Origin of the sequence: Nocardioides litoris, from assembly GCF_006346315.1 — a bacterium.
Taxonomy (GTDB): Bacteria; Actinomycetota; Actinomycetes; order Propionibacteriales; family Nocardioidaceae; genus Nocardioides; species Nocardioides litoris.
This window is the reverse complement of sequence record NZ_VDMR01000002.1, coordinates 56,879-287,564: the sequence shown is the minus strand read 5'-3', so window position 1 is coordinate 287,564 and position 230,686 is coordinate 56,879. Positions and strand designations below refer to the sequence as shown.

General features: G+C 74.6%; 208 protein-coding genes, 4 tRNA genes and 1 riboswitch (2 of these 213 cut by a window edge). Of the genes, 127 read left to right on the top strand and 85 right to left on the bottom strand.

The features are described 5' to 3' along the window. The 6 genes from FJQ57_RS09505 to FJQ57_RS09480 all read left to right on the top strand — a co-directional run. Positions 1–46 carry the 3' end of a TetR/AcrR family transcriptional regulator gene (locus FJQ57_RS09505; RefSeq protein WP_139979611.1) on the top strand. Its footprint begins 554 nt before the window's first position, so the window shows 46 of its 600 coding nt (coding positions 555–600); its start codon lies off the left edge, out of view; its stop codon occupies positions 44–46. 13 nt (positions 47–59) lie between these two features. Beyond that, positions 60–1,094 carry a tRNA (adenosine(37)-N6)-threonylcarbamoyltransferase complex transferase subunit TsaD gene (tsaD, locus tag FJQ57_RS09500; protein ID WP_139979609.1) on the top strand — a complete coding sequence of 345 codons (1,035 nt, stop codon included), beginning with the start codon at positions 60–62 and terminating at the stop codon, positions 1,092–1,094. Between the two features lie 72 nt (positions 1,095–1,166). Then, the gene (locus tag FJQ57_RS09495; protein ID WP_139979607.1) at positions 1,167–1,697 is read left to right on the top strand and encodes a Dps family protein; all 531 of its coding nucleotides are present in this window, start codon (positions 1,167–1,169) and stop codon (positions 1,695–1,697) included. 132 nt (positions 1,698–1,829) lie between these two features. Continuing rightward, the gene (locus FJQ57_RS09490) at positions 1,830–3,149 is read left to right on the top strand and encodes a cytochrome P450 (protein ID WP_139979605.1); all 1,320 of its coding nucleotides are present in this window, start codon (positions 1,830–1,832) and stop codon (positions 3,147–3,149) included. A 41-nt stretch (positions 3,150–3,190) separates the two neighbouring features. Next, the gene (locus FJQ57_RS09485; RefSeq protein WP_139979603.1) at positions 3,191–3,685 is read left to right on the top strand and encodes an FBP domain-containing protein; all 495 of its coding nucleotides are present in this window, start codon (positions 3,191–3,193) and stop codon (positions 3,683–3,685) included. After that, the gene (locus FJQ57_RS09480; protein ID WP_139979601.1) at positions 3,682–4,275 is read left to right on the top strand and encodes a TetR/AcrR family transcriptional regulator; all 594 of its coding nucleotides are present in this window, start codon (positions 3,682–3,684) and stop codon (positions 4,273–4,275) included. Before FJQ57_RS09485 ends, FJQ57_RS09480 begins: the two co-directional genes overlap by 4 nt. Positions 4,276–4,432: 157 nt before the next feature. Here FJQ57_RS09480 and FJQ57_RS09475 read toward each other — a convergent pair whose 3' ends face one another. Both FJQ57_RS09475 and FJQ57_RS09470 read right to left on the bottom strand, forming a co-directional pair. Further along, positions 4,433–5,569 carry a fumarylacetoacetate hydrolase family protein gene (locus FJQ57_RS09475; protein WP_139979599.1) on the bottom strand — a complete coding sequence of 379 codons (1,137 nt, stop codon included), beginning with the start codon at positions 5,567–5,569 and terminating at the stop codon, positions 4,433–4,435. Then, positions 5,566–6,162, bottom strand: coding sequence for a hypothetical protein (locus FJQ57_RS09470; RefSeq protein ID WP_139979597.1), 597 nt, complete (start codon positions 6,160–6,162; stop codon positions 5,566–5,568). The genes FJQ57_RS09475 and FJQ57_RS09470 overlap by 4 nt, the downstream gene beginning before the upstream one ends. Positions 6,163–6,180: 18 nt before the next feature. On the opposite strand from FJQ57_RS09470, the gene FJQ57_RS09465 reads away from it, so the two are divergent. Next, complete coding sequence (locus FJQ57_RS09465) at positions 6,181–7,383, top strand: homogentisate 1,2-dioxygenase (protein WP_139979595.1); 1,203 nt, start codon at positions 6,181–6,183, stop codon at positions 7,381–7,383. Positions 7,384–7,411: 28 nt separating this feature from the next. On the opposite strand, the gene FJQ57_RS09460 is transcribed toward FJQ57_RS09465, so the two are convergent. Beyond that, positions 7,412–8,212 (bottom strand): ABC transporter permease, encoded by an 801-nt coding sequence (locus tag FJQ57_RS09460; protein ID WP_139979593.1) that lies wholly within the window; start codon positions 8,210–8,212, stop codon positions 7,412–7,414. Further along, complete coding sequence (locus tag FJQ57_RS09455; RefSeq protein WP_139979591.1) at positions 8,209–9,195, bottom strand: ATP-binding cassette domain-containing protein; 987 nt, start codon at positions 9,193–9,195, stop codon at positions 8,209–8,211. Before FJQ57_RS09455 ends, FJQ57_RS09460 begins: the two co-directional genes overlap by 4 nt. Positions 9,196–9,331: 136 nt before the next feature. Here FJQ57_RS09455 and FJQ57_RS09450 point away from each other — a divergent pair, with 136 nt between their 5' ends. Genes FJQ57_RS09450 through FJQ57_RS09440 form a run of 3 tightly spaced genes read left to right on the top strand, consistent with a single transcriptional unit; the run spans position 9,332 to position 12,067 of the window. After that, the gene (locus FJQ57_RS09450; RefSeq protein WP_139979589.1) at positions 9,332–10,198 is read left to right on the top strand and encodes a PfkB family carbohydrate kinase; all 867 of its coding nucleotides are present in this window, start codon (positions 9,332–9,334) and stop codon (positions 10,196–10,198) included. Beyond that, positions 10,195–11,142: a pseudouridine-5'-phosphate glycosidase gene (locus FJQ57_RS09445; RefSeq protein ID WP_139979587.1), complete on the top strand. Its 948-nt coding sequence runs from the start codon at positions 10,195–10,197 to the stop codon at positions 11,140–11,142. Before FJQ57_RS09450 ends, FJQ57_RS09445 begins: the two co-directional genes overlap by 4 nt. A 40-nt stretch (positions 11,143–11,182) precedes the next feature. Next, the gene (locus tag FJQ57_RS09440; RefSeq protein ID WP_139979586.1) at positions 11,183–12,067 is read left to right on the top strand and encodes an AraC family transcriptional regulator; all 885 of its coding nucleotides are present in this window, start codon (positions 11,183–11,185) and stop codon (positions 12,065–12,067) included. Here the strand turns inward: FJQ57_RS09440 and FJQ57_RS09435 are convergent. Further along, entirely contained in the window at positions 11,954–13,156 is a 1,203-nt protein-coding gene (locus FJQ57_RS09435; RefSeq protein WP_211348837.1) for an MFS transporter, read from the bottom strand. The genes FJQ57_RS09440 and FJQ57_RS09435 overlap by 114 nt on opposite strands. A 144-nt stretch (positions 13,157–13,300) precedes the next feature. Here FJQ57_RS09435 and FJQ57_RS09430 point away from each other — a divergent pair, with 144 nt between their 5' ends. Beyond that, on the top strand, positions 13,301–15,022 hold the full coding sequence (locus FJQ57_RS09430) for a DUF429 domain-containing protein (RefSeq protein ID WP_139979584.1): 1,722 nt from the start codon (positions 13,301–13,303) through the stop codon (positions 15,020–15,022). 26 nt (positions 15,023–15,048) lie between these two features. Here FJQ57_RS09430 and FJQ57_RS22415 read toward each other — a convergent pair whose 3' ends face one another. Further along, positions 15,049–15,549, bottom strand: coding sequence for a hypothetical protein (locus FJQ57_RS22415; RefSeq protein WP_170219334.1), 501 nt, complete (start codon positions 15,547–15,549; stop codon positions 15,049–15,051). Between the two features lie 62 nt (positions 15,550–15,611). Here FJQ57_RS22415 and FJQ57_RS09420 point away from each other — a divergent pair, with 62 nt between their 5' ends. After that, positions 15,612–16,109, top strand: a complete 498-nt coding sequence (locus FJQ57_RS09420; protein ID WP_246081712.1) for a mycothiol transferase — start codon at positions 15,612–15,614, stop codon at positions 16,107–16,109. Positions 16,110–16,271: 162 nt separating this feature from the next. Here the strand turns inward: FJQ57_RS09420 and FJQ57_RS09415 are convergent, their stop codons facing one another. From FJQ57_RS09415 to FJQ57_RS09405, 3 genes are read right to left on the bottom strand one after another with little or no spacing between them, the layout of a single operon-like run. Continuing rightward, positions 16,272–16,943, bottom strand: coding sequence for a hypothetical protein (locus FJQ57_RS09415; protein ID WP_139979579.1), 672 nt, complete (start codon positions 16,941–16,943; stop codon positions 16,272–16,274). A 33-nt stretch (positions 16,944–16,976) separates the two neighbouring features. Next, the gene (locus tag FJQ57_RS09410; protein WP_211348836.1) at positions 16,977–18,269 is read right to left on the bottom strand and encodes an MFS transporter; all 1,293 of its coding nucleotides are present in this window, start codon (positions 18,267–18,269) and stop codon (positions 16,977–16,979) included. Next, entirely contained in the window at positions 18,266–18,829 is a 564-nt protein-coding gene (locus tag FJQ57_RS09405) for a gamma carbonic anhydrase family protein (protein WP_139979577.1), read from the bottom strand. Before FJQ57_RS09405 ends, FJQ57_RS09410 begins: the two co-directional genes overlap by 4 nt. 161 nt (positions 18,830–18,990) lie before the next feature. Here FJQ57_RS09405 and FJQ57_RS09400 point away from each other — a divergent pair, with 161 nt between their 5' ends. Together FJQ57_RS09400 and FJQ57_RS09395 are read left to right on the top strand one after the other, a co-directional pair. Beyond that, positions 18,991–19,905 (top strand): sulfite exporter TauE/SafE family protein, encoded by a 915-nt coding sequence (locus tag FJQ57_RS09400; RefSeq protein WP_139979575.1) that lies wholly within the window; start codon positions 18,991–18,993, stop codon positions 19,903–19,905. A gap of 51 nt (positions 19,906–19,956) precedes the next feature. Continuing rightward, the gene (locus FJQ57_RS09395) at positions 19,957–20,463 is read left to right on the top strand and encodes a DUF427 domain-containing protein (RefSeq protein WP_139979573.1); all 507 of its coding nucleotides are present in this window, start codon (positions 19,957–19,959) and stop codon (positions 20,461–20,463) included. Between the two features lie 9 nt (positions 20,464–20,472). Here the strand turns inward: FJQ57_RS09395 and FJQ57_RS09390 are convergent, their stop codons facing one another. Together FJQ57_RS09390 and FJQ57_RS09385 are read right to left on the bottom strand one after the other, a co-directional pair. Further along, entirely contained in the window at positions 20,473–21,060 is a 588-nt protein-coding gene (locus FJQ57_RS09390; RefSeq protein WP_139979572.1) for a hypothetical protein, read from the bottom strand. A gap of 242 nt (positions 21,061–21,302) precedes the next feature. Then, positions 21,303–22,943, bottom strand: coding sequence for a diacylglycerol kinase family protein (locus FJQ57_RS09385; RefSeq protein ID WP_139979570.1), 1,641 nt, complete (start codon positions 22,941–22,943; stop codon positions 21,303–21,305). Between the two features lie 95 nt (positions 22,944–23,038). On the opposite strand from FJQ57_RS09385, the gene serS reads away from it, so the two are divergent. From serS to FJQ57_RS09360, 5 genes are read left to right on the top strand one after another with little or no spacing between them, the layout of a single operon-like run. After that, positions 23,039–24,310, top strand: a complete 1,272-nt coding sequence (serS, locus tag FJQ57_RS09380) for a serine--tRNA ligase (protein ID WP_139979568.1) — start codon at positions 23,039–23,041, stop codon at positions 24,308–24,310. Further along, on the top strand, positions 24,307–25,182 hold the full coding sequence (locus tag FJQ57_RS09375) for an HAD family hydrolase (RefSeq protein ID WP_139979566.1): 876 nt from the start codon (positions 24,307–24,309) through the stop codon (positions 25,180–25,182). The genes serS and FJQ57_RS09375 overlap by 4 nt, the downstream gene beginning before the upstream one ends. Next, positions 25,179–25,718 carry a GNAT family N-acetyltransferase gene (locus FJQ57_RS09370; protein ID WP_246081711.1) on the top strand — a complete coding sequence of 180 codons (540 nt, stop codon included), beginning with the start codon at positions 25,179–25,181 and terminating at the stop codon, positions 25,716–25,718. Before FJQ57_RS09375 ends, FJQ57_RS09370 begins: the two co-directional genes overlap by 4 nt. Beyond that, positions 25,718–26,503: an HAD family hydrolase gene (locus FJQ57_RS09365; RefSeq protein ID WP_139979564.1), complete on the top strand. Its 786-nt coding sequence runs from the start codon at positions 25,718–25,720 to the stop codon at positions 26,501–26,503. Before FJQ57_RS09370 ends, FJQ57_RS09365 begins: the two co-directional genes overlap by 1 nt. A 7-nt stretch (positions 26,504–26,510) precedes the next feature. Further along, positions 26,511–27,260: a hypothetical protein gene (locus FJQ57_RS09360; RefSeq protein ID WP_139979562.1), complete on the top strand. Its 750-nt coding sequence runs from the start codon at positions 26,511–26,513 to the stop codon at positions 27,258–27,260. 43 nt (positions 27,261–27,303) lie between these two features. On the opposite strand, the gene FJQ57_RS09355 is transcribed toward FJQ57_RS09360, so the two are convergent. The 4 genes from FJQ57_RS09355 to mobA form a co-directional block, all read right to left on the bottom strand. Beyond that, on the bottom strand, positions 27,304–27,969 hold the full coding sequence (locus FJQ57_RS09355) for a bacterial proteasome activator family protein (RefSeq protein ID WP_139979560.1): 666 nt from the start codon (positions 27,967–27,969) through the stop codon (positions 27,304–27,306). Between the two features lie 103 nt (positions 27,970–28,072). Continuing rightward, a complete protein-coding gene (locus FJQ57_RS09350) occupies positions 28,073–29,047 on the bottom strand; it encodes an NAD(P)H-quinone oxidoreductase (protein WP_139979558.1) in 975 nt (324 codons plus the stop codon). Continuing rightward, positions 29,044–29,424 carry a DUF6457 domain-containing protein gene (locus FJQ57_RS22410; protein ID WP_170219353.1) on the bottom strand — a complete coding sequence of 127 codons (381 nt, stop codon included), beginning with the start codon at positions 29,422–29,424 and terminating at the stop codon, positions 29,044–29,046. The genes FJQ57_RS09350 and FJQ57_RS22410 overlap by 4 nt, the downstream gene beginning before the upstream one ends. 54 nt (positions 29,425–29,478) lie before the next feature. Further along, entirely contained in the window at positions 29,479–30,060 is a 582-nt protein-coding gene (mobA, locus tag FJQ57_RS09340; protein ID WP_139979556.1) for a molybdenum cofactor guanylyltransferase, read from the bottom strand. Between the two features lie 25 nt (positions 30,061–30,085). Between mobA and FJQ57_RS09335 the strand changes: the two genes are divergently transcribed. Beyond that, entirely contained in the window at positions 30,086–30,868 is a 783-nt protein-coding gene (locus tag FJQ57_RS09335; RefSeq protein ID WP_342775377.1) for a carbon-nitrogen hydrolase family protein, read from the top strand. Positions 30,869–30,879: 11 nt separating this feature from the next. Further along, positions 30,880–32,061 (top strand): hypothetical protein, encoded by a 1,182-nt coding sequence (locus FJQ57_RS09330; RefSeq protein WP_139979554.1) that lies wholly within the window; start codon positions 30,880–30,882, stop codon positions 32,059–32,061. 456 nt (positions 32,062–32,517) lie between these two features. Here FJQ57_RS09330 and FJQ57_RS09325 read toward each other — a convergent pair. The 3 genes from FJQ57_RS09325 to FJQ57_RS09315 form a co-directional block, all read right to left on the bottom strand. Further along, a tRNA-Ser gene (locus tag FJQ57_RS09325) sits at positions 32,518–32,602 on the bottom strand. 32 nt (positions 32,603–32,634) lie between these two features. After that, the gene (locus FJQ57_RS09320; RefSeq protein WP_139979552.1) at positions 32,635–32,865 is read right to left on the bottom strand and encodes a biotin/lipoyl-binding carrier protein; all 231 of its coding nucleotides are present in this window, start codon (positions 32,863–32,865) and stop codon (positions 32,635–32,637) included. Positions 32,866–32,937: 72 nt separating this feature from the next. Then, entirely contained in the window at positions 32,938–33,324 is a 387-nt protein-coding gene (locus FJQ57_RS09315; protein WP_139979550.1) for a hypothetical protein, read from the bottom strand. Between the two features lie 101 nt (positions 33,325–33,425). Between FJQ57_RS09315 and FJQ57_RS09310 the strand changes: the two genes are divergently transcribed. From FJQ57_RS09310 to FJQ57_RS22405, 3 genes are all read left to right on the top strand, one after another. Next, a complete protein-coding gene (locus tag FJQ57_RS09310; RefSeq protein WP_139979548.1) occupies positions 33,426–33,878 on the top strand; it encodes a hypothetical protein in 453 nt (150 codons plus the stop codon). 81 nt (positions 33,879–33,959) lie between these two features. Further along, positions 33,960–34,048 (top strand) — tRNA-Ser (locus tag FJQ57_RS09305). A gap of 272 nt (positions 34,049–34,320) precedes the next feature. Then, positions 34,321–34,458, top strand: a complete 138-nt coding sequence (locus FJQ57_RS22405) for a hypothetical protein (protein WP_170219352.1) — start codon at positions 34,321–34,323, stop codon at positions 34,456–34,458. Between the two features lie 59 nt (positions 34,459–34,517). On the opposite strand, the gene FJQ57_RS09300 is transcribed toward FJQ57_RS22405, so the two are convergent. Beyond that, positions 34,518–35,525, bottom strand: a complete 1,008-nt coding sequence (locus tag FJQ57_RS09300) for a phospholipase D-like domain-containing protein (RefSeq protein ID WP_139979546.1) — start codon at positions 35,523–35,525, stop codon at positions 34,518–34,520. Positions 35,526–35,611: 86 nt separating this feature from the next. Next, on the bottom strand, positions 35,612–37,444 hold the full coding sequence (locus FJQ57_RS09295) for a phosphoenolpyruvate carboxykinase (GTP) (RefSeq protein WP_139979544.1): 1,833 nt from the start codon (positions 37,442–37,444) through the stop codon (positions 35,612–35,614). Positions 37,445–37,787: 343 nt separating this feature from the next. Between FJQ57_RS09295 and FJQ57_RS09290 the strand changes: the two genes are divergently transcribed. Next, positions 37,788–37,860: transfer RNA gene (locus FJQ57_RS09290), tRNA-Arg, on the top strand. 441 nt (positions 37,861–38,301) lie between these two features. On the opposite strand, the gene FJQ57_RS09285 is transcribed toward FJQ57_RS09290, so the two are convergent. Then, the gene (locus FJQ57_RS09285) at positions 38,302–39,273 is read right to left on the bottom strand and encodes a hypothetical protein (protein ID WP_139979542.1); all 972 of its coding nucleotides are present in this window, start codon (positions 39,271–39,273) and stop codon (positions 38,302–38,304) included. Positions 39,274–39,423: 150 nt separating this feature from the next. Between FJQ57_RS09285 and FJQ57_RS09280 the strand changes: the two genes are divergently transcribed. Continuing rightward, complete coding sequence (locus tag FJQ57_RS09280) at positions 39,424–40,632, top strand: PP2C family protein-serine/threonine phosphatase (protein ID WP_139979540.1); 1,209 nt, start codon at positions 39,424–39,426, stop codon at positions 40,630–40,632. Between the two features lie 80 nt (positions 40,633–40,712). Next, on the top strand, positions 40,713–41,402 hold the full coding sequence (locus FJQ57_RS09275; protein ID WP_139979538.1) for a hypothetical protein: 690 nt from the start codon (positions 40,713–40,715) through the stop codon (positions 41,400–41,402). A 79-nt stretch (positions 41,403–41,481) separates the two neighbouring features. Here FJQ57_RS09275 and FJQ57_RS23575 read toward each other — a convergent pair whose 3' ends face one another. Continuing rightward, positions 41,482–42,549 carry an Ig-like domain-containing protein gene (locus tag FJQ57_RS23575; RefSeq protein WP_139979536.1) on the bottom strand — a complete coding sequence of 356 codons (1,068 nt, stop codon included), beginning with the start codon at positions 42,547–42,549 and terminating at the stop codon, positions 41,482–41,484. A gap of 53 nt (positions 42,550–42,602) precedes the next feature. Further along, complete coding sequence (locus FJQ57_RS09265; protein WP_139979534.1) at positions 42,603–43,043, bottom strand: hypothetical protein; 441 nt, start codon at positions 43,041–43,043, stop codon at positions 42,603–42,605. 294 nt (positions 43,044–43,337) lie between these two features. Here FJQ57_RS09265 and FJQ57_RS09260 point away from each other — a divergent pair, with 294 nt between their 5' ends. The 3 genes from FJQ57_RS09260 to FJQ57_RS09250 are packed head-to-tail and all read left to right on the top strand — an operon-like array spanning position 43,338 to position 45,191. Beyond that, positions 43,338–44,036, top strand: coding sequence for a hypothetical protein (locus tag FJQ57_RS09260; protein ID WP_139979533.1), 699 nt, complete (start codon positions 43,338–43,340; stop codon positions 44,034–44,036). A 19-nt stretch (positions 44,037–44,055) separates the two neighbouring features. Beyond that, positions 44,056–44,772, top strand: coding sequence for a GNAT family N-acetyltransferase (locus tag FJQ57_RS23280; protein WP_139979531.1), 717 nt, complete (start codon positions 44,056–44,058; stop codon positions 44,770–44,772). Continuing rightward, complete coding sequence (locus FJQ57_RS09250; RefSeq protein WP_139979529.1) at positions 44,769–45,191, top strand: PPOX class F420-dependent oxidoreductase; 423 nt, start codon at positions 44,769–44,771, stop codon at positions 45,189–45,191. Before FJQ57_RS23280 ends, FJQ57_RS09250 begins: the two co-directional genes overlap by 4 nt. Here the strand turns inward: FJQ57_RS09250 and thiD are convergent. From thiD to FJQ57_RS09230, 4 genes are all read right to left on the bottom strand, one after another. Then, positions 45,151–46,047: a bifunctional hydroxymethylpyrimidine kinase/phosphomethylpyrimidine kinase gene (thiD, locus tag FJQ57_RS09245; protein WP_246081710.1), complete on the bottom strand. Its 897-nt coding sequence runs from the start codon at positions 46,045–46,047 to the stop codon at positions 45,151–45,153. The two genes, FJQ57_RS09250 and thiD, sit on opposite strands and share 41 nt — an antisense overlap. After that, complete coding sequence (thiE, locus tag FJQ57_RS09240) at positions 46,044–46,697, bottom strand: thiamine phosphate synthase (RefSeq protein ID WP_139979527.1); 654 nt, start codon at positions 46,695–46,697, stop codon at positions 46,044–46,046. The genes thiD and thiE overlap by 4 nt, the downstream gene beginning before the upstream one ends. After that, positions 46,694–47,512 (bottom strand): hydroxyethylthiazole kinase, encoded by an 819-nt coding sequence (gene thiM / locus FJQ57_RS09235; protein WP_139979525.1) that lies wholly within the window; start codon positions 47,510–47,512, stop codon positions 46,694–46,696. The genes thiE and thiM overlap by 4 nt, the downstream gene beginning before the upstream one ends. After that, positions 47,502–47,608, bottom strand: a riboswitch (TPP riboswitch). (Overlaps the previous gene by 11 nt.) Positions 47,609–47,755: 147 nt before the next feature. Beyond that, a complete protein-coding gene (locus FJQ57_RS09230) occupies positions 47,756–48,646 on the bottom strand; it encodes an aldo/keto reductase (RefSeq protein WP_139979523.1) in 891 nt (296 codons plus the stop codon). 106 nt (positions 48,647–48,752) lie between these two features. Between FJQ57_RS09230 and FJQ57_RS09225 the strand changes: the two genes are divergently transcribed. Continuing rightward, a complete protein-coding gene (locus tag FJQ57_RS09225) occupies positions 48,753–49,043 on the top strand; it encodes an STAS domain-containing protein (protein WP_170219351.1) in 291 nt (96 codons plus the stop codon). Between the two features lie 12 nt (positions 49,044–49,055). On the opposite strand, the gene FJQ57_RS09220 is transcribed toward FJQ57_RS09225, so the two are convergent. Next, positions 49,056–49,487: an ATP-binding protein gene (locus FJQ57_RS09220; RefSeq protein WP_170219350.1), complete on the bottom strand. Its 432-nt coding sequence runs from the start codon at positions 49,485–49,487 to the stop codon at positions 49,056–49,058. A gap of 167 nt (positions 49,488–49,654) precedes the next feature. On the opposite strand from FJQ57_RS09220, the gene FJQ57_RS09215 reads away from it, so the two are divergent. After that, positions 49,655–51,931: a SpoIIE family protein phosphatase gene (locus FJQ57_RS09215; RefSeq protein ID WP_139979517.1), complete on the top strand. Its 2,277-nt coding sequence runs from the start codon at positions 49,655–49,657 to the stop codon at positions 51,929–51,931. 258 nt (positions 51,932–52,189) lie between these two features. On the opposite strand, the gene FJQ57_RS09210 is transcribed toward FJQ57_RS09215, so the two are convergent. Continuing rightward, a complete protein-coding gene (locus FJQ57_RS09210) occupies positions 52,190–52,942 on the bottom strand; it encodes a hypothetical protein (protein ID WP_139979515.1) in 753 nt (250 codons plus the stop codon). Between the two features lie 105 nt (positions 52,943–53,047). Between FJQ57_RS09210 and FJQ57_RS09205 the strand changes: the two genes are divergently transcribed. Continuing rightward, positions 53,048–54,460, top strand: a complete 1,413-nt coding sequence (locus tag FJQ57_RS09205) for a sulfatase-like hydrolase/transferase (RefSeq protein WP_139979513.1) — start codon at positions 53,048–53,050, stop codon at positions 54,458–54,460. A gap of 60 nt (positions 54,461–54,520) precedes the next feature. Here FJQ57_RS09205 and FJQ57_RS09200 read toward each other — a convergent pair whose 3' ends face one another. Then, the gene (locus FJQ57_RS09200) at positions 54,521–56,176 is read right to left on the bottom strand and encodes a thermonuclease family protein (protein WP_139979512.1); all 1,656 of its coding nucleotides are present in this window, start codon (positions 56,174–56,176) and stop codon (positions 54,521–54,523) included. Positions 56,177–56,350: 174 nt separating this feature from the next. On the opposite strand from FJQ57_RS09200, the gene FJQ57_RS09195 reads away from it, so the two are divergent. Further along, positions 56,351–56,743, top strand: a complete 393-nt coding sequence (locus tag FJQ57_RS09195; RefSeq protein WP_139979510.1) for a hypothetical protein — start codon at positions 56,351–56,353, stop codon at positions 56,741–56,743. Here FJQ57_RS09195 and FJQ57_RS09190 read toward each other — a convergent pair. The 3 genes from FJQ57_RS09190 to FJQ57_RS23570 all read right to left on the bottom strand — a co-directional run bounded on the left by FJQ57_RS09190 (position 56,730) and on the right by FJQ57_RS23570 (position 58,673). Further along, on the bottom strand, positions 56,730–57,002 hold the full coding sequence (locus FJQ57_RS09190; protein ID WP_139979508.1) for a WhiB family transcriptional regulator: 273 nt from the start codon (positions 57,000–57,002) through the stop codon (positions 56,730–56,732). The two genes, FJQ57_RS09195 and FJQ57_RS09190, sit on opposite strands and share 14 nt — an antisense overlap. A gap of 140 nt (positions 57,003–57,142) precedes the next feature. Beyond that, positions 57,143–58,477, bottom strand: coding sequence for a TolB-like translocation protein (locus FJQ57_RS09185; RefSeq protein WP_139979506.1), 1,335 nt, complete (start codon positions 58,475–58,477; stop codon positions 57,143–57,145). Between the two features lie 61 nt (positions 58,478–58,538). Then, positions 58,539–58,673 carry a hypothetical protein gene (locus FJQ57_RS23570; RefSeq protein ID WP_281284247.1) on the bottom strand — a complete coding sequence of 45 codons (135 nt, stop codon included), beginning with the start codon at positions 58,671–58,673 and terminating at the stop codon, positions 58,539–58,541. 201 nt (positions 58,674–58,874) lie between these two features. On the opposite strand from FJQ57_RS23570, the gene FJQ57_RS22400 reads away from it, so the two are divergent. The 4 genes from FJQ57_RS22400 (at position 58,875) to FJQ57_RS09165 (ending at position 63,575) form a co-directional block, all read left to right on the top strand. Next, a complete protein-coding gene (locus FJQ57_RS22400) occupies positions 58,875–59,381 on the top strand; it encodes a GNAT family N-acetyltransferase (protein WP_170219349.1) in 507 nt (168 codons plus the stop codon). 103 nt (positions 59,382–59,484) lie between these two features. Continuing rightward, positions 59,485–60,837 (top strand): lipase family protein, encoded by a 1,353-nt coding sequence (locus tag FJQ57_RS09175; protein WP_246081709.1) that lies wholly within the window; start codon positions 59,485–59,487, stop codon positions 60,835–60,837. A gap of 82 nt (positions 60,838–60,919) precedes the next feature. Beyond that, on the top strand, positions 60,920–62,131 hold the full coding sequence (locus tag FJQ57_RS09170; RefSeq protein ID WP_139979502.1) for an MFS transporter: 1,212 nt from the start codon (positions 60,920–60,922) through the stop codon (positions 62,129–62,131). A 76-nt stretch (positions 62,132–62,207) separates the two neighbouring features. Further along, entirely contained in the window at positions 62,208–63,575 is a 1,368-nt protein-coding gene (locus FJQ57_RS09165; protein ID WP_246081708.1) for an FAD-binding oxidoreductase, read from the top strand. A 39-nt stretch (positions 63,576–63,614) separates the two neighbouring features. Here the strand turns inward: FJQ57_RS09165 and FJQ57_RS09160 are convergent, their stop codons facing one another. After that, positions 63,615–64,442, bottom strand: a complete 828-nt coding sequence (locus FJQ57_RS09160; protein ID WP_139979498.1) for a GIY-YIG nuclease family protein — start codon at positions 64,440–64,442, stop codon at positions 63,615–63,617. 83 nt (positions 64,443–64,525) lie between these two features. Between FJQ57_RS09160 and FJQ57_RS09155 the strand changes: the two genes are divergently transcribed. The 6 genes from FJQ57_RS09155 to FJQ57_RS09130 all read left to right on the top strand — a co-directional run bounded on the left by FJQ57_RS09155 (position 64,526) and on the right by FJQ57_RS09130 (position 70,219). Further along, entirely contained in the window at positions 64,526–65,623 is a 1,098-nt protein-coding gene (locus tag FJQ57_RS09155; RefSeq protein ID WP_139979496.1) for a prolyl oligopeptidase family serine peptidase, read from the top strand. Positions 65,624–66,004: 381 nt separating this feature from the next. Next, entirely contained in the window at positions 66,005–66,571 is a 567-nt protein-coding gene (locus tag FJQ57_RS09150) for a GNAT family N-acetyltransferase (RefSeq protein WP_139979494.1), read from the top strand. Positions 66,572–66,615: 44 nt separating this feature from the next. Then, positions 66,616–67,731, top strand: coding sequence for a pyridoxal-phosphate-dependent aminotransferase family protein (locus FJQ57_RS09145; RefSeq protein ID WP_139979491.1), 1,116 nt, complete (start codon positions 66,616–66,618; stop codon positions 67,729–67,731). A gap of 35 nt (positions 67,732–67,766) precedes the next feature. After that, positions 67,767–68,084 carry a hypothetical protein gene (locus FJQ57_RS09140; RefSeq protein ID WP_139979489.1) on the top strand — a complete coding sequence of 106 codons (318 nt, stop codon included), beginning with the start codon at positions 67,767–67,769 and terminating at the stop codon, positions 68,082–68,084. After that, positions 68,077–69,006, top strand: coding sequence for an NAD-dependent epimerase/dehydratase family protein (locus tag FJQ57_RS09135; RefSeq protein WP_139979487.1), 930 nt, complete (start codon positions 68,077–68,079; stop codon positions 69,004–69,006). The genes FJQ57_RS09140 and FJQ57_RS09135 overlap by 8 nt, the downstream gene beginning before the upstream one ends. Before the next feature lie 190 nt (positions 69,007–69,196). After that, the gene (locus FJQ57_RS09130) at positions 69,197–70,219 is read left to right on the top strand and encodes a hypothetical protein (RefSeq protein WP_139979485.1); all 1,023 of its coding nucleotides are present in this window, start codon (positions 69,197–69,199) and stop codon (positions 70,217–70,219) included. A 13-nt stretch (positions 70,220–70,232) separates the two neighbouring features. On the opposite strand, the gene FJQ57_RS22915 is transcribed toward FJQ57_RS09130, so the two are convergent. After that, on the bottom strand, positions 70,233–71,006 hold the full coding sequence (locus tag FJQ57_RS22915; RefSeq protein ID WP_211348835.1) for a nuclear transport factor 2 family protein: 774 nt from the start codon (positions 71,004–71,006) through the stop codon (positions 70,233–70,235). Positions 71,007–71,216: 210 nt separating this feature from the next. Here FJQ57_RS22915 and FJQ57_RS09120 point away from each other — a divergent pair, with 210 nt between their 5' ends. Together FJQ57_RS09120 and FJQ57_RS09115 are read left to right on the top strand one after the other, a co-directional pair. Continuing rightward, positions 71,217–72,842: an adenylate/guanylate cyclase domain-containing protein gene (locus tag FJQ57_RS09120; RefSeq protein WP_139979483.1), complete on the top strand. Its 1,626-nt coding sequence runs from the start codon at positions 71,217–71,219 to the stop codon at positions 72,840–72,842. A gap of 4 nt (positions 72,843–72,846) precedes the next feature. Further along, on the top strand, positions 72,847–73,686 hold the full coding sequence (locus FJQ57_RS09115; RefSeq protein ID WP_170219348.1) for an alpha/beta fold hydrolase: 840 nt from the start codon (positions 72,847–72,849) through the stop codon (positions 73,684–73,686). A gap of 3 nt (positions 73,687–73,689) precedes the next feature. Here FJQ57_RS09115 and FJQ57_RS09110 read toward each other — a convergent pair whose 3' ends face one another. The 6 genes from FJQ57_RS09110 to FJQ57_RS09085 are packed head-to-tail and all read right to left on the bottom strand — an operon-like array spanning position 73,690 to position 80,632. Next, positions 73,690–74,994: an ABC transporter substrate-binding protein gene (locus tag FJQ57_RS09110; protein ID WP_246081707.1), complete on the bottom strand. Its 1,305-nt coding sequence runs from the start codon at positions 74,992–74,994 to the stop codon at positions 73,690–73,692. A 59-nt stretch (positions 74,995–75,053) separates the two neighbouring features. Further along, positions 75,054–76,253 carry a branched-chain amino acid ABC transporter permease gene (locus tag FJQ57_RS09105; protein WP_170219347.1) on the bottom strand — a complete coding sequence of 400 codons (1,200 nt, stop codon included), beginning with the start codon at positions 76,251–76,253 and terminating at the stop codon, positions 75,054–75,056. Further along, positions 76,250–77,161, bottom strand: a complete 912-nt coding sequence (locus tag FJQ57_RS09100) for a branched-chain amino acid ABC transporter permease (RefSeq protein WP_139979478.1) — start codon at positions 77,159–77,161, stop codon at positions 76,250–76,252. Before FJQ57_RS09100 ends, FJQ57_RS09105 begins: the two co-directional genes overlap by 4 nt. After that, positions 77,158–79,056, bottom strand: coding sequence for an AMP-dependent synthetase/ligase (locus tag FJQ57_RS09095; RefSeq protein ID WP_246081706.1), 1,899 nt, complete (start codon positions 79,054–79,056; stop codon positions 77,158–77,160). Before FJQ57_RS09095 ends, FJQ57_RS09100 begins: the two co-directional genes overlap by 4 nt. Next, positions 79,053–79,844, bottom strand: a complete 792-nt coding sequence (locus FJQ57_RS09090) for an ABC transporter ATP-binding protein (protein WP_139979476.1) — start codon at positions 79,842–79,844, stop codon at positions 79,053–79,055. Before FJQ57_RS09090 ends, FJQ57_RS09095 begins: the two co-directional genes overlap by 4 nt. Further along, positions 79,841–80,632 (bottom strand): ABC transporter ATP-binding protein, encoded by a 792-nt coding sequence (locus tag FJQ57_RS09085; RefSeq protein ID WP_139979474.1) that lies wholly within the window; start codon positions 80,630–80,632, stop codon positions 79,841–79,843. The genes FJQ57_RS09090 and FJQ57_RS09085 overlap by 4 nt, the downstream gene beginning before the upstream one ends. Positions 80,633–80,832: 200 nt before the next feature. Between FJQ57_RS09085 and FJQ57_RS09080 the strand changes: the two genes are divergently transcribed. Further along, positions 80,833–82,104 (top strand): PucR family transcriptional regulator, encoded by a 1,272-nt coding sequence (locus FJQ57_RS09080; protein ID WP_139979472.1) that lies wholly within the window; start codon positions 80,833–80,835, stop codon positions 82,102–82,104. A 28-nt stretch (positions 82,105–82,132) separates the two neighbouring features. Here FJQ57_RS09080 and FJQ57_RS09075 read toward each other — a convergent pair whose 3' ends face one another. Beyond that, a complete protein-coding gene (locus tag FJQ57_RS09075) occupies positions 82,133–83,632 on the bottom strand; it encodes an MFS transporter (RefSeq protein WP_139979470.1) in 1,500 nt (499 codons plus the stop codon). Between the two features lie 207 nt (positions 83,633–83,839). Here FJQ57_RS09075 and FJQ57_RS09070 point away from each other — a divergent pair, with 207 nt between their 5' ends. The 4 genes from FJQ57_RS09070 to FJQ57_RS22395 all read left to right on the top strand — a co-directional run bounded on the left by FJQ57_RS09070 (position 83,840) and on the right by FJQ57_RS22395 (position 86,963). Further along, a complete protein-coding gene (locus FJQ57_RS09070; RefSeq protein WP_139979468.1) occupies positions 83,840–84,724 on the top strand; it encodes an aldo/keto reductase in 885 nt (294 codons plus the stop codon). Between the two features lie 119 nt (positions 84,725–84,843). Further along, positions 84,844–85,605 carry an HAD-IIA family hydrolase gene (locus FJQ57_RS09065; RefSeq protein WP_139980549.1) on the top strand — a complete coding sequence of 254 codons (762 nt, stop codon included), beginning with the start codon at positions 84,844–84,846 and terminating at the stop codon, positions 85,603–85,605. Next, the gene (locus tag FJQ57_RS09060) at positions 85,602–86,771 is read left to right on the top strand and encodes a cysteine desulfurase-like protein (protein WP_139979466.1); all 1,170 of its coding nucleotides are present in this window, start codon (positions 85,602–85,604) and stop codon (positions 86,769–86,771) included. The genes FJQ57_RS09065 and FJQ57_RS09060 overlap by 4 nt, the downstream gene beginning before the upstream one ends. Positions 86,772–86,798: 27 nt before the next feature. After that, positions 86,799–86,963 carry a hypothetical protein gene (locus tag FJQ57_RS22395; RefSeq protein WP_170219346.1) on the top strand — a complete coding sequence of 55 codons (165 nt, stop codon included), beginning with the start codon at positions 86,799–86,801 and terminating at the stop codon, positions 86,961–86,963. 285 nt (positions 86,964–87,248) lie between these two features. On the opposite strand, the gene egtD is transcribed toward FJQ57_RS22395, so the two are convergent. The 3 genes from egtD to FJQ57_RS09045 form a co-directional block, all read right to left on the bottom strand. Then, positions 87,249–88,238, bottom strand: coding sequence for an L-histidine N(alpha)-methyltransferase (gene egtD / locus FJQ57_RS09055; RefSeq protein ID WP_211348834.1), 990 nt, complete (start codon positions 88,236–88,238; stop codon positions 87,249–87,251). Continuing rightward, the gene (gene egtB, locus FJQ57_RS09050; protein ID WP_139979464.1) at positions 88,235–89,557 is read right to left on the bottom strand and encodes an ergothioneine biosynthesis protein EgtB; all 1,323 of its coding nucleotides are present in this window, start codon (positions 89,555–89,557) and stop codon (positions 88,235–88,237) included. Before egtB ends, egtD begins: the two co-directional genes overlap by 4 nt. Positions 89,558–89,709: 152 nt before the next feature. After that, on the bottom strand, positions 89,710–90,927 hold the full coding sequence (locus tag FJQ57_RS09045; protein WP_139979462.1) for a type III PLP-dependent enzyme domain-containing protein: 1,218 nt from the start codon (positions 90,925–90,927) through the stop codon (positions 89,710–89,712). Between FJQ57_RS09045 and FJQ57_RS09040 the strand changes: the two genes are divergently transcribed. From FJQ57_RS09040 to tpx, 4 genes are all read left to right on the top strand, one after another. Beyond that, complete coding sequence (locus tag FJQ57_RS09040) at positions 90,926–92,272, top strand: D-arabinono-1,4-lactone oxidase (RefSeq protein WP_139979460.1); 1,347 nt, start codon at positions 90,926–90,928, stop codon at positions 92,270–92,272. The two genes, FJQ57_RS09045 and FJQ57_RS09040, sit on opposite strands and share 2 nt — an antisense overlap. A gap of 66 nt (positions 92,273–92,338) precedes the next feature. Beyond that, positions 92,339–93,211: a hypothetical protein gene (locus FJQ57_RS09035; protein ID WP_139979458.1), complete on the top strand. Its 873-nt coding sequence runs from the start codon at positions 92,339–92,341 to the stop codon at positions 93,209–93,211. Between the two features lie 166 nt (positions 93,212–93,377). Continuing rightward, positions 93,378–94,802, top strand: coding sequence for a lytic transglycosylase domain-containing protein (locus FJQ57_RS23565; protein WP_211348833.1), 1,425 nt, complete (start codon positions 93,378–93,380; stop codon positions 94,800–94,802). Between the two features lie 43 nt (positions 94,803–94,845). Beyond that, a complete protein-coding gene (gene tpx / locus FJQ57_RS09025; protein ID WP_139979456.1) occupies positions 94,846–95,337 on the top strand; it encodes a thiol peroxidase in 492 nt (163 codons plus the stop codon). On the opposite strand, the gene FJQ57_RS09020 is transcribed toward tpx, so the two are convergent. Continuing rightward, positions 95,307–96,893: an adenylate/guanylate cyclase domain-containing protein gene (locus tag FJQ57_RS09020; protein WP_246081705.1), complete on the bottom strand. Its 1,587-nt coding sequence runs from the start codon at positions 96,891–96,893 to the stop codon at positions 95,307–95,309. The genes tpx and FJQ57_RS09020 overlap by 31 nt on opposite strands. 136 nt (positions 96,894–97,029) lie before the next feature. Here FJQ57_RS09020 and FJQ57_RS09015 point away from each other — a divergent pair, with 136 nt between their 5' ends. The 5 genes from FJQ57_RS09015 to FJQ57_RS08995 are packed head-to-tail and all read left to right on the top strand — an operon-like array spanning position 97,030 to position 102,239. After that, entirely contained in the window at positions 97,030–99,327 is a 2,298-nt protein-coding gene (locus FJQ57_RS09015) for an acyltransferase family protein (protein WP_246081704.1), read from the top strand. After that, positions 99,324–100,097 carry a lytic murein transglycosylase gene (locus FJQ57_RS09010; RefSeq protein ID WP_246081703.1) on the top strand — a complete coding sequence of 258 codons (774 nt, stop codon included), beginning with the start codon at positions 99,324–99,326 and terminating at the stop codon, positions 100,095–100,097. Before FJQ57_RS09015 ends, FJQ57_RS09010 begins: the two co-directional genes overlap by 4 nt. 57 nt (positions 100,098–100,154) lie before the next feature. After that, entirely contained in the window at positions 100,155–101,165 is a 1,011-nt protein-coding gene (locus FJQ57_RS09005) for an SGNH hydrolase domain-containing protein (RefSeq protein WP_139979450.1), read from the top strand. 11 nt (positions 101,166–101,176) lie between these two features. Continuing rightward, positions 101,177–101,686, top strand: coding sequence for a nuclear transport factor 2 family protein (locus tag FJQ57_RS09000; RefSeq protein ID WP_139979449.1), 510 nt, complete (start codon positions 101,177–101,179; stop codon positions 101,684–101,686). Between the two features lie 22 nt (positions 101,687–101,708). Further along, a complete protein-coding gene (locus FJQ57_RS08995; RefSeq protein ID WP_139979447.1) occupies positions 101,709–102,239 on the top strand; it encodes a PGPGW domain-containing protein in 531 nt (176 codons plus the stop codon). A gap of 12 nt (positions 102,240–102,251) precedes the next feature. On the opposite strand, the gene FJQ57_RS08990 is transcribed toward FJQ57_RS08995, so the two are convergent. Beyond that, entirely contained in the window at positions 102,252–103,382 is a 1,131-nt protein-coding gene (locus tag FJQ57_RS08990; RefSeq protein ID WP_139979445.1) for a DNA glycosylase AlkZ-like family protein, read from the bottom strand. Between the two features lie 363 nt (positions 103,383–103,745). Here FJQ57_RS08990 and recC point away from each other — a divergent pair, with 363 nt between their 5' ends. From recC to FJQ57_RS08970, 4 genes are read left to right on the top strand one after another with little or no spacing between them, the layout of a single operon-like run. Further along, the gene (gene recC / locus FJQ57_RS08985) at positions 103,746–107,117 is read left to right on the top strand and encodes an exodeoxyribonuclease V subunit gamma (protein ID WP_139979443.1); all 3,372 of its coding nucleotides are present in this window, start codon (positions 103,746–103,748) and stop codon (positions 107,115–107,117) included. Positions 107,118–107,166: 49 nt separating this feature from the next. Beyond that, complete coding sequence (locus tag FJQ57_RS08980) at positions 107,167–110,526, top strand: UvrD-helicase domain-containing protein (protein ID WP_139979441.1); 3,360 nt, start codon at positions 107,167–107,169, stop codon at positions 110,524–110,526. Continuing rightward, positions 110,523–112,385, top strand: a complete 1,863-nt coding sequence (recD, locus tag FJQ57_RS08975; protein WP_246081702.1) for an exodeoxyribonuclease V subunit alpha — start codon at positions 110,523–110,525, stop codon at positions 112,383–112,385. Before FJQ57_RS08980 ends, recD begins: the two co-directional genes overlap by 4 nt. Before the next feature lie 9 nt (positions 112,386–112,394). After that, positions 112,395–113,006, top strand: coding sequence for an ACT domain-containing protein (locus FJQ57_RS08970; protein ID WP_139979439.1), 612 nt, complete (start codon positions 112,395–112,397; stop codon positions 113,004–113,006). 21 nt (positions 113,007–113,027) lie between these two features. Here the strand turns inward: FJQ57_RS08970 and FJQ57_RS08965 are convergent, their stop codons facing one another. Further along, on the bottom strand, positions 113,028–113,471 hold the full coding sequence (locus tag FJQ57_RS08965) for a nitroreductase family deazaflavin-dependent oxidoreductase (RefSeq protein ID WP_139979437.1): 444 nt from the start codon (positions 113,469–113,471) through the stop codon (positions 113,028–113,030). A gap of 121 nt (positions 113,472–113,592) precedes the next feature. Between FJQ57_RS08965 and FJQ57_RS08960 the strand changes: the two genes are divergently transcribed. Continuing rightward, positions 113,593–114,528 carry a 1,4-dihydroxy-2-naphthoyl-CoA synthase gene (locus tag FJQ57_RS08960; RefSeq protein WP_139979435.1) on the top strand — a complete coding sequence of 312 codons (936 nt, stop codon included), beginning with the start codon at positions 113,593–113,595 and terminating at the stop codon, positions 114,526–114,528. Positions 114,529–114,612: 84 nt separating this feature from the next. Next, positions 114,613–114,912: a hypothetical protein gene (locus FJQ57_RS08955; RefSeq protein WP_139979433.1), complete on the top strand. Its 300-nt coding sequence runs from the start codon at positions 114,613–114,615 to the stop codon at positions 114,910–114,912. Positions 114,913–115,366: 454 nt separating this feature from the next. On the opposite strand, the gene FJQ57_RS08945 is transcribed toward FJQ57_RS08955, so the two are convergent. Further along, positions 115,367–115,780 carry a hypothetical protein gene (locus FJQ57_RS08945; protein WP_139979431.1) on the bottom strand — a complete coding sequence of 138 codons (414 nt, stop codon included), beginning with the start codon at positions 115,778–115,780 and terminating at the stop codon, positions 115,367–115,369. Next, positions 115,770–115,928 (bottom strand): hypothetical protein, encoded by a 159-nt coding sequence (locus FJQ57_RS22390; RefSeq protein ID WP_170219345.1) that lies wholly within the window; start codon positions 115,926–115,928, stop codon positions 115,770–115,772. The genes FJQ57_RS08945 and FJQ57_RS22390 overlap by 11 nt, the downstream gene beginning before the upstream one ends. A gap of 295 nt (positions 115,929–116,223) precedes the next feature. Between FJQ57_RS22390 and FJQ57_RS08940 the strand changes: the two genes are divergently transcribed. Together FJQ57_RS08940 and FJQ57_RS08935 are read left to right on the top strand one after the other, a co-directional pair. After that, positions 116,224–116,988, top strand: coding sequence for a GAF and ANTAR domain-containing protein (locus FJQ57_RS08940; protein ID WP_211348832.1), 765 nt, complete (start codon positions 116,224–116,226; stop codon positions 116,986–116,988). Beyond that, positions 116,985–117,746 (top strand): GAF and ANTAR domain-containing protein, encoded by a 762-nt coding sequence (locus FJQ57_RS08935; RefSeq protein ID WP_139979429.1) that lies wholly within the window; start codon positions 116,985–116,987, stop codon positions 117,744–117,746. Before FJQ57_RS08940 ends, FJQ57_RS08935 begins: the two co-directional genes overlap by 4 nt. 179 nt (positions 117,747–117,925) lie before the next feature. Here the strand turns inward: FJQ57_RS08935 and FJQ57_RS08930 are convergent, their stop codons facing one another. Further along, complete coding sequence (locus FJQ57_RS08930; protein ID WP_211348831.1) at positions 117,926–118,453, bottom strand: MarR family winged helix-turn-helix transcriptional regulator; 528 nt, start codon at positions 118,451–118,453, stop codon at positions 117,926–117,928. A gap of 233 nt (positions 118,454–118,686) precedes the next feature. Here FJQ57_RS08930 and FJQ57_RS08925 point away from each other — a divergent pair, with 233 nt between their 5' ends. From FJQ57_RS08925 to FJQ57_RS08915, 3 genes are all read left to right on the top strand, one after another. Next, positions 118,687–119,067 (top strand): nuclear transport factor 2 family protein, encoded by a 381-nt coding sequence (locus FJQ57_RS08925; RefSeq protein ID WP_170219344.1) that lies wholly within the window; start codon positions 118,687–118,689, stop codon positions 119,065–119,067. Further along, on the top strand, positions 119,064–119,849 hold the full coding sequence (locus FJQ57_RS08920) for an SDR family oxidoreductase (protein WP_139979423.1): 786 nt from the start codon (positions 119,064–119,066) through the stop codon (positions 119,847–119,849). The genes FJQ57_RS08925 and FJQ57_RS08920 overlap by 4 nt, the downstream gene beginning before the upstream one ends. Positions 119,850–120,102: 253 nt before the next feature. After that, on the top strand, positions 120,103–122,865 hold the full coding sequence (locus FJQ57_RS08915) for a family 43 glycosylhydrolase (RefSeq protein ID WP_170219343.1): 2,763 nt from the start codon (positions 120,103–120,105) through the stop codon (positions 122,863–122,865). 90 nt (positions 122,866–122,955) lie between these two features. On the opposite strand, the gene FJQ57_RS08910 is transcribed toward FJQ57_RS08915, so the two are convergent. Continuing rightward, positions 122,956–123,915: an SDR family oxidoreductase gene (locus FJQ57_RS08910; protein WP_139979419.1), complete on the bottom strand. Its 960-nt coding sequence runs from the start codon at positions 123,913–123,915 to the stop codon at positions 122,956–122,958. A gap of 146 nt (positions 123,916–124,061) precedes the next feature. On the opposite strand from FJQ57_RS08910, the gene FJQ57_RS08905 reads away from it, so the two are divergent. From FJQ57_RS08905 to FJQ57_RS08895, 3 genes are all read left to right on the top strand, one after another. Continuing rightward, positions 124,062–124,907, top strand: a complete 846-nt coding sequence (locus tag FJQ57_RS08905) for a helix-turn-helix transcriptional regulator (protein WP_139979417.1) — start codon at positions 124,062–124,064, stop codon at positions 124,905–124,907. 101 nt (positions 124,908–125,008) lie between these two features. Further along, on the top strand, positions 125,009–125,557 hold the full coding sequence (locus tag FJQ57_RS08900) for a hypothetical protein (protein ID WP_139979415.1): 549 nt from the start codon (positions 125,009–125,011) through the stop codon (positions 125,555–125,557). Positions 125,558–125,595: 38 nt separating this feature from the next. After that, on the top strand, positions 125,596–126,423 hold the full coding sequence (locus FJQ57_RS08895) for an aminoglycoside phosphotransferase (RefSeq protein WP_139979413.1): 828 nt from the start codon (positions 125,596–125,598) through the stop codon (positions 126,421–126,423). On the opposite strand, the gene FJQ57_RS08890 is transcribed toward FJQ57_RS08895, so the two are convergent. The 4 genes from FJQ57_RS08890 to FJQ57_RS23560 form a co-directional block, all read right to left on the bottom strand. Next, positions 126,387–126,773, bottom strand: coding sequence for a YchJ family protein (locus FJQ57_RS08890; protein ID WP_139979411.1), 387 nt, complete (start codon positions 126,771–126,773; stop codon positions 126,387–126,389). The genes FJQ57_RS08895 and FJQ57_RS08890 overlap by 37 nt on opposite strands. Next, a complete protein-coding gene (locus tag FJQ57_RS08885; RefSeq protein ID WP_246081766.1) occupies positions 126,770–127,600 on the bottom strand; it encodes an adenylate/guanylate cyclase domain-containing protein in 831 nt (276 codons plus the stop codon). The genes FJQ57_RS08890 and FJQ57_RS08885 overlap by 4 nt, the downstream gene beginning before the upstream one ends. 146 nt (positions 127,601–127,746) lie before the next feature. Continuing rightward, the gene (locus tag FJQ57_RS08880) at positions 127,747–129,204 is read right to left on the bottom strand and encodes a WS/DGAT/MGAT family O-acyltransferase (protein ID WP_211348830.1); all 1,458 of its coding nucleotides are present in this window, start codon (positions 129,202–129,204) and stop codon (positions 127,747–127,749) included. A 147-nt stretch (positions 129,205–129,351) separates the two neighbouring features. Beyond that, complete coding sequence (locus FJQ57_RS23560; RefSeq protein WP_139979407.1) at positions 129,352–132,906, bottom strand: M14 family zinc carboxypeptidase; 3,555 nt, start codon at positions 132,904–132,906, stop codon at positions 129,352–129,354. Positions 132,907–133,211: 305 nt separating this feature from the next. On the opposite strand from FJQ57_RS23560, the gene FJQ57_RS08870 reads away from it, so the two are divergent. The 4 genes from FJQ57_RS08870 (at position 133,212) to FJQ57_RS08855 (ending at position 138,263) form a co-directional block, all read left to right on the top strand. Then, complete coding sequence (locus FJQ57_RS08870) at positions 133,212–134,600, top strand: MoxR family ATPase (protein ID WP_246081701.1); 1,389 nt, start codon at positions 133,212–133,214, stop codon at positions 134,598–134,600. A gap of 87 nt (positions 134,601–134,687) precedes the next feature. Further along, positions 134,688–136,733 (top strand): vWA domain-containing protein, encoded by a 2,046-nt coding sequence (locus FJQ57_RS08865; protein WP_139979403.1) that lies wholly within the window; start codon positions 134,688–134,690, stop codon positions 136,731–136,733. 107 nt (positions 136,734–136,840) lie between these two features. Then, positions 136,841–137,923 (top strand): glycosyltransferase family 2 protein, encoded by a 1,083-nt coding sequence (locus tag FJQ57_RS08860; RefSeq protein ID WP_139979401.1) that lies wholly within the window; start codon positions 136,841–136,843, stop codon positions 137,921–137,923. A gap of 1 nt (position 137,924) precedes the next feature. Continuing rightward, positions 137,925–138,263: a hypothetical protein gene (locus FJQ57_RS08855; RefSeq protein WP_139979399.1), complete on the top strand. Its 339-nt coding sequence runs from the start codon at positions 137,925–137,927 to the stop codon at positions 138,261–138,263. Here the strand turns inward: FJQ57_RS08855 and FJQ57_RS08850 are convergent. Continuing rightward, positions 138,232–139,125 (bottom strand): cobalamin-binding protein, encoded by an 894-nt coding sequence (locus FJQ57_RS08850; RefSeq protein ID WP_139979397.1) that lies wholly within the window; start codon positions 139,123–139,125, stop codon positions 138,232–138,234. The two genes, FJQ57_RS08855 and FJQ57_RS08850, sit on opposite strands and share 32 nt — an antisense overlap. Before the next feature lie 35 nt (positions 139,126–139,160). On the opposite strand from FJQ57_RS08850, the gene FJQ57_RS08845 reads away from it, so the two are divergent. Next, a complete protein-coding gene (locus FJQ57_RS08845) occupies positions 139,161–139,940 on the top strand; it encodes a sulfite exporter TauE/SafE family protein (protein ID WP_139979395.1) in 780 nt (259 codons plus the stop codon). Between the two features lie 48 nt (positions 139,941–139,988). Here FJQ57_RS08845 and FJQ57_RS08840 read toward each other — a convergent pair whose 3' ends face one another. Continuing rightward, positions 139,989–141,215, bottom strand: a complete 1,227-nt coding sequence (locus FJQ57_RS08840) for an ROK family transcriptional regulator (protein WP_139979393.1) — start codon at positions 141,213–141,215, stop codon at positions 139,989–139,991. 164 nt (positions 141,216–141,379) lie between these two features. Here FJQ57_RS08840 and FJQ57_RS08835 point away from each other — a divergent pair, with 164 nt between their 5' ends. The 4 genes from FJQ57_RS08835 to FJQ57_RS08820 all read left to right on the top strand — a co-directional run bounded on the left by FJQ57_RS08835 (position 141,380) and on the right by FJQ57_RS08820 (position 143,976). Beyond that, complete coding sequence (locus FJQ57_RS08835; protein WP_139979391.1) at positions 141,380–142,546, top strand: ThuA domain-containing protein; 1,167 nt, start codon at positions 141,380–141,382, stop codon at positions 142,544–142,546. Positions 142,547–142,628: 82 nt separating this feature from the next. Next, positions 142,629–142,958: a pyridoxamine 5'-phosphate oxidase gene (locus tag FJQ57_RS08830; protein ID WP_139979389.1), complete on the top strand. Its 330-nt coding sequence runs from the start codon at positions 142,629–142,631 to the stop codon at positions 142,956–142,958. After that, complete coding sequence (locus tag FJQ57_RS08825) at positions 142,955–143,479, top strand: mycothiol transferase (RefSeq protein WP_211348829.1); 525 nt, start codon at positions 142,955–142,957, stop codon at positions 143,477–143,479. The genes FJQ57_RS08830 and FJQ57_RS08825 overlap by 4 nt, the downstream gene beginning before the upstream one ends. Next, a complete protein-coding gene (locus FJQ57_RS08820) occupies positions 143,476–143,976 on the top strand; it encodes a GNAT family N-acetyltransferase (protein WP_246081700.1) in 501 nt (166 codons plus the stop codon). The genes FJQ57_RS08825 and FJQ57_RS08820 overlap by 4 nt, the downstream gene beginning before the upstream one ends. On the opposite strand, the gene FJQ57_RS08815 is transcribed toward FJQ57_RS08820, so the two are convergent. The 3 genes from FJQ57_RS08815 to msrA all read right to left on the bottom strand — a co-directional run bounded on the left by FJQ57_RS08815 (position 143,923) and on the right by msrA (position 146,869). Further along, the gene (locus FJQ57_RS08815) at positions 143,923–144,708 is read right to left on the bottom strand and encodes a winged helix-turn-helix transcriptional regulator (protein ID WP_139979387.1); all 786 of its coding nucleotides are present in this window, start codon (positions 144,706–144,708) and stop codon (positions 143,923–143,925) included. The genes FJQ57_RS08820 and FJQ57_RS08815 overlap by 54 nt on opposite strands. A gap of 72 nt (positions 144,709–144,780) precedes the next feature. Further along, positions 144,781–146,112, bottom strand: coding sequence for an ABC1 kinase family protein (locus FJQ57_RS08810; protein ID WP_139979386.1), 1,332 nt, complete (start codon positions 146,110–146,112; stop codon positions 144,781–144,783). A 106-nt stretch (positions 146,113–146,218) separates the two neighbouring features. Further along, positions 146,219–146,869, bottom strand: a complete 651-nt coding sequence (gene msrA / locus FJQ57_RS08805) for a peptide-methionine (S)-S-oxide reductase MsrA (RefSeq protein ID WP_139979384.1) — start codon at positions 146,867–146,869, stop codon at positions 146,219–146,221. 528 nt (positions 146,870–147,397) lie between these two features. On the opposite strand from msrA, the gene FJQ57_RS08800 reads away from it, so the two are divergent. From FJQ57_RS08800 to FJQ57_RS08775, 6 genes are all read left to right on the top strand, one after another. Continuing rightward, the gene (locus tag FJQ57_RS08800) at positions 147,398–171,133 is read left to right on the top strand and encodes a DUF7507 domain-containing protein (protein ID WP_139979382.1); all 23,736 of its coding nucleotides are present in this window, start codon (positions 147,398–147,400) and stop codon (positions 171,131–171,133) included. Between the two features lie 74 nt (positions 171,134–171,207). Continuing rightward, positions 171,208–172,377 (top strand): cystathionine gamma-synthase, encoded by a 1,170-nt coding sequence (locus tag FJQ57_RS08795; RefSeq protein ID WP_139979380.1) that lies wholly within the window; start codon positions 171,208–171,210, stop codon positions 172,375–172,377. Further along, complete coding sequence (locus FJQ57_RS08790) at positions 172,364–173,716, top strand: glutamate mutase L (RefSeq protein WP_139979378.1); 1,353 nt, start codon at positions 172,364–172,366, stop codon at positions 173,714–173,716. The genes FJQ57_RS08795 and FJQ57_RS08790 overlap by 14 nt, the downstream gene beginning before the upstream one ends. Continuing rightward, on the top strand, positions 173,713–175,056 hold the full coding sequence (locus tag FJQ57_RS08785) for an AI-2E family transporter (RefSeq protein WP_246081699.1): 1,344 nt from the start codon (positions 173,713–173,715) through the stop codon (positions 175,054–175,056). The genes FJQ57_RS08790 and FJQ57_RS08785 overlap by 4 nt, the downstream gene beginning before the upstream one ends. Further along, a complete protein-coding gene (gene ilvA, locus FJQ57_RS08780; RefSeq protein ID WP_246081698.1) occupies positions 175,043–176,284 on the top strand; it encodes a threonine ammonia-lyase in 1,242 nt (413 codons plus the stop codon). The genes FJQ57_RS08785 and ilvA overlap by 14 nt, the downstream gene beginning before the upstream one ends. A 7-nt stretch (positions 176,285–176,291) precedes the next feature. Beyond that, the gene (locus tag FJQ57_RS08775) at positions 176,292–177,962 is read left to right on the top strand and encodes a DUF4132 domain-containing protein (protein ID WP_139979376.1); all 1,671 of its coding nucleotides are present in this window, start codon (positions 176,292–176,294) and stop codon (positions 177,960–177,962) included. 3 nt (positions 177,963–177,965) lie between these two features. Here FJQ57_RS08775 and FJQ57_RS08770 read toward each other — a convergent pair whose 3' ends face one another. Both FJQ57_RS08770 and FJQ57_RS08765 read right to left on the bottom strand, forming a co-directional pair. Next, positions 177,966–178,262 (bottom strand): GNAT family N-acetyltransferase, encoded by a 297-nt coding sequence (locus FJQ57_RS08770; protein ID WP_139979374.1) that lies wholly within the window; start codon positions 178,260–178,262, stop codon positions 177,966–177,968. 11 nt (positions 178,263–178,273) lie between these two features. Next, positions 178,274–178,651, bottom strand: coding sequence for a hypothetical protein (locus FJQ57_RS08765; protein ID WP_139979372.1), 378 nt, complete (start codon positions 178,649–178,651; stop codon positions 178,274–178,276). Positions 178,652–178,754: 103 nt separating this feature from the next. Between FJQ57_RS08765 and FJQ57_RS08760 the strand changes: the two genes are divergently transcribed. The 10 genes from FJQ57_RS08760 (at position 178,755) to rpsN (ending at position 182,434) form a co-directional block, all read left to right on the top strand. Continuing rightward, entirely contained in the window at positions 178,755–179,057 is a 303-nt protein-coding gene (locus FJQ57_RS08760) for an ArsR/SmtB family transcription factor (RefSeq protein WP_139979371.1), read from the top strand. Beyond that, positions 179,054–179,380: a hypothetical protein gene (locus tag FJQ57_RS08755; RefSeq protein ID WP_139979369.1), complete on the top strand. Its 327-nt coding sequence runs from the start codon at positions 179,054–179,056 to the stop codon at positions 179,378–179,380. Before FJQ57_RS08760 ends, FJQ57_RS08755 begins: the two co-directional genes overlap by 4 nt. Positions 179,381–179,802: 422 nt before the next feature. Further along, positions 179,803–180,057 carry a type B 50S ribosomal protein L31 gene (locus FJQ57_RS08750; protein WP_139979367.1) on the top strand — a complete coding sequence of 85 codons (255 nt, stop codon included), beginning with the start codon at positions 179,803–179,805 and terminating at the stop codon, positions 180,055–180,057. Beyond that, entirely contained in the window at positions 180,054–181,127 is a 1,074-nt protein-coding gene (locus tag FJQ57_RS08745; RefSeq protein ID WP_139979365.1) for a CobW family GTP-binding protein, read from the top strand. The genes FJQ57_RS08750 and FJQ57_RS08745 overlap by 4 nt, the downstream gene beginning before the upstream one ends. A gap of 45 nt (positions 181,128–181,172) precedes the next feature. Next, entirely contained in the window at positions 181,173–181,355 is a 183-nt protein-coding gene (gene rpmF, locus FJQ57_RS08740) for a 50S ribosomal protein L32 (protein WP_139979363.1), read from the top strand. A 38-nt stretch (positions 181,356–181,393) separates the two neighbouring features. Further along, positions 181,394–181,582, top strand: coding sequence for a 30S ribosomal protein S18 (gene rpsR, locus FJQ57_RS08735; protein WP_246081764.1), 189 nt, complete (start codon positions 181,394–181,396; stop codon positions 181,580–181,582). Continuing rightward, entirely contained in the window at positions 181,579–181,701 is a 123-nt protein-coding gene (ykgO, locus tag FJQ57_RS08730) for a type B 50S ribosomal protein L36 (protein ID WP_139979359.1), read from the top strand. Before rpsR ends, ykgO begins: the two co-directional genes overlap by 4 nt. A gap of 27 nt (positions 181,702–181,728) precedes the next feature. Continuing rightward, on the top strand, positions 181,729–181,965 hold the full coding sequence (gene rpmB, locus FJQ57_RS08725) for a 50S ribosomal protein L28 (protein ID WP_139979357.1): 237 nt from the start codon (positions 181,729–181,731) through the stop codon (positions 181,963–181,965). Continuing rightward, complete coding sequence (rpmG, locus tag FJQ57_RS08720; RefSeq protein ID WP_139979355.1) at positions 181,962–182,129, top strand: 50S ribosomal protein L33; 168 nt, start codon at positions 181,962–181,964, stop codon at positions 182,127–182,129. The genes rpmB and rpmG overlap by 4 nt, the downstream gene beginning before the upstream one ends. A 2-nt stretch (positions 182,130–182,131) precedes the next feature. Next, complete coding sequence (gene rpsN / locus FJQ57_RS08715; protein WP_139979353.1) at positions 182,132–182,434, top strand: 30S ribosomal protein S14; 303 nt, start codon at positions 182,132–182,134, stop codon at positions 182,432–182,434. 7 nt (positions 182,435–182,441) lie between these two features. Here rpsN and FJQ57_RS08710 read toward each other — a convergent pair whose 3' ends face one another. From FJQ57_RS08710 to FJQ57_RS08695, 4 genes are all read right to left on the bottom strand, one after another. Next, entirely contained in the window at positions 182,442–183,962 is a 1,521-nt protein-coding gene (locus FJQ57_RS08710; protein ID WP_246081697.1) for an APC family permease, read from the bottom strand. 62 nt (positions 183,963–184,024) lie between these two features. Beyond that, positions 184,025–184,831, bottom strand: a complete 807-nt coding sequence (locus FJQ57_RS08705; protein ID WP_139979351.1) for a carbohydrate ABC transporter permease — start codon at positions 184,829–184,831, stop codon at positions 184,025–184,027. A 3-nt stretch (positions 184,832–184,834) separates the two neighbouring features. Further along, entirely contained in the window at positions 184,835–185,776 is a 942-nt protein-coding gene (locus tag FJQ57_RS08700) for a carbohydrate ABC transporter permease (protein ID WP_211348828.1), read from the bottom strand. After that, positions 185,773–187,110 carry an ABC transporter substrate-binding protein gene (locus tag FJQ57_RS08695; RefSeq protein WP_170219342.1) on the bottom strand — a complete coding sequence of 446 codons (1,338 nt, stop codon included), beginning with the start codon at positions 187,108–187,110 and terminating at the stop codon, positions 185,773–185,775. The genes FJQ57_RS08700 and FJQ57_RS08695 overlap by 4 nt, the downstream gene beginning before the upstream one ends. A gap of 217 nt (positions 187,111–187,327) precedes the next feature. On the opposite strand from FJQ57_RS08695, the gene FJQ57_RS22380 reads away from it, so the two are divergent. From FJQ57_RS22380 to FJQ57_RS23555, 4 genes are all read left to right on the top strand, one after another. After that, complete coding sequence (locus FJQ57_RS22380) at positions 187,328–187,900, top strand: hypothetical protein (protein WP_170219341.1); 573 nt, start codon at positions 187,328–187,330, stop codon at positions 187,898–187,900. Beyond that, on the top strand, positions 187,897–188,517 hold the full coding sequence (locus FJQ57_RS08690) for a class I SAM-dependent methyltransferase (protein WP_139980525.1): 621 nt from the start codon (positions 187,897–187,899) through the stop codon (positions 188,515–188,517). Before FJQ57_RS22380 ends, FJQ57_RS08690 begins: the two co-directional genes overlap by 4 nt. 22 nt (positions 188,518–188,539) lie before the next feature. Further along, a complete protein-coding gene (locus FJQ57_RS08685) occupies positions 188,540–189,238 on the top strand; it encodes an NAD-dependent deacylase (RefSeq protein ID WP_139979348.1) in 699 nt (232 codons plus the stop codon). Between the two features lie 200 nt (positions 189,239–189,438). Further along, positions 189,439–189,561 (top strand): hypothetical protein, encoded by a 123-nt coding sequence (locus tag FJQ57_RS23555; protein WP_281284246.1) that lies wholly within the window; start codon positions 189,439–189,441, stop codon positions 189,559–189,561. 6 nt (positions 189,562–189,567) lie between these two features. Here the strand turns inward: FJQ57_RS23555 and treZ are convergent, their stop codons facing one another. Genes treZ through glgX form a run of 3 tightly spaced genes read right to left on the bottom strand, consistent with a single transcriptional unit; the run spans position 189,568 to position 195,791 of the window. Continuing rightward, positions 189,568–191,370, bottom strand: a complete 1,803-nt coding sequence (gene treZ, locus FJQ57_RS08680) for a malto-oligosyltrehalose trehalohydrolase (RefSeq protein WP_139979346.1) — start codon at positions 191,368–191,370, stop codon at positions 189,568–189,570. Positions 191,371–191,373: 3 nt separating this feature from the next. Further along, complete coding sequence (gene treY, locus FJQ57_RS08675) at positions 191,374–193,584, bottom strand: malto-oligosyltrehalose synthase (protein ID WP_139979345.1); 2,211 nt, start codon at positions 193,582–193,584, stop codon at positions 191,374–191,376. Continuing rightward, entirely contained in the window at positions 193,581–195,791 is a 2,211-nt protein-coding gene (gene glgX, locus FJQ57_RS08670; protein WP_139980523.1) for a glycogen debranching protein GlgX, read from the bottom strand. Before glgX ends, treY begins: the two co-directional genes overlap by 4 nt. 196 nt (positions 195,792–195,987) lie before the next feature. Between glgX and FJQ57_RS08665 the strand changes: the two genes are divergently transcribed. From FJQ57_RS08665 to FJQ57_RS08630, 8 genes are all read left to right on the top strand, one after another. After that, the gene (locus tag FJQ57_RS08665) at positions 195,988–197,133 is read left to right on the top strand and encodes an acyl-CoA dehydrogenase family protein (protein ID WP_139979343.1); all 1,146 of its coding nucleotides are present in this window, start codon (positions 195,988–195,990) and stop codon (positions 197,131–197,133) included. A 33-nt stretch (positions 197,134–197,166) separates the two neighbouring features. Continuing rightward, the gene (locus FJQ57_RS08660) at positions 197,167–197,874 is read left to right on the top strand and encodes a hypothetical protein (protein WP_139979340.1); all 708 of its coding nucleotides are present in this window, start codon (positions 197,167–197,169) and stop codon (positions 197,872–197,874) included. Then, positions 197,871–198,572 (top strand): VIT1/CCC1 transporter family protein, encoded by a 702-nt coding sequence (locus tag FJQ57_RS08655; protein ID WP_139979338.1) that lies wholly within the window; start codon positions 197,871–197,873, stop codon positions 198,570–198,572. Before FJQ57_RS08660 ends, FJQ57_RS08655 begins: the two co-directional genes overlap by 4 nt. A gap of 66 nt (positions 198,573–198,638) precedes the next feature. Next, entirely contained in the window at positions 198,639–199,673 is a 1,035-nt protein-coding gene (locus tag FJQ57_RS08650) for a hypothetical protein (protein ID WP_139979337.1), read from the top strand. Between the two features lie 15 nt (positions 199,674–199,688). Beyond that, the gene (gene thpR / locus FJQ57_RS08645) at positions 199,689–200,267 is read left to right on the top strand and encodes an RNA 2',3'-cyclic phosphodiesterase (protein ID WP_246081763.1); all 579 of its coding nucleotides are present in this window, start codon (positions 199,689–199,691) and stop codon (positions 200,265–200,267) included. 10 nt (positions 200,268–200,277) lie between these two features. Next, on the top strand, positions 200,278–201,417 hold the full coding sequence (locus FJQ57_RS08640; protein ID WP_139979333.1) for an NAD(P) transhydrogenase subunit alpha: 1,140 nt from the start codon (positions 200,278–200,280) through the stop codon (positions 201,415–201,417). Continuing rightward, complete coding sequence (locus tag FJQ57_RS08635) at positions 201,414–201,725, top strand: NAD(P) transhydrogenase subunit alpha part 2 (RefSeq protein WP_139979331.1); 312 nt, start codon at positions 201,414–201,416, stop codon at positions 201,723–201,725. The genes FJQ57_RS08640 and FJQ57_RS08635 overlap by 4 nt, the downstream gene beginning before the upstream one ends. After that, positions 201,725–203,110 (top strand): NAD(P)(+) transhydrogenase (Re/Si-specific) subunit beta, encoded by a 1,386-nt coding sequence (locus tag FJQ57_RS08630; protein WP_139979330.1) that lies wholly within the window; start codon positions 201,725–201,727, stop codon positions 203,108–203,110. The genes FJQ57_RS08635 and FJQ57_RS08630 overlap by 1 nt, the downstream gene beginning before the upstream one ends. Before the next feature lie 2 nt (positions 203,111–203,112). Here FJQ57_RS08630 and FJQ57_RS08625 read toward each other — a convergent pair whose 3' ends face one another. The 3 genes from FJQ57_RS08625 to upp all read right to left on the bottom strand — a co-directional run bounded on the left by FJQ57_RS08625 (position 203,113) and on the right by upp (position 206,088). After that, complete coding sequence (locus FJQ57_RS08625; protein WP_139979328.1) at positions 203,113–204,312, bottom strand: ABC transporter permease; 1,200 nt, start codon at positions 204,310–204,312, stop codon at positions 203,113–203,115. Beyond that, positions 204,309–205,187, bottom strand: coding sequence for an ABC transporter ATP-binding protein (locus FJQ57_RS08620; protein ID WP_139979326.1), 879 nt, complete (start codon positions 205,185–205,187; stop codon positions 204,309–204,311). Before FJQ57_RS08620 ends, FJQ57_RS08625 begins: the two co-directional genes overlap by 4 nt. 259 nt (positions 205,188–205,446) lie before the next feature. Next, positions 205,447–206,088 (bottom strand): uracil phosphoribosyltransferase, encoded by a 642-nt coding sequence (gene upp / locus FJQ57_RS08615; RefSeq protein WP_139979324.1) that lies wholly within the window; start codon positions 206,086–206,088, stop codon positions 205,447–205,449. A gap of 73 nt (positions 206,089–206,161) precedes the next feature. Here upp and FJQ57_RS08610 point away from each other — a divergent pair, with 73 nt between their 5' ends. From FJQ57_RS08610 to FJQ57_RS08585, 6 genes are all read left to right on the top strand, one after another. Next, positions 206,162–206,647, top strand: coding sequence for a tRNA adenosine deaminase-associated protein (locus FJQ57_RS08610; protein ID WP_139979322.1), 486 nt, complete (start codon positions 206,162–206,164; stop codon positions 206,645–206,647). A gap of 35 nt (positions 206,648–206,682) precedes the next feature. Next, positions 206,683–207,114 carry a nucleoside deaminase gene (locus tag FJQ57_RS08605; RefSeq protein ID WP_139980521.1) on the top strand — a complete coding sequence of 144 codons (432 nt, stop codon included), beginning with the start codon at positions 206,683–206,685 and terminating at the stop codon, positions 207,112–207,114. Between the two features lie 30 nt (positions 207,115–207,144). Continuing rightward, positions 207,145–207,756 carry a TIGR03086 family metal-binding protein gene (locus FJQ57_RS08600; RefSeq protein WP_139979320.1) on the top strand — a complete coding sequence of 204 codons (612 nt, stop codon included), beginning with the start codon at positions 207,145–207,147 and terminating at the stop codon, positions 207,754–207,756. Positions 207,757–207,813: 57 nt separating this feature from the next. Next, positions 207,814–207,903 (top strand) — tRNA-Ser (locus tag FJQ57_RS08595). A 135-nt stretch (positions 207,904–208,038) separates the two neighbouring features. After that, on the top strand, positions 208,039–208,770 hold the full coding sequence (locus FJQ57_RS08590) for a hypothetical protein (RefSeq protein WP_139979318.1): 732 nt from the start codon (positions 208,039–208,041) through the stop codon (positions 208,768–208,770). 39 nt (positions 208,771–208,809) lie between these two features. After that, entirely contained in the window at positions 208,810–209,025 is a 216-nt protein-coding gene (locus FJQ57_RS08585; RefSeq protein ID WP_139979316.1) for a hypothetical protein, read from the top strand. Positions 209,026–209,030: 5 nt separating this feature from the next. Here FJQ57_RS08585 and FJQ57_RS08580 read toward each other — a convergent pair whose 3' ends face one another. Further along, a complete protein-coding gene (locus FJQ57_RS08580) occupies positions 209,031–209,714 on the bottom strand; it encodes a response regulator (protein ID WP_246081696.1) in 684 nt (227 codons plus the stop codon). Further along, positions 209,711–211,369 (bottom strand): sensor histidine kinase, encoded by a 1,659-nt coding sequence (locus tag FJQ57_RS08575; RefSeq protein WP_211348827.1) that lies wholly within the window; start codon positions 211,367–211,369, stop codon positions 209,711–209,713. The genes FJQ57_RS08580 and FJQ57_RS08575 overlap by 4 nt, the downstream gene beginning before the upstream one ends. A 68-nt stretch (positions 211,370–211,437) precedes the next feature. On the opposite strand from FJQ57_RS08575, the gene FJQ57_RS08570 reads away from it, so the two are divergent. Genes FJQ57_RS08570 through FJQ57_RS08555 form a run of 4 tightly spaced genes read left to right on the top strand, consistent with a single transcriptional unit; the run spans position 211,438 to position 214,902 of the window. After that, positions 211,438–212,457, top strand: a complete 1,020-nt coding sequence (locus FJQ57_RS08570; RefSeq protein WP_246081695.1) for a Bug family tripartite tricarboxylate transporter substrate binding protein — start codon at positions 211,438–211,440, stop codon at positions 212,455–212,457. Then, positions 212,457–212,987, top strand: coding sequence for a tripartite tricarboxylate transporter TctB family protein (locus FJQ57_RS08565; protein WP_139979310.1), 531 nt, complete (start codon positions 212,457–212,459; stop codon positions 212,985–212,987). Before FJQ57_RS08570 ends, FJQ57_RS08565 begins: the two co-directional genes overlap by 1 nt. Continuing rightward, positions 212,987–214,522: a tripartite tricarboxylate transporter permease gene (locus tag FJQ57_RS08560; RefSeq protein WP_139979308.1), complete on the top strand. Its 1,536-nt coding sequence runs from the start codon at positions 212,987–212,989 to the stop codon at positions 214,520–214,522. The genes FJQ57_RS08565 and FJQ57_RS08560 overlap by 1 nt, the downstream gene beginning before the upstream one ends. Then, on the top strand, positions 214,519–214,902 hold the full coding sequence (locus tag FJQ57_RS08555) for a universal stress protein (protein ID WP_139979306.1): 384 nt from the start codon (positions 214,519–214,521) through the stop codon (positions 214,900–214,902). The genes FJQ57_RS08560 and FJQ57_RS08555 overlap by 4 nt, the downstream gene beginning before the upstream one ends. A 75-nt stretch (positions 214,903–214,977) precedes the next feature. Here the strand turns inward: FJQ57_RS08555 and FJQ57_RS08550 are convergent, their stop codons facing one another. Further along, positions 214,978–215,334 (bottom strand): hypothetical protein, encoded by a 357-nt coding sequence (locus tag FJQ57_RS08550; protein WP_139979305.1) that lies wholly within the window; start codon positions 215,332–215,334, stop codon positions 214,978–214,980. Positions 215,335–215,480: 146 nt separating this feature from the next. Between FJQ57_RS08550 and FJQ57_RS08545 the strand changes: the two genes are divergently transcribed. Then, a complete protein-coding gene (locus FJQ57_RS08545; protein WP_139979303.1) occupies positions 215,481–216,347 on the top strand; it encodes an AAA family ATPase in 867 nt (288 codons plus the stop codon). A 142-nt stretch (positions 216,348–216,489) separates the two neighbouring features. Continuing rightward, positions 216,490–217,911: a vWA domain-containing protein gene (locus FJQ57_RS08540; RefSeq protein WP_246081694.1), complete on the top strand. Its 1,422-nt coding sequence runs from the start codon at positions 216,490–216,492 to the stop codon at positions 217,909–217,911. Positions 217,912–217,946: 35 nt separating this feature from the next. Here the strand turns inward: FJQ57_RS08540 and FJQ57_RS08535 are convergent, their stop codons facing one another. From FJQ57_RS08535 to FJQ57_RS08525, 3 genes are read right to left on the bottom strand one after another with little or no spacing between them, the layout of a single operon-like run. Next, entirely contained in the window at positions 217,947–219,341 is a 1,395-nt protein-coding gene (locus tag FJQ57_RS08535) for a hypothetical protein (protein WP_139979301.1), read from the bottom strand. Beyond that, positions 219,338–220,264, bottom strand: coding sequence for a hypothetical protein (locus FJQ57_RS08530; RefSeq protein WP_139979299.1), 927 nt, complete (start codon positions 220,262–220,264; stop codon positions 219,338–219,340). Before FJQ57_RS08530 ends, FJQ57_RS08535 begins: the two co-directional genes overlap by 4 nt. Continuing rightward, positions 220,261–220,743 carry a hypothetical protein gene (locus tag FJQ57_RS08525; protein ID WP_139979297.1) on the bottom strand — a complete coding sequence of 161 codons (483 nt, stop codon included), beginning with the start codon at positions 220,741–220,743 and terminating at the stop codon, positions 220,261–220,263. The genes FJQ57_RS08530 and FJQ57_RS08525 overlap by 4 nt, the downstream gene beginning before the upstream one ends. A 166-nt stretch (positions 220,744–220,909) precedes the next feature. Between FJQ57_RS08525 and FJQ57_RS08520 the strand changes: the two genes are divergently transcribed. Then, positions 220,910–222,307, top strand: coding sequence for a YncE family protein (locus FJQ57_RS08520; RefSeq protein ID WP_211348826.1), 1,398 nt, complete (start codon positions 220,910–220,912; stop codon positions 222,305–222,307). 216 nt (positions 222,308–222,523) lie between these two features. On the opposite strand, the gene FJQ57_RS08515 is transcribed toward FJQ57_RS08520, so the two are convergent. Together FJQ57_RS08515 and FJQ57_RS08510 are read right to left on the bottom strand one after the other, a co-directional pair. Continuing rightward, positions 222,524–223,732 carry a pyridoxal phosphate-dependent aminotransferase gene (locus tag FJQ57_RS08515; protein ID WP_246081693.1) on the bottom strand — a complete coding sequence of 403 codons (1,209 nt, stop codon included), beginning with the start codon at positions 223,730–223,732 and terminating at the stop codon, positions 222,524–222,526. A gap of 135 nt (positions 223,733–223,867) precedes the next feature. Further along, positions 223,868–225,376 (bottom strand): FAD-binding protein, encoded by a 1,509-nt coding sequence (locus FJQ57_RS08510; RefSeq protein WP_139979295.1) that lies wholly within the window; start codon positions 225,374–225,376, stop codon positions 223,868–223,870. 50 nt (positions 225,377–225,426) lie between these two features. On the opposite strand from FJQ57_RS08510, the gene FJQ57_RS08505 reads away from it, so the two are divergent. After that, entirely contained in the window at positions 225,427–225,894 is a 468-nt protein-coding gene (locus tag FJQ57_RS08505) for an NUDIX domain-containing protein (RefSeq protein ID WP_139979293.1), read from the top strand. 4 nt (positions 225,895–225,898) lie between these two features. Here the strand turns inward: FJQ57_RS08505 and FJQ57_RS22375 are convergent, their stop codons facing one another. Further along, positions 225,899–226,330, bottom strand: a complete 432-nt coding sequence (locus FJQ57_RS22375) for an SRPBCC family protein (RefSeq protein ID WP_170219340.1) — start codon at positions 226,328–226,330, stop codon at positions 225,899–225,901. A gap of 66 nt (positions 226,331–226,396) precedes the next feature. Between FJQ57_RS22375 and FJQ57_RS08495 the strand changes: the two genes are divergently transcribed. After that, the gene (locus FJQ57_RS08495; protein WP_139979289.1) at positions 226,397–227,890 is read left to right on the top strand and encodes a potassium/proton antiporter; all 1,494 of its coding nucleotides are present in this window, start codon (positions 226,397–226,399) and stop codon (positions 227,888–227,890) included. A 50-nt stretch (positions 227,891–227,940) separates the two neighbouring features. Here FJQ57_RS08495 and FJQ57_RS08490 read toward each other — a convergent pair whose 3' ends face one another. Continuing rightward, positions 227,941–228,459, bottom strand: coding sequence for a LytR C-terminal domain-containing protein (locus tag FJQ57_RS08490; RefSeq protein ID WP_139979288.1), 519 nt, complete (start codon positions 228,457–228,459; stop codon positions 227,941–227,943). Then, positions 228,456–228,758, bottom strand: a complete 303-nt coding sequence (locus FJQ57_RS08485) for a type II toxin-antitoxin system VapB family antitoxin (protein WP_139979286.1) — start codon at positions 228,756–228,758, stop codon at positions 228,456–228,458. Before FJQ57_RS08485 ends, FJQ57_RS08490 begins: the two co-directional genes overlap by 4 nt. Before the next feature lie 47 nt (positions 228,759–228,805). Between FJQ57_RS08485 and FJQ57_RS08480 the strand changes: the two genes are divergently transcribed. Then, positions 228,806–230,407: a helicase HerA-like domain-containing protein gene (locus FJQ57_RS08480; RefSeq protein ID WP_139979284.1), complete on the top strand. Its 1,602-nt coding sequence runs from the start codon at positions 228,806–228,808 to the stop codon at positions 230,405–230,407. Between the two features lie 71 nt (positions 230,408–230,478). Here the strand turns inward: FJQ57_RS08480 and FJQ57_RS08475 are convergent, their stop codons facing one another. Beyond that, on the bottom strand, positions 230,479–230,686 hold the 3' portion of the coding sequence (locus FJQ57_RS08475; protein WP_139979281.1) for a hypothetical protein. The gene runs 17 nt beyond the window's last position; only the last 208 of its 225 coding nucleotides appear in the window; its start codon lies beyond the right edge, outside the window; its stop codon occupies positions 230,479–230,481.

Sequence of the window (230,686 nt, the reverse complement as noted above, 5' to 3'; positions counted from 1 at the left end):
CGCCCGCTGCGAGCGGCTGCTGGCCACGCTGTTCGGGGGCTCTTGAGAGGATCGGGGCCATGACCGTCGTGATGGGCATCGAGACCTCCTGCGACGAGACCGGCGTCGGCTTCGTCAAGGACGGCGTGCTGCTCGGCGACGCGCTGGCCTCGAGCATCGACGAGCACGTGCGCTTCGGCGGCGTCGTGCCCGAGATCGCCGCCCGCGCCCACGTGCAGGCGATGGTGCCGACGATGCAGGCCGCCCTCGACGACGCCGGCCTGGCCTGGCACGAGGTCGGCGCGGTCGCCGTGACCGCCGGTCCCGGGCTCGCCACCGCACTGCACGTCGGGGTCGCCGCGGCCAAGGCGACCGCCCTCGCCCTCGGCGTCCCGCTGTACGGCGTCCACCACCTCGCCGGGCACGCGGCGGCCGACACGCTGGTGCACGGCCCGCTGCCCGACCGGAGCATCGTGCTGATCGTCAGCGGCGGCCACACCAGCCTCCTCGCGGTCGACGACCTGGTGCGCACCCCGATCGTGCACCTCTCCGACACCCTCGACGACGCGGCCGGGGAGGCCTTCGACAAGGTCGCCCGGCTGCTCGGCCTGCCCTACCCCGGCGGCCCGTCCATCGACCGGGTCGCGCGCGAGGGCGACCCGGCCGCGATCCGGTTCACCCGGCCCCTGATGGGGCAGCGCGACCCGGCCTTGGGGTTCTCGTTCTCCGGGTTGAAGAGCGCGGTGGCCCGCTACGTCGCTGGCCCGCAGGACCCGGGCGTCTCGGTGGCCGACGTCGCGGCGTCGTTCCAGGAGTGCGTGGCCGACACCGTCGTGACCAAGGCGATCCGGGCCTGCCGCCAGGAGGGCGTCGACACCCTCGTCATCGTCGGCGGCGTGGCGGCCAACTCCCGCGTCCGGTCGCTGGCCGAGGAGCGGTGCGCCGAGGCCGGCATCGAGCTGCGCGTGCCGCCGCTGCGCCTGTGCACCGACAACGGCGCGATGATCGCCGCGATCGGCGACCTGCTGGTCCGCGACGGCGCCCGGCCCTCGGTGCCCGACCTCGGGGCGCGGTCGTCGGTGCCGCTGGAGCTGAGCCAGCTCGGGGCGGGCTAGGCGGGTCGCCGCGGCCTGAGGGCAGCCTTCCCTTTCTGGAACCACTCCAGAAAACCTGGCACAGTCGTCCTCATGACCGAGACGATCGACCGCCACCAGACCACCCACAGCGCGCACCCGGCGTTCCGGGCGTCCGAGCAGCTGGCCGCCCACCTGCAGCAGGTGCTCGTCGACCTCACCGACCTGCACATCCAGGGCAAGCAGGCCCACTGGAACGTCGTCGGCAAGAACTTCCGCGACCTGCACCTGCAGCTCGACGAGGTCGTCGACGACGCCCGCACCTTCAGCGACACGATCGCCGAGCGCATGCGCGCCCTCTACATCACCCCCGACGCCCGCGCCGCCACGGTCGCGCACGGCTCGAGCCTGCCCGCCTTCCCGGCCGGCGAGGTCGACACCGCCCAGACCGTCGACCTGGTCGTCGGCGCCCTGTACGGCGTCGCCGCGACCGCCCGCCGCGTGCACGACGAGGTCGACGCCGAGGACCCCACCTCTGCCGACATCCTGCACTCGATCCTCGAGCGCATCGAGCAGCTGGCCTGGATGGTCGACGCCGAGAACCGCACCGCCAACCGCAGCGTGCCCGCCAACGTCCCGGTCTGACCCTGCTCGACCTCGGGGTGGGGCCTGGGCCCCTGCCCCGGGGGCGCGCCGCCAGGTGAGCCCGGACACTCAGGGGAGACCCAGGGCACATCCTCATGCCACCGGGGGCACGGCTCTGGGACGATCCATCCCATGGGAGCACTCGGACGGGTGAAGCGGCGGGTCGGGCAGGCACTGCTCGAGCGGTCGATGCGCGACGGCATCGACCTGCGCAGGCTGCGGTTCCTGCCCGACGCAGTGACGATGCCCTTCCAGCGCGACGGCCTCGACCCGCTGCCGGAGATGGCCGAGGTCCGCGCCGCCGAGCCGGTGACCAAGCTGGCCACGCTGTTCGGCCGCGGCGTCTGGCTGGTCAGCGGGTACGCCGAGGCGCGGGCCGCCCTGGCCGACAGCACGTCCTGGTCCAACGACATCGGTCAGCTCGTCTCCCAGCAGGGGCGCAGCGCCGAGGAGCAGATCGGCGGTCTCGGCATGACCGACCCGCCGCTGCACACCGCACTGCGCCGCTACCTCACGCCGGAGTTCACGATGCGTCGGCTCGCCCGGCTCGAGCCGGTCATCGAGCGGATCGTGGCCGCGCGCCTCGACGCCATGGAGGCGGCGGGGCCCGAGGTCGACCTGGTGCGCGAGTTCGCGTTCCCGGTTCCGTTCGAGGTGATCTGCGAGCTGCTCGGCCTGCCGGTGGCCGACCGCGAGCGCTTCCTCGAGCTCGGCGTCGCGCGGTTCGACCTCAGCCAGGGCGGGGTCGGGGTGTTCGGCGCGGCCGCGCACACCCGCGAGTTCCTCATCACCGCGGTGGCCGAGCAGCGCGAGGCGCCCGGCGACGGGCTGATCGGCGCCCTGCTCGTCGAGCACGGCGACGAGCTCGACGACGTGACCCTGGGCGGCATCGCCGACGGGGTCTTCCTCGGCGGCTACGAGACCTCGGCCTCGATGCTGGCCCTGGGCGCCTACCTCCTCGCCGAGGATCCCGACGCCATGGACCTGCTCCGCCGCGACCCCGAGAGCGTCGACCGCGTGGTCGAGGAGCTGCTGCGCCACCTCACCGTCGTGCAGCTGGCCTTCCTCCGCTTCGCCACGGTCGACGTCGAGCTCGGCGGGCAGCAGATCAAGGCCGGCGACGCCGTCGGCATCTCGCTGCTCGGCGCCAACCGCGACCCGGCCCTGGCCGGCGACCTGCCCGACGCCTTCGACCCGCACCGCGCGCCCACCCGCCACCTCGCCTTCGGCCACGGCATGCACCGGTGCGTGGGCGCCGAGCTGGCCCGGATGGAGCTGCGCATCGCGCTGCGCGCCCTGGCCCACCGCTTCCCCGACCTGGCCGTCACCGCCGACCGCGACGACCTCGAGTTCCGCAAGCTCTCCGCGGTGTACGGCGTGGAGGCGCTGCCGGTGCACCTGCACGGCGCGGCCGCGGGCACGGCCCCGCGGTCGTCTCCCTCACGCTGTTAAGCATTTGCCTATATCCCGTAGGTCGCCCTAGCGTCGGTGGCATGGACAGGGCCACCCCGCGCGAGATCCGCGCGTCGTTCGTCAACGCCACCCGGGGGGAGGCCCAGCGCCTCAACCTCCCCGACGACCTCGCCGACCTGCCCTGGGGTCCCGACCTCGACTTCCTGGGCTGGGCCGACCCGCGGGCCCCGCAGCAGGCGGCGCTCGTCGTCCTCCGCGAGGGCCGGCTGGTCGGCGTACGGCTGCGGCGCAACAACGGTGGTGGCGGCGGGCGCACCCGGATGTGCTCGCTGTGCTGCACCGTCCACCCCGGCAGCAACGTGGCCCTCATGGTGGCCGCGCGCGCCGGGAAGGCCGGTCGCGACGGCAACACCGTCGGGCTCGACGTCTGCGCCGACCTGCGCTGCCCGGGCTACGTCCGCGGCTGGCTCCCGCTCCCCGCGATCAGCCTGGTCGCCGAGACCACGACGGTCGAGGCCAAGGTGGAGCGGATGAACGGCAACCTCGACGCCTTCCTGCGGCGGGTGCAGCGGTGAGCCGGGCCGGCGTGACGCCGGCGCGGATCGTGGGGACCGCCGCCGACCTCGCCGACGCCGACGGCCTGGCCGCGGTCACCCTGAGCGCGGTGGCCCGGGTGCTCGGCGTACGCCCTCCCAGCCTCTACGCCCACGTCGCCGGCGCCGACGAGCTGCACGCCGCCCTCACCGCGCTCGCTCTCGACGAGCTGGCCGACCGCGCCGACCGGGCGCTGGCCGGGCTCGCCGGGCGCGACGCCCTGGCCGCGCTGGCCCAGGTGCACCGGGACTACGCCCGCGAGCACCCCGGCCGCTGGGCCGCCGCCGGCGCCCTCGACCGGCCCGTCACCGACGACCTCGCCCGGGCCGGCGCCCGCCACCACGACCAGGCCCTCGCCGTCCTGCGGGCGTACGCCGTCGCGCCGGCCGAGCAGGTGCACGCGGTGCGGCTGGTGGCCAGCGTGCTGCGGGGCTTCGTGCAGCTGGAGGCGGGGGGCGCGTTCGGCCACTCCGACCCGCCGCCCGACGGCTCGTGGGAGCGCGCCCTCGACGCCCTCGACGCCGCCCTGCGCACCTGGCCGCCGGTCGAGCGGTCTCGAGACAGGCGCTAGCGCGCCTTCCTCGACCACCGGGTGCCCCGGTCCCCGACGGTGGTCGAGGAGGGACGGAGTCCCGTCTCGAGACCACTGCTGGCGCGCCTTCCTCGACCACCGTGTGCTCCGGTCCCCGACGGTGGTCGAGGAGGGACGGAGTCCCGTCTCGCCACTGCTAGCGGGCGGGCAGCACCTCGCCGCGCACCTCGCCGAGCGTGATCGTGCCGCCCGAGGTCGAGGGTGCGGTGTAGCGGAGCACGACCTCGTCGCCGTCCTCGAGCCAGGTGCGCTCGCGACCGTCGGCGCCGGTCCACGGGTCGCGGCCGCCCCAGGTCAGCTCGAGCAGGCAGCCGCGCTCGTCGTCCCCGGGGCCGCTGATCGTGCCCGACGCGAAGAGGTCACCGACGCGCAGCGAGGCACCGTTGGAGGTCAGGTGGGCGAGCATCTGGGCAGGCCCCCAGTACGTCGAGGCGTGGGGCGCCGTGGCCACGACCTGCCCGGCCACCTCGACCTCGACGGTGAGGTCGAGCCCCCGGGCCCCGTCGGGCGCGAGGTGGTCGGCGGGGCGGGGGTCCTGGCTGGGCAGGTCGCACCAGGCGGCGTCGAGGGCGGCGAGCGGGGTGACCCACGCGCTGACCGACGTGGCGAACGACTTGCCGAGGAACGGGCCGAGCGGCACCGTCTCGAAGGCCTGCAGGTCGCGGGCCGACCAGTCGTTGAGGCCGACGACCCCGAAGACGTGGTCGGCGAAGGACTCGGCCGCGACCGGGGTGCCCTGCGGCGAGGGGACGCCGACGACGTACCCGAGCTCGGCCTCGAGGTCGAGGCGCTGCGACGGGCCGACGTCGCCGGGGCCGCGCACACCGGAGGGCCGCACGACCGGGGTGCCCGAGACGACCACCGTGCCCGCGCGGCCGTGGTAGCCGATCGGCAGGTGCTTCCAGGCCCGCGGGAGGGCCGGGGCGTCGGGGCGGAAGACCTCGCCGACCCGGGTCGCGTGGTGCTCGGAGGCGTAGAAGTCGACGTAGTCGGCCACCTCGACCGGGAGGTGCAGCACGACGTCGGCCAGCGGCAAGGTCGGTGCTCCTGACTCGGCCAGCGCCACCACCTGCTCGCGCAGCTCGCGCCAGACCTGCGGCCCGAGCGCCAGCAGCGGGTTGAGCGACGACGCGGCCATCTCCGGCCGGTCGGTGAGCTCGGCCAGGTCGAGCACGCCGTCGGCCAGCCGCACCCCGACCCGGCGGAGCCCGCCCGCGACCGAGAACACGCCGTACGGCAGGTGCTCGATGCCGAACCCGGTCGTGCCGCTCACGACCGGGTCTCCAGCTGGGTCACCGCGGCGGCGGCGTCGTCGGCCAGCCAGGCCCGGCACCAGCGGCGCCCGGCCGCGAGGTCGTCGGCGTCGCCCCACAGCCGGGCCGTCGTCGTCAGTCCGTCGACGGCCGCGTCGGTCGAGCCGCCGACGAGCGAGACGGGCAGCTCGCGGTCGAGCGCGGCGTCGACCCGCTCCTCGACCGCGGTGCCGTCGAGCGGCAGGGCGACGACGGCCTCGACCTCGGCCAGCAGGTCGAGGGCCCGGAGCCAGGCGGGGGTGACGGGACCGGCCAGCCGCACGTGCAGCTCGGTCTCCCCGGGCAGGTCGGTCGTGACCGTCAGCAGCCGCTGGGTGGCGCCGGCGGGGTCGTCCAGGTCGCGCACGGTCACGTCGAGCCGCCCGAGGGCGAGGCCGTGCTCTGCGCACCAGGCCACCGGCCCGGCGACCTGCCCGGCGCCGCCGGTGACCACGACCCGCACCGGCCCGGCGTGGGCCACCGTCGGCAGGTCGGTGTCGGGCACCGCCAGCATCCCGGCCAGCGGCGACTCCGGCAGCGGCGCGAATCCGTCGACGAACCCCTCGAAGCTCACGGGTCTAACCTGCCAGGCATGTACTACCGACGGCTCGGCGAGGTGCCGCCGAAGCGGCACACCCAGCACCGCGACCCCGAGGGCCGCCTCTACCGCGAGGAGCTGATGGGGGAGGAGGGGTTCTCGTCGGACTCCTCGCTGCTCTACCACCGCGGCGTGCCCTCGGCCGTCGTCGCCTCGGAGGTCTGGGAGCTGCCCGACCAGGTGCGGGTGCCCAACCACCCGCTCAAGCCGCGGCACCTCAGGCTGCACGAGCTGCAGACCGGCACCGACCCCGTGCTGGACCGCCGGGTGGTGCTCGGCAACGCCGACGTGCGCATCGCCTACGTCGTCACCGGCGGCGCCGAGGCCGGGCCCAGCCCGCTCTACCGCAACGCCGTCGGCGACGAGTGCGTGTACGTCGAGGCCGGCTCCGGCGTCGTGGAGACGGTCTTCGGCGTGGTGCCCTACCGGGCTGGCGACTACGTCGTCGTCCCGCGGGCGACCACGCACCGCTGGGTGCCGGCGGAGCCGTCGCGGCTCTACGCCATCGAGGCCAACAGCCACGTGGCGCCGCCCAAGCGCTACCTCTCGCGCTACGGCCAGCTGCTCGAGCACGCGCCGTACTGCGAGCGCGACCTGCACGGTCCCGACGAGGTGCACCTCGTCGATGACGCGACGTACGGCCAGGAGACGGAGGTGCTGGTCAAGCACCGGGTGAGCGGGCTGCCGGGCGGCATCGGCGGCACCCGGCTGACGTACGCGACGCACCCGTTCGACGTGGTCGGGTGGGACGGGTGCCTCTACCCCTACACGTTCAACGTCGAGGACTACATGCCGATCACCGGCAAGGTGCACCAGCCGCCGCCGGTGCACCAGGTCTTGGAGGGCGGCAGCTTCGTCATCTGCAACTTCCTGCCCCGCAAGGTCGACTACCACCCGCTGGCGGTGCCGGTGCCCTACTACCACTCCAACGTGGACTCCGACGAGGTCATGTTCTACGTCGGCGGGGACTACGAGGCCCGCAAGGGCTCGGGCATCGGGCTCGGCTCGATCTCCCTGCACCCCGGCGGCCACGCCCACGGCCCCCAGCCGTCGGCCATCGAGGCCTCGCTCGGCGCCGAGCACTTCGAGGAGTCGGCCGTCATGGTCGACACCTTCGCCCCGCTGGAGGTCGGCGAGGGCGGCCTGGCCTGCGAGGACCCGGCGTACGCCTGGACCTGGGCCCGCGACCAGGGTTGAGCGCCCTGGCCGCGGGTCTGGGCCGGGCCTACTTCGAGGTGCGCTTGAACTGCCGCACCGACAACGGCACGAAGACCGCGACGAACAGCGCCGACCAGATCAGCGTGTAGACGGCCGGGTGCTCCATCGAGAACGCCTCGGACGGCGGCGGTTGACCGCCGGTGTTGCCGAACAGCTCGCGCGAGGCCTGGGTGAGGGACGAGACGGGGTTCCACTCCACGATCGTCTTGAGCACGCCGTCGAAGGCCTCCAGCGGCACGAAGGCGTTGGAGAGGAAGGTGAGCGGGAAGATCACCACGAACGAGGCGTTGTTGACCACGTCGACGCTCGGCACGATCAGCCCGACCCACGCCATGATCCAGCTGATCGAGTAGGCGAAGACCAGCAGCAGCGCGAAGCCGAGCAGCGCGTCGAGCGCGCCCTCGCGGATGCGCCAGCCGACGAGCAGGCCGGTCAGGGCCATGATGACGAGCGAGCAGACGTTGTAGACGACGTCGGAGGTGGTGCGGCCGACCAGCACCGCCGAGCGCGACATGGGCAGCGACCGGAAGCGGTCGATGATGCCCTTCTGCATGTCCTCGGCGAGGCCGGCGCCGGTGAACGTCGCGCCGAAGACCACGGTCTGGGCGAAGATGCCCGCGACCAGGAACTCCTTGTAGTCCACGCCCGCGGGCACCTGGATGGCGCCGGCGAAGACGTAGGCGAAGAGCAGCACGAACATGATCGGGCTGATCAGCACGAAGACGAGCACCTCGGGCACCCGCTTGATCTTGATGACGTTGCGCTGGGCCACGACCCAGCCGTCGGTCAGCGCCTTGGTCGCGCTCATGCCGGCACCTCCTGCTGCTTCTCGTGTGCCTCGGGGGACTGGTCGTCGGCCTCGGCGACGCGGCCGGTGAGGGCCAGGAACACGTCGTCGAGGGTCGGTCGGCGCAGGCCGACCTCGAGCACGGTCACCGGCTGGTCGCGCAGGTCGGCGAGCAGCCGGGCCAGCGCGGCCTGGCCGTCGTCGACGGTCGCGGTCAGGGTGCGCTCGTCGCGCTGGACCTCGCCCATCGCGACGCCGGCCAAGAGCCGGGTGGCGGTGTCGACCTCGTGGGCCTCGGCGACCACGAGCTCGAGCCGCTCGCCGCCGGTCTGGGCCTTGAGCTGGTCGGCCGTGCCCTGGGCGATGGCCCGGCCGTGGTCGATGACCACGATGTCGTCGGCCAGCTTGTCGGCCTCCTCGAGGTACTGCGTGGTGAGCAGCAGCGTGGCGCCGGAGGTGACGAGGTCGCGGATGACGTCCCACATCTGCTGCCGGGCCCGCACGTCGAGGCCGGTGGTCGGCTCGTCGAGCACCAGCACCGGGGGTGCCGAGACCAGCGCTCCGGCCAGGTCGAGGCGGCGCCGCATGCCGCCGGAGTAGGTCTTCGACGGCCGGTCGCCGGCGTCGGAGAGGGCGAACCGCTCGAGCAGCTCGCGGGCCCGCTCCCGCGCCTGCTTCTTGCCCATGCCGTAGAGCCGCCCGACCATCGTGAGGTTCTCGAACCCGGTCAGGTGCTCGTCGACCGCGGCGTACTGGCCGGACAGGCCGATGCGGCGGCGGACCTCGGTGGGGTCGGCCAGCACGTCGACGCCCGCCACCACGGCGCTGCCCTCGTCGGGCCGCAGCAGGGTGGTCAGGCAGCGCACGGCGGTGGTCTTGCCGGCGCCGTTGGGGCCCAGCAGGGCCAGCACGGTGCCCTCGGGCACCTCCAGGTCGAGGCCGGCGAGCGCCGTGACCTCCTTGTACCTCTTCACCAGGCCCTGGGCCTGGATCATCGCGGTCATGCGGCTCCTTCGTGCGGGGGTCGAGCGGGGGTCGCGCGGCTGACGCGCGACGCCTGCGATGGTGGCAGCGACACCGTAGGGACCGCCACCGACATCCGGACTCATCGCTCCGCGCGCCGGGTGCGAGGATCCGGGGGTGGCGGGGGGACGGGTCGTGGTCGTGGGCGGCGCCAACGTCGACGTCGTCGCCCGGCCCGGACGGGCACCGGAGCCCGCGACCAGCAACCCCGGCCGGGTCACCGTCACCGCGGGCGGCGTCGGCCGCAACGTCGCCGAGGTGCTGGCCCGCCTCGGTACGCCGACCAGCCTGGTCAGCGCGGTCGCGGGCGACGCCCACGGCGACCTGGTCGTCGAGGCCAGCGCCGACGCGGGCGTCGACCTGACCCACGTGCGCCAGGTCGAGGGCCGCACGGGTGCCTACGTCGCCCTGCTCGACGACCACGGCGAGCTCGTCGGCGGCGTCTCCGACATGGACGACTGCGACCTGCAGCCGGGCGACCTGCCCGCGACGACCCTGGCCCGGGCCGCGCTCGTCGTGCTCGACGGCAACCTGCCGCCCGCGACCGTCGCCCGGGCGCTCGAGCTGGCCACGGGCCCGGTCGCCCTCGACCCGGTGAGCGTGCCCAAGGCCCAGCGGCTGCGGGACGTGGTCGCCGCGGCCGACCGACGCCTCTTCCTCGTCTCGGCCGGCGCGGCCGAGCTGGCCGCCCTCGGCCCCGTCGTGGCCGACCTGCTCTGGGAGCGCCGCGGCCCGGCCGGCTCGGTGCTCACCGGGCCCGACGGCGCCGTCGAGCTGTCCTCGCGGCCGGTGCCCGGTGGTGCCGTGGTCGACGTGACCGGCGCCGGCGACGCCATGCTGGGCGCCTTCGTGCACGCCTGGCTGGGCGGCGACGAGCCGACCCGGGCCGCGGCGTACGCGCACGCGGCGGCCGCCCTCACCGTGGCCAGCGAGCACACGGTGCGACCCGACCTGACCGACGACCTCGTCCGGAGCCTCCTGTGACCCTGCCCCACGCCGTCGCGGCCTCCGCGGCCCACCCCGTGCGCCTGTCGGAGGAGGTCGCCGACGCCCTGGCCGAGGGCCGCCCGGTGGTCGCGCTGGAGAGCACGATCATCAGCCACGGCATGCCCTACCCCGACAACGTCGCCATGGCGACCGAGGTCGAGGGCATCGTGCGCGAGCACGGCGCGACGCCCGCGACGATCGCGGTGCTCGGCGGCGTCCCGCGGGCCGGGCTCGACGAGGCCGACCTCGACCTGCTGGCCTCCGACCCGGGCGTCAGCAAGGCCAGCGTCCGCGACCTGCCGCTGCTGCTGGCCCGCGACGCCCACGGCGCGACCACCGTCGCGGCGACCATGCGGCTGGCCGCGCTGGCCGGCATCGACGTCTTCGTCACCGGCGGCCTCGGGGGCGTGCACCGCGGCGCCGAGCGCACCCTCGACGTCAGCGCCGACCTGACCGAGCTGGCCGTCACCCCGGTCACCGTGGTCTGCGCCGGGGTCAAGAGCATCCTCGACATCGGCCTGACCCTGGAGGTGCTCGAGACCAACGGGGTGCCGGTGCTGGTGCACGGCAGCGACGAGTTCCCGGCCTTCTACTCCCGCAGCAGCGGGTACGCCGCCCCGCGCCGCACCGACACCGTCGAGGAGCTCGCGGCCACCATGGCCGCGGCCCGGTCGCTCGGCCTGGCCAGCGGCATCGTCGTCGCCAACCCCGTGCCCGAGGCCGACGAGGTCCCGGCGGCCGAGATCGACGGCGTGATCCGCCAGGCCCTGGCCGACCTCGACGCCCGCGGCACCACCGGCCAGGACGTCACGCCCTACCTCCTCGGCCGCATCGTCGAGCTCACCGGGGGCCGCAGCCTGGCCACCAACATCGCCCTGGTCCGGCACAACGCCCGCCTCGGCGCCGCCCTGGCCGTGGCCCACGCGGCCCGGCGCGCCTGAGGCCGGGAACAAACCGCGCCGCCGGGGGCGCTGCCCCCGCATGAGCGACGCACGAGCGCGGTGGCGGATGACCTCCGCCCGCACCGAGGACCTCCCGCCCGGCGCGACGTACGACGCCCACGGCCCGCGCTGGCTCCTCGTCGTCGCGGGGACCGGCCACCTCGCCGGCGGCGGCGTCGAGCGGCGGCTGCGCGCGGGCGACGCCGTGCTCGTCGCGCCCGGCCAGGCGGCCGTCCTGACCACCTGCACCACGACCCGGCTCGCCACCAGCGACCTGGCCCCGGAACACCTGGCCCACCCGCTGCCGGCCGTGCTCGTCGCCGAGGGGTTCGCCGCCCACCACGACGGGGTCGCCGCCCTGGTGACGCTGTGCCCGGTGGTGACCGGGTGCCGGTCGTCGCTGCTGACCGACGGCTACGCCGACCTGGTCGGCGCCGCGATGACCACCACCTGGCTGGAGGAGTCGGGCCGCACGGTCCCGGACGAGCCCCGCACCGACCCGGTGGTCGCCGCCGTCGTCGCCGCGGTGGGCGAGCGGCCCGGGGAGGCCTGGACCGTGGAGCGGATGGCGGACCTGGTGCACCTGTCCCGCTCGGCCCTGGCCGAGCGGTTCCGGCGCGAGCTGCGGCGCACGCCGGCCGAGGTGCTGCGCGAGGCCCGGATGCGCGAGGCGCGGGTGCTGCTGCGCGGCGGGGCGCGCGCCGACCGGGTGGCGCACCTCGTGGGCTACGGCTCCGCGGCGGCGTTCAGCCGCGCCTTCGCCGCCCACCACGGCGTCCCGCCGCAGGCCTGGCGGGACGCCGGGCGCGCCTCAGGCCCGCGACGCCCGCAGGCCCGCGAAGGCGAGGCCGCCGGTCACGGCCAGCGCGGACCCGAGGCCCAGCGCCGCCACGACGCCGTGCGCGTCGACCAGCAGGCCTCCTGAGACCGCGCCCAGGGTGATGGCGACCTGGAACGCCGTCACCTGCAGGGCCACGGCCGACTCGGCGTGGTCGGGCTCGACCCGGGTCACCCACAGCTGGGTGGCCACCGGCACCGCGTTGAAGGCCAGTCCCCACAGGGTGACCCCGACCGCGAGCACCGCCACCGAGGTCGCCTGCGACGTCAGCACCAGGGCCGCGGCCAGCAGCAGCGGCGCCACCGTGACGACGACGCGCAGGTGGGTGGCCCACCGTCCGGCGAGGAGGTTGCCGGCCAGGCCGCCGAGGCCCCACAGGACGAGCAGGAGCGTGGCCGCGTCGGGCGCGACGTCGTCGATCGCGAGCCGGATGAAGGGGTAGGCGGCGAAGTTGCCGAACGCGACCAGGCCGACCGCACCGATGCCGGCCATGAGGTGCCGGTTGGCCAGGGCCCGGCGCAGCATGGCCAGGCCCGCGCCCGGACGGGCGGGCACCGGCGGCATCGTGCGGGCCACGGCGAGCGCGGACAGCACGGCGAGGCCGGCGGCGATGCCGAACACCGGGCGCCACCCGACCGCGTCACCGAGCAGCGAGCCGAGCGGGACGCCGACGATGGTGGCCACGGTGACACCGAGGGCCAGCGAGGTGGCGACGACGTGGTCGCGTCCGGGCAGCGCGGTCGTCCCGGCGCCGAACGCGAAGGCCCAGTAGCCGGCCAGCGCCAGGCCCAGGAGCACCCGGCCGACCAGCAGCAGCCCGAAGCTGGGGGACAGCGCCACCGCGAGGTTGGCCACCGCGGCCGCGAGCAGCAGCGCGACGAGCACGGTGCGCCGGTCGGCGCGCGGCAGCAGGATCGCGATGGTCGGGGCGGTGAGGGCGCCGGCGATCGCCGTGGCCGCGACCGCGAGGCCGGCCGTGCCCTCGCTGACGCCCACGTCGGCGGCCAGCGCGGGCAGCACGCCCGCGGGCAGGAACTCGCTCGAGACGAGCAGGGCGATCCCGGCCACCAGGGCGGCGAGGCCCGCGGGGGAGCCGGGCGGGGTGGTCGGCCGGATGGTCGGCTGGGCGGGCGGCTCGCTGGTCGAGCCGGTCGGCAGGTCGGAGGTCGTGGTCACGGTCCCAGCCTCGGTCGGCGCGCGGCCGCACGGTTGACCGTCCGTCGCGGGTGCTTGACCCAGACGCTCGACCCGGACGCGCGACGCGACGCTCGACCCGGCGCCCCACCCCCGCTGTCCCCGGCTGCCCCTACGGTGGGGCTCGTGCACTTCGTCGGGATCGACCTCGCCTGGGGGGAGAAGAAGCCCACGGGCATCGCGGTCCTCGACGGCGACGCCCGGCTGCTCCACCTCGACACGGTGCAGACCGACGACGAGGTGGTCGCCGGCATCGCGCCGTACGTCGAGGGCCCCTGCGTCGTCGGCATCGACGCGCCCCTGGTCGTGGTCAACCCCACCGGCTCGCGCCCGGCCGAGCAGCAGCTGGGGGCCGACTTCCGCCGCCACGACGCGGGCTGCCACCCCAGCAACACCGGCAAGCCGGAGTTCGCCGGCGGCAGGACGCGCGGCGCCCGGGTGGCCAAGCTGCTCAAGCTCGACCTCGACCCACGCTCGGGCCGCCGCCGGCGCGCCATCGAGGTCTACCCGCACGCCGCGACGATCGTGCTCTTCGGCCTCGACAAGGTCCTGAAGTACAAGGCCAAGCCCGGTCGCGACCTCGAGCTGCTGCGCTCGGAGCTGCTGCGGCTGATGGCCTTCGTCGAGACGGTGGTGACGGTCAGCGACCAGTGGACCGTGCTGCGCACGGCCGTCGAGGGCGCCACCCGCAAGTCCGAGCTGCGCCGCGTCGAGGACCAGGTCGACGCGGTCGTGTGCGCGGTCGTCGCCCGGTTCGCCCACCAGCACCCCGACCGGGTCACCGTCTACGGCGACGCCGAGACCGGCGCCATCGTCACGCCGAGCAAGGAGCAGCCGGCGGACGCGCCCGCGGCCGAGGCCGCCTCGCGCAGCCACGACGACGTCGTCCGCGACGCGGTGCGCTCCTACGCCGAGCGCCACCCCGAGCTGACCCGCGCCGGGCAGGAGGCGGTGGCGCTCGTGCAGGGCCTGCTCGACGAGGCCGGCATCAACTACCTCTCCGTCACCGGCCGCACCAAGGCCGTCGCCTCCTTCGCCGAGAAGGCCACCCGCCCGGCCCCGGGCGGCGGCCCGCTCTACCCCGAGCCGCTGACCGACATCACCGACCAGGTCGGGGTCCGGGTCGTCACCTACGTCAGCGGCGACGTGGCCGCGGTGGCCGACGTGCTCGGCGACCACGCCACCGTGCTCGACGACCGCGACCTGGGCCGCGAGACGGCCAGCGAGGGCCGCTTCGGCTACGCCAGCCGCCACCTGCTGCTCGCCGTCGGCCCCCCGGTGGGCACCGAGGCCGCGCCCCGGGTCGTGCAGGTGCAGGTGCGCACGGTGCTCCAGCACGCGTGGGCGGAGTTCGAGCACGACATCCGCTACAAGGGCTCAGTGCCGGAGGCGCACGCCCGCGAGTTCGACCGCCGCTTCACCCTGGCGGCGGGGCTGCTCGAGCTCGCCGACCGCGAGTTCGGACAGATCCGCGACCGGCTCCGCGGCGCCGCCGCGGCCGTCTCGCCGCTGCCCGGCGACGACCCGCGCCTCGAGCCCCGCGAGCTGGCCGCCTTCCTGGCCGGCCAGTACTCCGACGCCGAGTGGTCGCGCACCGACCACTACGGCTGGATCGCGGGCCTGCTCCTCGAGCTCGGCGTCACCTCGCTGGCCGAGCTGGGCGACGTGCTGCGCGAGGCCGACGAGTCGTCGATCGCCGAACGCATGGGCTACCGCCACCCGCCCGGCGCCGTGCGCCGCCTCGACGACGCGCTGCTGTGGGTCTTCGCCGAGCGCTACGTCGCCCTGCACGCCAACGCCCACCGGCGCCCGCTGCTGCAGCAGCGGCTGGAGCGGATGCGCGGCTGAGGAGCCGGCCACGCGGTGGTCTCGGCTCAGGCCGGGATGCCGGTGTCCTCGGGCGTCGCCGGGCCACCCGGCGGCACGTCGTAGGCGCACTCGCGGAGCGTGAAGTCCTTGTAGCGGGCGAACTCGGGGTCGGAGGCGTTGGCGTCCTGGTAGTCCTCGGCGGGCAGCGCGGCGTAGTAGCGCACGGCCTCGAGCAGGTAGCGCGTGGCGTCGGAGGGCTCGTCCTCGGCGAGGTCCTCGGCGACGGCGACGGCGTCGGCGAACGTCTCGACGGTCGCGTCGAGGTCGCCGAGGTTGAAGGCGTCGATCCCCCGGCGCACGAGGTTGCAGGTCTCCGAGCCCGCCAGGTCGGTGCCGGGCGGCGGGGACGGGACGCCGGTGCCCGACGGCGGCGCCGACGGTGACGAGGGTGCCGATGGTGCTGCCGACGACGGGCCCCCGGCCGTGGCCCGCTCGCCCTCGTCGTCGGCGCCCGCGCACCCGGTCAGCGCTAGCACCACGACGGCCATGGCCCAGGTCCACCTCACGCCCGCGAGCGTACGCCCGCAGGGTGGGCGCCCGGCCGGGCCGGGCGTCGTACGGTCGCGAGGTGACTCCCTCCGAGCTGCTGGCCGACGCCTTCGGTCGCACCCACGACAACGTGCTCGCGGTCCTCGACGGCCTCACCGACGACGAGCTGCGGCACCGCCCCGGCCCCGAGGCCAACCCCATCGGCTGGCTGGTCTGGCACCTGCTGCGGGTGCAGGACGACCACGTCGCCGGCGTGGGCGGGCACGACCAGGTGTACGTCGACTTCGTCGACCGCTTCGACCTGCCCTACGACGCCACGGCGATCGGCTACGGGCAGGACAGCGACGAGGTGCAGGCCTTTGCGGCGCCGGCGGCGTTGCTGGCCGAGTACGCCGACGCCGTGCACGAGCGCACCCTGCGCTACCTCGACACCCTGGCCGCCGACGACCTCGACCGCGTCGTCGACGAGCACTGGGACCCGCCCGTCACCCTCGGCGTCCGCCTCGTGAGCGTGGCCGACGACGACGCCCAGCACGTGGGCCAGGCGGCGTACGTGCGGGGGCTGCTCGGCCGCTAGGAGCCTGCGGGACGAGCCGCGCGGCGCCAGGCGCCGCGAAAGCCGCGCGCTGGCTTCGTCGCCGGGTCCTCGCCAGGCGCCCAGCCTGGCAGCGGACCGGACGCCTCGCCAGCACACGACTGTCGCGACGCTGGCATCCACGCCTCGTCGTCCACCAGTCTCCTAGGCCAGGACGCGCGCCACCTCGGTGACCAGCGCGTCGACCTCGCCGGCGTCGGCGTCGCGCTCGGGGACGGTGACGGTGAGCAGGAAGCCGCCGGCGGCGAGCACGCCGGTGTGCACGCCGCCGCCGGTGATCCGCACGGCCTTGTCGCCGGCTCGGAGGTCCTCCTGCTGCAGGTCGACCGGTCCGGCGAGGCCGCGGCTGAGGTCGACCATGTAGGCGAACGCCTCCAGCCCCGTGCGGCCGCCGATGTCGGCAGGGCGCATGGCGGCGAGGGTGGCGGTGGAGTCGTCGCCCGCGGCGTTCTCGTAGCCGTAGGTGCACTGCGGGGTGGCGGTCTCGCCCGGCTCGGCCGACTCCACGGCGACGCCGAGCGCCCGGCCCGCGGCGTCGGCCGGCAGGTCGGCGCACAGCTGCTTCCCGGTGAGCTCGAGCGGGGAGCCGTCGGCGTTGCGGGCGCGCCTCGGCTCGCCGGCGGCGCTTCGGTCCTCCTTCCCCCGGGCCTTCCCCGAGCGCTGGCCGCCCGCGGCCGCGGCCGCCGAGGGAGCGGCGCTCGAGGCACCGGGGGAGGCCGGGTCGGCGGGGTCGAGCGAGGACCCGCAGGCCGAGGCGGTGAGCGGAAGCAGGAGGGCACCCGCGAGCGCGGCAAAGTGTCTTGACCCGAGTGACATGGTCGACAATGTACGCCTCGCCGGCGAGCCGTCCTAGGAGGGCTTGGCCGCCGAGGTCACCCGGTAGCGGACGAACGACGGCACCAGCACTGCCGCCACGACCACCCCGACCACGACGAGCACCCCGCCGCCCGCCGCGGCCGCCGCCGTGCCGACCACCGCCGCCGCCGCCCCGTGGGCCACGTCGGCCACCCGCGGCCCGCCGGCGACGACCACGATGAAGATGCCCTGCAGCCGTCCGCGCACCTCGTCGGTCGCGGCCGCCTGGAGCATCGAGCTGCGGAACGCCGCCGAGGCCATGTCGGCGGCGCCGCCCACGGCGAGGAAGAGCACGGCGGCCACGAGCAGGGGACCGCGCGCTCCGGCGTACGCCGTGGCCAGGCCGACGCTCACCCCGAAGCCGACCATGGCCAGGCCCCAGAGCACGATGCACAGGACCACGGCGCGGCCCTGGGCCGAGACCCGCGAGACCCAGCCGGAGAAGATCCCGCCCAGCACCGAGCCCGCCGGGATCGCCGCGAAGAGCAGCGCGAAGGCGAGGCCGCCCTCGGGGTGCCCGCCGAACGACTCGTCGGCCACCTGCGGGAACAGCGCCCGCGGCATGCCGAAGACCATCGCGATGATGTCGACGACGAACGACATCAGCAGCACGGGCTGGCCGCGCAGGTAGCTGAAGCCCTCGATCACCGACCGCAGCCCGGGGGCCCCGGTGGCCGCGCCCTCGACGGCCAACGACGGCAGCCGCCACACCGCGGAGAGCGTGGCCAGCAGGGTGAAGGTGTCGATGAGGTAGAGCCACTCCAGCCCGGCGACCGGGATGAGGGCGCCGGCGACCAGCGGCCCCGCGATGCCGCCGGCGGTGAAGACGGTCATGTTGAGCGAGTTGGCCGCCGGCAGCAGCTCCGGCGGCAGCAGGCGTGGCAGCACGGCCGAGCGGGTGGGCTGGTTGACCGCGAAGAACGCCTGCTGCACCGAGAACAGCGACAGCAGCAGCCACACGTTGGTCGAGCCCAGCGCGGCCTGCACCCAGAACAGCCCGCTCGTGACGATCAGGCCGATCGTGGTGCAGATGAGGATGGTGCGCCGGTCGAACACGTCGGCCAGCGCGCCGCCCCACAGCCCGAACACGACGAGCGGCACCAGGCCGAAGACGCCGGTCAGCCCGACGTACGCCGAGGAGCCGGTGTCGGCGTAGATCTGCGCGGGGACGGCGACGACGGTCAGCTGGGCGCCGACGACCGTGACGATGTTGGCGACCCACAGCCGCCGGAAGTGGTCGTCGGCCAGCGGCCGGGTGTCGGCGACCAGCCCGCGCAGGCGGCTCACGACCGGTCGGCGGAGGGTTCGTCGGGCTCGTCGGGCTCGACCACCACCGCGCCGGCGGCGTGCCGCTCGGCCAGCTCGCGGTAGTAGGCCGCGTTGGTCTCGACCCACAGCTCCGAGGAGGTGCCGCCGACCGGCTTGGTGGGCCTGCACGGGATGCCGGCCGCGACCATGCCGCCGGGCAGCACGGTGCCCGGGGTGACGACCGAGCCGGCGGCGACGAGCGTGCCGGGGCCGACGACGGAGCCGTCGAGGAGCGTGCTGCCGTTGCCGACGAGCGCCTTCTCCTCCACCGCGCGGCCGTGGACGACGCAGCCGTGGCCCACGGTGGCGTTGGGGCCGACCTCGAGGACCTCACCGGGGGCGGCGTGCAGGACCGAGCCGTCCTGGATGTTGGAGCCCTCGCGCACCACGATCGTGCAGATGTCGGCGCGGAGCACCGCGCCGTACCAGACGCTGGCGCCGGCCTCGACCGTCACGTCGCCGATGAGGACGGCGGTGGGGGCGACGAAGGCGTCGGGGTGGACGCGCGGGCGCTTGCCCTCGAACTCGACCAGGGTCACCCGGCCACGCTAGACCTCCGCGCCCGGCACCCGGCGCCGGGGGCGGGCGACCTGTGCGGCAGTCGGGACGGTCGAGACGCTCAAGAATAGTGAATCACTAGTCTTCATGGTTAGACTCCCTGACGGCCACCCCGGCCACTCGACCTCGGAGGGTGCACTCCATGGAGAAGTTCCTGATCTTCGTCCTCGTCGGACTGGCCGCCCAGGCCGTCGACGGGTCGTTGGGCATGGCGTACGGCGTCACGTCCAACTCGTTGCTCGTCGCGACCGGCGTCTCGGTCGCCGTGGCCTCGGCCTCGGTCCACTTCGCCGAGGTCGGGACGACGCTCGTCTCCGGCTTCTCGCACTGGCGCTTCGGCAACGTCGACTGGCGCGTCGTCGGCCTGCTCGCCGTGCCCGGCGGCGTCGGTGCCTTCCTGGGCGCGACGGTGCTGTCCACCATCTCCACCGAGGCCGCGGTGCCGTGGGTGGCCGGCCTGCTCATCGTGCTCGGCGTCTACATCATCGCCCGGTTCGTCTTCCGCCAGCCCAAGGTGCCGGGCGCGGGCTCGCGGCCCGGCCCGTGGCTGCTCGGCCCGCTCGGCCTGGTCGGCGGGTTCATCGACTCCACCGGCGGGGGCGGCTGGGGCCCGGTGACCACGCCCACCCTCATCTCCTCCGGCACCCTCGACCCGCGCAAGGTCATCGGCTCGGTCTCGACCTCGGAGTTCGTCGTCGCCGTCTCGGCCAGCATCGGCTTCCTCGTCGGCCTCTCCGACGAGGCCATCGACTGGCGCATCGTCGGCGGCCTCCTCGCCGGCGGCGTGGTCGCCGCCCCCTTCGCCGCCTACCTGGTCCGGCACCTCTCGCTGCCCGTCCTGGGCGCGATGGTCGGCAGCCTCATCCTCGTCACCAACTACCGCACCCTGATCCGCTCGCAGGACGTCGAGTCGCTGCCGGCGTACATCCCGGTCGTGCTGGTCGCCGTGGCCGTGCTGGTCATCGCGCTGCGCCGCACCGGGGGCAAGGTCATCGCGGGCGGGGCCGAGGCCGCCGAGGACGTGGTCGACGACGTGGACCCTGCCCCCGTCCGCTAGCCTGCCGCCCCTCCACCCGGAGGGGCTTGCGCGCCGCGGGAGGGTGGAGCCGTGAGGCACCCGCGACCCGACCAGCGCACCACGCCCGGCCCCGGCCAGGAGTCCTGCTGGGACTACCCCCGTCCGCCGGCCCTGGAGACCTCGAGCGAGACCGTGAGGATCGTGCTCGGCGGCGAGGTCGTCGCCGAGACCACCCGGTCCTGGCGGGTGCTGGAGACGAGCCACCCGCCGACGTACTACCTGCCGCGCGAGGCGTTCGTCCCGGGCGCGCTGCGTGAGGCGCCCGGGACGTCGCACTGCGAGTGGAAGGGGCAGGCCACCTACTTCGACCTGCTCGGCGGGGGCCAGGTCGCGCCGCGCGCGGCCTGGACCTACCTCGACCCCACTTCCCGCTTCGCCGACCTGGCCGGCGCCGTCTCGGTCATGCCGGGCCAGGTCGACCGCTGCCTGGTCGACGACGAGGTCGTCCAGCCCCAGGCCGGCGGCTTCTACGGCGGCTGGATCACCTCCCGGGTGGTCGGGCCCTTCAAGGGCGAGCCCGGCACCTGGGGCTGGTGACCGCGCCGGTCAGGCGGCGGCGCGCAGGGCGTGCCGCGAGACTTGCAGGACGGTCGTCGCGAGGCCGGCGCAGCACGCGCACACCGCGGCGCCCCGGTCGACCCCGCTGCCCGGGACATGCCGGCCGAGCCGGTCGGCCGCGTCGAGCAGGCACCGCCCGCAGCGCGTGAGCTCCCGGCCGGTCGAGCTCGGGCGTGCCGAGTCCGTCGGCCAGTTGGTGCAGACGCTCCGCGCCGTACCGGGCGAGCAGCAGCAGCGCCTCGCCCGGGAGCCCGCGAGCTCCTCGCCCGCACGTCCGGTGAGCACCAGGCGGGCCAGGTCGTCGACCTGGCGGAAGGCGCGGGCCACGTCGCAGAGCAGCTGCCGCTCCGCGACCGCCGTCCGGGGACGGCTCGACCCGATGATCCCCCGCTGCGCCCGGTCCTGGGCCGCGGTCAGCATCGACTCGCGGCCCGCGCCGTCGCGCAGCACGAGCCGGGCTGCGTCGCGGTCGGCGTCGAGCGCGGCCCGCACGGCGACCCCGACGGCGGTCCCGACGGCGTCGAGGAGGGCGGCGGACGGGGCGGGGTGCTGGTGGGGGAGCTCGCTCGTGGTCACGGGTCCCGTCCAGGCCCGTGCGACCGTCGTGCCGCCGCTCCCTGACGCGACCCTGACGGTCGAGGTGGCGTTCCTGACGGGATCCGGGCGCCAGGGTGGGGAACACCCGGTCGACCGGGTGTTCCGCCAGCTGGACGGGCAGTTCTCGCGCTGGACGGGCAATGCATTGCCCGCCCAGCGCAAGGAGACCGTGCCCAGCAGTCGCCCCGCCGGCGCCCCCGCGCCCCGCGCCCCGAGCCCGCTCAGCGCGGCACGCGGACCAGCAACCGCCCGTGGATGCACTCCATGTGCAGCTCGCGCCCGGGGCCGATGGAGTCGCCGTCGAGCTGGCGGGGGGTGTCGGCGCCGGCGCGGATCGACACGGTGCGGCCGGTCATCCGGTTGACCAGGTCGTCGGTGTGCCGCCGCTTGGCCAGCACCCGCACGGCGAGCGGGATCCAGGACAGGAAGCGGCGCGGGTAGAGGAGCACGACGTCGAGCTGGCCGTCGTCGATCGCGGCGTCGGGCAGCAGCGGCATCCCGGCCTGGAGGTGGCCGACGTTGCCGACGACGACGGTGCGGGCGCGGTGCTTGGTCCACTCGCCGCCGTCGACGGAGATCTCGATGCGGGTCGGGGGGAACATCAGCGACTTCAGGGCCGAGAGGACGTAGGCCAGCCAGCCGATGCGCTTCTTGATGTCCTCGTTGACGCCCTCCATGATCGCGGCGTCGAAGCCCATGCCGGCCATGACCATGAAGTGGCTCTCGAACTCGCGGGGCGGCACCCCCTCGGCGGCGGCCTCGGCGACCGGCTCGGCGTGCTCGTCACCGCCCGCCGGTCCGCGGTCGCCGCGGACCGAGACCATGTCGATGGCGCGGTCCTGGCCGGTCAGCGCGATGTCGATCGCGGCGCGGATGTAGAGCGGGATGTCGAGGTTGCGGGCCAGCAGGTTGCCGGTGCCGGCGGGCACGATGCCGACCGGGATGCCGGTGCCGGCGAGCTCGGCGCACACCTCCCGCACGGTGCCGTCGCCCCCGCACACGATGACCAGGTCGGCCCCCTCGACCGAGGCCGCCTCGGCCTGGCCGGTGCCGGAGTCCTCGGGCGTGGTCAGGTGCCAGGTCGGCTCGCGCCACCCGGCCTCGAGCGCCATGGTCGTCACGGTCTGGCGGAAGACCGCGACGTCCTCGACCTTGATCGGGTTGAGCACCACGGCGAGGCGGCGGTCCGAGGGCAGGGTCTCGGGCAGCGGCTCGATCTTGGCCGCGTGGCTGCGGGGGAGCGGGCTGTGGAGGCCGAGGACCACCAGGCCGAGCCCGGCGCCGAGCAGCACCCCGCCCACCGCGTCGGAGGCGAAGTGCCGGCCCAGCAGCACCCGGTCGGCACACACCAGCAGCGTCAGCAGCACCGCCAGCACCCCGACCAGGCGGCGTACGACGGCGCGGCGGACCAGCATGACCACGAGCACGACGAGCACGGTGGCGAAGGCGGCGGTGCCGGAGGCGTGGCCGGAGGGGAAGGCGTTGTTGGACAGCAGCGCCTCGGGGTTCTGCCAGTCGGGGCGCTCGCGGCCCACGACCGTCTTCAGCGCCGTGGTCGCGACCGACGTGGCGGCCATGACCAGGGCGGCGTAGATCGCGGCGCGGCGGTGCCCCTTGGCCCACATGGCCACGACGAGCACGACGGTGGCGACGGTCAGGCCGATCGTGCCGAAGAGTGCCTCGACGACCCGCAGCGGTCCCACGAGCCCGGCGTCCTCGGCCCACTCCCGGGCCTCGCGGCCGCGGACGTCGACGTCGGAGAGCCAGCCCCAGTCCTGCTGGACGCCGAGGGTCAGCAGGCCCAGGACCAGCAGGCAGCCGACACCCCAGGCGAGGGGCGTGGTCCGGGGTCGGTCGAGCACCGCACAAGTATGGCGACCACCCGCCCCGGTCCCGGCCCCGCCGTGGGGGTGAGGGGTGACACAGGCCCCGCGCGGCGACGACTAGCCTCGGCCCCATGATCGACGCCCGCCTCCTGCGCGACGACCCCGACCGCGTCCGAGCCGCCCAGGCCAAGCGCGGCCTGTCGGCCGAGGTGGTCGACCGCGCCCTGTCCGCCGACGCCGACCGGCGGGCCGCCATCGCGTCGTACGAGGCCAAGCGCGCGGAGCAGAAGCGGCTCGGCGGCCAAGTCGCCAAGGCGCAGGGCGAGGAGAAGCAGGAGCTGCTCGGGCAGACCCGCGCCCTGGCCGCGGAGGTCAAGGAGGCCGAGGCCGCCCGGGTCGCCGCCGAGGAGGCCTGGAACGACGCCGTGCTGTCGATCCCCAACCCGGCGGCCGACGAGGCCCCCGAGGGTGGCGAGGACGACTACGTCGTGCTCGAGACGGTCGGCACCAAGCCGGAGTTCGACTTCACCCCGCGCGACCACGTCGAGCTGGGCGCGATGCTCGGTGCCTTCGACCTCGAGCGCGGCGCCAAGGTCTCGGGCTCGCGCTTCTACTTCCTCACCGGCATCGGCGCCCGGCTGCACCGCGCACTGGTCACGATGGCGATGGACATGGCCGCGGCCAACGGGTTCACCGAGGTCGTCGCCCCGGCGCTGGTGAAGTCGCGGGCCATGGAGGGCACCGGCTTCCTCGGCCAGGCCGCCGACGACGTCTACCGGATCGAGGGCCAGGACCTCTACCTCGTCGGCACCTCCGAGGTCCCGCTCGCGGCCTTCCACTCCGACGAGATCCTCCCGGCCGACTCGCTGCCGCAGCGGTACGCCGCGTTCAGCTCCTGCTTCCGCAAGGAGGCCGGCTCGCACGGCAAGGACACCCGCGGCATCTTCCGGGTGCACTGGTTCGACAAGGTCGAGATGTTCGTCTACACCACCGTCGAGGAGTCCTTCGCCGAGCACCAGCGGCTGCTGGCCTGGGAGAAGGAGTTCATGGACGCCCTCGAGCTGCACTACCGCGTCATCGACGTGGCCGCGGGCGACCTCGGCACCTCCGCGCAGCGCAAGTTCGACTGCGAGGCCTGGATCGCCAGCCAGGAGCGCTTCCGCGAGCTGACGTCGACCTCCAACTGCACCGACTTCCAGGCCCGCCGCCTCGACATCCGCACCCGCGCGGGCAGCAGCGGCGAGACGACCCCGGTGGCCACCCTCAACGGCACGCTCTGCTCGACCAACCGGCCGATCATCGCGCTGCTCGAGACCCACCAGCAGGCCGACGGGTCGGTGCGGGTGCCGCAGGCCCTGCAGCCCTACCTCGGCGGCCTCGAGGTCCTCGAGCCGCTCGCATGACCGGCACCCCGGCGCCCGGCGCCGACGGCTGGCGCCCCGGGCTCGTCGCGCTCGACATCGACGGCACCCTCCTGGCCTGGGTCGAGGGGGGCGGCACGACCTACGAGCAGGTCACCGCCGCGACGTACGACGCCGTGCACCGCGCCCTCGACGCCGGCGCCCACGTCGTGCTCTCCTCGGGCCGGTCGCCGCACGACATGACCGGCATCGCCGACCTGCTCGACCTGCGGGGGCGGCCGGACGCCGGCGGCGACGACCGGCTGTGGGTGGTGGCCTCCAACGGCGCCGTGATCTTCCGCTACCGCGTCGGCGACGACGAGATCGACGTCGTGCACGAGGAGACCTTCGACCCCGGCCCGGCCGTGCGTGCCGTGCTGGAGAAGCGTCCCGGGGCCCGGGTCGCGGTCGAGGAGCGCGGCAGCGGCTACCGCGTCACCACGCCGTTCCCCGAGGGCGAGCTGGCCGGCGACATGATCGTCACCGACCTCGAGGAGCTCATCAGCCGGCCGGTGAGCCGGGTCATCATCCGCGACCCCGACGCGACGGCCGACGACTTCGTGGCCCTCTCGGAGGACCTCGGCCTGCACGGCACCGACTACGTCGTCGGCTGGACCGCCTGGCTCGACCTCACGCCCGTCGGCGTCTCCAAGGCCTCCGGCCTCGACCACGTGTGCCGCGAGGTGGGCCTGGAGGCCGCCGACGTGCTCGCGGTCGGCGACGGCCGCAACGACGTCGAGATGCTCGCCTGGGCCGGCCGCGGCGTCGCCATGGGCCAGGCCGTCGAGGCCGTCCGCGAGGCCGCCGACGACGTCACCGGCACCGTGTACGACGACGGCGCGGCCGCCGAGCTCGGCCGCTGGTTCCCTTCGTGACCGACGGGGGCCCGGCGGGCCCGGAAAGCCCGGACAGCCCGGCGAGCCCGGCGGGACCGGCCGAGCGGCTGGCCACCGAGCGGCTCCGGCTGATCCTGGTGACCCCCACCGACGCCGCCGACATGCGAGAGGGCCGGCGCCAGGACCGCTGGCACCCCGACTACCCCCGCACCGACGACGTCGACGCGGCCTTCCTCGCCCGGGACGGCAGCCCGTGGGGGCCGCGCCACGTGGTGCTCGGCCACCTCGCCGTCGGCTCCATCGGCTTCTTCGGCCCGCCCGAGGACGGCGAGGCCGAGGTCGGCTACGGCCTCGTGCCCGAGGTGCGCGGGCGGGGGCTGGCCACCGAGGCGCTGCGGGCGGTGCTCGCGGAGACCGACCGGCTCGGCGTACGCGTGCGGGCGCGGACCGAGGCCGGCAACCGGGCCAGCGTCCGGGTGCTGGCCAAGGCGGGATTCACCGAGCTGCGCGGCAGCGACGAGGAGGGTCTGCTCGTCATGGCCCGGCCGCTGCCCGACCGTGCGGGCGGCGCCTGATGCTGGCCGCGACCGACCTCGACGGCACCCTGCTGCGCTCCGACGGCACGGTCTCCGGCGCGACCCGGCGGGTGCTGGCCGCGGTGGAGGAGGCCGGCGTGCCGGTCGTCTTCGTCACCGGGCGGCCGCTGCGCTGGATGCGTGACCTGTTCTCCATGGTCGGCGCCCACGGCGTCGCGGTCCTCGGCAACGGCGCCGTCGTCTACGACGTCGGGGCCGGCGAGGTGCGGCGGCTGCGCGGCATCGAGCGCGACGCTGGTGACCGGGTGATGGCCGCGGTCCGCGCCGGCGTCCCGGGTGCGCTGATGGGGCTGGAGGACCTCGACGGGCTGGCCGCGGAGCCGGGGTTCGTCGACGAGTCGCGCACCGACCGCGTCGGGCCGCTCGCCGACGTGTGGAGCGATGGCGTGACCAAGGTGCTGGTCCGCGCGCCGGGGCTCGAGCCGGAGGCGCTGCAGGACCAGGTCGCCGCCGCCGTCGGTGGCCTGGCCACGGTGACCTGGTCGATGCCGGGCCTGGTCGAGATCAGCGCCACGGGCGTCACCAAGGCCTCCGCGCTGGCCGAGGTGGCCGCCGACCTGGGCGTGGCCGCCGCCGACGTCGTGGCGTTCGGCGACATGCCCAACGACCTGCCCATGCTGGGCTGGGCCGGCACGTCGTACGCCGTGGCCAACGCCCACCCCACCGTGCTCGAGGCGACCGACCACACCGCTCCCGCCAACGACGCCGACGGGGTCGCCCGCACGCTGGCCCGGCTGGTCCCGATCACCCCCGACCTGGTGTGATGTGCGCGTGAACCCCGTCCTGCGCGCCCTCGCGTCCGGCGCCCTGGTGGCCCTGGCCGCGGGCGGCTCGGTGCCGGCGGCCCACGCCACGACGACCCCGCAGCCCACGGCCCCGGCCGAGCAGCGGGTGGTCTTCACCGGCACCTTCGTGCGCCCGCCGACCACGTTCGTCGACGACGGTCGCACGCTGCGCCGCTACCAGGTCGAGGTCGAGCTCGTGTACGGCGAGGGCGACGTCGACCGCCGCGTCACGGTCACCTCGCCCGTCGCCCTGGAGCGGTGCCGCACCGGCTCGCAGGGCGGCAGCACCGGCTCGGGCGGCTCGGGCGGGGCCCAGCAGGAGCAGGCGCCCGGCAACCCGACCCCGTCCTCACCGACGACGACCGCACCCGCCGAGCCGGGCCAGGGCATCGACAAGCAGCTGCGGCTCTTCGCCACGACCCCCGACGACGGCCGCTTCGCGGTCGCCGGGTGCGACGGCGTCACGCTCGCGACCGCCACCGTGCTCAACGGCCTCGGCGACGGCAGGCCCCCGGGCCGGGAGGGCGGCACCGCCGACGGCGGCACCGGCGCCGTCCCCGACGTGGGCTTCCTGTGCCCCGACACCCGCGACGCCGCCGACCTCGACGACGCCGCCTCCTGCGACGCGCTCGCCCCTGGCGACGACGTCGCCCGGATGGCGGCCCCCGGCCTCGCGATCCTCATCGTGGGCGGCCTCGGGCTCCTCGTCGCCCGCCGCCTCGGCCGCCAGCGCTGACCCTCGCGCCGACGACGTCTCGACGACGCCGTCCCGCACCGGGCTAGAGGTACATGCCCCCCGAGCGGGAGTCGTCGTCGCCGGAGGTCGGGCGCCCGCCCTGACCGGGCTGGACACCGGGCTGGCCCGGCTGGCCGCCGGGGATGACCATCCCGGGCGGCAGGGCGCGGCGCATCTGCTCGAACTGCGCCTTGGCCGCCAGCTGCTGGGCGTAGATCGCGGTCTGGATGCCGTGGAAAAGGCCCTCGAGCCACCCGACGAGCTGGGCCTGCGCGATCCGCAGCTCGCCCTCGGACGGCGTGGTGCCCTCGGCGAAGGGCAGCGAGAGGCGCTGCAGCTCCTCGACCAGCTCGGGGGCGAGGCCCTGCTCGAGCTCGGAGATGGAGGAGGCGTGGATCTCCTTGAGGCGGGCGCGGCTGGCCTCGTCGAGGGGCGCGGCCTTCACCTCCTCGAGCAGCTGGCGGATCATGCTGCCGATCCGCATCACCTTGGCCGGCTGCTCCACCAGGTCGGCCAGGCTGCGCTCCTCGCCGTCGTCGTCACCGTCGTCGTCGGACGACCCGCCGCCGGCCGCGGGCACGCCGCCCTGGGCCACCAGGGCCGAGGCGGGGACGGCGCCGATCGCGGTGCCGTCGGGGCCGATGATGACGACCTGCTGGTCCTCGCCCTCGGGGGCGTCGTCCGACGGGGGCTGCTGCTCCTCGGTCATGGCTCCCACCGTAGCCAGCCGGGGTGACGGTCCAGCCCACCCGCCCGGGCCAGGTCGGGCGGGCCGGGCGGGCCGGGCAGGTCGGGCAGGTCGGGCAGGTCAGTCAGAGGGTCAGGACGATCTTGCCGGTGTTGTCGCCGGAGTCGAGGTGCTCGTGGGCGCGCTGCACGTCCTCCAGCGGCATCGTCGTGCCCACCACCGGGCGCACGGACCCGTCGGCGACCAGCGGCCAGACGTGCTCGACCACCGAGGCGCAGATGGCGGCCTTGCCCTCGGGCGGGCGTCCGCGCAGCGAGGTGGCGATGACCGCACCCCGCTTGGCGAGCAGCTTGCCGAGGTCGAGCTCGCCCTTGCTGCCGCCCTGCATGCCGATGACGACGATCCGGCCCTCGGGCGCGAGCACGCTGACGTTGCGGCCGAGGTAGGAGGCGCCCATGTTGTCGAGCACCACGTCGACGCCGCCGCCCGTGGCCTCGCGGGCCACCTCGACGAAGTCCTGGTCGCGGTAGTTGATCGTCACGTCCGCGCCGAGGTCGGCGCAGAAGGCCAGCTTGTCGGCCGACCCGGCGGTGGTCAGCACCTGCGACCCCAGTGCGTGGGCCAGCTGGATCGCGAACGTCCCGATGCCGCCGGCCCCACCGTGGACCAAGAACGACTCGGTCGGCTTCAGCCCGGCCACCATGAACACGTTGGACCACACCGTGCACGCCACCTCCGGCAGCGCGGCCGCGGTCACCAGGTCGACCCCGTCGGGCACGGGCATCACCTGCCCGACCGGTACGACGACCCGCGAGGCGTACCCGCCGCCGGCCAGCAGCGCGCACGCCTCGTCGCCCACGGCCCAGCCGGTCACGCCCTCGCCGACCTCGGCGACGGTGCCGCTGCACTCGAGGCCGATCACCTCGCTGGCCCCCTCGGGCGGCGGGTAGTGCCCCTGCCGCTGCAGCACGTCGGCCCGGTTGACCGCTGTGGCGGCCACCTCCAGCGCCACCTCGCCCGGCCCGGGGTGCACGTCGGGCACCTCCTGGACCGAGAGGACCTCCGGCCCGCCGGCCCCGTCGGCCACGACCGCCCTCATCGTGCGTCCCCCTCGTCGTCGGTGTCGTCCCCGGTGCCGCCCCCGGTGGCGTCCCCGGCGTCGGCGAGGTCGCCCGTGTGGTCGATCCCGCGGTCGTCGGGCACGTCGTCGTCGACGTCGTCCGGGTCGGGCGCGTCGGCCGGTCGGTCCCAGCCCTCGGCCAGCGCCTGGGCCGCGGCCGCCATCCGCTCCACGTCCGCCGGCCCGGCGGCGCGGCTGCCGGCGGCGTACCCCAGCAGGTAGGTGGCGACCGGCCCCGACCCGCGGCCGACGCTGTCGTGGACCAGCTCGTCCAGGTCGGCCAGCAGGCCCTCGTCGACCTCGGTCTCCAGGTCGAGCACGTCGCTGAGCTCGTCGATCCAGTCGTGGAGGTTCACGGGTCCCACCCTGGCCACGAGGAGGCTCGCGCCGCAACCGCTACCGGGTGGTCATCACCGGGGCTCGGCGATGTCGCGCAGGTCGGCCCAGGTGTCGACGTCGCGGTGCTCCTCGCCGATGGCCGCCACCTCGGCGAGGTCGAGGCGCGCGAGCAGCCGGTGCACGGCGTGGCCGTGCTGGGCCTCGCGGTCCGGCCGCACCGCCTCGAGCCGCTCCCGGTCGACGACGAAGGCCAGCTGCCGTCGGCCGTCGGGCCCCACGAGCACCGCGCCGTCCCGGCCCTCGGCCGCGGCCTGCATCCGCCGGATGGTGGCCGGGGTGACCCGCGGCATGTCCACGGCCAGGACGACCACGGTGCGGGTGCGCCGCAGCAGGGAGTCGACGCCCGTGAGCAGCCCGGCCACGGGGCCGCCGTGGCGAGGGTCCTCGACGACGAAGGTGACCGGCCGGTCGGCGTAGGCCTGGTCGCCGACGACGACGACCTCGGCGGCGTCGACGACGGCCTCGAGGGCGTGCGCGAGCAGCGAGCGCCCGCCGACCTCGACGCTGCCCTTGTCGAACCCGCCGAGCCGGGTCGCCCGGCCGCCGGCCAGCACGACGGCGCAGTAGGAGTCCAGGAGAGCGTCCGAGGCCACGCCACCAGCGTGCCACCCTGGAGCGGTGACCTCTGACGTTCGCGGCGTGATGCGCGTCGCCCTGGTGCAGGAGGCCTCCGGCCTCGAGCCCGGGCCCAACCGGGCCCGCCTGGCCGCGCTCACCCCCGACGACGCCGACCTCGTCGTGTGGCCCGAGGCCTTCGCCCGCGACTTCGGGGAGGCCGGCTCCGACGTCAGCCCGTACGCCGAGGCCGTGACCGGCCCGTTCGCGACCGAGCTGGCGGCGGTGGCCGACCGGGTCGGGACGACCCTGGTGGCGGGCATGTTCGAGACCAGCGCCGACGCCGGACGACCCTGGAACACCCTCGTCGTCCGCGGCTGCGGCCACACCGAGGCCTACCGCAAGGTCCACCTGTACGACTCGTTCGGCTACCGCGAGTCCGACCGGCTGCTGGCAGGCGACCCCGCGCCGGTGGTCGTGACCGTCGACGGGTGGGCCGTGGGCCTGATGACCTGCTACGACCTGCGCTTCCCCGAGATGGCCCGGATGCTCGTCGACGCCGGTGCCGAGGTGCTCGTCGTGCCCGCCGCCTGGGTCGCGGGCCCCCGCAAGGTCGACCACTGGCGCACCCTCGCCCGCGCCCGGGCGATCGAGAACACCGTGTACGTCGTCGCCGCGGCCCAGCCCGGCCCGCGCTACTGCGGCCACTCCACGGTCGTCGACCCGCTCGGCGACGTGCTCGTCGAGGCCGGCGACGGCCCCGAGGTGGTGCGGGCCGAGCTGCGCCGCGAGGTCCTCGACGAGGCACGCCGCACCAACCCGTCGCTGCGCAACCGTCGGCTGTAACCTCGGCCGACGTGTCCAGGTCAGCGGGTCGTCGTCGGGCGGGGGTCCCCCCGACCCCGGCGCACGGCACCGAGCTCCCGCCGACGACCACCGTCGAGCCCCCTGTCGAGCCCGCTGCCGACCCCGCGGTCGGGCCGTCGGCTCCCGTCGAGGAGCCTGAGCCCGACGCACACCGCGACCGGCGCTCGCTCGAGGACCGGGTCTCCGCCCTCGCCGGGTCGCGGTGGCCGCGGGTGGCGCTCGGCGTCCTGGTGCTGGTCGGTCTGGCCGCGCTGGTCGCGGCGATGGTGCCGGTCGGCCCGATCTGGCTCGGCAGCGCGGGCAGCGTCGTGGTGGTCTCGGCGTACTCCTGGGCGCTGGCGGCCCGCACCGGCGGCCGCCCGGTCGTCTTCGGCACGCTCGCGGCCGTGCTCGGCACGGTCGTGCTGGTCCTCGACGAACCCTCGCTGCGCACCGGCGCGGCCGTGATGACGGCCGTGGTGGCCGCGGTGCTGGGCGTGATGACGACGGTCCCGGCCGTCACCTACTGGCGCGCCGCCCGCGAGTGCGTCGTGGCCGTGGCCGTGGCCGCGGTCGGTGCGGTGGCGGTGCTCGGCTTCGAGCCGACGCTCACGGTCACCCGCTTCGAGTACGCCACGTTCGGCCTGGCCCTGGCCGGGGCGTTCGCGGTCGTCTACCGCCTCGGCGCGGGCCTGCACGGCCTCGGCCGCCGCGGGGTGCTCATCGTCGTGATCGGCGGCGTCGTGCTCACGGTGACCCTGCTGTACGCCGAGCTGCTGCGCCGGTACGGCGAGCCCGAGCTGGTCACCTCGCTGCTCGACGGGGTGCGCTGGAGCCGGGCCGAGCTCGGCGCCTTCCCCCGGCCGATCGAGTCGGTGCTCGGCATCCCGGCCCTGGCCTACGGCTGCCACATGCGCGCGCGCCGTCGTCAGGGCTGGTGGGTCTGCGCCTTCGGCGCCGCCGCCACCTCGGCCGTCGCCAACGCCCTGGTCAACCCGACGATCTCCCGCACCGAGAGCGGCCTGTCGGTGCTCTACGGCCTCGTGGTCGGTCTGGTGATCGGGTTCGTCGTCATCCGCCTCGACCTCTTCCTCACCGGCTCCACCCGCGGCTCCCGCGGTCGTCGCAGCCGCGCCGACGAGCAGGCCCACGCCCTCCGCCCCGAGCCCACCCGCGCCCAACCCCTCCTCTGACCCACGGACGGACCGGCCCACGGTGGGCCTCCGCCTCGAGCCCAGCCGGCCCAGCCCCCTCCGACCGACGGGCGGACCGGGCCCCACGGTGGTCGAGGAAGGCGCCCTGGCGCCTGTCTCGAGACCACGTCCGAGGTCAAGGTCGTGTGGTCTCGAGACGGTTCCTGGCGGAACCTCCTCGACCACCGTGGACGCAACCACGGGACGCAACCACCGGACGCAACCACCGGGACGCAACCACCGGGACGCAACCACCGGGACGCAACCACCGGGACGCAACCACCGGGACGCAACCCACCAGGAGGCGCCCGGGCCACAGCAGGACCGGGCCCCAGGGCGCACGTCGAGGTGGCCCGGCCCCAGCTGCCGGAGGGCCCGCCGGGCCAGGCCGGCGGCAGCGGTTCCAGGTGGCGCGGGCCCGCGGCAGCGGGCCGGGACAGCCTCGACCAATCAACGCAGAGGGGGCGGGATTCGAACCCGCGGTGGGTCTCCCCACGACCGCTTTCAAGGCGGTTCCGATCGGCCGCTCCGGCACCCCTCCTCGCCCGGTGCGTGCACCGGACGGCAGGGAGTCTAGGCGCTCAGGCTGATGAGGACGTCGCCCTCCTGGACGACGTCGCCGGGGGCGACCTTGACGGCGAGCACGGTGCCGGCGTGCTCGGCGACGACGGGGATCTCCATCTTCATCGACTCCAGCAGGGCGACCTCGTCGCCGACGGCGACGGCGGCGCCGGGCTGCACGAGCACCTCGAGCACGTTGGCGACCATCTCGGCGACGACGTCGACACGCTGCTCCCGGGCCATGGGTCGACCGTAGCCATTACCCCCGGGTAGGCGGATTCGGACCGACCCGGGCCCACCCGGGCCCACCCCGGCCTACTCGGAGCCGCCGAGCTCCATCTCGACCTCGTCGTAGGCGAGGTCGTGGACGCGCTGGAGGTGGCGGGTGACGTCGGCGACGAGGCGGGCGACCTCGGCGCGCACGGCGGGCACGTCGGCGTCCTCGAGGACCCGGGTTCCGAGGGCGCCGAGCCGCATGAGGAGGGCGTTGCGCTCGCGGAACGCGGCACCGCCACGGGCGGCCAGCCAGCCGTCGCCGGAGGCCTGGCCGGTCTCCTCCAGCAGGGCGTCGCGGACGGCGCCCATGCGCTGGCGCATGGTCCAGCGCCAGCTGCCCAGGCTCGGGCCGTCGCGGCGTGGCGCCTCGTTGGCCGCGGCGAGGCCGCGCAGGGCGGCGGTGAGGCCGGCGCTGGTCGTGGGCACGACACCTCCTGGTGAGCCTGGTGTGACCGGGCTCACGAGCATGACGCCCCGGTGGTGAGGGTGGCAAGACGGCGGCCCCCGCCCTCGGGGACAATGGTCCCGTGGACGACAGCACGGCCGACTACCGCCTCTCGCCGGCCTTCGCGGCCCGCCTGGTCGGGCTCGGCCTGGTGCTGCTGGCGCTCGTGGTGTTCGCCTACGTCGTCGTCTCGGCCGCGCTCGGCTGGCCGCCCGACACGATCGTCGTGGTCGTGGTCCTCGGCCTGGTCGGGGTGTTCGGCGGCGCGTCGTGGCTGCGCTCCCGGGCCTACGTCGTCCGGCTGACCGCGACCGGCTACGACGTGCGCTTCGTGCGCGGGGCCGGCGTGGCCCGCGGGCGGTGGGACGAGGTCAGCGAGGCAGCGGTGGCGCACCCCCGCGACGTGCCGTGCGTCGTGCTGACCCGCACCGACGGCACCACGACGTCGATCCCGGTGGGGCTGCTGGCCGCCGACCGCGACGACTTCGCCAACGACGTGCGCGACCGGCTCGCCGCCGCCCGGCGCGAGGGCTGACCCGGGCTCGTCGGGCGCGCATCCGATTGGCCGCGGGTCGACCCGGCCTTGTAGCCTGCTCCCGCCGCATCCGTGCGGCGAGGAGGCGTCGCCTAGTCAGGTCTATGGCGCCCGCCTGCTAAGCGGGTTTGGGGTAATACCCATCGCGGGTTCAAATCCCGCCGCCTCCGCCGCGGGGTCCGCCGCCAGCCAGACTGGCGGCGGGCACCCGGCCGACCACTGGTCTGCACCAGTGGTGCAGACCGGGGTTCCCGGGATACCGTGAAGAGGTCGCCGGGCCGGAGGACGGGCCCGCGACGCGCGGGACTCGGCCTGCAGGGTGTTGCACGTCCTCGCATTGCACGAACCTGCAGAGCCGATCGTCGGACAACGTCCCCGACGACCGCGAGAATACGATCACGGGCCATTCCGTGGGCCCGAGACCCGAAGTGTGGAGACAACCATGAACATCGCTCGCAAGCTCGGCCTCACCGTGGCCGCCGCCCTCCTCGGCGCCTCCGTCGTCGGCATCGCCGCCCCCGCGGCCCACGCCGGTGACTCCAGCTGGGGTTGTGGCGGCAGCTGCCGCCCCGGTCGCTGACCGACCTCCCCTGAGGCGGCTCCGGCCGCCCACCGACGCACGACGCCTGGCCCGACGGGTCAGGCGTCGTCGTCGTCCACGGGCTCGTGCCCCGAGACCCCGGCCTGGCCCATCGCGTAGCCGAGCTGGAAGCGGGTCTCCTGCTCGTACTCCGCCTTGAGGTCGGCCACGTAGCCGGCGTACGTGCGGGGGCTGACGCCCAGCCGCTTGGCGCTCACCGGGTCGGAGTGGCCCTCGATGAGCATCCGGATCGTCATCGCCCGCTGCTCGGCGGCGATGCCCTTGAGCGTGGTCGTCTCCTTGTTGGTGAACGGTCGGGCCCGCTCCCAGGTGCGGTCGAAGATGTCGACGAGGTAGGCCAGCACCGACGGCTCGCGGACGACGACGGCCGTGGTGAGGTCGTCGTTGGCCGGGATCACCGCGACCCGGCGGTCGACGACGATGAGCCGGTTGAAGAACTCGTCGAGGGTGCGCACCTCGGCGCCGCGCTCGCTGACCGCGGCGACGTACTTGGCCGTGAAGGCGCTGCGCCGGGCGCTGTGCTGGTAGAGCGTGCGCATCTTGGCACCTCGCTCGAGCATCGCGGTGTCGCGCAGGGCGGCGGCGGCCAGCGACGCCGCGTCGCGGCCGGCCTGCGGCTGCGCGGTGAGCATCTCCTCCTCGCACTCCGAGACCAGCCCGGCCAGGAACGGCCCGATCGCGCCGTGGCGCAGGTAGGTGAACGGCCCGCGGGCCTGCGACATCGGGGAGCGGCGCCAGGACTGGCTCAGCGCGCCGAACGTGCGCGCCCACTGCGTCGACTCCTCCAGCAGCTGGGCGGCCTGCTGGCTCAGCGGCGAGACGACGCGCGACTGCACGGTCGCGGGGTCCTCGGGCAGCCAGCGCCCGAGCTCCCGGTCGAGCTGCAGCAGGCCCAGCTCGACGAGCAGGTCAAAGGCCCGCTTCTCCGGGCCGCCGTCGGCGATGCGCGGATCGTGCTCGGCGATGCCCTCCTCGGCCACCGCCTCGTCGTACAACGTGGCTCCGGCGTCGGCGAACAAGGCGCGCTCGTCGGGGCCGTGGGTCACCCGGCGATCGTATCGACGACGACGGCCCCCCACCCCCGGGTTCGGGGTGAGGGGCCGTACGACGTCGCGCGGTGCGTGCGGGGCGCTCAGGCCTCCAGGCGGGCGCGGAGGCCGTCGAGCTCGGTCCAGAGCACGGCGGGCAGGTCGTCGCCGAACTTCTCGAACCACTCCTGGATCTGCGGCAGCTCGGCCTTCCACTCCTCGGGGTCGACGTGCAGCGCGGCGGCCAGGGCCTCCTCGCTCATGTCGAGCCCGTCGGTGTCGAGCGAGCCCGGCGCCGGCACGTGGCCGATGGGGGTCTCGACCGCGGCGGCCTGGCCGTCGATGCGCTCGACGACCCACTTCAGCACGCGGCTGTTCTCGCCGAACCCGGGCCACAGGAAGCCGCCCTCGTCGTCGCGGCGGAACCAGTTGACGTAGAAGATCCGCGGCAGCTTGGAGGCGTCGTTGTCCTTGCCGATGTTGATCCAGTGGCCGAAGTAGTGCCCGGCGTTGTAGCCGATGAACGGCAGCATGGCCATCGGGTCGCGGCGCACGACGCCGGTGGCGCCGACCGCGGCGGCGGTGGTCTCCGAGGACAGCGTCGCGCCGAGGAAGGTGCCGTGGGTCCAGTCGCGGGCCTCGAAGACCAGCGGGATGGTCGTCTTGCGGCGGCCGCCGAAGAGGATCGCGTCGATCGGGACGCCGCGCGGGTCGTCGTACTCGGGGGCGAGGATGTCGCACTGCTTGATCGGCGTGCAGTAGCGGCTGTTGGGGTGGCTGGAGACGAAGTCGGACTCGGGGGTCCACTCCTCGCCCTTCCACGAGGTGGCCTTGGCGGGCGGGTTCTCCAGGCCCTCCCACCACACGTCGCCGTCGTCGGTGAGCGCGACGTTGGTGAAGACCGAGTTGCCCTTGTTGATGGTGGCCATCGCGTGCGGGTTGGTGTGCTCGTTGGTGCCCGGCGCGACGCCGAAGAAGCCGTACTCCGGGTTGACGGCCCACAGGCGGCCGTCCTCGCCGATGCGCATCCAGGCGATGTCGTCGCCGATGGACTCGACCTTCCAGCCCGGGATGGTCGGCTTGAGCATGGCCAGGTTGGTCTTGCCGCAGGCGCTGGGGAAGGCGGCGGCGACGTACTTGGTGACGCCGGCGGGGCTGGTGAGCTTGAGGATGAGCATGTGCTCGGCCAGCCAGCCCTCGTCGCGCGCCATCACCGAGGCGATGCGCAGCGCGTAGCACTTCTTGCCGAGCAGCGCGTTGCCGCCGTACCCGCTGCCGAAGGACCAGATCGCGCGCTCCTCGGGGAACTGCACGATGTACTTGGTGTCGTTGCACGGCCAGGAGACGTCGGCCTGGCCCTCGGCCAGCGGGTGGCCGACGGAGTGGATGGCCTGCACGAAGGGGGCGTCGAGCTCGGTCATGCGCTCGAGCACCGCGGAGCCCATGCGGGCCATGACCCGCATCGAGACCGTGACGTAGGCGGAGTCGGTGAGCTCGACGCCGAACATCGGCTGCTCGGCCTCGAGGTGGCCCATCACGAAGGGGATGACGTACATCGTGCGGCCCTGCATGCAGCCGGCGTACAGACCGCGCATGCGGTCCTTCATCTCCTCCGGCGCCATCCAGTTGTTGGTGGGGCCGCAGTCCTTCTCGTCGACCGAGCAGATGTAGGTGCGGTCCTCCACGCGCGCGACGTCGATCGGGTCGCTGGCGGCGTGGAAGGAGTTGGGCTTGATCTCGGGGTTGAGCCGCGTGAAGGTGCCGGTGCCGACGAGGGCGTCGGTCAGCTCGGTCCACTCCTCGTCCGACCCGGTGCACCACTGGATCCGGTCGGGCTGGGTGAGCGCGGCGACCTCGGCGACGAAGTCGAGGATGCCCTGGTGGGTCGTCGGGGCGCCCGCCGTGGGATCGGTGGAGCGGTCCTGGGTGGCAGTCATGCGGTGTGGGTTCCCTCTCGCGGGTTCGCGACGCGGAGGGTCCGGACTGGCTGGCCCCACCGGCCGGCCGTCGAGCGTGTCGACGGTGTTCTTGAGACGATCTGCAGTCGCGTGCTCCGTTGCGAGCGACCTCGGTTCCTGGGAGGCTAACGCCGCTCTTTCGGCGCCACCTATTGGCACGATCCAAGGTCCGTGGCCCGCGTCACACCGCGGTTTTTGGCCGATTTACGGACAAAAGCGGCGCCGGCTCGAGGGTCGGCCGTGACATCCCGATTGGGCCGCTCCGGTCGTCTCGGCTATCCTCGACCAGTCCGCACGGCACCCCTGGTGCAGCAGCGGACGAGCGCCTGTAGCTCAACGGATAGAGCATCTGACTACGGATCAGAAGGTTTGGGGTTCGAATCCCTACAGGCGCGCAGGACTCCTGCACAGGCCATCACCGCTCCGGCGCTGATGGCCTGTCGTGCGTCCGGGGTCCACGCCCGGGAGCCGACCCACCGCCGGTCCGGACGCACCCGCTCTGCGCCCGTGGTGCGACATCCTCCGCACCGGCACCGGCGCCAACCCACGACCGTCCCGGACCTCCGGCTCACGTCCGAGGACCAGCCCGCAGCGGTGGGCCCCGGAGAGGGCACCGACGCCCGGGTGCCGGACCCCGGGCACGGTCCCAGGGTGTGGGCCGCCCCCAGGCCAGCGGGACCGGCCAGGGGGGCGGGCTCTCGATCACCCTGCGCGGGTGGACGACCACCCGGAGGCGGTGAGGTCACTCGAGAACGTCTCCAGCATGCGGGCGGGCCACGGCCGCCCGAGCCACCCGGTGGGGCGGCAGGACCTCGCCGGCCGGCCCGACCCCGGCCTCAGCCCGATCGGGTCCAGGACAGGTCGACGCCGCGCTGGACGATGGCCAACGCGATGGTCTGCTCGTCGCGGTAGTCGATGCGCAGGTCGAGGTCGCGGCCCGCAGCCGTCCCGCGGGCGGCGAGGTGCCACAGGTCGGAGGTGTCGTCGGAGCCGGCGGGGACGCCCAGCGCCTGGTGGGCGGTGTCGCGGGACGCCGGCAGGGGGAGGCCGTCGACCAGGTCACCCGGGCTGGGGTGGGCCTCGCGGTCGGGGGAGACGTGGACCACGGCGCTGGCCAGCCAGCCGTCGCGGAGCCGGAGGTCGACCCCGCGGAGGCCGACCGAGAGCCACTCGACGCCGTCGCGCTCCTCGACCTCGCTCGACATCCCCGGCTCGGTGCCGGTCACGACGACCAGCAGGTGCAGCACGTCGTCGGTCGCCAGCTCGCCGACGGACTCGATGAAGTCCTCGATGCCGCCGAAGGGCGGCTCGATCGTGCCCGCCGGGGTCACCGGGCGGGGCGCGGTCTGCAGCACGGTGGGCTCGGTCGCCACCAGCGTCACTCGCGTGACCGAGCCGTCGAGGTCGAAGGAGACGTTGGCGAAGCGGTCGTCCAGGGCGAAGAGGTCCCAGGCGGGGTCCTCGGAGGAGCCCAGCGGCGCGCCGAGGAGGGCGCGGACCGCTTCGCGGTCGGGCGGGTCCGGCCACCCGACGACGAGGGCCGCGGGGTCGGCGTGGGCCGCACCGTCCTCGTGGTCGGTGAGGTGGACGAAGACCGCCTCGACCAGGTCCTGCTCGACGAGGAGCTCCACCCCGGCGTCGGGGAAGGACAGGTAGCGGCCCCGACGGCCCGGGCCGTCGGAGAAGGACTCGACGTCCGGCGAGCCGCCGAGACGCTCGAGCACCGCCTGGACGGCCGGGTCGGGCTCGGGCCGGCCCAGGGCAGCGAGGAAGGTCGTGATGTCACCCGTGAGGTGCGTCGCAGTCACGGCGGCGTCGTACCCCGCCGCCGGGCGGGCAACCCCCGGCCGACGGTCGGGCCGCGGTCGGCTGCACCCGTCGGGGTGATGGAGGCCCCGATCGCCGCGCGGGGCCGTGGTCGCCTTGGCCCTCGCCGCGCACGCCCCGATGATCGGCGCATGCACGACGCACCGACGGGCCTCGAGCTCGGCACCCTGCTCGCCGCGGCCGAGGACGCCTCGCCGGCCGAGGCGGTCCCGACCGTGGCCCGGCACCTGGAGGAGAGCCTCGGGGTGGCCGGGGTCGACTACCGGATCGCCGACGCCGCCGGCCAGGCCCTGCTCCGGCTCTCCGACGGGGAGCAGCGGTCCACGCACGCCGGTCCGGTCTCCCGTGCCTGGCGCGAGCAGCGCGTCGTCGGGCCCGACGAGTCGGACGACGGCCGCTGGTGGGTGCCGGTGACCGTGCGCGGCGACGCCCTCGGGCTGCTCGAGGTCCACCCCGGAGCGCAGCGCCGCGGCGACGGGTTCGGCCGGGAGCTGGCCACCGTCGCCCACCTGCTGGGCTACCTCACGGTGGCCAACCAGCGGCACACCGACGCCTACGAGACCGCCCGGCGGTCCGAGCCGTTCGACCTGGCCATAGAGATCCAGCGGCGGCTGCTGCCGCAGGCCTTCGTGTGCGAGGGCGGGTCGTTCTCGCTCGCCGGCTGGCTGGAGCCGAGCAGCACGGCCGGGGGCGACACCTTCGACTACATCGCCTCGGCCGACCGCCTCTCGGTCGGTCTCGTCGACGCCGTGGGCCACGACGTCCGGGCCGCGGTGCTGGCCACCCTCACCGTCAACGCGCTGCGCAACGTGCGCCGCCAGGGCGCCGACCTGCAGGAGCAGGCCGACGAGGCGCACCGGGTGCTCGACCGGCACAGCACGGGGGAGCAGTTCGCCACCGGCGTGCTGCTCGAGCTGCCGCTCACCGGGGCCGGTCGGGCCGACGGCGGCGTGGCGTGCCGGGTCGTCAACGCCGGCCACCCGCAGGTGCGCCGGGTCCGCGACGGCGAGGTCGTGCACCTCGACGTGCCACCGGACCCACCGTTCGGGATGCCGCTGCCCCGCGACCGCCAGGGGTACGCCGTCCACGACGTCGAGCTGCAGCCCGGTGACCGGCTGGTGCTGCTGACCGACGGCATGTTCGAGCGGTCGGCCTCCGACCTCGACCTGGACGGCCTGCTGCGCCGGGGTGCGGGCGAGCACCCGCGCAACGCCGCCCAGGACCTGGCGGCGGCGTTCCGCGACCACGTCGGCACGCCGCAGGACGACGCGACCTTCGTGATCCTGGACTGGCACGGCGGCACCACCAGCCGGCGCACGTCGGGCGGCGCTGACTCCTGAGAGCCCCGGGAGGCATCCGCGAGACATCCGGACGGGCGTCGGCTCCGAATGACGGGTTCCCTCTGACAGGAGCTCCATCCATGAACGCCATCCCCACCCGCCGTCTGCTCGCCGGTCTCGCCGGCCTCGCACTGGTCGCGTTGCCGCTCTCGGCCTGCGGCAGCGAGAACGACAACGACTCGAGCTCCGAGAGCAGCAGCTCCAGCGAGTCGTCCGGACCCATCGAGTACCTCGCCCAGATCGACGACCTGAGCACCAACGGCGGCACGACCGAGGTCGCCCTCGACGCCGGGTTCGTCGAGGCGCTGACCGCGCTGAAGGTGACCCCGTCACCCTTCCGCGACGCCAAGGTCCAGGACGGCGTCGCGTCGTTCCCGATCACCGGCGGCAACGTCGGCCTCTTCGAGCCCGGCTCCACCCCCGACTACGTCGTCGGCCAGGTGCAGCACGAGAACTCCGGCCTCAACCTGGAGGCCGGCGGCACCACCGTGACCATCGGCAACTTCGACGTCGACCCGGTCGCCTCGGTCGTGTACGGCGACGTGGCCGTCGACGGCGACGTCGCCGCGACCAGCGTGCGGATCTTCACCCTCGACGGCACCACGCTCGAGGAGCCCGACCTCTCGGCCGACGCCGACGAGGTCGTGCTGCAGGGCTCGGGGGTGTTCCTCGACGAGGGCGCGGCCCAGCTGCTCAACGACACCTTCGGCATCGACGACCTCAGCGGCGAGGTCAAGGTCGGTGTCGCCCGGATCGCCGTCAACACCTGAGCCCGACCCCGACGCCGCACGGCCCCCCGACCAGTCGTCGGGGGGCCGTGTGCTGCTGCGGGTGGGGTGCCGGCCCGGCTCAGCGGACGGTGACCCGGCGCGGAGCCGACTGCGACGGCTTGACCGTGCCGGACCCGGCGTACCGGACCACGAGGACGTGCTTGCCGCGGCGCAGCTTCGGGAGCGCGATGCTGGTCCGACCCGCGTGGCCGGCGGTCAGGGTGGCGGCGCCGACCTGGCGGCCCCGGTCGAGCACGACCACGCGGCCGGTGGGCGTGCGCGAGCTGCGCACGGTGACGACCGCGCGGCCGCGCTTGGTGCGGCTGACCACGAAGCCGGCCCCGGTGCTGGACGCGGCCCTGACCGCCGGCGCGGGGTTGCCCGGGTTGCCCGGGTTGCCGGAGCCCGGCTTGCTGGCGAACAGGCCGACGTACGGCGTCACGTAGGACTTGGTGCCGCCGTGCCCGCCGACGGTGAAGGCGACCTGCAGGTGGTCACCGGACTGCGCGACGGGGCAGGGCGCCCGGCCGTCGCGGCGGTCCTGGCACTCGGGCTGCTGGGTGGCCGGGCCCTTGAGCTCCCTGGTGGCGCGGACCGGGACCTGGATCTCCAGCACGTCGCCCTGGCGCACGGTCCACGGCTGGCCGTCGGGCGTGCCGAACAGGACGCCACCGTTGGTGCCGCGGTCGTAGGTGAGCTGGTCCTCCCGCAGGACCGTCGACTGGCCGCTCGGCGTGAAGGACCAGCGGACCGGGGCGGTGTCGTCGGCGTACTCGAGGCCGGCCGGGAGCAGGAACTCCGGCAGCACGGCGGCCTTGCCGCTGGCCGGGAGGGAGACCAGGCCGGCGTAGGCGCGGACGTAGAAGGTCTCGCCGACCTGGGGCACGCGGTCGCCGTTGCCGCGCCACCCCACGTTGGCGCTGATGCCGGTGCCGGGCCTGCCGGTGACGAAGTCGATGACCTGGTCCTCGTCGTGCTTGCCGTCCTGCCACTCGCCGGCCGCCTGGGCCTGGACGGTGGTGGGTGCGGCCTCGGTCGCAGCGGTGGGCGTGGCGGCCGTCGCGGCCGTGCTGACCGTGCCAGCGAGCAGCGGCAGCAGGGCCGCCGCGGCGAGCGTGGTGCGGAGGGTGGATCGGGTGGTGCGCATGGCGGGTTCCTTCGGTGTCGGGTGTTCGGGTGCTCGGTGTGGGCGGTGGCGGGTCAGGAGGCGATGAAGGTGACGGAGAAGCGGCCCTCGACGGGCGCGGAGACCTCGACGCCCACGCCGCCGAGGTCGGCCGAGACGGTGTCGCCGGCTCCCCGGTCCTCGCGCACGACGTCGTACGACGCGAGCGCGGTCTCGTAGCCGTCGAGGACCGCGTCGGCGTCGGAGGTCGTGGCGTAGCCGGCGATCTCGGCCGAGCCGTCCAGCATCTGGCTGGTCTCGCAGAGGGTGGCCTCGACGGGCGGCTCCGGGAAGTCGGCCGGGCGCAGCGTGACGTCGGCGAGGTCGGCGGCCACGAGGGCCGCCGGGAAGGCGGCGGCGCACTCCTCGGGCACGTCGGCCAGGTCCCCGGCCACGTCGCCGGAGCCGCACCCGGCCAGGGCGAGCAGCAGGGCGGCGGCGGCCAGGCCGCGGCGGGGGGCGGAGCGGTGGAGCATCGGGGGTTTCCTCTCGGTCGCGGTGCCCGGGGGCGGGACGGTGCCGGGGCGGTGGCGGGACGGTGGTGGGACGGCCCGAGCCTGGGTCGACGGGCTTGCCGCGCCCTTGCCGTGGGCGAGCAGCGACTGCCAGCGGGTTGTCAGCGGCGCGGCCCGGTGCGCGGCCCGGCGCGCGCGAGCGCACGCGCCGCAGGGCGACGGGCGGGCTAGACCGGTGCGGTTCCGGTGGTGCGGAGCCGGGTGGCGGGGTACAACAGAGGGGCTCCCTGTCCACGCCTCCCCCCGGTGCGTCCCGTGACCCCCCACTCCCCCCGCCCCTCCCGCCTGCCGTTCGCCGTCCTGGCCGCGGCCGTGGCGCTGCTGCTCGCGCTGCCCGCGGGTGCCCTCGCGCCTCGACCCGCCGCGGCGGCCGACGGCTACGGAGGCACGGTGCCGTCGACCTGCTCGGTCGCCCTGCGCACCACCGCCTCCGGGGTGCTGCGGGCGACGGTGGGCGCGACCCTGCCGGGCAACGTGCCGGCACAGGGCCGCTTCAGCGTCACCTTCGACCGGGACGGCCGCACGCTCCGCTCCAGCGAGGTGCCCTACGACGGCGGTTCCGTCACCGTCGACGGGCCGCGTGCGACCGTGCCCGGTCGGTACGGCGTCACGGCGGTCTTCACGCCGCGCGAGCCCTCCCGGGCCGCCGGCTGCCGCGGATCGGCCGGGGCGCGGGCCGGCGTGCTCGACGAGAGCGGCGCGGCCAACGACCCCGAGCAGGGCGCGCCGGGGGCCGACCCCGGGGCCGTGCTGGCCTCGGGCGGGGGCACCGGTCCCGGAGGCGGCGCCGTCTCGCCGGCCACCGGGGCCGACGCGGGCACCGACGGCACCGGCATCGACCTGCCCGGGACGGGCGGGCCCGCCCTGTGGCTCCTGGCGCTGGGCGCCGCCCTGCTGCTGGTCGGCGCCGGCGCGGTCGCGCGCGGTCGACGGCCCCGCTCGCGGCGCCGCTGACGCCCGGCACGATGCTCGGGTGACCCCGGCCCCGCACCCGCTCGACGCCGCGGTCGCCGCCTCCCTCGCCGGCGCCCACCGGGCCCTGGCCCGCTCGCGCGGCCGCGCGGCGACGTACTCCGCGGGCGTGGCGACGTTCGCCGCGCTCCCGCCCGACGCGGGCCCGGCCGACTGGGCCGACCTCGCCGGCCTGCTCGGACCCGGCGCGCTGGCCGACCTGTTCTCGGCCGAGGTAGGGCCGCCGCCGGACTGGCAACCGGTCTTCCGGCTCGCCGGCGTGCAGATGGTCCTCGACCGCGCCGGGCCGGCCGGCCCCTCGTCGTACGACGGGGAGGTGGTCGACCTCGGTCGCGCCGACGTCGGCGACGCCCTCGACCTGGTCGAGCGCACCCGGCCGGGCCCGTTCGGGCCGCGGACCCTCGAGCTCGGCCGGTACGTCGGGGTGCGGGTCGACGGCTCGCTGGTCGCGATGGCCGGTGAGCGGCTGCGGCCCGCGGGCTGGACCGAGCTCAGCGCGGTGTGCACCGCCCCGGAGGCGCGCGGCCGCGGCCTGGCCGGCCGGCTCGTCGCGGTCCTGGCCGCCGGGGCCGCGGCCCGGGGCGACGGGGTCTTCCTGCACGTCGTCGACGGCAACCCCGCCCGGGCCCTCTACGAGCGCCTCGGGTCCGTCGTCCGTCGCCCGGTCCTCTTCTCCGGGTTCCGGGTGCCGGAGGTGCCAGGCACAGTGGTGGGGTGACCGACGACCTCGTCCGCGCCGCCCTCGACCACGCCACCGACCAGCACCGCGCGGTGCTGGTGACGCGACGCCGCGACGGCAGCCTGCAGTCCTCCCCGATCACGGTGACGACCTCGCCGCGCGAGACGTTGTGGATCTCCGCCCGGGCGGGCTCGGCCAAGGCGCGCAACCTGGCCCGCGACCCGCGCGCGACCCTGTGCCTGGTCAGCGACGCCTGGTACGCGCCGTGGCTGCACGTCGACGGCACCACCGTCGTCCACCGGGTGCCGGAGGCGGTGGACCTGCTGGTGGAGTACTACCGGCGGGCGTCGGGCGAGCACGAGGACTGGGACGACTTCCGGCGCTCGGTGGTCGAGGAGGACCGGGTGCTGCTGGAGGTCACGCCCGAGCGCGTCTCGGCGCCGGTCGCCCCGTCCTGACGGCGTGCTGCACCGGCCCGTGGCCGCGGTAGGGCCCGGGGTCGTGGCCGGTCCCGCCGATGACCAGGTCGTCGGCGGCGGAGAGGGCGGCGTGCAGGTAGTCCTTGGCCGCGCGCACGGTCGCGGGCCAGCCCCCGGCCCCGGCGTACGTCGGGCGCAGGGCCGCGCAGGCCGAGGACAGCGTGCAGCCCGTGCCGTGGGTGCTGTTCGTCACCACGCGTGGTGAGGCCAGCGCGTGCCGCTCGCCGCCGGGCCCGGCGAGGTGGTCGACGGCCTCCGCGCCCGGCAGGTGGCCGCCCTTGACCAGGGCCCAGGTCGGGCCGAGGTCGAGCAGGGCGGTGGCCTGGTCGGCGGCCTCGGCGGCCGTGCGGGCGGGCTCGCGACCGAGCAGGACGGCGGCCTCGGCGAGGTTGGGCGTCACCAGGTCGGCGAGGGGCAGCAGGTCGGTGCGCAGCACGTGCTCGGCCTCGCGGTCGAGGAGCCGGTCGCCCGAGGTGGCGACCATGACCGGGTCGAGGACGACCGGCGCCCCGGTGCCGGTCGGTCCGCCGAGCGCGGCGGCGATGGCCCGGGCCACCTCGGCGTTGCTGGTCATGCCGATCTTGACCGCGTCGACCGCGATGTCGTCGAGCAGCGTCTCGAGCTGGGCCGCGACCATCGCGCCGGGCACGGCCGCCACCTCACGCACCCCGACCGTGCTCTGGGCGGTGAGCCCGGTGAGCACCGCGCAGCCGTAGGCGCCCAGGGCGGCGAAGGTCTTGAGGTCGGCCTGGATCCCCGCCCCGCCGCTCGGGTCGGACCCGGCGACGGTCAGGGCCACCACGGGGTGCCCGGCAGGCCGGGTGCGGGCGCTCACGCCGCGCCCCGGGCGTCGTGCCAGGCCGCGACGAGCTCGGCCGCCGCGTCGGCGGGCGACGCCGCGCCGCACACCGCGGACACGACCGCGAGCCCGGCCGCCCCGGCGGCCCGGGCGGGCGCCGCGTCCGCCGCGGTCACGCCGCCGATGACCACGCAGGGCAGGGTGGACGCCGCGCACAGCGCGGCCAGCCCGGCCGGGCCGAACGGCGGGGCGGCGTCGGGCTTGGTGCTGGTCGCCCGCAACGGACCGACCCCCAGCAGGTCGACCGTGCCCGGCGGCAGGGCCGCGGCGGCCCGCGCCTGCGCAGGCGTGCTCACCGACAGGCCCAGGTGCGCCTCGGGCCCGAGCAGCCGCCGGGCACGCACCGGGTCGAGGTCGGACTGGCCGACGTGCGCCCCGTCGGCGCCCACGGCCAGGGCCACGTCGACCCGGTCGTTGACGACCAGCGGCACACCGGCCGGGCGGGTCACGGCGAGCAGCGCCTCGGCGAGGGCGACCAGGTCGCGCGTGGTCGAGCCCGGGTCGCGCAGCTGCACCGCGGTGGCGCCGCCGGCGACGGCCGCGGCCACGGTGGCCACGACCCGGTCGGGCCCGCCGCACTGCGCGGTGTCGGTGACGACGTACAGGGTGGGGTCGAGGGGCCTCACGACAGCGCCTCGGTGGCCCGGGCGGCGACCGCGTCGGGGGTGAGGGAGGCCAGGTGGTCGAGCAGCGCCACGGCGAACGAGCCGGGTCCCGAGGCCCCTGCGGCCGCTCGCTCCCCGGCCAGGCAGACCCAGGTCGTGGCGGCCGCGGCGGCGACGAGCCTGTCGTCGGTGACCGCGGCGCAGGCGGCGACGAGGGCGCCGAGGGCGCACCCGACCCCGGTGACCCGGGTCAGCAACGGGTGGCCGGCGTCGACCCGCACGACGCGCCGGCCGTCGGTCAGCAGGTCGACCGGCCCGCTGGTCGCGACCACCGTCGGCGTCGAGCCGGCCAGGTCGCGCGCGACGTCGGCGACGTCGTCGGGGGACTCGAGCGAGTCGACGCCCCGTCCGCCCGCGCCGCCGGCCAGGGCTGCCACCTCGGAGGCGTTGCCGCGCACGACGGCCGGGCCCCGCGCCACCAGCTCGGCCGCGAGCGCGGTGCGCAGGGGGAGGGCGCCGATGGCCACCGGGTCGAGCACCCACGGCACCCCGGCGTCGCGGGCTGCGGCGACGGCGACCCGCATGCCCCGCGCGCGGGGCTCGTCGACGGTGCCGAGGTTGACCAGGAGCGCGCCCGCCACGGCGGCCAGCACCCCCGACTCCTCCTCGGCGTCGACCATGGCCGGCGCGGCTCCGGCCGCGAGGAGCACGTTGGCCGTGAACCCGGTGACCACGCTGTTGGTCATGCAGTGCACGAGGGGCGCCGCGGCGCGCACCGCCTCGACCACCTCGCCCACCTGCTCGCCCGTGGGGGCAGGATCGATCGCACTCGTCATCTGGCGTCCCTCCGCTAGCACTACCTAGACAGGTTCGACGGGTGCTTCTCAGCCGGAGCCGACCCGACGGCCGACCCGGCGCCCCGCGCCGTGTGCTCCGACCCTACGGCTCGACCGGGCCGGCCGGCGTACGCCGAAGGGGTGGGGGTGGGCCGCTGTGGGCCGTTGCCGGGGGCCCCGGGGGTCGCCGTAGTGGCGGGACCGACGAAGCCCAGGAGCCGTCGGCCCCCGGGGCAGCCACCCTCACGGGCCGACGCGCACCGGCTCGACCCGCTCGAGGGCCGCGAGGTCGTCGGCGTCGAGGTCGACCTCGAGGACGGCCATGTTCTCCTCCAGGTGGGCGACCGACTTGGTGCCGGGGATGAGCAGCAGCCGGTCGTACTGCGCGAGCAGCCAGGCCAGCGCGACCTGGCTCGGCGTGACGCCGTGCTTGGCGGCCACGGAGGAGACGTGCGGGTCGGCGGCGAGCGCGGCGGGGCCGCCGGTGAAGGCGGAGCCGAGCGGGAAGTACGGCACGTAGGCGACGTCGTGCCGGCGGCAGAGCTCGAGCACGTCGGCGTCGGAGCGGTCGAGCAGGCTGTAGGGGTTCTGCACCTGGCCGATCCCGACGGTCTCGATCGCGGTGCGCACCGTCTCGGCGCCGACGCTCGAGACCCCGACGAGGGCGAGCTTGCCCTCCTCGCGCAGGTCGGCCAGGGCGCCGAGCTGGTCGGCCAGCGGCGCCTCGTCGGCCTCGGGGTGGTCGCGCTCCTGGCGGCGCAGGTTGACCAGGTCGAGGCGCTCGACGCGCAGGGAGCGCAGGTTGGCCTCGACCTGGGCGCGCAGCTGCTCGGGCCGCGAGGCCATCACCCAGGCGCCCTGGTCGTCGCGCTCGGCGCCGACCTTGGTCACCAGGCGCACGCCCTCGGGGTAGGGGTGGAGGGTCTCGCGGATGAGGTCGTTGACCACGTCGGGTCCGTAGAACTGCGCCGTGTCGATGTGGTCGACCCCCAGCTCGACGGCCCGGCGCAGCACGGCGCGGCAGGCCTCGGGGTCGGCGGGCGGGCCGAACACCCCGGGTCCGGCGAGCTGCATCGCCCCGAAGCCGATGCGGTGGACGGGCAGGTCGCCCAGGGAGGAGGTTGAGGTGCTCATGCCTCCACAGTGGCACCCCGACCCCACGTCACCCCCATGGGTGACCGTGTCCGCGACGGCGTCGAGGGCGGTGGTCCGTGGGGGTGGCCCGGTTATCCTCAGCGCCGTGACCGACCAGCCCGACGACGGGGGTGTGCTGACCCTCACCGGCGACGTGGAGGAATCCGCCCTCCCCGAGCTTCGCGAGCAGGTCGCCGAGCTGCTCGACTCCTACCAGGTCGTGCGGGTCGAGCTGGTCGAGGTGACGTTCCTGCCGAGCGCCGCGCTCGGCGTGCTGGTGCAGGCGGCCGGCCGCGCCCAGCGCCGCGGCCAGGGGTTCGCCATCGTCGCCGAGCCCGGCAGCCACGCGGCCCGGGTGCTCGACGTCACCGGCGTCCCCTACGTCGGTCCCGGCTGAGCGGACCCGGCCTCAGGGGCGCGGAGCCACGAGGGCGGTGACGAGGGTGCCGTCCGAGGTGTCGACCGACCACTCGCGGCTGAACGCCTCCACCAGCCGCATCCCGCGGCCGCCCTGGTCGTGCGCCGAGGGCGCCTGCACCGCCACCCGGGCGCCGGGCGCGTCGACGCCGGCGGACTGGCCCTCGTCGCGCACCTCGATCCGCACGGCGCCGTCGGGCTGGACGTCCCAGGTCAGGCGCACGCAGTCGTCGGCGTCGGGGGAGCCGTGGACCAGGGCGTTCATCACCAGCTCGCTCATCACCGCGACGGCGTCGGTGACGTGGCGCTGCCCGAGCCCGGCGGCGGTCAGGTGCTCGACCATCTCGCTGCGCACGGGCGCGACCGCGTCGATGCTGCACGGCACCGACGTCGTACGACGGCGCCTGTCGACCTGCTCCGACACCAAGGCGTGCTCCTCCCGCTCCGCGCTGCCGCGCGTGAGCCTATCGACACCGGTCGACCGGTGGTCGCGGCTTCCCCTGCCGGGGTGAGCGTGCGGGTGGCACCATGTCGGCAGTCGGTCCACGTCCCGGCCGCGCACCGGCCGCGGCCATCCCGTAGGGAGCCCTGGTGACCGACGTCGAGCAGCCGCCCCTCACCGGGCCGTTCGGCGCACCGCTCACCGACGAGGTGCTCCGGCTCCGCACGGCCCGTCGCCTCGCCGCCACCCCCGGCGGCGTCCCCGCGCTCGACCGGCTCGCGGCCCTGGCGGCCCGCCTGGTGGGTGCCGGGTCCGGCCAGGTCTCGGTGATCACCGACGAGCAGACCGTGATGGGCGGCTCCGGTGCCGCCAACGCGTCGGTGGGGGCGACCTCTCCCGCCGCCGAGTCCTTGTGCTCGGTCGTGGTCAAGGCCGCGCGACCCGTCCCCATCCCCGAGACCGCGGTCGACGACCGGGTGCGCTCGCTGCCGCCCGTCGTCGCCGGGGTCGCGGCCTCCTACCTCGGTGTCCCGCTCCGCTCCGGGCCCCACGTCGTGGGCGCGCTGTGCGTCTTCGGCGAGCAGGCGCGCGCATGGTCCGACGCCGACGTGGCGGTCCTGGAGGACCTGGCCGGCCCCGTGATGGCCGAGCTCGAGCTCGCCGCCGTCGAGGCCGAGCACCGCGCCGACCGGCTGCTGTGGGAGACCGCGGTCGACGCGGCCGGCGTCGGTGCCTTCGACTGGGACCTCGCGACCGACACGCTGCGCTGGGACGACCGGCTCCTCGACCTGTTCGGCCTGACCCGCGAGACGTTCGGGGGCACCATCGGGGCGTTCACCGACTGCGTCCACCCCGACGACCGCTCGCTGGTCGGGGCGGCCCTGCAGGCGGCGGTCGACGCCTGCAGCGTCTACGAGGCCGAGTACCGCGTCGTCCTCCCGGACGGCGAGACCATCTGGGTGGGCGCCCGCGGCCGCGGCGTCGCCGGACCCGACGGCACCGCACACCGGCTGGTGGGGGCGGCGTACGACGTCACGCCGCGGCGCCACGCCCAGGAGCTGCTCCAGCGCGAGGCGACCCGCGCGGCCCTGGTCGCCGAGGTCACCTCGGTGCTCTCCGACACCCTCGACCGCAACGAGGTCGCGGAGCGGGTCGTGCGCGCGGTGGTGCCGGGGATGGCCGACTGGGGTGCGGTGTGCCTGGCCGAGCGCAGCGGTCCGCCGGGCCGCGCGCGGCTGGCCAACTGGCGCGGCGGGGTGCGCGACCTCGGCGTCTGGCACCACGACCCGGCGAAGCGGGTCGCGCTCACCGCGCTGTGCCGCCACGACCGCTCGGTGCTGGCCGGCATCCCCCAGGTGTCGTGGCTCGTCGGCGCGGTCGACGGGGCCGCCACCCACCGCCACGTCGCCGACGCCGCTCGCGAGCTGCGCGAGGGGGTCGACGACGAGCGCACCCTGCGGCTGCTCGACGAGATGGACCCCGTCTCGGCCGTCCTGCTGCCCCTGACCTGGCACGACGTGGTCGCCGGCACGCTGGTGCTGTTCCGGGGTGCGGGCTCCTCGCCGTTCACCGCGGCGGAGCTGGCGCTGCTCGAGGAGGTCGCGACCCGTGCGGCGCTGGCCCTGGAGAAGGCGCAGCTCTACACCGACCAGCGCGACCTGGCCGAGGGCCTGCAGCGCTCGATGCTCACCGCGCCGCCCACGCCCGACCACCTCGAGGTCGAGGTGCGCTACGCGCCTGCCTCGGTCGCCGCCCAGGTCGGGGGCGACTGGTACGACGTGTTCCGCCAGCGTGACGGGGCGACCTGCCTGGTGGTCGGCGACGTGGTCGGTCACGACGCCGCCGCGGCGGCGACGATGGGCCAGCTGCGCAGCCTGCTGCGCGGGGTGGCCGTGACGACCGACGACGGCCCGGCCCAGGTGCTGAGCCGCGTCGACGAGGCGCTCGCGCTGCTGGAGATGGAGACCCTCGCCACCGCGGTCGTCGCCCGCTTCGAGCAGGGAGCCGACCAGCGGGTCGCCGGCGTCACCGACCTGCGCCTGAGCAACGCGGGCCACCCGCCGCCGCTCCTGGTGGAGCCGTGCGTGCCGGGGGCGACGCCGCAGGCCCGGTTCCTGTGGTCCGAGCGCACCCGCCCGATGCTGGGGTTCCTGCCCGAGACCGACCGGGCCGACGACGTGGTGTCGTTGCCGGTGGGGTCCACGGTCCTGCTGTTCACCGACGGCCTCGTCGAGCGCCGGGGGGAGTCCATCGACACCGGGCTCGACCGGCTCCGCACGGCGGTGGTGGCCCTCATCCGGGCCGGGGTCCCCCTGGCGGAGCTGGCCGACCGACTGGTCGAGCGGATGCGGCCGGCCGGGGCGGAAGACGACCTCGCCCTCGTCGCGGTCCGGGTGCACGGCCAGGCTCCTCGCCCCCTCGGGTGAGGTCGGACCACCCCGTGTGAGCGGGGCACCGACCGGACCAATCGTCGACGTGAGGGGTTCGTGAGCGCCGCGGCGATCCCGTGCGCGTGACCCGCGACCGACGCACCCTTGTCGTCAGGGGCTCACCACAGGCCGGATGACCGCGTCCCCGGTCATCAGGCCATCCACGGGGTGGACCCCCCACTCACTGCGCGGGCGCCCGGACCGCTTGCGCAGGGTCCCGGGAGCCACCACAGGTGGCCCCCGGGACCGCTGGGGTCACCGGCCGCTCGGCACGGCCCGCACGGTCGCGGTGACCCAGTCGTGGTCGGACCCCGTGCGCGAGCGCGGCAGCACGTCGAGGTCGCCGGTCGGGGTGAACGCCGCCGGGTCGAGCACGACGCCGTCGAGGCCGTGCGGGAGGTAGGTCCGACCCGCGTCGGCGACGGCCCGGTGCGGCGCGTGCGTCCAGGCCTGCGCCGGGGTGCGCACCGCGCCGCACGGCACCCGGTAGTTGTAGTCGCCGCCGCCCAGCACCGGCCACCCCTCGGCCGCCTGGGCGTCGAGCAGCGCCCGCTCGGCCCGCGCGTGGTCGCGGTAGCGACGGGTGCCCCGCCACAGCGGTCGCACCCGCCCGTCGCGCCGCTGCACGTAGGCGTTGCGATGGGTCGACCACGCCAGCGCCCGGACACCGCCGGGCAGCTCGACCCGCGCCCAGGCCGCCCACCGGTCGTGGGCCACCGTCGAGCGCGGCACGGCCCGCGACATGGGCGCGACCCCGTGGTCGACCACGACCACGTCCGCGCGGACGAGCAGCCCGACCTCGCGGCGCCCGTGGCGGGCGTCGGGCCCGGCCCCGAGGTAGCGGTAGCCCTCGACCTCGCGCACCACCTCGACCCACCCGCCCCCGACCTCGCAGACCGAGACCAGGTGCGGTGACCCCGCGGCGAGCGCGGGCACGTCGTCGCGCGGCCGGGGGTTGCGCACCGAGAGGTTGGCCACGCGGACGGCGTACGTCGGGGGGCCGGGCACGGCTCCATGCTGGCACGGGCGTGGACGCCCGGCGGGGGGCCCGGGCGCCGTCACTTATGTTTGTTGATCGAACCAATCGACTCAGACGACTCAGACGGGAACCCCATGTCCTCCATCCCCACCCTCTCCGGCCTGACCCGCCGCACCCTGGCCGGCGCCGCCGTCGGCGCGCTCGGCGCCGCGGGCGTCGTCGCCGCGGCCGACGAGGCCGCCGCCGAGCAGCCGTTCCGGGCCGTCGCCCGCCGCGGTCGGCTGCCGCGGCCCAACATCCTGGTGATCCTGGCCGACGACCTCGGGTGGGCCGACCTGTCGTCGTACGGCGCTCCGCACATCAAGACGCCCCACCTCGACCGGCTGGCCCGCGACGGCGTGCGCTTCACGCAGGGCTACTCCGCGGGCGCGGTCTGCTCTCCGACCCGCTTCGCGCTCTACACCGGCCGCCACCCCGGCCGCACCCCCGGCGGCCTGCAGGAGCCCATCGGCGCCCCGAGCCCGACCAACGGCATCCCGCCGGAGCACCCGACACTGGGCTCCCTGCTCGGCGACGCGGGCTACGCCACCGCGATGGTCGGCAAGTGGCACGGCGGGTTCCTGCCGTGGTTCTCGCCGCTGAAGTCCGGCTGGGACTCCTTCTACGGCAACTACTCCGGCGGCATCGACTACTTCAGCAAGCTCTACGCCAAGGACGGTTACGACCTCTGGGACGACGAGGAGCAGGTCGAGGACCCGCGCTACTACACCGACATCCTCACCGAGAAGGCCGTCGAGGTCGTCCGCCGCAACGCCCGGCTGCAGCAGCCGTGGCTGTTCAACCTCAACTTCACCACCCCGCACTGGCCGTGGGAGGGCCGCGGCGACAAGGCGGTCAGCGACGAGCTCACCCGGCGCGTCCAGGCGGGCGAGCAGCGGGTGCTCTTCCACGAGGACGGCGGCTCGCTGGAGACGTACGTCGAGATGGTCGAGGACCTCGACCGCTCGGTCGGCCGCGTGCTCGACGAGCTGCGCCGCACCGGCCAGGACAAGGACACCGTGGTGCTCTTCCAGAGCGACAACGGCGGCGAGCGCTTCTCCTACAGCTGGCCGCTCACCGGCGCCAAGGCCGGCCTCACCGAGGGTGGCATCCGGGTGCCGATGATCGTGTCCTGGCCCGGGCACCTCGGCCAGCGCCAGGTCGACGACACCCCGGTCTACACGACCGACTGGACCGCGACCTTCCTCGAGCTGGCCGGCGCGACGCCGGACCCGACGTACCCGCTCGACGGCACCAGCCTGGTGCCGCACCTCTTCCAGGGCCGGGCGGTGCCGGAGCGCGACCTGTTCTGGCGGACGCGCTCGGCGCGGGCGCTGCGTCGTGGCAACCTGAAGTACTCGCGCATCGGCGGCGTCGACCGGCTGCACGACCTGGCGGCCGACCCGCGCGAGCAAGCCGACCTGGCGCGCCGGCGGCCGGCCGACCTGGCCGCGCTGCGGGCGGCCTGGGAGGCCGTGGACGCGACGCTGCTGCCCTACCCGGCCTGAATGCGACCCGCCCCCGGCACCGGGACGGTGCCGGGGGCGGGCCCTCTCGGGGGCCAGGGGTCAGCAGCGGCCCCACACGCCGCGGTGGGCGCGCTTGGCCTGCCGCTGCGCCGAGGCGTACGCCGCCCGCCGGGTCGGCGGGGCCTCGCGGGTGTCGAGGCGGGCCAGGCCGCGGCCCAGCTGGGCCTGGGCCAGGTCGCGCGTGCCGACCAGGACGGTCCAGGGGGTCGCGCCGGTGCCGGTGGTGCGCGAGCCCCGGACGGCGATGAGCCGCACGGTGCTGCCCGGTCGGGCGGCCCGGACCAGCGCGCGCTTGCCGGAGCGCACGGTGCAGCGGGGCCTGGCGGGCGGGGTGAGGCCGGCGAGGTCGACCCGGAACCGGGCGCGCCCGGCCTGGACGAGGAGGGTGTCGGCGTCGACGACGGAGACCACCCTGGCCGTGGTGGGCAGGGTCGGGGTCACCGGACCGGGGCCCGGGTTGCCGGGGCCCGGGTCGGGGCCGGGGTCCGGGGTGCGCACGCTGAAGGAGTGCACGACCGGCGTCGGGTCGACGCGGCCGGCGTCGTCACGCGCCCGCACCTCGAACCGGTAGTCGCCGTCGGGCAGGTCGTCCAGGGTCACGGGGGACTGGCAGGCGACCCAGTCGTAGGTCCAGCCCTCCGGGCCGTCCATGCGGCACTGGAAGGAGTCGTGGTGCTCGCCGTGGAAGCGCGCCTGCACCTGACGTCCGTCGAGGACGGCCGAGTCGAGCACGGTCTCCGGCAGGTAGCCCATCTGCCACTCCCAGCGGGCGGGGACCTCGTCGACGCTGCCGTCACGGGCGCCGCGGACGGCCAGGGAGTACAGGCCGTGCGCGGTCCGGGTCACGGTGAGGGGCTCACCGGGGGTGCCGCACGTGGACCAGGCGCCGCCGTTGACGGCGCACTCGATCGAGGTCGCCTCGGGGCTGTCGACGACGAACTCGGCCGTCTCGTGGCCGGTGCGGTCCGTGGGACCGCTGCGCACGACGGTGTCGAGGTGCCAGTCGGCGAGCGCCTCGGGGTTGCTCGTGTTGCCGGAGGGGTCCACGGCGCGCACGCTCATGACGTGCTGCCCCGCCGCGGGCCAGGTGTGCTCGACGCCGCTGCTGCACGGCCGGTACTCCGTCGCCGGCCAGGGACGGCACTCGAGGGTGCCCTGGGTCGCGCTCATCGTGTAGGTCGAGGTGAGGTCCTTGGTCGTCGAGCGCTGCTGCGACCACGACGTGAGCACGGGCCTGGTGTTGTCGTAGGCGCCGCCGCGCACGGTCTTCTCGGTGCTGCTGAAGGCGGCCGACTCGACCATGCAGTCGTACTGCCGGCCCTTGACGTGCCGGACGCTGTCGCAGCCGGTCCAGTTGTCGGCGACCCACTCGTCGGTCTCGGAGACCAGGGGGGTGACCCGCAGCCACACGACGGACGCGAAGACCGCCGAGCTGCGGATGCGGGCACAGGTGTGGACGACGCGGTCGTCGAGGTTGTCGCGGTGGTCGCAGCTGCGGGAGGCGCCGTCGTCGACGGCCCCCTCGATGACGGAGATCTCGGCCGCGCCGCGGACCTCGATGGTCAGGCCGAGCTGGCCGGCGGCCGCCGGTGGGGCGGTGGCGAGCTGCAGGCCGGCTGCGGCGCCCAGCACGGCGAGCACGACGGCCAGCAGGCGTCGGGCGTGGGTGGCGGCAGTGGGGCTGGAGGTGGTCACGGGTCTGCTGCTCCGGGTCGGTGCCCCGGTCGGGGGTGGTGTCGGTCGGGTGGTCATGACGAGGAGCCTGGTGCCGACCCCTTGGCGCTGGCTGGCCGCGCGCTGGTCGGTCGCCCCCCGCGCTGCCAGCGACCTGCAAGGTGGGTGCCCGTGCCGGCGGCCACCCTCGGGGGCATGAGCGTGCCTGCCGTGCCCGTCCCGCCGTGGCTGGAGCCGTGGTTCCAGGTCCCGACCCGCGTGGAGCTCGCGAGCGGCCACCACCTGCGCCCCCTGCGCGCGGCCGACGAGGGACTGCCCGGCCTGCCCGTCGGGCTCGACCTGGGCGCGGCCGTCGCGGCCGCCACCGCGCGCAGCTCCTTCTGCTTCGGGGTCTTCGACGACGAGGAGCGATCCGTGCTCGGCTGGGTCACCCTCGACCCCGGCGCGGCGCCGTACGACGTCGAGGTGGGCTGGGCGGTCGCGCCCGAGCAGGTCGGCACCCACCTGGCCGAGACGCTCGGCGCGGCGCTGCCGGGGTGGGCGACGTCGGCCTGGCCCTGGACCAGCCCGCGCGTCACGCGTCGCTGAGGACCCGCGCCGCCGTCACCCGGCGGGGGCGGCCGCGTCCGCGCTTGTGGGCGACGACCTCGCCGTCGACCAGCACCCGGCCGCCCCACACCCCCCACGGCTCGCGGCGCTCCAGCGCGCCGGCCAGGCAGGCCTCGCGCTGGGGGCAGCCGCCGCAGCGGGCCTGGGCGACGGCGAGGGCCTCGGGCCGCTCGGCGTACCACAGCTCGAGGTCGGTGCTGCACGGCAGCGTCCAGGACGCCGTCACGGGGGTGCTCACGGGTCCACCGTGCGCGGTGCCGCTTGCCGTCGGCTGGCATCCGCGCTGCCCGCGGACCCGGCCCTCGACGCACGACGACGGCCGGGTGGGCGACGCGCGTCGCTCACCCGGCCGTCCGGGGGTCGTGCCGGGGCGCGTGCTCACCCGCGCCAGGCGAGGACGTCGCCCCAGCCGTTGGTGTCTCCGGCGACGAGGTGGTCGTCGAACGACTCGTAGACCAGCGTGTGCCCGTCGGCGCTGATCGCGATCCCGGTGCGGGCGGACTCGTCGTAGATGCCCTCGGGGTCCTCGGGTCCGGGGGAGGCGAGCACGGTGGTGCCGGTGACCAGGTCGACCACGACGGCCTCCCCGTCCCCGGCCTCCGGGTCGCCCGCGACCAGGTTGCCGGCGAACGTGCTCACGCCGACGCGGGTGCCGTCGAAGGACAGCGACGGCAGGCCGCTGTCGCCGTCGGGCGCCGTGCCGCCCAGGCCGCGGGTGACCCGCACGACCTCGCCGGTGCGCAGGTCGCGACGCCAGACGTTCTGCCGGCCGGCGGTCGGCCCGTGGCCGGTGACCTGGGCCGAGGGCCAGGCGACGTACCGGCCGTTGCCGGACACCGCGGGTCGGCCGACGCTGCCCATCGGGAACGGGCTGTCCGGGTCGATCCCCTCGCTCCACACCAGGGTCGTCCGGCCGCGGACCACGTCACGGGCCCACGCGTGCCGGTCGTCGCCCATCGTGACGACCCGGCCGTCGTGGGAGATGGTGCCGACGAGGTGGGGCTGGGTGATGTCTCTGCCGTGGGGCCGCCAGGACGCCTTGCGGGTCGTGCGGCGGGCGAGGTCGCGGACGTAGACGTCTTCGCGCTCGTCGGTGTCGGCCCGGGTGAGGGCGGCGAAGGTCTGCACGGCGACGTGCCGGCCGTCGCCCGAGATGGCCGAGGCCACGCTCTCGGCCCGGTGCTGGCGGCCGCGGCCGTCGACCGAGGCCAGGACGGTGCGTCCGGTGCGCAGGTCGCGGACGACGACGTCGTTGACCTCGCCGTTGCGGTCGCGGCGGCCGGTGAGGAGGTCGGTGGCCGAGGTCGTCCAGGCGACGACCGTGCCGTCGGCGGAGATCGACGGCTCGACGCTGCCGCCGTCGCCGGCGCGGCCCTGCGGTGTCCGGCTGACGAGGACGGTGCGGTCGGCCTGCGTGTCACGCAGGTAGACGTCGCTCTGCTCGTTGCGGTCGGCCCTGACGAGGGCGCCGGAGGTCGCGAACACGACGTAGCGGCCGTCGGCCGAGGCCGCGGCCGCCGACCCGGCCAGGTCGGCGTGGGCCTCGCGCTGGGTGCCGTCGGTGGCGCGGGAGACCAGCTCGAGGGTCGGGACGGGGGCGGGGGTGGACGAGGGCGCGCCGGCCGCTGACCCCGCCGCCGGCACGGCGGCGAGGCCGAGACCGACGGCGGCGGTGGCGAGGGTGAGGGCGGCGAGCCGCGGGAGGGGGGTCATCGAGAGCTCCTGGGGTGCGGGGTGCGGATGCGGGGTGCGGATGCGGGGTGGGGGGTGCGGGTCAGGTGAGGACGGTCAGCCGGCGGATGTCGGCCGTGACCTGCGCCTGCTGGCGGCGCCGCAGGGCGGCGAGCCGCACGGTGCGCTGCTCGGCGTGCAGGGCGCGGGGGCGGCGCAGGGGGCGGGCGGTGGTCATGGCGTCTCCTCGGGGGACCGGGTCGCGGCCCGCCTGGTGCGGGCCGTCGACGAGGAGCCTGGGGGGCCGGGCTTGCAACACCCGTGCAGTCCGCCGACAGCGCCTTGCTGTCGGCGCTGTCGGCGCTGTCGGCGCTGTCGGCGCTGTCGGCGCTGTCGGCGCTGTCGGCGCTGTCGGCGGCCAGGGGCGCAGGATGGGGACGTGACCGTCGTCCTGCGTGCCTTCGCCCGGCCCGACCGCGACCGGCTGGCCGCGCTCGCGGCCGAGCCGGGGGTCGCGCTGTGGAACCCCTTCCCGCCCGGACCGCTCGGCGCCTGGGCGGGGCGGAGCAACGCGGGCGGGCACGGCACCACCCACCGCACCTGGGCCGTGGCCGATCCCGCCGACGACCGGCTGCTCGGCACGGTCGCGGTGTTCGGCCGCGGGCCGGTCCCCGGCGGGTCCGGCCACGAGGCCGAGGTGGGCTACCGGGTGCTGGCCGCGGAGGCCGGCCGGGGCGTGGCCACCGCGGCGGTGTCGGCCGCCGTGGCGCGGGCGGCCGCCGAGCTCGGCGTACGACGGGTGCGGCTGTTCCACGCGGTGGCCAACCCGGCGTCGTGCCGGGTGGCGGCCAAGGCCGGCTTCGTGCTGTCGGGCGAGCTGTGCGGGCTCGTGCCCTACGGCGACGGGGCATGCCACCGCGAGCACGTCCACCACCGCGCGGTGTGACGAGCGCCCCTCCCGGGGTCTCTTGTCGGGGCCCGACGCGCTGGCGCACCATGGCGAGGTCGACGTGGCGACCGTCACGTCCGCTACCTCGTCGGGGGTCCTCGTGGGTCGGTCCAGGTCGTTGCTCGTCACGCTGCTCGCGCTGGTGCTCGGCGCCGGTGTCCTGGTCTCGGTGCCGGTGGCCCCCGCGTCCGCGTCCGCGGCCACGGCGCCGGTCGCCGCACGCCAGGCCGCGGCGGCGCCGTTCCAGAGCTACCAGGGCACGCGGGCGCAGCTGCGGAAGATGAAGCGCGGCCAGGTCATCAAGACCCGGACCCTCACCTACTCCGTGCAGGGCATCCCGCTGCCGATCCGCGTCGTGCAGCTGCTCTACCGCACCACCGACCAGCGCGGCCGCGCCACGTGGAACGCCACCTCGATCCTCAAGCCGCCCGTCGCGCTCCACCCCGACCGCGTCGTGGCCTACGGCTCGTTCTACGACTCCCTCAACCCCCTCGACGGCCCGTCGTACGCCGTCGCGGGCGGCCGCAGCAGCGGCACCTCGGCGGTGCACGCCGAGACCGCCCTGGTCACGCCGTTCCTGCTGGCCGGCTACTCCGTCGTCATGGCCGACACCCAGGGCCGCACGGCCGACTTCGCCGCCGGCCCGGAGTACGGCTACACCACCCTCGACTCCCTGCGCGCCGCGCTGGCCTCGCCCGCCGCCGGCATCGCGGCCCAGCCCGACATCGCACTGTTCGGCTACTCCGGCGGCGCCATCGCGACCAACTGGGCCGCGACCCTCGCCCCGACCTACGCCCCGGACATCAACCGGCGGCTCGTGGGCGCCGCGGAGGGCGGCGTGCTCGTCGCGCCCGACAACAACCTGCCCTACGTCTCGGGCTCGCAGGTGTGGGCCGGCGTCGCCCCGATGGCGCTGGTCGGCGCCGCCCGCGCCTTCGGGATCGACCTCCGGCGCTACCTCAGCGCGCGCGGCAAGCGGATCTTCCGGGCGCTGCAGAAGGCCCCCATCGCCGACGTGCTCGGCCGCTACCCGGGCCTGCGCTTCGAGCAGCTGGTCAAGCGGCGCTACCGCGATCCCGCCTCGATCCCGGAGTACGTCCGCACCGTCAACCAGCTCAACCTCGGGCTGCGCCGCAGCCCGACCGTGCCGATGTTCATCGGCCAGGGCGCCGGCGGCGAGGTCGAGGGCACCCCCGGCGACAAGCCCGGCATCGGCCCCGGCGACGGCGTGATGATCGCCGGCGACGTGCGCACCCTGGCCCGCAAGTACTGCAACGCCGGCACCCGCGTCCGCTACCAGCAGTACCCGCTGTCGCACTTCACGACCGTCCCGCTGTGGCTGCCCGACGCCATCGCCTGGACCGAGGCCCGCTTCGCCGGCCGGGCCGCGCCGTCCTCGTGCGGGTCGATCCCGCCCGGCACGTCGCTGGCGCGGTTGAAGGTCCGCCGCTGACGGGGTTCGGGCCGACCCCGCCCCTGAGCCCGACCGGCGTCGGTGCGGAACACCCACGCCCGCGCGGCGGTTGACGGCGTACGTGACCACGACGGCGAGCGAGACCAGCACAGCCAGGACCGGCCGGCGGGTCGGGGCGGTCGGGGTGGCGGGGGCGTTCGCCCTCGTCATGTCGTTCATGACCGTGCCGACGCCGCTGTACGGCCTGTACGAGCAGCGCGACGGGTTCGGCGCGTTCACGGTCAGCCTCGTCTTCGCGGCGTACGGCGTGGGCGTGGTCGCCGGGCTGGTGCTCGCGGGCCACGTCTCCGACCACGTCGGCCGCCGGCCGGTGCTGGTCGGGGTCGTCGCGCTGGAGGTGGTGCTGGCGGTCGGGTTCGTGCTGCTGGCCGACACCGCGTCGCTGCTCGTGCTGCGCTTCCTCACCGGTCTCGGCGTCGGCGGCCTGTCGGCGACCGCGACGGCCGCGGTGGCCGAGCTGCACGAGCGCCGGGCGGGCGCCGACCCCGTCGTCGGCCGCACCCTGGCCAACGTGGCCAACCTCGGCGGCTTGGCCGTCGGCCCGTTGGTCGCCGCGCTGCTGAGCCTGGCCGGTGACCCCATCGTCACGCCGTACGCCGTCTACGTCGGCGTCCTCGTCGTCGCGGGCCTCCTGCTGTGGCTCGCCCCCGAGACGGTCCCCGACGAGGCCCGCGCCCGGCCGTGGCGCTACCGGCCGCAGCGGGTGGGTGTCGACCCCGAGGTGCGCGGGCCGTTCGTGGGCGCGTCGGTGGCCGCGCTGGCCGGCTTCTCGGTCCTCGGCTTCATCACCGGCCTGACCGGCACGTTCCTGGTCGAGGTCGTCGGCACCACCTCACGGGTCGAGGTCGGCGCCGTGGTCACCGGGGTCCTGGCCGGCGGGATCGTCAGCCAGGTGCTGCTGTTCCGGGCCGGGCGGCGTACCCAGCTGGTGGCGGGCGCGGCCCTCGTCGCGGTCGGCGTGCTCGTGGTGGCCGTGGCCGGCCTGACGGCCTCGCTGCCGGTCTTCGTGGGCGGCGGGTTCCTGGCCACGGGCGGCGTCGGCCTGGTGTTCGCGGCGTCGGTGGCCACCGTCGCCGGGCTGGCGGCGCCCGAGCGCCGCGGCGAGACGCTGGCGGCGCTGTTCCTCAGCGCCTACGTCGGCATCACGATCCCCGTCGTGGTCATCGGCGCCCTGCTGCTCGTGGCCGACGTGGTGCCGGTGCTGGTGGGGTTCGCCGTGGTCGTGGCCCTCGCCGTGCCCGCCGGCATCTCCGTGCTGGTCCGCCGCTCCTGACCCTGCTCCCGGCCCTGCTCCGGGCTCTCGTCCTGACCGGCCGCCGGTCGTGGCGGCCCGTGGTTCCATGGGCGCTGTGACCGACACCACCGTCGACCTCGACTCCCTCGTCTCCGCGCTCCCCGACGGTGTCGTCACCGTCGACCCCGACGTCGCCGAGCCCTACCGCTGGGACTGGTCGCACGACGTCACCGCCGGCACCCCGCTCGCGGTGGTGCGCGCCGAGACCGCCGAGCACGTGCAGGTCGCGGTGCGGTGGGCGGCCGAGCGCGGCGTGCCCGTGGTCCCGCGGGGCGCGGGCAGCGGCCTGTCGGGCGGCTCGTCGGCCGTCGACGGCGGCATCGTGCTCGCCCTGGAGCGGATGCGCGCCATCGAGATCGACACCGAGTGCCGGGTCGCCGTGGTCGAGCCGGGCGCGTTGAACATCGAGGTCAAGGCGGCCGCCGCCGAGCACGGCCTGTGGTACCCGCCCGACCCGTCGTCGTACGAGATCTGCTCGATCGGCGGCAACGTCGCCACCAACGCGGGCGGCCTGTGCTGCGTCAAGTACGGCGTCACGACCGACTACGTGCTCGGGCTCGACGTCGTGCTGGCCGACGGCACCCTGGTCACCCTGGGCGGCAAGCGGATCAAGGACGTCGCCGGGTTGTCGCTGCTCAAGCTGTTCGTCGGGAGCGAGGGCACCCTCGGCGTCGTCACCCGGGCCACGCTGCGGCTGGTGCCGGCCCAGGCCGTGCGCTCCACGCTGGTGGCGTCGTTCCCCTCGGTCGGCGCCGCCGCCGACGCCGTCGTGGCGGTCGGGCGCACGCTGCGCCCCTCGATGATGGAGCTGATGGACCAGGCCTCGATCAACGCCGTCGAGGACTACAAGCCGATGGGCCTGGACCGCTCCACCGCCGCCCTGCTCGTCGCCCAGTCCGACGCGCCGGGCGCCGCCCGCGCCGAGGAGATCGAGGTGATGCGGGCCGCGTGCGCGGAGCAGGGCGCGACCGAGGTCTTCGTGACCGACGACCCCGACGAGGGCGAGATGTTCGTGGCGGCTCGCCGGATGGCGTTCCCGGCCATCGAGGCCCGCGGCTCGATCCTGCTCGAGGACGTCGGCGTCCCGATCCCGCTCCTGCCCGAGCTGCTGGCCCGGATCGCCGCCATCGCCACCGAGCAGGACGTCGAGATCCCCGTCGTCGCCCACGCCGGCGACGGCAACACCCACCCGATCATCGTCTACACGCCCGAGTCGGAGGAGCGCGCGCGGACGGCGTTCGCCGAGGTCATGGCCTGCGCCATCGCCCTCGGCGGCACCATCACCGGCGAGCACGGCGTCGGTCGCGCCAAGGCCCCCGCCCTGCCCGACCAGCTCGGCCCGGACGTCATGGCCCTCACCCGGCGGGTCAAGGCGGCGCTGGACCCGCAGGGCATCCTCAACCCGGGGGCGCTCGGGTTGTAGGCCGGTCAGGGCGTCGACACGCCCGCCGGCCGGTGCCGGCTAGTTCCTGTTGTGGCCGAGCGACCGCGCGTGCAGCACGTCCTTCCAGTACGACTCCCGCTCGAGGACGTGGTCGTCGTCGGTCCGCATCGACCAGTACTCCAGCAGCGCGAAGCGCATGTTGGTCCGGTAGTACTCCTCGCCCTTGTCCTCCACGAGCGCCTGGAGCCCGACGTTGCCGCCGTGCAGCGTGGCGGCGTACGTCGACCAGCGCTGCCAGATGCCGGTGTCGCCGTAGGCCGAGCCCACGTACCGCTGCCCGGTCTGCTGGTCGTGGATGACGTAGACGCCCTTCATGCTCTCCAGCGCGATGCGCCAGTCGGCTCGAGCCTGCGCGACCACCGCCTGGAGGTCGGCGAGGCTGTGGTTGATGCGGTCGTGCCCCGGGAACGGGTCGCCGGTGAAGGGCTCGGGCAGGACCGAGGCGACCGTCATCGTCGGCAGCACCGACTCGAAGGTCCGTCGGATGTTGCGGCCGGTGCGGCGGTGACGGACGTACAGCCGGCGGATCCAGGCGCCGAGCAGGTCCTCCCGCAGCTGCACGCGGTAGGACTGGGTGTACTGCTCGGGCCGGCGCTCCAGGACCTCCCAGACCCCACCGAAGAGCCAGAGCGAGGCGTCGCCCTTGTCCTGGGCGACCGAGAAGACGAAGCGGCGGTTGAAGTCGTCGTTGGCGCTGCGGTAGGAGTTCCACCCCTGCCACTCCGCCCAGTCCGCGGCCAGCACGTCGATCGGGTGCTTGACCTGGTTCCAGACGGCGAAGTGCACCTTGACGTCCGTCGGAGCCAGGTCGACCGGGAGCAGGGATGCGAGCGGGATCGGCTGCACGGCTCGAACCTAGCCCCGTCTCGGCTGGTCACCGGACGACGACGGACCGCCCCGGCTTGCCGGGCCGCCGTACCGTGACGCACATGCGCCGAGGGCTGGTCGGAGTCGTGCTCGCCGGGACCGTGCTGGCCGGGTGCTCGAGCGGAGCCGAGGACGAGGCGGGTCCGGAGGCGCCCGCGCCGACGTCCACCACCGCCTCGAGCGCGCCACCGGGCGAGGAGGCGCCGACGCCCGACCCGACCGCGCCGAGCGAGACGCCCACCGAGGAGCCCGAGCCCCTCGCGCCGCCGGTCTCCGTGCTCGGCCTCTCCCAGCAGGAGCACCGGGGCGACCGGCTCCGCCTGGGGGCGGTGCGGGAGGAGACGGCCGCCTTCACGTCGTACGACGTGAGCTACCGCAGCCGCAGCACGACGCCCCAGGGCGAGACCGAGGCGTACACGATCACCGGCGTGCTCAACGTGCCGAAGGGGCGCGGGCCGTTCCCCGCGGTGGTGCTGGCGCACGGCTACATCGACCCCGACGTCTACGTGCGCGGGCAGGGGATGACGCGCGAGCGGGGCTACCTCGCCGACCGGGGGTACGTCGCGCTGCACGTCGACTACCGCAACCACGCCGAGTCCGACGACGACCCGGACTTCCAGCTCGACATGCGGCTGGGCTACAGCGCCGACGTCATCAACGCGGTCAAGGCGCTGCGGGCGTCGAAGGACGTGCCGGTGGCCGACGACCGGGTGGCGCTGTTCGGCCGGTCGATGGGCGGCGGGGTGGTGCTGAAGTCGCTGGTCGCCGCGCCGGGGCTGGTGCAGGCCGCGGCGCCGTGGGCGTCGGTGTCGTCGCTCGAGGCGCAGAACTTCGAGCAGTTCCAGCGCGACGACGCCGCCGACAGCGCCGACACCGCGGCCCTGCGCGAGCGGCACGGCCTGCCCGAGGACAACCCCGCGTTCTGGCGCCGCAACTCCTCGCGGCCCTACGTCGACCGCATCACCGAGCCGGTGCTGATGGTGCACGGCCGCTTCGACGACACCTGCCCGCCGCCGTGGGCCACCGCGACCACCGCCGCGCTCGAGGAGGCGGGGGTCGACGTGCGACTGGCGGAGTACGACGACGGCCACGCCTTCGGCCCGGCGTTCTTCGAGGCGATGGACCGGACCATCCGGTTCTTCCGCGCCCAGGGCGTCTGACCCGTCCCACCTGGCTCGACCCACCCGACGGCCGGATCGCAAGCGGGTTGCAAGCGGGCCGCGCCACCCTGGAGCCATGTCGTCCTGCCCCGCCGTCCGCCTGCGCGTCCTCGGCCCCCTCGTGGTGGTCGAGGCCCGGTTGTGGGGCGAGTGCAGACCCGGGTCGGCGACCGGCCTGCACTCCGTCGTCTCCCGGCTGCGCGTCCGGCTGTGCGACCGGACCCGGAGCGGGTGGTCGACCCACACCGCGGCCGGGCGCCCGGCCGCCGACGTCGGGCGCGAGCAACATGCGACAAGCCCGCCGCAAGCGGCACCCGCCACCGTCGTACCGACGCCGACCGACCGGTCGGCCCGAGACCCCGAGGACCCCGAGGACCCGAGATGACCAGCACCGAGACCACGCCCTGGCTCCCCACCGACTGGGCGCACCCCACCCGCGTCGAGCTGCCGACCGGCCACCACCTGCGCCCCATCCACCCCGACGACACCGAGCTCGACATGCCGGCCGTCATGGGCTCGCGGGAGCGGCTGTGGTCGATCTACGGCGAGGCCTGGGGCTGGCCGCCCGCGGAGATGACCGCCGAGCAGGACCGCGAGGACCTCCAGCACCACTGGGACGAGGTGCAGGCCCACCAGTCCTTCAACTACGCCGTCCTCGACGCCGAGGAGACCGAGCTGGTGGGCTGCGTCTACATCGACCCCACCGACAAGGCCGGGGCCGACGCCGACATCTCGTGGTGGGTGCGCGACGAGCACCTCGGCTCCGAGGTCGAGGCCGCCCTCGACGCGTTCGTGCCCTGCTGGATCGCCGAGGAGTGGCCCCTCCAGGCACCCCGGTACGTCGGCCGCGACCTGACCTGGGCCGCATGGTTGGCCATCCCGCGCCAGCGGCCCGGTGGCGCGACGACGGGTGCGAGCGGGACGCTCGAGGAGCTGTTCGGCGCCTGAGCGGCCCGCCCCGGGGTGTGGCCGCCGCCACTAGCGTGGTGGGCATGACCCTGCTCGAGCGCAAGCTGTTCGGCCCCGGGCCGTCCAATCCCTACCCCGAGGCCACCGACGCCCTGTCCCGGCCGATCCTCGGGCACCTCGACCCGGCATTCGTCGCGCTGATGGACGAGACGTGCGACCGGCTCCGGCAGGTGTGGGGCACCGACAACGCCCGCACCCTGCCGCTGTCGGCCACCGGCTCGGCCGGCATGGAGGCGGCGTTCGTCAACACCGTCTCCGACGGCGACGTGGTCGTGGTCGGCGTCAACGGCCTGTTCGGCCAGCGGATGTGCGAGGTCGCCGCGCGCTGCGGCGCCGAGGTCGTGCCGGTCGAGCACGACTGGGGCACCCCGGTCGACGTCCAGCGGCTCGTCGACGCCCACCCCAGCCCCAAGATCATCGCCGCGGTGCACGCCGAGACCTCCACCGGCGCCCGCTCCGACATCGCCGCCCTCGGCGAGGCCGTGCGCCGCGACCGGCCCGACGCGCTGCTGCTGGTCGACGCCGTCACCTCCATCGGCGGCATCGAGCTGCGCGCCGACGACTGGGGCGTCGACCTGGGCTACGCCGGCACCCAGAAGTGCCTCGGCGTCGCCCCCGGCCTGGCGCCGTTCACCATCGGCGAGCGGGCGTGGGAGCGCCGGGTCGAGAAGCCCCGCTCGTGGTACCTCGACCTCGGCCTCCTCGGCGGGTACGTCGGTGAGGCCGGCGCCAAGGGCGGCCAGCGCACCTACCATCACACGGCCCCGGTCGCGATGGTCGCGAGCCTGCACGCCGGCCTGGGCCGGATCCTCGAGGAGGGCCTGCCCCAGGTCTGGGCCCGCCACGAGGCCGCCGGCCGGCAGCTGCAGGACGGGTTGGAGGCGATGGGCCTGGAGCTGTTCGCCCAGGCCGGGTCGCGGCTGCCCGACCTCACGACGGTCAAGGTCCCCGACGGCGTCGACTCCGCCGCCGTGCGGAAGGAGCTGCTGGAGCGCCACGGCATCGAGATCGGCGCCGGCGCCGGGCCGTACGCCGCCACCGTGTGGCGCATCGGCCTCATGGGCCACAACGCCCGCCCCGACGCCGCGCTGCTCGTGCTCGCCGCCCTGGGGGAGGTGCTCGACCGCTCCGCGGGGTGAAGCCCGGGCCGCCGCCCGCTGACGACAGTGGCGGCATGGCGAAGAACGGGCACACGCCGCCGAAGGGCGTGCAGGAGAACGGCAAGCGCGCGGTGAAGTGGATCGAGGACGGCAAGGCCGGCAAGAACTTCACCGACGTGGGCAAGCACCGCGCCCACCAGATGGCCAACGGCGAGGACCTCAGCGACGAGGACGTGCAGAAGATGCAGGCCTACTTCAAGCGGCACGCGGTCGACAAGGACGCCGAGGGCTTCAAGCAGGGCGGCGACGGGTTCCCCTCGGCGGGCCGGGTGGCCTGGGACGCCTGGGGCGGCGACGAGGGCGAGCGCTGGGTCGGGGGCATCGATGTCTGAGGCCGGCACGGGCCAGCCGACCACCCAGCGCCCCACGGTCGTCGTCACCGGCGCCAACGGCCTCGTCGGCCACCACGTCGTCGAGGCGCTCGTCGAGCGCGGGGCGGCCGTGCGGGCCGTCGTACGCCGGGAGGGCGGCGCGCCGCAGGGTCCGTACGTCGAGGAGCGGGTCGGCGACTTCACCGACGCCGGCTTCGCGGCCGAGGTCGTCGCCGGCGCCGACGCGCTCGTGACCACCGTGCACCCGATGGGCGACGACCTCGAGGCCCAGCGCCGGGTCGGGGTCGAGGGCACCACCGCGCTGGCGCGGGCAGCCGCCGACGCTGGCCTGGCCTGGGTCGTGCACGTCTCGACCGCGGCCGTCTACGACCGCAGCCCGGGCCAGGGCGACGTCGACGAGACGGCCCCGCTCGTGCCCGACGACGCCGGCGACTACCCGGTGACCAAGCGCGACCTCGACCTGGCACTGGCCGAGGTCGAGGGCCCGACCCGGGTGCTGCTCCGCCCGCCGGCGATCCTCGGACCGGGGGAGTCCTCGGTGTGGAACTCCCTGCGCCCCGCCGGCTTCCGCGACGACCCCGACCAGCGCCGCGCCGACCCGACGAAGTCGTTCGCGTGGGTCCATGTCCGTGACCTGGCTGCCCTCGCCGCCGACGTCGCCACCGGCCGTGTGCCCACCAGCGACGACCCCGACGCCGGCCCCGTGCCCGGCGGCTGCACCCCGGTCAACGTGTCCGGTGAGCCCGCCTCGTGGCGCGACTACCTCGGCGCCGTCGGACGCGGCACCGGCGTCGACCCCGAGTGGGTCGAGCAACCTGTGTGGACCGGCGACGTCCTCGCCGACCGCGCCCGCGGCTGGGGCTGGACGCCGCAGGTCTCCCTCGCCGAGGGGCTCGACGAGCTGGAGGCGGGGCTGCGCTGAACCGGGCTCGCGCTCCGGGCAGAATCTCCGGTTAACCGGAGGAACTGCCACTCCTGGCGGGGAAATACCCACCAGAAGTGGGAGTTTCTCCGCTTAACCGGAGGTTTTGCCGCCCGCCGCCCAACTCCCCCCGCGCGCCCGGGCCCGGACGGGCCGAGGGAGAGCACGACCCGTCCCGTACGGTCGCCCCGTGCCCTCCGCCGACCGCATCCTCGACGCCCAGGTCGCCTTCCACCTCGACCGCCTCACCGGGCCCGAGGCCGAGCACGCCGTACGCCGGCTGGCCGCGTCGCTGCTCGACGGCGCCGGGTCGCGACCGTTCGTCGACCTGGTCGACGTCGACGACGTGAAGGAGTCCGTGACCCGGGTGCTCACCTCCGCTCCCGACGGGGCGGCGGTGCACCTGGTGGTCGACGTGGTGCGCGAGGTCGTGCGCGCCGGGCCGCAGGAGCCGTTCCGCGTCGACGAGGTGGTCGACCGGGCCCAGGTCGAGGCGGTCGTCGATGCGCTGCTCGCCCTGACCCCGGCGGCCGAGCGGGCGCTCGACCGGCTCAGCACCAGCCCCGTCGTCTCCGCCGTCGCGACCCGCTTCATGGCCCGCGTGGTCGGTGAGGCGCTCAAGGCCAACCAGGCCGCCGCGGAGAAGGTCCCGGGCATCGGCGGCCTGCTGTCCCTCGGTGCGACCCTCGCCACCGGGGTCGCCACCGGCGCCGTCGGTGCGGCCGACAAGCAGCTCGACGGCCTGCTCGGCCAGACCGTCGGCCGGGGCGGCAGCCTCGCGGCGGGCCGGCTCAACAAGATCGTCCTCGAGACCCTGCGCGACCCCGCCACCCGCGAGGCCGTCCTCCAGGCCTGGGACGTCGCGGCCGCCTCTCAGGTGCGCGGCACCGACGACCTCCGCTCGGCCGAGGAGCTGACCGCGGTCGCCGACGCGGTGCGCGACCTCGTCTCCTCGACCCTGGCCCACCCGCACACCCTGGCCATGGCCCACCAGGTCGTCGACGGCCTCGTCGAGGGGTACGGCGGATACTCGCCGCTCGAGCTGCTCACCGAGCTCGGGGTCGAGCGCGACGAGCTGCTCGACGACCTCGTGCGCCGCACGCCCCAGGTGGTCGCCGCGTGGCGGGCGTCCGGCGAGCTGGAGGCCTGGCTGCGGGCCGAGCTCGGCGCGTTCTGGGCCACCGACGAGGCGGCCGCCCTCCTCGCCGACTGAGCGAGGGTCGCCCTCAGAGCAGCGTGCCCTGGTGGGCGACCTGCTGCCACTGGCCGTCGCGGCGGCACCACAGCGACGTGCGCCGCGCCCGCCGGTCGCCGCGCTCCGAGCGCCACGACACCTGCACGACCCCGGGTGCGACGACCCGCCCGGCCAGGTCGAGCACCGCGATCTCGGCAGCTGCGGAGTCGGGCTCCGCGGCCAGCAGGTCGAGCACCGACGCCCGGTCCCACACCCTGCCGCTGGCGCCGACCTCGACGAAGTCGGGCGCGAGCAGGGCCAGCAGCCGTGGCGGCGCGGCCCGGCAGGCCGGCGTCTGCAGCTCGCGCTCCAGGGCGAGGACCTGGGCGACCTGGTCATCCTCGGCGTTGGGCGTGTCCGGCGCGTCGGGCTCGCCCAGGAGGCTGGCCAGCGCGGCCGCCCCGGGGCCTGGAGGCAGGGCCGCCGCCGTGGCCCGCACCTCCGACCACGTCCAGCCCGCCCAGGCCTTGGTGTCAGCGATCCCGGCGGCGATCCAGTCGGCGTGGTTGTCGTCGGCCTCCGGCAGCGCGGCCGCCAGCACGCCCAGTGCGGCGGTGTCACCGCGGCGCACCAGCGCCTCGGTCACCGCCCGGGTCGGCCACGTGTCGTCGGGGTCGAGCACCAGTCCGGCGAGCCGGGTGGCGACCCCGGGCACGTCGAGCAGAAGCACCAGCGCGACCCCTGCGTCGCCCCGGTCGGCGTACGACGACGAGCGGGCGAGCTCGAGCAGGGCGTCGGCGGCGGCGCGACGGGCCTCGGTGGTCACCGGGCCATGGTGCCGGGTCGCGTCGCGGCCAGGCCTCGAGGCTCGTCGCCGGCGCTGCTCGCGCCGCAGCCACCGCGGGAGGGTGGCCGCCCCCGCCCCGCTCTCGGGGCGGAGGGCGAGGACGGCCTGTGGGCCCGGCACGTGACCAGCCGGGCCGACGACGTCAACCTAGCGATCGCGCGGGCACCGCGGGGCTGGCAGGCTCACCCCGTGACCCGCTCCCCCCGCGCCCGGCCGACGGGTCCGCCCGCCGCCCGGCGCGTGCCCGGGGCGGGCCCGATGGTGCTCGAGCGCCTCGTCCGTCGGGTGTACGTCGCCTCCGGCCGCCGCCACCGCCTCGTCGTGGTCGCCGGCGAGCTGGTGACCACGACGCTGGTGGCGGTCGTCTCCGTCGCGGTCGTCTCCCGCTTCTACGCCCCGCCGCTGGTCGACGTCGTGGGCGTCGGCCTGGTCGCGGTGGTCGCGACGTCGCTGGCCGTGACGGTGGCGGCGGCGTCGTCGGCCCGCCGGCTGCGCCCGGTCGAGCGGTGGCGCAGCGCCTCCTACCCGACCCCGCAGGAGACGCTGGCGGCCTGGCGGGCCGCGACGTCGTTCACCCTGGCGCAGTACCGCCGGGTCTCGCCGTTCGTGGGTGTCGTGGCCGTGCTGCCCACGGTCGTGGTCGCGACCCTGGTCTGGGACCTGGGCTGGGCCGGGCTCGGCGCCCTGCTGGTCGCCGCGGTGGTGCCGGGCTGCTACGGCACCATGCTGGCCTTCAGCGCCGGCGAGCTGCTGCTGCGGCCGCTGGTGGAGGAGATCGCCGACGGCCTGCCCGACGAGTTCCGCTTCGAGCCCCAGGGCCTCCCGCTCGGGTGGCGGCTGCGCCTGTCGGTGCCCGTCTACACGACCACCACCGGCACGGTCGCCGCCGGCCTGCTCGACGGGGCGGCCGGCTCCGGCGGGCTGGTGCTCACGGTGCTCGTCTCCGCCGGCGTCGGGCTGTTCCTCTCCCTCGAGCTGACCAACCTGCTCACGGCCAGCGTGACCCGCCCCGTCGGCGTCGTGCGGGCCCAGCTCGCACGGGTGCGCGACGACGACTACGACGCCCGGGTGCCCGTGGTCAGCAGCGACGAGCTCGGCGAGCTGGCCCACGACTTCAACCAGATGGCCCGCGGCCTGGCCGAGCGCGAGGAGCTGCGCGAGGCGTTCGGCACCTACGTCGACAAGGAGGTCGTGCGCGTCATCCTGTCCGGCCGGTTCCCGGCGACCGGCGTGACGGTCGAGGTGTCCATCCTGTTCTGCGACGTGCGCGGCTTCACCGCCTACGCCGAGCGGTCCGAGGCGACCGACGTCGTGGCCACCCTCAACCGGCTCTTCGCCGAGATGGTGCCGGTCATCGAGGCCTACGGCGGCCACGTCGACAAGTTCCTCGGCGACGGGCTGATGGCCGTCTTCGGCGCCCCCGACCAGCACCCCGACCACGCCGACCGCGCCGTCGAGGCCGCCCGGATGCTCGTCGACGTGGTCGACGTCGGCGAGAGCGGCCTGCGGGTCGCCGCGGGCGTCAACTCCGGCGAGGTCGTGGCCGGCCCCCTCGGCGGCGCGGGCCGGCTCAACTTCAGCGTCATCGGCGACCCGGTCAACGTGGCCGCGCGGGTCGAGGCCGAGACCCGACGCACCGGTGACGACGTGCTCGTCACCGCCGCCACCCGGGCCCTGCTCACCCGCCAGCACCACCTCGTCTCCCGCGGACCGGTCGAGCTCAAGGGCAAGACCGAGCCCGTCGAGGTCTTCGCCCTGGTCCCCGAGCCCTCCCCGGCGGATGGTCCGGCCGTGGCTGCCGGGCGGCTTGACTGACCGGGTGCCGACCCCGCCCCTGCCTCGCCCGTGGCACGACGACAGCGGGAGCGGCTCCGGGCCGCCGCTGGTCCTGCTGCACGCTTTCCCGCTGTCCTCGGCCACCTACGACCGGCTCGTCGACGCGCTGCCGGACCGGAGGGTGCTGCGGGTCGACCTGCCCGGCCTCGGCCGCAGCGCCGCGTCCGCGACGGGGGAGACGTCGGTGGCGGCGATGGCCGACGCCGTGGTCGCGGTCCTCGACGCGGCCGGGGTCGAGCGGTGCGTCCCGCTCGGCACCTCCACCGGTGGGTACGTCGCCCTCGAGCTCGCGGCCCGGCACCCGGACCGGCTGGCCGGGCTGGTGCTGAGCAGCACCACGACCCGGGTGGGCCCGCCCGACGAGCCCGAGGAGCGGCGCGGGCTGGCCGACGACCTCGAGCGCACCGGCGACCTCGGGCCGCTCGTCGACGGCGCCGACGCCGGCCTCGGGCCGACGGCGCAGCGCGAGCAGCCCGACCTCCTGCCCGTGCTGCGCGACGTCGTGCGGGCGGCCGACCCCGCCGGGGTCGCGTGGGTGGCCCGCGCGCTGGCCGCTCGGCGCGACACGACCGCCGACCTGGCGTCGTACGCCGGGCCGGTGCTGCTCCTGGCGGGCGCGGAGGACACCGAGACGCCGCCGGCGCGGGCCGCGGAGATGCGTGCGGCCCGCGCCGGCGGGACGGAACAGGTGGGACAGGTGGGACAGGTGGAGATGACAGAGCTGGTGGAGCTGGCCGCCACCGGCCACCTCACCGCGACCGAGCGGCCGCGGGAGGTGGCCGACGTGCTGGTGGCCTGGCTGGACCGGGTGGTCCGGGGGTGAGGGTCAGCCCTCGAAGCAGGCGCCGGTGAAGTCGAAGCCGGCCGCGCTCGGGCCCTCGGTGAAGTCCTGGAGCACGGTCAGGCCGGCGTCGGCCTCGGGGTCGACCGAGCTGAGCACGGTCTGGCGGAAGATGTCGTTGTCCTGGGTGCGGTCGCCGGCCTCCTCGGGCAGCATGCCCTCGAAGTCGACCGACTCCAGGTCGCCGACGGCCTCGACGAGGCCCTCGCGGGTCTTGTCGTAGTCACCGGAGAGCCAGGACTCGAGCGCGGCCTTGAGCGGGTAGCTCCAGGCCCAACCGGAGGTGTAGCCGTCGTTGGGGTCGACGTCGCCGAGCGCGGTGCGCATGGCCTCGTGGCCAGGGGTGTCGGTGCCGAAGCTGCCCCACGGGCCGGCGTGGGTGAACAGCCCCTGCAGCGCCTCGGCGGCCGGGCTCTCCAGCAGCGCGGGGTTCCAGGTCGGGGCGAGGCCGACGAAGCGGCCCTGGTAGCCCTGCGCCGCGGCCTGGCCGACGATGACGGCGGTCTCGGTGGGGCCCACGCCCAGGATGACCACGTCGGGGTCGGCGCGCACGATGGCGCTCACGGCGCCCGCCTGCGCCTCGGCGCCGGGAGCGGTCTCGACGAACTCGGCGAACTCGATGCCGTTGGCCTCGGCCGCCGCCTCGGCGCCCGCGGCGCCGTCGCCGCCGTAGTCACCGGGGAACCCGACGGCCATGACCGACTGGGCGTCGTCCTGCTCGACGTAGTAGTCGACGGCGTTCATCGCGTCCACGCAGTACGACGAGCCGGACTCCAGGATGTTGTCCTCGAAGCCCCACAGCGAGGTCCACGAGGCGGGGGCGCCGATGACCGACTGCTCCTTCATCCGGTCGAGGATGGCCAGGGTGGTGGGCGAGCCGAGGGTCTGGGCCAGCGCGAGCACGTCGGGCTCGATCTCGGTGTAGAGCTGGCTGTGGGTCTCGGGGTTGTAGAGGTTGTCGCGGACGTACTCGGTGGCGTCGATGTCGTAGCCCTCGATGCCCCCGTCCTCGTTGACCCGCTGCCAGAAGGCCGCCTGGGCGTCGGTGATCGGCCCGCCGAGCGCGGCGAACGGGCCGGCCGAGAGGTCGGAGATGGTGCCCAGGTAGATGCAGCCGTTGTCCTGGTTGACCGCGTCGGGGCAGGGCTCGCTCGTCACGCCGGGGGCGTCGATGGCGCCCTCGCCACCTCCACCGCCCCCGCCGTCGTCGCCGCCCCGGCACCCGGTGGCCACCAGGGCCAGGGCGGCCAGGACCGCCCCGGTCTGCAGGCCCAGCTTGTTGATCCTCACAGCAGTTCTCCTTCGTTGTCCCGCCATGACGGGCGATCGACGCCGGCGCTCAGTCGTGCTCAGTAGCTGAACGGCCAGCTCTTCCAATAGGTGCGGAACCGCACCCAGATGCCGAACAGGCCCCGAGGCTCGAACAGCAGGAACACCACGATGAGCAGCCCGTAGAGGATCTGCTCGACCTGGAAGACGTTGGGGGTCTCGCTCGGCAGGGTGCTGATGAAGGTCAGGTTGGGCGCCACCAGGTTGCGCACGATCGTCGGCAGCATGGCGACGAAGAGGGCGCCCGCGATGGTGCCGCTGACCGTGCCGGCGCCGCCGATCAGCACCATGGCGATGATCTGCACCGACAGCAGCAGGTTGAACGAGCCGGGGTCGAAGTACCCGGTGATCGTGTAGAGCAGGCCGCCCGCGCAGCCGGCGTAGAACGACGAGAGCGCGAAGGCCAGCGTCTTGGTGCGCGGCAGGTCGATGCCCATCATCTCCGCGGCCATGTCGCGGTCGCGGACGGCGGCGAACGAGCGCCCGACCTTGGAGCGGCCGATGTTGCGCGCGGCCAGCGCGAAGACGAGCAGCAGCACCAGCATCAGGACGTACATCTGCTGGTCGCGGGTGAACATCGAGTCCGAGCCGGCGTCGCTGAAGTCGAAGCCGAACAGGACGGGCTCGGCCGCGCTGCGACCGACGCCGGCGCCGCCGGTCAGGCTGCTCCACTCGCGGAAGACGTGCTCGCCGAGGAAGACCAGGCCGAGGGTGACGATCGCCAGGTACAGGCCGCGCAGGCGGGTCGCGATGGGGGCGACGATGACGCCGAAGACCGCGGCCACCAGGCCGGCGGCGGGCAGCCAGATCCACATCTCCTCGATGCCGTAGCCGATGGTGCGGGCCTCGGGGTCGCCGGAGATGGCGGCGGCGGTGTAGGCGCCGATGCCGATGAAGAAGGCATGGCCCAGCGAGACCTGGCCGGCCAGGCCGGTCACCATGTTGAGGCCGAGGGCGGCGATGGCCAGCACGAAGGCCAGGGCCAGCGAGCGCAGGATGTCGTCGGAGAAGACCTGGGTCAGGGCGAACCCGACCACGACGACCACCGCGACGCCGACCCGCTTGGACCAGGTGTCGAACAGCGCGAGCTGCTGCTCGTAGGACTGGAAGAACGCCGGGCGGCCCCACAGGCGGGTGCGCTTGGCGCGCCGGTCGGTCGGCGTGGCCGGGGCGACCGGGCTCGAGCCGTCCTCGGTCTTCGGGGGCAGCGTGGTGCTCATACTCGACGAACCTCCGGGGTGCCGAACAGGCCGTAGGGGCGGACCAGCAGGACGAGCAGCATCAGGGCGTACGGCGCGACGGTGGCCACGTTGTCGCCGAGCCACGGCGCGTAGTCGCGCTGGTAGGAGCCGACGAGCTGCTCCACGACCCCGACGGCCAGGCCGCCGATGACCGCGCCGCCGAGGGAGTCCAGGCCGCCGAGGATGATCGCGGGCAGCGCGATCAGGGCGATGACCCACAGCTGCCGGTCGACGCCGGCGCCGGTGGAGACCAGCGCCCCGGCCACGGCGGCCAGACCGCCGGCCAGGGCCCAGGAGGTGCCGAAGACGGCGCCGACGCTCACGCCCTGGGTCATCGCCGCCTCCTGGTCGAAGGCGGCGGCCCGCATGGCCAGGCCGAACGGCGTGCGCTGGAAGAACAGGTAGAGCAGGCCGCCCAGCAGCGCGACGGTGCCCATCATCACCAGGTGGCGGATCTGCACCGACAGGCCGAGGACCTGGATGGTCTCGATGCCCCACGGGAACCCGATCGGCCGGGCGCCGATGCCGATGTAGCCGGTCACGACGGTCCGCACGGCGATGTCGATGCCGAGGGTGATGATCGCGATGACGAACACCGCCCGCCCGACCATCGGCCGCACCAGGACCCGCTCGAGCACCAGCGCCAGCAGCGCGGTGACGATCGCGGCCGCGGCGACGGAGAGGAAGAACGACAGCCCGGTGACGAGCACGAAGCCGAGGGCCGGCGTCAGGTAGGAGGTGACGACCGCGCCGGTGAGCATGAACGCCGGCTGGGCGAAGCTCACGACGCGGGTCGCTTTGTAGATGATGACGAAGCCCAGCGCGAGCAGGGCGTAGACCGAGCCGATGCCCAGCCCGCGGATGAGTGCCTCGAGGAACTCGGTCACGACTTGCTCCCGTCGTACATCTGGTCGACCAGGTCGGAGAACGTCGCCACGACCGCGGCCCGCTTGAGCTTCTGGGTGGCGGTGAGCTCGCCGTCCTCGTGGTCGAGCTCCTTGGGCAGCAGCCGGAACTGCTTGACCTGCTCCACCGAGGCGAGGCGGGTGTTGACGTCGTCGACCACCGAGCGGACGAGGTCCTGGACCTCCTGCTTCTCGGTGAGGTCGCGCAGCGTGCTGTAGCCGAGCCGCTGCCGCTGCGCCCAGTCGCCGACGGTGTCGAGCTCGATGCCGATCAGCGCGGTGAGGTACTTGCGGCCGTCGCCGACGACCAGCGCCTCCTTGACGTACGGCGAGGCCTTGAGCTCGTTCTCGATCTGCGAGGGCGAGATGTTCTTGCCGCCGGCGGTGATGATGATGTCCTTCATCCGGTCGGTGATGCGCAGGTGCGTGCCGTCGACCCACTCGCCGACGTCGCCGGTGTGCAGCCAGCCGTCGGGCTCGAGCACCTCCGCCGTGGCCTCGGGGCGACCCCAGTAGCCGGCGAAGACCGACGGGTGGCGGGTGAGGATCTCGCCGGTGCGCTCGTCGACCTTGACCTCGATGCCCTCGTGGGCCTCGCCGACGGTGCCGAGCTTGATCCGGCCGGGCTTGGCGGCGGTGGCGACCGCGGTGTTCTCGGTCATGCCGTAGGCCTCGTGCATCGGCACCCCGATGCCCATGAAGAACTTCAGCACCTCCGGCGCGATCGGCGCGGCGCCCGACGTCGCGTGCCGGACCCGCCGCATCCCCAGCCGCTCGGTCAGCGCGCGGTAGCAGAAGAACCAGCCGAGCGTGTAGGTCAGCCGGGTGGCGGCGGTGTGCCTGCCGCCGGTGGCGGCCAGGGTCTCGGCGATGCCCCGCGCGCGGGCCAGCCAGAAGCGGGTCACCGAGCGCTTGAACCAGCTCGCGCCCGACAGCCGGGTCTCGACGCCGGCGAGCAGCTTCTCCCAGATCCGGGGGACGCCGAACAGGATCGTCGGCTGCACCTCCCGGAGGTTCTGCGGGACGGTGTCGATGGACTCGGCGAAGCTGACCTGGGTGGCCGCGGCGGCGTTGAACCACGTGGTGAAGATGCGCTCGGCGACGTGGCTGAGCGGGAGGTAGGACAGCAGCAGGTCGCTCGGGCCCGGCGGGGGCGAGGTGAACGCGCCCTCGTCGCAGAGGATCTTGATGGCGAACTCGACGTTGGCCACGGTCAGCATCGCGCCCTTGGGCGGCCCGGTGGTGCCGGAGGTGTAGATCAGGGTCGCCAGGTCGTCCGGCTGCGTGGCGTCGGCGACCGCGTCGACCGCGCCGGGGTGGTCCTCGCGGTGGCGGGCGCCCTCGGCCAGCAGGGCCTCCCAGGAGACGAGCTCGACCCGGCCCCCGGCGTACGTCGCGTCGTAGCGTCCGCGCAGGCCGCGCGGCTCGACGTACACGATGGTGCGCAGGTCGGGGCACTCGTCGAGCACCTCGAGGGCCTTGTCGACCTGCTCCTGGTCCTCGGCGACCAGGATGGTCGCGCCGGAGTCGGCCAGCAGGTAGCCGACCTCGGCGGCGGGGTTGGTGGGGTAGAGACCGACCGAGGCGGCGCGCACGGCGAGCGCGCCCATGTCGGCGACGAGCCACTCGGGGCGGTTCTCGGAGTGGATGGCGACGCGATCGCCGGGTCGCACGCCGCGGGCCAGCAGGGCGTGGCCGACCAGCTGCACCTGGTCCCAGTAGTGCGCCCAGGTCCAGGGTCGCCACACGCCGAGGTGCTTGTCGCGCAGGGCGACGGCGTCGGGGCGGGTGCGGGCGTGCTCGCGGATGCGGGTGGCCGGGCTGGCCGACGCCGCGGTCGGGGTGGGCGCGTCGGGGCGCTTGTCCAGGACGGTCACGTCGCCTCCTCGCCGAGGTAGGCGCGCACGACCTCGGGGTGGGTCTGCACCTCGGCCGGGGTGCCGGTGGTGACGGGGGTGCCGAAGTCGACGACGAGCACCCGGTCGGCCAGGTCCATGACCAGCCCCATGTCGTGCTCGACCATGATGATCGGCACGTCGAGCTCGTCGCGGATGTCGAGGACGAAGCGCGCCATGTCCTCGGTCTCCTCGAGGTTCATCCCGGCCACCGGCTCGTCGAGCAGCAGCAGCTTGGGCTCCATGGCCAGCGCCCGGCCCAGCTCGACGCGCTTCTGCACGCCGTACGGCAGCAGGCCGACGGGCAGGTGGCGCCACGACCCCAGCTCGAGGAAGTCGACGATCTCCTCGCAGTGGCGGCGGTGCTCGACCTCCAGCCGGCGGGCACGGCCGCGCCAGAGGATCGCCGAGGCCGGGCCGTAGCCGATGTGCTGGTGCCGCCCGAGCATCAGGTTGTCGATCACCGTCAGGTGCTCGAAGAGCGCGATGTTCTGGAAGGTGCGGGCCACGCCGCGGGCGGCGATCTTCGACGGCTTGGCGCCGAGGACGCTCTCGCCGAGGAAGCGGACCGCGCCCTGCTGTGGCCGGTAGACCCCCGACATCACGTTGAACAGCGAGGTCTTGCCCGCGCCGTTGGGGCCGATGATGGCGAACAGCTCGCCCGGGTCGACGTGCAGGCTGACGCCGTTGACGGCCTTGACGCCGGCGAAGGACAGGTGGACGTCGTCGAGCTCGAGGACGGGGCTGGCCGATCCGTTGGCCACGCTCATGCGCTCCACCTCTTCTTGCGTCGGTAGTGCTTGGTGTCGCGGAAGGACTTGCGCTCGCCGTCCTCGCCGGGGTGCAGGCCGAGGTAGAACTCGCGGACGTCGTCGTCGCGCAGCAGCGCCTCGGCCGGCTTGTCGAGCACGACCCGGCCGGTCTCGAGGACGTAGCCGTGGTGGGCGACCGAGAGCGCCATGGCGGCGTTCTGCTCGACGAGCAGCACGCCGGTGCCGGCGGCGTTGATCTCGGCGATGACGTCGCGGATGGCCTCGACCATGAGCGGCGCGAGGCCGAGGCTGGGCTCGTCGAGGAGCAGGTAGCGCGGGTCGGACATCATCGCCCGGCCCATGGCCAGCATCTGCTGCTCGCCGCCGGAGAGGTAGCCCGCGGTGCGGTTGCGGCGGTCGGCCAGCACCGGGAACAGGCCGTAGACCCGCTCGAGGTTGGTGGCGATCCGGCCGCGGGCGGTGTGGCCGCCGACGCGGAGGTTCTCCTCCACGGAGAGCTCGACGAAGACCCGGCGGCCCTCCATGACCTGGCGCACGCCGCGCTTGACGATCTTCTCCGGCTTCACCTTGTGCAGGTCGTCGCCGTCCAAGGTGACCGAGCCCTTGGTGACCTCGCCGTCGTGGACGTCGAGCAGGCCGGTCAGGGCCCGGAGCAGCGAGGTCTTGCCAGCGCCGTTGCTGCCGAGCAGGGCCACGATGCGCTGGTCGGGGATCTCGAGGCTGACCCCGCGCAGGGCCAGCACCGTGTCGTCGTAGACGACCTCGAGGTTGCGCACGGCGAGCACGGGCGGCTCCAGGGGCTCGTGAGGCGGGGTGACGACTGTCACACCGGGGTGCGACCAACCCTGGCGGGTGCCGGCCGGGGTGTCTTTGGGTCCGCGTCACAAAGAACGGCCGCCGTCGTTCGTCACGAAGTCACAACGGCCCGGCCCATTCGGTGGGATTCGGTGGTGTGACCGCGGTCACCGCGGCAGACTCCGCTGGCATGGCCAGTCCTCGTGCGCAGCGCGCCTCCGACCCCCGGGGGCGGGGTGGGCATCCCGACGGCCAGGGCGTCGACCGGATCGCGGCCGTCGTGCGCCGCCGCAACGACGAGCTCGCGGCCGACGCCGCCGAGACGATGTGGGTCGACATCGCCTCCTACGCCCGCTACGACGACCGCGGGTTCCGGGCCGAGGTGGAGCAGCACTGCGCCCAGGTCTTCGGGGCCATCACCGACATCCTCGCCGAGCGGCGCGACCCGACCCGGTCGGACTTCCCCTGGACGGGCCGGCACGCCATGCGCCGCGTCGACCTCGGCATCTCGCTGGCCGACTTCATGCAGGCCTTCCGCATCGGGCAGATCACGCTGTGGGACGGCGTGCTCGACGGGGTGGGCGACGACCCCGTCGCCAAGGACGCCGCCCTGCTCATCGTCGGCCAGATCATGCGATCCATCGAGGTGGGCAGCACCGCGGCCGCGGAGGCCTACCTGGAGGCGCAGCAGTTCAAGGTGGCCGACTCCGCCCGCCTGGCCCGCGACCTCCTCGAGGACCTCCTCGAGGGCCGCCCGCCCACCGTGCGCCCCCGGCTCGAGGCGCTGGCCGACGTCGGCATCGGGGAGGGCAGCCCCCTGGCCGTCGTCGTCGGCTCCCTCACCGTGCCCGCCGGCGGCAGCGCCGACCGGGCCGCCCACGCCCTGCTCCGCTCGGCGCTCAACAACCCCGGGCGCGGGCTCGTCGTCGTGCGCCACGACGAGGTGGTGGCCGTGGTGCCGGTCGAGGACGGTGGGGAGGACCGGATGATCACCCGGGTGCGCGGGGGCGTCGCCTCGCTGGCGGGCCACGGCGTCTTCCCCAGCGTCGGCGTCAGCTCGGTGCACCCCGGGTTCACCGAGATCCCCGAGGCCTACGAGGAGGCGCGGATGGCCCGCCGCTCGTTGCGCGGCCGCGCCGGGGTGCAGTCGCTGTCACGGATGTCGACGCTCGACTACCTCGTCCAGACCCACGACCGGACCGCGCGCCGCCTCGTGCGCCCGCAGGTGCGGGCCTTCGTGCAGGAGGACCTCGCCGCCGGCGGCACGTTCGTCGAGACCCTGCGCCGCTACGTCGCCTGCGACCTCAACGCCAAGCTCGCCGCCGTCGAGCTGCACGTGCACGCCAACACCGTCTACTACCGCCTCGAGCGGATCGCCGAGCGCACCGGCTGCGACGTACGCCGCGTGGAGGAGCTGATCGACCTGCTGCTCGCCGTCAGCATCGTCTCCGGGTCCGACTGACCCCGGTCCGCCCGCCCGGTCTGTCCGGTCAGGAGCGGGCGGCGACGGCCGCCTCGGCCTCGGCCTGCGGGCCGGGCACGAGGTGGGTGCGTGCCTTGACGACCGGCACGAGGACCGCGACGAGCGCGGCCAGGGCCGAGGTCACGACCAGCACGGCGAAGCCGTGGGTGTAGCCGGACTCGACCGGGAGGCCGTCGGGACGGGCGCCCGCGGTGACGACGCTGGCCAGCACCGCGCTGCCGAGGGCGCCGCCGACGGTGCGGATGTTGGCGTTCATGCCGCTGGCGACGCCGGTCTGCGACTGCGGGACGGCGTCGACGATGAGGTTGGACAGCGCGGCGAAGGCGATGCCGAACGCGAGGCCGAGCACCGTCGTCTCGACCAGGACGAGCCAGAGCTGGTCGTGGGCGAAGGCGAGGCCGGCGGTGCCGACCGCGGTGGTGGCGGCGCCGGCGACGAGCAGGGCCTTGGAGCCGAACCGGGCCGCCAGGCGACCGGACCAGACGCCGGCGAGGAACGTGGCGACGGTCTGCGGGAGGAGCATCAGGCCCGACTCGGTGACCGAGGCGCCGAAGCCGTAGCCGGTGACCTGGTCGGGCGTCTGCAGGAACTGGGGCAGGAAGGCGAACATCGAGTACATCCCCATGCCGAAGAGCAGGGCGACGAGGTTGACCGTCCAGACCGTGGGGATCCGCATCATCTGCATGTCGACCAGCGGGCTGTCGCTGCGGGCCTCGGCCCGCACCCAGACCGGCAGCACGACGGCGGTCGCGACGAACAGGCCGACCGTCACCGGCGACCCCCAGCCCCAGCTGTGGCCCTGGCTGACCGCCAGCAGCAGGGTGACCAGCCAGGTCGACATCAGCAACGCACTGGTGACGTTGATGCGGCCGGGGGTGCGCTCGGGCGACTCCGGCACGACGAGGTGGGCGGCGATCGCGGCGAGGACGGTCAGGCCCATCGGCAGCCAGAACAGCCAGTGGTAGCTCAACGCGTTGACCACGGGGCCGGCCAGCACGAGCCCGAGCCCGCCGCCCACGGCCAGCAGGGCGGCCGAGGTGCCGACGGCGCCGGCGACCTTGTCGCGCGGGAACTCGTCGCGGATGATCCCGAAGGTCAGCGGCAGCACGCCGCCGCCGACGCCCTGGATGGCCCGGGCGACGATGAGCACCTCGATGCTGGGCGCGAGCGCGGCGAGCAGCGAGCCGACGGCGAGGGCGCCGAGGGCCACGACCAGCATCCGCTCCTTGCCGACCTTGTCACCGATGCGGCCGACGATCGGCGTGAACACCGAGGCCGAGAGCAGGTAGGCGGTGAGCACCCACGTCACCGTGGCCTGGTCGGTGTCGAGCGCGGCCTGGATCGTCGGCAGCACCGGGTTGACCATCGACTGCAGCAGCGAGAACGACGCCACGCCGGCGCACAGCACGACGAAGGTGACGCGGTGGTCGGTGCGGGGCTTGGCGGACGGGGGCTGCGCGGTGGTGCCGGTCGTGCCGGTGGTGCCGGGGGTGGTGGAGCCTGGCATGGGTGGGTCCTGTCGTGCTCGTCGGTGGTGCAGGCGGTCGACGTCGACGAGCCCGGCATGGGGTGACCTCGGTCCAGCAACCGTCGGGTGCCGGTTGTTCCGAGATCCGCGTCACGTTGGTTGACCTGGCCAACCACATCACGGGTGCCCGACCTCCCGCCGCCCGGGGTGGGCCGAGGGGGTTGCCCGGCCCGGTAGACCGGATCCATGCAGACACGACACATCGGCAACGACACCGTCGGGCGGCACGAGGTGGGGGCGATCGGGCTGGGCCTGATGACCTTCGACCAGACCGGCACCCAGCCGCGCGAGCAGCTGCTCGACACCCTGCGCGCCGCGGTGGACGCGGGCGTGACGCTGCTCGACACGGCCGACGCCTACGGCCCCGGCGAGGAGAAGGGCGGCGACGCCCAGGGCGCCAACGAGACCCTCGTGGCCGGCCTGCTCGACGAGCTCGGGCTGCGCGACCGGGTGCTGCTCGCCACCAAGGGCGGTCACGTCCGCACCGAGGGCGGCGGCTGGGCGACCGACAGCAGCGAGGCGCACCTCAAGCAGGCCGTCGACGCCTCGCTGCGGCGGCTCGGGGTCGAGCAGGTCGCGCTGTGGCAGCACCACCGCCCCGACCCCGACGTGCCCTACGAGGACGTCATCGGCACCCTCAAGCAGATCGCCGACTCCGGCAAGGTCGCCATGGTGGGCCTGTCCAACGCCGACCCCGACCAGATCCGGCTCGCCCACTCCGTGCTGGGCGACGCGCTCGTCTCGGTGCAGAACCAGTTCAGCCCGGCCTTCCGCTCCAGCGCCCCCGAGATCGAGGTGTGCGAGGAGCTCGGCCTGGCCTTCCTGCCGTGGAGCCCGCTCGGCGGGCTCGGCGACGCCAAGGAGCTCGCGACCAAGCACCCCGCGTTCGCCGAGGTCGCCGAGGCCCGCGGCGTCAGCCCGCAGCAGGTCGCCCTGGCCTGGGAGCTCGCGCAGTCGCCCGTGGTCATCCCGATCCCGGGCGCCAAGCGGCCCAGCTCCATCATCGACTCGGCCGCCGCCGCCGACATCGAGCTCACCGCCGACGAGCTCGCCGCGCTCGACGCGAGCTGAGGCCTCGGCGGGTCGGCCGCCCCCGCCCGGGCCACGACGGGCACCGGCCGCGGGGGCGGCAGACTGGACCCGTGACCGCGCACCTGACGGGCAAGCCCGTCCACACCTGGCTCACCGACATGGACGGCGTCCTCGTGCACGAGGAGGTGCCGATCCCCGGGGCGACGGAGTTCGTCGAGGCGCTCAAGGCGTCCGGTCGCCGCTTCCTGGTGCTCACCAACAACTCGATCTTCACCCCGCGCGACCTCCGCGCCCGCCTGCTCGGCAGCGGCATCGACGTGCCCGAGGAGGCCATCTGGACCTCGGCGCTGGCCACCGCACAGTTCCTCGCCGACCAGCGACCGCACGGCACGGCGTACGTCGTGGGGGAGGCGGGGCTGACCACGGCGCTGCACGACATCGGCTACGTCATGACCGATCGCGACCCCGACTACGTGGTGCTGGGGGAGACCCGCACCTACTCGTTCGAGGCGATCACCCGGGCCATCCGGCTCATCGACGGCGGGGCCCGGTTCATCGCCACCAACCCCGACCCGAGCGGGCCGAGCCAGCAGGGCATGCTGCCGGCCACCGGCTCGGTGGCCGCACTGATGAGCACGGCGACCGGGCGGACGCCGTACTTCGTCGGCAAGCCCAACCCGCTGATGATGCGCAGCGCGCTCAACCGCATCGACGCGCACTCGGAGTCGACGGTGATGATCGGGGACCGGATGGACACCGACATCATCAGCGGGCTCGAGGCCGGCCTGCGCACGGTGCTCGTCACCACCGGCTCGACCCGGCCCGAGCAGGTCGAGCGGTTCCCCTACCGGCCCACCGAGGTCGTCGACTCGATCGCCGACCTGGTCGCGCTGGTCAAGCACGAGGAGCAGCAGGCATGAGCACGTACGACGTCGCGGCGGTGCGCGCCGCCTTCCCGGCCCTGACGGCGGGCCCGTCGGCCGGGCTGGCCCGGTTCGACGGGCCGGGCGGGTCGCTGGTGCCGCAGGTCGTGGCCGACGCCGTGGCCGCGGCGATGACGGCGGGGATGTGCCAGCGCGGGTCGCTGACCGCGCCGGAGCGGGCGACCGAGGCCGTCGTGGCCGGGGCCCGGGGAGCCATGGGCCGCTTCCTCGGCGCCGACCCCGCGGGCATCGCCTTCGGCCGCTCCATGACGGCGATCGCCTTCGACCTCGCCCGCACCCTGGCTGCGGACTGGGGTCCGGGCGACGAGGTCGTGGTGACCCGGCTCGACCACGACGCCGACGTGCGGCCGTGGGTGCTGGCCGCCGAGGCGGTCGGGGCGACGGTGCGCTGGCTGGGCTTCGACCCGGTGACCACCGAGCTCGACGACGTGACGAGCGTGCTGTCCGACCGCACCCGGCTCGTCGCGGTCACCGGGGCCTCCAACCTCTTCGGCACCAGGCCCGACGTGCGGGCCGTGGCCGACGCCGCGCACGCGGTCGGGGCGTTGGTCCACGTCGACGCCGTGCACCTGGCCGCCCACCAGCCCGTCGGCGTGGCCGAGCTCGGCGCCGACCTGGTCACCTGCTCGCCGTACAAGTTCTTCGGGCCGCACCTCGGCGTCCTCGCCGCCGACCCCGCGCTGCTCGACTCGCTGCGCCCCGGCAAGCTGCTGCCCTCCAGCGACGCGGTGCCGGAGCGGTTCGAGCTCGGCACGCTGCCCTACGAGCTGCTGGCCGGCGTCCGCGCCGCCGTGGAGTTCGTCGAGGGCCTCGGGGGCATGGCGGCGGTCGCCGCCCACGAGGAGGCCCTGCTCGCCCGCCTGCTCGAGGGGCTCGACCGGCTGCCGCACGTGCACGTCCACGGCACCCCGGCCCGCCGCACCCCGACCCTGCTGCTCCACGTCGACGGCCTGCAGCCCGAGGGCGTGCGGGTCGCCCTCGCCGGCGCCGGGGTGCTCGCGCCGGCCGGCAGCTTCTACGCCATCGAGGCCTCCCGGCACGCCGGGCTCGGCGACGAGGGCGGCGTGCGGGTCGGCCTGGCCGCCTACACCGACACCTCCGACGTCGACCGGCTGCTGGAGGGACTCGCCGCCCTGGGCTGAGCGCGCCGCCATCGGGCACCGGGTGGGATGACGACCTCCGCGCCCGACCCCGCACCCGACCCCGAGCACGACCAGGACGCCGAGCCGCCGACCCCCGACGGCCAGCCGCCGGCGTACGTCGACCCCGACGACGACACCCCCGGCAGCGACCCGGACCCCGAGCCCGGCGCCGAGGACCCCGGGTCCCGCTGACCCGTCGTCGATCTACGACGGGTCAGCGCGCTCGCGGGGGAAGAACCCGCGCAAGGTGCAGGAACACCCGGTCAGCCGGGGATTCCCCAGCACGCCTGGGGCTGGTGTGGCGCGCCACCGGTGTGCTGCCGGACGCCGGTCGAGCTGGCCAGGGGTTTCCTGCGCTTGTCAGGGGTTGCAATGCCCGTCAAGCGGCAGGACTCCCTGCCCAGGTGGAGGAAACCCCGGTCAGCCGGGGGTTCCGCACGACTCCTGGGGCCGGAGTGACGACGGGCCAGCGGGCGGTCAGGTCAGGCGGGCGAGCGTGACGCCGAAGTCGCCTGCGGGATCGGTGTAGAGCTCGACGGTCTCGAAGCCGGCGGCGGCGAGCTCGTCGCGGATGCCGGCGGGGCGGAACTTGGAGGAGATCTCGACCTGGATCTCCTCGCCCAGCCCGAGGTCGACCTCGAGGTCGGCGCCGGGGATGCGCACGTGCTGGGGCGTGTCGGCGCGCAGGCGGAGGTCCATCCGCTCCAGGCCGCCGTCCCAGAAGGGCACGTAGGAGAAGGCGCCGGGGTCGAAGTCGGCGCCGAGCTCGCGGTTGAGCACGACCAGGCTGTTGCGCACGAACTGCTCGGTGATGCCCTGGGAGTCGTGGTAGGCCGCGACCAGCCGGTCGGCCGGCTTGACCAGGTCGGTGCCGAGCAGCAGGGAGTCGCCGGGCTCGAGGGAGTCGGCGAGCGCGCCGAGGAACGCGGCCCGCTCCTCGACGTACAGGTTGCCGATGGTGCCGCCCAGGAACGCCACCAGCCGCCGCTCGCCCGGCTCGTTGGCCGGCAGGTGCTGCAGGTGCAGGGTGAAGTCGCCGACGACGGCCTCGACCGCGAGGCCGGGGTAGCGCTCGGCGAGCATGTCGGCGGCGTCGCGCAGCGTCTGCTCGGAGACGTCGACCGGCACGAACCGCCGCAGCCGGTCGGCGGCGGCGAACGCGTCGAGCAGGGTGCGGGTCTTGTCGCTGGTGCCCGAGCCGAGCTCGACGACCGTGGTCGCCCCGCTGGCCGCCACGACGTCGCCGGCGTGCGCGGCGAGGACGGCGCGCTCGGCCTCGGTGGGGTAGTACTCCGGGAGCCGGGTGATCTCGTCGAACAGCCGCGACCCCTCGTCGTCGTAGAGCCACTTGGGGGGCAGCCGCAGCGGGCGCGAGCCCAGCCCCCGGCGTACGTCGTCGACGAGCGAGCCCGACGCCCAGTCGGGGTCGATGAGCACGGACACCGTGGGTGCGGTCGGTTCGGTCACTGCGGGGAGCCTCCATCGGCCAGGCGCACGCCGGAGACCGCCCAGCGGGAGGCGTGCGGGAAGAAGTTGCGGTAGGTGGTGCGGGCGTGGCCGGGGGAGGTGAGCGCGCAACCGCCGCGCAGCACCATCTGGCCGGACATGAACTTGCCGTTGTACTCGCCGATCGCGCCGGCGGGCGGGTGGAACCCCGGGTAGGGGTGGTAGGCCGACTGCGTCCACTCCCAGCAGCCGCCGCCGACCTGGCGCAGCCCGCCGGTCGACGGGCCGGCGGCCTCGGGGTGGAACGTGCCGTCGGGGGCGGCCGTGGGCGTGGCGCCGGTCGAGACGACCGCGTGCTCCCACTCGCCCTCGGTGGGCAGCCGCTTGCCGGCCCAGGTGGCGAACGCGTCGGCCTCGTAGAAGCTCACGTGGCACACCGGCGCCCCGCGGTCGACCGGCCAGGTGCCGTGCAGGGTGTGCTCGAGCCAGGTGCCGTCGTGCTCGGTCCAGTAGAGGGGCGCCTGCCAGCCCTCGGCGTTGACCCGCGACCACCCGTCGGAGAGCCACAGCTCGTGGCGCCGGTAGCCGCCGTCGGCGACGAAGTCGAGCCACTCGCCGTTGGTCACCAGGCGGTCGGCGAGCCGGTAGGGCTCGAGCCACTGCTTGTGGCGGGGCAGCTCGTTGTCGAAGCAGAAGTCGACCGGCACGCCCTCGGTGACCGGGTCGTGCCCGACCTCCACCAGGCCGCCCTCGACCTCGACCCAGCCCAGCTCGTCGGGCACGCCCGGTCCGGCGTACGACGCCGGGCGGCCGGCGTAGACCGGTTGGAGCGGGTTGCGGGAGAGCACGTGCTTGATGTCCATGAGGAGCAGCTCCTGGTGCTGCTGCTCGTGGTGGAACCCGAGCTCGATCGTGGCCGCGAGCTTCTCGAGTGTGCCGTGGTCGAGCGCGGAGACGAGGTCGCGCACCCGGTCGTCGACGTTGCGGCGGTAGTCGCCGACCTCGTGGACGCCGGGGCGGGTGATCAGACCGCGGTCGGCCCGGCTGTAGCGCGGGCCGAGGGTCTCGTAGTAGCTGTTGAAGAGGAACCAGTACTGGTCCTGGAAAGGCGAAAAGCCGACCTCGTGGTCGGCCAGCAGGAAGGTCTCGAAGAACCAGGTGACGTGCGCGCGGTGCCACTTGGTCGGGGAGACGTCGGGCATCGACTGGACCGTCTGGTCCTCGGGGGAGAGCGGCGCCGCGAGGCGCTCGGTGTGGGCGCGCACCGCGTCGTACCGCTCGACGAGGGAGCTCGGGTCCCAGTCGGTGGGCCGCCAGTCGGCGGGGGTCTGGACTGTCATGCGGTCCAGACAACACGACGCCACCGACAGGGTCGACCACCTCGGTGGGTAACTTCCGGCGAACGGCTGCGGTCACCTGGTCTCGGGACAGGACTCCGTCCTCCCTCGACCACCGTGGGGTCGGGCGCGACCGCACGACCGCACCCACCGGGTCAGAGGAACGTGCGGCCCTCGCCCCGGTACGTCGGCACCACGTCGACGACCTCGTCGCCGCCGGGCCCCCCGACGAGGTGCAGCACGTCGACCCGCTCGCCGAGCTCGCCGGCCTTGGCGTGGCGGAACCACACCCGGCCGCCCAGCGCGAGCCCGTCGGCCGCGCGCCCCCGCAGCGGCGTCTGCACCTCGCCCGCGCCCTCGGCGCCGAGCAGCGCCAGCCCCGCGGGGTACGTCGGCACCGGGAGCCGGTCGGCGCCGGCGGGGCCGGAGGCCACCCAGCCACCCCCGGCGACGGTGACCAGCCCGGGGCCGGGCCGCCGGGTCACCGCCAGGCCGAAGAAGGCGGCCGGGGTCGGTGAGAAGGCGTCGTACCCGTCGAAGAGGGCGGGCGCGAGCAGGCCGGAGCCGGCCGCGACCTCGGTGACCGCCGGCTCGGCCGCGGTCGTCTCGAGCGAGCCGGTGCCGCCGCCGTTGACGAGCTCGAGGTCGAGACCGGCCTCGTCCGCGACGGCCCGCACCGCCGCGACGACCTCCGCCCGCCGCGAGGCCAGCTCGCCCACCGACAGCGCCTTCACCCGACGCACGGCGACGCCCCGCAGCGCCCCGAGGACCCCACGGCCGCGGTCCTGCAGCCCGGCCACCTGGCCCTCGTAGGCCATCAGCCCGGCGAGCAGGAAGGCCGGGTCGTCGACGACCGCCCGCGCCAGCGCGACCGCCTCGGCGACGTCGTGCACGGGGGAGCGGCGCGGGCCGAGGTGCACCCGGCCGGCGAGCAGCCGCAGCGAGGCGTCGAGGTCGAGGCAGACCCGCACCGGCAGCTCGGCGCCAGCGGTGGCCGCGCGCACCAGGTCGAGCGACTCGGTCGAGTCGACCATGAGCGTCACCCGCTCCAGCAGCACCGGGTCGGCGGCCAGCGCCCGGAGCGCGGCCCGCTCGGCGCTCGGGTAGCCGACGACGACGTCCTCGTGCTCCTCGGCCAGCCACAGCGCCTCGCCGAGCGTGAACGCCAGCACCCCCGCCCACCCCGGCCGGTCGAGCACCCGGTCGAGCAGCGTGCGGCACCGCACCGACTTGCTGGCGACCCGGATCGGCGTGCCCGCGGCCCGGCGCTCAAGGTCGGCCGCGTTGGCGTCGTACGCCGCGAGGTCGACGACGGCGACGGGGGAGTCGAGGTGCTGCGTCGCGCGCTCGAGACGGGCATGCTGGTCGGTCATGACCGCGCTCTCGTCCTCACCCACGTCCGCGAGTCAAGCCACCCGCACCACGTGGCGCAACTGGGCGGGCAACCAGCGCGTCGCGGACGTCGAGGTCCTCACCCCGGGCAGCGCCGCCGAGGTCGCCGCGGTGCTGCGCCGGGCCGCCGAGACCGGGCGGCGGGTCCGGCCGATCGGCAGCGGGCACTCCTTCACCGCCATCGGTGCTCCGGTCGACGTGCAGCTGCGGCTCGACCGGCTCGACCGGGTGCTGCGCGCCGACCTGACCACCGGCGTCGTCACGGTCGGCGCCGGCACCACGCTCCGGGCGCTCAACCACACCCTCGCCTCCCTCGGCCTGGCCCTGACCAACCTCGGCGACATCGACGCCCAGACCGTCGCGGGCGCGATCAGCACGGGCACGCACGGCACCGGCGCGACGTACGGCGGCCTGGCCACCCAGGTGGTCGGGCTCGAGCTCGCCCTGCCCGACGGCACCCTGCTCACCTGCTCGGCCACCCAGCACCCCGACGTGCTGGCCGCGGCCCGCGTCGGCCTCGGCGCGCTCGGCGTGGTCACGGCGGTGTCGTTGCAGTGCGTGCCGGCCTTCGGGCTGCACGCCCGCGAGGCGGGCTCGACCCTCGACGCGGTGCTCGAGCGCTTCGACGACGACTGCGCGCGCACCGACCACGTCGAGTTCTACTGGTTCCCCCACACCGACCGGGTGCTCACCAAGCACAACACGCGCGTCGGCACCGACGACCTGCACCCGCTCTCGCGCCGGCGCGCCTGGTGGGACGACGACCTGCTGAGCAACACCGTCTTCGGCGCCGTCGTCGCCGCCGGTCGCCGGGTGCCCGGCCTGGTGCGTCCGCTCGCCCGGGTCTCGGCCTCGGCGCTGGGCGACCGCGAGTTCAGCGACCTCTCCCACCGCGTCTTCGCCTCTGAGCGCCGGGTCCGCTTCGAGGAGATGGAGTACGCCGTCCCGCGCGAGCACGGCCTCGACGTGCTGCGCGAGCTGGTGGCCGCGGTCGGCCGCAGCCGCTGGCGGATCGCCGTGCCGGTCGAGGTGCGGGTCGCGGCCGCCGACGACGTGCCGCTCTCGACGGCCGAGGGTCGCGACACCCTGTACGTCGCGGTGCACGTCGCCCCGGGCAGCCCCGACCGGGCGGCGTACTTCGCGACGCTGGAGGCCATCGCCGCCGACGTCGGCGGCCGCCCGCACTGGGGCAAGCTGCACTCCCTCGACGCCGCGACCCTGCGCGAGCGCTACCCGCGCTTCGAGGAGGTCGTGGCCCTGCGCGACCGCCTCGACCCCGACCGGGTGCTCGGCAACGACCACCTGTCCCACGTCCTGGGACCCTGACGGCGGGGCGTGACCCGAGCGGGGTCGGCCTCGTTGGACGCAGCGACCCCGACCCCCGGAGGACCCGTGTCCCGCCGTACCCGCCTGCTCGCCGTGCTCACCGCCGTCGTCGCGGCCGCCTCGCTGCTCATCGCCCCCGCGCCCGGCCAGGCCGCGGGCCGCAGGACGACCTGGACGCCCGCCGCGCGGGCCACGATCACGCCCGGGGTGCAGATGTACACCGCCGGGGCGCAGTGCACCGCCAACTTCGTCTTCACCGACCGGCGCGGCGGCGTCTACGTGGGGTACGCCGCCCACTGCGCGGGCCAGGGCTCCTCCAGCGACACCGACGGCTGCTCGACCCGCTCGCTGCCGCTCGGCACCCGGGTAACGTTCGTGCGGGGCGGCACCCCGGTCAGCAGCGGCACCCGCCTCGGCGGCGGCACGCTCGCCTACTCGTCCTGGGCCACGATGCGGCGCCTCGGCACCCGCGACCCCAACGCGTGCGCCTACAACGACTTCGCGCTGGTCAAGGTCGACAAGCGCGACATCGGCAAGGTCAACCCCTCGGTGCCCCACTTCGGCGGCCCCAGCGGCATCGACACCAACGGGGTCCGGCTCGGCGAGAAGGTCTACAGCTACGGCAGCTCCAGCCTGCGCGCCGGCGTCACCGCCCTGTCCCCCAAGTACGGCGTGGGGCTCGGCGACGACGCGGCCGACCGCGGCTGGTCGCACCCGCTCTACACCCTCACCCCCGGCATCCCGGGCGACTCCGGGTCGGGCTTCATGACCGCGGGCGGCAAGGCCGTCGGCACCCTGTCGACCGTCGTGCTGGCCCCGCTGGCCGGCTCCAACAACCTCGGCGACCTCTCCCGCGAGCTGGCCTTCGCCCAGCGCCACTCGGGTCTCAAGGGCCTGCGGCTCACGCCCGGCACGGTGCGCTTCCGCTCGGCGCTCTGACCCTCGCGGGGGCCGCGTTGCTGAACGCCACCTGAATCCTCGGCTGCCGGGAGGGTTTCGGGGTCCCCCACCCGGGAGCCGGTGGTCTAATGGGTCACCTCGGTGGGCACGGCACCTGTGGCCCGACGCCTTCCCCACGACCGACGACGCAAGGCAGACCTCTCCCATGACTGGCAGCACCTCCCGCACCCGCCGGGTGGCGACCGTCGTCCCGCTCGCCCTCGTGTCGGTCGCGTGGACCACGCACCTGGCCGGCGCCGGCTCCCTCACCGGCGGCACCGCCGCCCCCGTCGCGCCCGCGCCGCAAGCACTGCCCGACGGCACCCGGCTGCCCGGGGCCCCGGTCGACTACCCCGCGAGCCTGTCCGAGCCCGACCAGCTGACCGCCTCCGACGGCCGGTTCACCCAGGTCGCGGCGACCGGCTCGTCGTCCGACGTCCCCTCGCCCGCGCTGGCCGCCTACCAGCGCGCCGAGACCGTCATCAACGCCGCCGACCCCGCCTGCCGCCTCAACTGGCAGCTGCTCGCCGCCATCGGGCGGATCGAGTCCGACCACGGCCGCTTCGGCGGTGCGGCCCTCGGCGCCGACGGCGTCGCGACGCCGGCGATCGTCGGGCCCGTGCTCGACGGCCGCAACGGCACCGCGCTGATCCGCGACACCGACGCCGGCGACTACGACTCCGACACCGCCTTCGACCGCGCCGTCGGCCCGATGCAGTTCATCCCCTCGACCTGGGCCGCGGTCGGGGTCGACGCCGACAACGACGGCAAGCGCGACCCCCAGGACATCGACGACGCCGCCCTCGCCGCCGCCGTCTACCTCTGCTCCGGCGACGACGACCTCGCCACCCTCGGCGGCAGGCGCGCCGCCGTCCACCGCTACAACCGCAGCGACGCCTACGTCGCGATGGTGCTGCAGGTGATGGACGGCTACCTCCAGGGCGACTTCTCCACCGTCCCCGGTGGCGGCAGCGTGCTCAACGCCCGCACCAGCCCGACCGGTCCCTACGCCCCCGGCACGTACGTCGTCGGGGTCGACCTCACCGCGACCGCGGCCCGCCCCTTCAGCCCGGTCACGGCGGGCGCCGACCCCGCCGGCCAGCTCGTCGCCGGCCCGCCGCGCCCGGGCGCCGAGGTGCTGCCGACCGAGCCCGCCGCGCCTGCCGACCCGGCGACGCCGGCCGAGCCCACCACTCCCGCCGACCCGACGACGCCGGCCGAGCCGACCACGCCCGCCGACCCGTCGACGCCGGCCGAGCCCACCACTCCCGCCGACCCGACGACGCCGGCCGAGCCGACCACGCCGGCCGAGCCGACCACGCCGGCCGAGCCCACCACTCCCGCCGACCCGACGACGCCGGCCGAGCCGACCACGCCGGCCGACCCGACCACGCCGGCCGAGCCCACCCCGGCCGAGCCCGAGCCCGGCAGCCTGACCGCCGACGAGGCCGCCGACTACTGCGAGGGCGAGGGCCTGTCGGGCGACGAGCTCGACGCGTGCCTGGTCGAGCTCACCGACCCCGACGAGCAGCAGCCCTCCGACACCCCCGACAGCCCGCTGCGCGACGAGACCACGGCCCCGAAGGACTGACCCCCGGCCGGACCCGTCCGGCAGGTCCGGTTCAATGGGGGGCATGGCCACTACTGCCCTGGGCGGCAACCCCTGCGAGACCGTCGGCGAGCTGCCGGCCGTCGGTGCGAGCGCGCCGGCGTTCAGCCTGATCGGCTCCGACTTCAGCGAGGTCACCCTCCCCGAGGGCTCCCGCACGGTGCTCAACATCTTCCCGAGCGTCGACACCGGCGTCTGCGCGGCGAGCGTCAAGCGCTTCAACGAGCTGGCGGCCTCCCTCGACGACACCTCCGTCATCTGCGTCTCCGCCGACCTGCCCTTCGCCCAGGCCCGCTTCTGCGGCGCCGAGGGCATCGAGGCGGTCACCGCGGCCTCGGCGTTCCGCTCCGACTTCGGCGACGCCTACGGCGTGCGCCTGCTCGACGGCAAGTTCGAGGGCCTGCTGGCCCGCGCCGTCGTCGTGGTCGACCGCGACGGGAGCGTGCTGCACAGCCAGCTCGTGCCCGAGATCGGCCAGGAGCCCGACTACGACGCCGCGGTCTCCGCGCTCTCCTGAGCCCGCTCCCGCGCGTCGGCCAGCACGGCCACCGGGGTCGGTGAGGTCCGCCCGCGCAGGGTGACCTCGCCGTGCGGGGTCCAGTGCCCCGCCTCGGCGTCGCCGGCCGCCTCGACCGAGGCCCGGGCGACGAGCACGGTGCCGGGCGCCTCCTTGGCCAGGTCGGTCAGGCGGGCCGCGGAGTTCACCGCGTCGCCGATCACGGTGTACTCGAAGCGGCTGCGGTGGCCGACGTTGCCCGCGACGACCTCGCCGGTCGCCACGCCCACGCCTGCGCCGACCTCCGGCACCTCCTCGGCCAGCCGCGCCGCGACGGCCCGCGCGGTGGCCAGCGCCTGCGCGGCGTGGTCCTCGCGCTCGACGGGCGCGCCGAAGACCGCGAGCACCGCGTCGCCGATGAACTTGTTGACCAGGCCGTGGTGACGGTCGACCTCGTCGACCACGACGCCGAAGAAGCGGTTGAGCACCTCGACGACCTCGGTGGGCCCGTGCTCGGTGGCGTACGTCGTCGAGCCGACCAGGTCGACGAAGAGCACGGACGCGGTGCGGGTCTCCCCGCCCAGCTCGACGTCGCCCGCGGCCGCGGCGGCGGCGACCTCCTGGCCGACGTGGCGGCCGAAGAGGTCGCGCAGGTGCTCGCGGTCGCGCAGGCCGTGCACCATCTGGTTGAACCCCGACTGCAGCAGGCCGAGCTCGGTGCCGTCGTACACCGGCACCTCGCGCTCGAGGTCGCCGCGCTCGACGTCGAGGAGCGCGTCGCGCACCGACAGCACGGGCGCGACGACGGAGCGGGCGTTGAGCACGGTGACCATGAGGCCGAACAGCAGCACCACCCCGCCGATGACGAGCGAGGTCACGGCCAGGCGCTGGAGCGAGGTGCCGTCGGGCTGGGCGAGGGCCAGGACCGAGGCCAGCACCAGCCCGGCCACGGGCGCACCGGTGCCGACGCACCAGAAGATGACCATCCGGTCGCCGACCCCGACGCCCCGCGGACGGTCCATCAGGGGCGCCGAGGCCAGCGCCCGCGCCGAGATCGGGCGCAGGGTGAACTGGCTGAACAGGTAGGCGATCGCGCTGACGACCAGGCCGGCGATGCCGACAGTGACGCCGGTCGAGAGCGCGCGGTTGGGCTGCAGCACGACCGCGAGACCGGTGAACAGCGCCACCGCCCCGGCCCACAGGCCGACCTGGAGCTGGGTCAGCCGCAGCGGTGCCTTGAGCGCACGCTCGCGGTCCTGCTCGTCGGGCTCCTCACCGCGGGTGGCCCAGCGCAGGACCCGCAGCGTGGTGGTCGTGCCGTACACCACGCCCACCACCACGGCGACGAAGACGTAGACCGGGATGGCGATGGCCAGCGCGACCAGGGTGTCACCCTCGGGCCGCGGCGCGGGGACGAGCACGGTCCCGATCACCGCGACGACCCCGGCGCCCACGACGTTGGTGCTCACCAGCAGCCCGGTCAGCAGCAGTTGCACCCGGACCCGCAGCGCTCGCCGGGACTGGTCGGCGCGCCCGAGCAGGCGGGAGCCGAACGGGCGGCTTCCGGCGTCGCTCACGGCCTCACAGTAGGGCGCGGGGCCGCGCGGATCCCCGCGTTGGTTCACATCGGTGGGGTGTCGCACCCCATACTGGTCGGGCTGTGACGGCGGGCCCGGCCGAGGTGCGGGCCGCGGGACGAAAGGGTTCGAGCTTGTGAGTGGGTCCACCCTCGCCCCCGAGCGTGCCGAGCCGCAGCCCGAGGACGGCCCCGGTGCCACGCCCGCCCGCACCCAGGACACGCCCGACCTGCTCGTGAAGCCGGCCGCCACCGCGACCAGCAAGCAGTCGCGCGGCGAGTACCGCCCCGACATCGACGGCATCCGCGGCGCCGCGGCCATCATGGTGATGGGCTTCCACGCCAAGGTGCCGGGCTTCGAGGGCGGCTACATCGGCCTCGACCTGTTCTTCGTCGTCTCGGGCTACGTCATCACCGGCCTGCTGATGCACGAGTTCGTCAAGACGGGCGGCGTGAAGTGGGGCGCGTTCTACGCCCGCCGCGCGCGCCGCCTCATCCCGGCCAAGGCCACCATGCTCATCGGCGTCCTCGCCCTGAGCTACTTCCTGCTGCCCCCGACCGCGGTCGACGGCGACGGGCCCCAGCAGCAGACCGCGGAGTCCGCCGCGGCGGCCGCGGCGTTCGTGTCCAACTTCTTCTTCCTCAACGCCACCGGCAACGGCGACGTCGACTACTTCACCCACCAGCCCGGCACCGGCGTCCTGCTGCACACCTGGTCGCTCTCGGTCGAGGAGCAGTTCTACCTCGCCCTGCCGCTGATCATCCTGCTCGCCTGGGCGGTCTCCCGGCTGCTCCGGGTCCGGCTGGTGCCGATGCTGCTCGCGACCACCGTGGTCCTCGGCGTCGCCTCGGCGTGGCTGGCCATCGCCTGGGCCGACACCCACCCCGACGCCGCCTACTACCTGCCGATCACCCGCGCGTTCGAGTTCCTCATCGGCGTCGCGCTCGCCCTGCTCGTGCGCAAGGTGCGCGTCGCCCACGACCTGCGCGAGGTCATGGGCCTGGCCGGCGTCGCGATCATCGCGTTCCTGCTGTGGAAGCCGATGCCGACCGAGGGCTACCCCAGCTACTGGGCCCTGCTGCCGTGCGCGGCCGCCGCCCTGCTCACCTGGGCCGGCGTCGGCGCGCCCACCGTGGCCACCCGCGTGCTCTCGGTGCGCTTCCTGGTCGGACTCGGGCTGGTCTCCTACGGCTGGTACCTCTGGCACTGGCCGTTCCTGGTGCTCGGCGAGTCGGTCAACCTCGCCCCGCCGCCGCTCTACGTCCGGGTGCTGCTGGTCCTGGCCGCGCTGCTCGTGGCCTACCTCAGCTACCGCTTCATCGAGGGCTTGTTCTACAAGCGCTCCGGCACGGTGAGCAAGAGCCGCACCTGGGGATCGCGCCGGGTGATGGTCAGCGGCGTCCTGGCCATGTCGTGCGTCGCCGGCCTCAGCGGCGGCGCCCTGGCCATCGCCGACGACGCCAAGACCTCCCCGCACTGGGAGGAGATCACCGCCCAGCTCACCAACGTGCCCCCGATGCCCGCGGAGTGCCTGGGCGAGCAGAACTTCATCCCCGACCGCCCCGGCCGCTGTGACCTGGTGCCCTACGAGGCCGGCCGCCCGACGGTGGTGCTGTGGGGCGACTCCCACGCCTGGATGTTCATCCCGGCCCTCGAGGCCGCCGCCCGCAAGAAGGACGTCAACCTCGTCGCCTTCGTGATGGGGGCCTGCCCGATGTTCCTGCCGTCGGCCACGGCGACCGGGGGCTGCGCGCGCAACAACCAGGCCGCCGTCGACTACATCGAGCGCCACGTCGACGACAAGGCCGGCCTGAAGATCATCGGGTCCTTCAGCTACGAGACCTACCGGGGCACCCCGACGATCGGCCTGATCCAGGAGCGCGACCTCGACAACGCCAACGACGAGTACGTCGAGAAGATGGCCGGCTACGTGCGCGTCGGCACCCCGGCCCTGTTCTCCCTGCTCGGCCGCATCGACGCCGACGTCGACATGATCGGGCCGACGCCGATCATCCCGCGCAACGCACCGCTGTGCGAGGCCATCTCGCGGCCCTACTCCTGCGACGTGCCGCGCGAGGACGCGATCATCGACGAGGCCGACAACGTGGCGTGGCTGACCGGCATGATGGCCGGCCTCGACGGGGCGGCCGATCCCGGGGGCGAGCCGCGGGTCGTGAGGACCACCGCCGACGGCCCGCCGGCCCGTGCCCGCTCCGCCGACGACGACGACCCCACGCCGCCCCGCCTCATCGACGTGGCCCCGGCGCTGTGCGACGAGACCACCTGCTTCGCCGAGGCCGACGGCATCACCTTCTACTTCGACGACAACCACCTCAGCGCCGCCATGGCCTCGACGTTGAAGAAGTACTTCGTGCCCAGCGTCCGCGAGGTCACCGGCGAGGGCTCCGGCGGCAGCGCCGGCGACGAGGAGTGACCGGCGGTCGTCCGCTGCGCTCGGCCGTGCTGTTCCTCCTCGCCCTGGCCGCCGCGGCCGCCGTGGTCTTCTGGCTGCAGCAGACGCTCTACCTGCGCCCGCCCGCCGACGACCTGACCCCGGCCGACGGCGTCGCGGCCGTCGGGGCCCCGGCCACCCGGCCCGTGCGCACCGGCGGCGACGGGGCCGCCGGGGCTGCCGCGCCGGGTGTCCCGCAGGTCGACCCGGCCTGGCTGCGGCGCACGGCGCGGGCGGCTGGCCTCGACCCCACCGCCCTGGCGGCCTACGCCCGGGCCGAGCTGGCCGCGCCCACCGGGTGCGGCCTCGGCTGGACCACCCTCGCCGGCATCGGCTGGGTCGAGTCGCACCACGGCACCATCGGCGGCCGCACGCTGGGCGCCGACGGCCGGCCCTCGAGCGAGGTCCTCGGCCCGGCGCTCGACGGCCGCGGACCGGTCGCCGCGATCCCGGCGACACCCGCCACGACGGCGTACCACGGTGACCCGCGCTGGGACCACGCCGTCGGCCCGATGCAGTTCATCCCCACGACGTGGGAGACGTGGGGAGCCGACGGCGACGGCGACGGCGACGCCGACCCCCACGACCTCGACGACGCGGCGCTGGCCGCGGCGCGCTACCTGTGCGCCGGCGGGCGCGACCTGACCACGGGGCGCGGCTGGACCGACGCGGTGCTGTCCTACAACCGGTCGCGGGCCTACCTCGACGCCGTGCACCTCGCCGCCACGACGTACGCCGGCCGCCCCGGCTGAGCGCGGTTGCCGTCTTCGGCTGCGCCGGGGGAGGGGCGGTGGCACGATGACGCCACCATGACCAAGCGTTCCCCCCTCCCCGCGGTCGTCGGCCTGCTCCTGCTCGCCCTCATCGCCGGTCTCCTCGCGTCCGCCCCGACGGCCTCCGCGGCCGACCCCGGCTCCCGCCTCCCGGTGGCGGCGAAGGTCAAGCCCGGCCAGGACTTCCCGACGCTGCCGCCGCGCTGCGCATCGCGCAAGGACAAGATCCCGCCCGAGCCGGTGGTCTGCCAGCTCAACGGCTTCGACGCCGCCAAGCCGACGGTGCTGCTGTGGGGCGACTCGCACTCGTGGATGTTCATCCCGGCGCTGAAGAAGGCCATCGCCGGCCGTGGGGTCAACCTGGTCGCGGTGATGATGGGCTCCTGCCCCCCGATGGACAACCAGACCACGCCGACCAGCAAGGTCCCGGCCTGCTACCGATCCAACGCCCTGGGCATCGACGCCGCCCGCCGCCTGCAGGCCTCCGGCCGGCCCTACCGGATCGTGCTCGTCAGCAGCTGGCAGCGCTACGTCCACGCGTTGCAGGTCCGCGACACGACGTCCTACGTCGGCACGATGGCCCTGGCGATGCGCGAGGGCACCCCGCGCCTGGTCCGCACCCTGCGGTCGATCGGGTCCCCGGTCGACGTCGTCGGCCAGGTCGCCACCGTGCCGGTCAAGCACCGCCGCTGCGCCAAGGGCAACCTGCCGTTCGCCTGCCGCCTGCCCCGCAAGGCCTCGCTGCCCGGCGAGGGCGTCACCCGCCGCTACGTCCAGCGGACCTTCGCTCCGCTGCTCGGCTCGCGGGCCGCGATCAACGTCAACCGCACCATCTGCAACGCGCGGTGGTGCCAGGGCAAGATCGGGTCGATCCGCACGTGGTTCGACGACCTGCACCTCAGCGCCACCCGGTCGGCCACCATGTCGTCGTACTTCGCCGGCACGGTCGAGGCGGTCGCCCCGGCCCGGCGCACCACGTCGACCGACCCGACCGCGTCCCCGACCGAGGAGCCGGGCGGGTCCTGCTTCCCGCTCCTGCCCTGCTGACGGGCTCGACGGTGCCGACCGCCGGGCGCCACAGCGCCGAGGAGATCTCCGAGGCGTACGCCGCGATGCACCGCCGGGTCGCCGAGCACGTGCGCACCGGCGACTGGACCGGCTACTGCGAGAACTTCACCGAGGACGCCGAGTACGTCGAGCACGCCCACGGCACCTTCCGCGGGCGGGCCGAGATCCAGGCGTGGTCGGTGGCGACCATGACGTCGTTCCCCGGCTCGGTGATGACGGCGTTCCCGCTCGCCTGGCAGAGCATCGACGCGCCGGCCGACCGGCTGGTCTGCGAGGTCCGCAACCTGATGCCCGACCCGGGCGACGGGTCGCTGCACGAGGCGTCCAACCTGACGATCATGACCTACGCCGGCGACGGGGTGTTCTCCCGCGAGGAGGACGTCTACAACCCGCTCCGCTTCCTGTCGATGACGCTGCGCTGGGCCGCGGTGGCGCAGGCGCACGGCACCCTGTCCGACGAGGGCCGGGCCTACGTCGCGGCGTACGGCCCGCAGGCTTGACCCGGTCTGGCATCCTGCGGCCATGAAGGCAGCCAAGCGCATCGGTCTCGAAGTGCTCGGCTGGGGGCTCTTGGTCGCCGGTCTGGCCATGATCTTCCTGCCCGGCCCGGGACTCCTCGGCATCTTCGGCGGCCTCGCGATCCTCTCCCAGCAGTACGAGTGGGCCGAGCGGCGCCTCGCGCCGGTCAAGTACCGGGCGCTCAAGGGTGCGGCCGAGAGCGTCGAGAGCCCCTTGCGCATCGCATTCTCGCTGCTGGGGTGCTTGTTCCTGGTGGCCTGCGCCTGGGTCTGGTGGATCGGCGACAGCGGCACGCCCGACCCCGGTTCCTCGGCGCCGAGCTGGACCGTGCTGCCGGACTGGTGGTTCCTGCCTGACGGCCTCTGGCTGATCGGGGGGCGCGCCACCGCGGTGACCCTGGTGGCGTCGATGTTCATCGCCCTGGCCCTGCTCGTCTACTCCTACCGTCGCTTCCACGGCAAGCCCGAGGCCGTGGCCGAGCTCGACGCCGAGATCAAGGACGCCGACGAGGACTACCACGAGCAGCAGCGCTGACGCCGTCCCCCCTCAGCCCAGCCCGCCCCCGAGGTCGACCACCCCGAGCCCCAGCCACCGCGCGAGGTCCTCGACCTCCCGTCGTACGGCGGCGCGGCAGGCGTCGTCCCACGGCCGGTCCTCGTGCACCGCGTCGACCCGCAGCTCTCCGGCCTCGCGGTCGGCGGCGGCGTCGAGCTTGCCGACCAGGTCGGCGCCCCACAGCACGGGCATCGCCCAGTAGCCGAACCGGCGGGCGGCGGCGGGCTTGTACATCTCCAGCAGGTAGTCGAAGTCGAACAGCTCGGCCATCCGCTTCCGGTCGGCGACGAGGCGGTCGAGCGGGGACAGCACGGCCGCCCGCCCGGCGAACGGGCCCGTGGCCGCGTCGAGCCACGCCGGGTCGACCCGCCACGTGCCGCGGACGCCCGCGACGGTCGCGGGCTCCCCGGCCTCGCCGACGCCGTGGGGCTCGGCCGGGACCGCGGCCGCCTTCCCCCGGGCGATGCCGAGCGAGGCCAGGCGGCGTCGGTCCCGCTCGCGCCGCGCCGTGTCGACGTCGGGCACCGGGTCGTCGGGGTAGACCCGCTCGGCGAGGTCCCACAGCACCTCGGGCACCGGCCCGTCGGTCCGACCGGCACGGGCCACCTCACCGCGCTCGACGAGCTGGGTGAGGAGCATCTTGACGTTCTTCTCGCCGTTCCAGCCGGTGGAGCGCCACGGCACCCGGGTGGTGTCGGGGATCTCCGAGCGCGGCAGCGGACCGTCGCCGCGCAGCAGCTCCAGCACCTCGCGCCGCGACTCGTCGTTGGCCTCCACCCAGGCGACCAGGGCCTCCTCGTGCGGCTTCCACGGCTCCGGCCCCGGCCATCGCGCCATCTCGGCCCGGTGCAGCGCCAGGTCCTCGGCCGGCCGCGCGAGCTGGTGGTGGTCGAGCAGCACCTGGCGGTCGAGCAGGTCGCGCAGCTCGCCGGCGTCGTACGCCGACCCGAACCGGCTCCACAGCACCAGGTCGGCGCTCGGGGCGACGTACCGGGTCGGGTCGAGCTGCAGCACGGTCAGGTGCCGGACGACGTCGAGCACCCCGCCGTCGGGTCGGTCGGCGGTGAGCAGCTGGGCGCGCACCGCGACGCGGCGCGCCTCGGCCAGGGTCAGCTCGTGCACCCGCCCGATGCTGCCACGGACCACGGTGCTCGAGGAGGGACCAGGGCCCGCCTCCCGGGGGTCGAGGAGGGACCAGGTCCCGACCCACAGTGGTCGAGGAGGGGCCAGGTCTCGCCCCCCGGGGTCGAGGAGGGGCCAGGTCTCGCCCCCCGGTGGTCGAGGAGGGGCCAGGTCTCGCCCCCCGGTGGTCGAGGAGGGACGAAGTCCCGTCTCGAGACCACGCGACCGCAGCCGTGGTGCGGTCCCGACCCACGGTGGTCGAGGAGGGACGGAGTCCCGTCTCGAGACCACGCGCCACCACCGCGCCCCGGCCCCGGACCGGCGCCCCCGCACTGTCGGAGGTCCCGCCTAGGGTCTGCTGCGATGGCCCTCCACCTGCACCGCGCGCCGCGCACCGACCAGCTCGCCGACGCCCTCGGCGAGCTGCTCCTGCGTCCGCTCGACGACCCGTTCGCCGAGGAGGTCGTGGTGGTGCCGGCCAAGGGGGTCGAGCGGTGGCTGACCCAGCGCCTGTCCCACCGGCTGGGCGTCGGGCCGCGTGGCGGCGACGGGGTCTGCGCGGGCGTGCGGTTCCTCGCGCCCGGATCGCTGGTGGCGCTCCTCCTCGACCGTGAGCGCGACGACCCGTGGGCGCCCGACCGGCTGGTCTGGCCGCTGCTGGAGGTGGTCGACGCCTCCCTCGACGAGGCCTGGTGCGCCGCCCTCGCGCGCCACCTGGGCCACGGGCTGAGCGGCGAGCTGGCCGACCTGCGCCGCGACCGCCGCTGGTCCGTCGCCCGGCGGCTGGCCGGCCTGCTCGCGGGCTACGCCGTCCAGCGCCCGCAGCTGGTCGCCGACTGGGGCGCCGGCCGTGACACCGACGGGGCCGGAGGGCCGCTCGCCCTCGACCTGGCCTGGCAGCCCGAGCTGTGGCGCCGTGTGGTCGACCGGGTCGGGGGCGAGGCGCCCGACGCCCGGCACGCCCGCGCCCTCGACCTGCTCCGCGCCGGCGGCGAGGCCCTCGACCTGCCCGGACGGCTGTCGCTGTTCGGCCACACACGCCTCTCGGTCTCCGAGGTCGAGCTGCTCGGGGCGCTCGGGTCCTCCCGCGACGTCCACCTGTGGCTGCCCCAGCCCTCCCCCGCGCTCTGGGACGCCCTCACCGCGGCCGGGGAGACCGGGCCGGTGCCGCGCGTCGACGACCGCTCCGGCGACCACGTCGGCCACCCGCTCCTGGCCTCCCTGGGCCGCGACGCCCGCGAGCTGCGCCGCACCCTCGCCGTCCCCCTGGTCGACGAGGTCGTGCCGACGCCGTCGGTGGCCCCGACCGGGCTGCTGGGGTGGCTGCAGCACGACCTGCGGGCCAACCACGCCCCGACGGCCGACGAGCGTGCGGCCCGGCCCGTGGCGGCCGGCGACCGCAGCCTCCAGGTGCACGCCTGCCACGGCGACGCGCGCCAGGTCGACGTGCTGCGCGAGGTGCTGGTCGGGCTGCTCGACGACGACCCCACGCTGGAGCCGCGCGACATCCTCGTCATGGTCCCCGACATCGAGACGTTCGCCCCCTTGGTCTCGGCCGGGTTCGGACTGGCCGACGTGGTGGCCGATGCCGCACCCACCGGTCCCGGTCGACCCGGCCAGGCCCCCACCGGCGGCCACCCCGCCCACACCCTCCGGGTGCGGCTGGCCGACCGGTCGCTGACCAGCACCAACCCGCTGCTCGCCGTGGCCGCGACGCTGGTCGAGCTGGCCGGCGGCCGGGTCACCGCGGCCGATCTGCTCGACCTGGCCGGCACGCCGGCGGTGCGCCGGCGCTTCGGGTTCGGCGACGACGACCTCGAGCGGGCCACCGGCTGGGTCCGCGAGTCCGGGGTCCGGTGGGGCCTCGACGTCCGGCAGCGCGAGCGGTTCGCCATGCAGCGCTTCGAGCACAACACCTGGCGGGCCGGCCTCGACCGCATCCTGCTCGGCGTCGCGCTCAGCGGCGACGACCACCGCCACCTCGGCCGGGGCCTGCCCCTCGACGATGTCGGCAGCTCCGACGTCGACCTGGCCGGGCGGCTGGCCGAGATGGTCGACCGGGTCGCCCGCTGCCTGGCCGCGCTCGACGAGGCCGTCGACGTCGAGGCCTGGACCCGCGCGCTCGGCGAGGGCGTGCGCGGGCTGACCGACGTCGGCCCCGACGACGCCTGGCAGGTGCCCCAGCTCGACCGCGAGCTGGCCCGGGCGGCGGGCGACGGCACCCCCCGGGTGCCGCTGCGGCTGGCCGACGTGCGGGCGATGCTGGCCTCCCGGCTGGGCGGCCGGCCCACCCGGGCCAGCTTCCGCACGGGCACGCTGACGGTCTGCACGATGGTCCCGATGCGCTCGGTGCCCCACCGGGTCGTGTGCCTGGTCGGCCTCGACGACGGCGTCTTCCCGCGGCAGGTCGTGCCCGACGGCGACGACGTCCTGGCCCGACGTCCCCTGACCGGCGAGCGCGACGTGCGCAGCGAGGACCGCCAGCTCCTGCTCGACGCCCTGCTCGCCGCGACCGAGCGCGTCGTCATCACCTACACCGGCGCCCACGAGCAGTCCGGCGCCGAGCGCCCGCCGGCGGTGCCCCTGGGCGAGGTCCTCGACGCCGCCGACCGCACGCTGGCCGAGCCAGTCCGCGACCGGGTGCTCGTCCGCCACCCGCTGCAGCCGCACGACGCGCGCAACTTCGTCGCCGGCGAGCTCGCCGGTGGTCCCGACCGCCCGTTCAGCTTCGACCTCGCCGCCGTCGCCGGAGCCCGGGCGCTGGTCACCGAGCGCCGCCCGCCCGGGGGCCTGCTCGCCGCCCCGCTCCCGCCGGCACCGGCCGCCGACGTGTCGCTGGCCGACCTGCGGGCCTTCCTGGTCCACCCGGTCCGCGCCTTCGTGCGCCAGCGCCTCGACGTGACCGTGCCCTTCGCGCCCGACGAGCTGGCCGATGCCATCCCGGTCGACCTCGACGCCCTGTCGTCCTGGGCGGTCGGCGACCGGCTGCTGCGCGAGGTGCTCGCGGGTCAGGACCCCGCCGCGGTGATGACCGCCGAGCAGCTGCGCGGCACCCTGCCGCCCGGGAGCCTCGGCTCCGGGGCGCTGGCCACGGTCACCGAGGAGTGCCAGAAGCTGTTCACCCGCACGGCCGACCTGCGCACCGGCGCCGCGCGCTCGGTCGACGTCGACGTGGACCTCGGCGGCGGTCGCCGCCTCACCGGCACCGTCTCCGGCGTCCACGGCAGCCGCCTGGTCTCCCTCGGCTACTCCCGGCTGAAGCCCAAGCAGCGCCTGGCCGCGTGGGTCGACCTGCTGGCGCTGAGCGCCTCCGACCCCGACACCAGCTGGACCTCCCACGCCGTGGGCCGCGAGAAGGCCGGCCCCCGCCGCGCGCTCGCCGGCCCCCTGGACCACCGCGCGACCGCGTGGCTGCGCACGCTCGTCGAGCTGCGCGACCGCGGCCTGTGCGAGCCCCTGCCCCTGCCCGTCGCCACCGCGGCCGCGTGGGCCGAGGGGCACCGCCGCGAGCTGCAGGGCGAGGACGTCTCGCCGCTCGAGCTGGCCCGCCGCGAGTGGACCACCGACCCCTACAACGCCTGGGGCATCGAGGCCGAGGACGCCGACGCCCACCACCGACGCGCCTTCGGTGACCGGGTCCCCGTCGAGGCACTGGTCGAGGCCGGACTGCCGACCTACGCCTGGCAGGTGTGGGAGCCGCTGCTCTCCGGCGCGGAGAAGGTGGCACCGCTGTGACCGCCCCACGACGTCCTCCGTGTGGTGCAGCCGGCCCCGGAGGTGCGGCATGAGCCTGATGCACGACGAGCTGGTCCCGTTCGACATCACCGCGCCCCTGCCGGGCGTCGGCACCACCCTGCTCGAGGCCAGCGCCGGCACCGGCAAGACCTGGACCATCGGCGCCCTCGTCACCCGCTACGTCGCCGAGGGCGTCGCCCGCCTCGACGACATGCTGGTGGTGACGTTCGGGCGCGCGGCCAGCCAGGAGCTCCGCGAGCGGGTGCGAGCCCAGCTGGTCGAGGCCGAGCGCCTCCTGGCCGGTGAGCCCGACACCACCGCCGACGGGTCGGCGCTGCTGACCCTCCTCCTCGACTGCGACGCGGCCGAGCGGGCCGCCCGGCGCCGGCGGGTCGTCGAGGCCCTGGCCGGGTTCGACGCCGCCACCATCGCCACGACCCACCAGTTCTGCTCGCTGGTCCTCGGGTCGCTCGGCGTCGCCGGCGACACCGACGCCCGGGCCCGGCTCGTCGAGGACCTCGACGACCTGGTCCGCGAGGTCGTCGACGACCTCTACCTGCGCGCCTTCGCGTTCGGCGACGGGGCGCCGGCCTTCAGCCACGACGAGGCCGTGGCCATCGCCCGGGCCGCGGTCGGTGACCCGCAGGCCCGCCTCGAGCCCGCCGGCGCCGAGCGGACGACGTCCCACGGCCGCCGCGTCGCCTTCGCCGAAGCGGTCCGCACCGAGGTCGACCTCCGCAAGCGGCGCCTCGGCATCCTGTCCTACGACGACCTGCTCGAGCAGCTGGCCCACGCGCTCGAGCCCGAGGACTCCCCGGCCCGCACCCGGATGCGCGAGCGGTGGTCGATCGTCCTGGTCGACGAGTTCCAGGACACCGACCCGGTGCAGTGGCAGGTGCTCGACCGCGCCTTCAGCGGCGTGGCGACGATGGTGCTCATCGGCGACCCCAAGCAGGCCATCTACGCCTTCCGCGGCGGCGACGTCGTCACCTACCTCCAGGCCGCCGCCACCGCCGGCAGCCGCCAGACCCTGGCCGTCAACTGGCGCAGCGACGACGGGCTCCTCGAGGCCTTCCAGCGCCTGCTCGTCGACGCCGAGCTCGGCGACGAGCGCATCGTGGTCCGGCCCGTCGTGGCCGAGCACGGCCACGAGGGCAGCCGGCTGGCGGGCGCCCCGTCCTCGGCGCCGCTGCGGCTGCGGGTCGTGCGTCGCGACACCTTCGGGCGCGGTCCCCGCACCCCCCTGCCGGTCGGCGAGGTCCGGCCCCACGTGGCCCGCGACCTCGCCCTCGACGTACGCCGCCTGCTCGCCTCGGGCGCCACCTTCTGCGGCGAGCGGCTCGAGCCGCGCCACGTCGCGGTCATCTGCTACCGCCACGCCGACCTCGCCGCGTCCCAGCAGGCGCTGCACGAGCTCGGGGTGCCGGCCGTCATCGCCGGTGGCGGCAGCGTGTTCGCCACCCCGGCCGCGGTCGAGTGGCTCACGCTGCTCGAGGCGCTCGAGCAGCCCCACCGCAGCGCCCGCGTGCGTGCCGCGGCCCTCACCTGCTTCGTGGGCCTCACGGCGGCCGAGCTCGACGCCGGCGGCGACGAGCTCACCGACGAGGTCGCCGAGCGGCTGCGGCGCTGGGTCGACGTCGTCTCCCGGCGGGGCGTGGCCGCGGTGCTGGAGGCCGCCTCGGCCGGCGGCCTGCCGGCCCGGGTGCTCGGCCTGGTCGGCGGCGAACGGCTGCTGACCGACCTGCGCCACATCGGCGAGGCCCTGCACGAGGTCGCCCAGACCGAGGGCCTGGGCACGGCGGCGCTGCTGGCCTGGCTGCGCAGCCAGGTCACCGAGGGCCGGGCCGGGCGCACCGCCGAGCGCACCCGGCGCCTCGACTCCGACGCCGCGGCGGTGCAGCTGGTGACGATCCACGCCAGCAAGGGCCTGCAGTACCCCGTCGTCTACCTCCCCGCCCTCGCCGACCGGCACGTCCCCAAGCCGACCCGCCCGCTCTTCCACGACGCCGACGGCCGGCGGTGCCTCGACGTCGGGGGCGGCGGTCCCGCGTGGGGCGACCACGTGCAGCGCTGGACCGACGAGGAGGCCGGCGAGTGGCTGCGGCTGCTCTACGTCGCCATCACCCGCGCCCAGTCGCAGGTGGTGTGCTGGTGGGCTCCCACCAAGAACGCCGTCGCCTCCCCGCTCCACCGCCTCCTCGCCCGGCCCGAGGCCGAGACGGTGGTGCCGGCGCAGCCGCCCGTGCCCGCCGACGACGACGTGGTGGCCTGGCTCGCAGCCTGGCGCGACCGCGGTGGGCCCGTGCCCGAGCCGGCCCTGCACGCCGAGCCCGGTCCCGACCCCGAGCTCGACGACCCCGGCCCGCTGTCCGCGCGGCGGCTCGGGCGCGAGGTCGACACCACGTGGCGCCGCACGTCCTACTCCGCCCTCAGCCACGTCGAGGCGGCTGCGCCGCCGGCGGTGGGCAGCGAGCCCGAGGTGGTGCCCAAGGACGACGAGGGCGTCGAGGTCGTGCCGCTCCCTGCCGCCGGCCAGGACGCCGGGACCGCCGACCCCGTCCCCTCGCCCATGGCCGGCCTCCCGGTCGGGGCGACCTTCGGCTCCCTCGTCCACGGCGTGCTCGAGCACGCCGACCCCGACGCACCCGACCTGCGGGCCGAGCTCGCCGGGCACGTGGCCGAGCAGCTGCAGCGCTGGCCCGTCGACCTCGACCGCGACGAGCTCGTCGACGCCCTCGTCGCGGTCTGCGACACCCCGCTCGGCCCGACCCTCGGTGGCCGGAGCCTGCGCCGGCTCCCGCTGCGCGACCGGCTGCGCGAGCTCGACTTCGAGCTGCCCCTCGCCGGCGGCGACCTCGCCCGCGACGACGACCCCGCCCCGCTCCTCGGCGACCTCGCCCCGCTGCTGCGCGCCCACCTCCCGGCCGACGACCCCGTCCGCGGCTACGCCGACGCCCTCGACGTGCCCGCCCTCGGCGGCCAGGCCCTCCGGGGCTATCTCACCGGGTCGGTCGACGTCGTGCTCCGGGTGCGCGACGACGGGCCCGGGGCGACCGGCGAGCCGTCGTACGTCATCGTCGACTACAAGACCAACTGGCTCGGTCCGCGCGACGAGCCGCTCACCTCCCACTCCTACCGCCCCGCCGCGCTCGACGCGGCGATGAGCGGGTCCGACTACCCCCTGCAGGCCCTGCTGTACGCCGTCGTGCTGCACCGCTTCCTGCGCTGGCGCCAGCCCGGCTACGACCCCGAGCGCCACCTCGGCGGTGTGCTCTACCTCTACCTGCGCGGCCTGTGCGGCCCGACGACGCCGACGGTCGACGGCGGCCCGTGCGGGGTGTTCGTGTGGCGGCCGCCCGTGGCCCTGCTCGAGGCCGTGTCCGACCTGCTCGACGGAGGTGCCCGGTGACCGCGACCCCGATCGCCCAGCTGCAGCCCGAGCCCTGGGCGGCCCACGACCGGCGCCTCGCCGCCGGGGCGACCGGCGCGCTGGCCCCGCTCAACGCCGCCGGGGTGCTCGAGGCGGCTGACGTCCACGTCGCGACCCGCCTCGGTCACCTCGGTGACGAGCCCGACGAGAGGGTGCTCCTGGCCGTGGCGCTGGCCGTGCGGGCCGTGCGGTCGGGCTCGGTGTGCGTCGACCTCGCCACGATCGCGGGCCTCACCGCGGGCCCGGGGGAGGCCGACGACCCCCTCCCGTGGCCCGACCCCGCCGCCTGGCGCGCCGCGGTCGCCGCCTCCCCGCTCGTCGCGGCGGGCGTGGTCCGGCTCGAGGGCGACCTCGTCTACCTCGACCGCTACCACCGCCTCGAGCGCCATGTCTGCGACGACCTCGTCGAGCGGGTCGAGGCTCCGGCGCCCGAGGTCGACGAGGCCGCGCTCGCCGCCGCGCTCGGCCGGGTGCGCGGGGAGCACTTCAGCGAGGAGCAGGAGGCGGCCGCCGTCCAGGCCGTGCGGCGGCGCACGACCGTGCTCACCGGCGGACCCGGCACCGGCAAGACGACCACGGTCGCCCGGGTGCTGGTGCTGCTGGCCGACCAGGCCGCCGCCCGCGACGAGCGGCTCTCCGTCGTGCTGGCCGCGCCCACCGGCAAGGCCGCCACCCGCCTCGCCGAGGCCGTGGCGACCGAGCTCGCGGGCCTCGACCCGGCCGACCGCGAGCGCGTCGGCACGCCCGAGTCGCTGACCCTGCACCGGCTCCTCGGCTGGCGGCCCGACAACAGCACCCGCTTCCGCCACGACCGCGGCAACCGGCTCAAGCACGACCTCGTCGTGGTCGACGAGTGCTCGATGGTCGAGCTGACGATGATGGCGCGGCTGCTGGAGGCCGTCCGGCCCGAGGCCCGGCTGCTCCTCGTCGGCGACCCGCAGCAGCTGACCTCGGTGGGCGCCGGCGCGGTGCTCGGCGACGTCGTCCGCGGCTTCGAGGGCCACCCCGCCTCGCCCGTGGCCTCGCTGGAGCGCAACCACCGCTCCGAGCTCGACATCCAGGAGCTGGCCCAGGCCCTCCGCGGCGGTGACCCCGACGAGGTGCTGGCAGTGCTGCGCCGCCCCAGCGACGAGGTCGAGCTGGTCGAGACCGACGACCCCGTCGAGGTGCTGCGCGAGGACGCCCTGGCGGCCGCCGTCGCGGTCCGCGAGGCCGCCGCGGCGGGTGACGCCGAGGCCGCGGTGGCTGCCCTCGACCGGCAGCGACTGCTGTGCGCCCACCGCGAGGGCCCCTACGGCGTGCGCCGGTGGAACCGCCAGGTCGAGCAGTGGCTCACCGACGCCGGCCACCCCGTCCACGGCGAGTGGTACGTCGGGCGACCGGTCCTCGTGACCAGCAACGACTACGCCCTCGAGGTCTACAACGGCGAGACGGGCGCCGCGGTCGCGATGCCCGACGGACGGCTGCGAGCCTTCGTGGCGGGCTCGGGCCGGCTGCGCGACCACGCGCCGGGCCGCCTCGACGCCGTCGAGACCATGCACGCGATGACCATCCACAAGAGCCAGGGCAGCCAGGCCACCCGGGTGACGGTGCTGCTGCCCGACGACACCTCCCGGCTGCTCACCCGCGAGCTGTTCTACACCGCGGTCACCCGGGCCCGCTCCCACGTGCGGGTGGTCGGCACCGAGGCGGCGGTCCGGGCCGCGGTGCTGCAGCGCGCGCAGCGGGCCACCGGCCTGGCCGAACGCATCCGGGGCGCCACCAGCGGGGCCGAGGCCGCCGAGGCCGGCTCCCGGCACGCGGACGCACGCAACGGCGGCGAAACGAGCGCCGGTTAGGGTCGCCCGGTGCCCTTCCTCCTGCGCGTCGAGCTGCCCGACGTCCCCGGCTCGCTGGGACGGCTGGCGAGCGCGATCGGTGAGGCCGGCGGCGACATCGAGGCCATCGAGATCGTCGAGAAGCGCCACGACGGCACCGCCCTCGACGACGTGATGCTCGACGTCGCCCCCGGCGTCATGCCCGACTCGATCGTCTCGGCCTGCCACGCCCTCGACGGCGTCCGGGTCGTGTGGATCAGCCGCTACGTCAGTGGCGGGCTGGTCCTCGACCTCGAGGCCGTCGAGGAGGTGACCGCCGAACCCGCGCAGGCCCTCGACCGGCTCGTCGAGGTGCTGCCCGGCACCTTCCGCGTCGACTGGGCGGCCCGGGTCCACCGCGGCAAGGGCGTCCGGCACGCCACCGGCGCCGCCCCCGCCGACCTGGAGTTCGTGGAGATCGAGCGCGCCACCCGCCTCGAGGTCGACGACGGCTCCGGTGGCGAGACCCTGTACGCCGGCGCCCGCATCGACGGCAACGAGGTCGTCATCGTCGCCCGCCGCGGCGGCCCCGAGTTCCTCGACTCCGAGGTCGCCCGCCTCGGCCACCTCGCCGGCCTCGCGGCCTCGATCCACCGCGGCTGACCGACCCGACCGGGACGGTCCTCAGACGCGCTCGAGCAGGAACACCGGGATCTCGCGGTCGGTGTTGTCCTGGTACTCCGCGTAGGGCGGGTACGCCGCCACCGCGCGCTCCCACCACTCCGCGCGCTCCGCGCCCTCGGCGACGCGGGCGCGGTAGGTGTGCGGGGTGTCGCCGTCCTGCAGGTCGACCTCGGGGTGGGCGAGGAAGTTGTGGTACCAGGTCGGGTGCTCGGGGGCGCCGCCCTTGCTGGCCACGGCGGCGTACACGCCGTCCTTCTCGACCTTCATCACCGGGTTCTTGCGCAGCTTGCCCGACTGGGCGCCGCGGGAGGTGATGACGACGATCGGCCACTCGGGGTGGTCGGGCAGGGTGTTGGCCTCGCGGCCACCGGAGGCCTCGTAGGCCTCGACCTGCTCGCGGACCCACTGGGTGGGGCTGGGCTCGTACTCGCCTTCGAGAGTCATGTGGCCCACAACAGCACCCGGCCGGGCGGTGTTCCACACCCAGCGGTGGCAGGGGTGCGGGCGGGGCGAGCGTCGACGCCCCGCGGCCGCGCCCGCCGCCCCGCCCACTAGCCTCGCGGCCATGAGCGCCATCGAGGGTGTGTCCGAGACGTTCGACGCCGAGGCCTGGGACGTCGTCCCCGGGTTCGAGGACCTCACCGACCTCACCTACCACCGGGCCAGGGCGCACGGCACGGTGCGGATCGCCTTCGACCGGCCCGACGTGCTCAACGCGTTCCGCCCGCACACCGTCGACGAGCTGCTGCGCACCCTCGAGCACGCCCGCACCACCGCCGACGTCGGCTGCGTCGTCCTCACCGGCAACGGCCCGAGCGCCAAGAACGGCAAGTGGGCGTTCTGCACCGGCGGCGACCAGCGCATCCGCGGCCGCGCCGGCTACCAGTACGAGACGCCCGGGCACGACGACGCCGGTGCCCCGCCGAACCCCATCGACGCCGCCCGGCTCGGCCGTCTGCACATCCTCGAGTGCCAGCGGTTGATCCGCTTCATGCCCAAGGTCGTCATCTGCGTCGTCCCCGGCTGGACCGCCGGCGGCGGCCACTCCCTGCACGTCGTGTGCGACCTGACCCTCGCCTCGGCCGAGGAGGCGCGCTTCAAGCAGACCGACGCCGACGTCGGGTCCTTCGACGGCGGGTTCGGCTCGGCGTACCTCGCCCGGCAGGTGGGCCAGAAGGTCGCCCGCGAGATCTTCTTCCTCGGCCAGGAGTACTCCGCCGAGGACGGCGTCCGCATGGGCACCGTCAACCGCGCCGTCCCGCACGCCGAGCTCGAGGCGACCGCGCTCGAGTGGGGGCGGCTGGTCAACGGCAAGAGCCCGACCGCGCAGCGGATGCTCAAGTACTCCTTCAACCTCATCGACGACGGGCTCGTCGGCCAGCAGCTGTTCGCCGGCGAGACGACCCGGCTGGCCTACATGACCGACGAGGCGGCCGAGGGGCGCGACCAGTTCCTGGAGAAGCGCGAGCCCGACTGGTCGCCGTACCCCTGGTACTACTGATCGTTCCCGTTTGCGCAGTTCGAAGGGAGTGTCTGGCGGTGATGTCCGTGCCTGGTCCGCACCCGGCCTGGAGGAGAAACCGTCATGGCTACCGCCACTGAGCCCATCAAGGTCGACGCTGCGACCGACGAGCTCGTCTCGCACGCAGCTCACTTCATGTCCCGCTCCACGAAGGACATCGTTGACGCCGCCGTTCGCGAGTACATCGACGCCCACCGCGACGAGATCAACGCCGGCATCAAGGCTGCGCTCGGCCAGCTCAACGGCACTGACGCTGCTGCTGTCTCGATGATGACTGGCCTGAGCGCCGAGGAGCTCGACGACCTCGGCGGACTTCCGCAGCAAGCCCTGCTCTTGGTCCGCCCGGCCGGACCCTGCCTTTGACCTCCACCGCCTGGCCTCGGAACCGATCAGCGTTCGCCCCACCAAGCGCTGCATTGGCAATCTCGGCGTCGCCCCGCCCGATCTGGGCCAGCCGCTCGACCTGATCAAGGATCCGGTCGTGGCCTACGCGCAGGTGGTGCCGGAGCAGCGCGATGCTGGCGGCGGTGAGCGGGTCGTCTCCCTGACCGACCGAGTGTGGTTCGAGGTGAAGACGGCCGATCGGCGGGCGGTCGTCACTGAACTGCGCGCAGCGACGAGTTTCCGGACTGACTGGCCCCAGCGTCCGGGCGCACGGTGGATCGGCGCTGCGGGCCATCGTCAGGACGACAGCCCGCAGCGCGACTTCTGTGCGGTTCTTCAGCGGGAGTGCACGGACGCAGCTGGGCGATCTTGTCGTCGCGGTGGTCGCGTTCGTCGCGGTCGTCGGGAACCCGCCCCGGGCCGGGCGCGGCCGTCACCGCGGCCCGCCCGTCGATCCGCCCGCGGCGAGGAGCAGGCCGGGGAACGCCGCGGGCCACCGACCCGGGGAGGCGGGGGCGTAGACCCACCGGCGACGACGGCACCCCTCGCCGTCCTGCGCCACCCAGGTCACGCGGGCCAGGAACGGGTCGCGCTCGACGTCGAGACCGACGGCGACCGTGTCGGGCCGGACGCCGTGGTGGACCAGCCAGTCGGTCGCGGCCGCCCGCGCAGGTCGGTCGACCTGGGCGAGGGGGACCAGCAAGGTGAGGGCCCGCGGCGTGCAGACGAGCTGCGGCGGCGGCCCCACGGCGCGCGGCCCCGGCCACCGCAGCGAGGGCACGGCGCGCGGGTGACGGACGGGGGCCCGGTCGCCCCAGGGCACGGCGACGAGCGGCCTAGACGCCATGACGCAGCCCCTGCAGCGGGACCAGGTCGGAGCCGGTGCACAGCCCGATCGAGCACCTGTGGCCCCGTACGGCCGGGAGGGGACGCGGCGGTCCGGTCGGCGCCGAGGGGAGGTCGGGGAAGCGGGTCATGCCGTGCTGGAGGGTCATGGGGGATTCCTGCCGCTGGCTGCGTGTTGGACCTCATGTCGGACACGGCGGATGCGGCGGGTGACCCTCGGACGAGGACCCACGGCACACCTGCCGCGCGCTACCGGGGTCCGGGGCAACTCACGAGAAGCAGCACCGTACGCCTCCTGCGCCCGACGTGCCACGGTCGGCCGCGCCGGTGCGGTGCCGGCGGCGTGTCCGCTAGGGTGGCCGGGCGCCCCACCCCTGCGGCTCCAGCTCCGGGCCCCCGACCCGGGCCCCCGACCAGGGCCTGAACGCGCTGAGGAGCAGGGCCATGGCGGCATCTTTCGAGGTGATGCGCGCCCAGTTCGTCCTCGCGGTGGAAGACGCCGAGCCCGGGCTGGACGCCGCCAACGGGCTGTGCGTGGCGTGCGCCGGCCTGCTCGGGGTCGACGGAGCAGCGGTCTCGATGGTCTTCGACGGCGAGTCGCGCGGCACGTTCGGGTCGAGCGGGGCCGACAGTCGGCGCCTCGACGAGTACCAGTACACCTACGGCGAGGGCCCCTGCCTCGACGCGGTGGCCTCCCGCCGTCCGGTGCTCGCGCCCGACCTCGACTCGCCGCACGAGCGGCGCTGGCCGGCCCTCGCCGGCGCCCTGCTCGAGGACGGCGTGCGCGGGGTCTTCGCCCTGCCGATCTCGGTGTCCTCGGTCTGCGTGGGCGCGCTCGACCTCTTCCGCGCCGAGCCCGGTCCGCTGCAGGGAGTCCAGCTGGCCGGGGCCCTGGTCGCCGCGGAGCTGGCCGCGGTCACCGTCCTGGAGCTCCTCGCGGTCCAGGGCGCCCTCAACCCCGACGAGGACGCCTCGACCCTGGGGGACACGTGGGCGGGCGCGGCCGGGATGGACCGGATCGAGATCTACCAGGCGACGGGCATCCTGGTCTCGCAGCTCGGGGTGGGCCCCGACGAGGCCGTCGCCCGCCTGCGGGCGCACGCCATCGCCACCGGGCAGACGGCGAGCTCGGTGGCGTGGGCGATCATCGCTCGGGAGCTCGTGCTGGAGCGCGACCGACCGCCGACCGAGGAAGGTGGACCACCATGACCGAGTCCCGGGAGCGTGAGGTCGTCGCCGCGTTCGTGGAGGTCGCCAACGAGCTCGTCGACGACTACGACGTCGTCGAGATGCTGACGCGGCTGACGATGAACTGCGCCCGGCTGCTCGATGTCGCGTCGGCGGGCCTGCTCCTCGCCGACGCCGGCGGGGTCCTGCACCTGGCGGCGGCCTCGTCGGAGCGGGTGCGCGACCTCGAGGTGCTGCAGCTGCAGCGTGACGAGGGCCCGTGCCTGGACTGCTTCCACCGTCGCGAGGCCGTGGTCTCGCTCGACCTCCAGCGCGACCACGAGCGGTGGCCGCGGTTCGTCCAGGCCGCGGTCGAGGCCGGCTACGGGTCCGTGCACGCGCTGCCGATGCGGCTGCGCGACACCGCGCTCGGCACGCTGGGTCTCTTCGGCAACGACCCGAGCGGACTCACCGACGACGACCTCGCCCTGGCCCAGGCCCTGGTGCACGTCGCGAGCGTGGTCATCGTCAACGACCGCATCGCGACCGACCGCGACCTGCTCAACAGCCAGCTCCAGCACGCCCTGACCAGCCGCATCGCCCTCGAGCAGGCCAAGGGGGTGATGGCCCACGCGGGTGGGTTGTCGATGGAGGACGCGTTCGACGCGCTGCGTCGCTACGCCCGCGACCACGGTCGCCGGCTCACCGAGGTCGCGCGCGCCGTCGTCGCGCGCGACCTGCCCGCGGACGTCCTGGTCGCGCACCTGCGTGGTTCCGTCCCGCCGCCCCCGCCTGGCTGACCTGGGGCGGGGCCCTCCTCGACCCGCCCCAGCCGGTCCCGCTGCCGTCGACATGGTCCCGCCGGGGCAGGCGCACGACCGCGTCGACCTCGTCTCGGAGCTCCTGCGCTTCGTCCCCGCCGAGCTCGACGGCGTCGAGGCCCGGTCGGCGGACCCGGTGCGCGCCGGCGCGGGCGGTCTCAGCCGGGTGGGAGCAGGCCGCGCTCGACCATGCGCTCGGACGCGGCGATGGCGTCCTCGACGAAGCGGGCCGTGAGCCGGGTGTAGCGGTCGACGTCGGCGGCCGACCACTTCTGCAGGACCTCGGTGATCATCCGGTCGCCGAGGGCGTAGACGCCGCGGGCGGCCTCCTCGCCCTCCTCGGTGAGGGCGATGAGGGTGGCGCGGCGGTCCGACGGGTCCGGCGTACGACGGACGAGCCCGTCGGCCTCGAGGCGCCGGACGATCTTGCTGACGTGCGAGGCGCCGGTGCCGAGGACCTCGGCCAGGACGGTGGGCCGCATGGAGCCCCAGGCCAGCAGGTGGCGCAGGGCCTGGTGCGCCGGCTGGTCGAGCGTCTCCCCGCTCCGGGCCAGGATCTGTCCCTGCACGGCGGGGGTCTCCCAGAGCAGGATGAGGGCGCTGAGGTGGGAGAGCAGCTCGGAGCGGTAGGGGAAGTCGGAGCCGACGCGGGCCCGCGGCCGCGGGGCGGTCTCGTCGCTGTCCACGGACGAGACCCTAGCCGCCGGTGCTGGTCCCGACGACAGTTTACTGTCCTGCATGACAGTAGTTGTGCTACGTTCGACAGGTGGGGCGGACGCCGCCCCGCTCGCCCGGGGCCCGTCCCGGGCCGGCCCCGTCGTGCGGCGGACCGGCTCCGGTCGCGCCCCGCCGCAGCGCCACCGGCGCGCTTCCGGCGCGCGCCGCCGGCGCGCCCCCACCCACCCCGAGAGGATCCGTCATGACCACGCCCACCCCCGCCACCTCGCCCCCGACCGCGCAGCCGTTCACCTGGAGCGCCCTCCCCGCGGTGGTGCAGGACTACCTCCGCGCCCACGTGGAGCAGGACTTCGCCACCGCCGTCACCCACCTGCCCGACGACGTGGTCGTCGTCGACAACGGCGAGACCCTCGAGGGCCGCGCCGCGACCCTCACCGTCTTCGAGGAGTCCGCCGAGCTGTACGACGTCACCACGACCCTCCTGACCGTGGCCCGTCCCGCGGACGACACCTGGGAGGTCGGCACCCACCTGTCCGGCACCTTCCCCGGCGGCGAGGTCGACCTGCGGATGCTCTTCACCCTGGTCGAGGGCGTGGTCCGCCGGCTGGAGATCACGGCGTGACCGCCGCTGACCGTGACCGCCTCGACGGACGCCGGGCGCTGGTCACCGGCGGGTCGAAGGGCACGGGCCGGGCCGTGGTGGCCCGGTTGCGCGAGCTGGGCGCCGACGTCTGGGCCACGGCCCGCACGGTGCCCGACGGGTACGACCGGCCCGACCGCTTCGTCGCGGCCGACACCGCCACCGCCGCGGGCGCCGCGGAGGTGGTCCGCCGGGTCGCCGAGGGCGGGCCGCTCGACGTCCTCGTGCACGTGGTCGGCGGGTCGACGACCCCGGCGGGCGGGTTCGAGGCCGCCACCGACGAGCACTGGGCGCGCGAGCTCGACCTCAACCTGCTCGGGGCGGTGCGCCTGGACCGGGCCCTGGTCCCGGCGATGGTCGCGGCCGGGTCCGGGGCCGTGGTGCACGTGACCTCGATCCAGCGGCAGCTGCCGCTGCACGACGCCACGCTGCCGTACGCCGCGGCCAAGGCCGCCCTGCGCACCTACAGCAAGGGCCTGGCCAACCAGCTCGCGCCGGCCGGTGTCCGGGTCAACGCCGTCAGCCCCGGCGGCATCGCGACCGAGACGTACGGCGACTTCCTGGCCCTGCTGGCCGACGGCGGCGGGACCACCCGCGACGAGGCCGAGCGGGGGCTGCTCGACGCTCTCGGCGGGGTGCCGCTGGGTCGCTTCGCCCAGCCCGAGGAGGTCGCCGACCTGGTCGCCTTCCTCGTCTCCGACCGGGCCTCGGCCGTCGTCGGCGCCGAGTACGTCATCGACGGCGGCACCGTCCCGACCACCTGAGCGGCGCCACCGGGGCGGACGGGGTCGGGGTGCGCGCGGGTCGTCCGGGCCGAGACCCTTGACGGCCCTTGTTGTGAGCGCTAACAATTGGGTGGCGCTCGTCACACGCGCACGCTTCTCGGTCCCGTCCACCCGCGACCCCGCCGCACCGGCCGGGTCGACGTCGGCGCGCGCCCCGGGCGCGTGCCGGGCCGGCGTCGGCGTACCCACCACGACGAACGGACACCCCATGCGACCCAGGAGCACCAGGCTGGTGGCCGCGCTCGCGGCCCTGGCCACGGGAGCGGCACTCGCCGTCTCGATCAGCAGCCCACCCGCGGCCCAGGCCGCCGAGGTGGGGGAGGACCTCGTCGTCAACGGCGGGTTCGAGGCCACCGCGGTCACCCCCTGGGTCGGCCGCGGCGGCGGCCAGGCCCTGGCCCGCACCACCGAGGACAAGGTGAGCGGCGACGCCGCGCTCGCGGTCACCGGCCGCACCTCCTCGGTCACCGGACCGCAGCAGCGGCTCGCGGTCGAGTCGGGGGCGACGTACGACGTCTCGTTCAAGGTCAAGTACACCGACCCGGCCTCGAGCAGCCCGGTCACCTTCAACGGCACCGTCGACTACGGCAGCAACGTCGGCGGCGAGCAGTACGTCGTCCTGCTCAGCCGGTCGGTCCCGAAGGGCGAGTGGACCGAGGTCTCCGGCGAGGTCGTGGTGCCGGCCGGGCGCGACCTCAGCGGCTACCAGTTCTACATCGAGAACACCTACAACCTGCCGACCGGCGCCTACCCCACGTCGTTCCTGGTCGACGACGTCAGCTTCGTCAAGACCGCCGAGGGCGACGGCACCGACCCGGAGCCCGAGCCGGTGGTCGACCAGCTCGAGCGCAACGACAACACCGCGCCGGGCAGCTTCGGGGCGTTCGCCAAGACCCCGGGCACCGACGCCGCCTCGCGTCGTGGCAACCCGCTGGTCACCCAGAACTTCGGGGCCGACCCGTGGGCGATGGAGGTCGACGGGCGGGTCTACGTCTACACGACCAACGACACCCAGGAGTGGCCCGAGCACCTGGCCACGGGTGAGGCCAACAACTACGGCTCGATCAACCAGGTCAACGTGTGGTCCAGCGCCGACATGGTGAACTGGACCAACCACGGCTCGATCAACGCCGCCGGGGTCGAGGGCATCGCCCGCGACGCCACCGGCGCGCCGGGCAACTCGTGGGCCCCCGCCGCGGCGTCGCGCGACGTCGACGGGGATGGCGAGGAGGAGTTCTTCCTCTACTTCGCCAACAGCGCCGGCGGCATCTGGGTGCTCCAGGGCGAGTCGCCCACCGGCCCCTTCACCTCGCCGCTCGACCGCTCGCTCGTCGGCTTCGACACCCCCGGCGTGCGCGGGAACTCGGATCCCGACGCCACCGACGTCGTGTGGCTCTTCGACCCGGCCGTGCTCGTCGACGACGACGGCCAGGCCTACCTGTACTTCGGTGGCGGCGTGCCCACCACCGGCGGTGGCGCCGACGACCCCGACACCGCCCGCGTCATCAAGCTCGGTGACGACATGACCAGCGTCGAGGGCGAGGCCACGCTCATCAACGCCCCCGGCATCTTCGAGGACTCCGGCATCCACAAGGTCGGCGACACCTACTACTACACCTACTGCACGAACTTCTCCCACAACGTCCCCGGCCTCGGCCGCGGCGACATCGTGGTCATGCAGTCCCAGGACCCGATGGGGCCGTGGTCGGCGCCCCGCCTGGTGTTCCCCAACCAGCAGCGGTTCTTCGGCCAGGGCACCGGCGGCAACAACCACCACGCCTTCTTCAGCTTCGGTGACGACTGGTACCTGACCTACCACGCGCCCACGCTCGACGCGGCGATCCAGGGCCCGGCCAACGCCGCCGGCTTCCGCAACGCCCACATCGAGCCCGTCACCCTCAACGCCGACGGCAGCGTCCAGGAGGTCGTCGGCACGTACGCCGGCCCGGGCCAGCTGGCCACGCTCGACCCGTACGCCGCCCCGGTCTCCGCGGAGACCATCGCCTGGCAGGCGGGCACCCGGCAGGGGTACGCCGGCACGTCGACGTTCGAGGGCCAGACCCCGACGCCGATCCTCACCAGCGTCCACGACGACGACTGGACCTCCCTGGCCGGCGTCGACCTCGGCACCGACGGTGCCGCCAGCATCACCGCCCGCGTCCGCCCCGAGGCCGGCGGCACCATCACCATGAGCACCTCGCCCGACCCCGCCTCCACCGACAGAGTCGTCGGCACCCTCGCGGTGCCCGCCGGCGACGGCACGACGTGGACCGACCTCACCGCCGAGCTGCCCGCCGGGGCGCTCACCGGCGTGCAGGACCTCTTCTTCCGCTACGCCGGCGACCCGGAGGCCACCGACGAGGGCGAGCTGTTCGACGTCGAGACCTGGACCTTCGCCCCCGCCGGCGAGGACCCGACCGAGCCGGCCGAGCCCCAGCCGACCACCGTCTCGGCCGGTCCCGCGTCGGTCGTCTACGGCCAGGCCGGGTCGCTGCCGGTGCGCGTCGCCGGCGCCACCGGCGGCACCGTCGCCGCCACCGTCGGTGGTCGCGAGGTCCGCGCCGCGGTCGACGCCCGCGGTCGCGCCACCCTCGTGCTGCCCGCGCGCTCGCTGGCCCCGGGTCGCACCACGGTCACGGTGCGCTACCTCGGCACCACCACCAGCGCCCCCTCCAGCGGCGCTGCCCGTGTCGACGTCCGCAAGGCGCGGGCCCGCCTCGTCGTGCGGCTGCGCGACCAGGTCCGCGCAGGGAAGGTGCTCGTCGTCCGGGTCCAGGCGGCAGCCACCGGTGTCGTGCCCACCGGCACGGTCCGGGTCCGCCTCGCCGGCGGCCGCGCCGTGACCAAGGCGCTGCGCCAGGGGCGGGCCACCGTCCGGGTCGCCGTCCGTCCGCGGGCCGACGACGGCCGCACCCGGGTCGTCGTGACCTACCCCGGCGACCGGTACGTCGACCGTCGGTCCGTCACGCGCTCGGTGCGGGTGGTCCGCCGCTGACCCACCAGCAGCACCCAGCAGCCGGGGCCGGTCGTCCACGTGGACGGCCGGCCCCGGCCGCGTCCACCGGGCCCGGGACCGGCCAGGACGTCAGCCCAGGGCCTCGACCCGCTCGCCGGGGAACGTCGCGCCCGCCAGCTCGGCCGAGACCCGCCAGGCCCGGCGGGCGTCGTCGGTGCTCCGCAGCGAGCGCCACAGCCGCTGCTCGGCCGGTGCCCCTCCGACGTGGCCGAGCCCGCGCGGGCCGTACAGCCGACCGCCGGCGTCGGGCGCGGTGGCTGCGAGGAGGGCGGGCAGCGCGGCGCTCCGGGGCGTGCCGACCAGGATCCCGCGGGCGGAGAGGGCGCGGATGAGCCGCACCTCGCGGGTGTCGTCGGGCCGGCCGAGCTCGGGCCGGGCGGCGAGCAGGCTGGTCGGGGCGACGCCGGGGTGGGCGACGTTGGCGGACACGCCCCGGCCGCGGTCCCGGCTCACGCGGTCGAGCTCGAGCGCGAACAGCCCCAGGAGCACCTTGGAGCGCCGGTAGGCCCCCATCGCGTCGTAGCGGCGCTCGGCGCCGAGGTCGTCCCACGTCGTCCGGCCGCGGGCCGCCGCGATGCTGGACTGCACGGTCACCCGCGCCCGCCCGGCACGCAGCAGCGGGAGCAGGTGCGCCACGAGCGCGACGTGGCCGACGTGGTTGGTGCCGAGCTGCAGCTCGAGGCCGTCGATCGTCGTACGCCGCTCGGGCGGCGTCATGACGCCGGCGTTGCCGATGAGCAGGTGGACCGGGCGGCCGTCGCGCCGCAGGTCCTCGCCCAGCGCGGCGACCGAGTCCAGCGACGCGAGGTCGAGCGCGGCCAGGGTGACGGTCGCGTCGGGGTGCGCGGCGGTGATGGTGCCGGCTGCGGCCCGGCCCTTGGCCTGGTCGCGCACGGGCAGGACGAGGTCGGCGCCGGCCGCGGCGAGCCGGGTGGCGACGACGAGGCCGATGCCGTCGCTGCCACCGGTGAGCAGCACGCGGCGTCCGGTCAGGTCGGGGAGGTCGAGGTCGGGGGTCAAGCGGGCCATGGGGTGCTCCTGGGTGGTCTCGTCGATCGGGTCTGCCTCGACGATCGCCGGATCCGGCGGACCGACCCAGGGCCTGCCGGTCCCCCCTCTCCGAGGGGGATCGACGGTCCGTGGCTCCGGTCGCCGGTCCGCGGAAGGATCGGGGCGTGCCGACCGACCGTCCCGCCCTCGCCGACTTCCTGCGCCGACGGCGCGAGGCCCTGCAGCCCGAGGACGTCGGCCTCCCGCGTGGGCAGCGGCGGCGCACGACGGGCCTGCGCCGCGAGGAGGTCGCGGTGCTGTGCCACATGTCCACCGACTACTACGCCCGGCTCGAGCGCGAGCGCGGCCCGCAGCCGTCGCGGCAGATGGCGGCCGCGATCGCCCAGGGCCTGCACCTGAGCCTCGCCGAGCGCGACCACCTCTTCCGCCTGGTCGGCCACGAGCCGCCGCCGCGTGGGGTGGCCAGCGAGCACGTCAGCCCGGGCCTGCTGCGCATCTTCGACCGTCTGGCCGACGACACCGCCGCTGAGATCGTCACCGAGCTCGGCGAGACCCTGCGCCAGACCGACCTCAGCGTGGCCCTGGTCGGTGACCTGCGCGCCCACACCGGGCCGATGCGGAGCCGCGGCTACCGCTGGTTCGCTGATCCCGCGTCCCGCGCGATCCACGCCGCCGAGGACCACGACCACCTCTCCCGCCTGTACGCCGCCGGCCTGCGTGCCCTCGTCGCGCAGCGCGGTCCGGGGTCGCCCGCCGCGGGGCTCGCCGACGACCTGCTCACCCGCAGCGAGGAGTTCGCCGCGCTGTGGGCAGCGCACGAGGTCGGCGGCGAGGCCGACGTCGTCAAGCGCTACGACCACCCCGAGGTCGGGCGCCTCGAGCTGGACTGCCAGACCCTGCTCGACCCGCACCAGTCGCACCGGCTCATGGTCTACACCGCCGCCCCCGGCTCGGAGAGCCACGGCAGGCTCCAGCTGCTCGCCGTGCTCGGGGGCCGACGCGTGGTCTGAGGCGGTCGGGTCCGCAGCGAGCCCCCGGTCGGCGCGACCGGCCCGGCCCGCGCTGGGTACCGGCACCGGGTCCCCACCTCGATCCCGCCCCGGAGGGCCCCATGGCTCGCAACACCATCTCCCGCTCCCTGCACGACGTCGGTCTGGCGGCCTGGTTCGGCGGCACCCTCGCCAACGCCGTCGCGCTCAACCCAGCCGCCGGCGCCGTCGACGACCCCCACGACGCGGGAGCGGTCGCCAACACCGGCTGGGACCGGTGGACCCCGGTCAACGCCGCCGCCATCGGCGCCCACGTGGTCGGCAGCGTGGGCCAGCTCGCCGCCCACTCCGGCCGTGCCACCCGGCAGCAGGGCGTCGGCGAGATGGTCGCGGTCAAGACGGGGCTGACGGTGGCCGCGCTCGGCGTGACGGCGTACGCGCGCCAGCTCGGCCGCACGGTGTCCGAACGCACCGACGTGCCCGCGGAGGCGGGCACCCAGCCGTCGGCGTCCACCCCGGCCGACGTGGCCGCGGCCCAGAAGCGCCTGGCCGCGCTGCAGTGGGTGGTGCCCGCGCTGACGGGCGCGCTGCTCGTCGTCTCCTCCTACGCCGGCGAGCAGCAGCGCGCGAGCGAGCAGGCCCGCGGGATCCGCCAGCGCCTGGTCGGCTGACGGGCGGGACCGGGCGAGCCAGCCGCTACGGTCGCCCCGTGCCCGCCGCTGCGCCCTCGCCCGAGGTGCTCGACCTGTTCGCGGTGCCGGGTGCCCTCGAGCTGCTGCCGGGCGGCCAGGGCGGCTCGTGGCGCGCCGGCGACCTGGTCTTCTCGCCCGACCGCGACCCCGCGACGGCGGCCTGGCTCAGCCCGGTGCTGGCGCGGCTCTCGGTCACCCTCGACGAGGACCCGCGCCGCCACCACCGCGACCTGCGGGTCGCCCTACCGGTCCCGGCCCGTGACGGGTCGTGGGTGGTCGAGGGCTGGGGCGCCAGCCGGTTCGAGCCCGGGGCGACGCCCTGCACCGACCTCGAGGTGACCCTGGCCGCGGGCCGGTTGCTGCACGCCCGGTTCGCCGTCGCCGTGCCCGAGCGCCCAGCCGCGCTCGCAGAGCGCGACGACCGCTGGGCGCGCGCCGAGCGGCTGGTCTTCGGGCCGGTCGACGACCTCCTCGCCGCGTCCACCGGTACGCCGGCCGGCCCGGTCGTCGAGCGGGTGGCCGCCGCGCTCGACCCGGCCGCCGACCTCGGCGCGGTCCAGCTCGTGCACGCCGACCTCGCCGGCAACGTGCTCCTCGACGCCCTCGGCGCGCCCCTCGTCATCGACGTCGCGCCGGCCTGGCGCCCGCTGGCCTGGGCCGAGGCCGTCGCCGTGCTCGACGCCGTGCTCTGGCTCGGGGCCGACCCGGCGGCGTACGACGCGTGGGCGGTGGGTGCGCGCCGGCAGGCGCTGCTGCGCGCGGTGGCCTGGCGGGCGCTGGCCGACCAGCGCGAGGACAGCGAGGCGCTCTACGCCGACGTGCTGTCGGTGACCGCCTCGACGTAGAACCACCGGCCCGCGCGCTGCGCGAACACGCTGCGCTCGTGCAGCCTCCCCGGCTGCCCGAGGCGCTCGAAGGACGCGGTGAACTCCACCTCGTCGCCGGTCGCCTCGTGCACGACGAGCCCGGTCCAGCGCACCTCGGGGTCGGGGGTGACGGTGAGCGGGCGGGTGCGCGGGTGCCAGGTGCGCCAGACGTGGTCGGTGTCGCCCAGGGCGTACGCCGCGTAGCGCGAGCGCATCAGCTCCTCCGGCGTCGCCGCCTGCGCGGCGCCGCGGTGCAGGCGGCCGCAGCACGCGTCGTACACCGTGCCGGACCCGCACGGGCAGGGCCCGGCGCCGGGGAACGCCGTCACCGGGTGCGCAGCCGGAAGAGCTGGTGGGTGCCGGGCAGGCCCTTGAGCTCGACCTCGCCCATCTCGGTCAGCTCGACGGCGGCGTCGTCGTCGAGCGCGTCGACGACCTCGCTGGTCACCAGCACCTCCCCGCCGGTGGCCAGAGCGCCGACGCGGGCGGCCATGGCGACGTTGCGGCCGAAGTAGTCGCCGTCCTTGGTGACGACCGGGCCGGTGTGGATGCCGATGCGGACCTTGAGCGGGGCGACGACGCGCAGCCGCGGGTCGAGGGTGCGGCGCAGGTCCTTCTGGATGCCGCGCGCGGCTCGGCAGGCGGCCTCGGCGTCGCGGAAGGCGAGCATGAAGCCGTCGCCGAACCCCTTGACGACCTGGCCGCGGTAGCGCTCCACGCGCTGGCGCACCAGCTGGTCGTGCGCGGCCAGCACCCGCACCCAGGTGTCGTCGCCGAGCCGCTCGTTGAGCGGGGTGGAGTCCTCGATGTCGGAGAAGACCAGCGTCACCCGGCCCTCGACGTCGGCCATCGTGACGATGTCCTGCTGCTCGGACTCCGCCCACGCCTGCAGGTCGTCGATCGAGCTGGCCAGCAGCCCGCCCAGACCCTGCTCGCGCACCCTGGTCGCGGTCTTGACGACCCGTCGTACGGCGCGCTCGGTCGCCGTCGACGCCGGCCGTGGTCGCAGCGCGGCCGACAGGTCGGCCTCGAGCTGCTCGATGCGCTCCGCCTGCTCCTCGATGCGTTGCTGCTGGCGTCGGTTCATGCCCACCAGTACCCCGACGGCGATCCCGAGTGCCACGGCCAGCGCGACCGCCACCGCCAGCGCCGTCATCACGGTCCGGATCGTAGTCGCCGTCCGGCCGGAGCGGCGGGTGTCGGTGACCCCTGACGAGGTGTCGGGATTCCCTGGCAAGGTGTCGGAACTCCCGGTCAGCCGGGTGTTCCGCACACCCCCCAGGGCATCACCCGCCCGCCCCCTCAGTCGCCCGCGTCGACCAGCCCGTACGTCGCCTCGAGCTGCTCGAGCGCCTCGCCGGCGTACACGGCGATGCGCTGGAGGCTGGGCACGGAGTCGCGGCAGCCGGTGAAGCCGATGTTGAACTCCCCGGCGTAGCTGACGGCGGTGATGTTGAGGGCCTGGCCGTTGAACAGCAGGCTGACGGGATAGATCTCCTCCATCCGCGAGCCGTCGAGGTAGCGCGGCTCGGCGGGGCCGGGGACGTTGGAGACGACGAGGTTGGAGTCGGGCCGGCCGCGGCCGCCGACGCCGAGCATGGCCTGGCCGAGGAACGGCGCCATCAGCACGGCGGTGTAGACCTCCATGCCGCCCTGGCCGACCGCGGGGAGCCGGTCCTTGGCGAGCTGGGTCGAGGCCCGGATGGCGTCCATCCGCTCCTTGGGGTCGGCCACGTCGGTGCCGAGGCGGGCCCGCAGGAAGGTGACGGCGTTGCCGACCCGGGCGCCCTCGTGCGCGCGCACCGACATCGGCACGTTGGCGGTCAGCGACTCCGACGGCAGCGCGCCCCGCTCCTCGAGGTAGCGGCGCAGCGCGCCCCCGACGACGGCCAGGAAGACGTCGTTGAGCGACCCGTCGGCGGCCTTGGCCAGCCGACGCATGCGCTCGATGGAGTAGTGCTGGGTGGCGAACCGGCGCGGGGTGTGGATGCGGCCGTTGAAGATCGACTTGGGGGCGCGGAAGGGCGCCGCGCGGTCGGCGTCGACGATGCCCACCGCGGTCTCGGCGTACGTGCGTGCGAGCGATCCCGCGATCGAGGTGCCGGCCCGGACGCCGCCCCCGACCGCCCCGAGCGCGGAGCCGAGCAGCCCGCCCGGCCCGCCGGAGGACGCGGGGGCCTTCTCCACCGCCCGCGACCGCTCCTTGGGCGGCAGCCCGCTCTGGTCGGGCCCGTGGGCGCCGACCGCCCACGCGGGCAGCATGTCGCGGGCCTCGGGGTCGACCGAGAGCATCCGCCGCAGCAGCCGGATGCCACCCACGCCGTCGACCTGGGAGTGGTGGGCCTTGAAGTAGAGCGACCAGCGCGGGGCGCCGTCGTCGTCCATCAGCCCCTCGATGACGTGCGCCTCCCACAACGGGTAGCGCCGGTCCATCTTCTGCGAGTGCAGGCGCGAGACGAGCACGCCGAGCTCGCGCTGGCTCCCCGGGGCCGGCAGCGCGGAGTGCCGCAGGTGGTAGTCGAGGTCGATCTCGTCGTCGGGCAGCTCGACCCAGGTCGGCACCGGCGTCTTGCGGAACAGGTAGTTGTACGGCGCCTCGAACTGCCGCACCTCGCGCCACCGCGCCACCAGGTCGGCGACGAAGGTCGGCCGGTCCTCGGGCACCCGGAAGGTCGCGAGCATCCCGACCTGCATCGGCGTGCGGTAGGTCTCGGCGAACAGCCACGCGGAGTCGTTGACCTTGATGAGCTTGCGGGCCACGGTGATCCCCCATCGATCGGGCCTGGTGCCAGGTCCCCGACTGTAGTGGCGCGGGTCACGTCGCGGGCGGCCGTCCGAGAACCCCGTGGACGGCAGGAGCCGGCGACACCCCCGAGGGTGCCGCCGGCTCCGATGGGTGGCGCCGGGTCAGCGACGCCGCACGGTCACCTTGTAGCCGTCGCGCGAGCCGTCGACGTCGGCGTTGCCGGCGTAGACGACCTTGACGAAGCGGCGGCCGGGGAGGGCGAACCGCTGGAGCCGCAGGTCGGCGGTCCCGTCGGCGCGCACGCGGCCGCGGGCGACGACCTTGCCGCCGCGCAGGACCTTCACCGGGCCGGCCACGGCGACGCCTGGGGGTGCGGAGACCCGCACCCGCAGGACGGCGCGGGTGCGGCCGGGTGGGCCGCTGGTCAGCACGACCCTCGGCGCCTGCCGGACCACCCGCGTCGTCGAGGCGGCCTTGGCCACCTGCACCGTCGCGGGGGCGGCCGTGGCGGCCGCCGCGACGTCGTCGCCGGCGTACGCCGCGGTGACCGTACGACGCCCGGCGGTCGTGAACGGGCCGAGCACGACCTCGCCGCGACCAGCGGCGTCGAGCTGCACGGTCCGGGTGGTGCCGTCGACGGTGACCGCCACCGGCCCGGACGGCGCGAGGCCGAAAGGGTTCTCCGCGGCCGCGGTCACGGTGGCCCGGACGGTGCCGGCGCCGGCTCGCACCGCGGCCGGGCGGACCTGCAGGGTGAGCGTCGAGGCGGCCGGGGCGTCGTCCCACCCGACCTCGGCGATGGCCTTGCGGTAGCGGCGGTCGGCCGGGTCGGCCGGGTCGTAGCCGCGCTCGACGTTGCCGGCGGTGTCGACGGCGTACCAGCGCACCTGGGCGCCCTCGTCGACGGTCAGCAGCTCGCCGCCCTCGCGGACCCCGCGCGGCTGGTAGACCCGCAGCGCCGGGTTGCTCCTGGTGGGCGCGGTCCCGTCGAGGGTGTAGCGGACCTCGGCGGCCTCGTCGGTGGAGAACTCGAGGCTCACCTTGCCCTCGGTGGAGCTCGCGGTGACCACGGCGGTCGAGGTCGGCGCCGCGGCGTCCTGGTCGAGGTCGCGGGCGACCCGCATCAGCTCCACGAGGCCGTTGGCGTACTCCATCGTCTCCTGGTGCGCCGAGGCGCCCGTGGGGCCGGTGGTGCTCTCGAAGGGCGGCTGGAAGGCCGTGCCGACCTCGAAGTTCCAGGCGTAGAGACCGTGCTTGTACCAGTTCATGTCGCCGGAGTTGCCGGCCGCGGAGTAGAGCACGTCGGAGGTCACGCCGGTCCGGGCCGGGGTGACCGACAGGCCGCGGTGGCGCTTGATCGCGGTGAGGATCCGGTTGGAGGCCTGCCAGAAGTAGTTCTCCTGCTCCAGGGTCGGGCGCGGGGCCGAGACGCGGCCGGGCAGCTTGTAGGCGCCCGGCGACCACATGAAGTAGTTGCCCGAGCTGTGCATGTTCATCGAGAACTTCATGTTGGGCTTGGCGGCCACCCAGTCGACGTTCCTCGACTCGGCCTCGGAGAGCTCCGCCGGACCGGAGAACACGTCGCTGGTGCAGGAGTCGGACGCGCCGTCGTACCCGTCGAGGCGGCTGTACGCGTCGTAGTTGCGGTTGACGTCGACGCCCCAGCTGTTGCGCGCGCCGGCGTCGTAGGCGCCGGTGGGCGGGCAGTAGCGGACCATGTTGCGGCGCTGGGAGGCGAAGTCGAAGAACGAGTAGTGCCCGCCGTCGGGGTTGACCGACGGCATGATCCAGACCTCGAGGTTGTCGACGAGGTCCTTGGTCGGCGCGTGGCCGCTGTAGTTGCGCAGCAGTCGCTCGGCCGTCTCGATCGTCACCAGCGGCGGCACCCACTCGCGGGCGTGCTCCTGGGCGTAGGCGAAGACGCCGGGCTTGGTGCCCTCGGGCGCGGTGCCGATGCGCAGGGCGTAGACCGTCTGCGGCTCGTGCGAGACGCGGTCGGGCGCGTTGAGGTTGTCGTCGAGCCCGAGCAGCCGGGTCGGCAGGACCGTGCCCGTGCCCGCCGAGCCGCGGTAGGTGTACGCCGTCAGCAGGGCCGAGGCGCGCGGGTCGGCGTTGAGCGCGGCGACGACGGCCGCCGCGGTCGAGGTGACCGCGCCGGAGGCGTCGGTGGCCGGGCTGACCTGCACGCTCTTGCCGGCCACGGCGACCGCCAGCTCCTGGTCGGCGGCCCGGGGGTCGACGACCTGGACCGAGACGTCGTCGCCGCCCTCGTGGCCCCAGGCCTCGGAGTCGACGCCGAAGCGGCGCTCGGGCACCAGGGTGGCGCCGGGCAGCAGCCGGGCGGTGGGCTCGGTGAGCGCCCGCAGGCGGGCCCCGTCGGCCTGGGAGATGCCGACGACGGGCACGGTCACGGCCGCGGGGATGTTGCCGGGCGAGGCCGCGGCGCCGCTGACGTTGTTGACCACGACGACGGCGCTGGCGCCGGCGGCCTGGGCGTTGGCGGCCTTCTCGGCGAAGGTGCACTCACCGCGGTCGACGAGCGCGATCGCGCCGGCCGGGAGGCCGCTGATCGTCCCGCAGCCCTGCGCGGGCGTCGCGAGGGGCCAGGCCGGGTTGGCGGCGGCGGCGACGGTGACGACCGGGGTCGACGTGGCGGGCAGGCCGTCGGCCGGCACGGTGCCGACGGTGCCGGTGCGCGGGACGTAGGTGACCTCGCCGGCCGCGGCGCCGCCGGAACGGAGCACGAGGCGGGCGCCGGGCGGGTCGACCAGGGCCTGGGAGACGCGGCGGTAGCCGTTGGTCTTGTTCGGCAGCGCGACCAGGTCGGTCAGCTCCGGGAAGTCGGCCGCGAGCTGCTCGACGCGGTCGTAGAGCTGGGTCGGGTCGTGGTAGGAGCGCACGAAGTCCTGCTGGTAGTCGCCCGTGCCCTTGAACGGGTCGCCGCCCTCGGTGGGCAGCCAGTCGCGCACGGTGGCCTCGGCGACGTCGCCGCTGGGGCTGGTGATCCGCACCGAGGAGGGTCGCACGGGGGCGGCGCCGGGGACCCCGCCGACGGTCGGCACCGCGGTCGCGCCCCGGTGGTAGAGGTAGACGTCGGCGTCGACGAACCGCTGGATGACCTGGGTGCCGCCGGTGCCGATCTCCGTGCCGGGTCCGCTGTCGCGCTCGACGGTCAGCGGGGTCGTGGCGGTCTGGCCGTCGGCCCACTTGGCCTCGACCGAGAGGTAGCCCACCCCGAAGCTCACGTAGTAGTCGGCCCGGATGATCCGCACGTCGGAGACGTCGGGGTTGGTGGCCCGCGCCGCGAAGGCCCGGTTGGCCTGGCGGGCCTCGGCGCGGGTCTCGGCGCGCTCGGTGACGGCGCGGCGCGCGTCGTCGGCGGTCCACACCACGTCGCCGACGGAGAAGCCGAGCTGGCGCAGCACGGCCATCTCCGACGGCGTGACCACGGCCTTCACGTCGAGGTGGTCGCCGTGGCGCTCGACGCCGTGGTCGAGGTCGACCCCGGTCGCCACCAGGCGGTCGAGCTCGGCGGTGTCGGCGACCTCGACGACGGCGACCACGGCCTCCTCGTCGGCCGAGCGCTCGAGGGTGGGCAGCACGTCGGTCCCCGTGGCGGCGCCGAGCGTGCCGGCGGCGTACGACGGGGGCGCGGAGGCGACCGCGGGGCTGCCCTGCGGCAGGGCGGCGGCCGCGAGGGCGGGCGCGAGGAGCACGGCGGACAGGGCGGCGAGACGGCGGCGGAGCGGTGGCGGGGGAGCCGGCAGAGCAGGGGGCACGGGGGTCCTCGGGGTCGTCAGGACGGGCAGGTGGGCTGCCGCGGGGACGACCGGACCCCCGGTGGTCGACCGGGCAGGCGAGCGCCACCCCGGAGTGCGGCGGAGGGGCTCGGACCTGGTGCGTCTTGTCTGACAACCAGCGGGGTGCCCGCACCCCATCAGGTACGTCTCTCAGCCGTCAAGGGTTACCTCGCGGTAACGGACCAGCCACGCGTGTTGGGATGCGGAGTAGTCTCGAGGAGGTGAGTGCTCCGACCATCAGCACCGTGGGCGAGCTGCGCGCCTCCGGCCACGTCCACAAGCCCCTCCGCACCGAGATCCGCGACAACCTGCTGGCCAAGCTGGCCGCCGGCGAGGACCCCTGGCCCGGCCTCCACGGGTTCGAGAACACCGTCCTCCCGCAGCTCGAGCGGGCCCTGATCGCCGGGCACGACATCGTGCTGCTCGGCGAGCGCGGGCAGGGCAAGACCCGGCTGCTGCGCACCATGGTCGGCCTGCTCGACGAGTGGACGCCGGTCATCTCCGGCTCCGAGCTCGGCGAGCACCCCTACGACCCCGTCACTGTCACCTCCCAGGCCGCGGCCGCGACGTACGGCGACGACCTGCGCATCTCCTGGCGCCACCGCGACGAGCGGTACGCCGAGAAGCTGGCCACCCCCGACACCTCGGTCGCCGACCTCATCGGCGACGTCGACCCGATGAAGGTCGCCGAGGGCCGCTCGCTGGGCGACCTGGAGACCATCCACTTCGGGCTCATCCCGCGCAGCCACCGCGGCATCGTGGCCATCAACGAGCTGCCCGACCTCGCCGAGCGCATCCAGGTCGCGATGCTCAACGTGATGGAGGAGCGCGACATCCAGATCCGCGGCTACGTGCTGCGGCTCCCGCTCGACGTGCTCGTCGTGGCCAGCGCCAACCCTGAGGACTACACCAACCGCGGCCGCATCATCACCCCGCTCAAGGACCGCTTCGGCGCCGAGATCCGCACGCACTACCCGACCGAGCTGGCGGCCGAGATCGCCGTCATCCGGCAGGAGGCCGACCTCACCGCCGAGGTGCCCGACCACCTCGTCGAGATCCTGGCCCGCTTCACCCGCCAGCTGCGCGAGTCGACCGCGGTCGACCAACGCTCCGGTGTCTCGGCCCGCTTCGCCATCGCCGGCGCCGAGACCATCGCCGCCGCCGCGCTGCACCGCTCGGTGCGCCAGGGCGAGGACGAGGCCGTGGCCCGCATCGTCGACCTCGAGACCGCGGTCGAGGTGCTCGGCGGCAAGGTCGAGTTCGAGACCGGCGAGGAGGGTCGCGAGCAGGAGGTGCTGACCCACCTGCTGCGCACCGCGGTCGCCCAGACCTCCCGCAGCTACCTGCGCGGCCTCGACCTCGGCCTCCTCGTCGACGCCATCGAGGCGGGCTCGATGGTCACCACGGGCGAGCAGGTCGGCGCCCGCGACTTCCTCACCGGTCTCCCCGTCCTCGGGGAGTCCGACCTCTACGACCAGGTCTGCGACCGCCTCGGCGCCACCAACGACGGCCAGCGCGCCGGCGCCATCGAGCTCGCCCTCGAGGCGCTCTACCTCGGCCGCAAGATCGGCAAGGACACCGACGGTGCCGAGACGGTCTACGGCTCCTGAGCCTGCGGGTCGAGCCGAGCACACGGTGGTCGAGGAGGGCGCCCTGGCGCCCGTCTCGAGGCCACGGAACCAGCACAGGGAGCTGAGATGACCGAGACCCGACGCTCCCGCTTCAAGCGGTACGACGGCGGCGACCCGCTCGCCGCGCCGGTCGACCTCTCCGAGGCGCTCGACGCCATCGGCGAGGACGTGATGGCGGGCTACAGCCCGGAGCGGGCGATGCGGGAGTTCCTGCGCCGCGGCGGGCAGGACCAGCGCGGGCTCGACGAGCTGGCCCGCAAGGTGGCCGAGCGGCGCCGCGAGCTGCTCGGCAAGCACGACCTCGACGGCACGCTGCGCCAGGTGCGCGAGCTGCTCGACAAGGCGGTGCTCGAGGAGCGCAAGCAGCTGGCCCGCGACGCGATGATGGACGACGACGACCGGGCGTTCCGCGAGATGCGGATCGACAACCTGCCGCCCTCGCCGGCCGCGGCCGTCACCGAGCTGGCCGACTACGACTGGCAGAGCAGCGACGCCCGCGCGGCGTACGAGGAGATCAAGGACCTGCTGGGGCGCGAGCTGCTCGACCAGCGGTTCCAGGGCATGAAGCAGGCCATGGAGGGCGCGACCGACGCCGACCGGGCGGCGGTCAACGAGATGCTCGGCGACCTCAACGAGCTGCTGGCCAAGAAGGCGGCGGGGGAGGACACCCCCGAGGACTTCCGCGACTTCATGGACAAGCACGGCGACTTCTTCCCCGAGGACCCGCAGGACGTCGACGAGCTGCTCGACGCCCTGGCCCAGCGCTCGGCGGCGGCGCAGCGGATGCTCAACTCGATGACGCCCGAGCAGCGCCAGGAGCTGATGGAGCTCAGCGCCCAGGCGTTCGGCTCGCCCGAGCTCATGGACCAGCTCGGCCAGCTCGACGCCAACCTGCAGGCGCTGCGGCCCGACCTCGACTGGGGCGGGTCGGAGCAGTTCGGCGGCGAGGAGGGCCTCGGCCTCGGCGACGGCACCGGGGTGCTCCAGGACCTCGCCGACCTCGACGACCTCGCCGAGCAGCTCGCGCAGTCCCACCGGGGCTCGCGGATGGACGACGTCGACCTCGACAAGCTGGCGCGCCAGCTCGGCGACGAGGCGGCCGTCGACGCCCGCACCCTGCAGCAGCTGGAGAAGGCGCTGCGCGACGGCGGCACGCTCGAGCGCGGCTCCGACGGCCAGCTGCGGCTGACCCCCAAGGCGATGCGCCAGCTCGGCAAGGCGCTCCTGAAGGACGTCGCCCAGCGCATGGGCGGCCGCCAGGGCCAGCGCGACATGGACAAGGCCGGCGCCGCCGGCGAGCGCTCCGGCGCCACCCGCGCCTGGCAGTACGGCGACACCGAGCCCTGGGACGTGCCCCGCACCGTGCTCAACGGCGTCCAGCGCCGCGTCGCCGACCCCACCGGCCCGCGCCTGTCGATCGACGACGTCGAGGTGCAGGAGACCGAGGCCCGCACCCAGGCCTGCGTCGCGCTGCTGGTCGACACGTCGTTCTCGATGGCCATGGACGGGCGCTGGGTGCCGATGAAGCGCACCGCGCTGGCCCTGCACACGCTCATCAAGAGCCGGTTCCGGGGCGACCACCTGCAGCTGATCGGCTTCGGTCGGCACGCCGAGGTGATGGACATCGAGCAGCTCACCGCGCTCGACGCCCAGTGGGACAAGGGCACCAACCTCCACCACGCCCTGCTGCTGGCCAACCGCCACTTCCGCAAGCACCCCAACGCCCAGCCGGTGCTGCTCGTCGTCACCGACGGTGAGCCGACGTCCCACCTCGAGCGCAGCGGCGAGGTCTACTTCTCCTACCCGCCGCACCCGGTGACCATCGCCCTGGCCGTCCGCGAGCTCGACAACAGCCGCCGGATGGGCGCCCAGACGACGTTCTTCCGGCTCGGCGACGACCCCGGGCTGGCCCGGTTCATCGAGCAGATGGCCCAGCGGGTCGACGGTCGGATGGTCAGCCCCGAGCTCGACGACCTCGGCGCGGCGGTGGTCGGGTCCTACCTGGGCTCCCGCGACGCCGGACGGCCCGGTGGGACGGGCGGCGGCATGGGCGGGCTGCGCTCGGCGTACGGCGACTGGTTCGGCGGCCGCGGCTTCTGGGTCGACGACTGACGTAACGTCCCGGCCCCCTCGCGACAGGTAGGTGAGGGGTGGGGGCGCGTGTCCGGCGCGCCCCCACCTGCACGTCCTGACCTGCACGCCGACCGAGGGAGCCCCCGGTGACGACCGACCAGCAGGTCGCGCCCGACCCGCGCCACGAGGCGCGCCGGCCGCGGCCCGCCGACGACCTGACCGTGATCGTGCCCGCCTACGACGAGGCCGCCTCGATCGCCGACACCGTCCGCAGCATCCTGGGGCAGACCACGCCCCCGGCCCGGGTGGTCGTGGTCGACGACGGGTCGACCGACGACACCGGTGACCTCGCCCGCGCGGCCGGGGCCGAGGTCATCCGCAACCACGTCGGCACCGGGTCCAAGGCCGGGGCGCAGAACGTCGCGCTGGCCGACGTCACCACGACGTACGCGATGGCCATCGACGCCGACACCACACTCGCCCCCGACGCGCTCGAGCTGCTGATGGCGCCGCTGGAGGCCGACGAGTCGGTGGTCGCGGCCTGCGGGTTCGTGGTGCCGCGGCACGTCTCGAGCGTGTGGGAGCGAGGGCGCTACGTCGAGTACCTGCTGTCGTTCACCTTCTACAAGCCCACCCAGGACTACTTCGGCACGCCGCTGATCTCCTCCGGCTGCTTCTCCGCCTACCGCACCGAGGCCCTCCAGGCCGCCGGTGGCTGGTCGGAGCGCACCCGCGCGGAGGACATGGACCTGACCTGGACCTTCTACCAGGCCGGCCACCGGGTCCGGTTCGTGCCGGAGGCGGTCTGCTACCCGATCGAGCCGCACGACCTCGACTTCATGGCCACGCAGCTCAAGCGCTGGTCGCACGGCTTCGTGCAGAACGTCGCCCTGCACTGGAGGGGCGTGCTGCGGCTGCCGTTCCTGCGCACCGTCGTCGGCGTCGCGATGTTCGACGCGGTCGTGGCCTCGCTCGTCTACCTGCTGGTCCTGCCCCTGCTCGCGGTGCTCGTCAGCCCCTGGGTCCTCCTCGCGTACGTCGTCGACGTGCCCGCCGTGCTGGTGCCGGTGCTCGTGGCGGCGCGACGTCGGCGCGAGGTCGGCCGGGCCCTCCTGTCGGTGCCGTGCTTCCTGGTCCTCCGCGTGGTCAACGGGCTCTACATGCTCGAGGCGCTGGTCACCGAGGTCGTCCTGCGCCGCCCGCTGCTGGTCTACGAGAAGGGGCACTGAGATGACCGCCGGACTCCCGGGCACCGGGCTCGGAGGCCTGTTCTACCTGGTCCTCGCGCTCTGGATGCCGGTCCACGAGCTGGTCCGCACCCTGCGCGGCCGGGGCTCCCGCGAGCGGTGGCGCCTCGCGCTGACCCAGCTCGACATCGCGCTCGGCATCATCGCCTCGGTCGTGCTCGTCGTCGTCGTGCTGACCCACCTCGTGCCCGGCGCCCGCGGCGGCGGGGTCCTCGCGCTGCTCGCGCCCGCGGTCGCCCTCGGCGTGCTCGCCGCGCTCACGGGTGTCGTCGCGCTGTGGGGCGCGGTGGTCAACCGGCGGTCGGCGCCGTCCGCGGCGTGACGCCGGCCGAGGTCCCGGCCAGCACCTGCGCCAGCTCCTCGACCCCGTCGACGATGCGCGGGCCCGGCCGCGCCCACATGCCGTCGGCGTCGACGGCGTGGACCACGACCCCGTCGGGCAGCAGCCCCGCCGCCACGAGGGCGTCGGCCTGGGCCTGGGCGCCGTCGCGGCCGTAGCCGCACGGCGCCACGACCACCACGTCGGGCCGGGCGGCCGCGACGTCCTCCCACCGCACCCGGAACGACTTCTCCCCGGCCGCGCCGAGCACGGCCTCCCCGCCGGCGAGCTCGACCATCTCTGGCAGCCAGTGGCCCGGGGCGTACGGCGGGTCGGTCCACTCGAGCACGGCCACCCGGGGGCGCGCGCCCGCGCGGCGTCGTACGTCGGCGGTGACGGAGGCCAGGCGTGCCCGCAGCGACGCCACCAGCTCCTCGGCCGCCGCGGCGCGGCCCACGGAGGCGCCGAGCGTCGTGATGGAGGCGAGCACCTCCTCGACGGTGTGCGGGTCGAAGGTCAGCACCTCGGCCGTGCAGCCCAGGTGGGCGAGCGCGTCGTCGACGACGGTGACGTCGACGGCGCAGACCGCACAGAGGTCCTGGGTGACGACGAGGTCGGCGTCGAGGCCGGCCAGCGCTCCGGCGTCGAGCCGGTAGAGGTCCTCGCCGCGGGCGAGCGCGGCGGCGACGTGCGCGTCGATCTCGGCCGGTGACAGCCCCTCGGGCATCGCGGTGGTCGACACGATCGTGCGGGTGCGGGCCTCGGCAGGGTGGTCGCACTCGAACGTCACGCCCACGACGTCGTCGCCCGCCCCCACCGCGAAGAGGATCTCGGTGGTCGAGGGCAGCAACGAGACGATCCGCACGCGGCCACGCTAACCGCCGTCCCTAGGGTGGTCCGGTGCCCGAGCCGTCGACGACCGTGCTGGTGCTGCTGGCCCTCGCGGCCCTCACCGCCGGGTACGTCGACGCCGTGGTCGGCGGGGGCGGGCTGATCCAGCTGCCGGCCCTCCTCATCGCCCTCCCGGGCGCGGCGCCGGTGCAGCTCCTGGCGACCAACAAGGTCGCCTCGATCTGCGGCACCACGGTCAGCTCGATCACCTACTACCGCCGGGTGCGCCCCGATCCACGCACGTTCCTGCCCCTGATGGCCGCGGCCTTCGTCGGGTCGGTCGGCGGGGCGCTGGTCGCCAGCAGCCTGCCCCGCAGCGCGTTCGACCCCGTGGTGCTGGTCGCGCTCGTCGTCGTCGGCGCCTACGTCCTCTTCCGGCCCGACCTCGGCCAGGAGACCGAGCTGCGGCACACCGGCCGCCGGCACACGTCGCTGGCCGCGCTCGCCGGGGCCGTGATCGGCTTCTACGACGGGGCGCTCGGGCCGGGCACGGGCAGCTTCCTGGTCTTCGCCCTGGTGGGGCTGCTCGGTTACGGCTTCCTCGAGGCCAGCGCCAAGGCCCGGCTCGCCAACTGGGCGACCAACGCGGCCGCCCTCGTCGTCTTCGTCCCCCAGGGCGCGGTGCTCTGGCACGTCGGGGCCGTCATGGGCGTGGCCAGCATCGTCGGCGGCTACCTCGGCGCGCGGACGGCGGTCGCCCGCGGCGCCGGGTTCGTGCGGGGGTTCTTCGTGGTCGTCGTCGCCGGGTTCGTCATCCGCATCGGCGGGGGCGTGCTCGGCTTCTGGTAGCCGCGCGTCGCCGGTCGGTCCGGACCGCAGCGGCCGTCGCGACCGGCGTCAGGCGCGGGCGACCGGGTCGCGCAGGACGCCGGCCAGCACCAGCTCGGCCGCTCCGTGCAGCTGGGCCTGCCGGCCCTGCGTGCCGGGGACGACGTGCGCGGCCGACCGGGGCTGGGCCAGCGCGCGGGCGGCGAGGGCGGTCTCGAGCGAGGGACGCAGGTGCTCGTGCAGCTGCTGCAGGTGACCGCCCAGCACGACCACCTCGGGGTTGAGCAGGTTGACCAGGTTGCCGAGGCCGACCCCCACCCAGTGCCCGACGACGCCCACGGCGTGCTCGGCCTGGGGGTCGCCCGACCGCAGCCGGTCGCGGAGCAGCGCGAGGGCCCGCGCGCCCGGGGCGTCGTCGATCCCGGCGGCGCGCAGCAGGGCCTCCTCGCCGGCCACGGTCTCCCAGCAGCCACGGGCGCCGCAGCGGCAGTCGCGGCCACCCGGGTCGACCAGCATGTGGCCGGCCTCCCCGGCGTACCCGGTGGCGCCGAGCATGGCCCGCCCGTCGATGACCAGCCCGGCCCCGATGCCGACGTCGCCGGAGACGTAGACCATGGTGCCGACCCCGCGGCCGGCGCCGCGGCGCAGCTCGCCGAGGGCGCCGAGGTCGGCCTCGTTGGCCACCTGGACCGGCAGCGGTCGGTCGCCGGGACCGAGGGCCCGGCCCAGCATCGAGGCGAGGGCGACCTCCTGCCACCCGAGGTTGGGCGCCACGTGCACGAACCCGTCGCGACGCCGCACCAGGCCCGGCACGGCCACGCCGACCCCGACCGGCCCCTCCGCGTGCTGCGCGAGCAGGGGGCCGGCCATCGCGGCCACCCGGTCGACCACCTCGGCCGGCGCGAGGGCGTCCACCGCGCTCTCCACCCGCTCGGTGGCCAGGACCTCGCCGCCGAGGCCCACGGTGGCGACCGCGATCGACTCGACCGCGACCTCGACCGCCAGCGCCACCGCACCCTCGGGCCGTGCCCGGACGACGGCCGAGGGCCGTCCCGGGCCGGTCGGTCGGGCGCTGCCGCTCTCGACGGCCACGCCGCAGGCGACGAGGTCCTGCACGAGGTCGGCGATGGTCGAGCGGGTCAGGCCGGTCGCGGTCCCCAGCTCCGAGCGCGAGGCCGGGCCGTCGCGGTGCAGCAGCTCGAGCACCACGCCCATGTTGTGCCGCCGCAGCTGCGACGGGGTCGACCCGGCGCGCGCCGGCACGGGCGCCACGACGTCGTCCTGCTGCGGCTGCACGGCCCGATGGTCGCAGACGGGAGCGCCGTTGCGCCCGCGGCGCGGCAGAAGAGTGTCCCGAGCCCGTTGACGCGCAGTGACGTGGATCACTAGCGTCCCGGAAGCAGAGATTTGTAGGACTTGACGACAAATCTGCCCTCCCCGACGTGCAGAAGGAGCTCCCCATGACCCGCCCCCAGAGCCGACGCCGCCGCCTCGGCGCCGCGGCCCTCGGCGCCGCCGCCCTGGCCCTCACCGCCGCCTCGCTCACCCCCGCCGACGCCGCCCCGCACGCCGACCGGCCGGGCGCGAGCGCCCCCGCGGCCTCGCCGTACAAGGTGCTCGTGGTCGGCAAGACGCTCGGCTTCCGGCACTCCCACATCGACGAGACGACCAACGCCGTCATCAAGCTCGGGCAGGAGAACGGGTTCACCGTGGACGTCTGGGACCCGCCCACCGGCGCCTCGGCCGGCCAGCCGACGCTCACCATGGCCTCGACCCCGTTCACCAGCGCCGCGGCCCTGTCGCAGTACGCCACCGTCCTGTTCGCCTCGCCCGTCGACGGCACCAACAACCAGGACCCGGCCAAGCCGCGCACGCTCGACGACACCGAGCTGGCTGCGCTCCAGGGCTACATCCGCGGTGGCGGCGGCTTCGTCGGACTGCACGCCGCGACCGACGAGATGCACGCCGTCCCGTGGTTCAGCCGGCTGACCGGCGGCTCGGCCCGCTTCGCGAGCCACCCGGCCCAGCAGCAGGCCACCATGGTGGTGGAGAGCCCGAACCACCCGTCGACGACGATGCTGCCGAAGCAGTGGTCGCGCTTCGACGAGTGGTACAACTTCACGTCCAACCCGCGCAAGGACGTCCACGTCCTGCTGACCCTCGACGAGTCGACCTACAACCCCGGTCGCGGCGCGATGGGCGCCGACCACCCGATCGCCTGGTGCCACAACTTCGAGGGCGGCCGCTCCTGGTACGAGGGCGCCGGCCACGTCGACTCCTCCTACAGCGACCCGGTGTTCCTGGCCCACCTGCTCGGCGGCATCGAGTGGACCGCCGGTCGCGTCGAGGGCGGCGGCGACTGCGTCACCTTCCCCGAGGTCGAGGGCATCGTCGCGGGCGTCCAGGGCCCGGGCAACGGCAACGGCCACGGCAACGGCCCGAAGCACGCCGCCGACCTCGCCCGCTACCTCGAGCAGGCAGAGGCCGCGGCCGCCGCCGGTGACCACGCCGAGGCCGCGCACATCCTGAAGAAGGCCAAGGGCAAGGCCCACGGCGTGAAGGACCCGGTGCTGGTCGACAAGCTCGCCGACCTCGAGGAGTGGCAGTCCGGCCTCGTCGGCTGGTGACCTGACCGCCCGCCGCGTCGCCCCCCCGGCAGCCCTCGTCGCACGACGGGGGCTGCCGCGCGCTCGGGACTACCGTGGCGCCATGAGCATCCCCGTCGACGTCGACCGGCTCGCCGAGACCCTCGCCGACTTCGGCGCCGCCTACCTGCTCACGAGCCGCGAGGGCCGGGTCAAGGTCGTGAGCGTCCGGCCCGACCTGGCCGGCGGGGTGCTGCGGGCGGCCGCGCCGGGGCGGGGGAGCGTGGCCAACGTGGCGGCCAACCCGGTCGTCACCCTGCTCTGGCCGCCCGACCCGTCGGCGCGCGCGGCGCACCCCGGGTTCTCGCTCCTCGTCGACGGCACCGCCGAGACCGACGGCGACGACGTCGTCGTCACCCCGACCGGAGCCGTGCTCCACAAGCCCGCCGGGTGAGTCCGGAGCAGGCGGAGCCGCCGTACGCCGCTGACGAGGTGACGATGCTGCGGGCCTGGCTCGACCACCAGCGGAGCACCTTCCGCCGCAAGACCCGGGGCCTCACCCGCGACCAGATGACCACCACCCACCCGCCGTCCACGTCGACCCTCGCCGGCCTCGTCCACCACCTCACCTACGTCGAGGACTGGTGGTTCTCGGTGGTGCTGCACGGGCGGGAGTCCAGGTCGCCGTTCGACGCGGTCGACTGGGACGCGACGCCCGACTGGGAGCTCGACACGGCCGTCGACCACGAGCCCGAACACCTGCACGGCTTCTTCGACGACGTCGTCGCCGCCTCCGATGCCGATCTCGACCAAGCGCTCACCGGAGGCGGTCTCGACACCCGGGCCGCTCGCACCCGGCGTGGGGAGGCGCCGACCCTGCGCTGGGTCCTGCTGCACCTGATCGAGGAGTACGCCCGCCACAACGGTCACGCCGACCTGATCCGGGAGGCGGTCGACGGGAGCACCGGCACGTGAGCGCGTGGACCGTGCGTCCCCTGACCGAGGACGACTGGCCGCAGGTCTGGCCCTGGTGGCGCGAGACGGTCGAGGCCGGTGAGACCTACGCCTACCCCCTCGGCAGCACCAGCGAGGAGGCCCGGGCCCTGTGGACGACGAACCCTCCCGGCCTGACGGTCGTGCTCCACGACGAGGGCGGGGAGGTCCTGGGGACCGCGACCATGGGACCCAACCGGCCGGGGCGGGGCGGCCACGTCGGCACGGGCTCGTTCATGGTGGCGCCGCACGCGCGGGGGCGCGGGGTCGGCCGGGCGCTGGGCGAGCACGTGGTCGCCTGGCACCGCGCCCAGGGGTACGCCGCGATCCAGTTCAATGCGGTGGTCGAGACCAACGCGGCCGCCGTGGCGCTGTGGACCTCGCTCGGGTTCCGGGTCGTGGGCACCGTGCCGGAGGCGTTCGAGTCACGTCGCCACGGACGGGTCGGCCTCCACGTCATGCACCTGCCCCTCGGCTAGGGCTTCCAGGAGCGCCAGGCCGTCGCCCACCGGGCCGGCCGCCCGCACCACGCGGTCGGCGTCGACCACCAGCGCCACCGGTTGCAGCAGCAGGGTCGCCCCGTCGCGCTGCAGCGGCAGGCGCAGCGCGGTGGCCAGGCGCAGCTCGGCGTCGGAGACGAGCGGTGAGCGGGTGCGGTGGCTGCGGGCCAGGTCGTCGAGGTCGTCGGGGTCGACCGTCGCCACGCCGACCAGGCGGGCGCCCAGGGCGGCGAGCTCGGCCGCGCGGTCGTCGTAGGACCGCACCACGGCGGCCAGGATCGCCGGTCCGGGGGCGGCCACCACGACGGTCCACCGGGTCGGGCCGCCCACGGCTGGCGGCGCGAGGGGGTCGGGGTCGAGCGGAGGCACCGTGGCCCCCACCAGCTCCTCGGCGCGGCGCGCGCCGGCCCCCGGGCCGAGGCGCCAGGTGTCGCCCCACTCCTGCAGCGCGGCCAGCACGGGCAGCAGGGCGAGGCCGGCTGCCGTGAGGTGGTACTCGAACCGCGCCGGCGACTCCTGGTACTGCCGACGCTCGAGCACGCCCGCGCCCACGAGGGACCCGAGCCGGGCGGTGAGGACCTTGCGAGAGATCCCGCAACCCAGCAGCGCCTCGAAGCGGCGGCGTCCGCGGGCCACGTCGCGCAACAGCAGGGGTGACCAGGGATCACCCACCACCGCGGTGGCGGCCTCGGTCCCGCAGGTCGTGTCCATGCGCCGGACCGTACCGCGTCTCCTCTGGAGACTGACGGCGCGACACCGGGTCTCCCAGAGCGACCCAGCAGGTCAGTCGGCGAATCCTGGGAGGTACTGCTCGAGGATCGCCCGGAACGGGGCCTCGGCCTCGAGCTGGCTCAGCATGCCGATCCCGCCGATCCAGGTGCGGTGGATGAGCATGTACGACGGCGGCAGGTTGAGCTTGACCGCGATCGTGTAGGCCTCCTCACGCGGGTTGTTGATGCGCTGGAACTGCCCGCGCATCCACTCACGCGTGAACCGGAACCGCTCGACCTGGGCGGGCTCGACGAACGGCGCCAGGTAGTCCGTCAGCAGCCGCGGGTCGAGGGAGATCTTGTCCTTGACGAAGCCCTCCGCCCGCAGGCCCGCGAGCACCTGGTCGGCGTCGCCGGAGGCGCACGCGCGCATCAACCGGCCCATGGCGGCCGGCAGCTGCCCGTCGGGGAGCCGGGCCACGGCGCCGTAGTCGAGCACGCCGAGCCGCCCCGGTCCGCCGTCGGCGTCCCGGACGACGCGGAAGTTGCCGGGGTGGGGGTCGGCGTGCAGCATCCCGGTCTTGTCCGGTCCGGAGAAGAGGAACCGGACGAAGAGCTCGCCGTAGTGGTCGCGGTCCTCGGGCGTCCCGTCGGCGATGACCGCGGCGAGCGAGGACTCGGAGTCGAGCCACTCAGTGACGAGGACCGTGGGTCCCACCTCGACCACGTCGGGCACGACCACCTCGGGGTCGTCGGCGTAGGCCCGGGCGAAGGCGCGCTGGGCCTCGGCCTCCAGGGCGTAGTCGAGCTCGTCCTTGGCCCGGGCGAGCATCTCGTCGACCAGGGGCTTGACGTCGATGCCCGGGAACAGTGGCCCGATGGTGCGGCCCAGCCGCGCCAGCTGGCGCAGGTCGGCGAGCAGGGCGTCGCCGGCGCCGGGGTACTGCACCTTGACGGCCACGTCGCGCCCGTCGTGCCAGCGCCCCTTGTGCACCTGGCCGATGGAGGCCGAGGCGGTCGGTCCGCCGTCGAGCCAGACCAGGCGCTCCTTCCAGTCGGCGCCGAGCTCGGCCGCGAGCACCTGCCGCACGGTGGAGGTGGGCATCGGGGGCGCCGCGTCCTGCAGCTTGGTCAGCTGCTCGCGGTAGGGGCCGGCGACCTCCTCGGGCAGAGCCGACTCCAGCACCGACAGCGCCTGGCCGAACTTCATCGCCCCGCCCTTGAGCTCGCCCAGGGTGCGGAAGAGCTGCTCGGCCGTGCGCTGCTGGATCTCGGTCATCACCGCGTCGGCGGGCGCACCACCGATCCGCCGCCCGAGGCCCATGGTCTTGCGCCCGGCGTAGCCGAGGGGGAGCGCGGCCAACCGTGCGGTCCGAGCGGCGGCCTTGCGGGGGAGGTCCGGCATGTGCTCATCCTCTCAAGACCGCTGCCGCCTGCCACTCACCCGACGGGTGCGTCTCTGCTGGAGACCGAGCAGCGACCCGTCCCGTCTCCCACGGAGACGGAGCAGGTCAGGCGTCGGCGGGGAACGGCACGCCCGTGTTGGCGTGGCAGCGGTAGCCGTTCGGGTTCTTGGCGAGGTACTGCTGGTGCAGGTCCTCGGCGTAGAAGTACGGCGTCTCGGCGGCGGGCCGGACCTCGGTGGTGATCTCGCCCAGGCTCCGCCGGGCCAGCTCGTCGCCGTACACCTTGGTGAGGTCGCGGGCGACCTGCTCCTGCTCGGGCGTGGTCCAGTAGATGGCCGAGCGGTACTGCGTGCCCACGTCGTTGCCCTGGCGCATGCCCTGGGTCGGGTCGTGCACCTCGAAGAACTGCTTGACCAGGTCGGCGTAGGAGACCTGTTGCGGGTCGAAGACGACCCGGACCGCCTCGGTGTGCCCGGTGCGTCCCGTGCACACCTCCTCGTACGACGGGTGCGGGGTGTGCCCGCCGGCGTAGCCGACCGAGGTCGACCAGACTCCCGTGCGCTGCCAGTAGACCTCCTCGGCCCCCCAGAAGCACCCGAGGCCGAACAGGGCGACCTCGAGGCCGTCGGGCACCTCGTCGGTCACGACGGGCGTGCCGAGCACCACGTGGCGGTCGGCGCGGCGGAACGGGTCGGTGTCCCGACCGGGGAGAGCGTGGTCGGCGTCGACGAGCGTGGTCTTGGGTCGGGAGAACATGTCTCCATAGTCTCTCGCCGGGCAAGCGGTCCAGACCGCTCAGCAATCACTCAGGAATTTCTTTACCTGCTGTCTAACCCCCGACGGCGTGGGTACGGACGCCGCGCGAACGGCGTCATGGGGCGTCGTCGCAGGTCAGCCGGCCCGATCGGGTGACGACTCCGAACCCTGGGGGCATCGTGCGGCGGTCACCACTCGTGCACCATCAGCCCCGCGTGTCACACATCCTGAGAAAGAGCTCCCGCCTGTGATGACGGCTCCCGCCGTGCTGTGCCTCCCGCTGTCGACCGTGCCGGTCGCCGGGCGAGCTGTCATTCCCACGGACCCGGGTGTTCTCCCCGGTCCTGGCGTGAGGAAAACGTGCGACATCCCGCAGGTCTCCTCAACACCGTTCACCGCCGGCGCTCGCGCTGGTATCTCTTCCCCGATCCCGCGACGCAGGAGCACCACGTGAACAGCCGTCCCACCCGTCGCGGCGATCGCCGACGCAAGCGCTTCCTCCTCCCCACCTCGAACCAAAGGCCGACCGTGACCGGTTCTCCCCACCGCGTGCTCCGCACCGTGCTCTCCGCCGCCCTCGTGGCCGCGCTCGTCGCCGTCGTGGCGCCCCCGGCCGCGCAGGCCGACACGGCGCCTGCGCCGGGCGCCACGCGCAACACCCCGCTCAACGGCCGGTCGGGCACGATCACCATGCCGTCGGGCCTGGTGCAGTCGCTGACGCTGACCGACGGCGGTGGGGCCACCACCACGTTCAACGACGTCGACGGCACCGTCGGTGACGACGGGGCGACCACGTTCGTGCCCCAGCTGCCGGCCACGACGCCCAACTTCAGCGTCAACACCACGATCCCGGCCTCCTGCACGGTCAAGGGCGGCATCTGCGCGGGGTACGGCACGGTGCGGCTCGACTTCAGCCAGCCGGTGACCAACCCGTCGCTGCACATCACCAGCCTGGGCACCCAGGGCACCAACCTGGCGCGCGGAAACGCCCGCCTCACCCTGGCGTCGAGCACCAACCCCGCGGGCGGCGCCGGCAACCTCACCCTCGGGACCGTCCAGCCGGGCGCCAACAACCTGAGCATCACCGGCGGCAACACCATCACCGCGACGACCACCGAGAACAACGCGGTGTGCGCCACCACCGGCACCAGCGCGGGCTGCGGCACCGTGACGACGGTCGGCACGGTCACCTCGATCACGTTCAACCTGTCCTTCGCGACGGGCTCGGGCGCCGGCACCAACCCCACCGCCGAGCAGTGGGGCATCATCGCTTCCACCGACGAGGACCAGGGCGATGCGCCGACGTCCTACGAGGCCACCTCGGCCGCGGCCAACACCATCGGCGACCTGCGGCTCGGCGGCGCGATCGACTCCAACAGCGACAACGCGATCAACCCGACGACCAGCGACAGCTCCGTGGCGGCCGGCGCCAGCAACAACGGCACCGCCGGCGACGGCGCCGACGAGGACGCGTTCGCCACTGCGCCGCCCAACATCCCCAACACCGCGATCGGCGCCACCAACGGCTACTCGATGACCGTGCCGATCTCGGGCGCCAGCAAGGCGGGCACGGTCTGCGGCTGGATCGACTTCGACCGCAACGGCACCTTCGACGCGGGCGAGCGGGCCTGTGCCAACTTCGTGGCCGGCGCGGCGAACGCCACCCTCACCTGGAGCGTCCCCGCCGGCACCGCCGTCGGCCCGGCCTACGTGCGCCTGCGCGCGGCGTACGGGACCACGACCACCCTGTCGAGCCCGACCAGCCGCCTCGACTCCGGCGAGACCGAGGACTACCGGATCTCGGTCCTCGCGACCAACCTCAGCTGCAACAACATCTACGCCCTGCAGGGCGCGGCGCCGCGCAACGTCTGGCAGGTCGCGCCGGCCACCGGCGCCCTGTCGGCGACCGGCTCGCTCTTCGGCACGCTGGCCGGCGTGGCCGACAACGCCAACCTCAACGCCCTGGCCATCAGCGACGACGGCGGGACGATCTTCGGCGTGGCGCCGACCTCGGCCGACGGCGCCGTGCGCAACATCTACGCACTCGACCGGGCCACCGGCACGGCCTCGCAGGTCGCCTCCATCACGATCCCCACGACGACCCTCGGCACCGTGACCCACGGTGCGGTCAACCCGCGCACCGGCGTCTACTACTTCGGCGGCGTCACCAACAACACCGCGGTCATCTACGGCTACAACCCGCTCACCAACACCGTGCTCGGCCAGGTCGCGACCGCGACCCTCACGGGCACCGGCGACAACGGCGACATCGCCTTCGACGAGCAGGGCAACCTCTACGTCGTCCGGTCCGACAACACCTCGGCCACGGCCTTCGCGGTCACGCAGGCCCTGCCCACGACGGCCGGCACCCCGCTGACGATCGCCGCCAAGCCGATCATCTCCTTCACCGGGGCCGACTCCGGTGCGGCCCTGGCCAACGGCATCGCCTTCGGCTCGCAGGGCAGCCGGCGGATCTTCCTGGCCAACCTCACGACCATCCGCACCTACAACCCGAGCACCGGGGCCCTGGAGAACACCGCGACGTTCAACGGCGCCGCGACGACCGGCTCGGTCGACCTCGCCTCGTGCGCCTCGCCCAACACCATCGAGGCCCAGGCGAGCTTCCCGCAGGGCCGCTCCACCCTCAGCCCCGGCGACCAGGCCACGCTGGCCATCACCGGCGGCGGCATCGACGAGAACAACACCGGCACCACGACCGGCACCGACAGCGGCCTGCAGGACCTCCCGGCCGAGACGGCCGGACCGGTCTTCGGCCTGGACGGCGTGTCCTACACCGTCACCCAGACCGGCATCGACACCAACCGGTACGCCGTCACCTACTCCTGCACCAACCTCAACACCGGGGCGGTGCTGGCGTCCGGCACGGGCAACGTCGCGACCTTCACCATGCCGACCAACCAGGGGCCCGCCGGCACCGCGGCCTACTGCCAGTTCACCAACACGCCGTTGGTCCCGAGCATCACCCTGACCAAGCAGGCCGGGACGCCGAGCGGCGTGACCGCGGGCTCGACGGTGCCCTACACCTTCGTCGTCACCAACAACGGCAACGTCGCCCTGTCGTCGGTCAGCGTGACCGACGCCAAGGTCGGCACGGTCACCTGCCCGACGGGCTCGCTCGCGCCTGGCGCCTCGCGCACCTGCACCGCGACGTACACGCTGACCCAGGCCGACGTGAACGCCGGTCAGGTGCTCAACAACGCCTCCGCGGCAGGTGTGTCGTCGATCGCCGGGCTGCCCAACCCGACGGCGTCCGCCAGCAACACGCTGAACCTGACCCGCAACCCCGCGATCAGCATCGTCAAGAACGCGACGCCCAACCCGGGCGCGGACACCCGTCTCAACGCCGGGGACACGGTCACCTACTCGTTCGTGGTGACCAACACCGGCAACGTCACGCTGACCAACGTCGGGGTCGTCGACCCCAAGGTCGGCACGGTCACCTGCCCGGCCGGCGCCGCCTCGCTGGCCCCCGGCGCGTCGGTCACCTGCACCGCAGCGCCGTACGGCGTCACCCAGGCCGACGTCAACGCCGGCACGATCAACAACACCGCGACCACCACGGGCACCGGGCCCGCCGGGGGCACCGTGTCCGCGACCGCGAGCCGGTCGGTGCCGGCGAGCACGCTCAAGTCGATCGCGCTCGACAAGACCAATGCCGCCCCGGTCGACCAGAACGGCAACGGCCGCATCGACGCCGGCGACCGCATCACCTTCAGCTTCCTGGTCACCAACACCGGCGACCTCACCCTCACCAACGTCGGGGTCACCGACACCAAGGTCAGCGGCACCAGCTGCCCGGTCACCACGCTCAACCCGGGCCAGTCGACCACCTGCACCGCCGCGCCCTACGTGATCACCCAGGCCGACGTCGACTCCGGTGCGGTCAACAACACCGCCACCACGACCGGCACGCCCGCCAACGGCACCGCCGCCGTGACCGCGAGCGACACCAACAGCGTCGCCACCAGCCAGGCCGCCACCGTCGGCCTCGTCAAGACCGCGGGCACCCCGGTCGACCGCAACACCAACGGCCGCGTCGACGCCGGCGACACCATCGCCTACAGCTTCGTGGTGACCAACACCGGCCCGCTGACGCTGACCGGCGTGGCCGTCACCGACGCCAAGGTCGGCACCGTCACCTGCCCGTCGACCACGCTGGCCCCCGGCGCCTCGGTCACCTGCACGGCGACCTACACCATCACCCAGGCCGACGTGAACGCCGGCACCGTCGTCAACAGCGCGAACGCCGCCGGCACCACGCCCAACGGCACCCGGGTCAGCTCGCCCGCCGCCACCACCTCGACGACCACGAGCACCGTGCGCTCGGTCTCGCTGGTGAAGTCCGTCGCGAGCACCACCGACGTCAACGCCAACGGCCGCCTCGACACCGGTGACCGCATCGCCTACAGCTTCCTGGTCACCAACACCGGAGCGCAGACGCTCACCGGCGTCGCCGTGACCGACTCCAAGGTCGCCGGTACGCCGAGCTGCCCGGTCACCACCCTGCAGCCGGGTGGCACCACCACCTGCACCGCGACCTACACCGTGACCCAGGCCGACGTCGACGCCGGCGCGGTCAACAACACCGCCACCGCCACCGGCACCCCGCCGACCGGTGCGGCGGTGGCCTCCGCCCCGAGCTCCACCTCCACCGCGACCTCGACGCTCTCCACCCTGACGCTGGCCAAGACGGCCGGCTCTCCGGCCGACAGCAACAACAACGGTCGCGTCGACGCCGGGGACGTCATCACCTACAGCTTCCTGGTCACCAACACGGGCTCCCAGACCCTCACCGCCATCGCGATCTCCGACCCCAAGGCCGGTGCGGTGACGTGCCCGACCGCCCCGCTCGCCCCGGGCTCGTCGGTCACCTGCACGAAGACCTACACGATCACCCAGGCCGACGTGGACGCCGGCACGATCGTCAACACCGCGACCGCCTCCGGCCGCAACCCCGCCGGCACGACCGTCACCTCAGCCCCCTCGAGCACGACGACCACGCCGTCGGGCCAGGCCGCGATCGCGCTCGTGAAGACCGCCGGCACTCCCGTCGACGTCAACGGCAACAGCCGCGTCGACGCCGGCGACACCATCACCTACAGCTTCCGCATCACCAACAACGGTGCGGTCACCCTCAACCCGGTCGCCGTCAACGACGCCAAGGTCGGCGCCGTCACCTGCCCGACCACCTCGCTGGCCCCGGGCGCCTCGGTCACCTGCACCAAGGCCTACACGATCACCCAGGCCGACGTGGACGCCGGCGCCGTGGACAACTCCGCCACCGCGACGGGCACGCGGCCCGGCGGCGCGACGGCCACCTCGGCCCCGTCCACGACCAGCACGCCGACCTCGGTCGTCCGCTCCCTCGAGGTCGACAAGGTCGCCTCGACCCCGACCGACGTCAACAACAACCAGCGCGTCGACGCGGGCGACACCATCACCTACAGCTTCCTGGTGACCAACACGGGCGCGCAGACCCTGACCGGCCTCGTCATCAACGACGCCCGACTGGCGCCGGTCACCTGCCCGACCACGACGGTGGCCCCGGGGGCGACCGTCACCTGCACCAAGAGCTACACGATCACCCAGGCCGACGTGAACGCCGGCGCGGTCAACAACACCGCCACGGCCACCGGCACCCCGCCGACCGGTGCCGCGATCACCTCCGCGCCCGACACCACCTCGACCCCGACCAACGCCACCGCGACGCTCGTGCTCGACAAGCAGGCCGCGACCCCGGTCGACAGCAACAACAACCAGCGCGTCGACGCCGGCGACACCATCGCCTACAGCTTCGTGATCACCAACAGCGGCGCGGTCACGCTGACCAACGTCGCGGTCAACGACGCCAAGGTCGGCGCGGTGACCTGCCCGGCCACGACGCTGGCCCCCGGGGCGACGGTCACCTGCACCAAGACCTACACGGTCACCCAGGCCGACGTGAACGCCGGCACCGTCACCAACACCGCGACCGCGACCGCCACCAACCCCGGCGGCGCCACCGTGACCTCGGCGCCCGACACCACCGCGACCGCGGCGACCGTCGTGCGGAGCATCCTGCTCGACAAGCAGGCCGCCGCGCCCGTCGACACCAACGGCAACGGCCGGGTCGACGCCGGCGACTCCATCACCTACAGCTTCGTGGTGACCAACACCGGCACGGTGACCCTCAGCGCGGTCGGCATCACCGACAACAAGGTCGGTGCGGTCAGCTGCCCCGCCGGCGCGGCCAGCCTGGCCCCGGGCGCGACGATCACCTGCACCCGGACCTACACGATCACCCAGGCCGACGTGAACGCCGGCGCGGTCAACAACAGCGCAACCGCCCAGGGCACGCCTCCGGGGGCCGGCGCCATCACCTCGGCACCCGACACGACGTCGACCCCGACCGCCACCGCGACCACGCTCTCGCTGGTGAAGACCGCCGGCACCCCGACCGACGTCAACGGCAACGGCCGCGTGGATGCGGGCGACCGGATCGCCTACAGCTTCGTCGTCACCAACACCGGTGCGCAGACCCTGACCGCGATCGCGGTCAACGACGCCAAGGTCGGCACGGTGACCTGCCCGGCCGGCGCTGCCTCGCTCAACCCGGGCGCCTCGGTGACCTGCACCGCGACCTACACGATCACCCAGGCCGACGTGAACGCCGGGACGGTCAACAACACCGCCACCGCGCGCGGCACGACCCCGGCCGGCGCGACGGTGACGTCGCCGGCCTCGTCGACGCAGACGGCGACCAGCGTCCTGCGCTCGATCACCCTGGACAAGCAGGCGGCCACGCCGGTCGACGCCAACGGCAACGGCCGGGTCGACGCCGGCGACACCATCGCCTACTCGTTCGTCGTCACCAACAGCGGGGCCCAGACGCTCACCACCGTCGGCATCACCGACGCCAAGGTCGGCGCCGTGACCTGCCCCGCCGGAGCGGCCACGCTGCAGCCCGGCACCTCGGTCACCTGCACCGCGTCGTACGCGATCACCCAGGCCGACGTGAACGCCGGTGCCGTCAACAACTCCGCCACCGCGCAGGGCACGCCGCCCACGGGTGGCCCGATCAGCTCGGCACCCGACACGACGTCGACCCCGACTGCGGCCACCCGCACGCTGTCGCTCACCAAGACCGCCGCTGCCCCGGTCGACGCCAACGGCAACGGCCGCACCGACGCCGGCGACACCATCACCTACTCGTTCCTGGTCACCAACACCGGTGCCCAGACCCTGACCGGCGTCGGCGTCACCGACCCCAAGGTCGGCACGGTGACCTGCCCGACCGGCGCAGCCTCGCTCGCGCCGGGCGCCTCGGTGACCTGCACCGCGACGTACGCGATCACCCAGGCCGACGTGAACGCCGGCACGGTCAACAACACCGCCACCGCGCAGGGCACGGCCCCTGGCGGTGCTGCGGTCACGTCCAACCAGTCCTCGACCCAGACCACGACGAGCACCCTGCGCTCTCTCACGGTCGACAAGACCGCGGGCACCCCGGCCGACACCAACAGCAACGGCCGGGTCGACGCGGGCGACACCATCGCCTACACCTTCGTGGTCGCCAACACGGGCGCCCAGACGCTCACGGCGGTCGGGGTGACCGACGCCAAGGTCGGGGCCGTCACCTGCCCCGCCGGCGCCGCGACGCTGCAGCCCGGTACGTCGGTGACCTGCTCGGCGAGCTACACGATCACCCAGGCCGACGTGGACAACGGCGCGGTCAACAACTCCGCGACCGCCCAGGGCACGCCGCCGACCGGGGGGCCGATCAGCTCCGGCGCCGACACCACCTCGACGCCCACCTCGACCCTCGCGACGCTGACGCTGTCGAAGACCGCAGCACCGCCGGTCGACGTCAACAACGACCAGCAGATCGGCGTCGGCGACACGGTCGCCTACAGCTTCCTGGTCCGCAACACCGGGTCCCTCACCCTGAGCGGCGTCACCGTCAACGACCCCAAGGTCGGCGCGGTGGGCTGCCCGGCCACCACGCTCGCCCCGGGGGCCACGACCACCTGCACGGCGACCTACGCGATCACCCAGGCCGACGTCGACGCCGGCGCGGTCACCAACACCGCCACCGTCTCGGGCACCCGGCCCGGTGGTGGGACCGTGACCTCGGCCCCCGACTCGACGACGACGCCGACCTCGGCCGGCACCGGCCTCCTGCTCGACAAGTCCGTGACGGCCATCAGCGACCCCGACGGGGTCGTCGAGGCCGGCGACACCATCACCTACACCTTCACCGTCTCCAACACCGGTGGGCAGACGCTGAGCGGCCTCGTGGTCACCGACCCGAAGATCGGGCCCCTGACCTGCGCGCCGACCACGCTCGCCCCCAACGCGACGGCGACCTGCACGAAGGCCTACACCGTCACCCAGGCCGACGTCGACAGCGGCACGGTGGCCAACACCGCCCGGGCCGCCGCCACCGCGCCGGGTGGCGTGACGGTGCAGTCCAACATCGACACCACCGCGACGCCGGCCTCCACCCTGGCCGCGCTGTTCATCGACAAGACCGCGGGCACCCCGACCGACCCCGACGGCAACGGCGTCGACGCCGGTGACCAGATCACCTACAGCTTCTTCGTGGAGAACCGCGGTGCGGTGACCCTGAGCCTGGTCGGGATCTCCGACCCCAAGGTCGGTGCGGTCACCTGCCAGCAGACGACGCTCGCCCCCGGCGCCAGCACCACCTGTGCCGTGACCTACACGATCACCCAGGCCGACGTGGACGGCGGCTCGGTCGGCAACACCGCCACCGGTCGCGCGACGACGCCGTCGGGGACCGTCATCACGAGCCCGCCCGACTCGACCAGCACCGCGACCGCGACCACCCGGACCATCGCGCTGCTCAAGCAGGCCGGCGCCCCGGTCGACGCCAACGGCAACGGCCGCACCGACGCCGGCGACACCATCGCCTACACCTTCCGGGTGACCAACACCGGTGTGGTGACCCTCACCAACGTCGGCGTGGACGACGCCAAGACCGGTCCGGTCAGCTGCCCGGCCACGACCCTCGCCCCCGGCGCAGCGATCACCTGCACCGCGACCTACACGATCACCCAGGCCGACGTCGACAGCGGCACGGTCGCCAACACCGCGACCTCGCGGGGCACCGCCCCCGGCGGCCAGGTCGCGACCTCGGCCCCGTCGACGACCACGACCCCGATCGCGGGCACCTCGGGCCTGACCATCGACAAGCAGGCCGGCACCCCGGTCGACGTCAACGCCAACGGCCGGGTCGACGCGGGTGACACCGTCGCCTACCGGTTCGTGGTCACCAACACCGGCAGCCAGACCGTGTCCGGCGTGGCCGTCGCCGACGCCAAGACCGGCCCGGTCGCCTGCCCGGTGACCACGCTGGCCGCCGGTGCCACGACGACCTGCACCGCGACGTACGTCATCAGCCAGGGCGACGTGAACGCCGGCTCGGTCCTCAACTCCGCCACGGCGAGCGGCACGCTGCCCGGTGCGGGCGGCACCGTGACCGCCCCCGCGGACACCACGTCGACCCCGACGTCGACCGCCCGCGGCATCAGCCTGGACAAGCAGGCCGGCCCCGTGGCCGACACCAACGGCTCGGGCCGCACCGACGCCGGTGACACGATCAGCTACACCTTCGTCGTCACCAACACCGGTGCGCAGACGCTCACGGCGGTCGGCATCACCGATCCCAAGATCACGGGCGTGACCTGCCCGGCCACGACGCTGCAGCCGGGTCAGTCGACCTCCTGCACCGCGTCGTACGTGATCACCCAGGCCGACGCCAACGCCGGCGCGGTCAACAACACCGCCACCGCCCAGGGCACCCCGCCGGGCGCCGGCCAGGCGCCGATCAGCTCGGCGCCCGACTCCACGTCGACCCCGACGGTCGTCGACACCCGGCTGTCGCTGGTCAAGGGGGCCGCGGCCCCGGTCGACGTCAACACCAACGGTCGCGTCGACGCAGGCGACACCATCGCCTACACCTTCGACGTCACCAACAACGGCACGCAGACCGTCACCGGCGTCACCATCAACGATGTCAAGATCGGTGCGGTCTCCTGCCCCGGCGGCCCGCTCGAGCCCCGCCAGACCGTGCGCTGCACGGCCACCTACACGATCACCCAGGCCGACGTGAACGCCGGTGGCGTCACCAACACCGCGACCGCCTCGGCCACGCCGCCGACCGGTGGCACCACCACCTCGCCGTCGGACACCGTGGTCACCCCGACGACCCGGGTCGCCACGCTCACCGTCGACAAGCAGGCGGCGACGCCGGTCGACGTCAACGGCAACGGCCGCCGCGACGCCGGCGACACCATCGCCTACAGCTTCGTGGTCCAGAACACCGGCTCGGTGACCCTCACCGGCCTCCGCATCAACGACGCGAAGATCGTGGGCGTGGCCTGCCCGGCCACCACCCTGGCGCCCAACCAGGTCACGACCTGCACCGCGACGTACACGGTGACGCAGGCCGACGTCGACGCCGGGACGGTCAACAACACGGCCTCCGCCACCGGTACGCCGCCGACGGGTGCCGCCGTGACGTCGCCCAGCGACAGCACCTCGACCCCGCTCACGGTGACCCCGCAGCTGGCGCTGGACAAGACGGCCGGCGCCCCGGTCGACGTCGACACCGACGGCCGCATCGACGAGGGCGACACCGTCCCGTTCTCCTTCGCCGTCACCAACACCGGGTCGGTGACCGTCACCGGCCTGGTCATCAACGACCCCGAGGTCGGGGCCACCACCTGCCCGACCACCACCGTCGCGCCGGGCCAGACGGTCACCTGCACCGCGTCGTACACGATCACGCAGGCCGACGCCGACGCCGGTGAGGTCGTCAACACCGCGACCGCCACCGCCACCTCGGGTGGCCCCGGCGGCGGCACCGTCACCTCGCCGTCCGACACCGTGCGGGTGCCCACCACCGTCCAGCGCTCGATCGCGCTCGACAAGACCGCGGAGACCCCGGTCGACGTCAACCGCAACGGCAACGTCGACGCGGGCGACACCATCCGCTACAGCTTCCTGGTGACCAACACCGGCACGACCACGCTGACCGGCGTGACGGTCAACGACCCCAAGGTCGGCCCGATCACCTGCACGCCGGCCACGGTCCTGCCCGAGGACTCGGTGACCTGCGTGGTCGTCTACACGATCACCCAGGCCGACGTGGACGCCGGCTCGGTCGTCAACACCGCCACCGCCACCGGCACCCCGCCCGGCGGCGCTGCCGCCGTGACCTCGACGCCCGACTCCACCACCACGCCCACCAGCACGGCCAACGCCCTGACCCTCGTCAAGCGCGCAGCCGCCCCGCAGGACGTCGACGGTGACGGCCGCGTCGAGGCCGGCGAGACCATCGCCTACACCTTCGAGGTCACCAACCGCGGCTCGCAGACCCTGACCGGCGTGGCCGTCAACGACGCCCGCGTCGCCGCGGTCAGCTGCCCGGCCACGACCCTGGCCCCGGGCCAGGGCACGACCTGCACCGCGACCTACACCCTGACCCAGGCCGACGTGAACGCCGGCACGGTCATCAACACCGCCACCGCGGTCGGGACGCCGCCCTTCGGGCCCCAGGTCTCCTCGGCGCCGAGCAGCACGACCTCGACGATCGCCCCGCAGCCGAGCCTGTCGGTCGACAAGCAGGCCGGCCAGGTGCTCGACACCAACACCGACGGTCGCGTCGACGCCGGCGACACCATCGGCTACACCTTCGCCGTCACCAACACCGGCAACGTGACCCTCACGCGGGTCGCCGTGACCGACCCGAAGGCCGGCACGGTCGCCTGCCCGACCACGACCCTGGCCCCCGGCCAGTCCATCACCTGCCGGGCGACGTACACCATCACGCAGGCCGACACCGACGCCGGCGCGGTCAACAACACCGCCACCGCCGCCGGCACCCCGCCGACCGGCCCCGCCGTGACGTCCCCCAGCGACTCGACGTCGACGCCCACCACCCGGACCAGCGAGCTGACGATCGACAAGGTCGCCGGCACGGTCGTCAACGCCAACAACAACGGCCGGGTCGACGCCGGGGACCGCATCCCCTACACCTTCGCCGTCACCAACACCGGCTCGGTCACCCTGACCGGAGTCACGGTCGTCGACCCCAAGGTCGGCACGGTCGCCTGCCCGAGCACGACGCTCGCCCCGGGTGAGTCCGTCACCTGCACGGCGACGTACACGATCACCCAGGCCGACGTCGACGCCGGCGCCGTGGTCAACACCGCGACCGCCACCGGCACCCCGCCGACCGGCCCGGCCGTGACCTCGCTGGCCGACGGCACCTCCACCCCGACCTCGACCGTGCGCCGCCTCGGCTTCGACAAGACCGCGGGCACCCCGGTCGACGTCAACGCCAACGGCCGCCTCGACGCCGGCGACCGGATCCCGTTCAGCTTCCGCGTCGACAACCAGGGCGCCCAGACCCTGACCGGCATCGCCGTCACCGACGCCAAGGTCGGCGCGGTCACGTGCCCCACCACGACGCTCGCCCCCGGCGCCTTCGTGGTCTGCACCGCGACCTACACCGTCACCCAGGCCGACGTCGACGGCGGCGCGGTCGTCAACACGGCCTCGGCGTCCGCCACCGGGCCGGGCCAGCAGCTGGTCACCTCGCCGGCCGACACCACGAGCACCCCGACCTCCGTGGTCGCGACCCTGGTCCTGGACAAGGTCGCCGGTGCCGTCGTCGACGCCAACGCGAGCGGTCGCACCGACGCCGGTGACACGATCACCTACACCTTCACGGTCACCAACACCGGTGCGGTCACCCTCAACGGCATCACGGTCGACGACCCCAAGGTCGGCGCAGTCACCTGCCAGGCGACCACCCTCGCCCCGCAGGGGACCACCACCTGCCAGCGCACCTACGTGGTCACCCAGGCCGACGTGAACGCCGGTTCCGTGGTCAACACCGCCACCGCCACCGGCGAGCCGCCCACGGGCCCGGCGGTCACCTCGGAGCCCGACCAGACGAGCACCCCGCTCGTGGCCCAGCCGACCATCACCCTCGACAAGCAGGTCGGCACCGTCACCGACGTCGACCGTGACGGCCGCATCGAGGCCGGCGACACGATCGCCTACGCCTTCGTCGTCACCAACACCGGTGCCGTCACGGTCGACGGCGTCGCCGTGGACGACCCCAAGGTCGGCACCGTCACCTGCCCGGTGACCACCCTCGCGCCGAGCGCCTCGACCCGCTGCACGGCGACCTACACGATCACCCAGGCCGACGTCGACGGTGGTTCGGTCGACAACACCGCGACCGCGACCGGCACGGCCGCCAACGGCGACGGTGTGGAGTCCACGCCGGACTCGACGTCGACGCCGACGTCCGTCGCGGCGTCCCTGACCCTCGACAAGCAGGCCGCCGCGCCGATCGACGTCAACGGCAACGGCCGCACCGACGTCGGCGACACGATCGCCTACAGCTTCGTCGTCACCAACACCGGCGCGGTGACCCTGACGGGCGTCGCGGTCGACGACCCGACGGTCGGCACGGTGGCCTGCCCGGCCACCACCCTGGCTCCGGGCGCCTCGGTCACCTGCACCGCGACGTACGTCGTGGTCCAGGGCGACCTCGACACCGGCGCGGTCGTCAACACCGCGACCGCCAGCGGCACCTCGCCCGCCGGCGCTGCCGTCACCTCGCCGGCCGACTCCACGTCGACGACGACCACGCCGGTGGCCTCCCTGACGATCGACAAGACCGCCGCTGCGCCGACCGACGGTGACGGTGACGGCCGGGTCGAGGCGGGCGACACCATCGCCTACAGCTTCCTCATCACCAACACCGGCAACGTGCCGCTGGGTGACGTCGCGGTCAACGACCTCCTCCTGGTCGCGGCTGCGGACTGCGGCACCACCGACGCCCTGGCGCCCGGTGCCACGCGCACCTGCACCGCGACGTACACCGTCACCCAGGCCGACATCGACGCCGGCTCGGTCAACAACACCGCCACCGCCACCGCCACCCCGCCGGCCGGCGGGTCGGTGAGCTCGCCGGCCGACGGCACCTCCACGACCCTCGTGGGCGCACCCGCCATCGACCTCGACGAGACCGCCGACGCCCCGTTCGACGCCAACGGCAACGGCACGATCGACGCCGGCGACACGATCGACTACTCCTTCGTGGTCACCAACACCGGCTCGGTCACCCTGACCGGGGTCACCGTGACCGACGGCCTCGACGACACCACCGTGGTCTGCCCGGGCACGATCCTGGCGCCGGGTGCGAGCTTCACCTGCACCGCGACCCACACGATCACCCAGGGCGACATCGACGCCGGGCAGGTCGTCAACCCGAGCTCGGTCACCGGCAACCCGCCGACCGGCGCCCCGGTGACCGACGCCGACACCGAGACGACGCCGCTCACCGCCACGCCGAGCATCGACCTCGACGAGCAGGCCGACGCGCCGTTCGACTTCAACGGCAACGGCCGCATCGACGCCGGTGACACGATCGACTACTCGTTCGTGGTCACCAACACCGGTGGCGTCACGCTCACCGGGGTCACCGTCACCGACGGCCTCGGCGACACCGCGATCGTCTGCCCGGGCACGACGCTGGCGCCGGGTGCGAGCTTCACCTGCACCGCGACGCACACGATCACCCAGGCCGAGGTCGACGCGGGCCAGGTCGTCAACCCGAGCTCGGTGACCGGCAACCCGCCGACCGGTGCCCCGGTGACCGACAGCGACACCGAGACGACCCCGATCAACGCGACCCCCTCGATCGACCTCGACGAGACCGCGGCCGCCCCGGTCGACGCCAACGGCAACGGCCGCATCGACGCGGGCGACACCATCGCCTACACCTTCGAGGTGACCAACACCGGCGGCACGACGCTGACCGGCGTCACGGTGACCGACACCCTCGCCGGCACCACCGTGGTCTGCCCGACCACCGTCCTCGCGCCGGGTGCGAGCACCACCTGCACCGCGACCTACACGCTCACCCAGGCCGACATCGACGCCGGCCAGGTGTTCAACGGCAGCACCGTCGTCGGCACCCCGCCGACCGGCCCGAACGTGACCGACACCGACAGCGAGACCACCCCGCTGGTGGCCACGCCGTCGATCACGCTCGACGAGACCGCCGCCGCCCCGGTCGACGCCAACGGCAACGGCCGCATCGACGCCGGTGACCGGATCGACTACAGCTTCCTGGTCACCAACACCGGTGGCGTGACGCTGAGCACCGTCACCGTGACCGACGGACTCGCCGGCACGACCGTGGTCTGCCCGACCGCCACGCTCCTGCCGGGCGCGACGACGACCTGCACGGCGTCGTACACGATCACCCAGGCCGACATCGACGCCGGCCAGGTGACCAACCCGAGCGCCGTCGTCGGCACCGCTCCCAACGGCACCCAGGTCCGCGACACCGACACCGTGACGACGCCCCTGGCTCCGTCGGCCTCGATCACGCTCGACGAGACCGCGGCCGCCCCGGTGGACGCCAACGGCAACGGCCGCATCGACGCCGGTGACCGGATCGACTACAGCTTCCTGGTCACCAACACCGGCACCGTCACGCTCACGGGCGTCACCGTGACCGACGGACTGGCTGACACCACGGTCGTGTGCCCGGGCACGGTCCTGGCGCCGGGTGCGAGCTTCACCTGCACCGCGTCGCACACGATCACCCAGGCCGAGGCCGACGCCGGGCAGGTCTTCAACCCGAGCACGGCCACCGGCACCCCGCCGACCGGTCCCGCGGTCTCGGCCAACGACGCCGTCACCACGCCGATCGCCGGCACCCCGGCCATCACGCTCGACGAGACCGCCGCCGCCCCGGTCGACGCCAACGGCAACGGCCGCATCGACGCCGGTGACCGGATCGACTACAGCTTCCTGGTCACCAACGCCGGTGGCGTGACGCTGAGCACCGTCACCGTGACCGACGGGCTGCCGGGCACGACCGTGGTCTGCCCGGTCGCCACGCTCCTGCCGGGTGCCTCGACGACCTGCACGACGTCGTACACGATCACCCAGGCCGACATCGACGCCGGCCAGGTCGTCAACCCGAGCACCGTCGTCGGCACCGCTCCTGGTGGCGCGACCGTCACGGCCTCCGACTCCGAGACGACGCCGCTGGGTGCCACGCCGGCGATCGACCTCGACGAGACCGCATCGACCCCGGTCGACGCCAACGGCAACGGCCGCATCGACGCCGGCGACCGGATCGACTACAGCTTCCTGGTCACCAACACCGGCGGAGTCACCCTGACCGGGGTGACGGTCACCGACGGGCTGCCGGGCACCGTGGTGTCCTGCCCGACCACGGTGCTCGCACCGGGCCAGGCCACGACCTGCACCGCGTCCTACACGGTCACCCAGGCCGACATCGACCGCGGCTTCGTGACCAACCCGAGCTCAGTGACCGGCAACCCGCCGACCGGTGCTCCGGTGACGGACTCCGACACCGAGACGACCCCGCTCGCGGCGGCCCCGTCGGTCGACCTCGTGGTCACCAACGGTCCGGTGACCGACGCCAACGGCTCGGGCACCCTCAACGCCGGTGACACGATCACCTTCACCTACGAGATCACCAACACCGGCTCGACGACGCTGACCAACGTCGGTGCGACCGACGGTCTGCCGGGTGGTGTGGTCTGCACGCCGACCACGGTGCTGCCGGGTGGCACGGCGACCTGCACGGTCGTCTACACGCTGACCCAGGGCGACATCGACGCCGGCCAGGTGACCAACACGGTCGTGGGCTCGGGCACCACGCCCGGTGGCGGCACGGTCACCGACACCCAGACCGTCTCGGTGCCGGTCACCGCGACCCCGTCGATCGACCTGGACGAGTCGGCTGCTGCGCCGTTCGACTTCAACGGCAACGGCCGCATCGATGCCGGCGACACGATCGACTACTCCTTCGTGGTCACCAACACCGGTGGCACGACGCTGACCGGTGTGACCGTGACCGACGGCCTGCCGGGCACGACCGTGGTGTGCCCCGTGACGACGCTGGCGCCGGGTGCGAGCACGACCTGCACCGCGACGTACACGGTCACCCAGGCCGACATCGACCGCGGCTTCGTGACCAACCCGAGCTCAGTGACCGGCAACCCGCCGACCGGTGCTCCGGTGACGGACTCCGACACCGAGACGACCCCGCTCGCGGCGGCCCCGTCGGTCGACCTCGTGGTCACCAACGGTCCGGTGACCGACGCCAACGGCTCGGGCACCCTCAACGCCGGTGACACGATCACCTTCACCTACGAGATCACCAACACCGGCTCGACGACGCTGACCAACGTCGGTGCGACCGACGGTCTGCCGGGTGGTGTGGTCTGCACGCCGACCACGGTGCTGCCGGGTGGCACGGCGACCTGCACGGTCGTCTACACGCTGACCCAGGGCGACATCGACGCCGGCCAGGTGACCAACACGGTCGTGGGCTCGGGCACCACGCCCGGTGGCGGCACGGTCACCGACACCCAGACGGTCTCGGTGCCGGTCACCGCGACCCCGTCGATCGACCTGTACGAGACCGCCGGCACCCCGGTGGACGCCAACGGCAACGGCCGCATCGATGCCGGCGACACGATCGGCTACTCCTTCGTGGTCACCAACACTGGTGGCGTGACGCTGACCGGCGTCACCGTGACCGACGGCCTCGGCGACACCACGGTGGTCTGCCCGGGGGCGACCCTGGCGCCGGGTGCGAGCTTCACCTGCACCGCGACGCACACGATCACCCAGGCCGAGGTCGACGCCGGCCAGGTCGTCAACCCGAGCTCCGTCACCGGCAACCCGCCGACCGGGGCCCCGGTCGGCGACACCGACTCGGAGACCACCCGCCTCGACAACGCGCCGTCGATCGACGTCGTGGTCTCGGCCGGCCCCGTCACCGATACCAACGGCTCGGGCACGGTAAACGCGGGTGACCAGGTCACGTTCACCTACGAGATCACCAACACCGGCCCGTCGACGCTGACCGACGTCGGTGCGGTCGACGGCCTGCCGGGCAACGTGGTGTGCACGCCGACCACGCTGCTCCCGGGTGCAACTGCGACCTGCACGGTCGTCTACACCGTCACCCAGGCCGACGTCGACGCCGGCCAGGTCTTCAACCCCGTCACCGTGACGGGCACGACGCCGGGCGGCGGCACCGTGACCGACACGGGCTCCATCACCGTGCCGGTCCCGACCACCCCGGCCATCGACCTGGTCGAGACGGCCGGCACCCCGGTCGATGCCAACGGCAACGGCCGCATCGACGCGGGCGACACGATCGGCTACGAGTTCGTGGTCACCAACACCGGTGCGACCACGCTGACCGGGGTCACCGTCACCGACACCCTCGGCGACACCACGGTGACGTGCCCGGGGGCGACCCTGGCGCCGGGTGCGAGCTTCACCTGCACCGCGACGCACACGATCACCCAGGCCGACGTCGACCGCGGCTACGTCACCAACGGCTCGACGGCCACCGGCACCCCGCCGACCGGCCCCGCCGTGACCGACACCGACTCGGTGACCACGCCGCTCGACGCCCCGCCGTCGATCACCGTGGACGTCACGGCCGGCCCGCCGACCGACACCAACGGCTCGGGCACGATCAACGCCGGTGACACGATCACCTTCACCTACGAGATCACCAACACCGGCTCGACGACGCTGACCAACGTCGGTGCGACGGACGGCCTGCCGGGTGGCGTGGTCTGCACGCCGACCACGCTGCTCCCGGGTGCGACCGCGACCTGCACGGTCGTCTACACGATCACGCAGGGCGACATCGACGCCGGCCAGGTGACCAACCCGGTCGTGGGCTCCGGCACCGCGCCCAACGGGTCGACCGTCACGGGCAACGACACGACCACCGTCCCGCTGGCCGCGACTCCGTCCATCGACCTGGACGAGTCGGCTGCTGCGCCGTTCGACTTCAACGGCAACGGCCGCATCGACGCCGGCGACACGATCGACTACTCCTTCGTGGTCACCAACACCGGTGGCGTGACGCTGACCGGCGTGGCCGTGACCGACGGCCTGCCGGGCACGACGGTGGTGTGCCCCGTGACGACGCTGGCGCCGGGTGCGAGCACGACCTGCACCGCGACGTACACGGTCACCCAGGCCGACATCGACCGTGGCTTCGTGACCAACCCGAGCTCGGTGACCGGCAACCCGCCGGCCGGTGCTCCGGTGACGGACACCGACACCGAGACGACCCCGCTCGACGCCCCGCCGTCGATCACCGTCGACGTCACGGCCGGTCCGGTCACCGACGCCAACGGCTCGGGCACGATCAACGCCGGTGACACGGTCACGTTCACCTACGAGATCACCAACACCGGCTCGACGACGCTGACCAACGTCGGCGCGACGGACGGTCTGCCGGGTGGTGTGGTCTGCACGCCGACCACGCTGGCTCCGGGTGCCACGGCGACCTGCACGGTCGTCTACACGCTGACCCAGGCCGACGTCGACGCCGGCCAGGTGGTCAACCCGGTCGTCGGCTCGGGCACCGCGCCCAACGGGTCGACCGTCACGGGCACCGACACGACCACGGTCCCGCTGACCGCGACGCCGTCGATCACGATCGACGAGTCGGCTGCTGCGCCGTTCGACTTCAACGGCAACGGCCGCATCGACGCCGGCGACACGGTCGACTACTCCTTCGTGGTCACCAACACCGGTGGCGTGACGCTGACCGGGGTCACCGTGACCGACGGCCTCGGCGACACCACCGTGGTGTGCCCGGGCACGGTCCTGGCGCCGGGTGCGAGCTTCACCTGCACCGCGACGCACACGATCACCCAGGCCGAGGTCGACGCGGGCTCGGTCGTCAACCCCAGCTCGGTGACGGGCAACCCGCCGACCGGTGCCCCGGTCACCGACACGGACTCGGTGACGACGTCGCTGACCGCGGCTCCGTCGGTGAGCACCGTGGTCACGGCTGGGCCGGTGACCGACGCCAACGGGTCGGGCTCGCTCAACCCGGGTGACACGATCACGTTCACCTACGAGATCACCAACACCGGCTCGAGCACGCTGACCAACGTCGGCGCGACGGACGGCCTGCCCGGCAACGTCGTGTGCACGCCGACCACGCTGGCTCCGGGTGCGACGGCGACCTGCACGGTCGTGTACACGATCACGCAGGGCGACATCGACGCCGGCCAGGTGACCGACCCGGTGACGGGTTCGGGCACGGCTCCGGGTGGCGCGGTCGTGAGCGACAACGACACCATCACGGTCCCGCTGAGCTCGGCCCCGGCGATCAGCCTGGAGGAGACGGCTGCTGCGCCGTTCGACTTCAACGGCAACGGCCGCATCGACGCCGGCGACACGATCGACTACGAGTTCGTGGTCACCAACACCGGTGGCGTGACGCTGACCGGTGTCCAGGTGGCCGACGGCCTGCCGGGCACGGTCGTGTGCCCCGCGACGACGCTGGCGCCGGGTGCGAGCACGACCTGCACCGTGACCTACACGGTCACCCAGGCCGACATCGACCGCGGCTTCGTCACCAACCCGTCCACCGCCACGGGCACCGGCCCGGGTGGCGCCACGGTCACGGACACCGACACGGTGACCACCTCGCTGGCCGCGGCTCCGTCGGTGAGCACCGTGGTGACGGCCGGTCCGCCGACCGACACCAACGGGTCGGGCACGATCAACGCCGGTGACCAGGTCACGTTCACCTACGAGATCACCAACACCGGCTCGACGACGCTGACCGACGTCGGTGCGGTCGACGGCCTGCCCGGCAACGTGGTGTGCACGCCGACCACGCTGGCTCCGGGTGCGACGGCGACCTGCACGGTCGTCTACACGATCACCCAGGGCGACATCGACGCCGGCCAGGTGACCAACCCGGTGACGGGTTCGGGCACGGCTCCGGGTGGTGCCGTGGTCTCCGACAACGACACGATCACGGTCCCGCTGGCCGCGACTCCGTCGATCACGATCGACGAGACCGCTGCTGCGCCGTTCGACTTCAACGGCAACGGCCGCATCGACGCCGGCGACACGATCGACTACGAGTTCGTGGTCACCAACACCGGCGGCGTGACGCTGACCAACGTCCGGGTCACCGACACCCTCGGAGACACCACCGTGGTCTGCCCCGCGACGACGCTGGCGCCGGGTGCGAGCTTCACCTGCACCGCGACGCACACGATCACCCAGGCCGACGTCGACGCGGGCCAGGTCACCAACGGCTCGACCGTGGTCGGCACCCCGCCGACCGGGGCCGACGTGACCGACACCGACACCGTCACGACCCCGCTGGACGCGGCTCCGTCGGTGAGCACCGTGGTGACGGCCGGGCCGCCGACCGACACCAACGGGTCAGGCACGATCAACGCCGGTGACCAGGTCACGTTCACCTACGAGATCACCAACACGGGCTCGACGACACTGACCAACGTGGGTGCGACGGACGGCCTGCCGGGTGGTGTGGTCTGCACGCCGACCACGCTGCTCCCGGGTGCGACGGCGACCTGCACGGTCGTGTACACGATCACCCAGGGCGACATCGACGCCGGCCAGGTGACCAACCCGGTGACGGGTTCGGGCACGGCTCCGGGTGGTGCCGTGGTCTCCGACAACGACACGATCACGGTCCCGCTGACCGCAACTCCGTCCATCGACCTGGACGAGTCGGCTGCTGCGCCGTTCGACTTCAACGGCAACGGCCGCATCGACGCCGGCGACACGATCGACTACGAGTTCGTGGTCACCAACACCGGCGGCACCACGCTGACCGGCGTGACCGTCACGGACACGCTGGGCGACACCACCGTGGTGTGCCCGGGCACGGTCCTGGCGCCGGGTGCGAGCTTCACCTGCACCGCGACGCACACGATCACCCAGGCCGACGTCGACGCGGGCCAGGTCATCAACGGCTCGACCGTGGTCGGCACCCCGCCGACCGGGGCCGACGTGACCGACACCGACTCGGTGACGACGTCACTGACCGCGGCGCCCGCCATCGAGCTGGTCGTCACGGCCGGTCCGCCGACCGACACCAACGGGTCGGGCACGATCAACGCCGGTGACCAGATCACGTTCACCTACGAGATCACCAACACCGGCTCGACGACGCTGACCAACGTCGGTGCGACGGACGGTCTGCCGGGTGGTGTGGTCTGCACGCCGACCACGCTGGCTCCGGGTGCCACGGCGACCTGCACGGTCGTCTACACGATCACCCAGGGCGACATCGACGCCGGCCAGGTCACCGACCCCGTCACCGCGACGGGCACGGCGACCGGGGGCGGCACCGTCACCGACACCGGTTCGGTCACCGTCCCGCTGACCTCGACGCCCGCCATCTCCCTCGAGGAGTCCGCGGACGCCCCGGTCGACGCCAACGGCAACGGCCGCATCGACGCCGGCGACACGATCCGCTACGAGTTCGTGGTCACCAACACCGGTGGCACGACCCTGACCGGCGTCGTCGTGACCGACGGCCTCGCCGACACCACGGTGGTCTGCCCGGGCACGGTCCTGGCGCCGGGTGCGAGCTTCACCTGCACCGCGACGCACACGATCACCCAGGCCGAGGTCGACGCCGGCTTCGTGACCAACCCGAGCACCGCCACGGGCACCGGCCCGGGTGGCGCGACGGTCACGGACACCGACTCGGTGACGACGCCCATCGCGGACACGCCGTCGATCAGCCTGGTCGAGACGGCCCAGCCGCCGTTCGACGCCAACGGCAACGGCCGCATCGACGCCGGTGACACGATCACCTACAGCTTCGAGGTGACCAACACCGGTGGCACGACGCTGACCGGCGTCGGCGTGACCGACGGCCTGCCCGGCACGGTGGTCTGCCCGACCACCACGCTGGCCCCGGGTGCGAGCACCACCTGCACCGTCGTCTACACGCTGACGCAGGCCGACATCGACGCCGGCCAGGTGACCAACCCCTCCACCGCGACGGGTACGGCGCCGGGCGGCGCCACGGTCACCGACAACGACAGCGTGACGACCGTCCTGCCGACCGGCCCGGCCATCGACCTCGAGGAGACCGCGGGCCCGATCGTCGACGCCAACGGCAACGGCGTGGTCGACGCGGGCGACACGATCACCTACGAGTTCGTGGTCACCAACACCGGCAGCACCACCCTGAGCGGCATCACCGTCACCGACGGCCTCGCCGACACCACGGTGGTCTGCCCGACCACGACCCTGGCGCCGGGTGCGAGCACCACCTGCACCGCGACGCACGTGATCACCCAGGCCGAGGTCGACGCCGGCTTCGTCACCAACCCGAGCTCGGTCACCGGCAACCCGCCGACCGGCGCTCCGGTGACGGACACCGACACGGTGACCACGCCGATCGCGGGGACCACCCCGGTCGCGTCGCTGACGGTGGACAAGCAGGCCGGCACGCCGGTCGACACCAACGGCAACGGACGCGTCGACGCCGGTGACACGATCGCCTACACCTTCGTGGTCACCAACACCGGCGACGTCCCGCTGACCTCGGTCACCGTCGACGACCCGCTGGTCGCCGTCACCTGCCCGACCGCCACCCTGGCGGCCGGCGCGACGACGACCTGCACCGCGACGTACACGATCAGCGCGGCCGACGTCACGGCGGGCTCGGTGAGCAACACCGCGCTCGTCACCGGCACCGCGCCGGGCGGCGGCACGGTCACCTCGCCGTCCGACACGACCAACACGCCGGTCCCGGCAGCCCCGGGTGAGTCCGGCCTGGCGATCGACAAGAACGTGCGCCGGGTCATCGACCGCGACGGCAACGGGACCGACGTCGGCGACGGCATCGTCTACGAGTTCGTCGTGACCAACACCGGCACCGTGCCCTTCACCGACGTCGAGGTCGACGACCCGATGCTGGTGGCGGCGGGCGTGGCCGTCCGGTGCCCGGGTGGGACCCTGGTCCCGGGCGCCTCGGTCACCTGCGTCTCGGCGCCGTACACGATCACCGCGGCCGACGTGGAGAACGGTGAGGTCGTCAACTCCGCGACCGTCGTCGCCACCGGCCCGAGCGGCGACGTCGTCGACGGCGGCGACGACACCGTCACCCTCGACCTCGGCGGCGACAACGGCGGCCCGGGCACCAACCCCGGCACCAGCCCGGGCACCAACCCGGGCACCAACCCGGGCACCAACCCCGGCGGTGGCGGCAGCGGTCCGGGCATCACGCTCCCGGGCACCGGCACCACGGTCGAGGTCTGGCAGCTGCTCCTGGGCCTTGGTGTCCTGCTGGCCGGTCTGCTGCTCATGGTCGGCGCCCGCCGCCGCCGCGAGCAGGACTGACCGGCCGGCCGACAGCCCCTCGGCACCGCTCCCCGGGCGGGCCCACCCAGCCGCTGGCTGAGTAGGCTCGCCCGGTGAGCGACCAGCCCCACGAGACCACCGCCAAGGGCGGCTTCGAGACGCGTGCGATCCACGCCGGCTACGAGCCCGACCCGACGACCGGGGCGGTCATCCCGCCCATCTACGCCACGTCGACGTACAAGCAGGACGGCGTGGGTGGGCTGCGGGGCGGCTACGAGTACAGCCGGTCGGCCAACCCGACCCGCACCGCCCTCGAGGGCGCCCTGGCCGCGGTCGAGGACGGCGAGCGCGGCTTCGCCATGGCCTCCGGGCTGGCGGCCGAGGACACCCTGGTCCGCGCCACCTGCCGCCCCGGTGACCACGTGGTCCTGCCCGACGACGCCTACGGCGGCACGTTCCGCCTCTTCGACAAGGTCGAGAAGGCGTGGGGCCTGGAGCACACGCCGGTCGACCTGACCGACCTCGACGCCGTCCGCGCCGCGATCCGCCCGGGCTCGACCCGGCTGGTGTGGCTGGAGACGCCCACCAACCCGCTGCTCAACGTGGGTGACATCGAGGCGCTGGCCGCGGTGGCCCACGACGCCGGGGCGATGCTCGTGGTCGACAACACCTTCGCCTCGCCGTACCTCCAGCAGCCGCTGACCCTCGGCGCCGACGTCGTCGTGCACTCGACGACCAAGTACGTCGGCGGGCACTCCGACGTCGTCGGCGGCGCCCTCGTGGTGCGCGACCTCGAGCTGGCCGAGCAGGTCGCCTTCCACCAGAACTCGATCGGTGCCGTGCCGGGGCCGTTCGACTGCTTCCTGACGCACCGCGGCCTGAAGACCCTCGGCGTGCGGATGGACCGCCACTGCGACAACGCCGAGAAGGTCGTGGAGTTCCTGACCCGCCACCCCGCGGTGACGCAGGTGCTCTACCCCGGCCTGCCCGAGCACCCCGGCCACGAGGTCGCCTCCCGCCAGATGAAGCGGTACGGCGGCATGGTGGCCTTCCGCGTCGCCGGCGGCGAGCAGCAGGCGCTGGCCGCGTGCGAGCGCGCGCAGGTCTTCACCCTCGGCGAGTCGCTGGGCGGGGTCGAGTCGCTCATCGAGCACCCGGGCCGGATGACCCACGCCAGCGTCGCCGGCACCGACCTCGAGGTGCCGGCCGACCTGGTGCGCCTCTCGGTGGGCATCGAGACGGCCGACGACCTGCTGGCCGACCTCGACCGTGCCCTCGGCTGAGACCCCGCCCGACGGACCCCGGGTCGTCTGCGTCGACGTCGGGTCGACGTTCACCAAGGCCACGCTGGTCGAGACCGGCTCCGGCGAGGTGGTCGGCCGGGCCGAGCACCGCACCACCGTCGAGACCGACGTCCTCGACGGTGTCGACGCCTGCCTGGACGTCCTCGACGCGGCCCGAGCGCCGGTGCTGGCCTGCTCGAGCGCCGGCGGCGGGCTGCGCATCGCGGTGGTGGGCAACGAGGAGCTCGTGACCGCCGAGGCCGGACGCCGGGTCGCGCTGTCCAGCGGCGGGAAGGTGGTCGCCGTGGTCGCCGCCGCCGGCGGGGCCCTGATCGCCCCCGGCGACCTGGCCGAGCCCGACGTGGTGCTGCTGACCGGCGGCACCGACGGCGGCAACGCCGACGTCGTCACCGGCGCGGCCGCGGCGCTGGTCGCCGGCGGCTGGCGCGGCCCGGTCGTGGTCGCCGGCAACGCCGACGCCGCCGGGGCCGTGGTCGAGCGGCTGGACGGCCTGCCCCACGTGGTCACCGACAACGTGGTGCCGCGCATCGGGGTGCTCCGGCCCGAGGGCGCCCGGGCCGCGATCCGCGAGGTGTTCCTCTCCCACGTCATCGGCGGCAAGGGCCTCAGCGCCCGCGCCGGGGGAGCGGCCTTCGTCCGCCTCGTGCGCGGCGCCACCCCCGACGTCGTGCTCACCGGTGTCGAGGTCCTCGCCCGGGAAGCCGGTGCCGACGTGGTCGTCGTCGACGTCGGCGGCGCGACGACCGACGTGCACTCCGTCGTGGAGCTCGACCCCGAGGACGCCGGGCTGGCCCGCGACGTCGTCGCGCCCACCGCCGTCACCCGCACCGTCGAGGGTGACCTCGGCATGCGCTGGTCGGCGGTCTCCACCGTCGAGGCCGGGGAGCGCGACGACCTGCGGGCCGCGGCGCGCGCCCGGGCCGAGCGGCCGTCGTACCTGCCGGGGAGCGAGGCCGACCTCGACGACGACGAGGCCATCGCGCGGATCGCGATCGGCCTCGCGCTGCGCCGGCACGCCGGGCGCTCGCGGGTCGTGGTCGGCCCCGAGGGTCGGGTGGTCGAGCGCAGCGGCACCGACCTGCGCGGCGTCGGCCTGGTCGTCGCGTCGGGCGGGGTGCTGCGGCACGGGCGTCCCGGGGTCGCGGCGCGGGTGCTGGACGGCAGCCTCGGCACCGTCCCCGGCGCGTGGCAGCTGCCCGAGCAGGCCCGTGTCGTGGTCGACGCCGACCACGTGCTGGCCGCCGTCGGCCTCCTCGCCGGCAGTCACCCCCGCGCGGCATGCGGGCTGGCCCGTGGGCTGCTTAGGCTGACGGGGTGACCCCCCGCAAATCCGAACCGGACGGGGTCACCGGCGAGCCCGAGCTCCGGCGCCGCATCCGCCGCCGTCGCATCGGCCAGGACCTCGAGGACGCCGCGCGTGAGGAGCGCATCACCGCGCGCATCGTCCAGCACTGGGCCTCGATGCGCGACGAGCGCCGGGCCGAGCCGGCCCCGGTCACCAGCGGCACCTCCGACTTCCGCCCCGCCCAGGTGCCGTACGGCGTCGACCTGGCCTCCGCGTGGGCCTGGCGCTTCCTGGTCATCGCGATCGCCGGCTACGTCATCGTGCTGGCGCTCGACCGGCTGCGCGAGATCACCGTGCCCCTGGCCGTGGCGCTGCTCCTCGCGGCGCTGGTGAGCCCGCTGGTGCGCGTCCTCACCCGTCTCGGGCTGCCGCGGGGGCCGGCGTCGCTGGTCACCGTGGTGCTCACCTTCGCCGCCATCGCCGGCCTGCTCACCCTGGCCACCCAGCAGATCGCGGCCGGGTTCACCGACCTGGCCAGCTCGACGGCCGACGGCCTCGGCGAGATCCGCCGGTGGCTGAAGGAGGGCCCGCTCCACGCGAGCGACAGCCAGATCAACGACGTGATCGAGCGGGCCCAGACCGCGCTCAACGACACCGTGACCGAGGGCAACATCGCCTCCCGGATCACCGAGGTCGGCTCCACGATCACCAACGTCTTCGCCGGGCTCTTCATCGTGCTCTTCGGCACCTACTTCTTCCTCGCCGACGGTCGGCGCATCTGGTCGTGGCTGGTCCGCCTGGCGCCGCGCGCCGCCCGCGCGCGGGTCGACAGCTCGGGCCGGGTCGCCTGGACGTCGCTGACCCAGTTCGTCCGGGCCACGGTGATCGTGGCCGCCACCGACGCGGTCGGGGTGATGATCGGCGCCCTCGCCCTGGGCGTGCCGTTCGTCTTCCCCATCGGCGTGGTCGTCTTCCTCGGGGCGTTCGTGCCGCTCGTGGGCGCCTTCGTGGCCGGGGGCGTCGCGGTGCTGGTGGCCCTGGTGGCCGAGGGCCCGGTGGTGGCGCTGCTGATGCTGCTCGTGGTCGTGGTGGTCCAGCAGATCGAGTCGCACGTCCTGCAACCGTTCCTCATGGGCCGCTGGGTCTCCATCCACCCGCTCGGGGTGATCGTGGCCATCGGCACCGGCATCGTGCTCGCGGGCGTGACGGGCGCGCTGATCGCCGTCCCCCTCGCGGCCGTGGTCAACGCCGTCGCGGTCCACCTCGCCTCCCACACCGAGCCCGAGAACCCACCCGACGAGGAGCTCCACGACGACTACGCCGAGCAGCGTGCGAAGGTGCCGGTGACGGAGGTGACGCGTGAGGACCACTGACCCCGAGACCGGCGGCGCCCGCGTCGGGCCCGTCGGCCTGGCCGAGATCCGGGCCGCGCGCGAGCTGCTGCGCGGCGTCGCCATCGAGACCCCGATGGAGGAGTCGCGCTGGCTCTCAGCGGTCGTCGGCGGCCCGGTGCACCTGAAGTGCGAGAACCTCCAGCGCACCGGGTCCTTCAAGGCCCGCGGCGCCTACGTGCGCATCGCGCGCCTCGCCCCCGAGGAGCGGGCGCGCGGCGTCGTGGCCGCCTCGGCCGGCAACCACGCCCAGGGGGTCGCCCTGGCCGCCCAGCAGCTCGGCATCCCGGCGACGGTGTTCATGCCCGAGGGCGCGCCCATCCCCAAGGAGAAGGCCACCCGCGGGTACGGCGCCGACGTGGTCTTCGTGCGCGGCTACCTCGAGCAGTGCCTGGTCGCGGCGCAGGAGTTCGCCGACCGCACGGGCGCGGTGCTCATCCACCCCTTCGACCACGCCGACGTGGTGGCGGGCCAGGGCACCGCGGGCCTCGAGCTCCTCGAGCAGGTGCCCGACGTCGAGACGGTCGTCGTGCCCACCGGCGGCGGAGGCCTGCTGGCCGGGGTCGCCCTGGCCGTCAAGGCGCTCAAGCCCGAGGTCAGCGTCATCGGCGTGCAGGCCAAGGGGGCCGCCGCCTACCCCGGGTCCCTGACCGCCGGGGCGCCGACCCCGCTGGCCGAGATGAAGACGATGGCCGACGGCATCGCGGTCGGCCTGCCCGGTGAGCTCACCTTCGCCGCGGTGCGCGACCACGTCGACGAGGTCGTGACCGTCACCGAGGAGGAGATGTCGCGGGCCCTGCTGGCCCTCGTGGAGCGGGCCAAGATGGTCGTCGAGCCCGCCGGGGCCGCCGCCGTGGCCGCGCTCCTGGCCCGGCCGACGGCCTACCGCACGCCGGCCGTCGCGGTGCTCTCCGGCGGCAACATCGACCCGATCCTGCTCGGCAAGGTCATCCAGCACGGCATGGCCGCGGCCGGGCGCTACCTCAACCTGCACGTCAACATCCCCGACCAGCCGGGCGGGCTCGCCCGGCTGCTGGCCGAGGTCGGCGAGAGCGGGGCCAACGTGCTCGAGGTCGCCCACGAGCGCATCTCGCCCTCGCTCAACCTCGACGAGGTCGACGTGCACCTGCAGCTCGAGACCCGCGGCGAGCAGCACGCCGCCCTGGTGGTCGGCCGGCTCCGCGAGCGCGGCTACCGCGTCCTCGAGTGACGCTGGGGTGACGCCGCTCGAGGGCCTCGCCGCCCACCACGCGCCGACCCGCGAGGCCGCGGCCCGGGCGCTGGCCGCCGAGCCCACCACGGGCGCCGACCGCGACGAGGTCGTCGCCGCCCTGGCGCGGCTGGCCCGCGTCGAGCGGGAGGAGACGGTGCTCTCGGCCGTGCTCGACGCCCTGGCGTCGTACGGCGAGAGGCCGGTGGACCACCTCGACCGGCCGCGTCTCGACGCGGCCGCCGCGCGCGCCGCCGGCCGCGCGCTGCCGGCCGCCCTGGCCTGGCTCGACGTCGACGCGCTGCCCGTGCTGACCTGGAGCGACACGGGCGCCGAGGTGCCGCGGGCGACCGTCCGCTCCTGGGTGCAGCAGGCGGTGCGGGCCCGGTCGACCGCGCCCGGCGCGGTGCTGCGCACCCTGCTCGCCGCCGTCGAGCCCGGTGGCCGGACCGAGCTGGGTCGGTTCCTGCTCCACGGTTGGCTGTCCGCCGGGGCACCGGGCGCAGCCCGCTGGGTCGTGGCCGTCGTGGTCCCCGGTGACGACGACGAGGTGGTCGGCCTGGCCGCCGACCACGTGCGCACCCGCGCCAAGGCCCAGCCCGCCCAGGCCGCGGCCCTGCTGGCGCTGCTCGCCCGGGCCGAGCAGCCGCTGGCGCTCGAGGTGCTGGTCGAGGCCGCCGAGGGCGCGCCGGTCACCAGCGTCCGCACGGCCGCCATCGCCGCGGTCGACGACGTCGCCGAGCGCCGCGGCTGGACCGCCGAGCAGGTGGGCGACCGCGGCGCCCCGACGGGCGGGTTCGACGCGACCGGGCGGCTGCGGCTCGACTACGGTCCCCGCGGGTTCACCGCGGTCCTCCAGCCCGACCTGACCGTGCGGGTCGTGCCCGACGAGGGCGGCGCCGAGCGCACCTCGCTGCCGCCGGCCCGGGCCGCCGACGACGCCGGGCGGGTCCGGGAGGCCAAGGCCGTCCTGGCCGCGGCGAAGAAGACCGTCGGCGCCGCGGCCCGGTCGCAGGCCGCGCGGCTGCGGCAGGCGATGGCCACCCAGCGCGGCTGGACCGTCGCCGACTGGCACACCGACGTCGCCGGCCACCCCGTGCTCGGTCGCCTCGCCGCCGGGCTGGTGTGGTGGGTCGGCGACCCGGCGACCAGCTTCCGCCCCCTCGACGACGGCAGCCTCACCGACGTGGACGACGAGCCGGTCGACCTCGACCCGCACGCCGCGGCCGGCGACCTCGTCCGGCTCGCCCACGACGTGCTGCTGCCGCCCGACCTCGTCGAGGCGTGGCGCTCCCACCTGGCCGACTACGAGGCCGTCGTCCCGTTCACCCAGCTCGGCGAGCCGCTCCCGGCCCACGACCCCGAGGCGACCGGCCTGACCGACGTCGCCGGCACCGAGGTGTCCGCCGGCGGGCTGCACCGGCTCGCCGAGCGGCTCGGCTTCCGTCGCCTCGTGGGCGACGGCGGCGTCGTGGCGGCGTACGCCCGGGAGCTGGGCGACGGCGTCGGCGCCGTGCTCGCGGTGCGCGGCGGCTCGTGGGTCGGTGACTGGTCGGCCACGGTCGAGCTCGGTCCGTTGCTGCTCGCCGGGCCCGACGGACCCGTCACGCTCGGATCGCTGCCCCCGGTGCTGCTCGCCGAGCTGCACCGCGACCTGCTCACCCTCGGGTCAGGCTGAGGCTCAGCTGCGGTAGTCGAGGTCGGCGTAGTCCGGGTGCTTGTGCAGGAAGGCCTGCACGTAGGGGCAGGTCGGCAGGACCTTCAGGCCCTCGGCGCGGACCTCGTCGAGGGCGTGCCGCACCAGGATCCCGGCCAGGCCGCGGCCCTCCATCTCCGGGCGGACCTCGGTGTGGGTCATCACGAGCATCCCCGGGGCCTCCTGGTACGCCGCCAGGCCGGCGAGCTCGCCGTCCACGTGGATCTCGAACCGGCTCTCCGCAGGGTTGCGGCTCACGCTGACCTCGGGCTCGTCGCTCACGTCGACCGACGTTACCGCCCCGTGGGGGAGCCGAGCGCGGTCTCGAGGCACCCGCGGTCGGGGGCGGCGCCGCTGCGGATCCAGTCGGCGGTGGCGCGCATGCGGGCCGGCTCCTCGACGCGCTCGACGAGCACCGCGGGCTCGGTCCACGACACCCGGCTCCCGGCCCGGTCGCCCCACCCGACGGCGGCGACGGCGCCGCGGTGGCAGGGCCCCAGGCAGCTGGTGGTGACGAGCACCGAGCGCGGACGGGAGCGGACCGCCGCCGCGAGGGCCGGGTCGCAGGCCGGCCGGTGGGGGTCGCGCAGGTCGGTCAGCGCCCGGCAGCGCTGCCCGGTGCACTGCACGACCACCAGCAGCCGGTCGGGCGGGGTCGGGACGGGTGGCACGGCAGCCCTCCAGAGTCGAGAATGGTTCTCAACAACATAGCAGGTCGGTCCGGTGCGGCGTCGTGACTTTGACATGCGTACGTGCGCATATCACCATGTCTGCATGGACGGCGCGGGGTCGACGGAGGACTACTCCGGCGTCTCGGAGCTCTTCGCCGCCCTGGCCTCGCCGGTCCGTGCCGCTGTGGTGCACCGGCTGACCGAACGACCCTGGTCGGTCACCGAGCTCGCGGAGGAGCTCGGCGTCAGTCAGCCCTTGATGAGCCAGCACCTGCGGGTGCTGCGCACCGCTCGTCTCGTCACAGCCTCGCGCGCCGGCCGCAGGACGACCTACGCCCTGATCGACGAGCACGTGGCCCACGTGTTCCTCGACGCCTTCACCCACACCCAGGAGCACTCCGGATGACCGTCACGACCGACCACCAGACCGCCGAGAAGCACGCCCACACCCACGGCCCCGGCTGCGGCCACGTCGCCGTGGTCCACGAGAACCACGTGGACTACCTGCACGACGGACACGTGCACCACGAGCACGACGGCCACTACGACGAGTGCACGAAGTGCGAGTGCGCCGACTGCAGCGACAGCTGCGCCACCTGCACCTGCACGTCGTGCACCTGCTCGACCTGCAACCACGCCACCTGCTCGTGCGCGCACTGCGGCGGCGAGCCCTGCTCCTCGTGCGTCTGCGCCGACTGCGACTGCGCGACCTGCAAGCACGCTGCCTGAATTGTCGGCCGGACGGTCGGATCCCGGCCGGCGTCGGCGGACTCGGTCTGGCTCCGCCGGCTCGGGCTTCGACGCCGGCCAGGAGCCATACCGACCGCCGGCCGACGTGCCGCGCTCCGCGCGGCCCTGGTTGTCGGCCTGAACCGTTGGCCGGACGGTCGGATCCCGGCTTGCCTGGATTGTCGGCCGGACGGTCGGATCCCGGCCGTCGCCGGCGGCGTGGGTGCGGCTCCGCCAGCCCGGGCTTCGCCGTCGGCCACGAGCCGTACCGGCCGCCGGCCGACGTGCCGCGCTCCGCGCGGCCTGACTGATGGGCCCCACGCCTCGGCGTGGGGCCCGTCCGCTTTTCCGGTCCCGGTCTGCCTGCTACCTTCCTCGCACTGAGAATCATTCTCGACAAGAACCGAGGACAGGGAGGCGCAGTGCAGGCAGGCATCCACCCGGAGTACGGGCCGGTGGCGTTCCGCGACCGTGGGACCGGGACGGTGGTCGTCGTCGGCTCGACCCTCGCCGGCCGGTCCCGCGACCAGGGGCCGACGATCGAGGTCGACGGGACGACGTACCCGCTCGTCGACGTCGACGTGAGCAGCGCCAGCCACCCGTTCTGGACCGGCACCGCGCGCGAGCTCGACACCGAGGGGCGCGTGGAGGCGTTCCGGCGGAGGTACGGACGATGAGGAAGCCCGTCGTCGTGCTCACCGGCGTCGACCCCGAGGCCCTGGACGTCGCCATGCTCGGCCTGACGCTGGACCTGCCCGGCGCGGTCGCGGTGCGCCACCACATCGACCCGGTGACCCAGGTGCTCACCCGGGTCGTCAGCGACGCGACCGGCCTGGTCGCGCGGGTCGAGACCGACCTGGCCCACGCTTGCGTCGGCTGCGCGCTCCGCGAGGACGTGCTGCCCGTGTTGGAGCAGCTGGCTGCCGACGACCGGTGGCGCGCCATCGTGCTCTGCCTGCCCGTCGCCGCCGAGGCCGACCAGCTGCGTCACGTCCTCAGCCGTGACCCGCGCCTGGCCCGCCGGCTCCGGCTCAGCGCGGTCGTCGCCGTGGTCTCGGGCGAGCGCACCGTCGACGACCTCCTCGGCGACGACCGGCTCGCCGACCGCGGCCGGCACACCAGCGACGACGATGAGCGCGGGGTCGGCGAGGCGGCCTGCGCCCAGGTCGAGGCCGCCGACTGGGTGCTCGTCGACGGCGAGCCCGAGGCCGACGCCACCGCGCTCGTGCGCGCCCTGGCCCGCCCCGACGCCCGGGTCGTCCACGGCGTCCACCGCCTCGACGCCGTCGAGGTCGCCGCCGGGCGGCACGAGCACCGCCGGGCCGGCGAGTGGCGCCTGCCCACCGCCGAGACGCCCGTCGAGCCGCTGGCCGGCCCCGCCTGGCGGGTCGTGCTCACCTCCGAGCGCGCCTTCCACCCCGATCGGCTGATGGACGGCATCGAGGTCCTCGGGGGCGGGCTCCACCGTTCCCGTGGCTGCTTCTGGGTGCCGACCCGCTCCGGCGTCCTGCAGGAGTGGAGCGGCGCCGGCGGCCACCTGAGCATCGGCAGCCACCGTGACTGGGGCCGCCAGCGGCCGTCGACCCGCCTCGTCGTCACCGGCCTCGGGCCGGTGCCGCCTGAGCTCGCCCCGGGCTTCGAGGACCTCCTGCTCACCCCCGTCGAGGCCGCACGCGGCCGCGCCGCCTGGCGCGTGCTCGAGGACGGCCTCGAGCCGTGGCTCGGCGACATCTGCGGCGCCGCCTGACCTCCCGCACACCCCCGTCCCACCGTCCCGAGAGAGGACCCACCCATGGCCGTGCCCAAGCGCCGGACCTCCCGCAGCAACACCCGCCACCGCCGCGCGCAGTGGAAGGCGACCCCCGCCGACCTCGTGCCCGTCGTCGTCGCCGGCGAGACCCACCACGTCCCGCGCGCCCTGGTGCGCGCCGTCCAGCGGGGGTACGTCGACCCCGCGACCGGGGCCCGTCGGTGAAGGGCCGGGCGCCGACCGGGCGTCGTACCCGGAAGCCGCTGCTCGGACCGACCGTGCGGTCGGTCGACTACAAGGACGTCGACCTGCTCCGCACGTTCGTCTCCGACCGCGGCAAGATCCGCTCCCGCCGGATCACCGGCATCACCCCGCAGCAGCAGCGGCTGGTGACGCGCGCGGTCAAGAACGCCCGCGAGATGGCCCTCCTGCCCTACGGGAGCAGCCGGTGAAGGTCCGCAACTCGCTCCGCTCGCTCAAGAAGCAGCCGGGCTCGCAGGTGGTGCGCCGTCGCGGCCGCACCTATGTCATCAACAAGCAGAACCCGCGCCTCAAGGCCCGCCAGGGCTGAGGCGCCGGGACGAGGAGAGGAGGGCCCGTGGCCCGCACCTGCCAGGTGACCGGCAAGCAGCCGATGTTCGGCAACAACGTCTCGCACAGCCACCGGCGCACCCGCCGGCGGTTCGACGTCAACGTGCAGTCCAAGCGCTACTGGGTGCCCAGCCTCGGCCGGCACGTCACGCTGCGGCTCAGCGCCCGCGGCATCAAGACCGTCGACCAGCGCGGCATCGAGGCCGTCGTGGCCGACCTGCGCGCCCGGGGCGAGCTCCGGTGAGCCGCAGCAGTGACGTCCGACCCAAGATCAAGCTCCGCTCCACCGCGGGCACCGGCTACACCTACGTCAGCACCAAGAACCGGCGCACGACGCCCGACCGGGTCGTGCTGCGCAAGTACGACCCCCGCGTGCGCCGGCACGTCGAATTCCGCGAGGAGCGCTAGGCATGGCCAAGAAGTCCAAGGTGGTGGCCAACGAGCGCCGCAAGGCCGTCGTCGCGCGGTACGCCGAGCGACGGGCCGCCCTGAAGGAGGCCGTCCGCACCGCGGGGTCGGTCGAGGAGCGCGAGGCAGCAGTGCGTGCGCTGTCGCGGCTCCCGCGCGACGCCAGCCCGGTGCGGGTGCGCAACCGCGACCAGGTCGACGGCCGCCCCCGCGGCTACGTCGGCAAGGTCGGCCTCTCGCGCATCAACCTGCGCACCCTCGCCCACCGCGGCGAGCTGCCAGGGATCCAGAAGTCCTCCTGGTGAGGCTGCGTCAGGCCGGGGTGCCGGTCTTGCCGGTGGCGCCCCGGCCGAGGCGGGAGTGGCGGTAGCCGTAGCCGGCGTACACGGCGAGGCCGATGACCAGCCACACCAGGAACCGGAGCCAGGTCTCCACGGCCAGGCTCGACATCAGGCCGACGCAGCACACCGCGGAGACGATCGGCAGCAGCGGCACCTGCGGGGTGCGGAACGGCCGCTCCATCCGCGGCTTGGTGCGGCGCAGCACGGCCACGGCGATGGCCACGACGACGAACGCGAACAGCGTGCCGATCGAGACCATCTCGGCCAGGGTGGCCAGCGGGACGAACGCCGCGATCACGGCCACGACCAGGGTGGTGCCGACGGTGACCCGGAACGGCGTCTGGAAGCGCGGGTGGATGGCGCCGACCGACTTCGGCAGCAGGCCGTCGCGGCACAGCGCGAAGGCGATCCGGCCCATCGCGACGATGTCGACGAGGATCACCGAGCTCAGCCCGGCCACGGCGGCGATGCCGATGAGCACGCCCGCCCACTCCAGCCCGACGCTGTTGAACGCCTCGGAGATCGGGGCGCCCTCGTCGAGGTCCTTGAAGTTGACCATGCCCGTGAGCACGAAGCAGACCGCGAGGTAGAGCAGCGTGCAGATGACCAGGGTGCCGATCAGGCCGCGGGGCATGTCGCGGCCCGGGTCCTCGGTCTCCTCGCCGAGGTTGGCGACCGCCTCGAACCCCGAGTAGGCGAAGAACACGACCGCCGCGGCCACGAAGACCCCCGCGACGCCGTACGCCGACGGGGTGACGCCCGAGACCCACTGCCACAGCGGCTGGGCGAGGCCGGAGGTGGTCGCGTCGCCGGAGACCGGCTCGGACGGCGGGAACCACGGCGTGAGGTTGCTGGCCTTGACGAAGAACGCGCCGGCCACGATGACGAAGATGCAGATGCTGACCTTGACGACGACCAGGCCGTTGGTGACCAGCTTGGACTCGCGGATGCCCACGGCGGCGACGGTCCCGAGCACCAGCACGATGAACACCGCGCCCAGGTTGACCGTGGAGTCCTCGCCGAAGAACGCGGTCGGCAGGTCGAGGGCGCTGCCGAGGTAGCCCGACCAGCCGCGGGCGACGACGGCGGCGCCGAGGGCGAACTCGAGCACGAGGTCCCAGGCGATGATCCAGGCGAAGATCTCGCCGATCGTCGTGTAGGCGTAGGTGTAGGAGGACCCGGCGGTCGGCACCGCGGCGGCCAGCTCGGCGTAGCAGAGGGCGGCGAGCATGCTCACGACGCCGGCGATGAGGAACGAGACCACGATGGCCGGTCCGGCGTGGTTCTTGGCCTCGACGCCGGTGAGGGTGAAGATGCCGGTGCCGATCACGATGCCGACGCCGAAGCCCATCAGGTCGCGCGCCGAGAGGTTCTTGCGGAGCCCGCCCGAGCCACCGTCCTCGCCGTCACCGTGGCCGTCCGGGGCCTCGTCGTTCTGGTGGATGACGGTGTCGACGTCCTTGGTGCGCACCAGCGCGTGGAACAAGCTCACCGGCCGACGGTAGGACCGCCCTCCGGCCCTGGACTCACCCCTCGGGGCTGCTGGTCAGCTGCTCACTTGATGCCGGAGCGGGTGATGCCGGCGACGAACCACCGCTGCAGGACCACGAACATGACCAGCAGGGGCAGGCTGGAGAGCAGCGCCATGGCCATGATGCCGCCGTAGTCGTTGTCGTAGGCGTTCTGCAGCAGCCGCATCGCCACGGGCAGGGTGTACAGGTCGGGGTCGCGGAGCGTGATGAGCGGCCAGAGGAAGTCGTTCCACTGCGTCATGAACGCCAGCAGCGTCATCACCGCGACCAGCGGCCGGGCGTTGGGCAGCACGACCCGCACGAACGTCGTCAGCGTCGAGCAGCCGTCGACGCGGGCGGCGTCGAGCAGCTCGGTCGGGAACCCGACGAAGAACTGGCGGGCCAGGAAGACGCCCAGCGCGGTCGCCGCCGAGGGCAGGACGACGGCCCAGAAGAAGCCGACCAGCCCGAGCCGCGCGACGAGCTCGAACTGCGGGATCATGATCACCTGGGTCGGCACCAGCAGCGTGGCCAGCACCAGGCCCAGCACCAGCCCGCGGCCGCGGAAGCGCAGCGTGGCCAGGGCGTAGCCCGCGAGCAGGTTGACCACGACCGAGAGCAGGGTGGTCAGGGAGGCCACGACGAGGGCGTTGCCGAACCACCGGGCCACCGGGAACTGGTCGAACAGCCCGCGGAAGTTCTCCAGCGTCCAGTCGTCGGTCCACAGGCTCGCGCCGTCGTCGAGGATCGCCTCGCGCGGGGTGAAGGCGATGACCACCATCGCCACGAGCGGCAGCGCGAAGACCACGGTGACCAGCAGGCAGACGGCGACGCGGACGGGCTTGCTCACGGGTCAGTCCTCCTGGCGCGCGTTGCGGCGCAGCTGCAGCAGGGTGACCGCAGCGGTGAGCACGAACAAGACGATCCCGACCGTGGCGCCGTACCCGAAGTTGCGGGCCGGGCCGAAGCCCTCGTCGTAGGCGTAGGTGACGACCATCGTCGTGGAGTAGCCCGGGCCGCCGTTGGTCATCACGTAGACCACGTCGAAGACCTGGAAGGACCAGATCAGGTTGATGACGACCAAGAAGAACGTCGTCGGCCGCAGCTGCGGCACCACCACGTGGCGCACCACCGCCCAGCGGCCGGCGCCGTCGACGCGGGCGGCCTCGACGGTCTGCGGGTCGACGTCCTGCAGGGCGGCGATGTAGACGACCATCGAGAAGCCGGTGCGCGACCACAGGGTCATCACGACCACCGAGGCCATGGCCAGCGCGCCGTCGGACTGCCAGGCCACCTCGCCCAGGCCCAGGTCGCGCAGGAGGCCGTTGATGATGCCGACCGACTCGTCGAAGAGCAGCAGCCCGATGAGCGAGACCACGAGCGTGCTGACGACGATCGGCAGGTAGACGACCGTCCGGAACAGGCCGCGACCGGGCAGCGCCTTGTCCATCAGCAGCGCCAGCCCGAGCCCGAGCAGCACGCCCACCGGCACCGTGGCCACGGTGAAGATCGCGGTGTTGAGCACGGCTCGCCAGAAGACGTCGTCGCCGAGCAGCCGCTGCAGGTTGTCGAGCCCGCTCCAGCGGCCCGGCCCGAAGGACCGCTTGTCCTGGAAGGCCATGAGGAAGGCCCAGACGAGCGGCCCGAGCAGGAACAGCACGATGAGCAGCAGGTTGGGCGCGAGCAGGGCCCACGCCGCGCGGCCGTCGCCCCGCACGCGCCGGGCGGGCGGCGTACGCCGGGGCTCGGGCGGCTCGGGCGGTGGCGCGGCGGGGCGCTCGTCGACGGCGGTCACGCGCCGGTCCCGTCGTTGAGGGCGGCCGCGGCGTCGACCTTCTCGGCCAGGGCGCGCAGGGTGGCGTCGGTGGCGCGGCCCCCGAGGAAGGTCTGCTCGAGCTCGTTGGCCAGGTCGACGTTGGTCTCGGCGAAGGTCGGGGTGGTCACGTCGGCCACGTCGCGGTCCTCGATGGTGGTGATCTGGTCGGCGTAGACCGGCATCAGGTCGCCGCCGACGGAGAAGTCGAGACGGCGGTCGGCCAGCGACTCGCGGGTCGGCAGCAGCACCGACTCGGCGCAGAACTCCGCCATCGCGTCGGGGGAGCCGAGGTAGGCCAGGAACTCCGCCGCCAGCTCGGGGTTGACCGCGTCCTTGGTCGCCACCACCGCGTTGCCGCCGAGCTCGGTGGCGCGGCGCTCGTCGCGGGGCTGGTAGGTGACGGCGTAGTCGAACCGGTCGCCGATGGTCTCCGCGAACGCCGGCACCAGGAAGTTGCCCGCGAACAGCATGGCCAGGCGGCCGGCGGTGAACTGGGCGTCGGGGAACGTGGCCGACTTGGTCGACGTCGTGCCCGGCACCCACCCGCGCTCGAAGAACGACCGGGTGAAGTCCAGCGCCCGCGTGCCGGCCTCGCCCTCGATGACGCAGGAGGTGCGCGCCTCGTCGTACAGGTGGCCCCCGGCCATGAACAACCAGGTCAGCCAGCGGAACGCTCCCGCCGACTGCCAGTTGACCGCGAACGGGCTGAACCCGTCGGGGGCGCCGTCGCGGAGCCGGTCGGCGACCTCGCCGAACTCCTCCCAGGTCCACGCGTCCTCGGGCCGGTCGGGCACCGCGGTGACCCCGGCGTCGCGCAGGACGTCGGGCCGGTAGACGAGCGCGGTCGTGTCGACGTGCTGCGGGACGCCGTACACGCGGTCCTCGAAGGAGACCGCGCCGACGAACGCCGGCCGCAGGTCGGCGGTCAGGTCGGCCAGGGGGTCGGTGACGTCGAGCAGCTGGCCGGTGCTGGCGTACAGGCCCATCGTCGGGTAGTCGACCCGGAACACGTCGGGCGCGGTGCCGGAGAGCAGACCCGCGTCGATGCCGGTCGCGAAGTCGGAGAACGGCACCACCGTGAGGTCGACGCTGACCCCGCGGTCCTGCGCGAACTGCCGGGCCAGCCGGTCGTAGACGCCGGTCTCGGTGTCGGTGCCGTAGACCTGCACGGTCAGCCGGTCGCGGTCGCCCCGGCGGGTGCTCGAGACGCGCTCGGTCAGGCCGGCGCACCCGGCCAGCCCGGGACCGAGGGTCGCGGCCGCCAGACCCGCCAGCCCACCGCGCACCACCGCACGCCGCCCCACCGAGACCATCTGCGCACGCAACCACCCCTCGCGCCGCTCCGGGACCACCCCCCGCGGTGGCTGAGGCGCGAGCGGAGCGCGCGCGGGCGCTCCTCGCACCTCAGCGCGCCGCGGCGGGACCACACGGTGGTCGAGGAAGGCGCCCTGGCGCCTGTCTCGAGGCCACCCACCGCGGTCGACGAGCCGGGCTGCCGGGGGGCTGGGGCGGCCTGGGACACTGGACGGCATGTCCGCAGGTGAGGGCGGTCGACGACGCCGGCTGCTCACGATCGCGCCGTGGGCGGTCGTGGGGGTCGTGATGGCGGCCCTGGCCGCGGTCGCGGTCCTCCGGGTGGTCGTCGACCCCGACGACGAGCCGGGCGAGGCGACCACGGTCCGCGAGGTCGCCGACCAGGCCGTGGACGTCGCCGAGTCCCTCGACATCTCTGGCGGCACCGCCCTGCTCTGCGAGGCACCGATCGACCTCTACCGCCAGGCCGTCGAGTCCACCGTCGTCCGCTGGCAGTCCCTCAGCGGCGAGGACCTGCCCGCGGTCGAGGCCGGCGTGGAGGACGTCGACAGCGGGCCGGAGGGGTCCTTCGTGCTCCGGGTCGACCCCGAGTCGCCCGAGCTCGACGGCGAGGAGCGCGCCTTCCGGGTGTTCGTGCAGCAGCGCGGCAGCCGTTCCTGCGTCGTCGGGGTCGGCGGCCCGCGCGCCGAGCGCCCCACCACCCGCTTCTCCCGCGGCGGCTACCAGGGCGTCACGAGCCCCACGCCGCGGCCGACCCCGACCCCCACCCCCACCCCGACAGCGCCGTGACCCGCTGGGAGGACGTCGCCCGGGCGCGGCACGGCGACGACTACGCCGCGGCGTACGCCGAGCGGTTCCGGGCCCTGGCCGCCGAGGGGGACGACGTCCACGGCGAGGCCGACGCCGTGGCGGCCCTCCGTCCGCCGCCCGCCCGGGTCCTCGACGCCGGCTGCGGCACGGGCCGGGTCGCCCGCCGCCTGGCCGAGCAGGGATACGACGTCGTGGGGGTCGACGCCGACGCCTCGATGGTCGCGGTGGCGCGGGCCGACGCGCCCGACCTGGACTGGAGGGTCGCCGACCTCGCTGACCTGGCCGGCCTCGACCTCGGCGCGGCGCACGACCTCGTGCTCGCGGTCGGCAACGTGCTGCCGCTCGTCGAGCCCGGCACCCTGCCCGCGGTGCTGGCCGCCCTGGCCGCCCACCTGGGCGACGGAGGCCTGCTCGTGGTCTCGATGGGGCTCGACGTCGACCACCTGCCCGAGGGCTGCCCGGTCACGCCGCTGGCCGACGTCGAGGCGGCGTGGACCGCCGCCGGGCTGGTGGAGCAGGCCCGCCACGGCACCTGGGCCGGGGACCCGTGGACGCTCGACCACGGCTACCTGGTGACCGTGCTCACCCGCGCCTGACCCGATCTGGGACAGTGGCCCGGTGCGCGTCGTCGTCCTGACCGGTGCCGGCATCTCCGCCGAGAGCGGGGTGCCGACCTTCCGTGACGCCGACGGCCTCTGGGAGGGCCACCGCGTCGAGGACGTCGCCACGCCCGAGGCCTACGACGCCCAGCCGCAGCTGGTGCAGGAGTTCTACGACGCCCGCCGGGCCGCGCTCGCCCACGTCGCGCCCAACCCGGCCCACGAGGCGCTCGGCCGGCTCGAGCGCGCCCTCGGCGACGACCTGTTCCTCGTCACCCAGAACATCGACGACCTCCACGAGCGCGGCGGCTCCCAGCACGTCCACCACATGCACGGCGAGCTGCGCTCCGCGCTGTGCCGGGCCTGCGGGTCCCGGGTCGCGTGGGACGGCCCGCTCGTCGACTTCCCCGGCTGCCCCGGCTGTGGTCTGACCGAGCTGCGCCCCGACGTCGTCTGGTTCGGCGAGGTGCCCTACGGGATGGACGAGATCCTGGTCCACCTCCAGCGGGCCGACCTCTTCGTGTCCATCGGCACTTCCGGCGCGGTCTACCCCGCGGCCGGGTTCGTCACCTTCGCTGCCCGGCACGGCGCCCGCACCCTCGAGCTCAACCTGGTCCCCAGCGAGGGCAGCGCGTTCTTCGACGAGGCCCGCCACGGCCCGGCCGGCGTGCTGGTGCCGGCCTGGGTCGACGAGGTGCTCGGCGAGGTCATGGCCTGACCCGGACCAGTCCGCCGCGGGCGATCCGTTCGAACCCCTGACGGATCGCCGTCGGCTGTCCACACTCTCGCCCGTGGTCGAGCTCGAGGATCGCCTGGCTCGTCGCCGGCCGCCCCGAGACCGGTCCGCGACGCCCCTCGGCCCACGAACCCGGGGCGCCGGCCTGCCCCGAGCACGACCGGCCCGGCGGCGCCGCCGCCGTGGATCCCGAGCGGGACGAGGCGTTCCTCCGCCAGGTCCGGTCGCGGGCCGAGGCGCAGCGGCGCCGGCACGACGAGCAGCGCCGTGAGCGGGAGAGGCCCCGGCAGGACGACGGCGCCTGAGGGCCGTCAGGCCGTGGCCACCACGGCCCCCGCGTGCGCGGGAAGGCGGACGCCGCCGTCGACGACCTCGGCACCCGACGGCGTCGTGAAGAGCAGGGTCGCGGGCGACGCCCCGGTCGCCCCGGTCGCCCCGGACGCCTGCAGGGGGACGGTGCCCTCGCTGTCGCCCAGGTTGATGACGACCTCGAGCCGGCCCCGGCGCATCGAGAACAGCCGCGCGTCCTCGTCGTACCAGCAGGTGGTCGCGCCGAACGACGGGTCGGTGAGCTCCTCGTGCTCGCGGCGCAGCCGCGCGAGGTCGCGGTAGACCCCGAGCAGGCGCTCGCCACGCTCGGTCGTGGTCTCGGACCAGTCGAGCTTGGACCGCTCGAAGGTCGCCGGGTCCTGCGGGTCGGGGACGACGTCGGGGTCCCAGCCCATCTGCGCGAACTCCTCGATGCGGCCCTTCGCGGTCGCCTCGCCCAGCTCGGGCTCGGGGTGGGAGGTGAAGAACTGGAACGGCGTGCGCGCCCCCCACTCCTCGCCCTGGAACAACATCGGCGTGAACGGCCCCGTGAGCACCAGCAGGGCCGCGCAGGCCAGCTGGTCCTCGTCGAGGTGCTCGGTGAGCCGGTCGCCGACCGCGCGGTTGCCGATCTGGTCGTGGTTCTGGCTGCACACCACCAGGCGCCAGGTCGGCATCGTCGCGGTGTCGACCGGGGCGCCGTGGTCGCGGCCGCGGAACGAGCTGTAGGTGCCGTCGTGGAAGAAGCCCTTCTCCACCACCTTGGCCAGGGCCGAGAGCGGCTCGAAGTCGGCGTAGTAGCCGGTCGTCTCGCCGGTCAGGGCCACGTGCACCGCGTGGTGGAAGTCGTCGCTCCACTGCGCGTCGAGGCCGTAGCCGCCGCCCTCGCGGGGCGTCACCAGCCTGGTGTCGTTGAGGTCGGACTCGGCGATGAGCGTCAGCGGCCGACCCAGGTGGGCCGACAGGGCCGCGGTCTCGACCGCCATCTCCTCCAGCAGGTGCACCGGCGACTCGTCGTGCAGGGCGTGGACCGCGTCGAGCCGCAGGGCGTCGACGTGGAAGTCCTCGAACCACATCCGCACGTTGTCCAGGATGAGCCGGCGCACCTCGGTCGAGCCCTCGCCGTCGAGGTTGACCAGGTCGCCCCAGGTGTTGCGGCCCTGCTTGAGGTAGGGGCCGTACTCGGGGAGGTAGTTGCCCGAAGGGCCGAGGTGGTTGTAGACGACGTCCTGGCACACGCCCAGCCCGGCTGCGTGGGCGGCGTCGACGAACCGCTGGTAGCCCTCGGGGCCGCCATAGGGCTCGTGCACGGCCGACCACAGCACGCCGTCGTAGCCCCAGTTGTGGGTGCCGTTGACCGCGTTGACCGGCAGGAGCTCGACGAGGTCGACGCCGACCGAGCGCAGGTGGTCCAGCTTGGCCGCCGCCGCGTCGAACGTGCCCTCGGGGGTGAACGTGCCGACGTGCAGCTCGTAGACCACGGCGCCGGCCAGCTGCCGACCCCGCCAGGTGTCGTCGCTCCACGAGAAGGCCTCGGGGCGGTGGGTTCGCGAGCGCTGGTGGACGCCCGCCGGCTGGCGCCGCGACCGCGGGTCGGGTCGGGGCGCGTCCGCGTCGTCGATCAGGTAGCCGTAGTCCAGGTCTCCCTTCGCCGGGTCCGGTGTGGGCTCGGACGGGGTCCACCACCCGCCGTCCGACTGCTGCATCTCGACGATGTCATCGACCACCGACAAGCGGAGCCGGGAGGCGCTCGGCGCCCACACGTCGAAGGGGCCGCGGACGCGGCGGGGGGTCGGGTGGGCCATCGGTCAGTCCTCCTCGCGCACGAGCAGCGCGACGCCGTACGTCGCCAGCAGCGGCCCGAGCTCGCCGTCGGTGGTGCGGTCGGTCAGCAGGTCGCGCCAGGTGCCCTCGGGCAGCACGAGCCGGGTGTCGCCCCAGCCGCCGCGGGCCTCGAGGCCGACGGGCAGGCGGGTCGCGACGGCGAGCGCACCGCCGCGGTCGAAGGCGACGACGTGGTCGGCGGCCTCGCCGGTGGCGCGGACCGGGGTGTAGCCGGTGAACAGCTCGGGCCGGTCGCGGCGCAGCCGCAGCGCCTCGGCAACCAGGCGGAGCTTGGGCAGCTGCACGTGGGTCGCCTGGCCGGCGAGCAGGTCGGCCCGGAGGTCGAAGTCGACCGGGCGTCGGTTGTCGGGGTCGACGAGCGACAGCTCCCACAGCTCGGAGCCCTGGTAGACGTCGGGCACGCCGGGCATGGCCAGGGCGAGCAGCTTGGCCGCCAGCCCGTTGGTCGCACCGGGGCCGAGCAGGTCGGCGTACAGGCCGGTGACCTCGGCGTGCACCCGTTCGTCGTCGAAGGCGGCGTCGACCGCGGCGTGCACCGCGCCCTCGAACTCCTCGTCGGGGTCGGTCCACGTCGTGTGGTCGCCGGCCTCGCGCATCGCCTTCTCGGCGTAGGCGTGCAGCCGGGACCGCAGGTCGGCGTCGTCGGGGTCCCACGCGCCGACCACGGCCTGCCACAGCAGGCAGGCGAACGCCGCGCTGGGCACCGGCGCGAGCGCCTGCAGCCGCTCGAAGGTCGCGGTCCACCGCTCCGGCACCTCGGCCAGCACGGTGATGCGGGCGCGGGTGTCCTCGCTGCGCTTGGTGTCGTGGGTCGAGAGGGCGGTCATCGCGTGCGGCCAGGCCGACTGTCGGTGGGCCATGGCATCGTGGAACGCGTCGACGCCCACGCTGAAGTGGCTCGGGTCGCCGCCGACCTCGGTGAGCGAGGTCAGCCGCGGGTAGCGGTAGAACGCGCAGTCCTCCACGCCCTTGGCCATCACGGCCCCGGTGGTCTGCTGGAAGCGCCACGCCGCCGACTGGTCGGGGTCACCCAGCACGGGCACCAGCGCGTCGACGGCCTCGGTGAGGTCGGGCCGGGCGCGCCGGGCCGCCTCCGCCGCGGCCTCGAGGTGCTCGCGGCCCTCGGGCAGGTAGGAGCGGTAGACCGGGAAGCAGGCGGCCAGCTCGGCCACCGCGTCGACGAGCACGTCGGCGTCGTGGGGGAGCGGGGGCAGCTCGCGCACGACCCGCCGCACCTCCGAGCCCAGGATGCCGTCGGTGACCTCGCGCTTGGTGCCGCGCACGAGCTCGTGCCAGTCGAGGTCGCTGAAGGGCAGGGCGTGCTCGGCCGCGGGGTCGGTGAGCACCCGGTCGACGAGCCCGAGGGCGTCGTACCCGGTGGTGCCGGCGGTGGCCCACGAGGCCGGCATCTCCTCGCCGGGCTCGAGGATCTTCTCGACCAGCACCCACGCGTCGCCGGTGAGGGCGGCCAGGTCGTCGAGGTAGCGGCCGGGGTCGCGCAGGCCGTCAGGGTGGTCGACGCGCAGGCCGTCGACCAGGCCCTCGTCGAACCACCGCTTGATCTCGGCGTGCGACTCCTCCAGCGCCCAGGGCTCCTCGACCCGGATGCCGGCGAGGGTGTTGACGGCGAAGAAGCGCCGCCAGTTGAGCCGGTCGTCGGCGGCGCGCCAGGAGACCAGCTCGAAGCCGTCGCCGGCCGGGAACTGGTGGTCGTGGTAGTGCACGCCGTCGGCGGAGCGCTCGACCGAGCCCTCGTCGCCGTCGCCCACGACGGGCACCAGCACCTTGCCGCCGCCGGCCTCCCAGTCGACGTCGAAGGCCTCGGCGTACCGCGACCGGCGGCCGTGGTCGAGCAGGTCCCACCACCACGGGTTGGCCGACGGCGTCGCGATGCCGACGTGGTTGGGCACGATGTCGACGAGCACGCCGAGCCCGAGCCGCCGCGCCTCGGCCACGAACACGTCGAGACCCTCCCGGCCGCCGCGGGCCGGGTCGACCCGGTCGTGCCGGACGACGTCGTACCCGTGGTCGGAGCCGGGCTCGGCCTCGAGCAGCGGGGACAGGTAGACCCAGTCGACGCCGAGGTCGCGCAGGTAGGACAGCCGGGACGCGGCCTCGTGCAGGTCGAAGGACTCCCGGACCTGCAGCCGGTAGGTGCTGGCGGGGACCTTCACGACTCGCGCACCGTCCCGGCCTGGGCCGCGACCGACGCCGCGACGGAGTGGTCGGGCTCGGCCTCGGGCTCGTGGTGCTCGCGCAGCACGAGCAGCGACCGCGTGCTCATCTCGTACGACGCCCCGGCGGGCAGCACGTCGACCGCGTCGGCGTCGGCGCCGGTCGCCACGACCACGTCCCAGGCCTCGGCGTACTCGGCGGGGGGCAGGACGACGGTGGCCTGGCCGTCGGCGTTGAAGTACAGCAGGAAGTGGTCGTCGGTGATGGGCGCGCCGCGCTCGTCGACGCCGGCGATGCCGTGGCCGTTGAGGTACATGCCGATGGCCTTGGCCGCGGCGCCCTCGGTGGCGTCCCAGTCGCCCTCCTCCATCGGCCGGCCGTCGAGGTGCAGCCACACGATGTCGTTGAGCCGGTCGCCCTCGCCGCCCTTGACGGGCGTGCGCACCGTGGAGCCGGTGAAGAAGCGCTTGCGGCGGAAGGTCGGGTGGTCGCGGCGCAGCCGCACGACGGCAGAGGTGAAGTCGAGCAGCGGCTTGTCGACGTCGGACCAGTCCATCCAGGCGATCTCGGAGTCCTGGGCGTAGGTGTTGTTGTTGCCGTCCTGGGTCCGGCCGAGCTCGTCACCGTGCAGGATCATCGGCACGCCCTGGCTCAGCAGCAGGGTGGCCAGGAAGTTGCGCTGCTCGCGGGCGCGGGCGGCCAGGATCTCCGGGTCGTCGGTGGGGCCCTCCGCGCCGTGGTTGTCGGAGCGGTTGTGGTCCTCGCCGTCGCGGCTGTCCTCGCCGTTGGCGTCGTTGTGCTTGTCGTTGTAGGACACGAGGTCGCGCAGGGTGAACCCGTCGTGGGCGGTGACGAAGTTGATGCTCGCCACCGGGCGGCGCCCGGTGTGCTCGTAGAGGTCGGAGGACCCGGCCACCCGGGAGGCGAACTCGCCGAGCGTCGGCTCGCCGCGCCAGAAGTCGCGCACGACGTCACGGTAGGCGCCGTTCCACTCCGTCCACTGCGGCGGGAAGCCGCCGACCTGGTAGCCGCCGGGGCCGATGTCCCACGGCTCGGCGATGAGCTTGACCTGCGAGACCACCGGGTCCTGCTGCACGAGCTCGAAGAACGTGGCCAGGCGGTCGACCTCGTAGAACTCACGGGCCAGGGTCGAGGCCAGGTCGAAGCGGAAGCCGTCGACGTGCATCTCGGTGACCCAGTAGCGCAGCGAGTCCATGATCAGCTGCAGGGCGTGGGGGTTGCCGACGTTGAGCGAGTTCCCGGTGCCGGTGTAGTCCATGTAGAACTTCTTCTCGTCGTCGACGAGCCGGTAGTAGGCCTGGTTGTCGATGCCGCGCATGGAGAGCATCGGGCCCATGTGGTTGCCCTCGGCGGTGTGGTTGTAGACCACGTCGAGGATGACCTCGATGCCGGCGGCGTGCATGGCCTTGACCATGGCCTTGAACTCCTGCACCTGCTGGCCGAGCGCCCCCGGCCCGTCGACGCGGCCGCTGGCGGCGTAGTCGGCGTGCGGGGCGAAGAAGCCGAGGGTGTTGTAGCCCCAGTAGTTGCGCAGGCCCTTGTCGAGCAGCGTGCTGTCCTGGGTGAACTGGTGCACCGGCATGAGCTCGATGGCGGTGACCCCGAGCCGGGTCAGGTGGTCGGTGACGGCCGGGTGGGCCAGCCCGGCGTACGTGCCGCGCAGCGACTCGGGCACCTCCGGGTGCTGCTGGGTCATGCCCTTGACGTGCGCCTCGTAGATGACGCTCTCGTTGAGCGGGTAGTCGAGGCGGCGGTCGCCCTCCCAGTCGAAGTACGGGTTGATGACGACGCCGTGGGTGACGTGGGCGGCGGAATCGTCGTCGTTGCGGGAGTCCTCGTCGCCGAAGGTGTAGCCGAACAGGCTCTGGTCCCAGTCGATCTCGCCCGCGGTGGCCTTGGCGTAGGGGTCGAGCAGCACCTTGGCGGGGTTGCAGCGCAGCCCGTTGGCGGGGTCCCACGGACCGTGCACGCGGTAGCCGTAGCGCTGGCCGGGCTGCACCTGGGGCAGGTAGCAGTGCCAGATGTAGGCGTCGACCTCGGTCACCTCGACGCGGGTCTCGCCGCCGTCGCCGTCGAACAGGCACAGCTCGACGCGCTCGGCCACCTCGCTGAACAGGGCGAAGTTGGTCCCCGAGCCGTCGAAGGTCGCGCCCAGGGGGTAGGCCCGGCCGGGCCAGACGGGCAGGTCGTTGGGGGTCTCGGACACGGGTCCTCCGGGTGGTCGAACGGGCGTGCAGGGGCGTCGGGCCGAGTCGCCGACGGTGGATTTGATCGATCCAAGCACCCCGGGTGGGCCGCGCGTAAGCCACGACGGGGTGATGCCGGTGACGCCAACCACGTTCCCCGACCCCGACGGTTACCGAGCAGTAGGATCAGGCCCCATGAAGCGTGAGATCTACGACGAGGACCACGAGGCCTTCCGCGGCTCGGTCCGCGAGTTCCTGGAGCGGTCGGTCATCCCCCACGTGGAGGACTACGCCACCAACAAGGCCATCCCGCGGGAGTTCTGGCTCGAGGCGGGCAAGCAGGGCCTCCTGGGCCTGGAGGTCCCCGAGCAGTACGGCGGCGCCGGCGCCGGCGACTACCGGTTCAACGCCGTGGCGACCGAGGAGATGAACAAGGTCAACGCCGCGCTGGGGTCGTGCTGGGGCATCCACGCCGACATCTGCGCGCCGTACCTCGTCGAGCTCGGCACCGAGGAGCAGAAGCAGCGCTGGCTGCCCGGCGTCGCCTCGGGCGAGATCCTGCTGGCCATCGGCATGACCGAGCCCTCGGGCGGCTCCGACCTCGCCGCGCTCAAGACCACCGCGGTCAAGGACGGCGACACCTGGGTCATCAACGGCTCCAAGACCTTCATCACCAACGGGTACGCCGCCGACCTGGTCATCACCGCGGTGCGCACCAGCCCGGAGAAGAAGGCCCGCGGCATCACGCTGTTCGCCATCCCCTCCGACGCGCCGGGCTACAGCCGCGGCCGCAAGCTCGACAAGGTCGGCCAGGACGAGTCCGACACCGCCGAGCTGTTCTTCGAGGACGTGCGGCTCTCCGACGAGCACATCGTCGGCGAGCTCGACGGCGGCTTCATCCACATGATGCAGAAGCTGCCGCAGGAGCGCCTGGGCTGCTCGATCTCCAACATCGCCCACGCCAAGCAGATCCTCGTGGAGACCCTGCAGTACACCAAGGACCGCCAGGCCTTCGGCCAGGGCATCGGCTCCTTCCAGCACAACAAGTTCCTGCTGGCCGAGCTGTTCACCCAGATCGAGGTCAGCGAGGCCTTCGTCGACAAGTGCGTCGAGGCGCACGACAAGAAGGAGCTCACGCCCGTCGACGCGGCCAAGGCCAAGTGGTGGACCTCGCAGATCCAGAACGACGTGCTCGACCACTGCGTGCAGCTGCACGGCGGCTACGGCTTCATGAACGAGTACCGCGTGGCCCGTGCCTGGCGCGACGCCCGCGTCTCGAAGATCTGGGCCGGGTCCAACGAGATCATGAAGGAGCTCATCGGCCGCGACCTCGGTCTGTGACGGGCCGCTGACGCCACCTGCGACGATCCTCGGATGCCTGACGACGCGCCCGCCGTACGCCGCCTGGAGCCCGCCGACCTCGACTGGCTGGTCGAGCGGGCCCGGGCGCGCCGCGAGCGCCTGGCGGCGCACGCGCCGCGCTTGTGGCGGCCCGCGGCCGACGCGACGGAGCGGCACCGGGCGTTCCTGGGCCGGCTGCTGGCCGATCCGGCGACGACCGCCCGGCGCACCGACCGCGGGTACGCCCTCGGCCTGGCCGGCTCCGGCGGTGCCCGCACCGTTGTCGACGACATGGACGTCGACGAGGACGCCTGGGCCACCGAGGGGGTGGCGCTGCTGCGGTCGTTCGCCGGTCCGGTGCGCCTGGTCGCGCCGACGCACGAGCTCGCCCGCCGGGCGGCGGCGGAGGCCGTCGGCCTGGCGCCGGTCGAGTCGTGGTGGCACCGCGACCTGCCGCTGGTGCAGGTGCGTGGCGAGGGTGGCCGGGTGCAGCTGTCCGCGGCCGGCGCCACGGGCCGGCTGGTGCCCGCGCCGCCGGTCCACGACCCCGGCGGCAGCGTCCTGCTGGTCACCGGCGCGCCCGACGCGGCCTCCCTCGACGCGCTCGAGGCCGAAGCCGCCGAGCGGGGCGCCACGGTCTCGGTCGTCGTCCAGCGCGTCGGCGACCTGTCCCTCGAGCTCCTGCTGACCACGAGCGGCCACGTGCGCACCACCGACTTCCTCGAGGGCGTCCCGGCGTGAGCGAGCCGGCCGAGCACACCAGCGGCCTCTCGCAGCGCCTCAGCTGGCTGCGCGCCGCCGTGCTCGGCGCCAACGACGGCATCGTCTCCACCGCGGGCATCGTGGTCGGCGTCGCCGGCGCGACCACCGACCGCGGCGCGATCCTCGTCGCGGGCGTCGCCGCCGTGGTGGCCGGAGCGCTCAGCATGGCCGCCGGCGAGTACGTCTCGGTCTCCACCCAGCGCGACTCCGAGCGCGCCCTGCTGCGCACCGAGGAGCGCGAGCTGCGCGAGGAGCCGGAGCACGAGCTCGAGGAGCTCGCCGCGATGTACGTCGAGCGCGGGCTCGACGACGACCTCGCCCACCGGGTCGCCCGCCAGCTCACCGACCACGACGCGCTCGCCGCGCACGCGGAGGTCGAGCTGGGCATCGACCCCGCCGACCTGACCAGCCCCTGGCGCGCCGCGGTCGCCTCCATGGTGGCCTTCACCCTCGGCGCCCTGCTCCCGCTGCTGACCATCCTGCTCGTCCCCGCCGGCGGCCGGGTCGTGGTCACGGTCGTCGCGGTCGCCGCCGCCCTGGCCGCCACCGGCTTCACCAGCGCCCGCCTCGGCTACGCCCCGCCCGGCCGCGCCGTGCTGCGCAACGTCAGCGGCGGCCTGCTCGCCATGGGCGTGACGTACGCCGTGGGCTCGGTGCTCGGCACCCGCGTCGGCTGACGTCCCGGGCCCGGCCACCGGGCTGGACCAGCGTTTCCGCACCCGGCGCCCGGGCACGCTGGTGCCATGGCATGGGGGCGTGGGTCGGTGCTGCCCGGCTCCGCCCTGGCCGCCCGGGCCGCCCTGGCCCTGGTGGTCGCCGTGGTCGTTGCCGGGTGCTCGCCCGAGCCGACCGGGGTCCCGGTCGGGCAGGGCACGCCGTCGGCGTCGCCGGCCGCCCCGACCTCCGGTGCGACCGAGCCGACGCCCACCCCGACCGCGCCCGCCGCGCCTGCCGAGCCCGCCGCGCCGGAGCCCTGGGCCACCGACGGCCCGGCCGTCCGCCGCGCCGCCCGGACGTTCCTGCGACAGGTGGGGACCTACGACCGCGACGCCCTCGACGGGCGGGGTCGTCTGGCCGCGGTCCGCGACGTCGTCCGCCGGCTGGCGACCCCGGCCTTCCGGGACTCCCTGCTCGGCGGGCTCCCCGCCATCGAGGAGCAGGTGGCGACCACGGGCGCGTCGCTGCGCACCCGTGTGACCACCTCGTCCGTGGCGGCCCTGACCGGCGACGGCGCTCGCGTGCTCACCACCACCGTCTCGCGGGGTGGCACCGGGACCAGCGCCAGCACGGTGCCTGGCCGGTTCCTGGTCCAGCTGGCCCGGCGGGGCGAGCGCTGGCTCGTCGCGGGCTTCGAGGCGGTCGTCGACCAGGGGCCGGGGCTGCGGGCGAGCGGCAACGGGGAGGTGCCGGACGCCGGGGTGCAGGCGCGCGCCCGCGCCCTCGAGGCGGTCACGGCGACCCTGTCCTACGACCACCGCTCCCTCGGCCGCGACGTCACCCGGACCGTGCCCCTGCTGACCGAGGCGTACGCCGCGCAGTACCGGACCCTCGTCGACACCGTCCGGCCCCAGGTCCGGCGCGACCGCGTGGTCGTCACCGCCCGCCCGGTGGCGGCCGGCGTCGTCGACGTCGGGGCCGACCGGGTCACCGTCGTGGTCCTGCTCGACCGCGAGGTCCGCAGCACCGCGCCCACGCAGACCGTCGCGACCGTCGCCACGGCCACCATGGAGCTCGTCGACGGCGCCTGGTTGCTGGCGGCCGTGCGCGAGGAGCGGTAGGCCTGGACCGTGCGGATGTTCGTGGCGGTGCGACCCCCGGAGGCGGCGGTCGAGCACCTCGAGGCGTTCCTGGCCGACCGGCGCGAGCACGCGGCCTTCCGCTGGACCCCGGCCGAGCAGCTCCACCTGACCCTCGCCTTCGCGGCCGACGTGCCCGACCACGACGTCGAGCCGCTGCTCGACGGCCTCGAGGCCGCCGCCGGGCGGCGTACGCCGTTCGAGGCGCGGCTCGCGGGCGGCGGCTCGTTCCCCGACGCAGCCCGGGCGCGGGTGCTGTGGGCCGGTCTCGACCTCGGTGCGGCCGCGGCGGCCCGGACGGAGCTGGACCGCCTGGCCGCCGGCGCCCGGACGGCCGTGGCCCGGGCCGGCCTCGCGGTCGACGGGCAGCGGTTCCGGCCGCACGTCACCGTGGCCCGGCTCGGCCGCCCGGAGGACGTCACCCGCTGGGTGCGGGTGCTGGACACCTACGACGGACCGGCGTTCACCGTCGACCACGTCGAGCTGGTGGCCAGCCACCTCGGGGAGGGCCCCCGCCGTCGGCCGCGCCACGAGGTGCTCGCCGAGGTGCCGCTCGGGGGCGCGCCGCGGGAGTAGGTTGCGGACCGTGAAGGTGGCAGTGGCCAGGGAGACCCGCGAGGGCGAGACGCGGGTCGCGCTGGTGCCCGAGCTCGTCGGCAAGCTCACCGCGCTCGGGTACGACGTCGCGGTGGAGCCCGGGGCCGGCCTCGGCGCCCTGGTGGCCGACGCCGACTGGGCCGCGGCCGGGGCGTCGGTCGACGAGCGCGCGCTCGACGACGCCGACCTGGTCGTCTCGGTCCAGCCGCTGCCCACCGCCGCCGTGCAGCGGCTGCGCGAGGGCGCGACGACGGTCTCGTTCCTCCCCGTCGCCCAGGAGCTCGGGCTGGTCGCCGACCTGCGCGACCGTGGCGTCACCGCGATCGCGATGGAGCTCGTGCCGCGCATCTCCCGCGCGCAGTCGATGGACGCGCTGTCGTCGCAGTCGCTGGTCAGCGGCTACCGCTGCGCGATCGTCGCGGCCGGCCTGCTGCGGGAGTTCTTCCCGCTCAACATGACCGCCGCCGGCACCGTGCAGCCCGCCGAGGTGCTGGTGCTCGGCGCCGGGGTCGCGGGCCTGCAGACCATCGCCACGGCCAAGCGCCTCGGCGCGGTCGTGCGCGCCTACGACGTGCGCGCGGCCGCCGCCGAGGAGATCCGGTCAATGGGCGCCAAGGCGGTCGAGCTCGACCTGCCCACCCTCGACGGCGCCGGTGGCTACGCCCGCGAGATGAGCGAGGAGCGCTCCGCCCTGCAGCGCGAGCTGCTCACGCCGTACGTCGCCGCGGCCGACGCGCTCATCACCACCGCCGCCGTGCCGGGCCGACGGGCGCCGGTGCTCGTCACCCGCGCCATGGTCGAGCAGATGGGGCCCGGGTCGGTGGTCGTCGACCTGGCCGCCGACAGCGGCGGCAACGTCGAGGGCTCGGTGGCCGGCGAGGTCGTCCGCATCGGCCAGGCCCAGGTGTGGGGCGGGCGCAACGTGCCGGCCCAGATGCCGGCGCCGGCGTCGCGGCTCTATGCCCAGAACGTGGTCAACCTCGTCGCCCTGCTCACCCCCGAGGTCGACGGCGAGCGCCGCCTCGCGCCCGACCTCGACGACGAGATCGTCGCCGGCGCCTGCGTGACCCACGCGGGCGCCGTGCGCCACGAGCCCACGCGGCAGCTGCTCGAGGGAGGACCGGCATGAACCCCGACGTCACCTGGCTCACCTACTTCGTGCTCAGCGTGTTCGTGGGCATCGAGGTGATCGCCAAGGTCAGCTCGACGCTGCACACGCCGCTGATGTCGGGCGCCAACGCGATCCACGGCGTGATCCTGCTCGGCGCGGTGCTCGTCGCCGGGTCCTCCGACGGGCTCGCGCTGGTCGTCGCGCTCGTGGCGGTGGTGCTGGCCGCGGTCAACATGGTCGGCGGGTTCGTGGTGACCGACCGGATGCTGCAGATGTTCACCCGCCCTGCCCGACCGGGTGCCGCGGCGCGGAAGCGGGTCGACTGATGCCGGTCTGGGCGCAGCTGGTCTACCTGCTCTGCGCGGTCGGGTTCGTCCTCGCCCTCAAGGGCCTGTCGGGTCCGCGCACCGCCCGCACCGGCAACCTCGTGGGCGCCGCGGCCGCGGTGGTCGCCTGCGCGCTGCCGTTCTTCTACGCCGACCTCGACCACGTGGTGCTGATCCTGGTCGCCATCGCCGTCGGCTCGGTGGTCGGCGTGGTCGGCGCGCAGCGGGTGCAGATGACCCAGATGCCGCAGCTGGTCGCGCTGTTCAACGGCGTCGGCGGCGGCGCTGCGGCGCTGGTCGCGCTCGTCGAGCTCGAGCTCTACGCCTCCTTCGCCGGCTCGAGCGACCTGCCGCTGGCCCCCCTGGTCTTCACCGCGTTCACGATCCTCGTCGGCGCCGTGTCGTTCTCCGGGTCGGTCGTCACCTTCGCCAAGCTGCAGGAGCTGATGACCTCGCGTCCCGTCGTGCCGCCGGGGCTGCCGTTCGCCTTCGTCGGCAGCGGCCTGGCCGCGCTGGTGCTGGCCGGGGTGCTGGTCGACTCGCCCGCGGTGTGGGTCGGGGTGCTGCTCGCGCTGGTCGGCCTGCTGCTCGGCGTCCTGCTGGTGCTGCCCGTCGGCGGCGCCGACGTCCCGATCGTCATCTCGCTGCTCAACGCCTTCACCGGCCTCACCGTCGCCGCCGGCGGCTACGTGCTCGGCAACACCGTGCTGCTCGTGGCCGGCACCCTCGTCGGCGCGTCGGGCACGTTCCTGACCCTCCTCATGGCGCGCGCCATGGGCCGCTCGGTCGGCAACATCCTCTTCGGCGCCCTCAAGGGCGGCTCCACCCTCGGCGCGGGCGAGGCCTCCGACCGGCCGGTGCGCAGCGCCGGGCCCGAGGACGTCGCCATCCTGCTCGGGTACGCCGAGCGGGTCATCATCGTCCCCGGCTACGGCCTGGCCGTGGCCCAGGCCCAGCACACGCTGCGCGAGCTCGTCGAGGTGCTCCTCGAGCGCGGCACCGAGGTCGACTACGCCATCCACCCGGTCGCCGGACGGATGCCCGGCCACATGAACGTGCTGCTGGCCGAGGCCCAGGTGCCCTACGAGCAGCTGCGCGAGATGGACGACGTCAACGGCGAGTTCCGCCAGACCGACGTCGTCCTCGTCGTCGGCGCCAACGACGTCGTCAACCCCGCCGCCCGCACCACGCCGTCGGCCCCGATCTACGGCATGCCGATCCTCGACGTCGACGAGTCGCGCCAGGTCGTCTTCCTCAAGCGCTCCATGCGTCCCGGCTTCGCCGGCATCGAGAACGAGCTCCTCTTCGACCCCAGGACCACCCTGCTCTTCGGCGACGCCAAGGACTCCCTGGGCAAGCTGCTCGCCGCCGTCAAGGCGCTCTGAGGTCAGTCGGCCGACCGGGTGCGCAGCGCCTCGCCGTACCCGATCTTGCGGCCGGTCTGCAGCAGCGTGGCCTCGTAGACCCGGGCCGCGACCCGCACGAGGAGCACCGCGGCGAGCAGCGTGGTGGCGATGGCGACACCGAGCTGCCACAGCGGCACGTCGCCCTCGGCGAGGCGCGACGGCATCAGCATCGTCGAGACGATCGGGAACATCGACATCACCGTGCGCACCGACTCCCCGGCGGTGAAGGTCACGATGTACGGCGCGAACAGGATGACCTGCAGGGGCAGCGTCGTGGCCTGCAGGTCCTGCTGGCGGCCGGCCAGCGAGCCCGCGACCGACCAGAAGCTGGCCAGGGCGACGAAGCCGATGACGAAGAACAGCACGTACCAGGCGATGGCCGGGCCGATGAGCTCGAGCGTGGTGGTGTTGCCGGTGACGAGGAGGCCGACGACCCCCACGACGGCGAGCACCACCGTCTGCCCGATGGCCAGGATGCTCGTGCCGATCACCTTGCCCCACAGCAGGGTCCGGATCGGGATGGCGGCGGCCAGGATCTCCACCACCCGGCTCTCCTTCTCCTGCGTGACGGTGGAGGCGATCTGCATGCCGAAGCCGAGCGCGGTCAGGTAGAAGAGCAGGACGAAGACGAACGAGGCGACCTGGCGCAGCCCGGCGTTCGCGGCGTCGGGGTCGAGCAGCCGCTCCGACACCTGCGTCCCGTCGCCGAGGGCCTGCAGGTCGACGCCGTCGCGCTCGGCGTTGGCCTGGGTGACCACGGCGGCGACCGAGGAGGTCAGTGCCCCGGAGACCGAGGCGTCCACGGCGTCGTCGCCGACCAGCTCGTAGCCGGCCCCGCCGCCGGCCGGCAGCAGGGCGACGTCGACGTCGCCGTCGCGGACGGCGCGCTCGGCGGCCGCGGCGTCGTCGTACCGCTCGACCTCGAGCCGGTCGCCGTCGCTGGTGCGCTCCAGGACGGTGCTGCCGGCCTCGACGGCCGTGGCCGCGGTGTCGTCGACGACGGCGACCGTGTCGGTGCTGGTGCGGCCCGAGAGCAGCTCGAGGACGACGATGAGCACGACCAGGCCGAGCACCAGGACGGCGCCGGAGGCCAGGAAGGTCTTGCTGCGCAGCTGGGTGGTGACCTCGCGCTCGGCGACGACGCGCCACAGGCCGCTGGTCTGCTGGGGCTGCTCGCTCATCGGGTGACCTCCCGGAAGATCTCGGTCAGGGGCTGCTGGACGCGGGCGACCTCGACCACCGGCCCGCGGGCCACGGCGGCCGCGACGAGCTCGGAGGCCGGCAGGTCGTCGAGGGTGAGGAGCGCGGTGGGACCGTCGACCGACTCCACGCGTACGCCGCGCAGGTCGCGCACCCAGGCGGCGTCGTGGCCGTCGAGCACCACCCGGTAGCGCTCGGCCCCCCGCGAGCGCAGGTCGGCCACGCTGCCGGCGGCGACGACGCGGCCGCCGGAGAGCACGACGAGGTCGTCGCACAGGCGCTCGACGAGGTCGAGCTGGTGGCTGGAGAACAACAGCGGCACGTCGCTGGCCTCGGTGCGCAGCAGGTCGGTCATGGAGTCGACGGCGAGCGGGTCGAGCCCGCTGAAGGGCTCGTCCAGCACCAGCGCCGTGGGCCGGTGCACGAGGGCGGCCGCGATCTGCACGCGCTGCTGGTTGCCCAGCGACAGGTCGTCGAGGACGTCGCCGGCGCGGTCGGTGAGGTCGAAGTGGCCGAGCAGGTCGTCGGCCCGCTGCCGCGCCTGACCGGTCGAGAGGCCGTGGAGCCGCGCGAAGTAGACCAGCTGCTCCCGGATGCCCATGCGCGGGTAGAGCCCGCGCTCCTCCGGCATGTAGCCGAACGTGCGGCGCACCTCGGCCGTGATCGGCTCCCCACCCCAGAGGACCTCGCCCGACGACGGGGCGAGGACACCCATGAGGATCCGCATCGTGGTGGTCTTGCCGGCGCCGTTGGCGCCGACGAACCCGGTCATCCGTCCGGGCTCCACCCGCAACGAGACGTCGTCGAGCACCGTGGTCGACCCGAACACCCGGGTCAGGGACTGCGCCTCCAGCATGCTCGCGACCCTACGGAGGCGGGGGCGCCCGGCACGAGGGTCGAAGGTATGACGTGGGGTCGGTCGGAGGTCGGAGGACGGGGCCGCGGGTGGGGGCGTCGGTGGGGGAGCGGCGAGGTGGCGACCGGACGGGACCGGGGAAGGGGCGCCAGGTCACCGCAGCTGTGGGTCGGTTGGGGGTAGCGGTGGGGTGGCGACCGGATGGGATCGGAGAACGGTCGCCACGTCACGGCCGCCGGGCCGTGGGCCGGGAGACGGGTCAGCCCGCGACGCCGTACAACCGGTCGCCGGCGTCGCCAAGGCCGGGGACGATGTAGCCCTTGTCGTTGAGGCGCTCGTCGAGCGCCGCGGTCACCACGGTCACGGGGACGTCGAGGCCCTCGAGCTCGCGCTCCAGGTTGGCGCAGCCCTCGGGAGCCGCGAGCAGGCAGACGCAGGTGATGTGGTCGGCGCCGCGGTCGGTCAGGAAGCGGATGGCCGCGGCGAGGGTGCCGCCGGTGGCGAGCATGGGGTCGAGCACGTAGCACTGGCGGCCGCTGAGGTCGTCGGGCAGCCGCTCGGCGTACGTCGAGGCCTGGAGCGTCTCCTCGTTGCGCAGCATCCCGAGGAACCCGACCTCGGCCGTCGGCAGCAGCCGCATCATCCCGTCGAGCATGCCGAGCCCGGCGCGCAGGATCGGCACGACGAGGGGCTTGGGGGAGGCCAGGGCGGTGCCGGTCATCGGCGAGACCGGCGTCGTGATCTCGCTCGGCACGACGCGCACCTCGCGGGTGGCCTCGTAGGCGAGCAGGGTGACCAGCTCGTCGGTGAGGAGGCGGAACGTCGGGGAGTCGGTGCGCTCGTCGCGCAGCACGGTGAGCTTGTGGGCCACGAGCGGGTGGTCGACGACGTGGGTGCGCATGGTGCGGAGCCTAGAGCCCGACGCCGCCCCGAAAGGGGTTGGCCGCGGCTCGGCCGGGTGCCAGGCTGGGGCCATGGTCGAGCAGCTCGACGACGTCGACTTCGCCCTTGCCGCCTTCCGCCGCGACGGCGCCTGGGTGGTCGACGAGCTCGCCCACGACCTGCCGGGCGAGGTCGAGGCGCTGGCCGAGGCGCTGCGCCGCTTCTCCGGCGACGACCTGGTGGTGGCCCTGCTCGGCCTCGACGAGGAGTCGTTCCTCGTGCTGCGGGTCGACCCCGACCGCACCCGCCTGCTGCTGTGGGACGCGGCCGCCGCCGAGGAGTGGGACGTCGCCGCCTCCGCCCTCGACTTCCTCGGGCTGGCCGACGACGAGGGAGACGACGACGGCGACCTGGTGGGCGACCTCGACCTCCTGGCCGACCTCGGGCTGTCGGGCGAGGAGCTCGAGGACATCCTCGACGACAGCGACGGCTTCGCCGACGAGGTGCTGAGCGAGGTCACCCGGGTGCTCGGCTTCGGCCCGCAGTTCGACGACGCCGTCGGCTTCGTCCCCGCGTGAGCGCCGGCCCCGCCGCCTCCCGGTGGGAGGGGCCGATGCGCGCCGCTCTCGAGGAGGCCCGGGCGGCGCTCGCGACCGGCGACGTGCCCATCGGCGCCGTGGTCCTCGACCCGTCCGGCGCGGTCGTCGCCACCGGCCGCAACGTCCGCGAGGCCGACCACGACCCCACCGGCCACGCCGAGGTCGTCGCCCTGCGCGCCGCCGCCCGCGCCCGCGGGGAGTGGCGGCTCGAGGGCTGCACGCTCGTCGTGACCCTCGAGCCCTGCACGATGTGCGCCGGCGCGGCCGTGCTCAGCCGGGTCGAGCGCGTCGTCTTCGGGGCCTTCGACGACAAGGCGGGCGCGGTCGGTTCACTCTGGGACGTCGTGCGCGACCGCCGCCTCAACCACCGCCCCGAGGTGGTGGCCGGGGTGCTGGGGGAGGAGTCGACGGCGCTGCTGGAGGGGTTCTTCGCCGCCCACCGATGAGTGGCTCGCCGGCGCCCGGTCGGCACACCCATGAGCGACCTCCTCGACCTCGGCCCGGCCACCCGCGAGCTGGCCCGGCTGGTCCGCGCCACCCGTGACGACCAGCTCGACGGGCCCACGCCGTGCCCGTCCTACCGCGTCTCCGACCTGTGCGACCACGTGCGCGGCCTGGTCGTCGCGTTCACCCACGCCGCCACCCGCGAGCCCCTGCCCGGGGGCCCGGCCGGGCCGGTCGCCGACGGCACCTCGCTCCCGCCCGACTGGCGCGAGGAGGTCGTCGCCTCCCTCGACCGGCTCGCCGCCGCGTGGACAGACCCGGCGGCACACGACGGGGTGACGTGGGCCGGCCCGGTGGAGCTGCCCGGCCCCGTCGCCGCGCAGGTCGCGCTCGACGAGGTCGTCGTGCACGGCTGGGACCTCGCCGTCGCCACCGGCCAGGCGTACGACGCCGACCCGGCGGCCGTGGCCACCTGCCTGGACTTCGTCACCTCCTTCGCGCCCCCCGAGGGCGGGCCCGCCGACCAGCCCGCCGACGAGGGCGGCCTCTTCGGCCCGCCCGTCGAGGTGCCCGCCGGCGCCTCCGACCTCGACCGTCTCGTCGCGGCGGCGGGCCGCCGCCCCGACTGGACGCCGGGGTCGTGACGGACTGCGGGCGCACCGGATTCGGCGCGCCCACCGCGCTCCGGTACATTCTCCGGCGGTGGCGTGTCCGAGCGGCCTAAGGAGAACGCCTCGAAAGCGTTTGTGGGTGCAAGCCCACCGAGGGTTCAAATCCCTCCGCCACCGCCAGTCGTGAGACACCGACGCCGGTCCCGCCCGTGAGGGTGCGGGGCCGGTGTCGTCTGCGTCTGCCCGGGGGTGCTGGGTTGGCCCGGCTCCGACCGGGGCATGGTGCAGCCCCGCCTCCCGACGAAGGAGCACACCATGACCGGACCCGTCAGCCAGGCCCGCCGCATCGTGGACGAGCACAGCGACCTCCGCCCGGCCTCGGCCGGACGGCTCCAGGAGGCCCTTGGTCGGGTCGTCGTCCGGCACGGCTGGGCCGGCGATCGCAGCCGTCCGGCCCTCGCCGGGTCGATCGTCGGCGTGCTCGTGGCGCTGTTCCTGGTCGCGGTGCCGTCGGCGATCCTCGCTGCCGTCCGCTCCGAGCGGGAGGGGGCGAGCAGCGACCCGTTCCTCGCCGACGCCGGCCCGCCGGTGTGGTTCGACACGTTCCTCTGGTTCTTCATCGCCGTGGCCCTGCTCGTCCTGGCCCGGTCGGCGCTGGCGGTCGTGCGGGGCCTGGTGCTCGTGGCCGCCGGCACCCGGATGATCCGCGCCGGGCGCCCGTATGCCGGCGAGCCGCTCACGGCGCACGAGGACAAGCGCATCGCCGCGGCCGAGGAGCGGCTGGCCGCCTCGCTGGCTCCTCCCGCCGTGCCGGCCGGGCGGAGCCGCCGCGGTCGCACCGGGTTCGGTCCCGACCCGGCGGTGGGCGCCTCGTCGGTCGCGGGCTGGTCGTGGTTCATGGGCGGTGGTGACGCAGGTGGGGGCCACGGCCACCACGGCGGGCACGACGGCGGCGGGGGCGGCTGGGGTGGCTGGGGTGGCGGCGACCCGGGCGGCGGCTCCAGCGGTGGCGGCGGCGACGGCGGCGGAGGTGGCGGCGGCTGCTGACGCCCGGATGGGTCGGAGGGTGTCCCTGGCGTCTGGCCCGTGGACACCACGCTCAAGATGCTGCGCACCGAGCAGCGGAGACGACACGGCGAGGAGGTCACGCCCGCGATGGGCGACCGGCTGGAGCGCCGGCTGCTGGAGCGCGAGCGGGACGGCTCGGTCGTCGACCATGACCCGGCCGACCCCGACGGGTTCCGCTACGTCCCGCGCCGCCCCGACGATGCCGACCTCGTCCGCGCCCCGCGCACCGCCTGACCGGCTCAGCTCGGCCGGTAGCGCCGCTCGGGCCGCCCGGCGGTGCCGTAGCGCAGCCGCACCTCGGCCTCGCCCGTGGCCACGAAGTGCTCGAGGTAGCGCCGCGCGGTGACCCGCGACAGCCCGACCGACTCGCCGGCCTCGGTCGCCGAGATCTCCTCGCTGCTGCGCACCGCGGCCAGCACCAGGTCGGCGGTCTCGGGGCTCAGCCCCTTGGGCAGCCGCACCGGCGCGGCCGACCCCGGCCCCGGCGCCCCGCCCGACGTGCCGAACGCCCGGTCGATCTCGGCCTGGTCGGCCTCGCCGTCGACGAGCGCCTCGAGGGTGGCCGCCACGCGGTGCAGCCGGTCGGCGAGGTCGGCCTGCTCGAACGGCTTGACGAGGTACTGCAGCGCACCTCCGTGCAGGGCCGCGCGCACGGCGTCGGCCCCGCGCTCGGCCGTCACCATGACCACCGCGGTGTGCCGGCCGGCGCGGCGCAGGCGGTCGAGGACGTCCAGGCCGCTCAGGTCGGGCAGGTGCACGTCGAGCAGCAGCAGGTCGGGGTCGAGCTCCTCGACCAGGTGCAGCGCGTCGGCCCCGGTGTGGGCGCTCCCGACCACCGCGAACCCGTCCGTCGCCTCCACGAACCGGGCGTGGATGCGCGCCACCATGAAGTCGTCGTCGACGACGAGCACCCGCAGCGTCACGACCGCACAGCCTGCCGCACGCCGACCGGCAGCACCACGAGGAGCTCGGCGCCGCCCTCGGCCTCGGCCCGCCCGACGGTCACCGAGCCGCCGTGCTGGGCGCAGATCATCCGCACCAGCGGCAGCCCGATGCCCCGGCCACCCGGCACCGACGGCTTGGTCGACCACCCGCGCACGAAGACCTGCTCGCGCTCCGCCTCCGGTACGCCGGGCCCGTTGTCGCGCACCCGCACGTGCACCACCGGGCCGGCGTCGTGGGTGCCCTCCATGGTGGTGATCCACAGCTCGACCTGCGGCTCCGGGCGCCCGGCGCAGGCGTCGATCGCGTTGTCCACCAGGTTGCCGACCACCGTGGTCAGGTCGGAGCTGTCGCCCGGCTCGAGCCGGTCGAGCCGCGACCCGGGGTCGAGCACGAGCTGCACCGCGCGCTCCTCGGCGACCGCGTGCTTGGCCACGACGAGCGCGGCCACGGCGGGGTCGTCGATGCGCGCCGCGACCGACGCGGCGATCTCGGAGCGGTGCCGGGCCAGGTCGCCCACGAGGGCCCGCACCTCGTCGTACTCGCCGAGCTGGACGAGGCCGGAGATCGTGTGCAGGCGGTTGTCGAACTCGTGGGTTTGCGCCCGCAGGGTGTCGGTGAGCGACAGGGTCGAGGAGAGCCGGCTCTGCAGCGAGAGCAGCTCGGTGCGGTCGCGCAGCGTGGTCACCGAGCCGATGCCCCGGCCGCCCGACGACGCGGCGCGGCGGTTGAAGACGAGCACGCGGGTGCCGACGAGCGCCACGGCGTCGACGGCCTCGCCGTCGGTCAGCAGCTCCACGACGTGCTCCTCGAGCCCGAGGTCGTCGACCGACCGGCCGACGGGGTCGTGGTCGACCCCGAGCGCCGCCCGGGCGGCGTCGTTCATCGTGGTGACCCGGCGGTCGGTGCCGACGGCCACGACGCCCTCGCGGATGCTGTGCAGCAGTGCCTCGCGGTGGTCGGCCAGGGTGGCGATCTCGGTGGCCCCCATCCCCTGCGTACGACGCTTCACGACCCGCGAGACCACGTAGGTGCCCAGCACGCCGAGGGCCGCGCCGATGCCCAGGAACAACGCCAGGTCGCTCGCCGCGCCGGTGACCCGCTCGCCCAGGCCGGGGAACTCCTGCTGGGCCACGACCAGGCCGAGCACCTCGCCGTCGTCGGCGTAGACCGGGGCGTGGTCGACCACGCTCCGCACCCCGTCGACCTCGACCGTGCCGAGCCACCCGCTGCCGCGCAGCGCGTCGCTGTCGCCGAGCTCGACCGGCTGGCCGACCTGGGAGGGATCGGTGGAGCCGAGGGCCACGCCCGCGGGGTCGACCACGACGACCAGGGACGCGCCGGCCAGGTTGAGCCCGCGGTCGACGAAGGGGGCCAGCTGCTGGGCCAGCGCGGCCGGCGACGGGGGCGGGTCCATCAACGTGCTGCGCAGCCCCGGGGTGTTGGCGAGGTCCTCGGCCATCGACCGCATCGCCCCGCCGCGCTCGACCTCGAACGACGCGTCGGACTGGCGCACGCTGAGCACGCCGACGATGAGCAGCACCACCCCGACGACGACGAGCTGCAGCAGCAGCACCTGGGCGGCCAGGGTCGGCTCGCGCCGGCGGGGACCCGCACCCGTCGTCCCTGCGACCACTACGAACTCAACCTCCTTTGCCACCGCAACAGTGACGACCGCCACAACCGCCGCGCATGCTGCTCGACGTGTCACCCACATCACACCACCGACGCGCACGCGCCGGGTCCCGGTCCGCGCTGCTGGCCGTGCTCACGGCCCTCGTCCTGCTCGGCGCCACCGGCCTGAGCGGGTGCGGCGTCACCCGCGGCTCGGACGACCCGAGCAACCGGCGCCTGCAGATGATGATCCCCAACAGCCCCGGCGGCGGCTACGACCTCACCGGTCGGGCCGCGGCCAAGGCCATGGAGGACAACGACCTCACCGGTCGCTTCGAGGTCAGCAACGTCCTCGGCGCCAGCGGCACCGTCGCGATGCAGCGGCTGGCCAACTCCGAGGGCGCCGACGACCTCATGATGACGATGGGCCTCGGCGTCGTGGGGGCGGTCTACACCAACGACTCCGACGCCCGCGTGTCCGACATGACGCCGATCGCCCGGCTCATCGAGGAGCAGGAGGGCCTGCTCGTGCCGGCCGACTCGCCGTTCCGCACCGTCGGCGACCTGGTCGAGGCCTGGAAGGCCGACCCGGGGTCGATCACCATCGGCGGCGGCTCGTCCAACGGCGGCCCCGACCACCTCTTCCCCCACCAGCTCGCCCAGACCGTCGGCATCGACCCGCGCCAGGTCAACTACGTGCCCTACGACGGCGGCGGCCCGCTCACCACGGCGCTGCTCGGGGAGAAGATCACCGTCGGCACCTCCGGCCTCGGCGAGTTCGAGGGGCAGATCGCCGACGGCTCCCTGCGCGTGCTCGCCGTCTCCGGCGAGGAGCGGGTGCCCACCGTCGACGCCCCGACCCTGACCGAGGAGGGCATCGACTTCGTCTTCACCAACTGGCGCGGCGTGCTCGCCCCGCCCGGCATCTCCGAGGAGCAGCGCGACTACCTCGTCGGCCTCCTCTCCGACATGCACGACACGCCCGAGTGGCAGGCCGCCCTCGAGCGCAACGGCTGGACCGACAACTTCGCCACCGGCGAGGAGTTCGCGACGTTCCTGCAGGAGCAGGACCGCCGCGTCGCCGACACCCTCGAGGAGCTGGGACTCTGATGACCGCCACCCACACCCCGCCCACCGCGGAAGAGACCCGGCCCGCCCGGCTGGTCGACAAGGCGCAGTACGGCCTCGCCGCGTTCCTGGTCGTCGTCGGCGCCTACACCCTGTACGACGCCACCACGCTGGAGGACGGCTTCGCCGACCAGCCCGTGCAGCCGTACGCCGTCCCGTACGTCGTCGGCGCCGTGCTGGTGCTCCTCGGCGTGCTGCTGGCGGTCGCCACGGCCCGCGGCGACGTGGCCGAGGCCGAGGACGGCGAGGACGTCGACCTCTCCGCCGGCAGCGACTGGCGCACCGTCGGGCTGCTGACCGCGGTGTTCGTGCTCAACATCCTGCTCATCGACTGGCTCGGCTGGGCCATCACCGGCGCCCTGCTCTTCGCCGGCGCGGCCGGGGTGCTGGGCAGCCGCAGCCACGTCCGCGACCTCGCCATCGGCGCCGCCCTCTCCGTCGGCACCTGGTACGGCTTCTACGTCGGGCTGGGCATCCCGATCCCGGCCGGCGTCCTGGACGGGGTGCTGTGATGGACCTCCTCCTCGAGGGCTTCCAGACCGCCCTGACCCCGCAGAACCTGCTCTTCGCCGTCCTCGGCGTCCTGCTCGGCACCGCCGTCGGCGTCCTGCCCGGCATCGGCCCGGCCATGACCGTGGCCCTGCTGCTCCCCGTGACCTACAGCGTCGGTCCCGACAGCGCGATCATCATGTTCGCCGGCATCTACTACGGCGGCATGTACGGCGGGTCGACGACCTCGATCCTGCTCAACACCCCGGGCGAGTCGTCCTCGGTCATCACCGCCATCGAGGGCAACAAGATGGCCAAGAAGGGCCGAGCGGCCCAGGCGCTGGCCACCGCGGCCATCGGCTCCTTCGTGGCCGGCACCATCGGCACCGTCCTGCTCGTGCTGCTGACACCGACCGTCGCCGACGTCGTGGTCAAGCTCGGGGCGCCGTCGTACTTCGCGATCATGCTGCTGGCGCTCTTCGCGGTCACCGCGGTGCTCGGCTCGTCCAAGCTGCGCGGCTTCGTCGCGCTCTTCCTCGGCCTCGCCGTCGGCCTGGTCGGCACCACGACCGGGCAGGCCCGGCTCACCTTCGACCAGCCGCTGCTGGCCGACGGCATCGACATCGTGGTCGTCGCCGTGGCGATCTTCGCGATCGGCGAGGCGCTGTGGGTCGCGGCCCACCTGCGCCGCAAGCCGCTCGAGGTCATCCCCGTCGGCCAGCCCTGGATGAGCAAGGCCGACTGGGGCCGGTCGTGGAAGCCGTGGCTGCGCGGCACCGCGTTCGGGTTCCCCTTCGGTGCGCTGCCCGCCGGCGGCGCCGAGGTGCCGACGTTCCTGTCCTACGTCACCGAGCGCAAGCTCTCCAAGCACCCCGAGGAGTTCGGCAAGGGCGCCATCGAGGGCGTGGCCGGGCCCGAGGCCGCCAACAACGCCTCGGCCGCCGGCACCCTGGTCCCGCTGCTGGCCATCGGCCTGCCGACCACCGCCACCGCGGCGGTCATCTTGCTGGCGATGCAGAGCTACGGCATCCAGCCCGGCCCGCAGCTGCTCGACAACGAGCCCGGCCTCGTCTGGGCCCTGCTGGCCAGCCTGTTCGTGGCCAACACGCTGCTGCTGGTGCTCAACCTGCCGCTGGCCCCGCTGTGGGCCAAGCTGCTGCGCATCCCGCGCCCCTACCTGTACGCCGGCATCCTGTTCTTCGCCTCGCTCGGCGCCTACAGCGTCAACTTCCAGGCCTTCGACCTCGGCCTGCTGCTCGCCTTCGGCCTCCTCGGCCTGGCCATGCGCCGCTTCGGCGTCCCGGTGCTGCCGCTCATCATCGGCGTCATCCTCGGGCCCCGCCTGGAGGAGCAGCTGACCACCGCGCTCGCCCTCTCCCAGGGCGACGTGAGCACGCTGTGGGGCGAGCCCGTCGCCATCGCGGTGTACGTCGTCATGGCGCTGCTGCTGGGCGGCATGGTGCTGCGCGGCCTGCGCAAGCCCGAGCCCGTCGCCGAGGCCCCCCAGGGCGGCCCCGAGTCCCCCGAGAGCACCGAGACCGTGGAGGTCGGCCGATGACCATCGTCGTGGGCTACACGCCCGACACCTACGGCCGCGCGGCCCTGCAGCACGCCGAGGCCGAGGCCCGCGAGCGCGGTGAGCGCCTCGTCGTGGTCAACGCGACCTCGGGCCAGAGCCTGGTCGACAAGCGGTTCGCACCCGAGTCCGACATGGCCGAGGTCGAGGCCCGCCTCGCCGACCTCGACCACGCCGTGCGCCACGAGGTCGTCCCCGACGTCGCCGACGCCGTGCTCAAGGTCGCGGCCGAGGAGCAGGCCCGGCTCGTCGTGGTCGGCGTGCGGCGTCGTACGCCGGTCGGCAAGCTGCTGCTCGGCAGCGTCGCCCAGCGGGTGATCCTCGAGGCGGCCTGCCCGGTGCTGGCCGTCAAGCCCGACTGACCGCACACCGCCTGCTGACGGGGCGGCCGGCCCCCCATGGGCCGACCGACCCGTCAGGTCCGGGGTGGGCCCGCCTCAGCGGGCCACGTCGGCGCGGCACACGGCGACGAGCCGGCCGTCGGCGTCGCCGGTGAAGACGGCCCAGCCGTCGTCGAAGCCCACCTGCTGCACCCGGTCGCCGCGCTCCACGAGCGCCGAGCCGGGGATGACGTCGGGGCCGAGGCCGTCGGTCGAGCAGCCGTGGCGCTCCATCAGCGCCGCCACCCGCGCGTCCTCGGCCCGGTCGGCCGGCGTCGGACCGGCCTCGGCCTGCGAGGTGACGGGCGCCGTCTGGAGCACGGGGCTGACCGCGACGACGGCGACCACGCCGACGACGGCGACCTTGGCCGCCTCGACGGCGAGGCGGACCGCGCGGCTCGGCGTACGCAGCATGGGGGTGCTCCGGGAGGACGTGGGGGGTGGGGGAGGTGCGGGTCGTGCGCCGAGATGCCCGTTCAACGAGCACTCCGTGGCCGCGTCACGGACGAGGCCCACTGGTCAAGACCACCGGTGGGCCGGTGGGCTGCGAGGATGACGGGATGAGCGCTCCCTCCTGGTTCGCCTCGCCCGCGGAGGCGACGAGCCGCCTCGACGCGGTGGGCTACCTCGCCGACCTGCCCACGGCCACCACCGCCTTCCTCGCCGGTGCGCTCGAGAAGCCGCTGCTCGTCGAGGGACCGGCCGGCGTCGGCAAGACCGAGCTGGCCAAGGCCGTGGCCCGGGCGACGGGCGCGGAGCTGGTGCGGCTGCAGTGCTACGAGGGCCTCGACGAGGCCCGGGCGCTGTACGAGTGGAACTACAAGAAGCAGCTGCTGCGCATCCAGTCCGCCGGCGACCAGGAGTGGGACGCCACCCACGACGACATCTTCACCGAGGAGTTCCTCCTCACCCGGCCGCTGCTGACCGCGATCCGGCGCGACGAGCCGACCGTGCTGCTCGTCGACGAGGTCGACAAGACCGACATCGAGGTCGAGGGCCTGCTGCTCGAGGTGCTCTCGGACTTCCAGGTGACGATCCCCGAGCTCGGCACGGTCACCTCGACCCGCCGCCCGTTCGTCGTGCTGACCTCCAACGCCAGCCGCGAGCTCTCCGAGGCCGTCAAGCGCCGCTGCCTCTACCTCCACCTCGACTACCCCGACGCCGACCGCGAGCGCGAGATCGTCGCCTCCCACGTCCCCGGCCTCGACGACCGCGTCACCACCCAGCTCGTCGCCACCGTGGCCCGGCTGCGCGAGCTCGAGCTGAAGAAGGCGCCCTCCATCGCCGAGTCCGTCGACTGGGCCCGCACCCTGGTCGCCCTCGAGATCGGCGACCTCGACGAGAAGGCCGTCGCCGACACCCTCGGCGTCATCCTCAAGCACCGTTCCGACCACGACCGCGCGGTCAAGGAGCTGAAGCTGCGATGACCCGCCGCTCCCGTGGTCTCGAGACAGGCGCCAGCGCGCCTTCCTCGACCACCGTGTGCCCCGGTCTCCACCCACGGTGGTCGAGGAGGGACGGAGTCCCGTCTCGAGACCGCGTGACCGCAGCGGCTCCGCGGGACTCGCCGTGACGGAGTCGCGCAGCGGGCTGGTCGACCGGCACGTGGCGTTCCTCGAGGCGCTGCGGGGGGCGGGGCTGGCGGTCTCGCTGGCCGAGGACCTCGACGCCGTGGCCGCCCTCACCGCCCTCGACTGGACCGACCGCACCCAGGTCAAGGAGGGGTACGCCGCCACGCTGGTCAAGAAGCAGGCGCAGCGGCCGACCTTCGAGGCGCTGTTCGACCTCTACTTCCCGCGGATGGTGGGGGGCGGGGCGCGGTCCCTCGACCCGGACGGCGACCCCGACGTGGGGGACGCGGGCGGCGACGCGGCGCCGGCGTCCCTGGTGCGCGACAACGCCGAGGCGCTGGCCGACTTCCGGGAGCGGCTGGCCGAGGCGCTCGAGGCCGGGGACCAGCAGGCGCTCGACGCACTGGCGGCCGAGATGGTCGGACGGTTCGGCGCGATGCCGGGCCGCGGTCCGGGGCTGTCGTCGTGGTCGGCGTACACCGCGCTGCAGCGGGTCGCGCCGACCGAGCTCGTCGACCGCATCGTGGCGGCGCTGCTCGGCCAGGGCCTGACCCAGGAGGAGGCCGAGCGCGGCGCGGGCCGCCGGGTCGGGGCGTTCACCGCGACCGTCGAGGCCGACGCGCGGCGCCGGATCGCGGAGGAGAAGGGCGCCGACCACGTCGCCAACGTCGCGCTGCGCCCGAGCATCGACCGGCTCGACTTCACCGCCGCCCGCCGCTCCGACCTCGAGCAGATGCGCCGCGAGATCTACCCGCTCGCCCGGCGCCTCGCGGCCCGGCTGACCAAGGAGCAGCACGCCCGCCGCCGCGGGCCGCTCGACTTCCGCCGCACCGTCCGGGCGTCGATGTCGACCGGCGGCGTGCCGATCGCGACCCACCACCGGCCCAAGCGGCCCCATCGCACCGAGCTCGTGGTGCTGTGCGACGTGAGCGGGTCGGTGGCCAGCTTCGCGCAGTTCACCCTGCTGCTGGTCTTCGCGCTGCGCGACCAGTTCCAGAAGGTGCGGGCCTTCACCTTCATCGACCACGTGCACGAGGTCACCCACCACTTCACCCCCGGCGCCGACGTCGTCGACGTCATGGCCGACCTTGCCGCCAGCACCGCGCACGCGGCGCTGTGGGGGCGCACCAACTACGGCCGCGCGCTGACCAAGTTCGTCGAGCAGCACCCCGACGCGGTCGGGCCCAAGACCTCGCTGCTCGTGCTCGGCGACGCCCGGTCCAACTACAGCGACCTGCACGAGGACGTGCTCCGCGACCTCGCCGGCACGGCCCGGCACGCCTGGTGGCTCAACCCCGAGCACCGCCGCCACTGGGGCACCGGCGACTCCGCCGCCCGCGCCTACGGCGAGATCGTGCCGATGGTCGAGTGCCGCAACCTGACCCAGCTCTCGGAGTTCGTGCACGAGCTCGCCCGCTGAGCCGCCGCGAGCCGCTGCGTGGCGCGGCGGCGGGGTCAGCCGGCGAGGTAGCCGAGGTCGACGAGCCGGGCCAGCTCCTCGCGCAGCGCCGGGTGGTCGGCGGCGTCGGCGGCGCGGCCGCCGTCGACGTACCCCTCGTGGCCGCCGTCGTAGACGACCGTGACCCGGTTGGGCGCGCCGGTGCCGCCGATGAGCGAGCCGAGCAGCGCGACGGGGTCGGAGCGGTCCTCCAGGGCCAGGACCCGGGTGGGCTCGGGGATGCGCGGCACGTGGGCCGAGGGCGCACCCGCGGTGACCACCTGGTCGACGGTGAACCGGGCGCCGCCCTCCTGCGCCGCGACCTCCGCTGCGGCCACGCCGCCCTGGCCGACCCCGACCAGCATGACCCGGGGGTCGGTGACGCCGGCGACGGCCCGCTCGATCGTGCGCACCACCTGGGCGGCGTACGACGACTGGTCGCCGCCGACCAGCCGCAGCCGGCGCGGGACGGCGCCGTCGGGGCCCGGCAGGAACGCCACGAACCGGTGGTCGCCGACCCGGCGCACCGTGACCGTGGCCGTGGTGCGCGAGAGCTCGGTGAGCAGGTCGGCCAGGCTGCGCGGCGCTCCGCCGGCCGCGGTGCCGTCGGCCCCCTCGACGCCGGCGCCACCCTCGGCGGGGTCGCCGTCGTCGTCGACGAGGCCCCCGGCGACGTCGCGCAGGGCGGGTCCGAGGTCCTGGACCAGCGGGTCGACGCCCAGGGCGCGCAGGCCGCCCTGGGCGGCCTGGCGGCCGCGGTCGCCGGCGAGCACGCCGGTGGTGAGCAGCGAGCGCATCCGCAGGCCGTCGAGGAGCCCGCCCCCGCCGCTGGTGACGTGCTCGAGCAGCTCGGGGTTGGCGCCGGCGAGCTCGTCGAGGTAGGCCGCGACCCCGTCGCGGTCGAGCGCGTCGGTCTCGATCAGGCCGGCCGAGACGATGGCGCCGCCGAGGGCGACCTCGGGTGCAAGGTAGCCGATGGCGCGGCCGGCGATCGAGCCCAGCGTCTTGTAGGCCGCGGTCTGCAGCTCGTCGATCCAGCGGTAGGTCAGCACCGTCGCCCGCAGCACCAGGGCGTCGGCGTCGAGCTCGATGGAGCGGTTGAGCAGCCCCCGCTTGCCGGAGGTGGTGCCGCGCAGGTCCTCCTCGGCCTGGTCCCACGTGGCGGGGGACAGGGGCCGGGAGTCGGTGAACGCCGGGTCGGTGGCCACGTCGGAGCCGAGCCCGGCTTGGTGGCGGACCTGCTCGGCCGACTCGTCGAACAGCGCGGCCAGGCGTCCCATCCGGTCGTAGCGGTCGGCCATCGCGGCCGCCTCGGCGGGCGTGGTCGCGGCGCGGCCGTCCTCCGCCGCCGCCGCGGCCAGGACCGCCTGGTCGTCGGGGACCGCGCGCAGGCGGTGGGGCTGCTCGGTCATCGGGCCACCTCTCGCAGGACGGGCGCCAGGTCGCGGGCCAGGTCGGCGGCGTCGACGGACCGGAGCTCCACGCGCGGGGTGCCGCGGTCGCGGTGGGGCCGCAGGCTTCGCCAGCCGTCGGCGAGCAGCACCCACGACCGCACGCCGACCACGTCGGTGCGCTCGGTCGAGACGTCGGCGACGAGCACCCGCAGCCGGCCCTGCGCCTCGGCCCCGAGGGCCTGCAGCAGCGCGGGCAGCTCGGCGGCGAAGACCGGACGGCCGTGGGCGTCGAGCACGCTGCCGGCCCGCTGGTCGGCCAGGAGCGGCAGCAGGTCGGCTCGCCCGGTCGTCACCGCCTCGACGGTGGCGTCGAGCAGCTCGTAGGGCAGGTCGACCCCGGGCGGCACGGCCGACGAGCGGAGCTCGAGGTCCTCGGGCAGCACGGCGACCCGGCCCAGCTCGGCCGGCCAGGCCGAGGTGGCGAACCAGGCCAGCTCGAACACGACGCCGTCGCTCGTGGCGAGCGTGGCGACGGCGTCGTCCTGGGCACGGTGCCAGGCCTTGACCTGGGCGTCGCCGACCGCGACGTCGAGGTCGACGGCGTACGTCGGGGTGGCCAGCAGGCCCACCGCGCCGGCGAGGCCCTCGTCGAGGACGTCGTCGCGCAGCAGGCCCCGGCGGGCCAGGGTGGTCACCGGGTCGTGCAGGGCGTCGAGGGCGGCGCGGTAGGCCTGGTCGTCGCTGGAGCCCCTGCTCGCGCCGAGGCGGGCCTCGAGCGCGCTCACCGCGGCCGGGGCGGCGACGTCGAAGGGCAGCGGTGCGCCGCCCGCGCGCTCGGCGACGAGCTGCAGCTCGGGCAGGGTCAGGGTGACCCGGCGGGGCAGCCCGTCGAGGAGCGAGGACGGCGGCGGCGGTGGGGTGCTGAGGTCGATGGTGGTCACGCGCGTCCCTCCAGGCCGGGCAGCTCGACGGCCAGCCAGTCGGGATGGCCGGTCGGCGGCGGGTCGAAGGCGGCCAGGGCCACGTCGTCGGGGTCGGGCCGGAGGTCGGCGGCGGCCGCGCCGCCGTCGTGGCGCCGCCGCTCGAGGTCGGCGACCCGGGCCCGGGCCTCGGCCACCAGTCCGGTCGCCCGGCGCTCGACCGCGGCGATCCGCTCGGCCGTCGACTCGACCGCGAGCAGGTGCCGCTCGAGGGAGTCGGCCGCCGTCTCGTGCTGGGTCGCGGCCGTGCGCAGGTGGGTGGCCCGCTCGGTCACCCGGACCCGCATCGAGTCAGCGGCCCGCCCGGTCCAGCCGACCGCCTCGGTCTGCGCGACCAGCCGGTCGGCCAGGGCCCGGACGTCGTCGGCCTGCTCGCGCAGCTGCTCGACCCGGCGCCGCAGGACGTCGGTGTCACCGGTACCACCGGGGGTGCGGTGCATGGGGGTGCCTCTCGGTGCCGTCACCGGCCGTCGTGTGGGGGGCGGACGTCTCCGGGCCCGTTCCCCGCAACCCGAGCGGCGAAACGCCGGGACGGGCACAATGTCGTGGTCGTCACGCGCCGTCCGTCGGCCGGCGTGCAGCCACTCGAGCAGGGAGCGACGCAACATGGGGTTCGTCCGACGCCTGGCCGCGCTGGGTCTCTCCGCGGTCGTCGCCGCCGGCGGCGCGCTCGCCGCACCCACCGCCGAGGCCGAGGTCGCCTCGTCCGGGGCGAGCGATCGCCGTACGCCGGCGGCGCAGCTGCGCAGCGACGCCACCGGACCGGGCACGGTCGCCAAGGGCGCGCGGCGCGTGGTGTTCGTCGGCGACAACTGGGAGGGCACCGCGACCCTGCTCGACCCGCGCACGTTCAGGCGGGTCGCCTCGATCGACGTCGTCCCCGACTACCAGGCGCGCATGCGCGAGATCGCGCTCAACCCCTACCGCCTCGCCTACTTCCTGGCCATCCGTGAGCTCATCGGCGAGGGCAACGACCAGTTCGTCGACGACATGTACTCCAGCAACGACGGCCGCCTGGTGGTGATCTCGCGGCCGTCCTTCGCCGACGTCGTGGCGATCAGCCTGCAGACCAAGAAGATCGTGTGGCGCTTCCCGGTGGCGGGGGTGCGCTCGGACCACATGGCCGTCTCGCCCGACGGCCGGCGCGTCGTGGTCAGCGCCTCGACCGGCAACGTCGTCCACGTGCTGCGCATCCGCGACGGCAAGGAGGTCGGCCGGTTCGCCTCCGGCGGCTCCCCGCACGAGAGCATCTTCATCGACGGCGGCAAGCGGATCCTGCACGCCAGCATCGGCACCGTCTACAGCCCGCTCGACGAGCCCGGCATCCCCGACCCGCTCGAGGGTGACCGGGTGCTGCAGGTCGTCAACGCCAGGACGCTGAAGATCGAGCGGCGCTACGACCTGCGCAAGGCGCTCGACGAGCGTGGCCTGCGCGACACCTCCATCTCGGTGCGGCCGATGACCCTCTCGCCGGACCAGCAGACGTTCTACTTCCAGCTCTCGTTCCTCCACGGCTTCGTCGGTCTCGACCGCCGCACCGGCAAGATCACCCGGGTCGAGCGGCTGCCCAACCTCGTGCCCGACCTGCCGCGGCCGGCCTACCTGCTCGACTCGGCCCACCACGGCATCGCCATGGACCCGAGGGGCAAGCGCCTGTGCGTCGCGGGCACGATGAGCGACTACGCCACGATGGTCGTCGCGGGCCGGCGCTGGGGCCACACCAAGCTGCTCAAGGGTGGCCTCAAGCCCTACTGGGTCACGCCGAGCTGGGACGGGAAGTACTGCTACGTCTCCTGGAGCGGCTCCGACACCGTCTCCCGCATCAGCTACAAGACCGCCCGCATCGTCTCGACCACCCGCGTCGGCGACCACCCGCAGCGGGTGCGCAACGGCTTCGTCCAGCGGGCGTTCGTGCGAGGCCTCGGCTTCAACGAGTCCTCCGTGCCCCTGCGGCTCTCGCCCCAGACGCTGTGGGAGACGCCGTCCCAGCTGTTCCCGCGCTGACGCACCGCACGACCGCAGCCGGTCGGCTGGGTCGAGGTCCGCGGTGAGTGGTCTCGAGACAGTCGCTAGCGCGACTTCCTCGACCACCGTGTGGCCCGACCACCGGGTGGCTCGACCCGACGGTGGTCGAGGAGGGACGAAGTCCCGTCTCGAGACCACGCGACCGCCGCCGGTGGGCTGGGTCGAGGTGCGCGGTCGACGGTCTCGGGACAGTCGCTAGCGGGACGTCCTCGACCACCGTGCGGCCCGGGTGAGGACGGGCTCCAGGCGGTCGAGGGCCTGCTCGATCTCCGCGCCGGGGCCGGCGAAGGAGAAGCGGACGAAGCGGCCGCCGTCGGCGGTGTCGAAGTCGACGCCGGTGGCGAGCGCGACGCCGGTGCGGGCGAGCACGTCGTGGGCGAAGGCCATCGAGTCGTCGGTGAGGTGGCCGAGGTCGGCGTAGGCGTAGAACGCGCCGTCGGCGGGGGCGAGGCCGGTCACCCCGAGGCGGGCGAGCCCGTCGAGCAGGAGGGTCCGGTTGGCGGCGTACCGCTCGACGTGGCCGTCGAGCTCGGCGTACGCCGCCTCGGTGAACGCCGCCACGCAGGCGCGCTGGGCCAGCACCGGGGGGCAGATGGTGAAGTTGCCGGTGAGCACGTCGACCGCGCGGCGGAGCCGGTCGGGCACCAGCATCCAGCCGATGCGCCAGCCGGTCATCGAGAAGTACTTGGAGAACGAGCAGAAGACCACGGCCTCGCGGCTGGTCTCCCAGGCCGAGCGGGCCAGCCGCTCGCCGGCGGGGGCGTACTCGATGCCGTGGTAGATCTCGTCGCTGATCAGCTGGACGCCCGCCTGCTCGCACCACGTCGCCAGCGCGGCGAGCTCGCTCGGCAGCAGCATGGTGCCGGTGGGGTTGGCGGGGGAGGCGACGACGAGGCCCTTGAGGTCGGGGATGGCCGCCACCTGGTCGACCGTGGGCTGGAAGCGGGTCTCGGGGCCGGTCGGGATCTCCACGACCTCGCAGCCGAGCGCGGCGAGCACGTTGCGGTAGCAGGGGTAGCCCGGCCGCGCGATGGCCACGCGGTCGCCGACCTCGAACGCCGCCAGGAAGGCCAGCAGGAACCCGCCGCTGCTCCCCGTGGTCACCACGACCTCGTCGGGGTCGACCGCGACGCCGTACCGGCTGGTGTGGTGGCCCGCGATGGCCTCGCGGAGCTCGCGGATGCCGGTGGCGGGCGTGTAGCCCAGCGGGTCGCCGCTCTGCAGCAGCCGGACGGCCTCGTCGTTGACCGCCCGCGGGGCGCCGGTGCTGGGCTGGCCAGCCAGGAGGTTGAGCAGGTCGCCGTGGCTGCGCTGCCGCTCCGCCGCGGCGGCCAGCAGGTCCATGACGTGGAACGGCGGCACGTCGGCCCGCTGGGCGGCCTGCAGGCGGTCGGTGCTCACCACCTGGCCGAGGCTACGGCGTGGGGTGGCGTGGTCGGGCCCGGGGCTTCGAGGCTCGCTGCGCTCGCACCTCAGCCACCGGAGGGTGGCTGAGGTGCGACGAGCGCCAGCGAGGAGCCTGGAAGCCCCCGAGCCGGTCTACGAGACCCGACCCGCGAGCCCCGCTCGCGCCCGCGCCGCGGCGAGGCCGGCGCGACGGCCGAAGAAGGAGCCCTCGCCGAGCTGGGTGCCGGAGCAGTAGCCCTTGCCGTCCTGGGCCAGGTTGGACGCGCACGCGCCGGCGGCGTACAGGCCGCGGACGACCGAGCCGTCGGGGCGCTGGGCCTCGCCGTCGACGGTCACCCGGATGCCGCCGAGGGTGAACCCGGCGTAGATCGCCTTGCCCAGGGTCAGGTCGAAGACGGCCCACGGGCCCGTCGACTGCGGGGCCAGCCACTCGGGCGCCTTGTGGAAGTCGACGTCGTCGCCGGCGGCGGCCAGCTCGTCGTACCGGGCGAGCGTGCGCTGCACCGAGCCTGCCGGCAGGTCGAGGGCGGTCTCGAGCTCGGCGAGGGTCTCGTAGCCGTCGACGAGCGGGGCGAGCGGGAAGGCGGGGTACTCGACGTGGTCGCTGTCGACGACGAGGTAGGCCGCGCTGTCGGGCTGCTCCATGACGAACTGGGAGGTGCGCGAGTGGTAGCCGTCCTCGTTGCAGAACCGCTCGCCGCGCTTGTTGACCAGCACGCCGAAGACGAGCTTCGACGGCGGGTAGAAGGGCGCGGTGATGAACGGCTCGTCCATGTGCTTGAGCTCGGCGCCGACCGAGGCGCCGAGGCGGATGCCCAGCCCGTCGTCGTACGTCGAGCCGAGGGTGAAGGGCTTCTCGGCCAGCGCGGGCGTGTGGGCAGCCACCATGTCGGGGTTCATCACGAAGCCGCCGGCGGCCAGCACCACGCCGCCCGCACGGACCAGCCCGGTCTCGTCGAAGGAGCGCCAGGCCAGGCCGGTCACCGCGCCGGACTCGTCCACCACCAGCTGGGTCGCGCCGGTCTCGTAGCGGACCTCGACGCCGGCCTCCTCGACCCGGTCGCGCAGCAGGTCCATGACCAGCTTGGTGCCCTCGGTCTCGCCGGGCGCCGGCACCTTGTGGCCGCGCGGCGCGGGCGTGGCCATGGTGCTGAAGGGCCAGACCTTCTCGTTGCCCGTGTACATCAGGCCCTGGGTGCCGGGCTGGATGACGGCCTTCTCGGGGTAGTAGGACCGCTCGAACTCGAACCCCAGCGCCTCCAGCCAGTCGAAGTGCTCGACCGAGCCCTCGCAGTAGGCGCGGATCTTGTCGTGCTCGGGCTCCTTGCTCACCGCGACGAGGTAGTCGTGCATGGCCTCGACGGAGTCGTCGTGCCCGGTCGCGCGCTGCACCGCGGTGCCGGCGCCGAGGTAGAAGTGGCCGCCGGAGAGCGAGGACGTGCCGCCGTGCACGGCCGCCCTCTCCAGCAGGAGCACCCGCGCGCCGGCGCGCGCGGCCTCCAGTGCCGCGCAGCCGCCGGCGATGCCGAACCCGACCACCACGACGTCGTACGACGGCGCGTCGGCGGGCAGGGCCGCGGCGGGGACGGTCTCGGGGATCGCGGTGCCCTTGGTGCCGGGAGCGGCGGGCTGGAGGGTCATCCGTCCATGGTAGAACAGGTTCTACTTCTGCGGAGTCCTAAGGTCGGCCGGTGCACTACACCGAGGTCGACACCCGCGTCGCGGCGTACGCCGTGGTCGTCGACGAGATCGCCGAGCTCGAGGGCCGTCGCAGCATCCTGCTCACCTGGTTCAACGGCGAGGGCCGCACCGACCCGAGCTGGTCGCTGCCCGGCGGCGGCATCGACTACGGCGAGACGGTCGAGGAGGGCCTGGCCCGGGAGGTCGTCGAGGAGGCCGGGTACGACGTCGCCGTCGGCGCCCCGCTGCTCGTCGACCTCCACCACGGCAGCGCCTCGCCCACGACCGGCCGGCTCTTCCGTGCGGTCCGGCTGCTGTACGCCGCCACCGTCACCGGCGGCGAGCTCGGCACGACGGAGGTGGGCGGGTCGACCGACTTCGCCCGCTGGGTGCCGCTCGAGGGCCCCGGTTCGTTGGGTGCCGAGGAGCCGCGGGCCCGGGTCGTCGACCTCGCGCTCGGCCTGGTGCGCGGGGCCTGAGGCCTCACAGCTCGTCGAGCACCCGCCCCATCTGCCGGGCGGCGTCGTCGGCGACCCGGCGCATCGCGAGCACGGCGAGGGGCGTCAGCACCCGGGCCGCGCCGCGGACGTCGAACTGGACGGTGTAGTCGACCCGGGCCCGGCCGGCCCTGACGTCGTGCACCTCGATCGTGTCGAGGAACTGCACCCGTCCGGCGTCGCCGCGCAGCCGCAGCCGCCGGGGCGGCTCGTGGTCGACGACGGTGTAGGTCACCGGGGCGTCGACGCCGAACAGGTGGGAGCCGTTGCGGTAGACGGTGCCGACGCCGCCGTCGCCCGCCGTACGACGGGTCTGGCGGGTCGGCGGGTCCCACTGCTCGGTGGTGAAGTCGGCCAGGAAGTCCCAGACCAGCTCGGCCGGGCGGGAGGTCGCGACGTGGCGCACGAGTCGGGGCACGGGGTCCGGTACCCCGTCGGCCGGTGGATAGGATCGGGTCCCGCCGCCCCCGCCGTGAGGTGACACGTGAGCTTCGACGTCCACCAGCTCGACGCGTTCGTGCTGGTGGGGTCGGCGGTCACGCTGGCCGCCATCCTCGCCGTCCGCCTCTCCAGTCGCGCCGGCCTGCCCAGCCTGCTGATCTACCTGCTCATGGGCGTCGCGCTCGGGGAGGCCGGGCTCGGCATCCAGTTCGAGGACGCCGAGGTCGCCCACGCCCTCGGCTTCGCCGCCCTGGCGGTGATCCTGGCCGAGGGCGGCCTGACGACCAACTGGCGCGAGGCTCGCACCTCGATGCGGCTCGGGCTGTCGCTGGCCACGGTCGGCGTCGCGGTCTCGGTGGGCGTGGTCGCGGTCGGGGCGCACTTCCTGCTCGGGCTCTCCTGGCAGGTCTCGGTCCTGCTGGGCGCGGTCTGCTCGCCGACCGACGCGGCGGCGGTCTTCTCGGTGCTGCGGGTCGTGCCGCTCTCGCGCCGGCTCATCGGGTCGCTCGAGGCCGAGTCGGGCCTCAACGACGCCCCGACCGTCGTGCTGGTCACCCTCGTCTCGACGGGCGCGGTGGCGTCGTACGGCGTGGTCGGCACGGCCGCGGTCATCGTGGGCGAGCTCGCCCTCGGCTTGGCGGTGGGGCTGGCGATCGGGTTCGGCGGAGCCTGGGTGATGCGCCGGGTGGCCCTGCCCTCCTCCGGCCTCTACCCCCTGGCCGTCCTGTGCCTGACCTTCCTGGCCTACGGCGCGACGGTCGGGCTGCACGGCAGCGGGTTCGCCGCGGTGTACGTCGCCGCGCTGGTGCTCGGCAACGCCGACCTGCCCCACCGGGGCACCACCCGGTCCTTCGCCGAGGGCATCGCGTGGCTGGCGCAGATCGGGCTGTTCGTCATGCTCGGGCTGCTGCTCTCGCCCGGGCGGATCTCCCTCGAGACCGTCGGCCTGGCGCTCGTGGCCGGCCTGCTGCTCACCGTCGTCGCCCGGCCGGTCTCGGTCCTCGTCAGCAGCGTCGTGCAGCCGATGCCGTGGCGCGAGCTGGGCTTCCTGTCCTGGGCCGGCCTGCGGGGCGCGGTGCCGATCGTGCTCACGACGATCCCCCTCAGCGAGGGCGTCCCCGGGGCCGAGGGCCTCTTCGACATCGTCTTCGTGATGGTCATCGTCTACACGCTCGTCACGGCGCCGTCGCTGCCCCTCGTCGCGAGGATCCTCAAGGTCACCCGCCGCTCCGAGCCCCGCGACCTCGACCTCGAGGCCGCCCCTCTCGAACGGGTGCAGGCCGACCTGCTGCAGATCACCGTCAGCCCCGTCTCCCGGCTGCACGGCGTCGAGGTCGGCGAGCTGCGCCTGCCCCGTGGCGCGTCGGTCAGCATGGTGATCCGCGACGGCGAGACCCTCGTGCCGGAGCGGCGCACCGTGCTGCGCCACGGCGACGACCTGCTCGTCGTCACCCCCCGCGCCCTGCGCGAGGCCACCGAGGAACGCCTCCGCGTCGTCAGCGCCCACGGCCGCCTGGCCCGCTGGCAGGCCGACTGACCGGCGTACGGCGGCACGGCGAGGCGGCCGTACGGCGAGGCGGCGAGGGGTCAGCTGAGGGCGGCGGGACCGCAGACGGTGCTGTCGGCGCCGGCCTTGACCTGACCACGGCCGTCGCGGACGCCCTCGAAGTCGTCACCGACGACGACGGTGACGCCGGCCACGGTCGAGGCGCGCTCGACGAGCTCGACGTCGCCGCGCAGGTAGCTGCGGACCAGCCGGATGGCGGGGCCGCCGCCGGTGGTCGACCACACCTGGGCCGAGCGCACGCCCTCGTCGCGCTGGTTGGTCACCTCGCCGCGGGCGAAGCCGGCGTCGACCAGGGCGTCGAGGGTGGCGCGGGCGCGGCCGGCCTGCGTGCCGGCGTTGACGACGCTGACCGTCACGCCGCCGGGCCGCACGACGTCGCCCGCCGAGATGGCCTCGTCGACGCAGATCGGCGGGTCGGCCGACTCGGGGAACGGCTCGGTGACCGCGGCCAGGCCGCGCTGCACCGCGAGGAGCAGCAGGAGCGCGAGGACCACGAGCGTCGCCACCGTGCGCAGCTGGGTCGCCGCGCGGGGGCTCACGAGGCCTCCTCGAGCTGGTGCACCCGGGCGTGCAGGACGTGGCGCTGCTGCAGGGCCGCGCGGAGCGCCCGGTGCAGGCCGTCCTCGAGGTAGAGCTCGCCGCGCCACGCCACCACGTGGGCGAACAGGTCGCCGTAGAACGTCGAGTCCTCGTCGAGCAGGGCCGCCAGCTGCAGCGTGTCCTTGGTCGTGACCAGCTGGTCGAGGCGCACCTGGCGCGGCGGCACCGAGGCCCACGCGGCGGAGGTGAGCCCGTGCGCGGGGTAGGGGCGGCCCTCGCCCACGCGCTTGAAGATCACGCCGGGAGTCTAGGGCGTGCCCTGCGGGCCAGCCCTATCCTCCTGGCATGAGCGACTCCGGGGACGCCGCCCCGCCCAGCACGCCCAGCACGCCCGCCGAGGACCCGATCAGCGCCGCGGTCCGGGCGGGGTACACCTTCGAGGGACCCGCGCTGGAGCTCGGCGGCCTCATGCTCGACGCCGAGACCCTGACCCAGGTGCCGGTGCGCGTGCCGCTGGGGATGCTCAACCGGCACGGGCTCGTCGCCGGCGCGACCGGCACCGGCAAGACCAAGACGCTCCAGCTGATGGCCGAGCAGCTCAGTGCGGCCGGGGTCCCCGTCTTCGCCGCCGACGTCAAGGGCGACCTGTCCGGCCTCGCGACGCCGGGCGAGGGTGGGGAGAAGATCGTCGCCCGCGCCGCCTCGGTCGGCCAGACCTGGACCGCGGCCGGCTTCCCCGTGGAGTTCTACGCCATCGGCGGCGAGGGCACCGGCGTCCCGCTGCGGGTGTCGATGTCGGGGTTCGGGCCGGTCCTGCTGAGCAAGGTGCTGGGCCTCAACGAGACCCAGGAGTCGAGCCTCGGCCTCGTCTTCCACTACGCCGACCAGGCGGGTCTGCCGCTGCTCGACCTCGCCGACCTGCGCGCCGTCGTCGCCCACCTCGTCAGTGACGAGGGCAAGCCCGAGCTCAAGGCCCTCGGCGGCCTCTCGCCCGCCACCGCCGGTGTCATCCTGCGCGAGCTGATCACCTTCGCCGACCAGGGCGCCGACGCGTTCTTCGGCGAGCCGGAGTTCGAGTCCGCCGACCTGCTCCAGACCGCGGCCGACGGCCGGGGGACGATCTCGCTCGTCGAGCTGCCTCGGCTGGCCGACCGGCCGGCGGTGTTCTCGACGTTCCTCATGTGGCTGCTGGCCGACCTGTTCCACGACCTGCCCGAGGTGGGCGACGTCGACCGGCCCAAGCTGGTGTTCTTCTTCGACGAGGCCCACCTGCTCTTCCGCGACGCCTCCGACGCCTTCCTCGACCAGGTCGCCCAGACCGTGCGGCTCATCCGCTCCAAGGGCGTCGGCGTCTTCTTCGTGACCCAGAGCCCGACCGACGTGCCCGACGAGGTGCTCGCCCAGCTCGGGTCACGGGTCCAGCACCAGCTGCGCGCCCACACCCCCAACGACGCCAAGGCCCTCAAGGCCACCGTCAACACCTACCCCGAGGGCGGGTACGACGACCTGGGGGAGGTCATCACCTCCCTCGGCATCGGCGAGGCCGTGGTGACGGTGATGAACGAGCGCGGAGCGCCGACGCCCGTCGCCTGGACCCGGCTCCGGGCCCCCGAGTCGCTCATGGGGCCCAGCGACCCCGCGGCCATGGAGGCGGCGGTCACCGCCAGCCCCCGGCACGCCAAGTACGCCGCCGCCGTCGACCGCGAGAGCGCCCGCGAGGTGCTCGCCGCCCGGCTCGAGGCCGGCGCCGCCGCGGCGGGGTCCGAGCCGGAGCCGGCCCGCGCGCCCCGGAAGGAGGCGCCCCGCCGCCCGTCGAAGCGGGTCGTGGCCGAGGAGCCCGGACTCGTGCACGACGTCGTGACGTCGGCGGCGTTCAGAGACCTCCTCCGCACGGCCACCCGCGAGGTGGTCCGGGGGATGTTCGGGACCGGCCGCCGGCGTCGCTAGCCGGTCCCCGGTCCCCTGTCCCCGCTGACCCCTCGCGGCGACGGGTCAGCGGGTCAGCGGGGGACCAGGGGTCAGGCGGTCCAGCGCACCGACTCGTCGACGAAGTCGGCCAGGGCGTGCACGCCGCGCAGGTCGTCGCGCTTGCCCATGAGCTTGACGACGCCCTGGGAGTGGCGGTTCTTCAGCGCCGCCCGCTGCTCGAGCCGGCGGTCGACGGTGGCGGTCGGGCCGGCGGTCAGGCTGGTGGTCAGGCTGGCGGTCGGGCTGGTGGTGGGGGTG

Coding starts and splice junctions, on each gene's coding strand:
- FJQ57_RS22395 (WP_170219346.1), top strand. CDS start 86,799: ATGACGACCTCCGCGCCCGACCCCGCACCCGACCCCGAGCACGACCAG.
- FJQ57_RS08480 (WP_139979284.1), top strand. CDS start 228,806: ATGAGCGACTCCGGGGACGCCGCCCCGCCCAGCACGCCCAGCACGCCC.
- FJQ57_RS09060 (WP_139979466.1), top strand. CDS start 85,602: ATGAGCACGTACGACGTCGCGGCGGTGCGCGCCGCCTTCCCGGCCCTG.
- FJQ57_RS09145 (WP_139979491.1), top strand. CDS start 66,616: ATGACCCTGCTCGAGCGCAAGCTGTTCGGCCCCGGGCCGTCCAATCCC.
- FJQ57_RS09150 (WP_139979494.1), top strand. CDS start 66,005: ATGACCAGCACCGAGACCACGCCCTGGCTCCCCACCGACTGGGCGCAC.
- FJQ57_RS08630 (WP_139979330.1), top strand. CDS start 201,725: ATGCCGGTCTGGGCGCAGCTGGTCTACCTGCTCTGCGCGGTCGGGTTC.
- treZ (WP_139979346.1), bottom strand. CDS start 191,370: ATGGCCCACCCGACCCCCCGCCGCGTCCGCGGCCCCTTCGACGTGTGG.
- FJQ57_RS09265 (WP_139979534.1), bottom strand. CDS start 43,043: ATGCTCCACCGCTCCGCCCCCCGCCGCGGCCTGGCCGCCGCCGCCCTG.
- thpR (WP_246081763.1), top strand. CDS start 199,689: ATGTTCGTGGCGGTGCGACCCCCGGAGGCGGCGGTCGAGCACCTCGAG.
- FJQ57_RS09105 (WP_170219347.1), bottom strand. CDS start 76,253: ATGAGCACCACGCTGCCCCCGAAGACCGAGGACGGCTCGAGCCCGGTC.
- FJQ57_RS09295 (WP_139979544.1), bottom strand. CDS start 37,444: ATGACTGCCACCCAGGACCGCTCCACCGATCCCACGGCGGGCGCCCCG.
- serS (WP_139979568.1), top strand. CDS start 23,039: ATGATCGACGCCCGCCTCCTGCGCGACGACCCCGACCGCGTCCGAGCC.
- FJQ57_RS09495 (WP_139979607.1), top strand. CDS start 1,167: ATGACCGAGACGATCGACCGCCACCAGACCACCCACAGCGCGCACCCG.
- FJQ57_RS08590 (WP_139979318.1), top strand. CDS start 208,039: ATGACCGGACCCGTCAGCCAGGCCCGCCGCATCGTGGACGAGCACAGC.
- FJQ57_RS09040 (WP_139979460.1), top strand. CDS start 90,926: ATGACCGCGCTCTCGTCCTCACCCACGTCCGCGAGTCAAGCCACCCGC.
- FJQ57_RS08625 (WP_139979328.1), bottom strand. CDS start 204,312: ATGAGCGAGCAGCCCCAGCAGACCAGCGGCCTGTGGCGCGTCGTCGCC.
- FJQ57_RS09440 (WP_139979586.1), top strand. CDS start 11,183: ATGAGCGACGCACGAGCGCGGTGGCGGATGACCTCCGCCCGCACCGAG.
- FJQ57_RS08865 (WP_139979403.1), top strand. CDS start 134,688: ATGACCGAGACCCGACGCTCCCGCTTCAAGCGGTACGACGGCGGCGAC.
- FJQ57_RS09195 (WP_139979510.1), top strand. CDS start 56,351: ATGAGCGTGCCTGCCGTGCCCGTCCCGCCGTGGCTGGAGCCGTGGTTC.
- FJQ57_RS09230 (WP_139979523.1), bottom strand. CDS start 48,646: ATGAGCACCTCAACCTCCTCCCTGGGCGACCTGCCCGTCCACCGCATC.
- FJQ57_RS08745 (WP_139979365.1), top strand. CDS start 180,054: ATGAGGAAGCCCGTCGTCGTGCTCACCGGCGTCGACCCCGAGGCCCTG.
- FJQ57_RS08810 (WP_139979386.1), bottom strand. CDS start 146,112: ATGCCGGACCTCCCCCGCAAGGCCGCCGCTCGGACCGCACGGTTGGCC.
- FJQ57_RS08965 (WP_139979437.1), bottom strand. CDS start 113,471: ATGACTCTCGAAGGCGAGTACGAGCCCAGCCCCACCCAGTGGGTCCGC.
- FJQ57_RS22390 (WP_170219345.1), bottom strand. CDS start 115,928: ATGACCCTCCAGCACGGCATGACCCGCTTCCCCGACCTCCCCTCGGCG.
- FJQ57_RS09485 (WP_139979603.1), top strand. CDS start 3,191: ATGGACAGGGCCACCCCGCGCGAGATCCGCGCGTCGTTCGTCAACGCC.
- FJQ57_RS08910 (WP_139979419.1), bottom strand. CDS start 123,915: ATGGCCCGCTTGACCCCCGACCTCGACCTCCCCGACCTGACCGGACGC.
- FJQ57_RS09045 (WP_139979462.1), bottom strand. CDS start 90,927: ATGACCGACCAGCATGCCCGTCTCGAGCGCGCGACGCAGCACCTCGAC.
- FJQ57_RS08555 (WP_139979306.1), top strand. CDS start 214,519: ATGACCATCGTCGTGGGCTACACGCCCGACACCTACGGCCGCGCGGCC.
- FJQ57_RS08900 (WP_139979415.1), top strand. CDS start 125,009: ATGGCTCGCAACACCATCTCCCGCTCCCTGCACGACGTCGGTCTGGCG.
- FJQ57_RS22380 (WP_170219341.1), top strand. CDS start 187,328: ATGTCCGCAGGTGAGGGCGGTCGACGACGCCGGCTGCTCACGATCGCG.
- FJQ57_RS22405 (WP_170219352.1), top strand. CDS start 34,321: ATGAACATCGCTCGCAAGCTCGGCCTCACCGTGGCCGCCGCCCTCCTC.
- tsaD (WP_139979609.1), top strand. CDS start 60: ATGACCGTCGTGATGGGCATCGAGACCTCCTGCGACGAGACCGGCGTC.
- FJQ57_RS08660 (WP_139979340.1), top strand. CDS start 197,167: ATGCCTGACGACGCGCCCGCCGTACGCCGCCTGGAGCCCGCCGACCTC.
- FJQ57_RS09070 (WP_139979468.1), top strand. CDS start 83,840: ATGCAGACACGACACATCGGCAACGACACCGTCGGGCGGCACGAGGTG.
- FJQ57_RS09135 (WP_139979487.1), top strand. CDS start 68,077: ATGTCTGAGGCCGGCACGGGCCAGCCGACCACCCAGCGCCCCACGGTC.
- FJQ57_RS08980 (WP_139979441.1), top strand. CDS start 107,167: ATGAGCCTGATGCACGACGAGCTGGTCCCGTTCGACATCACCGCGCCC.
- FJQ57_RS09320 (WP_139979552.1), bottom strand. CDS start 32,865: ATGGCCCGGGAGCAGCGTGTCGACGTCGTCGCCGAGATGGTCGCCAAC.
- FJQ57_RS08650 (WP_139979337.1), top strand. CDS start 198,639: ATGGCATGGGGGCGTGGGTCGGTGCTGCCCGGCTCCGCCCTGGCCGCC.
- FJQ57_RS08545 (WP_139979303.1), top strand. CDS start 215,481: ATGAGCGCTCCCTCCTGGTTCGCCTCGCCCGCGGAGGCGACGAGCCGC.
- FJQ57_RS09455 (WP_139979591.1), bottom strand. CDS start 9,195: ATGACCGCGATGATCCAGGCCCAGGGCCTGGTGAAGAGGTACAAGGAG.
- rpsN (WP_139979353.1), top strand. CDS start 182,132: ATGGCCAAGAAGTCCAAGGTGGTGGCCAACGAGCGCCGCAAGGCCGTC.
- FJQ57_RS09375 (WP_139979566.1), top strand. CDS start 24,307: ATGACCGGCACCCCGGCGCCCGGCGCCGACGGCTGGCGCCCCGGGCTC.
- FJQ57_RS08885 (WP_246081766.1), bottom strand. CDS start 127,600: ATGACGGCGCTGGCGGTGGCGGTCGCGCTGGCCGTGGCACTCGGGATC.
- FJQ57_RS09185 (WP_139979506.1), bottom strand. CDS start 58,477: ATGACCCCCCTCCCGCGGCTCGCCGCCCTCACCCTCGCCACCGCCGCC.
- FJQ57_RS08995 (WP_139979447.1), top strand. CDS start 101,709: ATGAAGGCAGCCAAGCGCATCGGTCTCGAAGTGCTCGGCTGGGGGCTC.
- FJQ57_RS08855 (WP_139979399.1), top strand. CDS start 137,925: ATGACCGCCGGACTCCCGGGCACCGGGCTCGGAGGCCTGTTCTACCTG.
- msrA (WP_139979384.1), bottom strand. CDS start 146,869: ATGTTCTCCCGACCCAAGACCACGCTCGTCGACGCCGACCACGCTCTC.
- tpx (WP_139979456.1), top strand. CDS start 94,846: ATGGCCACTACTGCCCTGGGCGGCAACCCCTGCGAGACCGTCGGCGAG.
- FJQ57_RS08605 (WP_139980521.1), top strand. CDS start 206,683: ATGCGCGCCGCTCTCGAGGAGGCCCGGGCGGCGCTCGCGACCGGCGAC.
- FJQ57_RS08945 (WP_139979431.1), bottom strand. CDS start 115,780: ATGGCGTCTAGGCCGCTCGTCGCCGTGCCCTGGGGCGACCGGGCCCCC.
- FJQ57_RS09275 (WP_139979538.1), top strand. CDS start 40,713: ATGAACGCCATCCCCACCCGCCGTCTGCTCGCCGGTCTCGCCGGCCTC.
- FJQ57_RS08955 (WP_139979433.1), top strand. CDS start 114,613: ATGGCTACCGCCACTGAGCCCATCAAGGTCGACGCTGCGACCGACGAG.
- FJQ57_RS08830 (WP_139979389.1), top strand. CDS start 142,629: ATGAGCATCCCCGTCGACGTCGACCGGCTCGCCGAGACCCTCGCCGAC.
- egtB (WP_139979464.1), bottom strand. CDS start 89,557: ATGACAGTCCAGACCCCCGCCGACTGGCGGCCCACCGACTGGGACCCG.
- FJQ57_RS08925 (WP_170219344.1), top strand. CDS start 118,687: ATGACCACGCCCACCCCCGCCACCTCGCCCCCGACCGCGCAGCCGTTC.
- FJQ57_RS09065 (WP_139980549.1), top strand. CDS start 84,844: ATGGACGGCGTCCTCGTGCACGAGGAGGTGCCGATCCCCGGGGCGACG.
- FJQ57_RS09460 (WP_139979593.1), bottom strand. CDS start 8,212: ATGAGCGCGACCAAGGCGCTGACCGACGGCTGGGTCGTGGCCCAGCGC.
- FJQ57_RS09005 (WP_139979450.1), top strand. CDS start 100,155: ATGACCAAGCGTTCCCCCCTCCCCGCGGTCGTCGGCCTGCTCCTGCTC.
- FJQ57_RS08535 (WP_139979301.1), bottom strand. CDS start 219,341: ATGACCGAGCAGCCCCACCGCCTGCGCGCGGTCCCCGACGACCAGGCG.
- FJQ57_RS23565 (WP_211348833.1), top strand. CDS start 93,378: ATGACTGGCAGCACCTCCCGCACCCGCCGGGTGGCGACCGTCGTCCCG.
- rpmF (WP_139979363.1), top strand. CDS start 181,173: ATGGCCGTGCCCAAGCGCCGGACCTCCCGCAGCAACACCCGCCACCGC.
- FJQ57_RS09465 (WP_139979595.1), top strand. CDS start 6,181: ATGTACTACCGACGGCTCGGCGAGGTGCCGCCGAAGCGGCACACCCAG.
- FJQ57_RS08935 (WP_139979429.1), top strand. CDS start 116,985: ATGACCGAGTCCCGGGAGCGTGAGGTCGTCGCCGCGTTCGTGGAGGTC.
- FJQ57_RS08695 (WP_170219342.1), bottom strand. CDS start 187,110: ATGGTCTCGGTGGGGCGGCGTGCGGTGGTGCGCGGTGGGCTGGCGGGT.
- recC (WP_139979443.1), top strand. CDS start 103,746: ATGGCCCTCCACCTGCACCGCGCGCCGCGCACCGACCAGCTCGCCGAC.
- FJQ57_RS23575 (WP_139979536.1), bottom strand. CDS start 42,549: ATGCGCACCACCCGATCCACCCTCCGCACCACGCTCGCCGCGGCGGCC.
- FJQ57_RS08520 (WP_211348826.1), top strand. CDS start 220,910: ATGGGGTTCGTCCGACGCCTGGCCGCGCTGGGTCTCTCCGCGGTCGTC.
- FJQ57_RS08755 (WP_139979369.1), top strand. CDS start 179,054: ATGACCGTCACGACCGACCACCAGACCGCCGAGAAGCACGCCCACACC.
- thiM (WP_139979525.1), bottom strand. CDS start 47,512: ATGACGAGTGCGATCGATCCTGCCCCCACGGGCGAGCAGGTGGGCGAG.
- FJQ57_RS08600 (WP_139979320.1), top strand. CDS start 207,145: ATGAGCGACCTCCTCGACCTCGGCCCGGCCACCCGCGAGCTGGCCCGG.
- FJQ57_RS08510 (WP_139979295.1), bottom strand. CDS start 225,376: ATGACCCTCCAGCCCGCCGCTCCCGGCACCAAGGGCACCGCGATCCCC.
- FJQ57_RS08635 (WP_139979331.1), top strand. CDS start 201,414: ATGAACCCCGACGTCACCTGGCTCACCTACTTCGTGCTCAGCGTGTTC.
- FJQ57_RS09415 (WP_139979579.1), bottom strand. CDS start 16,943: ATGTCACTCGGGTCAAGACACTTTGCCGCGCTCGCGGGTGCCCTCCTG.
- FJQ57_RS09490 (WP_139979605.1), top strand. CDS start 1,830: ATGGGAGCACTCGGACGGGTGAAGCGGCGGGTCGGGCAGGCACTGCTC.
- FJQ57_RS09205 (WP_139979513.1), top strand. CDS start 53,048: ATGTCCTCCATCCCCACCCTCTCCGGCCTGACCCGCCGCACCCTGGCC.
- FJQ57_RS08760 (WP_139979371.1), top strand. CDS start 178,755: ATGGACGGCGCGGGGTCGACGGAGGACTACTCCGGCGTCTCGGAGCTC.
- FJQ57_RS09355 (WP_139979560.1), bottom strand. CDS start 27,969: ATGACCGAGGAGCAGCAGCCCCCGTCGGACGACGCCCCCGAGGGCGAG.
- FJQ57_RS08665 (WP_139979343.1), top strand. CDS start 195,988: ATGAAGCGTGAGATCTACGACGAGGACCACGAGGCCTTCCGCGGCTCG.
- FJQ57_RS08565 (WP_139979310.1), top strand. CDS start 212,457: ATGACCGCCACCCACACCCCGCCCACCGCGGAAGAGACCCGGCCCGCC.
- FJQ57_RS08835 (WP_139979391.1), top strand. CDS start 141,380: ATGACCCGCCCCCAGAGCCGACGCCGCCGCCTCGGCGCCGCGGCCCTC.
- FJQ57_RS08620 (WP_139979326.1), bottom strand. CDS start 205,187: ATGCTGGAGGCGCAGTCCCTGACCCGGGTGTTCGGGTCGACCACGGTG.
- FJQ57_RS09140 (WP_139979489.1), top strand. CDS start 67,767: ATGGCGAAGAACGGGCACACGCCGCCGAAGGGCGTGCAGGAGAACGGC.
- FJQ57_RS09400 (WP_139979575.1), top strand. CDS start 18,991: ATGGAGAAGTTCCTGATCTTCGTCCTCGTCGGACTGGCCGCCCAGGCC.
- FJQ57_RS09365 (WP_139979564.1), top strand. CDS start 25,718: ATGCTGGCCGCGACCGACCTCGACGGCACCCTGCTGCGCTCCGACGGC.
- FJQ57_RS08525 (WP_139979297.1), bottom strand. CDS start 220,743: ATGCACCGCACCCCCGGTGGTACCGGTGACACCGACGTCCTGCGGCGC.
- FJQ57_RS08940 (WP_211348832.1), top strand. CDS start 116,224: ATGGCGGCATCTTTCGAGGTGATGCGCGCCCAGTTCGTCCTCGCGGTG.
- FJQ57_RS09075 (WP_139979470.1), bottom strand. CDS start 83,632: ATGCCAGGCTCCACCACCCCCGGCACCACCGGCACGACCGGCACCACC.
- FJQ57_RS08960 (WP_139979435.1), top strand. CDS start 113,593: ATGAGCGCCATCGAGGGTGTGTCCGAGACGTTCGACGCCGAGGCCTGG.
- FJQ57_RS23570 (WP_281284247.1), bottom strand. CDS start 58,673: ATGACCACCGCCCGCCCCCTGCGCCGCCCCCGCGCCCTGCACGCCGAG.
- FJQ57_RS09090 (WP_139979476.1), bottom strand. CDS start 79,844: ATGAGCGTGGCCAACGGATCGGCCAGCCCCGTCCTCGAGCTCGACGAC.
- FJQ57_RS08610 (WP_139979322.1), top strand. CDS start 206,162: ATGGTCGAGCAGCTCGACGACGTCGACTTCGCCCTTGCCGCCTTCCGC.
- upp (WP_139979324.1), bottom strand. CDS start 206,088: ATGCGCACCCACGTCGTCGACCACCCGCTCGTGGCCCACAAGCTCACC.
- FJQ57_RS08815 (WP_139979387.1), bottom strand. CDS start 144,708: ATGGACACGACCTGCGGGACCGAGGCCGCCACCGCGGTGGTGGGTGAT.
- FJQ57_RS08560 (WP_139979308.1), top strand. CDS start 212,987: ATGGACCTCCTCCTCGAGGGCTTCCAGACCGCCCTGACCCCGCAGAAC.
- FJQ57_RS09280 (WP_139979540.1), top strand. CDS start 39,424: ATGCACGACGCACCGACGGGCCTCGAGCTCGGCACCCTGCTCGCCGCG.
- FJQ57_RS09080 (WP_139979472.1), top strand. CDS start 80,833: ATGGCCAGTCCTCGTGCGCAGCGCGCCTCCGACCCCCGGGGGCGGGGT.
- FJQ57_RS08550 (WP_139979305.1), bottom strand. CDS start 215,334: ATGCTGCGTACGCCGAGCCGCGCGGTCCGCCTCGCCGTCGAGGCGGCC.
- FJQ57_RS09155 (WP_139979496.1), top strand. CDS start 64,526: ATGCGCCGAGGGCTGGTCGGAGTCGTGCTCGCCGGGACCGTGCTGGCC.
- FJQ57_RS09350 (WP_139979558.1), bottom strand. CDS start 29,047: ATGAGGGCGGTCGTGGCCGACGGGGCCGGCGGGCCGGAGGTCCTCTCG.